The sequence below is a fragment of the Aquincola sp. J276 genome, from assembly GCF_024700035.1.
Lineage (GTDB): Bacteria > Pseudomonadota > Gammaproteobacteria > Burkholderiales > Burkholderiaceae_C > Aquincola > Aquincola tertiaricarbonis.
In genome coordinates this window covers 2068096-2291523 of sequence record NZ_JAJONC010000002.1, presented here as the reverse complement: position 1 = coordinate 2291523, position 223428 = coordinate 2068096, and the positions used below count along the sequence as shown (strand labels likewise).

At 71.1% G+C, this 223428-nt stretch carries 197 protein-coding genes, 12 pseudogenes and 2 riboswitches (2 of these 211 cut by a window edge); of the genes and pseudogenes, 96 read left to right on the top strand and 113 right to left on the bottom strand.

The features are described from left to right. Nucleotides 1-437: the start of a fatty acid desaturase gene (locus tag LRS14_RS28515; RefSeq protein ID WP_257801991.1), read on the bottom strand. 643 nt of this gene lie to the left of the window's left edge; only the first 437 of its 1080 coding nucleotides appear in the window; the start codon lies at nucleotides 435-437; its stop codon lies off the left edge, out of view. Nucleotides 438-539: 102 nt separating this feature from the next. On the opposite strand from LRS14_RS28515, the gene LRS14_RS28510 reads away from it, so the two are divergent. The 8 genes from LRS14_RS28510 (at nucleotide 540) to LRS14_RS28470 (ending at nucleotide 7930) form a co-directional block, all read left to right on the top strand. After that, nucleotides 540-1937 carry an FAD-containing oxidoreductase gene (locus LRS14_RS28510; RefSeq protein ID WP_257801990.1) on the top strand — a complete coding sequence of 466 codons (1398 nt, stop codon included), beginning with the start codon at nucleotides 540-542 and terminating at the stop codon, nucleotides 1935-1937. A 263-nt stretch (nucleotides 1938-2200) separates the two neighbouring features. Beyond that, a complete protein-coding gene (locus LRS14_RS30495; protein ID WP_046115901.1) occupies nucleotides 2201-2890 on the top strand; it encodes an energy transducer TonB in 690 nt (229 codons plus the stop codon). Between the two features lie 88 nt (nucleotides 2891-2978). Further along, nucleotides 2979-3806: a MotA/TolQ/ExbB proton channel family protein gene (locus LRS14_RS28495; RefSeq protein WP_046115902.1), complete on the top strand. Its 828-nt coding sequence runs from the start codon at nucleotides 2979-2981 to the stop codon at nucleotides 3804-3806. A gap of 116 nt (nucleotides 3807-3922) precedes the next feature. Beyond that, nucleotides 3923-4363 carry a biopolymer transporter ExbD gene (locus tag LRS14_RS28490; protein ID WP_046115935.1) on the top strand — a complete coding sequence of 147 codons (441 nt, stop codon included), beginning with the start codon at nucleotides 3923-3925 and terminating at the stop codon, nucleotides 4361-4363. A 9-nt stretch (nucleotides 4364-4372) separates the two neighbouring features. Next, a complete protein-coding gene (locus tag LRS14_RS28485) occupies nucleotides 4373-4801 on the top strand; it encodes a biopolymer transporter ExbD (protein WP_046115903.1) in 429 nt (142 codons plus the stop codon). 68 nt (nucleotides 4802-4869) lie between these two features. After that, on the top strand, nucleotides 4870-6084 hold the full coding sequence (locus LRS14_RS28480) for a hypothetical protein (protein WP_046115904.1): 1215 nt from the start codon (nucleotides 4870-4872) through the stop codon (nucleotides 6082-6084). Between the two features lie 66 nt (nucleotides 6085-6150). After that, entirely contained in the window at nucleotides 6151-7122 is a 972-nt protein-coding gene (locus tag LRS14_RS28475; protein ID WP_257801989.1) for an MBL fold metallo-hydrolase, read from the top strand. Between the two features lie 10 nt (nucleotides 7123-7132). Further along, entirely contained in the window at nucleotides 7133-7930 is a 798-nt protein-coding gene (locus LRS14_RS28470; RefSeq protein ID WP_257801988.1) for an SDR family NAD(P)-dependent oxidoreductase, read from the top strand. Between the two features lie 17 nt (nucleotides 7931-7947). On the opposite strand, the gene LRS14_RS28465 is transcribed toward LRS14_RS28470, so the two are convergent. The 3 genes from LRS14_RS28465 to LRS14_RS28455 all read right to left on the bottom strand — a co-directional run bounded on the left by LRS14_RS28465 (nucleotide 7948) and on the right by LRS14_RS28455 (nucleotide 10389). After that, complete coding sequence (locus LRS14_RS28465) at nucleotides 7948-8505, bottom strand: TMEM165/GDT1 family protein (protein WP_046115907.1); 558 nt, start codon at nucleotides 8503-8505, stop codon at nucleotides 7948-7950. 58 nt (nucleotides 8506-8563) lie between these two features. Further along, a riboswitch (yybP-ykoY riboswitch) is annotated at nucleotides 8564-8735 on the bottom strand. Next, complete coding sequence (locus LRS14_RS28460) at nucleotides 8715-9971, bottom strand: MFS transporter (RefSeq protein WP_257801987.1); 1257 nt, start codon at nucleotides 9969-9971, stop codon at nucleotides 8715-8717. (Overlaps the previous riboswitch by 21 nt.) Before the next feature lie 4 nt (nucleotides 9972-9975). Next, the gene (locus LRS14_RS28455; RefSeq protein WP_257801986.1) at nucleotides 9976-10389 is read right to left on the bottom strand and encodes a MarR family winged helix-turn-helix transcriptional regulator; all 414 of its coding nucleotides are present in this window, start codon (nucleotides 10387-10389) and stop codon (nucleotides 9976-9978) included. Between the two features lie 98 nt (nucleotides 10390-10487). On the opposite strand from LRS14_RS28455, the gene LRS14_RS28450 reads away from it, so the two are divergent. Both LRS14_RS28450 and gloA read left to right on the top strand, forming a co-directional pair. Beyond that, nucleotides 10488-11033 (top strand): PaaI family thioesterase, encoded by a 546-nt coding sequence (locus LRS14_RS28450; RefSeq protein WP_257801985.1) that lies wholly within the window; start codon nucleotides 10488-10490, stop codon nucleotides 11031-11033. Further along, complete coding sequence (gloA, locus tag LRS14_RS28445) at nucleotides 11030-11428, top strand: lactoylglutathione lyase (RefSeq protein ID WP_257801984.1); 399 nt, start codon at nucleotides 11030-11032, stop codon at nucleotides 11426-11428. The genes LRS14_RS28450 and gloA overlap by 4 nt, the downstream gene beginning before the upstream one ends. Nucleotides 11429-11442: 14 nt before the next feature. Here gloA and eda read toward each other — a convergent pair whose 3' ends face one another. Together eda and edd are read right to left on the bottom strand one after the other, a co-directional pair. Then, the gene (gene eda, locus LRS14_RS28440) at nucleotides 11443-12069 is read right to left on the bottom strand and encodes a bifunctional 4-hydroxy-2-oxoglutarate aldolase/2-dehydro-3-deoxy-phosphogluconate aldolase (protein ID WP_046115912.1); all 627 of its coding nucleotides are present in this window, start codon (nucleotides 12067-12069) and stop codon (nucleotides 11443-11445) included. 14 nt (nucleotides 12070-12083) lie between these two features. Then, nucleotides 12084-13897: pseudogene (gene edd, locus LRS14_RS28435) on the bottom strand (phosphogluconate dehydratase). Nucleotides 13898-14002: 105 nt separating this feature from the next. Between edd and LRS14_RS28430 the strand changes: the two are divergent. Further along, nucleotides 14003-14608 (top strand): gamma-glutamylcyclotransferase, encoded by a 606-nt coding sequence (locus tag LRS14_RS28430; RefSeq protein ID WP_257801983.1) that lies wholly within the window; start codon nucleotides 14003-14005, stop codon nucleotides 14606-14608. A 173-nt stretch (nucleotides 14609-14781) separates the two neighbouring features. Here LRS14_RS28430 and LRS14_RS28425 read toward each other — a convergent pair whose 3' ends face one another. Next, on the bottom strand, nucleotides 14782-15399 hold the full coding sequence (locus LRS14_RS28425; RefSeq protein WP_046115915.1) for an NTP transferase domain-containing protein: 618 nt from the start codon (nucleotides 15397-15399) through the stop codon (nucleotides 14782-14784). Nucleotides 15400-15560: 161 nt separating this feature from the next. On the opposite strand from LRS14_RS28425, the gene pdxH reads away from it, so the two are divergent. Beyond that, nucleotides 15561-16202, top strand: coding sequence for a pyridoxamine 5'-phosphate oxidase (gene pdxH / locus LRS14_RS28420; RefSeq protein WP_046115916.1), 642 nt, complete (start codon nucleotides 15561-15563; stop codon nucleotides 16200-16202). Nucleotides 16203-16223: 21 nt separating this feature from the next. Here pdxH and LRS14_RS28415 read toward each other — a convergent pair whose 3' ends face one another. The 4 genes from LRS14_RS28415 to LRS14_RS28400 all read right to left on the bottom strand — a co-directional run bounded on the left by LRS14_RS28415 (nucleotide 16224) and on the right by LRS14_RS28400 (nucleotide 23036). Continuing rightward, nucleotides 16224-18266, bottom strand: coding sequence for a TonB-dependent receptor (locus LRS14_RS28415; protein ID WP_257801982.1), 2043 nt, complete (start codon nucleotides 18264-18266; stop codon nucleotides 16224-16226). Nucleotides 18267-18364: 98 nt separating this feature from the next. After that, entirely contained in the window at nucleotides 18365-18793 is a 429-nt protein-coding gene (locus tag LRS14_RS28410) for a hypothetical protein (protein ID WP_257801981.1), read from the bottom strand. Nucleotides 18794-18819: 26 nt separating this feature from the next. Continuing rightward, complete coding sequence (gene msrA, locus LRS14_RS28405) at nucleotides 18820-19350, bottom strand: peptide-methionine (S)-S-oxide reductase MsrA (RefSeq protein ID WP_257801980.1); 531 nt, start codon at nucleotides 19348-19350, stop codon at nucleotides 18820-18822. Next, nucleotides 19347-23036, bottom strand: coding sequence for a DUF748 domain-containing protein (locus LRS14_RS28400; protein ID WP_257801979.1), 3690 nt, complete (start codon nucleotides 23034-23036; stop codon nucleotides 19347-19349). Before LRS14_RS28400 ends, msrA begins: the two co-directional genes overlap by 4 nt. Before the next feature lie 129 nt (nucleotides 23037-23165). Between LRS14_RS28400 and LRS14_RS28395 the strand changes: the two genes are divergently transcribed. Further along, nucleotides 23166-23984 (top strand): YdcF family protein, encoded by an 819-nt coding sequence (locus LRS14_RS28395; protein WP_083440940.1) that lies wholly within the window; start codon nucleotides 23166-23168, stop codon nucleotides 23982-23984. Nucleotides 23985-24188: 204 nt separating this feature from the next. Here the strand turns inward: LRS14_RS28395 and LRS14_RS28390 are convergent, their stop codons facing one another. After that, nucleotides 24189-25757: a UbiD family decarboxylase gene (locus LRS14_RS28390; RefSeq protein WP_257801978.1), complete on the bottom strand. Its 1569-nt coding sequence runs from the start codon at nucleotides 25755-25757 to the stop codon at nucleotides 24189-24191. Between the two features lie 256 nt (nucleotides 25758-26013). Here LRS14_RS28390 and LRS14_RS28385 point away from each other — a divergent pair, with 256 nt between their 5' ends. From LRS14_RS28385 to nusB, 14 genes are all read left to right on the top strand, one after another. Then, nucleotides 26014-26877, top strand: a complete 864-nt coding sequence (locus LRS14_RS28385) for a lytic transglycosylase domain-containing protein (RefSeq protein ID WP_046115922.1) — start codon at nucleotides 26014-26016, stop codon at nucleotides 26875-26877. A 39-nt stretch (nucleotides 26878-26916) separates the two neighbouring features. Further along, nucleotides 26917-27027, top strand: a riboswitch (ZMP/ZTP riboswitch). A gap of 67 nt (nucleotides 27028-27094) precedes the next feature. Then, complete coding sequence (gene glyA, locus LRS14_RS28380; RefSeq protein WP_257801977.1) at nucleotides 27095-28342, top strand: serine hydroxymethyltransferase; 1248 nt, start codon at nucleotides 27095-27097, stop codon at nucleotides 28340-28342. A gap of 19 nt (nucleotides 28343-28361) precedes the next feature. Then, complete coding sequence (gene nrdR, locus LRS14_RS28375; RefSeq protein ID WP_257801976.1) at nucleotides 28362-28805, top strand: transcriptional regulator NrdR; 444 nt, start codon at nucleotides 28362-28364, stop codon at nucleotides 28803-28805. Nucleotides 28806-28894: 89 nt separating this feature from the next. Beyond that, nucleotides 28895-29440, top strand: a complete 546-nt coding sequence (locus tag LRS14_RS28370) for a Tfp pilus assembly protein FimT/FimU (protein ID WP_257801975.1) — start codon at nucleotides 28895-28897, stop codon at nucleotides 29438-29440. A gap of 81 nt (nucleotides 29441-29521) precedes the next feature. Further along, on the top strand, nucleotides 29522-29950 hold the full coding sequence (locus LRS14_RS28360) for a type IV pilin protein (RefSeq protein ID WP_046115926.1): 429 nt from the start codon (nucleotides 29522-29524) through the stop codon (nucleotides 29948-29950). Nucleotides 29951-29955: 5 nt separating this feature from the next. Continuing rightward, nucleotides 29956-30531 (top strand): GspH/FimT family pseudopilin, encoded by a 576-nt coding sequence (locus LRS14_RS28355; RefSeq protein ID WP_257801974.1) that lies wholly within the window; start codon nucleotides 29956-29958, stop codon nucleotides 30529-30531. Continuing rightward, complete coding sequence (locus LRS14_RS28350) at nucleotides 30519-31172, top strand: PilW family protein (protein ID WP_257801973.1); 654 nt, start codon at nucleotides 30519-30521, stop codon at nucleotides 31170-31172. Before LRS14_RS28355 ends, LRS14_RS28350 begins: the two co-directional genes overlap by 13 nt. Further along, entirely contained in the window at nucleotides 31169-32437 is a 1269-nt protein-coding gene (locus tag LRS14_RS28345) for a pilus assembly PilX N-terminal domain-containing protein (protein WP_257801972.1), read from the top strand. Before LRS14_RS28350 ends, LRS14_RS28345 begins: the two co-directional genes overlap by 4 nt. A gap of 12 nt (nucleotides 32438-32449) precedes the next feature. Continuing rightward, on the top strand, nucleotides 32450-33619 hold the full coding sequence (locus LRS14_RS28340; protein WP_257801971.1) for a prepilin-type N-terminal cleavage/methylation domain-containing protein: 1170 nt from the start codon (nucleotides 32450-32452) through the stop codon (nucleotides 33617-33619). A 40-nt stretch (nucleotides 33620-33659) separates the two neighbouring features. Continuing rightward, a complete protein-coding gene (gene ribD / locus LRS14_RS28335; protein WP_257801970.1) occupies nucleotides 33660-34784 on the top strand; it encodes a bifunctional diaminohydroxyphosphoribosylaminopyrimidine deaminase/5-amino-6-(5-phosphoribosylamino)uracil reductase RibD in 1125 nt (374 codons plus the stop codon). Between the two features lie 40 nt (nucleotides 34785-34824). Then, nucleotides 34825-35451: a riboflavin synthase gene (locus tag LRS14_RS28330; RefSeq protein WP_257801969.1), complete on the top strand. Its 627-nt coding sequence runs from the start codon at nucleotides 34825-34827 to the stop codon at nucleotides 35449-35451. Nucleotides 35452-35512: 61 nt separating this feature from the next. Next, complete coding sequence (ribBA, locus tag LRS14_RS28325; RefSeq protein WP_257801968.1) at nucleotides 35513-36637, top strand: bifunctional 3,4-dihydroxy-2-butanone-4-phosphate synthase/GTP cyclohydrolase II; 1125 nt, start codon at nucleotides 35513-35515, stop codon at nucleotides 36635-36637. 1 nt (nucleotide 36638) lies between these two features. Continuing rightward, a complete protein-coding gene (gene ribH / locus LRS14_RS28320) occupies nucleotides 36639-37103 on the top strand; it encodes a 6,7-dimethyl-8-ribityllumazine synthase (RefSeq protein ID WP_046115932.1) in 465 nt (154 codons plus the stop codon). Further along, nucleotides 37100-37594, top strand: a complete 495-nt coding sequence (gene nusB / locus LRS14_RS28315; RefSeq protein ID WP_257801967.1) for a transcription antitermination factor NusB — start codon at nucleotides 37100-37102, stop codon at nucleotides 37592-37594. Before ribH ends, nusB begins: the two co-directional genes overlap by 4 nt. A 12-nt stretch (nucleotides 37595-37606) precedes the next feature. Here nusB and LRS14_RS28310 read toward each other — a convergent pair whose 3' ends face one another. Together LRS14_RS28310 and LRS14_RS28305 are read right to left on the bottom strand one after the other, a co-directional pair. After that, nucleotides 37607-37855 carry a hypothetical protein gene (locus LRS14_RS28310; protein ID WP_046115934.1) on the bottom strand — a complete coding sequence of 83 codons (249 nt, stop codon included), beginning with the start codon at nucleotides 37853-37855 and terminating at the stop codon, nucleotides 37607-37609. Between the two features lie 113 nt (nucleotides 37856-37968). Then, on the bottom strand, nucleotides 37969-38352 hold the full coding sequence (locus tag LRS14_RS28305) for a Fur family transcriptional regulator (protein ID WP_257801966.1): 384 nt from the start codon (nucleotides 38350-38352) through the stop codon (nucleotides 37969-37971). A 130-nt stretch (nucleotides 38353-38482) separates the two neighbouring features. Here LRS14_RS28305 and LRS14_RS28300 point away from each other — a divergent pair, with 130 nt between their 5' ends. From LRS14_RS28300 to LRS14_RS28265, 8 genes and pseudogenes are all read left to right on the top strand, one after another. Beyond that, nucleotides 38483-38620, top strand: coding sequence for a hypothetical protein (locus LRS14_RS28300; RefSeq protein WP_198157071.1), 138 nt, complete (start codon nucleotides 38483-38485; stop codon nucleotides 38618-38620). Continuing rightward, nucleotides 38607-39365 (top strand): metal ABC transporter ATP-binding protein, encoded by a 759-nt coding sequence (locus tag LRS14_RS28295; protein WP_257801965.1) that lies wholly within the window; start codon nucleotides 38607-38609, stop codon nucleotides 39363-39365. The genes LRS14_RS28300 and LRS14_RS28295 overlap by 14 nt, the downstream gene beginning before the upstream one ends. 11 nt (nucleotides 39366-39376) lie before the next feature. Next, nucleotides 39377-40234: pseudogene (locus LRS14_RS28290) on the top strand (metal ABC transporter permease); the annotation flags it as partial. 114 nt (nucleotides 40235-40348) lie between these two features. Beyond that, nucleotides 40349-41161, top strand: coding sequence for a metal ABC transporter solute-binding protein, Zn/Mn family (locus LRS14_RS28285; RefSeq protein ID WP_257802241.1), 813 nt, complete (start codon nucleotides 40349-40351; stop codon nucleotides 41159-41161). Beyond that, complete coding sequence (locus LRS14_RS28280) at nucleotides 41158-41709, top strand: DUF2796 domain-containing protein (RefSeq protein WP_257801964.1); 552 nt, start codon at nucleotides 41158-41160, stop codon at nucleotides 41707-41709. Before LRS14_RS28285 ends, LRS14_RS28280 begins: the two co-directional genes overlap by 4 nt. Beyond that, nucleotides 41706-42416, top strand: coding sequence for an ABC transporter ATP-binding protein (locus LRS14_RS28275; protein WP_257801963.1), 711 nt, complete (start codon nucleotides 41706-41708; stop codon nucleotides 42414-42416). Before LRS14_RS28280 ends, LRS14_RS28275 begins: the two co-directional genes overlap by 4 nt. After that, the gene (locus LRS14_RS28270; RefSeq protein ID WP_257801962.1) at nucleotides 42413-43672 is read left to right on the top strand and encodes an FtsX-like permease family protein; all 1260 of its coding nucleotides are present in this window, start codon (nucleotides 42413-42415) and stop codon (nucleotides 43670-43672) included. The genes LRS14_RS28275 and LRS14_RS28270 overlap by 4 nt, the downstream gene beginning before the upstream one ends. Before the next feature lie 111 nt (nucleotides 43673-43783). Then, a complete protein-coding gene (locus LRS14_RS28265; protein WP_257801961.1) occupies nucleotides 43784-44227 on the top strand; it encodes a DUF3299 domain-containing protein in 444 nt (147 codons plus the stop codon). A gap of 25 nt (nucleotides 44228-44252) precedes the next feature. Here LRS14_RS28265 and LRS14_RS28260 read toward each other — a convergent pair whose 3' ends face one another. From LRS14_RS28260 to LRS14_RS28250, 3 genes are all read right to left on the bottom strand, one after another. Then, nucleotides 44253-46199, bottom strand: a complete 1947-nt coding sequence (locus tag LRS14_RS28260) for a diguanylate cyclase (RefSeq protein WP_257801960.1) — start codon at nucleotides 46197-46199, stop codon at nucleotides 44253-44255. Between the two features lie 34 nt (nucleotides 46200-46233). After that, a complete protein-coding gene (locus LRS14_RS28255) occupies nucleotides 46234-48480 on the bottom strand; it encodes a bifunctional diguanylate cyclase/phosphodiesterase (protein ID WP_257801959.1) in 2247 nt (748 codons plus the stop codon). 76 nt (nucleotides 48481-48556) lie between these two features. Then, nucleotides 48557-49003: an Hpt domain-containing protein gene (locus LRS14_RS28250; RefSeq protein ID WP_232315551.1), complete on the bottom strand. Its 447-nt coding sequence runs from the start codon at nucleotides 49001-49003 to the stop codon at nucleotides 48557-48559. 240 nt (nucleotides 49004-49243) lie between these two features. Here LRS14_RS28250 and LRS14_RS28245 point away from each other — a divergent pair, with 240 nt between their 5' ends. Then, nucleotides 49244-50743, top strand: coding sequence for an ATP-binding protein (locus LRS14_RS28245; RefSeq protein ID WP_257801958.1), 1500 nt, complete (start codon nucleotides 49244-49246; stop codon nucleotides 50741-50743). 12 nt (nucleotides 50744-50755) lie between these two features. On the opposite strand, the gene LRS14_RS28240 is transcribed toward LRS14_RS28245, so the two are convergent. From LRS14_RS28240 to LRS14_RS30860, 12 genes and pseudogenes are all read right to left on the bottom strand, one after another. Next, nucleotides 50756-51361, bottom strand: a complete 606-nt coding sequence (locus tag LRS14_RS28240) for an ANTAR domain-containing response regulator (RefSeq protein ID WP_257801957.1) — start codon at nucleotides 51359-51361, stop codon at nucleotides 50756-50758. 36 nt (nucleotides 51362-51397) lie between these two features. Beyond that, nucleotides 51398-52690 (bottom strand): sensor histidine kinase, encoded by a 1293-nt coding sequence (locus LRS14_RS28235; protein ID WP_257801956.1) that lies wholly within the window; start codon nucleotides 52688-52690, stop codon nucleotides 51398-51400. A 124-nt stretch (nucleotides 52691-52814) separates the two neighbouring features. Continuing rightward, a pseudogene (locus LRS14_RS28230) lies at nucleotides 52815-54734 on the bottom strand (PAS domain-containing protein); the annotation flags it as partial. Nucleotides 54735-54759: 25 nt separating this feature from the next. After that, the gene (locus LRS14_RS28225) at nucleotides 54760-55932 is read right to left on the bottom strand and encodes an EAL and HDOD domain-containing protein (protein ID WP_257801955.1); all 1173 of its coding nucleotides are present in this window, start codon (nucleotides 55930-55932) and stop codon (nucleotides 54760-54762) included. Between the two features lie 21 nt (nucleotides 55933-55953). Continuing rightward, nucleotides 55954-57141, bottom strand: coding sequence for a flagellar hook-associated protein FlgL (gene flgL / locus LRS14_RS28220; RefSeq protein ID WP_257801954.1), 1188 nt, complete (start codon nucleotides 57139-57141; stop codon nucleotides 55954-55956). A gap of 12 nt (nucleotides 57142-57153) precedes the next feature. Further along, nucleotides 57154-59127, bottom strand: coding sequence for a flagellar hook-associated protein FlgK (flgK, locus tag LRS14_RS28215; protein WP_257801953.1), 1974 nt, complete (start codon nucleotides 59125-59127; stop codon nucleotides 57154-57156). Between the two features lie 13 nt (nucleotides 59128-59140). Further along, nucleotides 59141-60043, bottom strand: a complete 903-nt coding sequence (flgJ, locus tag LRS14_RS28210) for a flagellar assembly peptidoglycan hydrolase FlgJ (RefSeq protein WP_046115802.1) — start codon at nucleotides 60041-60043, stop codon at nucleotides 59141-59143. A 15-nt stretch (nucleotides 60044-60058) separates the two neighbouring features. Next, nucleotides 60059-61192: a flagellar basal body P-ring protein FlgI gene (locus LRS14_RS28205; protein ID WP_257801952.1), complete on the bottom strand. Its 1134-nt coding sequence runs from the start codon at nucleotides 61190-61192 to the stop codon at nucleotides 60059-60061. A 47-nt stretch (nucleotides 61193-61239) separates the two neighbouring features. Further along, a complete protein-coding gene (locus LRS14_RS28200; protein ID WP_257801951.1) occupies nucleotides 61240-61914 on the bottom strand; it encodes a flagellar basal body L-ring protein FlgH in 675 nt (224 codons plus the stop codon). 26 nt (nucleotides 61915-61940) lie between these two features. Then, nucleotides 61941-62723, bottom strand: coding sequence for a flagellar basal-body rod protein FlgG (gene flgG / locus LRS14_RS28195; RefSeq protein ID WP_046115799.1), 783 nt, complete (start codon nucleotides 62721-62723; stop codon nucleotides 61941-61943). 133 nt (nucleotides 62724-62856) lie between these two features. Continuing rightward, nucleotides 62857-63786, bottom strand: a complete 930-nt coding sequence (locus LRS14_RS28190; protein ID WP_257801950.1) for a LysR substrate-binding domain-containing protein — start codon at nucleotides 63784-63786, stop codon at nucleotides 62857-62859. A 14-nt stretch (nucleotides 63787-63800) separates the two neighbouring features. Continuing rightward, the gene (locus tag LRS14_RS30860; RefSeq protein WP_404977629.1) at nucleotides 63801-64067 is read right to left on the bottom strand and encodes a DUF2917 domain-containing protein; all 267 of its coding nucleotides are present in this window, start codon (nucleotides 64065-64067) and stop codon (nucleotides 63801-63803) included. 396 nt (nucleotides 64068-64463) lie between these two features. Here LRS14_RS30860 and LRS14_RS28185 point away from each other — a divergent pair, with 396 nt between their 5' ends. The 5 genes from LRS14_RS28185 to LRS14_RS28165 are packed head-to-tail and all read left to right on the top strand — an operon-like array spanning nucleotide 64464 to nucleotide 66386. Then, nucleotides 64464-64739 (top strand): DUF2164 domain-containing protein, encoded by a 276-nt coding sequence (locus LRS14_RS28185; protein WP_257801949.1) that lies wholly within the window; start codon nucleotides 64464-64466, stop codon nucleotides 64737-64739. Between the two features lie 56 nt (nucleotides 64740-64795). Beyond that, a complete protein-coding gene (locus LRS14_RS28180) occupies nucleotides 64796-65116 on the top strand; it encodes a hypothetical protein (protein WP_046115797.1) in 321 nt (106 codons plus the stop codon). A gap of 6 nt (nucleotides 65117-65122) precedes the next feature. Next, complete coding sequence (locus tag LRS14_RS28175) at nucleotides 65123-65539, top strand: VOC family protein (RefSeq protein WP_257801948.1); 417 nt, start codon at nucleotides 65123-65125, stop codon at nucleotides 65537-65539. A gap of 20 nt (nucleotides 65540-65559) precedes the next feature. Further along, nucleotides 65560-65961, top strand: coding sequence for a DUF488 domain-containing protein (locus tag LRS14_RS28170; protein WP_257801947.1), 402 nt, complete (start codon nucleotides 65560-65562; stop codon nucleotides 65959-65961). A 14-nt stretch (nucleotides 65962-65975) separates the two neighbouring features. Further along, complete coding sequence (locus LRS14_RS28165) at nucleotides 65976-66386, top strand: cupin domain-containing protein (RefSeq protein WP_257801946.1); 411 nt, start codon at nucleotides 65976-65978, stop codon at nucleotides 66384-66386. Here LRS14_RS28165 and fliE read toward each other — a convergent pair. Then, complete coding sequence (fliE, locus tag LRS14_RS28160) at nucleotides 66367-66690, bottom strand: flagellar hook-basal body complex protein FliE (RefSeq protein WP_046115817.1); 324 nt, start codon at nucleotides 66688-66690, stop codon at nucleotides 66367-66369. The two genes, LRS14_RS28165 and fliE, sit on opposite strands and share 20 nt — an antisense overlap. A 292-nt stretch (nucleotides 66691-66982) precedes the next feature. Here fliE and fliF point away from each other — a divergent pair, with 292 nt between their 5' ends. The 14 genes and pseudogenes from fliF (at nucleotide 66983) to fliR (ending at nucleotide 78153) form a co-directional block, all read left to right on the top strand. Beyond that, nucleotides 66983-68587, top strand: coding sequence for a flagellar basal-body MS-ring/collar protein FliF (gene fliF / locus LRS14_RS28155; RefSeq protein WP_257802240.1), 1605 nt, complete (start codon nucleotides 66983-66985; stop codon nucleotides 68585-68587). A 27-nt stretch (nucleotides 68588-68614) separates the two neighbouring features. Further along, a complete protein-coding gene (gene fliG / locus LRS14_RS28150) occupies nucleotides 68615-69619 on the top strand; it encodes a flagellar motor switch protein FliG (protein WP_046115793.1) in 1005 nt (334 codons plus the stop codon). Further along, on the top strand, nucleotides 69603-70382 hold the full coding sequence (locus tag LRS14_RS28145) for a FliH/SctL family protein (RefSeq protein ID WP_257801945.1): 780 nt from the start codon (nucleotides 69603-69605) through the stop codon (nucleotides 70380-70382). Before fliG ends, LRS14_RS28145 begins: the two co-directional genes overlap by 17 nt. 2 nt (nucleotides 70383-70384) lie before the next feature. After that, a complete protein-coding gene (gene fliI, locus LRS14_RS28140; protein WP_046115791.1) occupies nucleotides 70385-71785 on the top strand; it encodes a flagellar protein export ATPase FliI in 1401 nt (466 codons plus the stop codon). A 5-nt stretch (nucleotides 71786-71790) separates the two neighbouring features. After that, nucleotides 71791-72030 (top strand): annotated as a pseudogene (locus LRS14_RS30855) (flagellar FliJ family protein); the annotation flags it as partial. Next, nucleotides 71921-72244 (top strand): flagellar export protein FliJ, encoded by a 324-nt coding sequence (locus tag LRS14_RS30850; protein ID WP_404977628.1) that lies wholly within the window; start codon nucleotides 71921-71923, stop codon nucleotides 72242-72244. The pseudogene LRS14_RS30855 and the gene LRS14_RS30850, both read left to right, overlap by 110 nt. Before the next feature lie 31 nt (nucleotides 72245-72275). After that, complete coding sequence (locus tag LRS14_RS28130) at nucleotides 72276-73493, top strand: flagellar hook-length control protein FliK (RefSeq protein ID WP_257801943.1); 1218 nt, start codon at nucleotides 72276-72278, stop codon at nucleotides 73491-73493. 171 nt (nucleotides 73494-73664) lie between these two features. Continuing rightward, the gene (gene fliL, locus LRS14_RS28125) at nucleotides 73665-74267 is read left to right on the top strand and encodes a flagellar basal body-associated protein FliL (protein ID WP_257801942.1); all 603 of its coding nucleotides are present in this window, start codon (nucleotides 73665-73667) and stop codon (nucleotides 74265-74267) included. A 211-nt stretch (nucleotides 74268-74478) separates the two neighbouring features. Beyond that, entirely contained in the window at nucleotides 74479-75483 is a 1005-nt protein-coding gene (gene fliM, locus LRS14_RS28120; RefSeq protein WP_046115788.1) for a flagellar motor switch protein FliM, read from the top strand. Next, nucleotides 75473-75925, top strand: coding sequence for a flagellar motor switch protein FliN (gene fliN / locus LRS14_RS28115; RefSeq protein ID WP_046115787.1), 453 nt, complete (start codon nucleotides 75473-75475; stop codon nucleotides 75923-75925). Before fliM ends, fliN begins: the two co-directional genes overlap by 11 nt. 18 nt (nucleotides 75926-75943) lie before the next feature. Then, complete coding sequence (locus LRS14_RS28110; RefSeq protein WP_257801941.1) at nucleotides 75944-76333, top strand: flagellar biosynthetic protein FliO; 390 nt, start codon at nucleotides 75944-75946, stop codon at nucleotides 76331-76333. Then, on the top strand, nucleotides 76323-77102 hold the full coding sequence (gene fliP, locus LRS14_RS28105; protein ID WP_404977627.1) for a flagellar type III secretion system pore protein FliP: 780 nt from the start codon (nucleotides 76323-76325) through the stop codon (nucleotides 77100-77102). Before LRS14_RS28110 ends, fliP begins: the two co-directional genes overlap by 11 nt. A gap of 20 nt (nucleotides 77103-77122) precedes the next feature. After that, nucleotides 77123-77392, top strand: coding sequence for a flagellar biosynthesis protein FliQ (gene fliQ, locus LRS14_RS28100; RefSeq protein ID WP_046115785.1), 270 nt, complete (start codon nucleotides 77123-77125; stop codon nucleotides 77390-77392). Beyond that, a complete protein-coding gene (gene fliR, locus LRS14_RS28095) occupies nucleotides 77392-78153 on the top strand; it encodes a flagellar biosynthetic protein FliR (protein ID WP_257801940.1) in 762 nt (253 codons plus the stop codon). The genes fliQ and fliR overlap by 1 nt, the downstream gene beginning before the upstream one ends. A 6-nt stretch (nucleotides 78154-78159) precedes the next feature. Here fliR and LRS14_RS28090 read toward each other — a convergent pair whose 3' ends face one another. Then, entirely contained in the window at nucleotides 78160-78858 is a 699-nt protein-coding gene (locus tag LRS14_RS28090) for a serine hydrolase (protein ID WP_257801939.1), read from the bottom strand. Here LRS14_RS28090 and LRS14_RS28085 point away from each other — a divergent pair. Then, entirely contained in the window at nucleotides 78851-79039 is a 189-nt protein-coding gene (locus LRS14_RS28085; protein WP_257801938.1) for a hypothetical protein, read from the top strand. The two genes, LRS14_RS28090 and LRS14_RS28085, sit on opposite strands and share 8 nt — an antisense overlap. A gap of 84 nt (nucleotides 79040-79123) precedes the next feature. Here LRS14_RS28085 and LRS14_RS28080 read toward each other — a convergent pair whose 3' ends face one another. Then, complete coding sequence (locus LRS14_RS28080) at nucleotides 79124-79759, bottom strand: response regulator transcription factor (protein WP_046116130.1); 636 nt, start codon at nucleotides 79757-79759, stop codon at nucleotides 79124-79126. A 54-nt stretch (nucleotides 79760-79813) separates the two neighbouring features. Continuing rightward, nucleotides 79814-80911: a response regulator gene (locus tag LRS14_RS28075; protein ID WP_257801937.1), complete on the bottom strand. Its 1098-nt coding sequence runs from the start codon at nucleotides 80909-80911 to the stop codon at nucleotides 79814-79816. A 178-nt stretch (nucleotides 80912-81089) separates the two neighbouring features. Between LRS14_RS28075 and LRS14_RS28070 the strand changes: the two genes are divergently transcribed. The 6 genes and pseudogenes from LRS14_RS28070 to LRS14_RS28040 all read left to right on the top strand — a co-directional run bounded on the left by LRS14_RS28070 (nucleotide 81090) and on the right by LRS14_RS28040 (nucleotide 89618). After that, nucleotides 81090-81527 (top strand): hypothetical protein, encoded by a 438-nt coding sequence (locus LRS14_RS28070; RefSeq protein WP_046116128.1) that lies wholly within the window; start codon nucleotides 81090-81092, stop codon nucleotides 81525-81527. 59 nt (nucleotides 81528-81586) lie between these two features. After that, entirely contained in the window at nucleotides 81587-81949 is a 363-nt protein-coding gene (locus LRS14_RS28065; RefSeq protein WP_046116127.1) for a response regulator, read from the top strand. A 17-nt stretch (nucleotides 81950-81966) separates the two neighbouring features. Then, nucleotides 81967-84133, top strand: a pseudogene (locus LRS14_RS28060) (chemotaxis protein CheA). A 50-nt stretch (nucleotides 84134-84183) separates the two neighbouring features. Beyond that, nucleotides 84184-86124: a methyl-accepting chemotaxis protein gene (locus LRS14_RS28055; protein ID WP_310740893.1), complete on the top strand. Its 1941-nt coding sequence runs from the start codon at nucleotides 84184-84186 to the stop codon at nucleotides 86122-86124. A 55-nt stretch (nucleotides 86125-86179) separates the two neighbouring features. Further along, nucleotides 86180-88114, top strand: a complete 1935-nt coding sequence (locus tag LRS14_RS30490) for a Cache 3/Cache 2 fusion domain-containing protein (protein ID WP_310740892.1) — start codon at nucleotides 86180-86182, stop codon at nucleotides 88112-88114. Nucleotides 88115-88250: 136 nt separating this feature from the next. Next, the gene (locus LRS14_RS28040; protein WP_404977616.1) at nucleotides 88251-89618 is read left to right on the top strand and encodes an OpgC domain-containing protein; all 1368 of its coding nucleotides are present in this window, start codon (nucleotides 88251-88253) and stop codon (nucleotides 89616-89618) included. A 22-nt stretch (nucleotides 89619-89640) separates the two neighbouring features. Here the strand turns inward: LRS14_RS28040 and LRS14_RS30845 are convergent. Further along, nucleotides 89641-90090 (bottom strand): annotated as a pseudogene (locus tag LRS14_RS30845) (GDSL-type esterase/lipase family protein); the annotation flags it as partial. 314 nt (nucleotides 90091-90404) lie between these two features. Next, nucleotides 90405-91661: a hypothetical protein gene (locus tag LRS14_RS28030; protein ID WP_257801935.1), complete on the bottom strand. Its 1257-nt coding sequence runs from the start codon at nucleotides 91659-91661 to the stop codon at nucleotides 90405-90407. Nucleotides 91662-91915: 254 nt separating this feature from the next. On the opposite strand from LRS14_RS28030, the gene LRS14_RS28025 reads away from it, so the two are divergent. Then, nucleotides 91916-92455 (top strand): chemotaxis protein CheW, encoded by a 540-nt coding sequence (locus tag LRS14_RS28025; protein ID WP_083440796.1) that lies wholly within the window; start codon nucleotides 91916-91918, stop codon nucleotides 92453-92455. 30 nt (nucleotides 92456-92485) lie between these two features. After that, nucleotides 92486-94033 (top strand): methyl-accepting chemotaxis protein, encoded by a 1548-nt coding sequence (locus LRS14_RS28020; RefSeq protein ID WP_310740891.1) that lies wholly within the window; start codon nucleotides 92486-92488, stop codon nucleotides 94031-94033. Here the strand turns inward: LRS14_RS28020 and LRS14_RS28015 are convergent. From LRS14_RS28015 to LRS14_RS28005, 3 genes are all read right to left on the bottom strand, one after another. Continuing rightward, entirely contained in the window at nucleotides 94008-94202 is a 195-nt protein-coding gene (locus LRS14_RS28015; protein ID WP_257801934.1) for a hypothetical protein, read from the bottom strand. The two genes, LRS14_RS28020 and LRS14_RS28015, sit on opposite strands and share 26 nt — an antisense overlap. 204 nt (nucleotides 94203-94406) lie before the next feature. Beyond that, nucleotides 94407-96950, bottom strand: coding sequence for an ABC transporter permease (locus LRS14_RS28010; RefSeq protein WP_257801933.1), 2544 nt, complete (start codon nucleotides 96948-96950; stop codon nucleotides 94407-94409). Between the two features lie 65 nt (nucleotides 96951-97015). Then, complete coding sequence (locus tag LRS14_RS28005) at nucleotides 97016-97750, bottom strand: DUF899 family protein (protein ID WP_046114898.1); 735 nt, start codon at nucleotides 97748-97750, stop codon at nucleotides 97016-97018. A gap of 149 nt (nucleotides 97751-97899) precedes the next feature. Here LRS14_RS28005 and LRS14_RS28000 point away from each other — a divergent pair, with 149 nt between their 5' ends. Beyond that, a complete protein-coding gene (locus LRS14_RS28000; RefSeq protein WP_257801932.1) occupies nucleotides 97900-98772 on the top strand; it encodes a dioxygenase in 873 nt (290 codons plus the stop codon). On the opposite strand, the gene LRS14_RS27995 is transcribed toward LRS14_RS28000, so the two are convergent. Beyond that, nucleotides 98745-101387: a diguanylate cyclase domain-containing protein gene (locus LRS14_RS27995; protein ID WP_257801931.1), complete on the bottom strand. Its 2643-nt coding sequence runs from the start codon at nucleotides 101385-101387 to the stop codon at nucleotides 98745-98747. The genes LRS14_RS28000 and LRS14_RS27995 overlap by 28 nt on opposite strands. A gap of 113 nt (nucleotides 101388-101500) precedes the next feature. After that, a complete protein-coding gene (locus tag LRS14_RS27990; RefSeq protein ID WP_257801930.1) occupies nucleotides 101501-102622 on the bottom strand; it encodes a BMP family ABC transporter substrate-binding protein in 1122 nt (373 codons plus the stop codon). Nucleotides 102623-102735: 113 nt separating this feature from the next. Here LRS14_RS27990 and LRS14_RS27985 point away from each other — a divergent pair, with 113 nt between their 5' ends. Next, nucleotides 102736-103101, top strand: a complete 366-nt coding sequence (locus LRS14_RS27985; RefSeq protein ID WP_257801929.1) for a hypothetical protein — start codon at nucleotides 102736-102738, stop codon at nucleotides 103099-103101. Nucleotides 103102-104195: 1094 nt separating this feature from the next. On the opposite strand, the gene LRS14_RS27980 is transcribed toward LRS14_RS27985, so the two are convergent. The 9 genes and pseudogenes from LRS14_RS27980 to LRS14_RS27940 all read right to left on the bottom strand — a co-directional run bounded on the left by LRS14_RS27980 (nucleotide 104196) and on the right by LRS14_RS27940 (nucleotide 114928). Next, nucleotides 104196-105254, bottom strand: a complete 1059-nt coding sequence (locus tag LRS14_RS27980; RefSeq protein WP_257801928.1) for an adenosine deaminase — start codon at nucleotides 105252-105254, stop codon at nucleotides 104196-104198. Nucleotides 105255-105274: 20 nt separating this feature from the next. Beyond that, nucleotides 105275-106312, bottom strand: coding sequence for an aromatic ring-hydroxylating dioxygenase subunit alpha (locus LRS14_RS27975; RefSeq protein ID WP_257801927.1), 1038 nt, complete (start codon nucleotides 106310-106312; stop codon nucleotides 105275-105277). 99 nt (nucleotides 106313-106411) lie between these two features. Next, nucleotides 106412-107570 (bottom strand): annotated as a pseudogene (locus tag LRS14_RS27970) (BMP family ABC transporter substrate-binding protein). 44 nt (nucleotides 107571-107614) lie between these two features. Next, nucleotides 107615-108535, bottom strand: a complete 921-nt coding sequence (locus LRS14_RS27965) for an ABC transporter permease (protein ID WP_046114890.1) — start codon at nucleotides 108533-108535, stop codon at nucleotides 107615-107617. After that, complete coding sequence (locus LRS14_RS27960) at nucleotides 108532-109662, bottom strand: ABC transporter permease (protein ID WP_257801926.1); 1131 nt, start codon at nucleotides 109660-109662, stop codon at nucleotides 108532-108534. The genes LRS14_RS27965 and LRS14_RS27960 overlap by 4 nt, the downstream gene beginning before the upstream one ends. Then, nucleotides 109649-111184 carry an ABC transporter ATP-binding protein gene (locus tag LRS14_RS27955; protein ID WP_257801925.1) on the bottom strand — a complete coding sequence of 512 codons (1536 nt, stop codon included), beginning with the start codon at nucleotides 111182-111184 and terminating at the stop codon, nucleotides 109649-109651. Before LRS14_RS27955 ends, LRS14_RS27960 begins: the two co-directional genes overlap by 14 nt. A gap of 26 nt (nucleotides 111185-111210) precedes the next feature. After that, nucleotides 111211-112503, bottom strand: a complete 1293-nt coding sequence (locus tag LRS14_RS27950) for an NCS2 family permease (RefSeq protein WP_257801924.1) — start codon at nucleotides 112501-112503, stop codon at nucleotides 111211-111213. 79 nt (nucleotides 112504-112582) lie between these two features. Then, complete coding sequence (guaD, locus tag LRS14_RS27945) at nucleotides 112583-113917, bottom strand: guanine deaminase (RefSeq protein ID WP_257801923.1); 1335 nt, start codon at nucleotides 113915-113917, stop codon at nucleotides 112583-112585. Between the two features lie 27 nt (nucleotides 113918-113944). Further along, nucleotides 113945-114928, bottom strand: coding sequence for a LysR family transcriptional regulator (locus tag LRS14_RS27940; protein WP_257801922.1), 984 nt, complete (start codon nucleotides 114926-114928; stop codon nucleotides 113945-113947). 72 nt (nucleotides 114929-115000) lie between these two features. Between LRS14_RS27940 and xdhA the strand changes: the two genes are divergently transcribed. The 3 genes from xdhA to xdhC all read left to right on the top strand — a co-directional run bounded on the left by xdhA (nucleotide 115001) and on the right by xdhC (nucleotide 120280). Continuing rightward, nucleotides 115001-116503 (top strand): xanthine dehydrogenase small subunit, encoded by a 1503-nt coding sequence (gene xdhA, locus LRS14_RS27935; protein WP_257801921.1) that lies wholly within the window; start codon nucleotides 115001-115003, stop codon nucleotides 116501-116503. Nucleotides 116504-117032: 529 nt separating this feature from the next. Then, entirely contained in the window at nucleotides 117033-119456 is a 2424-nt protein-coding gene (gene xdhB / locus LRS14_RS27930; RefSeq protein WP_257801920.1) for a xanthine dehydrogenase molybdopterin binding subunit, read from the top strand. Between the two features lie 5 nt (nucleotides 119457-119461). Beyond that, nucleotides 119462-120280 (top strand): xanthine dehydrogenase accessory protein XdhC, encoded by an 819-nt coding sequence (gene xdhC / locus LRS14_RS27925; RefSeq protein WP_257801919.1) that lies wholly within the window; start codon nucleotides 119462-119464, stop codon nucleotides 120278-120280. Nucleotides 120281-120303: 23 nt separating this feature from the next. On the opposite strand, the gene LRS14_RS27920 is transcribed toward xdhC, so the two are convergent. From LRS14_RS27920 to LRS14_RS27880, 9 genes are all read right to left on the bottom strand, one after another. Then, entirely contained in the window at nucleotides 120304-120522 is a 219-nt protein-coding gene (locus LRS14_RS27920; RefSeq protein ID WP_046114881.1) for a hypothetical protein, read from the bottom strand. Between the two features lie 133 nt (nucleotides 120523-120655). After that, nucleotides 120656-121582, bottom strand: a complete 927-nt coding sequence (locus LRS14_RS27915) for a tRNA-dihydrouridine synthase (RefSeq protein ID WP_046114918.1) — start codon at nucleotides 121580-121582, stop codon at nucleotides 120656-120658. A 61-nt stretch (nucleotides 121583-121643) separates the two neighbouring features. Next, complete coding sequence (locus LRS14_RS27910) at nucleotides 121644-122570, bottom strand: DUF808 domain-containing protein (protein ID WP_046114880.1); 927 nt, start codon at nucleotides 122568-122570, stop codon at nucleotides 121644-121646. A gap of 63 nt (nucleotides 122571-122633) precedes the next feature. Then, complete coding sequence (locus tag LRS14_RS27905) at nucleotides 122634-123233, bottom strand: DUF1415 domain-containing protein (protein WP_257801918.1); 600 nt, start codon at nucleotides 123231-123233, stop codon at nucleotides 122634-122636. Then, nucleotides 123233-125314 carry a M3 family metallopeptidase gene (locus LRS14_RS27900; RefSeq protein ID WP_257801917.1) on the bottom strand — a complete coding sequence of 694 codons (2082 nt, stop codon included), beginning with the start codon at nucleotides 125312-125314 and terminating at the stop codon, nucleotides 123233-123235. The genes LRS14_RS27905 and LRS14_RS27900 overlap by 1 nt, the downstream gene beginning before the upstream one ends. Then, nucleotides 125311-125958: a hypothetical protein gene (locus LRS14_RS27895; RefSeq protein ID WP_046114877.1), complete on the bottom strand. Its 648-nt coding sequence runs from the start codon at nucleotides 125956-125958 to the stop codon at nucleotides 125311-125313. The genes LRS14_RS27900 and LRS14_RS27895 overlap by 4 nt, the downstream gene beginning before the upstream one ends. 72 nt (nucleotides 125959-126030) lie before the next feature. Further along, nucleotides 126031-127377 (bottom strand): adenylosuccinate lyase family protein, encoded by a 1347-nt coding sequence (locus LRS14_RS27890; protein WP_046114876.1) that lies wholly within the window; start codon nucleotides 127375-127377, stop codon nucleotides 126031-126033. A 12-nt stretch (nucleotides 127378-127389) separates the two neighbouring features. Beyond that, nucleotides 127390-128484: a porin gene (locus LRS14_RS27885; protein ID WP_257801916.1), complete on the bottom strand. Its 1095-nt coding sequence runs from the start codon at nucleotides 128482-128484 to the stop codon at nucleotides 127390-127392. A 2-nt stretch (nucleotides 128485-128486) separates the two neighbouring features. Further along, complete coding sequence (locus tag LRS14_RS27880) at nucleotides 128487-130568, bottom strand: 4-oxalomesaconate tautomerase (RefSeq protein ID WP_257801915.1); 2082 nt, start codon at nucleotides 130566-130568, stop codon at nucleotides 128487-128489. A gap of 100 nt (nucleotides 130569-130668) precedes the next feature. Here LRS14_RS27880 and LRS14_RS27875 point away from each other — a divergent pair, with 100 nt between their 5' ends. Continuing rightward, nucleotides 130669-131607, top strand: coding sequence for a LysR family transcriptional regulator (locus LRS14_RS27875; RefSeq protein WP_257801914.1), 939 nt, complete (start codon nucleotides 130669-130671; stop codon nucleotides 131605-131607). 50 nt (nucleotides 131608-131657) lie between these two features. On the opposite strand, the gene LRS14_RS27870 is transcribed toward LRS14_RS27875, so the two are convergent. The 4 genes from LRS14_RS27870 to LRS14_RS27855 all read right to left on the bottom strand — a co-directional run bounded on the left by LRS14_RS27870 (nucleotide 131658) and on the right by LRS14_RS27855 (nucleotide 136315). Next, nucleotides 131658-131876 carry a cold-shock protein gene (locus LRS14_RS27870; RefSeq protein ID WP_046114872.1) on the bottom strand — a complete coding sequence of 73 codons (219 nt, stop codon included), beginning with the start codon at nucleotides 131874-131876 and terminating at the stop codon, nucleotides 131658-131660. Nucleotides 131877-132078: 202 nt separating this feature from the next. Continuing rightward, nucleotides 132079-134760, bottom strand: coding sequence for a DNA ligase D (gene ligD / locus LRS14_RS27865; protein ID WP_310740890.1), 2682 nt, complete (start codon nucleotides 134758-134760; stop codon nucleotides 132079-132081). Beyond that, nucleotides 134748-135290, bottom strand: a complete 543-nt coding sequence (locus LRS14_RS27860; protein ID WP_257801913.1) for a TspO/MBR family protein — start codon at nucleotides 135288-135290, stop codon at nucleotides 134748-134750. Before LRS14_RS27860 ends, ligD begins: the two co-directional genes overlap by 13 nt. Nucleotides 135291-135376: 86 nt before the next feature. Beyond that, nucleotides 135377-136315 (bottom strand): LysR substrate-binding domain-containing protein, encoded by a 939-nt coding sequence (locus LRS14_RS27855; RefSeq protein WP_257801912.1) that lies wholly within the window; start codon nucleotides 136313-136315, stop codon nucleotides 135377-135379. Nucleotides 136316-136398: 83 nt separating this feature from the next. Between LRS14_RS27855 and LRS14_RS30840 the strand changes: the two genes are divergently transcribed. From LRS14_RS30840 to LRS14_RS27830, 6 genes and pseudogenes are all read left to right on the top strand, one after another. Next, nucleotides 136399-136563 carry a hypothetical protein gene (locus LRS14_RS30840; RefSeq protein ID WP_404977632.1) on the top strand — a complete coding sequence of 55 codons (165 nt, stop codon included), beginning with the start codon at nucleotides 136399-136401 and terminating at the stop codon, nucleotides 136561-136563. Further along, nucleotides 136542-137180 (top strand): annotated as a pseudogene (locus LRS14_RS27850) (tripartite tricarboxylate transporter substrate-binding protein); the annotation flags it as partial. The gene LRS14_RS30840 and the pseudogene LRS14_RS27850, both read left to right, overlap by 22 nt. Next, nucleotides 137177-138050 (top strand): annotated as a pseudogene (locus tag LRS14_RS27845) (N-formylglutamate amidohydrolase). The pseudogenes LRS14_RS27850 and LRS14_RS27845, both read left to right, overlap by 4 nt. Before the next feature lie 63 nt (nucleotides 138051-138113). Further along, nucleotides 138114-140033 (top strand): radical SAM protein, encoded by a 1920-nt coding sequence (locus tag LRS14_RS27840; RefSeq protein WP_257801911.1) that lies wholly within the window; start codon nucleotides 138114-138116, stop codon nucleotides 140031-140033. Between the two features lie 198 nt (nucleotides 140034-140231). Then, entirely contained in the window at nucleotides 140232-141770 is a 1539-nt protein-coding gene (locus LRS14_RS27835; RefSeq protein ID WP_046114916.1) for a methyl-accepting chemotaxis protein, read from the top strand. Nucleotides 141771-141803: 33 nt separating this feature from the next. After that, a complete protein-coding gene (locus LRS14_RS27830) occupies nucleotides 141804-144377 on the top strand; it encodes a 2-oxoglutarate dehydrogenase E1 component (protein WP_257801910.1) in 2574 nt (857 codons plus the stop codon). 43 nt (nucleotides 144378-144420) lie between these two features. On the opposite strand, the gene LRS14_RS27825 is transcribed toward LRS14_RS27830, so the two are convergent. Further along, the gene (locus tag LRS14_RS27825) at nucleotides 144421-146265 is read right to left on the bottom strand and encodes a carboxypeptidase regulatory-like domain-containing protein (RefSeq protein ID WP_257801909.1); all 1845 of its coding nucleotides are present in this window, start codon (nucleotides 146263-146265) and stop codon (nucleotides 144421-144423) included. A gap of 194 nt (nucleotides 146266-146459) precedes the next feature. Here LRS14_RS27825 and LRS14_RS27820 point away from each other — a divergent pair, with 194 nt between their 5' ends. Then, on the top strand, nucleotides 146460-146969 hold the full coding sequence (locus LRS14_RS27820) for a VOC family protein (RefSeq protein WP_257801908.1): 510 nt from the start codon (nucleotides 146460-146462) through the stop codon (nucleotides 146967-146969). Between the two features lie 19 nt (nucleotides 146970-146988). Here the strand turns inward: LRS14_RS27820 and LRS14_RS27815 are convergent, their stop codons facing one another. The 3 genes from LRS14_RS27815 to LRS14_RS27805 all read right to left on the bottom strand — a co-directional run bounded on the left by LRS14_RS27815 (nucleotide 146989) and on the right by LRS14_RS27805 (nucleotide 149977). Beyond that, nucleotides 146989-147708 (bottom strand): SDR family oxidoreductase, encoded by a 720-nt coding sequence (locus LRS14_RS27815; RefSeq protein WP_257801907.1) that lies wholly within the window; start codon nucleotides 147706-147708, stop codon nucleotides 146989-146991. Nucleotides 147709-147798: 90 nt separating this feature from the next. Continuing rightward, nucleotides 147799-148380, bottom strand: a complete 582-nt coding sequence (locus LRS14_RS27810; protein ID WP_046114863.1) for a TetR/AcrR family transcriptional regulator — start codon at nucleotides 148378-148380, stop codon at nucleotides 147799-147801. A gap of 34 nt (nucleotides 148381-148414) precedes the next feature. Then, nucleotides 148415-149977 (bottom strand): cryptochrome/photolyase family protein, encoded by a 1563-nt coding sequence (locus LRS14_RS27805; protein ID WP_257801906.1) that lies wholly within the window; start codon nucleotides 149975-149977, stop codon nucleotides 148415-148417. 99 nt (nucleotides 149978-150076) lie between these two features. On the opposite strand from LRS14_RS27805, the gene LRS14_RS27800 reads away from it, so the two are divergent. Further along, the gene (locus LRS14_RS27800; RefSeq protein ID WP_257801905.1) at nucleotides 150077-151645 is read left to right on the top strand and encodes a methyl-accepting chemotaxis protein; all 1569 of its coding nucleotides are present in this window, start codon (nucleotides 150077-150079) and stop codon (nucleotides 151643-151645) included. 45 nt (nucleotides 151646-151690) lie between these two features. Here LRS14_RS27800 and LRS14_RS27795 read toward each other — a convergent pair whose 3' ends face one another. Continuing rightward, complete coding sequence (locus LRS14_RS27795; protein WP_257801904.1) at nucleotides 151691-152350, bottom strand: phosphatidylcholine/phosphatidylserine synthase; 660 nt, start codon at nucleotides 152348-152350, stop codon at nucleotides 151691-151693. 188 nt (nucleotides 152351-152538) lie between these two features. Here LRS14_RS27795 and LRS14_RS27790 point away from each other — a divergent pair, with 188 nt between their 5' ends. Together LRS14_RS27790 and LRS14_RS27785 are read left to right on the top strand one after the other, a co-directional pair. Next, the gene (locus LRS14_RS27790) at nucleotides 152539-153531 is read left to right on the top strand and encodes a GGDEF domain-containing protein (protein WP_257801903.1); all 993 of its coding nucleotides are present in this window, start codon (nucleotides 152539-152541) and stop codon (nucleotides 153529-153531) included. A 169-nt stretch (nucleotides 153532-153700) separates the two neighbouring features. Then, the gene (locus LRS14_RS27785) at nucleotides 153701-154714 is read left to right on the top strand and encodes an SGNH/GDSL hydrolase family protein (RefSeq protein WP_257801902.1); all 1014 of its coding nucleotides are present in this window, start codon (nucleotides 153701-153703) and stop codon (nucleotides 154712-154714) included. 28 nt (nucleotides 154715-154742) lie between these two features. Here LRS14_RS27785 and LRS14_RS27780 read toward each other — a convergent pair whose 3' ends face one another. Continuing rightward, nucleotides 154743-155624, bottom strand: a complete 882-nt coding sequence (locus LRS14_RS27780; RefSeq protein ID WP_046114859.1) for a LysR family transcriptional regulator — start codon at nucleotides 155622-155624, stop codon at nucleotides 154743-154745. A gap of 89 nt (nucleotides 155625-155713) precedes the next feature. On the opposite strand from LRS14_RS27780, the gene LRS14_RS27775 reads away from it, so the two are divergent. Further along, nucleotides 155714-156646, top strand: coding sequence for a DMT family transporter (locus LRS14_RS27775; protein ID WP_257801901.1), 933 nt, complete (start codon nucleotides 155714-155716; stop codon nucleotides 156644-156646). A 32-nt stretch (nucleotides 156647-156678) separates the two neighbouring features. Continuing rightward, nucleotides 156679-157305 (top strand): protocatechuate 3,4-dioxygenase, encoded by a 627-nt coding sequence (locus tag LRS14_RS27770; RefSeq protein WP_257801900.1) that lies wholly within the window; start codon nucleotides 156679-156681, stop codon nucleotides 157303-157305. A gap of 10 nt (nucleotides 157306-157315) precedes the next feature. On the opposite strand, the gene LRS14_RS27765 is transcribed toward LRS14_RS27770, so the two are convergent. The 23 genes and pseudogenes from LRS14_RS27765 to LRS14_RS27655 form a co-directional block, all read right to left on the bottom strand. Next, nucleotides 157316-158440 carry a PHB depolymerase family esterase gene (locus LRS14_RS27765; RefSeq protein ID WP_257801899.1) on the bottom strand — a complete coding sequence of 375 codons (1125 nt, stop codon included), beginning with the start codon at nucleotides 158438-158440 and terminating at the stop codon, nucleotides 157316-157318. A 32-nt stretch (nucleotides 158441-158472) separates the two neighbouring features. After that, the gene (locus tag LRS14_RS27760; RefSeq protein ID WP_257801898.1) at nucleotides 158473-158901 is read right to left on the bottom strand and encodes a CopG family transcriptional regulator; all 429 of its coding nucleotides are present in this window, start codon (nucleotides 158899-158901) and stop codon (nucleotides 158473-158475) included. 47 nt (nucleotides 158902-158948) lie between these two features. After that, entirely contained in the window at nucleotides 158949-159716 is a 768-nt protein-coding gene (locus LRS14_RS27755; protein ID WP_257801897.1) for a 4'-phosphopantetheinyl transferase superfamily protein, read from the bottom strand. Nucleotides 159717-159783: 67 nt separating this feature from the next. Continuing rightward, nucleotides 159784-160257: a DUF2147 domain-containing protein gene (locus LRS14_RS27750; protein ID WP_257801896.1), complete on the bottom strand. Its 474-nt coding sequence runs from the start codon at nucleotides 160255-160257 to the stop codon at nucleotides 159784-159786. Continuing rightward, nucleotides 160254-160655: a DUF4345 domain-containing protein gene (locus LRS14_RS27745; protein WP_257801895.1), complete on the bottom strand. Its 402-nt coding sequence runs from the start codon at nucleotides 160653-160655 to the stop codon at nucleotides 160254-160256. Before LRS14_RS27745 ends, LRS14_RS27750 begins: the two co-directional genes overlap by 4 nt. Before the next feature lie 9 nt (nucleotides 160656-160664). Further along, nucleotides 160665-161957, bottom strand: a complete 1293-nt coding sequence (locus LRS14_RS27740) for a hypothetical protein (RefSeq protein ID WP_257801894.1) — start codon at nucleotides 161955-161957, stop codon at nucleotides 160665-160667. A 14-nt stretch (nucleotides 161958-161971) separates the two neighbouring features. Continuing rightward, nucleotides 161972-162751 carry an outer membrane lipoprotein-sorting protein gene (locus LRS14_RS27735; protein WP_257801893.1) on the bottom strand — a complete coding sequence of 260 codons (780 nt, stop codon included), beginning with the start codon at nucleotides 162749-162751 and terminating at the stop codon, nucleotides 161972-161974. A gap of 22 nt (nucleotides 162752-162773) precedes the next feature. Continuing rightward, nucleotides 162774-164216, bottom strand: a complete 1443-nt coding sequence (locus LRS14_RS27730) for an ABC transporter permease (RefSeq protein ID WP_257801892.1) — start codon at nucleotides 164214-164216, stop codon at nucleotides 162774-162776. Further along, nucleotides 164213-164908, bottom strand: a complete 696-nt coding sequence (locus tag LRS14_RS27725) for an ABC transporter ATP-binding protein (protein ID WP_257802236.1) — start codon at nucleotides 164906-164908, stop codon at nucleotides 164213-164215. Before LRS14_RS27725 ends, LRS14_RS27730 begins: the two co-directional genes overlap by 4 nt. A gap of 80 nt (nucleotides 164909-164988) precedes the next feature. Then, a complete protein-coding gene (locus tag LRS14_RS27720; protein ID WP_257801891.1) occupies nucleotides 164989-166359 on the bottom strand; it encodes an NAD(P)/FAD-dependent oxidoreductase in 1371 nt (456 codons plus the stop codon). After that, complete coding sequence (locus tag LRS14_RS27715) at nucleotides 166352-170284, bottom strand: cytochrome P450 (protein WP_257801890.1); 3933 nt, start codon at nucleotides 170282-170284, stop codon at nucleotides 166352-166354. Before LRS14_RS27715 ends, LRS14_RS27720 begins: the two co-directional genes overlap by 8 nt. Then, the gene (locus LRS14_RS27710) at nucleotides 170281-176163 is read right to left on the bottom strand and encodes an SDR family oxidoreductase (RefSeq protein ID WP_257801889.1); all 5883 of its coding nucleotides are present in this window, start codon (nucleotides 176161-176163) and stop codon (nucleotides 170281-170283) included. The genes LRS14_RS27715 and LRS14_RS27710 overlap by 4 nt, the downstream gene beginning before the upstream one ends. A 97-nt stretch (nucleotides 176164-176260) precedes the next feature. Continuing rightward, on the bottom strand, nucleotides 176261-177754 hold the full coding sequence (locus LRS14_RS27705) for an acyltransferase domain-containing protein (protein WP_257801888.1): 1494 nt from the start codon (nucleotides 177752-177754) through the stop codon (nucleotides 176261-176263). A gap of 193 nt (nucleotides 177755-177947) precedes the next feature. After that, nucleotides 177948-178967: a class II fructose-bisphosphate aldolase gene (fba, locus tag LRS14_RS27700; protein ID WP_257801887.1), complete on the bottom strand. Its 1020-nt coding sequence runs from the start codon at nucleotides 178965-178967 to the stop codon at nucleotides 177948-177950. 32 nt (nucleotides 178968-178999) lie between these two features. Then, nucleotides 179000-181027, bottom strand: a complete 2028-nt coding sequence (tkt, locus tag LRS14_RS27695) for a transketolase (protein WP_257801886.1) — start codon at nucleotides 181025-181027, stop codon at nucleotides 179000-179002. Between the two features lie 110 nt (nucleotides 181028-181137). Further along, nucleotides 181138-182016, bottom strand: a complete 879-nt coding sequence (locus LRS14_RS27690) for a phosphoribulokinase (protein WP_046114854.1) — start codon at nucleotides 182014-182016, stop codon at nucleotides 181138-181140. A 28-nt stretch (nucleotides 182017-182044) separates the two neighbouring features. Next, nucleotides 182045-183130 carry a class 1 fructose-bisphosphatase gene (locus LRS14_RS27685; RefSeq protein ID WP_046114853.1) on the bottom strand — a complete coding sequence of 362 codons (1086 nt, stop codon included), beginning with the start codon at nucleotides 183128-183130 and terminating at the stop codon, nucleotides 182045-182047. Between the two features lie 15 nt (nucleotides 183131-183145). Continuing rightward, nucleotides 183146-183856, bottom strand: coding sequence for an HAD family hydrolase (locus LRS14_RS27680; RefSeq protein ID WP_257801885.1), 711 nt, complete (start codon nucleotides 183854-183856; stop codon nucleotides 183146-183148). Next, a complete protein-coding gene (rpe, locus tag LRS14_RS27675) occupies nucleotides 183853-184536 on the bottom strand; it encodes a ribulose-phosphate 3-epimerase (protein ID WP_257801884.1) in 684 nt (227 codons plus the stop codon). Before rpe ends, LRS14_RS27680 begins: the two co-directional genes overlap by 4 nt. 16 nt (nucleotides 184537-184552) lie before the next feature. Continuing rightward, a complete protein-coding gene (locus LRS14_RS27670; RefSeq protein ID WP_257801883.1) occupies nucleotides 184553-185344 on the bottom strand; it encodes an HAD-IA family hydrolase in 792 nt (263 codons plus the stop codon). A 21-nt stretch (nucleotides 185345-185365) separates the two neighbouring features. Continuing rightward, a complete protein-coding gene (gene cbbX / locus LRS14_RS27665) occupies nucleotides 185366-186259 on the bottom strand; it encodes a CbbX protein (protein ID WP_046114849.1) in 894 nt (297 codons plus the stop codon). Between the two features lie 22 nt (nucleotides 186260-186281). Continuing rightward, nucleotides 186282-186721, bottom strand: a pseudogene (locus LRS14_RS27660) (ribulose bisphosphate carboxylase small subunit). Between the two features lie 29 nt (nucleotides 186722-186750). Continuing rightward, nucleotides 186751-188217: a form I ribulose bisphosphate carboxylase large subunit gene (locus LRS14_RS27655; RefSeq protein ID WP_257801882.1), complete on the bottom strand. Its 1467-nt coding sequence runs from the start codon at nucleotides 188215-188217 to the stop codon at nucleotides 186751-186753. Between the two features lie 119 nt (nucleotides 188218-188336). On the opposite strand from LRS14_RS27655, the gene LRS14_RS27650 reads away from it, so the two are divergent. Continuing rightward, a complete protein-coding gene (locus LRS14_RS27650) occupies nucleotides 188337-189302 on the top strand; it encodes a LysR family transcriptional regulator (RefSeq protein ID WP_257801881.1) in 966 nt (321 codons plus the stop codon). After that, nucleotides 189299-190342 carry a LacI family DNA-binding transcriptional regulator gene (locus LRS14_RS27645; protein WP_257801880.1) on the top strand — a complete coding sequence of 348 codons (1044 nt, stop codon included), beginning with the start codon at nucleotides 189299-189301 and terminating at the stop codon, nucleotides 190340-190342. The genes LRS14_RS27650 and LRS14_RS27645 overlap by 4 nt, the downstream gene beginning before the upstream one ends. On the opposite strand, the gene LRS14_RS27640 is transcribed toward LRS14_RS27645, so the two are convergent. The 12 genes and pseudogenes from LRS14_RS27640 to LRS14_RS27585 form a co-directional block, all read right to left on the bottom strand. Beyond that, nucleotides 190319-191302 carry an MxaL protein gene (locus tag LRS14_RS27640; RefSeq protein ID WP_257801879.1) on the bottom strand — a complete coding sequence of 328 codons (984 nt, stop codon included), beginning with the start codon at nucleotides 191300-191302 and terminating at the stop codon, nucleotides 190319-190321. The two genes, LRS14_RS27645 and LRS14_RS27640, sit on opposite strands and share 24 nt — an antisense overlap. Further along, nucleotides 191299-191904 carry a hypothetical protein gene (locus LRS14_RS27635; RefSeq protein ID WP_157039682.1) on the bottom strand — a complete coding sequence of 202 codons (606 nt, stop codon included), beginning with the start codon at nucleotides 191902-191904 and terminating at the stop codon, nucleotides 191299-191301. Before LRS14_RS27635 ends, LRS14_RS27640 begins: the two co-directional genes overlap by 4 nt. Then, nucleotides 191895-192947, bottom strand: coding sequence for a vWA domain-containing protein (locus LRS14_RS27630; protein WP_257801878.1), 1053 nt, complete (start codon nucleotides 192945-192947; stop codon nucleotides 191895-191897). The genes LRS14_RS27635 and LRS14_RS27630 overlap by 10 nt, the downstream gene beginning before the upstream one ends. Next, nucleotides 192944-193822, bottom strand: coding sequence for a hypothetical protein (locus tag LRS14_RS27625; protein ID WP_157039681.1), 879 nt, complete (start codon nucleotides 193820-193822; stop codon nucleotides 192944-192946). Before LRS14_RS27625 ends, LRS14_RS27630 begins: the two co-directional genes overlap by 4 nt. After that, nucleotides 193819-194655: a DUF58 domain-containing protein gene (locus LRS14_RS27620; protein ID WP_257801877.1), complete on the bottom strand. Its 837-nt coding sequence runs from the start codon at nucleotides 194653-194655 to the stop codon at nucleotides 193819-193821. The genes LRS14_RS27625 and LRS14_RS27620 overlap by 4 nt, the downstream gene beginning before the upstream one ends. Continuing rightward, nucleotides 194652-195675 (bottom strand): annotated as a pseudogene (locus LRS14_RS27615) (AAA family ATPase). The gene LRS14_RS27620 and the pseudogene LRS14_RS27615 overlap by 4 nt, the downstream one beginning before the upstream one ends. A 73-nt stretch (nucleotides 195676-195748) precedes the next feature. Beyond that, complete coding sequence (locus tag LRS14_RS27610; protein ID WP_257801876.1) at nucleotides 195749-197371, bottom strand: methyl-accepting chemotaxis protein; 1623 nt, start codon at nucleotides 197369-197371, stop codon at nucleotides 195749-195751. Between the two features lie 84 nt (nucleotides 197372-197455). Next, nucleotides 197456-199975, bottom strand: coding sequence for a TonB-dependent receptor (locus tag LRS14_RS27605; protein ID WP_257801875.1), 2520 nt, complete (start codon nucleotides 199973-199975; stop codon nucleotides 197456-197458). Between the two features lie 110 nt (nucleotides 199976-200085). After that, nucleotides 200086-200973 (bottom strand): PhoX family protein, encoded by an 888-nt coding sequence (locus LRS14_RS27600; protein ID WP_257801874.1) that lies wholly within the window; start codon nucleotides 200971-200973, stop codon nucleotides 200086-200088. 128 nt (nucleotides 200974-201101) lie between these two features. Continuing rightward, nucleotides 201102-201437, bottom strand: a pseudogene (locus LRS14_RS27595) (alkaline phosphatase PhoX); the annotation flags it as partial. A gap of 181 nt (nucleotides 201438-201618) precedes the next feature. After that, nucleotides 201619-202179: a PEP-CTERM sorting domain-containing protein gene (locus tag LRS14_RS27590; protein ID WP_257801873.1), complete on the bottom strand. Its 561-nt coding sequence runs from the start codon at nucleotides 202177-202179 to the stop codon at nucleotides 201619-201621. 242 nt (nucleotides 202180-202421) lie between these two features. After that, nucleotides 202422-203642: an aldo/keto reductase gene (locus LRS14_RS27585; RefSeq protein ID WP_257801872.1), complete on the bottom strand. Its 1221-nt coding sequence runs from the start codon at nucleotides 203640-203642 to the stop codon at nucleotides 202422-202424. Between the two features lie 8 nt (nucleotides 203643-203650). Between LRS14_RS27585 and LRS14_RS27580 the strand changes: the two genes are divergently transcribed. Further along, nucleotides 203651-204553: a LysR family transcriptional regulator gene (locus tag LRS14_RS27580; protein WP_257801871.1), complete on the top strand. Its 903-nt coding sequence runs from the start codon at nucleotides 203651-203653 to the stop codon at nucleotides 204551-204553. 134 nt (nucleotides 204554-204687) lie between these two features. On the opposite strand, the gene LRS14_RS27575 is transcribed toward LRS14_RS27580, so the two are convergent. Genes LRS14_RS27575 through LRS14_RS27540 form a run of 8 tightly spaced genes read right to left on the bottom strand, consistent with a single transcriptional unit; the run spans nucleotide 204688 to nucleotide 211533 of the window. Beyond that, complete coding sequence (locus LRS14_RS27575) at nucleotides 204688-205116, bottom strand: GNAT family N-acetyltransferase (RefSeq protein WP_257801870.1); 429 nt, start codon at nucleotides 205114-205116, stop codon at nucleotides 204688-204690. Between the two features lie 46 nt (nucleotides 205117-205162). Next, nucleotides 205163-205810, bottom strand: coding sequence for a response regulator transcription factor (locus LRS14_RS27570; protein WP_046114835.1), 648 nt, complete (start codon nucleotides 205808-205810; stop codon nucleotides 205163-205165). Further along, nucleotides 205807-206775, bottom strand: coding sequence for a sensor histidine kinase (locus tag LRS14_RS27565; protein ID WP_257801869.1), 969 nt, complete (start codon nucleotides 206773-206775; stop codon nucleotides 205807-205809). The genes LRS14_RS27570 and LRS14_RS27565 overlap by 4 nt, the downstream gene beginning before the upstream one ends. Next, nucleotides 206768-207760, bottom strand: coding sequence for a tripartite tricarboxylate transporter substrate binding protein (locus LRS14_RS27560; protein ID WP_257801868.1), 993 nt, complete (start codon nucleotides 207758-207760; stop codon nucleotides 206768-206770). The genes LRS14_RS27565 and LRS14_RS27560 overlap by 8 nt, the downstream gene beginning before the upstream one ends. Next, on the bottom strand, nucleotides 207757-208653 hold the full coding sequence (locus tag LRS14_RS27555) for an ABC transporter permease (protein WP_046114832.1): 897 nt from the start codon (nucleotides 208651-208653) through the stop codon (nucleotides 207757-207759). Before LRS14_RS27555 ends, LRS14_RS27560 begins: the two co-directional genes overlap by 4 nt. Beyond that, on the bottom strand, nucleotides 208650-209819 hold the full coding sequence (locus LRS14_RS27550) for a branched-chain amino acid ABC transporter substrate-binding protein (RefSeq protein WP_257801867.1): 1170 nt from the start codon (nucleotides 209817-209819) through the stop codon (nucleotides 208650-208652). Before LRS14_RS27550 ends, LRS14_RS27555 begins: the two co-directional genes overlap by 4 nt. Further along, complete coding sequence (locus tag LRS14_RS27545; protein WP_257801866.1) at nucleotides 209816-210784, bottom strand: PQQ-dependent catabolism-associated beta-propeller protein; 969 nt, start codon at nucleotides 210782-210784, stop codon at nucleotides 209816-209818. The genes LRS14_RS27550 and LRS14_RS27545 overlap by 4 nt, the downstream gene beginning before the upstream one ends. A gap of 32 nt (nucleotides 210785-210816) precedes the next feature. Next, nucleotides 210817-211533: an ABC transporter ATP-binding protein gene (locus LRS14_RS27540; RefSeq protein ID WP_046116180.1), complete on the bottom strand. Its 717-nt coding sequence runs from the start codon at nucleotides 211531-211533 to the stop codon at nucleotides 210817-210819. 483 nt (nucleotides 211534-212016) lie between these two features. On the opposite strand from LRS14_RS27540, the gene LRS14_RS27535 reads away from it, so the two are divergent. The 11 genes from LRS14_RS27535 (at nucleotide 212017) to LRS14_RS27485 (ending at nucleotide 221951) form a co-directional block, all read left to right on the top strand. Next, nucleotides 212017-213837, top strand: coding sequence for a methanol/ethanol family PQQ-dependent dehydrogenase (locus tag LRS14_RS27535; protein WP_046116181.1), 1821 nt, complete (start codon nucleotides 212017-212019; stop codon nucleotides 213835-213837). Nucleotides 213838-213940: 103 nt separating this feature from the next. Next, a complete protein-coding gene (locus tag LRS14_RS27530; RefSeq protein WP_046116182.1) occupies nucleotides 213941-214327 on the top strand; it encodes a cytochrome c in 387 nt (128 codons plus the stop codon). 10 nt (nucleotides 214328-214337) lie between these two features. Then, nucleotides 214338-215243 (top strand): substrate-binding domain-containing protein, encoded by a 906-nt coding sequence (locus LRS14_RS27525; protein ID WP_257801865.1) that lies wholly within the window; start codon nucleotides 214338-214340, stop codon nucleotides 215241-215243. Further along, nucleotides 215203-216285, top strand: coding sequence for a serine protease (locus LRS14_RS27520; protein ID WP_052736685.1), 1083 nt, complete (start codon nucleotides 215203-215205; stop codon nucleotides 216283-216285). Before LRS14_RS27525 ends, LRS14_RS27520 begins: the two co-directional genes overlap by 41 nt. A gap of 31 nt (nucleotides 216286-216316) precedes the next feature. Beyond that, nucleotides 216317-217087, top strand: coding sequence for a hypothetical protein (locus LRS14_RS27515; protein WP_257801864.1), 771 nt, complete (start codon nucleotides 216317-216319; stop codon nucleotides 217085-217087). Nucleotides 217088-217112: 25 nt separating this feature from the next. Beyond that, a complete protein-coding gene (locus LRS14_RS27510; protein ID WP_257801863.1) occupies nucleotides 217113-217484 on the top strand; it encodes a hypothetical protein in 372 nt (123 codons plus the stop codon). Between the two features lie 20 nt (nucleotides 217485-217504). After that, nucleotides 217505-218476 (top strand): quinoprotein relay system zinc metallohydrolase 2, encoded by a 972-nt coding sequence (locus LRS14_RS27505; RefSeq protein WP_257801862.1) that lies wholly within the window; start codon nucleotides 217505-217507, stop codon nucleotides 218474-218476. After that, a complete protein-coding gene (locus LRS14_RS27500) occupies nucleotides 218473-219315 on the top strand; it encodes a quinoprotein dehydrogenase-associated SoxYZ-like carrier (RefSeq protein ID WP_257801861.1) in 843 nt (280 codons plus the stop codon). The genes LRS14_RS27505 and LRS14_RS27500 overlap by 4 nt, the downstream gene beginning before the upstream one ends. Next, nucleotides 219312-220286, top strand: a complete 975-nt coding sequence (locus LRS14_RS27495) for a YncE family protein (protein ID WP_310740887.1) — start codon at nucleotides 219312-219314, stop codon at nucleotides 220284-220286. The genes LRS14_RS27500 and LRS14_RS27495 overlap by 4 nt, the downstream gene beginning before the upstream one ends. 41 nt (nucleotides 220287-220327) lie before the next feature. After that, nucleotides 220328-220900 carry an SRPBCC family protein gene (locus LRS14_RS27490; protein ID WP_257801860.1) on the top strand — a complete coding sequence of 191 codons (573 nt, stop codon included), beginning with the start codon at nucleotides 220328-220330 and terminating at the stop codon, nucleotides 220898-220900. A gap of 19 nt (nucleotides 220901-220919) precedes the next feature. Then, nucleotides 220920-221951: an MBL fold metallo-hydrolase gene (locus LRS14_RS27485; RefSeq protein ID WP_257801859.1), complete on the top strand. Its 1032-nt coding sequence runs from the start codon at nucleotides 220920-220922 to the stop codon at nucleotides 221949-221951. On the opposite strand, the gene LRS14_RS27480 is transcribed toward LRS14_RS27485, so the two are convergent. Further along, nucleotides 221924-222577 (bottom strand): hypothetical protein, encoded by a 654-nt coding sequence (locus LRS14_RS27480; protein ID WP_257801858.1) that lies wholly within the window; start codon nucleotides 222575-222577, stop codon nucleotides 221924-221926. The two genes, LRS14_RS27485 and LRS14_RS27480, sit on opposite strands and share 28 nt — an antisense overlap. Beyond that, a protein-coding gene (locus tag LRS14_RS27475) for a PAS domain-containing protein (RefSeq protein WP_257801857.1) crosses the window boundary here: on the bottom strand, nucleotides 222574-223428 show its 3' end. 3897 nt of this gene lie beyond the right edge of the window; only the last 855 of its 4752 coding nucleotides appear in the window; the start codon falls outside the window, past its right edge — the gene reads right to left on this strand; the stop codon is at nucleotides 222574-222576. The genes LRS14_RS27480 and LRS14_RS27475 overlap by 4 nt, the downstream gene beginning before the upstream one ends.

The following is a 223428-nucleotide window of genomic DNA, read 5'->3' as shown; positions in this document are numbered from 1 at the left end:
GGCAGGGCCTGATATTCGGCCAGCGTGCGCGGCTCCCAGACGAAGTCGAAGCCCTTCAGGTTGGTGTAGCCGTGGTGCACCACGTTGTGCCCCACCTCCCACAGGCTGTAGGGCGTCAGCGAGGGCAGGAACACCAGGCGCCCCAGCCAGCGGTTGAGCCGGCGGTGCGGCGTGAAGGCCTGGTGGCAGGCGTCATGGCCCAGGATGAACAGCCGCGCGATCACGAAGCCGGTGACGCTGCCGGCCAGCAGCTGCACCGCGGGATGCGAGGCCAGCACGGCGATGCCGAGTGACAGCAGGAAGAACAGCAGGTCGGCGAGGGTCAGGGCCAGGGCCAGCGGGGTGCTGCGCGAGGCGATCGGCGCCATCCAGGCGCGGATCTCCTTGCGGTGCGGAATGGCCGCGGGGGCACCACCGCAGGAAGCAGGAATCATCATGTAACTGTGGGAGCATTCGGGGAACACGCAAGGCTAGGCCCGCAGGCCCGCCAGCGGCTTGACCACGATCAACAGTGCCACGGCGGCGCACCAGGAGGCCGGATGTCCAAGCGCTTCGACGCCATCGTGATCGGCACCGGCCAGGCCGGGCCCGCCCTGGCCACCCGGCTGGCGGCGGCCGGCCAGCAGGTGGCCATCATCGAGCGGCACCGCTTTGGCGGCACCTGCGTCAACACCGGCTGCATGCCCACCAAGGCGATGGTGGCCAGTGCGCATGCGGCGCACCTGGCCCGCCGCGCTGCGGACTTCGGCGTGCGCATCGACGGCACGGTGCAGGTGGACATGAAGGCGGTGAAGGCCCGCAAGGACAAGGTGGCCCGCGACGCCAGCCGCGGCGTGGAGCACTCGCTGCGCGATCAGCCCGGCTGCACCGTGGTGCAGGGCCATGCCCGCTTCGTCTCGCCCACCGCGGTGGCGGTGGACGGCCAGACGCTGGAAGCGCCGCGCATCTTCATCAACGTCGGCGGCCGCGCGGTGGTGCCGGACCTGCCCGGAATCGACAGCGTGCGCTGCCTGACCAACAGCAGCATCCTGGAACTGGACGAACTGCCGCGGCACCTGGTGGTAATCGGCGGCAGCTACATCGCGCTGGAGTTCGCGCAGATGTTCCGCCGCTTCGGCGCGCAGGTGACGGTGCTGGAGAAATCGCCCCGACTGCTGGGCCGGGAGGACGAGGACGTGTCCCAGGCCATCGCCGACATCCTGCGCGCCGAAGGCATCGTGCTGCGCACCGGCGCCCAGCGCCTGCGCCTGCGGCCCGCCGAGGGCGACCCAGCCAGCACCGGCAGCATCGTGGTGGGCCTGGACGACGCCGGCGGCGCGCACGAGGTGCTGGCCTCCCATGTGCTGCTGGCCACCGGCCGCCGGCCCAACACCGACGACCTGGGGCTGGAGGCGGCCGGCGTGGCCACCGACGAGCGTGGCTACATCCGCGTGGACGACGAGCTGCGCACCAGCGTGCCCGGCATCTGGGCGCTGGGCGACTGCAACGGCCGCGGCGCCTTCACCCACACCGCCTACAACGACTACGAGATCGTGGCCGACAACTTGCTGTCCGGTGCGGGCCGCCGGGTGAGCGACCGCATCGACTGCTATGCGCTCTATACCGATCCGCCGCTGGGCCGCGTGGGCCTGGGCGAGGCACAGGCACGCCAGGCCGGCCATGCGGTGCGCGTGGCCACCCGCCCGATGAGCCGCGTGGGCCGCGCGGTGGAAAAAGGCGAAACGCAAGGTTTCATGAAGCTGGTGGTGGATGCGGACACCGATGCCATCCTGGGCGCGGCCGTGCTGGGCGTGGGCGGGGACGAGGCCATCCATGCGGTGATCGACGCCATGGCCGCCGGCGGCACCGCGCTGCGCCTGCAGCGCACCATGCACATCCACCCCACCGTGGCGGAACTGCTGCCCACGCTGGCCGGCGCCTTGCAGCCGGCCGCGTAGATGTCTAGACAAGTACCCGCGCGGCAGGTGTCATCTTTTGCATCTTGTTTTTGTCACCAGCGGGACATCGCCGGGCATGGATCGGGCCCCTAATTTGCTAGGTATTAGGCTTGGCAGTCGGGGCCTTGAGGGTCAACCCCAGCCGGTTGCAAGGGGTTTTGCGTCTATAGTCCGCCGCTTCGCGAACGGCGCGTCCAGGCCACCCACAAGGTAGCAGCACATTAGGCAGTTCGCCGACCGCGGCGGACCCTGGAGGATATTGAGTGGATTTTGCTGAACAGCAACGTCGGCCCACGAAGCACGTGGTCGGCTTTGGCATCGTGGTGCTGATGCACCTGCTACTGGGTTGGGCGCTGGTCAGCGGACTGGCGCGCAAGGTGGTGGAAGTGATCAAGGCTCCCATCGAGACCAAGATCATCGAGGAGGTGAAGCCGCCTCCGCCGCCGCCCGAGAACCTGCCGCCCCCGCCCAAGCTGGCGCCCCCGCCGCCCAGCTACGTGCCGCCGCCCGAGATCAGCGTGGCGCCTCCGCCCACGCCCGCGCCCACGATCACCACGACGCAGGTGGCCCCGCCGCCCGCACCGGTGGCCATTGCGCCGGCGCCCGCACCGGCTGCGCCCCCGGCCCCGCCTGCACCGCCCGCCGCGCCGCGGCCGGTGGGCACGCCCGCCCGCATCGACGTGTCCAGCTGCGAGAAGCCGGAGTACCCCCGCGCCGCGCTGCGCGCCGAGGCCACCGGCACCACCCGCATCCGCTTCACCATCGACGCCACCGGCAAGGTGGCCAAGGCGGAGATCGACAAGTCCTCCGGGCCCACGCGCGAACACCGCGCGCTGGACAACGCGGCCGTCGAGGCGCTGGGCAAGTGCCCGTTCCGCCCCGGCACCGATCCCGAAGGCAAGCCGGTGGGCGGTGCCATCGCCACCGTCGAATACGTCTGGAAGGTCGAGTAGGCGGCCCGGCCGCCCTCGCCTTCTCCTGTTCCCCCCGCGTGCCGGTCTGCGCCCCGCACGCCTCCTGTCCCCGTCGGAGAAAACAATCATGTCCCTGACCAAGTTCCTGCGTGCGGTCGTGCTGGCCGTCGCCACCACTGCCGCGCTCGCGCCTTCCCTCAGCTTCGCGCAGCCCGCCTCCGAGCCCGCGGCCACCAGCGCCACGCCCGACGCCGGCGCAGCGCCCGCCGCCGCGGCACCTTCGGTGGGCACCGAGGTGGTCGAGAACCCCTACGGCCTGAGCGCGCTGTGGGCCCAGGGCGACATCGTGGCCAAGGCCACGCTGGTCATCATGATCATCATGAGCATGGGCAGCTGGTACATCATCTTCACCAAGCTGTTCGAGCAGCAGAAGCTGCTGAACGCGGCCAATGCCGCCGGCAAGACCTTCTGGACGGCGGGCAGTGTGCGCGCCGGCGCCGATGCGCTCGAGAAGGGCAGCGCCTTCCGCTACATCGCCGAGCAGGGCCTGACCGCCAGCGAGCACCACGAAGGCACGCTGGTCGAGCAGATCGACCTGCACACCTGGGTGACGATGAGCATCCAGCGCGCCGTGGACAACGTGCAGAGCCGCCTGCAGGACGGCCTGGCCTTCCTGGCCACCGTGGGTTCCACCGCACCGTTCGTCGGCCTGTTCGGCACGGTCTGGGGCATCTACCACGCGCTGACGGCCATCGGCATCAGCGGCCAGGCTTCCATCGACAAGGTGGCCGGCCCGGTGGGCGAGGCGCTGATCATGACCGCCATCGGCCTGGCCGTGGCCGTGCCCGCGGTGATGGGCTACAACTGGCTGATCCGCCGCAACAAGAGCGCGATGGAGAAGGTGCGCAGCTTCAGCAGCGACCTGCACAACGTGCTGATCGCGGGCAAGCGGTGAATGTCTGCCCCCTCCGCCGCGCCTGCGGCGCCGCTCCACCCCGCGGGGGTCCGCGGCCGCCTTGGGAGCGGCCCGGCGCCGGCCGCGGGGGCCTTGTCTTTGAATAGGAGCCTTTGATGGCGATGAACATCTCATCGGGCGACGACGGCGAGGAAGCGCTGAACTCCAGCATCAACACCACGCCGCTGGTCGACGTGATGCTGGTGCTGCTGATCATCTTCCTGATCACCATCCCGGTGGTCACGCAGTCGATCAAGCTCGACCTGCCCAAGGAACGCAACGTCCCCACGCAGACCAAGCCCGAGAACATCGTGCTGGCGGTGGACCGCGACGGCGACGTGTACTGGGGCGTGGAGCGCCTGGCCGACACCGAGGCCCTGGTGGCCCGGCTGAAGGAGTCGGCCGTGAAGGAACCGCAGCCCGAAGTGCATATCCGCGGCGATGCCGAGGTGCGCTACGAGGCCGTCGGCCGCGTGGTGGTGGCCTGCCAGCGCGCGGGCATCCACAAGGTCGGCTTCATCACCGAGCCGCCGGCCGGCATCGCCGCGGGCGGCTAGGAGACTCACATGGCAATGAATGTAGGTAGCGGCGGCGGCGACGACGAGGTGATGGTCGACATCAACACCACGCCGCTGATCGACGTGATGCTGGTGCTGTTGATCATGTTCATCATCACCATCCCCATCCAGACCCATGCGGTCAAGATGAACATGCCGGTGCCCAGCAATGCACCGCCGCCCACCACGCCGCCCGAGGTGGTGCGCATCGACGTGGACTTCGACGGCACCATCGGCTGGAACGGCGAGATCGTCAACGGCCGCGCCGACCTGGAGAACCGCCTGGCCCAGGTGGCTGCCCTGCCCGACCAGCCCGAGGTGCACCTTCGCCCCAACAAGCTGGTGACCTACAAGCATGTGGCCGGCGTGATGGCCAGCGCGCAGCGCCTGGGTGTCACCAAGATCGGCATCGTGGGCAACGAGCAGTTTCTGAATTGATCTGAACCGGGGCGCCGCCCGGTTGTCCAACGCCGGGAACCGCCTTTCTGCTTTACACAGGACTCCCGATGCGACACAGCTTCAAAGCGATCACCGCCGCCGTGCTGGCGGCCGGCCTGGTGGCCCATGCGGCCGCCCAGCAGATGCGCCCCGAGATCGGCCGCCCACTGCAGCAGGCCGGCGAGCTGCTCAAGGCCGGCAAGGCCCGGGAGGCGCTGGCCAAGGTGCGCGAGGCCGACGCGGTGGGCAACAAGACCGCCGCCGAGCAGCTCACCATCGACCGCATGCGCGGCGCCGCCGCCCAGCGCGCGGGCGACACGCAGGCCGCCATCAACGCCTTCGAGTCGGTGTATGCCTCGGGCAAGCTGGGTGGTGCCGAGCAGGCGCAGGTGGCCGAATCGCTGGCCTTCGCCTACTCCCAGGCCAAGAACTGGCCCAAGACCAGCGAATGGGCGCAGAAGGCCAAGGCGGCCGGCAGCAACAGCGCGCAGCTCAACCAGCTCATCGCCTACGTGCAGGCGCAAAGCGGCGACTATGCCGCCGTGGCCCGCGATGCCGGCGCGGCGGTGGCCGCCGCCGAGCAGGCCGGCCGCAAGCCGGCCGAGGACGACCTGCTGCGCCTGGCCGACGCCTACCAGCGCACCAACAATGCCGGCGGCCATGCCGCCACGCTCGAGAAGCTGATCCTCCACTACCCCAAGAAGGACTACTGGAGCGCCTACCTCAACAACGTGCAGCGCAAGCCCGGCTTCTCGTCGCGGCTGGCGCTGGACGTGATGCGGCTGAAGCTGGCCAACGGCCTCATCACCACCACCGAGCAGTACATGGAGATGGCGCAGCTCTCGCTGCAGGCCGGCCTGCCGGACGAGGCCAAGGCCATCGTCGACAAGGGTTTCGCCAGCGGCACGCTGGGCACCGGCGCCGAGGCCGAGCGCCACAAGCGCCTGCGCGACCTGGTGCTCAAGCAGCAGGAAGAGACCAAGGCCGGCCTGGCCAAGGCAGAGACCGAGGCCGCCGCCGCCAAGGACGGCAACGAGCTGGTGAAGGTGGGCACGGTGTATGCCGCCATGGGCCAGGCCGACAAGGGCGCCAGCCTGATCGAGAAGGGCATTGCCAAGGGCGGCCTGAAGCGCCCCGACGACGCCAAGCTGCGCCTAGGCTGGGCCCAGCTGCAAACGGCTTCCACCAAGGCCAAGGGCCTGCAGACCCTGCGTGGCGTGGGCGGCAACGACGGCACGGCCGACATCGCACGGGCCTGGGCCGCGCTGGCCCGCCAGGGCTGATGCCAGGCGCGCGCCGCGGGTAGCCCCCGCTGCGCAGCCTGGATGGCCGCTGCCAGAATCGGCCGCATGAGCGACGCCCTGCCCGACTTCCTCGAGCCGCTGGGCGATGGCATCTATGCCATCGACACCGGCTTCCACCGACCCCGGTTCGACGCCGCCTACCTGATGGTGGAAGACGGCCGCGCCTGCTTCATCGACACCGGCACCAACCATGCGGTGCCGCGGCTGCTGTGCGCGCTCGATGCGCTGGGCCTGCCCCCCGACGCGGTGGACCATGTGATCGCCACCCATGTCCACCTGGACCATGCCGGCGGCGCCGGGCTGCTGCTGCAGTCGCTGCCCACGGCGCAGCTGGTGGTGCATCCGCGCGGCGCCCGCCACCTGATCGATCCGCGGGCGTTGTGGGCCGGCGCGTTGGCGGTGTATGGCGCGCAGGAGATGGAACGCTCCTACGGCCAGCTGGTCAACGTGCCGCCGGAGCGGGTGCTGCAGAGCAGCGACGGCATGGTGCTGCAGCTGGCCGGGCGACCGCTGCTGTTCATCGACACGCCCGGCCATGCACGCCACCATCACTGCATCTGGGACGAACGCAGCCGCGGCTGGTTCACCGGCGACACCTTCGGCCTGAGCTTCCGCGAATTCGACGTGGCGGGCCGGCCGGCCTGGATCCTGCCCACCTCCACGCCGGTGCAGTTCGAGCCCGGGCCGCTGCGGCAGTCGATCCAGCGGCTGCTGGCGCAGCAGCCGCGCTGCATGTACCTCACCCACTACGGCCGCGTGGCGGACGTGCCGGCGCTGGCCGCGGAGTTCCTGCTGCAGCTGGATGCGATGGTGGCGCTGGGCGAATCGGTGCGCGGCGCGCCCGACCGCCATGAGGCCCTGAAGCACGGCCTGCGGCAGCTGTATGTGCAGCGGCTGCGGGCCAACGGCCGCCGCGGCGACGCGGCGGAGCTGGACCTGCTGTCGCTGGATGTGGAACTCAATGCCCAGGGCATGGGCGTCTGGCTGGACAGACCCGCCGAAGGCAGGCACGCATGAAGGCACACCCATGAGCGCACACACCAGCGAGATCAACTTCGGCCTGCGCGGCCGCGTGGCGGTGGTCACCGGCGCCTCGCAAGGCATCGGCGAGGCCTGTGCCCGCCGGCTGCTGCGCGAAGGCGCCTCGGTGGCGCTGTGGGACGTGGACGATGCCCGCGGCGCGGCCCTGGCTGCCGCGCTGCAGGCCGAGGGCGCCCGTGCGCTCTACCTGCATTGCGACGTGTCCAGCAAGGCGCAGGTGGACGTGGCGCTGGCCGCCACCGTCGACGCGCTGGGCCCGGTGGATGCGCTGGTCAACAACGCCGGCATCTTCCGCGCTGCGGACTTCCTCGACATCACCGAGGCCGACTGGGACGCGGTAATCGCCGTCAACCTCAAGGGCTCCTTCCTGGTGGGCCAGGCGGTGGCCCGCGTGATGGCGGCCCACGGCGGCGGCGCCATCGTCAACATGAGCTCGGTCAACGGCCGGCTGGCCATTCCCAGCATCGCCAGCTACAACGCCAGCAAGGGCGCCATCGACCAGCTGACGCGGGTGATGGCGCTGGGCCTGGTGGGCCACGGCATCCGCGTCAATGCGGTGGCGCCGGGCACCATCGCCACCGAACTGGCGCAGAAGGCCGTGCTCACCAGCGACGACGCCAAGGCCCGCATCATGAGCCGCACGCCGATGAAGCGCCTGGGCGAGCCGGCCGAGGTGGCCGACGTGGCCGCCTGGCTGCTGAGCGAGGCGTCCAGCTACGTGACCGGCGAGATCGTGGTGGTGGATGGCGGCCGCATGACGCTCAACTACACCATGCCTGTCTAGACGAGCGGGCCGGGACGTCAGCCGCCCACCAGCGCGGCCACGCCCAGCACCGCGAAGATGGCCGCGGCGATGAGGTGGATGGTGCGGATCGGCACCTTCTTGGTCACCTTGTCGCCCAGCAGCACCACCGGTGCATTGGCGGCCATCATGCCCAGCGTGGTGCCCAGCACCACGGCCACGATGGCGTCATAACGCGCGGCCAGCGCCACGGTGGCGATCTGCGTCTTGTCGCCCATCTCGGCCAGGAAGAAGGCCACCACGGTGGCGCCGAACACGCCCAGGCGCGGTGCGCGGGTGTCTTCCTCGTCCAGCTTGTCCGGCACCAGCGTCCAGGCCGCCATGGCCAGGAAGGAGATGCCCAGCACCCAGCGCATCACGTCGGGGCCGGCCAGGTTGGTGATCCAGGCACCCAGCGCGCCGGCGGCTGCATGGTTGAACACGGTGGCCACGAAGATGCCCGCGATGATGGGCCAGGGGCGGCGGAACCGGGCGGCGAGCACCAGCGACAGCAGCTGGGTCTTGTCGCCCATTTCAGCGAGGGCGACGATGCCGGTCGAGACGAGAAAGGCTTCCAAAAGGGTGGCTCCGGCCGGACACGGACACGATGACCGCGGCGCATCCCCGGCCTGTCGGAGTCGCCACGGTCAAAGGTCTCGCAAAATCCGCACACTGCCGGTGATCGCCTGTGCCATGCCGGCTGCAGCCCAGGTGGCTGCACGGCAAGTTTGTTGACACAGGCCCCTCTCGCAACACTGCCCGGACACGCCGGGCAGTTCGGAGGAAGCTACTCCCCAATGACTGCGGCCATTGTAGGCGGCGCCACGCGCTGTTCACGGATGGGCAGGTGGATCAGTGCGGCACCGACGGCCAGCACGATGTCGGCATACCACATCCAGTCGTAGCTGCCGGTGAGCTCGAAAGCCTTGCCCCCCAGCCACGCCCCCAGGAAGCCGCCCAGCTGGTGCGCCAGCATCACGATGCCGAACAGCGTGGCCATGTTGGCCGGCCCGAAGAAGCGCGCCACCAGCCCCGCGGTGGGCGGCACGGTGGACAGGTAGGTGAATCCGATGATGGCCGCGAAGCCCAGCATGACCGCGGGCGTCTTGGGCAGCAGCATGAACACCAGCACGGCCACCGCCCGCGCGGCGTACACCAGCGACAGCAGCGACTTCATGCGCCAGCGACCGTGCTGGAAGCCGATGGCCCAGCCCATCGCCAGGCTGCCCACGATGTTGAACAGGCCGATGACCGCCAGCGACCAGGCGCCCACCGAAGGCGGCAGGCCGCAGGAGGCCACCACGCCCGGCAGGTGGGTGGCGATGAAGGCCACGTGGAACCCGCAGACGAAGAAGCCCGCGCACAGCAGCCGGTAGCTGGGGTCGGCCAGCGCGCGGCGGATCACGACGCCTGCCTTTTCCCGCACCGCGGGGGCTGCACCAGCGGCGGCCGCCGGCAACGCCGAGTGCCCCCGCAGCACCCAGGCCGCCGGCAGCGCCAGCAGCGTGATGACGCCCAGCGTGTACAGCGAGGCCATCCAGCCGGCCGCCGCCGTCACGCCCTGCGCGATCGGCGCGAACACGAACTGGCCGAAGGAGCCGCCCGCGTTGACGATGCCGGTGGCCATGCCGCGGCGCTCAGGTGGCACCAGCCGCGTGGTGGCGGCCATCAGCACCGAGGGCCCGGCCATGCCGGCGCCGCCAGCGGCCAGCACGCCAATGGCGAAGATCAGGCCAGCGGTGGTGTGCATGTGCGGCACGAGCGCGGTGCCGATGGCCACCAGCAGCACGCCCAGCACCAGCACGCGGCCGGTGCCGATGCGGTCGGCCACCAGCCCCGCGACCGGCTGCGTGAGGCCCCACCACAGCTGCCCGAAGGCAAACGCCAGGCTGATGCTGGCCAGGCCCAGCCCGGTGCTGCTGTTGAGCGTGCCGAGGAACAGGCCCATCGACTGGCGCGCGCCCATGGTGAGCGCGAAGGTGCCGGCCGCGGCCAGCAGCACCAGGCCCACGGGCACGGCTTTGGCAGGCAACGAAGTCTTCATGGCGTCAGGCCTCCTCGGGCAGGTCGGTGGATTCCAGCACCGCGATGCAGTCGTCGATCAGCGCATGCAAGGCCAGCACGCGCTGCTCGCCCAGCAGGGCATTGATCTCGAGCTGCGCCTTTTTCCAGGCGCGCTGGCCCTGCTCGCGCACCGCACGGCCGGCCTCGGTGATGGCCACCAGCCGGCTGCGGGCGTCGTCGCCAGGCAGCACCTCCACCCAGCCCTGCTGCACCAGCGGTTGCAGGTTGCGGGTGAGCGTGGAGGCATCCAGCCGCATGGCCTGCGCCAGGTCCACCGGCCGCAGCGGCCCGAGCTTCAGCACATGCGACAGCAGCGAGTACTGCGTGTTCTTCAGACCGCTGACGGCATGCGCCTCGTAGTGCCGGCCCACCAGGCGTGCCAGCTGGCGAACCTTCATGTTGGTACAGCCCTGCGGGCGGCGCGCGGAAATGTCTTGGCCCATGCCAATCAGTGTATCTACAATCGTTGCAGGTACAAGTTTTTTTGGGAGACCCCATGATGAATGCAGCAGACACCCTGGCCGCCTGGCAGGCGCGTGAGCAGGAGATCAACGTCCACGGCCATGAGATCGGCCTGGCCAGCCCCGAGCAGGTGGCCGGCCGCACCGGCCTGCAGATCCTGCAGGCGATGGTGGCGGGCGAGATCCCCCGCGCGCCGATCTCGCGCACCCTGAACTTCCTGATCGTGGAGCTGGCCGAGGGCCGCGCGGTGTTCCAGGGCCGGCCGCTGTTCGAGCACTACAACCCGCTGGGCACGGTGCATGGCGGCTGGATCGCCACGCTGCTGGATTCAGCCGTGGGCTGCGCGGTGCACACGCTGATGGAGCCCGGCAAGACCTACACCACGCTGGAGCTGAAGATCAACTACGTGAAGGCCGTGACGCACAAGGTGCCGCTGGTTCGCGCGGTGGGCGAAGTCATTCACCGCGGTGGGCGCATTGCCACCGCGGAGGGCAAGCTGGTGGGGCCCGATGGCACACTCTACGCACACGCCACCACCACCTGCCTCATCTTCGAGGCCCAGCCTTCGGCCAAGCCATGAGACTTCTCCACACCATGCTGCGCGTCGGCGACATGCAGCGCTCGATCGACTTCTACACCCAGGCCCTGGGCATGAAGCTGCTGCGCACGGTGCAACGGCCCGAGCAGCAGTACGACCTGGCCTACCTGGGCTACGGCGCCAACCCCGAGCATGCCGAGCTGGAGCTGACCTACAACTACGGCACCGACAAGTACGAGATGGGCACCGCCTATGGCCACATCGCGCTGGGCGTGGAAGACGCCTACGCGATGTGCGATGCGGTGCGCGAGAAGGCCGGGGCCTTCGGCGGCGCGGTCACGCGCGAGGCCGGCCCCGTCAAGGGCGGCAGCACCATCATCGCCTTCGTGACCGATCCGGACGGCTACAAGGTCGAGCTGATCCAGGGCGGCGTCTAGGCCGCCCGGCCGCTTCAGCCGCGCAGGGCCGAAGCCTCGCGCGCCAGCTGCGTGATGCGGGCCCAGTCGCCCGCTTCCACCGCGTCGGCCGGCGTCAGCCAGGAGCCGCCGCACACCTTCACGTTGGGCAGCGCCAGGAACTCGGGCGCCGTCTTCACCGTCAGGCCGCCGGTGGGGCAGAACACCACATCGGGGAACGGGCCGCCCAGTGCCTTCAGCATCGGGATGCCGCCGGCCTGCACCGCCGGGAAGAACTTCAGGAACTGCAGGCCGTCGGCCTGGGCCGCCATCACCTCGCTGGCGGTGGCCACGCCGGGCAGCAGCGGCAGGCCCGCGGCCACGCAGGCACGGCCCACTTCGCTGGTGTAGCCGGGGCTCACGCCAAAGACCGAGCCGGCATTCCTGGCCGCCTGGGCATCGGCTGCCGAACGGATGGTGCCGGCGCCGACGATGGCCTCCGGCACCGCCTTGGCGATGGCCTCGATGCACTGCAGCGCCACCGGGGTGCGCATCGTCACTTCCAGCACGCGCACGCCGCCGGCGACCAGCGCCTGCGCCAGCGGCACCGCATCCTGCACACGCTGCAGCACGATGACCGGGATCACCGGGCCATAGGAAACGAGGTCGAGGGTGTTGTTCATGGAGGTCCTTGGAGTCACAGCCAGGTGCAGGCGCCTTCCTCGGCGCTGATGGCGTTCTTGCGCATGCCGGCGAACAGCTCGCGGCCCAGGCCGTGGGCGTTGTCCTCGGCCGCTTCGGGTCGGATGGTGGCCACCGGGCGGGCAGCCCAGGTGGCATCGTCCACCAGCACGTCCAGCACGCCGGCCACGGCGTCCAGGCGGATGATGTCGCCGTCCACCACGCGGGCCAGCGGGCCGCCGGCCAGCGCCTCGGGGCTGACGTGGATGGCCGCCGGCACCTTGCCCGAGGCACCGCTCATGCGGCCGTCGGTCACCAGCGCCACCTTGAAGCCCTTGCCCTGCAGCACGCCGAGCGGCGGCGTGAGCTTGTGCAGCTCGGGCATGCCGTTGGCACGCGGGCCCTGGAAGCGCACCACGGCCACGAAGTCGCGCTCCAGTTCACCGGCCTTGAAGGCGGCATGCAGCGCGTCCTGGCTGTCGAACACGCGGGCCGGCGCCTCGATCACATGGCGGTCTTCCGGCACGGCCGACACCTTGATGACGGCACGGCCCAGCTTGCCGGTCAGCAGCTTGAGGCCACCGGTCTCGCTGAAGGGCGCGGCGGCGGTGCGCACCACGGATTCGTCGGTGCTGCCGGCCGGCAGGCGCTGCCATACCAGCTTCTCGCCTTCCAGCGCCGGCACCTTGCCATAGGCGGCCATGCCGCCGCTGGCGATGGTGGCCACGTCGGGGTGCAGGCAGCCCGATTCCAGCAGCTCGCGCAGCACGAAGCTGGGGCCGCCGGCGGCCTGGAAGTGGTTCACGTCGGCCGAGCCGTTGGGATACACGCGCGACAGCAGCGGCACGTTGGCGGAGAGGTCGGAGAAGTCGGTCCAGTCGATCAGGATGCCGGCGGCGCGGGCCACGGCCACCAATGGATCAGGTGGTTGGTGGAGCCGCCGGTGGCCAGCAGCGCCACCATCGCGTTGACGATGGTGCGCTCGTCCACCAGCTTGCCGATGGGCTGGAAGTTCTCGCCCGGGCCGATGGCCAGCACGCGGCGCAGCGCCTCGCGCGTGAGTTGCTCGCGCAGCGTGGCATGCGGATGCACGAAGGCCGAGCCCGGCACATGCAGGCCCATCGATTCCAGCAGCATCTGGTTGCTGTTGGCGGTGCCGTAGAAGGTGCAGGTGCCCGGGCCGTGGTACGCGGCCGATTCGGCGGCCAGCAGCTCGTCACGGCCCACCAGGCCCTGCGCGAACTTCTCGCGCACCTTGGACTTGTCGTTGTTCGACAGGCCGGTGCTCATCGGCCCCGCCGGCACGAACACGCACGGCAGGTGGCCGAAGTGCAGTGCGCCGATCAGCAGCCCGGGCACGATCTTGTCGCACACGCCCAGCAGCAATGCGCCGTCGAACACGTCGTGGCTGAGGGCGATGGCGGTGCTCATCGCGATGGTGTCGCGCGAGAACAGGCTCATCTCCATGCCCGGCAGGCCCTGGGTCACGCCGTCGCACATCGCCGGCACGCCACCGGCCACCTGCAGCGTGGCGCCCTGGCGGTGCGCCTCGTCGCGCAGGATGGCGGGGAAGCCCTCGTACGGCTGGTGGGCCGACAGCATGTCGTTGTAGGCGGTGACCACGCCGATGTTCGGCGCGCGCTCGGCCACCACCCGGAACTTGTCGTTGGCCGGCAGCGCGGCGAAGGCATGGGCCACGTTGGCACAGCCCATGCGATCACTGCCGCGGGGGCGGCCGATCAACTTGTCGACCCGCGAGAGGTACGCCGTGCGGGTGGGATGGCTGCGCTCACGGATGCGGTCCGTGATGCTGGCGATGGCTGGTTTCATGGCGGCGCCTCTGTAACTCGGTCCCTGATTCTTACGAAACAAGGTTACATCGTCAAATCAACTTCGCTGGCGGGCAGGGTCGCTCTGTCATCATCACGCCCTGTCATGGACGACCTGCTACCCACCCCGGCAAGCCGCGATCCGCGGGCCATGCTGCAGCAGATCCGCAGGCAGTGGCAAGCGGCCGAAGACCTCTGGGTGTTCGGCTATGCCTCGCTGATCTGGCGCCCCGAATTCCACGCCGACGAGCACCGGCCCGCGCTGGTGCGCGGCTGGCACCGTGCGCTGCGCATGCGTTCGCGCATCAACCGCGGCACGCCGGAGCAGCCCGGGCTGGTGTTCGCGCTGATGCCGGGCGGCTCCTGCCGCGGCATGGTGTACCGGGTGGCGCGCGAACGCGCCGACGTGGAGCTGGAGCGGCTGTGGGCGCGGGAGATGATCACCGGCGTGTACGACCCGCGCTGGCTGCCCTGCCAGACGCCGCAGGGCCGGGTGATGGCGCTGGCCTTCACCCTCAGCCGCCGCAGCCCCAGCTACACCGGCCGCCTGAGCGACGACGAGCTGATCCAGATCCTGCGCATGGCGCGCGGCCAGTTCGGCAGCACGCTGGAGTACCTGTGCGAAACCGCCCGCTGCCTGGAGGAGCGCGGCATGACCGACCATGAACTGCGCCGGCTGGTGGGCCTGGCCCGGCAGCATCGCCTGATCTGAGCCGGGCGGCGTCAGAACCTGTGAATGAACCGGTCGCGACCGAGCGGCGCGACAGGGCGGGTTGGATCCAGGCGCAAAGCGCAGCCATAGCTCAGGCTACGGCGAGCATTTGCAACGACGAGCCGGGTCGTCAGGGCGCGTCGAGCGGGCGTGAGTGGTTCGTTCACAGGTTCTCAGCGGTCCGCCACCGCCTGCAGCTGCTGGTGGCGCCGGGCGGCGGCGAAGTCTTCCACCGTGTCCAGGTCGATGAGCGCGCCGGGGTCGTCCACGTCCACCGCCTGCGCGGGATAACGCGCCACCAGGCGGCGCGCGCCTTCGTCGCCCTGCAGCAGCACGAGGTCGGTGAACAGCTCGGCCGAAAAGCCCACCGGATGACCGCGCCGGCCGGCATGCTGGGCATAGGCCACCGGATGCTGCTGCAAGGCCCGCGCCACGGCCACGAGGGTGGTTGGCCGCACCAGCGGCATGTCGCCGGGCAGCATCAACCAGCCCGGCGCATGGGCGCGCGCCTCCACGCCCGCGGCGATGGAGCTGCCCATGCCCAGGCCCGGCATGCTGTCGGCCGCGGGCAGCACCACCACGTCGCGGCTGGCCACCACCGAGCGCGCCAGCGGCTCCAGCGCGGCGGTGGTGACCACCAGCACCGGCAGCTGCGACGCCACCGCCCGGCGCAATGTGGACACGAGCACGGGCGCACCACCCTCCAGCGGCTGCGCCAGCTTGTGGGTGGGCCCCTGGAAACGGCTTCCCCGGCCCGCGGCCAGGACGATCACTGTCGGTTGCGACCACATGGTGCAACGCTCCCTTCCTCCTCCGCGGCGCGGAATTGCTGCAGCGCGGTATAGCAAGGATGGGACCCATGCCGCCCCTCAGGTAGTGGGGCTGCTACGTAGGGCCAACCACGTAAGCGCAAATGCCGGTGGCGCCCGGGCACGGGCGCTATGCTGGCGCGATGGACATCTCACTGGCCGACCTGCGCAAGAGTTACGAACGAGCCGAGCTGGACGAAAGCGCCTCGCTCGCGGACCCACGGCTGCAATTCGAGGCCTGGCTGCAACAGGCCCTGGCCGCACAGATCCCCGAGCCGTCGGCGATGACGCTGGCCACCGTCAGCGAGGAAGGCCGGCCTTCCACCCGCGTGGTGCTGCTCAAGGGCTGCGACGCGCAGGGGCTGGTCTGGTACACCAACTACGACAGCCGCAAGGGCCGCGAGCTCGCCGCCCGCCCCTTTGCGGCGCTGCAGTTCCACTGGGTGGAGCTGGAGCGGGTGGTGCGCATCGAAGGCCGGGTGCAGAAGACCAGCGATGCCGAGAGCGACGCCTACTTCCAGTCGCGCCCGCTCGATTCCCGCATCGGGGCCTGGGCCTCGCCGCAGAGCCAGGTGATCGGCTCGCGCGCCACCCTGGTGGCCAATGCCGCCAAGTTCGGCGCGCGTTTTGCGCTGAACCCGCCGCGCCCGCCGCACTGGGGCGGCTACCGGCTGCAGCCCGAGCGCTGGGAGTTCTGGCAGGGCCGCAAGAGCCGCCTGCACGACCGGCTGCAGTACCGGCTGGACGCCGGCGGCACCTGGGTGCGCGAACGGCTGGCGCCCTGATCGCCAGCCGCCCCAGCGCCGCTAGAACACGACGCGCACGCCGGCGGTGAGGGCGCGGGCGCCCTGCGGCGACAGTTCCCGTGCGGTGCGCAGCGCGCTGGCGTTGTAGGCCAGCTCGTTGGTCACGTTGTCCAGCCGCAGGAACCACAGCGCCTCGGCGCCCGGCAGCGGCATGCGCCAGCTGGTCCACAGGTTCAGCACGGTGTAGGAGGGCGTGGCCACGTCCACTGCCGGCACGCGGTCCTGGCGCGCGGCATGCACCAGGCGGGCGCCCAGCCGCCACGGGCCGGAGGCCGCTTCCAGGCCCAGCCGGGCGCGGACCGGCGCGATGCGTGCCAGCGGCTCGTCGGTGCTCAGGTTGTCGCCCCGCACCAGGTCCAGGCTGCCGTCCAGGTCCAGCGTCCACGCGCGCTGCAGCAGCCGGGTGCGGCCTTCCAGCTCGATGCCGCGCAGCCGCGCCCGCACCGCGCGGAAGGCGTACTCGGGCACGCTGGAGGCCTCGCCATCTTCGCCCTCCACCGCCACGTCGCGGCCGGTGGCCTCCAGGCCGATGTAGCGCGAGAACCGGGTGTGGAACACGCTGGCCTTCAGCCGGTGCTCGGCCTGCTTCCATTCGGCGCCCAGCTCCAGGTGGCGGCTGCGCTCCAGGCCCAGCGTGGGATCGCCCTGCTCATAGGCGCCGGTGGCCACGTGCACGCCGTTGGCATACAGCTCGTAATAGGCGGGGGCACGTTCGGTGGCGCCGGCGGTGGCCAGCAGCGTCCAGCCACCGCCGGCCGGCAGGCTGGCGCCCAGCAGTGCGCTGCGCGGGCTGAAGCGGCGCCCGCCCGCCTCGCCGAAGCGCGGTTCCTCGGCGTCGGGCCGATCGCCCTCGGAGGACACGCGCACCCGCTCGTAGCGCAGGCCGGCGGTCAGCGTGGCGGGGCCGGCCTGCACTTCCTCCATCGCGAACAGCGCCACCGACCGGGTGCGCGTGTCGGGCACGAAGGCCTCCTCGCCCAGCGCGGAGAACTCCAGCCGCTCTGCCTGCAGGCCCAACACGCCGGTGAGCGGGCCCAGCGGCGCATGGCGGGCCTGCAGCCGCAGCTCGTCGCCGGTGCTGCGGAAGGTGGTGCCGACCTCCCCACTGCCCTCCACTTCCTCGTGCTTGTAGCGGGTGTGGCTGGCCTGGAACTCCAGCTGGGTGAAAGGGCCGGCCAGGCGGCGGCGCTCGCCCGCCAAGGCCACGCGGTCGCGTTCCATGCGGATGCCCACCTCGGGCTCCACCGTCACGCCGTAGTCGTTCTCGTGGCGGTCCACCGAGGCGCCGACGAAGCCGTCGGCATCCGCCCAGGAAGCGCCCAGCGCGCCGCTGCGGCCCTGGCCGGCCGAGTTGGCCACCCGACGGGTGCGCTGGCTGTCGCCTTCTTCCAGCGGCACCAAGAACCGCGGCGTGCGCAGGTCGTCGCTGTTGCGGCCCGCCACGTCCGCATGCCAGGACAGCCCGCCGGCGCCGCCCTCCAGCAGCGCCGCGCCGGCTTTCTCACGGGCGGCGCCGCCCAGGCGCAGCTCGGCACGGCCGGACAGACCCTTGGCCGCCACGCGCGGAATGCGGTTGTCGATGATGTTGACCACGCCGCCGGTGGCGTTGCCGCCGTACAGCAGCGCGGCCGGGCCGCGCAGGATCTCGATGCGCTCGGCCACCAGCGGGTCCAGCGCCACCGCATGGTCGAAGCTGAGGTTGGACGCGTCCACCGAGGCGCCGCCGTTGTCCAGCAGGCGCACGCGGTCGCCATCCAGGCCACGGATCACCGGCCGGCTGCTCTGCGGACCGAAGCTGGTGGAGGCCACGCCGGGCAGGCCGTCCAGCGTCTCGCCCAGCGTGCCGCCGCGGCGCAGCACCAGGCCTTCGCCGGCCAGCACGCTGGTGGGCTGGGCCAGCGTGTCGCGACCCAGGGGATTGCCGGTGACCACGACGGTGGACACGGGCGGTGTGCCTTGCGCGGCGGCAGCCAGCGGCAGGGCGAAGAAGGACAGCGCGGCGCGCGCGAGCGCATGCCGCGCCGGTGTGAAGGGCTTGTGCATCGGGAACCACCTTGGCGCCGGCCGGCCGCTGATGGGCCGCGGCCGGCGCTGCTACGAGGAAAGCGGACGCGCAGCCAGCGGCTGCCGTCCGGGCGCGATCAGCTCAGCGCGGTGGTGGGCGGACCGCGGGCCTCGTAGACCGTGGTGGTGCACGGCGTGGCACCGACAGGCGACGCGGCCGGCGACAGCGGTGGGCGGGCAACCTGCACCGCCACCGCGGCGGCGGTCGGCAGCAGGTCGGCATGGCCCAGATGGTCGATGAGGCGGCACAGGGCCGAGCCGTCCTCGTGGTGGGCCGCGCCCGAGGCTGCGGCGCCATGACCTGCTTCGCCCGACGCCGCGCCCTGCAGGGCCCGAGCCTGTGGCGCCGGCCCGCCGGCATGCGGATGCAGCACGCCGTGCCGCAGGCCGGCCGACTGCGCCAGCAGCAGCACCAGCGGCAGCAGCAGGTGCAGCCAGGCACGCCGCCACCCTGCCATCCCTGGCAGGCGCGGCGCCGAAGGCCGCGAGACGACGTGCCTGGTCACCATCCGGCGTCAGCGCCAGCCGGTGCTCAGGCCTTCACGCGGTTACGGAAGGTCTTGCGGAACTTCTCCACCTTGGGTGCCACGACGAAGGCGCAGTAGCCGGCGCCAGGGTGGTTGGCGAAGTAGTGCTGGTGGTAATCCTCGGCGCGGGAATAGTCGGCCTCGGCCACCAGCTCCGTCACCACGCGGCCGCCGCTGGCGGCATTCACCTCGGCGATCACCTCGCGCGCCACCGCTTCCTGCTCGGGGCTGTGGAAGTAGATGCCCGAGCGGTACTGCGTGCCCACGTCGTTGCCCTGGCGGTTGAGCGTGGTGGGATCGTGGACGACGAAGAAGATCTCCAGGATCTCGCGCAGCGAGATGCGCTCGTTCTCGAAGCGCACCCGCACCACCTCGGCATGGCCGGTGTCGCCCTGGCACACCTGCTCGTACGTGGGCCGATGGACATGGCCGTTGCTGTAGCCGGACTCCACCGACACCACGCCGTCCACCTGCTCGTACACCGCCTCGGTGCACCAGAAGCAGCCGCCGCCGAGGGTGATGGTTTCGATCGTCATGGTTCTTTACTCCTGGCCGGCGCCAACGTCCGGCATCGGACTTTGGTCGTTGGGCGGCCCGCGAGCTTACGCGAGCCGGAGCATGTCAGCGCGCCGACAGCACCAGTTCCGCCTCCGGCGCGCCGGGCCGCGCGCCACCGCCACCGCCCAGCCGCGGCGCCGCCAGGAAGAGCCGCTCGCTCGGCACGCCGCGGGCCAGCAAGGCATCCCGCACCGCGGTGCCGCGGCGCTGGGCCAGCTCGCGCAACTGCTCCTCGGCCGCCGGCAGCACCGCCTGCAGGCGCTCGGCCATCTCCTGCGGCGGCAGCGACTTGGCCAGGCCGACGAGGTTGCGCGGCTTGTCCGGCAAGGGCGTGTCGGCATACAGGCGGCGCAGCAGCGCTGCCTGCTCCTCGGGCGTGGGCGGCGGCGCAGCCGGGGCCGGCGCGGCGGCGGTGCTCAGACAGCAGCCGGGCGTCCAGGCCGGCGGCACGCAGCGCGTCCTGCTCCAGCGCCAGGTCGCCGCTGCCGCTGACGGTAAGCTGCAGCCCCGGCCGGTCGGCCAGCGCGCGGGCCACGGTGTCCAGCGCGGCTTCGGCACCCGCCGCCATGCGGTCGGTGCCCGGCACGAATCCGATGCGGCTGGCATCCGCCTCGCCACCGCCGGCAAACAGCGAGAACGGCGCCGTCACCGCCTTCACCAGCAGGTTGCCCAGCACCTTGAGCACCAGGCCGAAGACGCTGAACTGCGGATCGTTGACCGATCCGCTGACCGGCAGGTCCAGGTCGATGACGCCATGGCGGTCCTTCAGCAAGGCGATGGCCAGCGCCACCGGCAGCTGGGTGGCATCGGGGCTGTCCACGCGTTCGCCAAAGGTGAGCTGGTTGAGCACCACCCGGTTGCTGGCGTCCAGCCGTCCATCCGGCGCGATGCGGTAGGCCACGTCCATGCTCAGCTTGCCGCGTTCGATGGCGTAGCCGGCGTAGCGACCGGAATAGGGCGACAAAGGCGACAGTTCCAGGTCGGTGGCCTTGGCGCGGATGTCCATGGCCAGCGGCCGGGCCGCCGGATTCAGGCTGCCGCTGATGTCCAGCAGCGCCGTGCCGGCCACCCGGCCCTGCAGCGACAAGGCCGCCATCTGCGGCGAAGCGGTGCTGAACGTGCCGAGGCTGCCGTTCAGTCCGCTCAGCTCGGCGCTGTAGTTGGGGCGGATGAAGCGGTCGGTGAAGTCAATGCGGCCGCGCAGCAGGCGGGTGGACCCCACCGCGATGACCGGCCCCGGCGCGACGACCGCGGCTGCGCCGGCCGGCTCGGCCACGCCGCCCGGCGACGCGGCGACGTCACGCAGATTGAAGCGCCCTTCCTCGGTGATCACCAGGCGCGAATAGAAGTCCGACAGCGCAGCTTCCTGTACCGACACCTGCGGCGCCGCACCGGGTGCCAGCCGCACCTGCAGGCGCTGGAGCTGCAGGTCCTGCCACGCCAGCAGTGCATCGCCCGGCACGCCATCCCGCGGCGGCGCCTGCACCTGCACATCGCCCAGCCGCGCGTCGCCGTCGGCCTCGACGGACAGGCCCTGCGCCTGCTGCTGCAGCGCCACCTGGCCCTGCCAGTCGGCGTCGGCATGCGCCAGCACCAGCTGCAGCCCGGTGGACGCATACGGCGCCAGCGCATGCAAGGGCAGCCGCTGCACCCGCAGCGCACCCCGCGCCATCAGCGGCTGGGGCGCAAGGGTGCCGGTCCAGTCGATGCGGCCGGGTGCGGACGTCGGCTTGCCGGCCTCGCCGGTGCGGGCGTCGGAGAGCCGGGCCTGCAGGCTGATGCGCGCGGGCGCCGCCGCTTGCGCCGGCCAGCGCAGGCCGGAGGCGTCCAGGCGCAGGTCGGCCAGCTGCAGCGCCACCGGGGTGGCGGGCGCCTGGTCGGCCCAGCGCAGCCGGCCACCGCGCAGCTGCAGCTGGCCGAGCTGCAACTGCCAGGGCGCCGCCGCAGGAGAAGAGTCTTGCTGCGCTGCGGCCGGCGCACGGCGCAGCCACTGGCTGGCGTCCAGCGTGCCATCGGCAGCCCGTTGCAAGGCCAGCCGCGGCTCCTCCAGCTCCAGGCGACCGATGGCCAGCGTGCGGGCCAGCAGGTCCAACTGGCCGTCGGCCACCGTCAGGTTGCGCCAGCCGGCGGCGGCCGGTCCCTCGCCCAGGCGCAGGTCGGCCACGCGCAGCTGCTGGAGTTCGACGGCCAGCCGGGGCTGGGCGCCGGCGCTCCAGTGCAGCCGGCCGGTCAGGGCGACGGCGCCGGCCATCGGCACTGCCAGGTGAGGCTCGAGGTAGGGCCCGAGCAGCGCGAGGTCCAGCGCCTGCAGCCCGATCGACGCCTGCGCGGCCTGCGCGCCGGCGGTGCCTTCGGCCTCCAGCGTGGCCGCCCGGCTGCCATCGCTGCCGGCCAGCCGGCTGGCCAGCCGCCAGGGCACGCCCGCCAGTGCCGTGGTGTCGAGCGGGCCAGCTTCGAGCTGCAGCCCGGACAAGGCCAGCGCCGCTGCGGGGCGGGTGGTGTCGTCGCGCCACTGCACCGCGGCGTCCTGCAGGCGCAGGCGCTGCAGCCGCATCTGCCAGGCTGGTGTGGCCGGCGGCTTGGCCACTTCTGGGGGCGGCGCGACCATCCGGGCCAGCTCCAGCCGGCCACCGGCATCCCGGGTCGCCGTCAGCTGCAACCCCTGCAGCAGCACCTCGCCCAGTGCCACCCGTCGCTCCAAGGGCAGTACGTCCTGCAGCTCCACCTCCAGCCGCTGCCAGGCTGCCAGGGGCTTGCCGCCGGTGTCCTTCCCGGCCGCCAGGACGACGTCGCTCAGGCGGGCCTGCCCGCGCAGCGCCAGGTGCGGCTGGTGGCCTTCGCGCAGCGAGAAGTCGGCGGTGATCTCGGTCGACAGCCGGCCGGCGGTCGGCCGCAGCGGGCTGCTGGCAGCGGGCAGGTAGGCGGCCCAGCGCGCCACATCCAGGTCGTCAATGCGCAGCGCCAGCTGGCCGCTGCGCACCTCCGCAAACGGCACCAGCGCCGCGCCGGTGTCGAAGCTGCTGCCGTCCATCCTGAAGGCCAGGCGCGGCTGCACCCGCACCGCCACGTCGGCCGGCAGGTTGGACAGGAACGGCAGGTCCAGGCGCAGGTCCACCAGCTCATGCCGAAGCCCGGCCTGGCGGTCGTCGACGGTGACGCGGCCGCCGGTCAGCTCCAGGTTGTAGAGCGCGAAGCGGGCGGGTGGCGTCGGCGCCTCGCCGGGCTGCGGTTGCAGGCGGGCGACGATGTCGTCGATGTCCAGCGCGCCGCCGGGCAGGCGGGTGAGCTGCACCACGGGGCGGTCGATCTGCAGCGCTTCCACCACCGGCGCGCGCCGCCACAGCGAGCTGGCCGACACGTCCGCATGCAGGCGGCCGATGTGCAGCGTGTCAGGGCCGGCCGCCCCGCCAGCCGGACCGATGCGCAGCTCCTGCACCGTCACCGACAGCGCCCACGGCGCCAGCGACACCGCGCCGACCTGCACCGGCCGGCCCAGCAGCGACGAAAGCCGCTGCTGGGCCTGCGCCTGCAGCAGCGGCGGCAGCGCCAGCCAGGTCAACAGCCACAGGCCGAGCAGCGTGGCCAGCGCCCAGCCGGCGCGCCGCAGCCAGCGCCTGGCGGCTGGCGTCTTCTCGGGGCCTGCGTGTTCTTCTTGTGCATGCACGGGAAATCTCCTGAAGGGCGGCGGATGCTGCCGCCATGGGCGCGGCTGCACAAGCCGCCACGGTGGCGTCGCGGTGACACGTCACAATTCCACGCTTTGCCGTGTGCTGCCAGCCGCAGCCTCTTGCGCATGAACCAACTCCTCATGGCCGCGGGCATCGAGCACTGGAAGCCGGTGCTCAGCATGCTGCTGATCCCACCGGTGCCGTTCTTGTTGCTCGCGCTCGTCGGCGCGCTCAGCTGGCGACGTTCTCGGCGAGGCGGCGGCGGCGCGCTGCTGCTGGGCCTGGTGCTCACCTGGGCCAGCCTGACGGTGGGCGTGGGCGAATGGCTGCACCGCGTGGGCATGCCGGAATATCCCGCCTTCAGTGCCTCGCAGATCGAGCAGCTGCGCACCGAAGCCGCCAGCGGCCGCAAGGTGGCCATCGTGGCCCTGGGCGCGGGCCGCGAGCGGCTGGCGCCCGAATACGGCCTGCCCAGCCTGCGCCCGCTGACGATGGAACGCCTGCGCTACGCCATCTGGCTGTCGCGGCAGACCGGCGCGCCGCTGGGCTACACCGGCGGCATTGGCCATGCGGCGGTGCCCGGCCCTAGCGAGGCCGAGGTGGCCCGGCGCATCGCCCAGCAGGAGTTCGGTCTTGCGCTGCGCTGGGCCGAGGACCGGTCGCGCGATACCCGCGAGAACGGTCGCTTCACCGTGCCGCTGCTGCAGCGCGACGGCGTGGACAAGGTGGTGCTGGTCACGCACGACCTGCACATGCCGCGTGCGCTGCGCGCATTCCGCGAGGCGGCCGCTGCCCAGGGCATCGCGCTGGAGGTGGTGCCAGCGCCGGCCGGCATCAGCTCGCTGTCGGACGACCGCTTCACACGCTGGTTTCCGTCACCCGAAGGCCAGTTGCTGCACTGGTACTTCTGGCACGAGAAGCTGGGCTGGTGGGCCGGCGCCTGAGCCCGGAAATGCGAAACCCCTCTTGCCCAGGGGCAGGAGGGGTTGGGGTGGCTGACGCCACCAGTGGGGCTCCGGAGGTAGGAGGTCCGGGGCTCCGCCCGTGCAGAGACTGCTCGGTTGGTTGCTGCCTGCGTTGCAGGCCTCCCTAAATTAGATGAGCCGGCGGCTCGCCGCAAGCGCCCGAAACGCATCGGGCGGCGGCGGTCAATTGGAATTCTTTCGGCCGGCCATCACCGCATCGAACACGCCGGCGATGCGTGTCTCCACCTCGCGTTGCATGGTGATCGGCACGCCCCACTCGCGGCTGGTCTCGCCGGGCCACTTGTTGGTGGCGTCCAGGCCCATCTTGCCGCCCAGGCCGCTCACCGGCGAGGCGAAGTCCAGGTAGTCGATCGGCGTGCCGTCCACCAGCGTGGTGTCGCGCACCGGGTCCATGCGGGTGGTGATGGCCCACACCACTTCCTTCCAGTCGCGGATGTCCACGTCGTCGTCGGTCACCACGATGAACTTGGTGTACATGAACTGCCGCAGGAAGCTCCACAGCCCGAACATCACCCGCTTGGCATGGCCCGGGTAGCTCTTGCGGATGGAGATGATCGCCATGCGGTAGCTGCAGCCCTCGGGCGGCAGGTAGAAGTCGACGATCTCCGGAAACTGCTTCTGCAGGATGGGCACGAACACCTCGTTCAGCGCCACGCCCAGGATGGCGGGTTCGTCCGGCGGCTTGCCGGTGTAGGTGGAGTGGTAGATCGGGTCGCGCCGGTGGGTGATGCGGTCGATGCGGAACACGGGAAACCAGTCCTGCTCGTTGTAGTACCCGGTGTGGTCGCCGAACGGACCCTCGAGCGCATGCAGGTAACCCCCGCGCTCGGCCAGCGGAATGCCGGCGTCGCTGGTGCCGGTGAAGCCGGGTGCGGCCACCGGCACGTGGCCTTCCAGCACGAACTCGGCCGAGGCCGGCGCCTGCAGCCGGTGCTCGCCTTCGCCCACGCCGGTGTCGGCCAGCTCCGTGCGGCTGCCCCGCAGGAGGCCGGCGAACTGGTACTCGGACAGGCTGTCCGGCACTGGCGTCACCGCGCCCAGCACCGTGGCCGGGTCGGCGCCCAGCGCCACCACCATCGGGAAGGGCTGCCCGGGATTGGCGCGACCGAAGTCGCGGAAGTCCAGCGCACCGCCGCGGTGCGCCAGCCAGCGCATGATCACCTCGCGCCGGCCGATCACCTGCTGGCGGTAGATGCCCAGGTTCTGCCGCCGCCGTGGTTGCGGCACCGACTGGGGCCCGCGCGTGACCACCAAGCCCCAGGTGATCAGCGGACCGGCATCGCCCGGCCAGCACAGTTGCACCGGGAGCCGTCCAAGATCCACCTCGTCGCCGTCGATGGTGCATTCCTGGCACGCCGCCCCCCTCACCCGGGTGGGTTTCATGTCCCAGAGGGCCTTGGCCATCTGCAGCAGGCGGCCGGCGTCCTTGAGGCCATGCGGCGGCTCGGGCTCCTTCAGGCTGGCCAGCACGCGACCCACGTCGCGCAGCTCCGACAGGCTGTCCGCGCCCATGCCCATGGCCACGCGGCGCGGGGTGCCGAAGAGGTTGGCCAGCACGGGAATGCCATGGCCAGCCGGGGCGGTGAACAGCAGCGCCGGTCCACCCGCACGAAGCACCCGGTCGGCCAGGGCCGTCATTTCCAGCCGGGGCGACACCGCATCGGCGACGCGCGTCAGCTCGCCCACGGCCTCCAGCTGGCGTAAAAAGTCACGGAGATCACGGTACTTCATAACCACAAGGCATGTTGACTGATTTCATTATGGTTGACCGGTTATTTGAACGACCGCAGAATTCGGCTTCCTGGTCTTAATCAGGGTTTACCCGTAGTCCCTGCCCGGAAGTTGGCAGGACTGGTCAATGACCACCCCGCGGGGTGGGAGCCGTCACGAGTCCGGACTCGAAAGCGCGGCAAGTTATCACGGTTGCCCCTGGCAGCCCGGACCGCTCCCAGCGGACCTGGCCGCCGGCAACCGACGAAGGGACACGATGAAATTGCTTCGCACTGTCCGCGCCATCAGGACCTCTCTCGGCGTGTTCATCCGCGATGTGGGCCATGGCCTGCTGGAAGTCAGCCACAACACGCTGGCTCTGGTGGGTCTGGCCGTGGTCGCGGCGCTGGTCTTCGCCGGCGGCCGCGCAGATCTGCGCCACCAGGTGGAACAGGCCGCCTTCGACTGGCTGCAGTCGCGCCACGAGGCGCGCGCCGAGTCCGACGGCAACATGCTGGTGTCCCTGAGCGAGCCGGACGCGGTCGCGCGCGCCACCGCCGCCGACCCCAAGGGCCTGACGCGCCAGCAGGCGGCCATCGCCAACTGGCTGTCGCGCCGCTATCGCGTGGCGCCGGAACCGGTCAGCCGCCTGGTGCAGGAAGCCTGGCATGTCGGCCAGCGCGCCGGGCTCGACCCCACGCTGATCCTGGCCATCGTCGCCATTGAATCCAGCTTCAACCCCTTTGCGCAAAGCGCTGTCGGCGCCCAGGGCCTGATGCAGGTGATGACCCGGGTGCATGACGACAAGTACCAGGCTTTCGGCGGCATCCATGCCGCGTTCGATCCGGTCACCAACCTGCGCGTGGGCGTGCAGGTGCTCAAGGAGTGCATCGCACGCGCCGGCGGCCTGGAAGCCGGCCTGCGCTACTACGTGGGCGCCGCCAACTTCGCCGACGACGGCGGCTACGCCGGCAAGGTGCTGGCCGAGCAGTCCAACCTGCAGCGCGTTGCCAGCGGCAAGGGCGTTCCGGTGAATGCGCCCATCACTCCTGCCGTGACCGCCACGCGCGAGCCTGCCAGTCCCGCTGCCCCGGTCGAGCCCAAGGCCGACCAGCCCGAGCAGGTGGCGCTGCTCGACTAGCCCCCGGCCGCCGGCCGGCCGCGTGCGAGGGGATACACTCTCGGTCCGCGCGACTGGCGATAGGGCCTTGCCACAGGCCCGAGGTGGATGACCACCGTGGAGCGCGGGCGGCTGCAAACGCCGTGTCCGCCGTTCGCCTGGGCAGCCCTGTAAAGCTGCGCCGTCACGATCGACGGCGGGCGGCGACCGGGGTCTTCAACTCTGAAGAAGGACTGCCATGTTCGACCGGAACCACTCCACCATCGCCCAGATCGATCCCGATCTCTGGACCGCCATCCAGGCGGAAAACCGCCGCCAGGAAGAGCACATCGAGCTCATCGCGTCGGAAAACTACACCAGCCCGGCCGTGATGGCCGCCCAGGGCTCGCAGCTCACCAACAAGTACGCCGAGGGCTACCCTGGCAAGCGCTACTACGGCGGCTGCGAGAACGTCGACGTCGTGGAGCAGCTGGCCATCGACCGGGTCAAGCAGCTCTTCGGCGCCGAACACGCGAACGTCCAGCCCAACTCGGGCTCGCAGGCCAACCAGGCCGTGTTCTTCGGGCTGTTGCAGCCCGGCGACACCATCATGGGCATGAGCCTGGCCGAAGGCGGCCACCTCACCCACGGCATGCCGCTGAACATGAGCGGCAAGTGGTTCAAGGTGGTGAGCTATGGCCTCGATGCGAACGAAGCCATCGACTATGACGCGATGGAGCGCCTGGCTCACGAGCACAAGCCCAAGCTCATCATCGCCGGCGCCTCTGCCTACGCCTTGCGCATCGACTTCGAACGCTTCGCCAAGGTGGCCAAGGCGGTTGGCGCCTACTTCATGGTGGACATGGCGCACTACGCCGGCCTGATCGCCGCCGGCGTCTATCCGAATCCGGTGCCTCATGCCGACGTGGTCACGTCCACCACGCACAAGAGCCTGCGCGGGCCCCGCGGCGGCATCATCCTGATGAAGGATGCCGTGGCCAAGCAGATCAACAGCGCCATCTTCCCCGGCATCCAGGGCGGCCCGCTGATGCACGTCATCGCCGGCAAGGCCGTCGCCTTCAAGGAAGCGCTGACGCCGGAGTTCAAGGCCTACCAGCAGCAGGTGGTCAAGAACGCCGCGGCGCTGGCTGAAACGCTGATCGAGCGCGGGCTGCGCATCGTCAGCGGCCGCACCGAGAGCCATGTGATGCTGGTCGACCTGCGCCCCAAGGGCCTGACCGGCAAGGAGGCGGAAGCCATCCTCGGCCGCGCCCACATGACCTGCAACAAGAACGGCATCCCCAACGATCCGCAAAAGCCGATGGTCACCAGCGGCATCCGCCTCGGCAGCCCGGCCTTCACCACCCGCGGCTTCCGGGAGGAGCAGGCCCGCCAGACCGGTCATCTCATCGCGGATGTGCTGGACCGTCCCAACGACGAAGCGGTGCTCCAGCAGGTGCGGGACAAGGTGGCGGTCCTGACGCGCGAGTTCCCGGTCTACCGCTGATCGCGCCGGCCGCCGCTGCATGCGCTGCCCGTTCTGCAGTCACCCCGAGACGCAGGTCGCCGAGACCCGCGACTCCGACGAAGGCGATGTGATTCGCCGGCGGCGGCGCTGCCTGGGCTGCGAGAAGCGATTCACCACTTACGAACGGCCCGAGATCGCCATGCCGTCGGTGGTGAAAAAGGGCGGCGCCCGCGTCGACTTTGACAGCGCCAAATTGCGAGGCTCCATGCTGCTGGCCCTGCGCAAGCGCCCGGTGAGCATGGAGCAGCTGGACGCAGCGATCGAGCGCATCGAGGAAGTGCTGCTGACCAGCGGCGCCAAGGAACTGCCTTCCACGCGCCTGGGCGAATTGGTGATGCGCGAATTGAAGAAGATCGACAAGGTGGCCTACGTCCGATTTGCTTCGGTCTATCGAAGCTTTGAAGATGTCGACGAATTCCGCCAATTGATTCGCGATATTTGATCCCGGGACTGCGGGCCGGGCCCACCTAGGAGGGATGTCCTGCTCCGAGCGCCGTCCTAGATTTGCATTACCTCAACAAGGTGATGCACATGACGACGCAGCCCCAATTCCGCACATCCCGATTCGCTCGCGGCGCGACCGCAGTGGAGGCCGTATTGGTCGCCGCCCTGATGGCCGTTCTGATGGGTCTTGCGATGCCCGCTTTCCTGGCCAGTATCGAGCGACACCACGTGGAAGGCGTGACCGCGCAATTCAAGGCGGACGTGCGCTATGCGTACTCAGAGGCCATTGCACGGGGCGCTCCAGTTCATCTGACCTTCGCGCAGACACCGGCAGGCAGCTGCTACGTCATCGCCACGCCGCTGCCCTGCCCGTGTGACACCACCGGCCAGGCAGCCTGCCGCCACTCCTCAGAAACCTTGCGCACGGCACTGCTGCCCCGGTCTTCCGGCATCAAGCTCACGGCGAACATCGCCAAGATGACGTTCGATGGCCGACGCAACACCGTCACGCCGGCTGCGGCAATCGACATCACCTCGAACGGCCGTGCCTCGTTGCAGGCGATCGTGAACATCGTCGGCCGCACGCGTGTCTGCGACCCCTTGGGCACCAACACGGGCCACGCCCCTTGCTGACGGACAAGCGGTGTCCGCCGGCCGACAGGCGGCACCGAGAACCGTGAAACTGTTCACGAATCTCAACATAATGGTGCGGTCATGCCACAGTCGCTTTCCCTTCCTCGGGGCTTCACGCTGGTGGAGTTGCTGGTCGTCATGGCCATCGTGGCGATCCTTGCCGCGATCGGGCTGCCGACGTTCACCGAATCGGTGCGCAAAGCCCGCCGCGCCGATGCGGTGATGCTGTTGACCGGTATCCAGCAATCGCAGGAACGGTTCCGGGCCAACAACGCGAGCTATGCCTCAACGCTCGAGCAACTGGCCGGCGCGCCGCGCCAGACCGACCATTACGTCGGCTCGATCAGCGCCTCCGGCGCCACCGGTTACACCCTCACTGCCACGGCACGCAGCACATCGCCCCAATCGTCCGACAGCGCGTGCCGTGTCATGTCGCTGCGCATGACGGCCGGTGGCAACGTCGTCTACCTGGATGCGGACCAGACCGGATCCCGGTGCTGGGTGCGCTGAAGACCATGCACGCCGCCGCCGTCCACTCATCGGGTCGTTGCCTGCAGCGGGGACTCACGTTGGTGGAGCTGATCGTCACGCTGGTCATCGTGGGCGTGCTGCTGACGCTGGCGGTGCCTTCCTTCAGCGAGGCTGTCGCACGAGAAAGGCTCAGGGGTGTCAACGCCCAGTTGGTGACCGACCTGAAGTTCGCCCGCTCGGAAGCCATCCAACGCGGTGAAGCGGTGCGCGTCGATTTCAGGAGCAATCCGGCGGCATCTTGTTATGCCATCTACGCCATCAATGCGGGAGGCACATGCGATTGCCTCCAGGGCACGGAGCAATGCGTAGCCGGCGAAAACGGCGTGCAAGTCGAATTGCTCAAGATCGTTGCATTGCCGCAAGGTCAAGGCGTCAGCCTGACGACGCAACCGAGCGCGATCATCATCAACCAGGAACGTGCCTTCCACACCGCCGAATTGGTGGTGACGTTGACGGGACAGCGCGGCACGCAACTGATGACGTCGCTCTCGACCCGGGGAAGCATCGTCACTTGCAGCCCGAACGCAACCATGCCCGGAGTGCCCGCATGCCCGCTGTAAAGCATCTGCCCACGCAACAGCGGCAGCGCGGCCTGTCGCTGGTGGAGTTGATGGTGGGCATCACCGTCGGACTCTTCATCGTGGCCGCCGCCGCGATGATGGCCAGCGGTCAACTCGGAGACAACCGTCGGCTGATGCTCGAACTGCAGGTGCAACAGGAACTGCGCTCGGCGGTCGACCTGATGAACCGGGACCTCCGGCGCGCCAGTGGCTGGGACCAGGCCGGCCTTGGCGTGTGGCGGCCCAACAACCTGAACGTTCTGCCCAACCCCACCGTGCCGGTGAACACCTCTGCAGGCAATGCCATCCAGTACAGCTACATCGTGGCCGGCAATGCGACGCCATCGGGCTTTCGGCTCCGGGACAGCGCATTGCAGATGCTGGTGGGCGAAGTTTGGCAACCCATCACCGATGTGCAGACGGTCGTGGTCCAGGACTTCGCGCTGGATCTGCGCGAGCAGCAAGTGAGCTTGGCGGACTACTGCACCAACGGTTGCAGCTATGGATCTTGCCCGGAGCTCAAGGTGCGCACCTTGGACATTGCGCTCGTCGCCAGCTCGCCGCGGGACGCGACGATCCAGCGGACCTTGAGAAGCACGCTGCGGATGCCGAACGATCGCGTGGTGGGAGCATGTCCGTGAATCACCTGAAATCACCGGAAGGCAGAGGCAGGCAGGGCGGTGCAGCCACGCTGGTGATTGTCATGGTGCTGTTCTTCCTCGTGCTGCTGGTGGCCGCGTATTCGGCACGCACCCTGATCTTCGAGCAGCGGACTTCAGCCAACCAGTACCGTTCCGCACAGGCCTACGAGGCGGCGCAGGGCGGTCTAGAGTGGGCGCTGGCGATGTTGAACAGCAACCAGCGGATCGACGCCAACTGCCTCCCGACGCAGGACCCGACCTTCGATACTTTCCGCGAGCGCTACCTCGCCGTGGAGGTGGACAACGACCGCGTCCGGCCCGCGACCACCGGCGTTGGCCGTTTCGCCGGCTGTACCCGCGCGCAGGAAGGCTGGCGCTGCACTTGCCCGACCGCTGAGGTGGCGTCGCTGACGCCGGAGCCGACCAGCACATCCGCCTTCATCGTCGCCATGCGACCCTGGCTCTCGTCCACGCCAGCGGAGCCGTTGCGCATCTCCTCGCGTGCATGCTCCAGCGGCAACGACCAGCGGTGTTATGCAGGCGGCACCAGCAACTCGGATGCGACGTCCCTCCAGTCCATGCAGGTCGCGCTGGTGCCCGTGGTGCGGCAGCCACCGATCGCGGCGATCACTGTTCTCGGCGAAGCCATCGCTCCTCCGGCAACCGTGCTGCTCGTCAACCGGGATGCCGGCAGCAGTGCCCTCGCCCTGCATGCGGGAGGCGGCATCGTGGGAACGCCCACGGTCGTCGGTCTCGGCGGTGCCCCGCCGGAGGACGCGGTGCGCGGGAATGACACCACGATGGGCGGGGCGCTCCGCTTCTTCAGTCGCTTCACCGGGGTGTCACAGACCACCTACCGCAAGATGCCTGGCGTCAGCAACTTCGATTGCCAAGGCCAGCCTTGTGACGGCGCGCTGCTGGCCGCGGCAGCGGCCGGCAGCCGGATGTTCTATGTGGTCGGCGATCTGACGCTGCCGGCCGGCACCACGCTCGGCACGCCGGACAAGCCAGTGTTCCTTGCGGTGCAGGGACGCCTGACGCTTGAAGGCCTCACCGAGATCAACGGGCTGGTCTATGCCCTGGGCCTGGCGTGGGTGAACGCCGCCACCGCCTCTTCGATCCGCGGCGGCGTACTCGTGCAAGACGATTGCTGCGCGGGCGTGACCGGCTCGGCGAGCATCGTCTACGACCGCGATGTGCTCACCCGGCTGCAATTGAGCGCCGGCGCCTATGCCCGGGTGCCCGGTAGTTGGCAAGATCGCTGAAAGGCGGCTTCGATGATGGCGACAAAAAGGCGCTCACACGCCCCCTCCCGCGACCGCCAGGCGGGCGTCACCCTGGTGGAAGCGCTGGTGGCGTTTTTCGTCATGGCACTGGGCATGCTGGCCGCGGTCGGTACGCAGATGTCATTGCGGTTGAGCAACGACGTGGCGAAGCAGCGCTCGGAAGCCGTGCGGCTTGCGCAGAACGACCTGGACGTCGCGCGCTCGTTCGTCACGATGGAATCGTCCGCAGGGCTGCGCAGTTACCAGGACATCGTGCCGACCGCCGAGTCAACGCCGCTCCCCTTCGCGGGCACCAATGCCAGCTACTTCTTCGATCGCACGGTACCGCTGAACACGCCGTTTCCGTTCCGCGCCATCACGGCGCAGGTCACCTGGGCGGACCGGCAAGGCACCACCCATCCCGTGCGGCTGGACACGATCGTTGCCGGCATCGATCCGGCGTTGTCAGGCTATCTGAGCCTGACGCCAGACGGTCAGCCGTCGGCCGTTCGAAGCCGGACGAACGGCCGGCTGCCGCCCTGGGTGCGCGATCTCCAGGACGGCCGCAGCGTGTTCAAGCCCCCCGGCTCCACCACCGTGGCTTGGATCTTCGACAACCGCAGCGGTGTCATCACGTCCCGGTGCGTGGTGCCCACAGACCGCACCACCGAGAGCCTGACGGCCGCGGACCTGGCGGCCTGCCCCATCGCGCCGATCGCCGGGCGGCTGGTGGCAGGCTATGTGTGGTTCTCGCTGGCATCCCCACCGAATGCTGACGTCCCGTCGAGCGAAGCCTTTCCGGTGCAGCCAAGCTTCACCTTCGCCAGCACCAACACGCCGACGGCCGAATGCTTCGACGACTCCGCAGCGGTGCGAAGTCCGTTGCGCATCGAGTACTACTGCGCTGTGTTTCCGTCGGTCGTGGGCGGCCCATGGTCGGGTTACCTGTCGATGGCGCCTGGCACCTACTGGCGTGGCGAGGCGGCAGCATTCCAGCTGTGCCGGTACAGCGCGGACCTCGACGGCTCGCAGTCGATTAGCAACCGCGAGCATCCGCTGGACTACGTCAACGTGACCGAGAACCTGCTCAATCAGAACTTCCTGGTCATTCTGCGCAGCCAGAGCTGCCCGGTCGGTCCAGGGGCGAACAGCACGGCCCAGCACGATCCACGTCCCAGCTGAGCGGTCCGCGCGAGTGGCGCCGCTGGTCGACAATCAGGGCATGCTTACTGCTGTCCCGCCCGCCACGCCCGAAGACGACCTGCAAGCCATGCGCCTCGCATTGGCCGTGGCGGAGCAGGCGGTCGGGCTGTCGGATCCCAACCCCCGTGTCGGTTGCGTGCTCAGGGGCGAAGGCTGGCAGGTGACGGGCTTCACCCAGGCGGCTGGATCGGCCCATGCGGAAGTGATGGCGCTGCGTGCCGCCCGCGAAGCCGGCCACGATCCCCGCGGCGCCACTGCCTATGTGAGCCTCGAGCCCTGCGCCCATCACGGCCGCACACCGCCTTGCTGCGACGCCCTGATCGATGCGGGCATCGCGAGGGTGGTAGTCGCCCTGGAAGACCCGTTTCCCCAGGTGAGTGGTGCCGGGCTGGAGCGGCTGCGCCGGGCGGGGGTGCAGGTGGAGGTCGGCCTGCTGGCTGCGCAGGCCCGCGAGATCAACATCGGATTCCTGTCCCGCGTGCGGCGGCAGCGGCCCTGGGTGCGGCTGAAGGTGGCGGCGTCGCTCGACGGCCGCACCGCCTTGAACAACGGCGCGAGCCAGTGGATCACGGGCCCGGAAGCGCGGGCCGACGGGCATGCATGGCGCCGGCGCGCGGGAGCGGTGCTCACCGGCATGGGCACCGTGAAGGACGACGACCCGCGATTGGACGTGCGGCTGGTGCCCACGGCCCGTCAGCCCTTGCGCGTGGTGATCGATTCACGGCTTGACATCGCCGCGAGCGCCCGCGTGCTGCAGCCGCCCGGCGCCGCGCTGGTGTACACCGCGGTGGCATCGCCGTCCGCATGGCCTGAGCTGCCGCATGTGGAGGTGGCCACGCTGCCTGCCACACCGGCCGGCAAGACGGACCTGTCGGCATTGCTGGCGGATCTGGCGCGCCGCGGCATCAACGAGCTGCATGTCGAAGCCGGCCATCGGCTCAATGGCTCCTTCCTGCGCGAGGGTTGGGTGGACGAGTTGCTGGTCTACCTGGCGCCCAGGATGCTGGGGACCGGGCGCGACATGGCCGCCCTGGGGCCGCTGGAACGCCTGGCCGACGGCCTGGACTTCGAATTCATCGACTGCACCCGCGTAGGCGCCGACCTGCGGCTGCGGCTGCGGCCGCCCGGCCGCGACCACTTCTGACCACCGCACACGCGGCCCTTCCAACCAGAGAAACCGTCCCATGTTCACAGGCATCATCAGCGGCGTCGGCCGCATCACCCAGGTCCAGTCGCTTGGCGAGCAGGCCGGCCATGGCAAGCAGCTGTCCATCGCCGCGCCCGCCGGCTACCTGGACGACGTGCAGCCGGGCGACAGCATCGCGATCAATGGCGCTTGCATGACGGTGACTCAGTTCGATGCGGCTGCCGCCACCTTCACCATCGACATTTCTGCCGAAAGCCTGGACAAGACCGCCGGGCTATCCCAGCCGGGCCGCGTCAACCTAGAGAAGGCCTTGCGTGTCCATGACCGCCTGGGCGGCCACCTGGTCTCGGGGCACGTCGACGGCATGGGCACGGTGACCCATTTCGCGCCGGTGGGGGAATCCTGGGAGTTGCGCATCCTGGCCCCGCAGGCGCTGGCCAAGTTCCTGGCCTACAAAGGGTCGATCACCGTCAATGGCGTGAGCCTGACGGTCAATCGCGTGGCCGACCGGCCGGACGGCTGCGAACTCAGCATCAACCTGATCCCGCACACCATCGAGAACACCGCGCTCGGGGAGCTGGCCGCGGGCAGCGGCGTGAACCTGGAAGTCGACCTGATCGCGCGCTACGTCGAGCGCATGCTGGGCCAGGCCGCGACCGCCTGAACCCCACCGGCCTTCGGTGGCAGTGGCCAGGGCGCGCAGGCGCCCCACCTACAATGCCCGGATGCCCATTTCTCCTGTTCCCGAGCTGGTCGCCGAGCTGGCCGCCGGCCGCATGGTCATCCTCGTCGACGAGGAAGACCGCGAAAACGAAGGCGATCTCGTGCTGGCCGCCGAGCATGCCACGCCGGAAGCGATCAACTTCATGGCGCGCTACGGGCGCGGCCTGATCTGCCTGACGCTGACCCGCGAGCGCTGCGAGCGCCTGCAGTTGCCGCCCATGGCCACGCGCAACGGGACCAAGCACGGCACGGCCTTCACCGTCTCCATCGAAGCCGCCGAAGGGGTGACCACCGGCATCTCGGCCGCCGACCGCGCGCGCACGGTGCAGGCCGCGGTGGCACGCAACGCGGTGCCGGCGGACCTGGTGCAGCCCGGGCACATCTTTCCGCTGCAGGCGCAGGATGGCGGCGTGCTGATGCGCGCCGGCCATACGGAAGCCGGCTGCGACCTGGCAGGCATGGCCGGGTTGATGCCCGCGGCAGTGATCTGCGAGATCATGAAGGACGACGGCACGATGGCGCGCCTGCCGGACCTGGAGATCTTCGCCCAGGAGCACGGCCTGAAGATCGGCACGATCGCGGACCTGATCCAGCACCGCAGCCATACCGAATCCATCATCCAGCGCGTGGGCGCACGGGCGCTGAACACGGCCTACGGCAACTTCGAATGCACGGTGTTCCGCGACCGCACCGGCGGTGCCCACCTGGCGCTGAGCGTGGGACGCTGGCAGCCAGACGATGAAGTGATGGTGCGGGTGCATGAGCCCCTGTCGGTGCTCGACCTGCTGGACACCGCCAACACCCGCCATTCCTGGCCGCTGCCCAGTGCCCTGCGCGCCCTGCAGACGGCCGGACGCGGCGTGGCCGTGCTGCTGAACTGCGCCGACGAGGCCGAGGCCCTGCTCACCCGCGCCGTGTCGACGGACGGCCTGGGCGCGCCGCGCCCGGCCAACGCGATGGACCTGCGCACCTACGGCATCGGCTCGCAGATCCTGCGTGACATGGGCGTGCGCCGCATGCGGCTGCTGGGCCGGCCGCGCCGCATGCCGAGCATGGTCGGCTTCGGCCTCGAGGTCACCGGATTCACCGAAGCACCTGCCGCCTCCACGCCCTCTTCCAAGGACTGACATGCAAGGCTCTGACAAAGGCGCCGTCGCCGGCCTGAACGGCGAGCATCTGCGCGTGGGCATCGTTCGCGCGCGCTTCAATGACGAGGTGACGGCCGGCCTGCATGCGGCCTGCGTGGCGGAACTGGCGACGCTGGGCGTGCGCGCGGATCGCATCCGCAGCGCCGAAGTACCCGGCGCGCTGGAAGTGCCGGTGGCGCTCCAGGCCATGGCGGCCTCGGGGGAGTTCGATGCGCTGGTGGCGCTGGGCTGCATCATCCGCGGCGAGACCTACCACTTCGAGCTGGTCGCCAACGAAAGCGGTGCCGGCGTGACGCGGGTGTCGCTGGACCACCGCCTGCCGGTGGCCAATGCCATCCTGACCGTCGAGAACCCGTTGCAGGCGCAGGCGCGCATCGAAGAGAAGGGCCGCGACGCGGCCCGCGTGGCCGTGGAAATGGCCTTGTTGCTGAAGGAACTGAAGTGAGCCCCGCTCCCAAGAGGCCGAACGGCCCGAAACGCCCGTCGGCCGCCAACGTGGCGCGCCGCAACGCGCGGCAAGTGGCGCTGCAAGGCCTGTACGAATGGCTGGTGTCGGGCACCGATGCCGGCGTGATCGATGCGCACATGCGCGAGCAGGAAGATTTCGGCAAGGCCGATGCGGCGCATTTCGATGCGTTGCTGCATGGCTGCATCCACGAGGCGGCCGACCTGGACGCGGTGCTGTCCAAGCATGTGGACCGGCAGACCTCGCAGCTGTCGCCGGTGGAACATGCGGTGCTGCTGATCGGCTCCTACGAGCTGAAGCACTGCATCGACGTGCCCTACAAGGTGGCGATCAACGAAGCCGTGGAACTGGCCAAGAGCTTCGGCGGCACCGATGGCCACAAGTACGTCAACGGCGTGCTGGACAAGGCGGCCGCCGAACTGCGGCCGGTGGAAGTGACGGCCGCGCGGGAGGCGCGGCGGGCCGGCTGAACCCGGCCGGCTTCAGGCGCGGCCGAATTCGCCGGCGGTGAGGTCGCTCACCACGGCGGTGTACCAGGAGGCGCCGAGGTAGAAGCGCACCGCGCCGGTGGAGCGCCGGCGCACGAGCATCAGGCTGTCCTGCAGGCCCAGCGCGGCGCTCAGATCGGGCTCGGGGTCGTGCTCCAGTTCGAAGTCGCGGGCATCGAAGCCGTAGGCGGCCAGCGTCTCGCCCAGCAGGTGCGGCGCTGGCAGGTGGTGCGTCTGGGACATGGTCGGCTCCTTCGAAGGACAGGCACACGATGCTGCCCGCCCTGGTCGTCGCGCCGCATCCCTCTGAAGAGCGAGCAATCGCTGCACCTGCCAGCGCCGCTAGGCGCCCATCCCTAGACGGCGGCCGTGCCCTTGCAATCGGCGCACAAGCCGTAGAGCGTCAATTCATGCGCATCCACGCTGAAACCGGCAGGCGCCAGCCGGCCCAGGTCGCCCGGGCAGCCATGCACGTCGAACACCCGCTGGCAGGCCCGGCACTGGAAGTGGTGGTGGTGCGCCAGCCGGGTGGATTCGTAGCGGGGGCTGGCGCCTGGCAGTTCCACCGGCTGCACACTGCCCTCTTCCACCAGCAGCTTGAGGTTGCGGTAGACGGTGGCGATGCCCAGGCCCGCCACCTCGCCGCGAGCGCCGTCCAGCACTTCCTGGGGCGACAGCGGCCGGGTGGCGGCTTCGATCACCGAGCGGATGGCGGAGCGTTGGCGGGTGGAGCGTTCCATGGGCCGGGGATTCTCTCACGCCGATAAAGAGAATTCGTTATCATTAGGCATGCTATCTGCCGTCGCCACCTCTGCTGCCGCTGCCTGCGCGGCCCGTTCTTCCGCACCGTGCGACGCACCCGGACGGGCGGTGACCGAGGCACGGCCGGCCGACACCCGCCGCAACCTGCTCGGTTGGGCGGCATGGCCGCGCCTGGTGGCGGCCGCCGCGGTGCTGGCGCCGATGTGGTGGATGGTGGCCTGGGCCTTGAGCGATGTCGCGCGCTGAACCGACGGCGGGCACCTCGGACCTTGCCCTGCAGCTGCAAGGCGTGGCGGTGCGCTACGGCGGCCAGGAAGCGGTGGCGCCGGTCAGCGCTGGTTTTGCGCGGGCGGCGCTGCATGCGATCGTCGGCCCCAACGGCGCGGGCAAGAGCAGCCTGATGGCCGCCATGGCCGGGCTGCAGCCGTGCAGCGGCGGCGTGGTGCTGGCGCCGGACCTGCATGGGCAGGTCGGCTACCTGCCGCAGCGTTCCCAGGTGGACCGGAGCTTCCCGATCCGCGTGGCTGAATTCGCCGCCATGGGCCTGTGGCCGCGCCTGGGCGCCTGGCGCGGGCTGGACCGCCGGCATGCCGATGCGGTGGAGCAGGCGCTGCAGCGGGTGGGATTGCACGCACTGGGCCGGCGACTGATCGCCGAGCTGTCCACCGGGCAGTTCCAGCGCCTGCTGTTTGCGCGGCTGTGCCTGCAGGAGGCGCGGCTGCTGCTGCTGGACGAACCCTTTGCCGCGCTGGACGAGGACACCACCTGCGACCTGCTGGCGCTGCTGCGTGAATGGCGCAGCCAGGGCCGCACCGTGATCGCGGTGCTGCATGAGCAGGCGGTGGTGCGCTCGCACTTCGACACCGCCCTGCTGCTGGCGTGCAGCCTGGTACTGCAGGGCAGCCCGGACGATGCCCTGTCGCCGGCGGCCTGGCGGGCCGCAGAGCGACAGCTGGCCGGCCGCGCCACCGGGTTGCCGCTGGCCGCATGAACACCTTGCTGATCGACCTGCCTGCCCTGCTGTGGCAGCCGTTCGCCGAGTTCGGCTTCATGCGGCGTGCGCTGGTGGCCTGCCTGGCGCTGGCGCTCACCTGCGGGCCGCTGGGCACGCTGCTGGTGCTGCGCCGCATGAGCCTGGTGGGCGATGCCATGGCCCATGCGCTGCTGCCCGGTGCGGCGGCCGGCTACCTGCTGGCCGGCCTGTCGCTCGGAGCGATGAGCGTGGGCGCCTTCGCGGCGGCGCTGCTGGTGGCCCTGCTGGCCGGCGCCGTGGCGCGCTACACGCCGCAGCGGGAGGACGCCAGCTTCGCGGCCTTCTACCTGATCGCGCTGGCGGCCGGCGTGCTGATGATCTCCGCCCAGGGCGGCGGCAACGTCGACCTGATGCACGTGCTGTTCGGCAGCGTGCTGGCCGTGGACGATGCCTCGTTGACGCTGGTGGCCGCCGTGGCCAGCTTGTCGGCGCTGCTGCTGGCGCTGCTGTGGCGGCCGATCGTGTTCGATGCCTGCGACGCACTGTTCCTGCGCACCGTCTCGCGCCGCACGGCCGGCGTGCACTACCTGTTCCTGGCACTGGTGGTCGCCAACCTGGTGGCGGGCTTCCAGGCGCTGGGCACGCTGATGGCGGTGGGCCTGCTGATGCTGCCGGCCACCGCAGCGCGCTTCTGGGTGCGCGGCCTGGGTGCGCTGGCGCTGCTGGCCTCGCTGATCGCGGCCTTCAGCGCATGGGCGGGGCTGCTGGTGTCGTACCACGCCGGGCTGCCTTCCGGGCCGGCCATCGTGCTGGTGGCCGGTGGGTGCTATGCGCTGTCGCTGCTGGCGGGCCGGCACGGCAGCCTGCGCGCCGCCTGGCGCCCCGCCGGCGGGCCGGCGGCGGCCGCCTCCACGCTGGCCGGCGCGGCGGCGCTGTCGCTGGCCGCCCTGCTGGCCGCCGCGCCCACGGACAGCCGCGCCGAAAACCCGCCCCTGCCCCGCGTGGTGGCCAGCTTCTCCATCCTGGCCGACATGGCCCGCGAGGTGGGCGGCGATGCGGTGGAGGTGAGCAGCCTGGTCGGCCCCGGCGGCGACGCCCATGTGTACGAACCCACGCCCGCCGCGGTGCGGCAGCTGGCCGGCGCCCAGCTGGTGGTGGTGAATGGCCTGCGCTTCGAAGGCTGGCTGGACCGGCTGGTGATCGCGTCCGGCTACCGGGGCCCGGTGCTGGTGGCCAGCCAGGGCATCCAGCCGCGGCAGATGTTCGGCTGGCCTGACCCGCATGCCTGGCACGACCCGGCCCACGCGCGGCAGTACATCGAGAACCTGCGCGTGGCGCTGGGCCGGCTGGTGCCGGCGCAGGCCGCCGCCATCGACCGCCGCGCCGCCGAGTACACGTTGCGGCTGCAGGCGCTGGACCAGCGGCTGCGCGCCCGCCTGGCGGAGGTGCCCGCGCCGCAGCGCCGGGCCATCACCTCGCACGACGCCTTCGGCTACCTGGCCGCCGCTTACGGCCTGCGCCTGACCGGCGCCCAGGGCTGGACCACCGCCGCCGAGCCGTCGGCCGCCGACCTGGCCAAGCTGATGCGCCAGATGAAGGCCGAGCAGACGCGCACGCTGTTCCTGGAGAACACTGGCAGCCCGCGCCTGGCGCAGCGCATCGCACAGGACACCGGCGCGGTGCTGGGCGGCACCCTGTACGCCGATGCCCTCTCGCCGCCCGGCGGCCCCGCGGACACCTACCTGCGGCTGCTGGAACACAACCTGTCCACCCTGATCGCCGCCTGGCTGACGCCGCCGGCCCTTCGACCATGACAACTGCCCGTCGCCGTTCCCTGCCCCTGGCCGCGCTGCTGGCCGCCGCCGTGCTGCCCGGCCTCGCGCTGGCCCAGGCGCACCACCATGCCGCCCATGAACACGGCCGCGCCAGCGTGGACATCGCCATCGAGCGCACCCAGCTCACGCTGAGCCTGGACACGCCGCTGGACAACCTGCTGGGCTTCGAGCGCGCGCCGCGCAGCGCCGCCGAACGCCAGGCTGCCGATGCCGCGGTGGCCCGGCTGCGCGCGGCCGACGGCTGGGTGCGCATCGACCCGAAGGCCGGCTGCACGCTGGCGGAGGTGGTGCTGGAATCCGCGGCGCTGGGCCTGGGCGGCGGCACCCACCGGGAAGGCGAACATGCCGAGATGGAAGGCAGCGTCACCTACCGCTGCACCGACGCCACCCAGGCCACCTACATCGAGCTGGGCCTGGCCGACGCCTTCAAGCGCGTGCGCACCGTGGATGTGCAGGTGGCCGGCCCCAGCGGCCAGCTCAAGCGCACGCTGGGCGGCAAGACGCGGCGCATCAGCCTGTCGCGATGACCACGGCTGACGCGCTGCTGCAGTGCCGGGGCCTGCGCTTCCGCTGGCCCGGGGCGGCGCAGGACACCCTGGCCATCGACGAGTTCCAGCTGCAGGCGGGGCGCACGCTCTTCCTGCACGGCCCCAGCGGCTGCGGCAAGAGCACGCTGCTGTCCATCCTGGCCGGCGTGCTGCAGCCGCAGGCAGGCCAGGTCACGCTGCTGGGCCAGCCGTGGTCGGCGCTGTCGGCCGGCCGGCGGGACCAGCGGCGCGCCGACCACGTGGGCTACGTGTTCCAGCAGTTCAACCTGCTGCCCTACCTGAGCGTGCTGGACAACGTGCTGCTGCCCTGCCGCTTCTCGTCGGCGCGCCGCCGGGCCGCCGGTGATGCACCCGCCGCCGCGCGGGCGCTGCTGCAGCGCATGGCCCTGCCCGAGCCGCTGTGGCATCGCGAGCCCACCGCGCTGTCGATGGGCCAGCAACAGCGGGTGGCCGCGGCACGGGCGCTGATCGGCCGGCCGGCGCTGGTGATCGCCGACGAGCCCACCTCCGCGCTGGACGAGGACCTGCGCGAGCGTTTCGTGGACGTGCTGCTGCAGGCCTGCGCCGATGCCGGCAGTGCCATCGTCTTCGTCAGCCACGACCAGCGGCTGGCCGCGCGCTTCGACGAACGCGCCTCGCTGCCCGCGCTCAACCGCGCCGCCCCGCCGATGGAGGCCCGCGCATGAAGCCGCTGCTCACGCTGGCCGCGCGCAGCGCCTGGAACCGCCGCTTCACGCTGATGCTCACCGTGGCCTCCATCGCGCTGGCCACGCTGCTGCTGATGGGCATCGAGCGGCTGCGCACCGACCTGCGCGCCAACTTCACCGCCGCGGTATCGGGCACCGACCTCATCGTGGGTGCGCGCACCGGCTCCACGCAGCTGCTGCTGTATTCGGTGTTCCGCATCGGCGCGGCCACCAACAACATGGGCTGGGCCAGCGTGCAGGCACTGGCCGGGCACCGGGCGGTGGCCTGGGTGGTGCCGCTGTCGCTGGGCGATTCGCACCGCGGCTTTCCGGTGCTGGGCACCAGCGCCGAGTACTTCGAGCGCTTCCGCTACGGCGACCGGCAGGCGCTGCGCCTGGCCGAGGGCCGGGCCTTCGCCACCGTGTTCGAGGCCGTGCTGGGCGCCGACGTGGCCGAGCAGCTGGGCTACAGCCTGGGCCAGCGCCTCACGCTGGCGCATGGCAGCGGCGACCTGGTGGCCGAGCATGCCGACAAGCCCTTCGTCATCACCGGCATCCTGGCGCGCACCGGCACCCCGGTGGACCGCACGGTGCACATCAGCCTGCAGTCGATGGAGGCGCTGCACATCGACTGGACGGGCGGCATGCAGATCCCCGGGCTGGGCATGACGCCCGAACGGCTGCGCACGATGGAGCTGCAGCCCAAGGCGGTGACCGCCGCGCTGGTGGGCCTGAAGAGCCGCGCCGCGGTGTTCTCGGTGCAGCGCTGGGTGGCCGACCAGCGCAGCGAGCCGCTGATGGCCATCCTGCCCGGCGTGGCGCTGGACGAGCTGTGGGAGGTGGTGGGCGTCGGCGAGAAGGCCTTGCTCGCCATGTCGGTGATGGTCGGCATCGTCAGCCTGGGCGGGCTGGTGTCGGTGGTGCTGGCCGGCCTGAACGAGCGCCGGCGCGAGCTGGCGGTGCTGCGTGCGGTGGGCGCCGGCCCCCGCCAGGTGATGGCGCTGCTGGCGCTGGAAGGCGCGATGGTCACGCTGGCCGGCGCGCTGCTCGGCCTGCTGCTGGCGCTGGGCCTCACCGCCGCGCTGGGGCCCTGGCTGCAGGCCCGTCATGGGCTGGTGATAGGCTGGGGCTTGCCGTCTGCCGAACAATGGGCGCTGTTCGGCGCCGTGGTGGCCACCGGCTGGCTGGCCAGCCTGCTGCCCGCGCTGCGTGCCTACCGGTTGTCGCTGGCCGATGGCCTGTCACCAAGGATCTGAGATGCTGACCCGCCGTACCCTGCTGTCCGCCGCCGCCCTGCTCGGCGCCACCGTCGTCAAGCCGCGCCGCCGGCTGCCGGCGGCTACAAGACCATCACCTGGGACGCGCTGGTGCCCAAGGACTGGAACCCGAACGACCTGTTCAAGGACGCACCGCCGGCCAGCCTGCAGGACGACGATCCCCGCGCCAAGGACATGCTGGCCAAGCTGCGCGAGGCCTGGGACAACGCACCGGCCAACGCCAGCATGGACAACACCCAGGTGCGCCTGCCCGGCTACCTGGTGCCGCTGGAAGAAGCCAACGGCCAGGTGAGCGAGTTCCTGCTGGTGCCGTACTTCGGCGCCTGCATCCACACGCCGCCGCCGCCGGCCAACCAGATCGTGCATGTGCTGCCGCGCACCCCGGCCGGCAAGTTCAAGGCGATGGACACGGTGTGGGTGCGCGGCACCCTGCGGGTGACGCGCAATGCCTCGGCCATGGGCACCAGCGGCTACCGCATCGACGCGGTGGCGGTGGACAAGTACATGCCGTCGGACGCCGACAAGGCACGCTGAGCCCGCGGCCCTGCATCGCACCGCATCAGTGGATGCAGGTGCGGTTCTTTCCCTGGTGCTTGGCCTCGTACAGCGCCTCGTCGGCCCGCTCCAGCGCGGCTTCCAGGCGCTCGCCCGGCCGGTAGCCGGTGACGCCGGCGGAGAAGGTGACGAACACGTCCTGACCGTCGTGCATGAACAGGCTGGCCGTGAGCTGGCGCTGCAGCCGCGTGAGCACCTGCTGCGCCTCGGCCACCGGGGTGTCGGGCAGCAGCACCACGAATTCCTCGCCGCCGAAGCGGGCCAGGTGGTCCACCGGCCGCAGCGCCTCCTGCACCCGGCGCGCCAGTGATTTCAGCGCTTCGTCGCCGGCCGCATGGCCCAGGCTGTCGTTGAGCTTCTTGAAGTTGTCGATGTCGATCAGGCCCACCGCCAGCGGCCGGCCGTCGCGCTCCAGCCGGGCGCGCTCGCTGTCGAACGCCTGCATCAGGCCGCGGCGGTTGGCCACCTGCGTCAGCGCGTCGGTGGCCACCTCGTCGGACAGGCGGCGCAGCTCGCCTTCCAGGTCGCGCACGCGGCTTTCCAGCTCGCTGGCGCGCGCATGTTCCTCGCCCAGCGAACGCTGCGCCTGGCCCACGCGCTGCTGCACCGCGCGGCTTTCCTTGACCATCGCATCCACCACGCCGGCGAGGTCGTCCAGCGAGCTGGCCTCGGTGATGCTCTCGGCATAGCGGCCCAGGTTGTCGCTGAAGCGGCCGGTCTCGTCGCCCAGCTCGCCCACCTGCTGCAGCAGGCTCTGGATCAGCGACTTCAGCGCCAGCCGGGCGCGATCGCGTTCCGACCGCAGCGCATGCTGCTGCTGCCGGGTGCGGGCCAGCAGCTCGCCGGCGGCCCGCACGCCACGCACGCTGAAGGCCGCGCCCTCGGCCGCATGGTCGCCGCCGGCCTCGGCATCGTCGGCCTGCAGCCGCGCCCGCAGGGCCTCCGCCTGGCCCTGCGCCCAGCTGCCTTCCTCGGCCAGCTCGGTGAGGCCGGCGGTGAGCTCCAGGCACAGCGCGCCCAGCTGCTCGAGCAGGTAGTGGCGATGGGCGAAGAGGCGGCGCGCGCGGTCGCACACCTGGTGCACCGACTGCGCCAGCGCCGGCGTGGCGCCCTCGGCCGCGATGCGGTCGGCCAGCCGGCCCAGTTCGCCCGCCAGCTCGGCGGCGCTGGGCGTGCTGGTCGGCAGTGCAGCCACCACGGTGTCCTGCAGGCAGGTCGTGATCTCGGGCCAGGTCGCGGGCGTGGCCGGTTGAGGCAGGTCGGCCGGGGCTTCGGCTGCCTGCGCGGGCGCGGCAGGATCCGCGGCATCGGCGGGCTGGGACGGATCGGCGCGCTCGGCAGGCTCGGCAGGCTCGGCAGGCTCGGAACGTTCGGCTGCGGCGTCCACGGCCCCGTCGGGCAGGCCTTCCGCGCCCGCAGCCGGCATCGTGCCGTCGGGTGCCAGCGCCTCAGGTGTCGCAGCGCCTTCCACCTCCTCCACCGGCGCATCGCTGTCCCAGCCGGTGACCAGCTGCCGCAGCCGCTGCTGCAGTCGCGGCAGGTCGCTGCGGCTGCCGTCCAGCACCCGCTTCAGGCTGTCCTTCTTTCGCGCGGCGGTCCAGTGGCGGCCGCTGCGCTCCAGCCCGCGCACGATGCGTTCGATCAGCCCCGCCCAGGCCTGCGCCGACGAGCCGCCCAGCGCGGCGCTGCGGTCCAGCGCACGGGCCAGGTCGTCCCACTGGCCCGCCATCAGGCTGCGCACCAGCTCGGTCCGGTTGTCGGCATCGTCGCTGGCGCGGGCGGCCAGCTTGTCCAGCAGCGGCCGCGCACGCTCGGGCAGCGCGGCGGCCGGCTGGCCCAGCTCCTCGGCCCAGGCGCGGGCGTAGTTCTCGGGGGTGGGTTCCTGCTGCGTCAGCGCCAGGCGCCGCAGCGCGCCCTTGGCAATCTGCGCCGGCGTGAGGGCGGCGGTCATCGTGTGGAAAGGATCGGAGGCAGGAGGCGTGGGGTCAGAGTCGGCTGCCGCCGATCACGCGGGGCAGGTCGCCGGCGTCATGGCTGGCCGGGGCGATCCACGGCGCCTTGCGCGGCAGCACCGTCTGCTGCAGCCACTTCTCGATGCTGTCGGGCTCGATGGGCTTGCTGAACAGGAAGCCCTGCATCACGCCGCAGCCCAGCCGGTGCAGCACTTCCATCTGGCGCAGGTTCTCCACGCCCTCGGCGATCACCCGCAGGCCCAGCGAGCGCGCCAGCGCGATGATGGCCGTGACCACCGCCGAGCTCTGCGGCGTGATGCCCAGGTCGCGCACGAAGCTGCGGTCGATCTTCAGCTCGGAGATCGGCAGCGTGGTCAGGTAGGCCAGCGACGAATAGCCGGTGCCGAAGTCGTCGATGGAGATCTCGACGCCGATCTCGTTGAGCCGGTGCAGCGACGGGATGACGTTCTGCAGGTCCTTCATCAGGCTGTTTTCGGTGATCTCCAGCTGGATGGCCCGGTGCGGCACGCCATAGGTGCCGACCGACTGGTGGATGTGCTCCACCAGGTCGGAACGCTCGAACAGCCGGCTGGGCAGGTTCACCGCGATGGAATCGGCGAAGCCGAAGCTCACGGACCAGGCCTTGGCCTGGCGCGCCGCCTCGCGGATGGCCCATTCGGACAGGGGCACGATGAGCCCGCTTTCCTCGGCGAGCGGAATGAACTCGATCGGCGGCACCAGCGTGTTGCCGCGGCGCCAGCGCATCAGCGCCTCGGCACCCACCATGCGCGCGGCACGCACGTCCACCTTGGGCTGGTAGTGCAGCACCAGCTCGTCGCGCTCGATGGCCTTGTGCAGCGCGCTTTCCAGCTCCAGCTTCTCGCGGCCGCGGCCGGCCAGCTGCGGGCTGTACACGGAAGCCGCATTGCGGCCCTGGTTCTTGACCGCATACATGGCCACGTCGGAATTGCGCAGCAGGTCGGCCACCGCCGCGCCGTCGCGCGGAAACAGCGCAATGCCCACCGACGCGGTGACGAAGCATTCCTGCCCGGCCACGAAGATCGGCTCGCGCATGGCTTCCAGCACGCGGCCGGCCACGCGCTCGGCATCCCGCTCGTCGGCCACCTCGGGCAGCAGGGCGACGAATTCGTCGCCACCGAGCCGGCCCACCGCTTCCAGCGTGCGGTGCGAGCGCGAGCCCACGGCTTCCAGCGCGCCTTCCATCACCTGGTCGGAGTGGCGCACGCAGGCCCGAAGCCGGCGCGCCACCTCCATCAGCAGCTCGTCGCCGGCCGCATGGCCCAGGGTGTCGTTGATGATCTTGAAGCGGTCGAGGTCGATCAGCAGCAGCGCGGCCTGGTGGTTCAGCCGGCGTGCATGTTCCAGCGCGCGCTCGGTGCGCCAGATCAGCTGGCGGCGGTTGGGCAGGCCGGTCAGCGCATCGAAGTTGGCCAGGTGGCGGATCTTGTCCTCGGCGATGCGCCGGTCGGTCACGTCCTGCACGATGCCGGTGTAGCCCGCGCTCTGGCCGTGCTCGTTGAACTCGGGCTCCGCCTCCACGTGGATGATGCGTTGGCGCCCGTCCAGCAGGTTGACCGGCACGTCGGTGGCCAGCACCGAGCTGTGCGCCAGCACCTCGTGCAGCATGCGCAGCAGGCCGCGGCGCTCGGCCGCCGGCACCATGCGCAGCAGCGGCCGCAGGCCCAGCCGCTCGCTCGGGCTGCGGCCGAACACGCGCAGGCCCTCGGGCGAGATCACCAGCCCGCCGTTGGCCGCGGTGTGGGCGCGGCGCCAGTCGAAGCTGCCCATGCGGGCCAGGTCCTGGGCGCGGGCCAGGCGGGTTTTGCTGCGTTCCAGCTCCACCCGGGTGCGCGAGGCACGCAGCAGGTAGAACAGCCGGCCGGCCAGCAGGCTCCACTGCGTGCTCTTGACGAAGAAGTCGGTGGCGCCGGCCTGGTAGGCGCGGGTGATGGAGGCGTCGTCGTCCAGGCCGGTGAGCATCAGCACCGGCATGTTCTCGAAGCCGGGCAGCGTGCGCAGCTCGGTGCAGGTGCGGAAGCCGTCCATGCCCGGCATCAGCGCATCCAGCACGATGATGTCCGGCACCCAGTGGGACAGCATGCCCAGCGCCTGCTCGCCGCTGCCGGCCTCGGTGATGGCGAAGCCGCGCTCGCGCAGCGCCACCGCCGTGAGCATCAGGTTGACCTCGTCATCGTCGACCAGCAGCACCTTGGGCTCGGTGCCGCCGGGCTGGTCGGCAAAGGCATGCAAGGGATTCATGTCACGCATCGCCCAGCAAGCTTCGTCGCCCGGGGCATGGTGATCCGACGACGAGGAAAGGGAGGCGCAGTGTCATCTAGGCGCTGGCAATCAACTTCAAACCGGTGCGCAACCGCTTGCATTCTGCAACCATAGCATCGAGGCGGGCCGGCAGGCCGGTGGTGTCCGACTCGCGTACCCGCCGCTCGATATCGGCACAGGTGGCCGACAACTGAAGCGCCCCCACGCTGGCGGCCGACGACTTCAGCGTGTGGGCCACATGGCGCACCACCTGCAGGTCGGCGGCGCCCTGGGCCTCGTCCAGCTGCGCCAGCAGCTTGGCCATGGAGCTGTCGAAGGTGCGCAGCACCCGCGGCACCAGGCCCATGCGGCCGCCGGGATCCAGCTCGCGCAGCCGGTCCAGCGAAGCGGCGTCCAGCATGGCCAGCAATTCGGCGGGCAGGTCCGCAGGTGGCGTACCGCCTGCGCCGGTGCCGCCAATGTCGGCGGCTGGAGCCAGGGCAACCCGTTTGAACAGAGACATGGGCACGATGCTTCATTCGACCGTTGCAGGCCGGTTCCTGGAAGGTACGCAACAGGCCGGGTGCCACCTCATGGTGTGTTTCCCTGCCGGCTGCGTCAAGCACAACCGCGCTTGTCCGGGGCGGAATCTTGCCACGGTGCGGTGCATACAATCCCTCACATGGTTGGTGGCACTCCTCACGGCGCCGTAACGTCTGCAGCGCCACATGGGCGCGGAGGCCTGCCGCCCGCGCCCCGCGCGATGGCCCTGGCCGCCACCACGCTGTGCCCCGGCTGGGCCGCCGCCCAGGCCGCCGAAGCCGCCCAGGCCGCCGCGCCGCTGTGGCTGCTGTGGGCCGCCAGCCCGGTGGGCCTGGCCGCCGCCGCGGCAGCCGGCTGGCTGCTGGCCCGCCGCCAGGGCGAGCGCGCGCTGCGCGACGCCCGCACCGAGCTCCAGCTGATGCGCCAGACGCTGGACGTGTGGCAATGGCAGACCGACACCGAGCACCGCCTGGTGCAATGGCGCCCGCCCTGCGACGCGCCTGCCGCCGACTGGCAGCCGCCCGCCGCCGAATGCCTGTGGCAGCGCTTCGACAGCCCGCAGCAGCCCGGCCTGGTGCAGGCCAAGCTGGCGCAGCACGGCCCGCTGGACGATGCGGTGGCACGGCCCGACGGCAGCCGCTGGTGGTTGCGCGGCCAGCCGCGCTTCGGCACCGACGGACTCTTCGCCGGCCACACCGGCACCGCGCGCCTGCTGGACGACATGCTGGCCACGCAGGAGGACCAGGCCGCGCTGCAGGCGCTGCTGCCGGCGCTGCCCGGCCCGGTATGGATCTGCCGGCCGGCGGCCGAAGGCCTGCAGGTGCAGCGCTGCAACGAGGCGGCGCTGCGCTTCGGCGGCCCGCCCGGCAGCACCTGGGAGGGCCTGCTGGCCGCCCTGCCGCGCGACCTGGCCACCACGGTGCAGGCGCTGCAGCCGGGCCAGGCCGCGGTGCACGAGGACTGGCAGGTGCAGCTGCTGCCCGCGGGCCCGCAGGACGAAGGCCGGCTGCTGATGCTGCTGCCGCTGGGCCTGGGCGCCAGCGAGCCGGCGGACACCGACCCCGCGGCCTTCAGCTACACCGTCTCGCACGACCTGCGGGCGCCGGTGCGGGTGGTGGAAGGCTTCACCCGCATCGTCAAGGAGGACTACGGCCGGCTGCTGGACCGCGTGGGCAACGACCACCTGGACCGCGTGCTGGGCGCGGCCGCCCGCATGAACGCGATGATCGACGCGCTGCTGGGCCTGGCCCAGCTGAGCAGCCAGCCGCTGGCGCGCCAGCCGGTGAACCTCACCCAGCTGGCCACCTACGTGGTGGACGACCTGCGCCGCCAGCAGCCGCAGCGCCGGGCCGAGGTGCGCATCCAGCCCGGCCTGCAGGCGCATGGCGACCCCACGTTGCTGCGCCTGGTGCTGGAGAACCTGCTGGGCAATGCCTGGAAGTACAGCGGCCAGCGGGAGCACACCGTCATCGAGTTCGCCACCGACGTGCAGAGCGGCCGCGAGGCCTTCGTCGTGCGCGACAACGGCGCCGGCTTCGACATGCGCTTCGCCGACCGGCTGTTCAGCGTGTTCCAGCGCCTGCACAGCGCCAACGACTTCCCGGGCACCGGCGTGGGCCTGGCCTCGGTGCGCCGCATCGTGCGCCGCCATGGCGGCGACGTGTGGGCCGAGTCCGAACCCGGCCAGGGCGCCTGCTTCTACTTCACGCTGGCCGGCTGAGCGCCGGCGGCTTCACAACCCGCTGCCGGCGCCCGCCAGCAGCTCCACCGCTTCCACCAGCCGCTCGGCATGTGCCTGCGGCGAGCGGCGCTCGGCCTGGGCCTGGCGCTGCAGCCGCTCCAGCGCCTGCACGCGGGTGAGCGAGTAGCGGTGCATCAGCACGCCGGTGGCCAAGGCCACCACGTCGGCACCGGCTTCAGCCGCGCGCACCGCACCGGCCGCCATCGTGGGCAGCGGCAGCCCGGCGGCGCCGCGCAGGCGGGCAAAGGCGGTGTCCACCGTGGGCAGGATCTGCCCGATGTCCAGCGGCTTGACCAGGTAGGCCACCGCGCCCAGCTCGGCCACCTGGTGCGCCGTCTGCTCGTCGGAGAAGGCGGACAGGAACATGAACGGCACCTGGCAGTAGTCGCGCAGGTAGGCGGCCACGTCGAAGCCGCTCTTGCCTTCCATGCGGATGTCCAGCAGCGCCAGGTCGGGCCGGTGCTCGCGCGCCAGCAGGATGGCGTCGTCGCCGTTGTCGGCGTCGATGACCTCGTACCCGGCCTGGGACAGGCCATGCGACACGGTGGCCAGCACCAGCCGGTCGTCGTCGACCACCAGGATCTTGCCTTTGGACATGTCAGTACTCGCCCCGGGTGCCATCGCGGTTCATTGTCACCCAAGCCACTGCACGCCCGGCGGCACCAGCACCACCGTGGCCACCACCGTCAGGCCGTCGGCATCCGCGCCGGGCTGCAGCCGCAGCGTGGCATGGCGGCGCGGCAGCAGCGCACGCACCAGGCCCAGGCCCGACACGCCACCCGGCACCCGCGACAGCTCGAAGCCCGCCGGCAGCCGGCCACGGTTGACCACCTCGATGCACACCTGCCCCGGCCCGGCCACCAGCGTGCAGCGCACCTCGCCCTGCGCGCCATGCTTGACGGCATTGGTCAGCAGCTCGTTGACGGTGAGCGCCAGCGGAATGCTCTCGGCTTCCGGCAGAGCCCAGGCCTCGGGCGCGCTGCCCTGGGTGCCGAAGACGATGGACCGGCCGAACATGCGCTGCACCGAGCCGGTGATGGACTCCAGCACGCTCCTGACCCGCAGCGGCCCGCCGGCGCCCACCTGCAGGCCGTACACATGGGCGATGGCCTGCACCTGGCCGATGGCCTCGGAGATCACCGGCGCCACCTCGGGCCGGCGCAGCGCGGCCTGCTGCATCAGCCCCGCCACGCCCTGCAGGTTGTTCTTGATGCGGTGGTGCACTTCCTTGACCAGCATGTCGCGCTGGGCGATGGCGGCTTCCAGCCGGGCCTCCTCGGCCGCGCGCTGCTCGGTCACGTCGGAAGCCACCAGCAGCAGCTGCTCGGGCTCGGCATCGGGCGTGGCGGCGATGGTCACGTAGCGGGCGTCCCAGATGCGCATGGCGCCGTCGGTGCCGCTGCGCAGCCGGTATTCGCGCCGCGTCACCTCATTGCGCAGCAGCGCCTCGGCCATGTCGGCGCGCACCTGGCTGGCGGTGTCGGGCGTGAACAGCGCGTCGATCGGCTCGCCCACCGCGGCTTCCAGCGGCCGGCCGATGAAGCTGGCCGCCATCTGGTTCAGCTGCAGCACCCGCAGGGTGCCGGCATCGTGCAGCGCGATGGCCAGCGGCGCCGTCTCGATGATGCGCTGCAGCCGCGCCTGGGTGCGGGCGATGCGCTGCTCGGCCTCGCGCCGGCGCTCGATGTCCAGCAGCGCGAAGGTGAGCTGCCGCCCGCCGGCGCCATCCGCCCCGGTGGCCACCACGTTGCCCACCACCAGGAATTCGCGGCCGTCACGTGCGCACAGCAGGCATTCGAAGCTCTCGGCCTGGCCGTCCTGCAGCGCATGCAGGTAGTGGGTGCGGCGGAAGGGATGGGCCTCGTCCTCGGTGGCCACCACGGCGATGGGCTGGCCCTGGAAATCCGCCAGCTCGCCGCCGAACATGCGGCGGGCCGAGCGGTTCATCCATTCGATGCCCGACGCCCCCCACGGTGACGATGCCCACCAGCACCGAATCCAGGATGGCGCGGGTGCGGTCGGCCTGCCGCACCAGCAGCTTGCGCACGCGGTGTCGTTCATCCACGTTGACGAAGCTGCACACCAGGCCCGCCGCAGGATCGAGCGCATCCACCTGCCGCAGGCTGGCCTGCACCCACAGCAGCGTGCCGTCCTTGCGGCGCAGCCGGCGCTCCAGCACATGGCGGCCCTGGGCCTGCAGCAGCGGCTCGTCCTGCAGGCGGTACTGCTGCCAGGCGCTCAGGTCCTCGAACAGCGCGGCATGCTCGAGCGCGGCCAGCTCGTGCGGGGCGTAGCCGCTGAGCATGGAGAAGGCCTCGTTGGCGCGCTCGATGCGGTCGCCGCGCAGCCAGATGATGCCCACCTCGGACAGGCTGAACATCAGCTCGCGCTCGTTGAGCAGCGTCTGCAGTTCGGCCTGCTGCTGCTTCAGGCGCGAGACGTCGTTGAGCACCGCCACCAGCTCGCCGGGATCGGCGGCATCGGCCTCGACGCCGCGTGCTGCGTCGGCGCGCCGCACCGACAGGGCATACCAGGTGGGCACGCGGCTGAGCGGGTGCAGCAGCTGCATCTCGGTCTCGAAGGCCTGGCCTTCGGCCAAGGCCTCCTCCAGCCCCTGCAACAGCGGCGGCTGCCGCTCCGGCCCGCCGAACAGCTCGGCCAGCGTGAGGCCCGCGGCCCGGCCGCCGGCCAGGCCCAGCATGCGCTCGAAGCGCTGGTTGCAGCGCACCAGCACGCGCCCGCGCAGGTAGGCGATGCCGGCGCTGGTGCCGTCGAGGATGGTGGTCAGCTCGCGCAGCAGCTGCTCGTTGCGGCGCTGGGCCTGTTCCTGCTCGGTCACGTCCAGCGTCACCACCGAGGTGGTGGTGCGGCCGGAGCCCAGCTGGCCGGGCTGCACCCGCGTGAGCAGCCAGCGCAGGCCCAGCTCGGGATGGCGCACCGCATAACGCACCTCGGCCGACTCGCCGCGCTTCAGGGCATGCTGCAGGCGTTCGTAGTCGGGCAGCGAGGCCGGCTCCACCAGCTCGCGCGAGATGCCTTGCAGCGCCGCCTGGCCGCGTGCGCGGCTGGCCTCGGCCCCGGCCTGCACCGGTCGGCCGCGCGCGCTGCCGCGGGCGGCGGCGCTGGGCAGCCAGCCGCGCGAAGGCTCGAAGGTGGCCACGCCGACGCCGGCGGTGTTCATCAGCGCGCCGATCTCGAGCTGCGCCAGGTCGCGCTCGTCTTCCGCGCTGCGGTCCTCGATCACCGCGAGGTAGCGCCGGTGGCCGGGCGAAGGTTCGATGGCCCGCACCCGGGAGCGCAACTGCCGGCGCCGCCCCTGGCCGTCCACCAGGCTGGCCCAGCGCTCGATGGCGCTGGCCTGCGGCTGCAACGCGGCATCGGGCCGGCCGTCCACCCAGCCGAGCAGGGCGCACAGCGCGGCATCGGCATCGGGCAGCGCCACCGGCACCCGGCCCACCAGGGCCTCGAAGGCCGGATTGCTGCGCACCAGGAGGCCATGGCCATCGAACATGAGCATGCCCACCGGGCTGAGCGCGAACCACTGCTCCAGCTCGCGCAGCGAGCGGTCCACCTGCTCCCGCGCATGGTGCTCGGCGGTGGCGTCCTGCAGCACGCTGAGGTGCAGCTTGCGGCCCTGCGCATCGGCCACGGTGCTGTCGGCGGCGCGGTACCAGCGCTCATGGCCGGCGCCATCGACGATGCGACGCTCCACCAGGTGGGGCAGGCGGTCCTCGGGTGGCATCAGTTCCGCCGGGTCGCGGCCGATCAGCTCGGCGCGGGCGCGGCCGGCGAAGGCCACGTAGGCATCGTTGACGGCCACCAGGCGGCCATCCGCATCCTGCAGCGTGACGGGGAACGGGGAGTGCCAGAGGCTGCCCAGCAGCGGGCCGCTCGGGCCCTGGGCCAGGCTGTCCGGCAGCCCGCCCTCCGCGGGGCGCTGGCCGGCGTGGTCGGGCACTGCGGAGGCCATGCGGCGCGCCGGCTGTCGGCGGGCGTCAGTCCAGCTGCTGGGCGGCGGCCAGCGCCACCAGCGTGGCGCGGTTGGCCACCTCGACGCTGACCATCAGCCGCTCGGCCGCATCGCGCAGGTCGAACAGCGATTCCTGCTCTACCGCCAGCGCCACTTCCAGGTACGGCTGGTAGGGGCCGGTGCCGTGGGCCAGCGCCTGCGACACGCCTTCCGGCACGGGGATGGTGCGCATCAGCGCATCGAAGGGCTGCTTCATCATGCGGTCGAGCAGCGAGAACACGCCGCAGATGAAGATCTCGCTGCGCATCTCGTCGTCGCCCTGGCGGCGGGCCAGCTCTTCCATCAGCAGGCCGCGGCGCACGGCGGCGAACATCACCGGCCGCATGTCGTGGTCCTTGCTGGCCGACACCAGCAGCAGCGCCAGCCAACGCTTGAGCCGCTGGTAGCCCAGCATCATGATGGCGTGGCGGAAGGAGCCGATCTCCACCCGCAGGCCGAAGGCCGGCGAGTTGATGTAGCGCATCAGCTTGAAGGCCAGCGCCGGGTCGAGCTTGAGCGAGGCCTCCAGCCGCTCCACCGGTTCCTGCTGGTCCACGCGGCGGATCAGCTCCACGATGGTGGCCAGGTCGGGCTGGGTGCCGGCCTTGGCATCGGCGGTCTCGGGCGCATCGTCGAACGGCCAGCCCAGCGTGCCGGCGGCGCCGGCCTTCAGCGCCGCGTTGACCATGGCCTGGGTGCGCATGCCGGCCACCAGCGGCCGCTGCGCCATGCGCAGGCCGGGCTCATGCTGTTCCTCGCCTTCCACGATGGCCTGCTGGAAGCAGGCCAGCACCGCCGGTGCCAGCTCGCGCACCGGCCGGCCCTTGATGAGCATGGCGGTGCCGGCGCGCTGCGCGGCCTGCAGCAGCTCCGCATGGGCATCGTCGGCGGCCATGAAGGCGGGCACTTCCACCACCACGTTGGCGGCCGGGCGGGCGGCCAGCACGGCGGCCAGCAGCGGTTCGCTGGCGATGTTGAGCAGCACGCGACCACCGCCGGCCGGCCAGACCTCGGCCACGGCCTGCAGCAGGTCGGCGGCGTCCACCCGAGCATCGGGGCGCTGCGGGAACACGGTCAGGCGCGTGGCCGCCACGGCGCGTTGCGCGTCGATCAGTGGCGAGTAACCCAGGGCCACCTGGCCCAGGACAGCGTGGTCCATCATCTGCTTGGCGCGACTTGGTTAGGAGATGTACTGGAACAGCGACAGCCGCTGCACCGACGAGTACGTCTGGAGCGAGGCACTGTAGCCGGTCTCCTTGTTCTTGAAGTCCGAGATCGCCTGCGCCAGGTCGAGGTCTTCCGCATTGGAGCGTGCGGTCTCGCCATACAGCCGCAGCGCGCTCACCCGGCCTTCCACCGCATCGGCGCGGTTCAGCGATTCACCCACCGCGGCGCGCAGGTCCTGCAGCGCGCCGCCCACGGCGTCCAGGTCGCGCAGCGCGGTCTGCGCGCTCTGCGTGATCTGCGCGCCGGTGCGGTGCGGCGTAGTGAGCTCGGCGATGGTGCGGTCGAGCACGCCGAACACGTCTTGCGTGCGGGTGGAGGGCACGATGTCGAATCGGTCGCCCACCGCAGGCGCGCCGCCGATGTTGAAGGACATGCCTTCCACCTCGATGGCCTTGCCTTCCTTGTAGGGCGCGCTGGCCAGCAGCGTGCCGCCGGCGTTGCGCACCTCGTAGCTGGTGATGCCGCCGGCCTGCGTGAACTGCACGTTGTAGCTGCCGCCGGTGAGCTGCGAGGGATCGCTGACGCGGCCGGCGTCGATCCAGGCGGTGGTGCTGCTGGTGGCGCGGGTCTCGAACACGCCGTTGCCGGTGGGCGCATGCAGCCAGGCGTCGGCGCCGTCGATGGTCAGCGGCAGGGCCTCGTCGCTGGCCACGTCCACCTGGCCGGCCGCGCCGCGGAACTGCACGCCGGTGGCGGTGTCGACGAACGGCGGCTGGCTGGCGCCCTGGCCCGAGAACAGGAAGCCGCCCGCGCCGTCGCTGCGGTTGGCCACGGTGAACAGCTGCTGCCGCAGCTCGGTGAGCTTCTTGGCCTGGGCGGCGCGCTCGGCATCGCTGTAGCTGCCGTTGCCGGCGGCCACCATGGCCTCGCGGGCCTGCTGCAGCAGCTCGGTGGCATCGCCCAGCGCGTTTTCGGTGAGCGTCATCGCATTGCGGCTGGCCTCCAGCGCACGCTGGTTGGCATCGGAGCGGGCCACCACGGCCAGCGCACGTTCGGCGCGCGCGGCATTGGTGGGATCGTCGCTGGCCTTTTCCACGCGTTTGCCCGAGGTCATGCGGCCGTTGGCCTCGTTCAGCTCGGTCTGGCGCTTCTGCAGGTTGGCCATGCTGGCCGAATACGAATAGGCGGTGGTGACTCTCATGGGCTATCTCCTTCAGGCACCTGCGGCGCGCAGCAGCGTGTCGAACACCTGTTGCGCCACCTGCAGCACCTTGGCGGCGGCCTGGTAGCTTTGCTGGAACTGCATCAGCTGGGCGGCTTCCTCGTCGAGGTTGACGCCGGTCTTCGACGCCAGCTGCCGGGCCATGGTGTCGGCCACGCCGGCCGAGATCTGCGCGGCCGACTTGGCGCCCTGCACTGCCACGCCCACGCCCGACATCACTCCGGCATAGGCATCGGTGGCGGTGACGCCGCCGCCCACGTTGCCATAGGCATCGGTACGCCGGCCCACCATCTTCTCGTCGCGCAGCGCGGCCAGGGCCAGCGCATTGCCGTTGTTGGTGGCCGGGAACTCGGTGGGCGCCACCACGATGCTGTCGCCGCTGGCCGGCACGCCCTTGAGCTGCAGCTCGAAGCCGTTGAGCGCGATGGGCTGGCCGGCCTGCCAGGTGCCGGCGCCGGTGGTGGTGGTGTTGGTGGCGGGATCGAACAACGACCACGAGTAGTCGCGCCCGCTGCCGTTGGCCGCGCCGAAGGTGAAGGTGGCGGTGCGCGCGGGGTCGATGCCGGCGTTGACCACCGTCAGCGAGTCCACCTTGGCGGTGCCGGTGTTGTTGACGTTGGCCGTGGCGGCCACCGGCGAGGCGGCGGCCAGGCCCTTGGGGTCGCTCAGCACCGTCTTCATGCCGTTGACGGTGCGGGTGACCGGCTGCAGCAGGAAGCGGTCGTTGCCGCCCGGCGTGCCGGTGACGTTGACGGTCATGCCGTCCACCGTGGCGCCGTTGGCGATGCTGCGCACCAGGCCGTCGGAGCGGCGGGTGAGCAGGTATTGCCCGGCATTGGCGGGGTCGGCGGCCAGGTCGTATTCGCTGGCCTCCAGCTGCGTGGCATCGGCCACGGTGAGCGACACGCCGGCCAGGAAGTTGCCGGAAGCATCCTTCGCATTGGTGCTGGCATTGCCCGCGGTGGGCGGGCCGACCGAGAACAGCGGTGCGCCGCTGCCCGGCGGATTGCGCAGGTCCAGGCCCAGGCTCTGCTGCTGGTTCACCCGCGCCGAGATGGCCGCGGCCATCTGGCCCAGGCCGGTGCGTGCGTCCACCAGGTCCTGGTTCTGGAACTTGAGCAGGCCGGCGATCTCGCCGCCGGTGAAGGTGTCCTGCGACAGCAGCCGCAGGCCGCCGCCGGCTTCCATGATGCCCACCGCCGAGCGCGACGAATCCATCGGATCGGGCGCCACCGCCAGCGGCGTGGCCTGGTTGCCCAGCACCAGGCGCTGGCCGCCGGCCATGAACACGCCCAGCGTGCCGTCCTCGGCCGGCAGCGTGGTCACCTGCACGAACTGGCTGAGCTGCGAGATGAGCTGGTCGCGCTGGTCCAGCAGGTCGTTGGCCGAATGGCCCACGCCGTTGACCTTGGCGATCTCCTGGTTGATGCCGGCGATGTTGGCCGCGATCTGGTTGACCGAGTCAACCGACGTCTTCAGGTCGGCATTGACACCGGCCTGCAGCGTGTCCAGCTGCACGCCGGCATTGGCGAAGCGCGCCGCCAGCTCGCTGGCACGCGACAGCACCACCTGCCGGGCCGACAGGTCCTGCGGATTGCTGGCCATGTCCACCATGCCGTTGAGGAACTGGCTGGCCGCATAGCCCACGCCGTCCTCCCCGGTGGGGAACACGTTCTCCAGCGCCTGCAGCGCGCCAAGGCGCGCGGCATCCATCGAGGCGGTGGCCTTGGTGGTGGCGGATTCGGCCGTCAGGAACTTGTCGGCCGAGCGCGTGACCGTCACCACGTTCACGCCCTTGCCGAAGAAACCGGCGCCGCTGAACTGGCCCTTGCTCGTCTCCAGCAGCACGTCCTGCCGGGAATAACCGGCGACGTTGGCGTTGGAGATGTTGTTGCTGATGGTTTGAAGCTTGGCGTAGTTCGCGGTCATCGCCCGCGTGCCGATCGACATCAGCGCACTGCCCATGGCGCGGCCTCCTTCAGGTGTTCACCCGCTGCAGGCGCAGCGTGGTGTTGATCACCCGGCCGAGCTTCTCGGCGTACTGCGGGTCGGTGGCGTAGCCGGCCTTCTGCAGGCCGTTGGCGAAGCCGTGTGCCGAGCTGCCGGCGGCCACCACGTTCTGGTAGCGCGGGCTGTCCTTCATCAGGCGGGCATAGTCGTTGAAGGCTTCCTCATAGCTGGAATAGGCGCGGAAGCTGGCCTTCACCTTGGTCATCTTGCCGTTGATGAACTCGGTGGTGGTGATCTCGGTGGTGGGGCCCTTCCAGCTGCCGCCGGCCTTGATGCCGAACAGGTTGAAGGAGTTGGAGCCGTCGGCCATCTTGATCTCCTTCTTGCCCCAGCCGGTTTCCAGCGCGGCCTGCGAGATCATGAAGGCCGAGGGGATGCCGGTGGTGGCCTCGGCCTTCCTGGCATCGGCGCTCACGCGGTCGACGAATTCCTGCGCGCTGGCCGGCGGGCGCAGCGGTGTGCGCTGCACCGTGGGCGACCCGGCGGCCACCACCGGCGCGGTGCCATAGGCGGCCACGGCCGCGGCCCGCGTGGGGCCCAGGCCGGCGTTGACGGTGCTGTCGCTGGACTGCACGCCCATCTGGCGCTCGATCTGCCGCGCGATCACGTCGGCCAGGCCGCCCTTCAGGCCGCTGAGCTGCTTGGCATATTGCGAGTCGAGCATCTCGGTGCCCATCTGCGTGCCGCTGTTGTCCAGCATGCCGGTGGCCATGGTGGAGCTGCGCATGTTCTTCAGCAGCTCCTGCATGAACAGCGACTCGAACTGCTTGGCCACCTCGCGCGTGGCCGCCTTGGGGTCGCTGGCGGCCTGGCTGCGCAGCGTGGCCAGCGATGCAGGATCGGTGCTGAGACCGGAGGTGGTCGGGATCATCGGGCGCGGCTTTCGTCAGATCACTTCGAGTTCGGCATTCAGCGCGCCGGCCGACTTCATCGCCTGCAGGATGGCCAGCAGGTCTTGCGGCGTGGCGCCCAGCGCATTCAGCGCCTTCACCACGTCGGCCAGCTTGGTGCCGGCAGGCATCTGCACCAGCGCGCCGCCCTGCTGGGTGATGGCGATGTCGCTCTTCTGCGCGGCCACGGTCTCGCCGCCGGCAAAGGCATTGGGCTGGCTCACCACCGGGGTGGTGTTGATCGTGACCGAGAGGCTGCCGTGCGCCACCGCGCAGGCCGACAGCGTCACCGCCTCGTTCATCACGATGGAGCCGGTGCGGGCATTGAGCACCACCTTGGCGGCCGGCTTGGCCAGGTCGAGCGAGAGGTTCTCGATGTCGGCCAGGAAGCCCACGCGGGCATTGGCGTCCTGCGGCGTGCGCACGCGCACCACGCGGCCGTCGAGTGCCTGGGCGATGCCCTCGCCCTTGGCCTTGTTGATGGCCTTGGCCACCTCGCGCGCGGTGGCGAAGTCGGCGCTGTTGAGGTCGAGCTGGATGAAGTCGCCGGTCTGCGACAGCGGCGTGGCCACGGCACGTTCCACCGTCGCGCCTTCGGGCACGCGCCCGGCCGACAGGTGGTTGATCTGCACCTTGGAGCCGCCGGCCGAGGCACCGGCGCCACCCACGATCAGGTTGCCCTGCGCCAGCGCGTAGATCTGGCCGTCCGCGCCCTTGAGCGGCGTGGCGATCAGCGTGCCGCCGCGCAGGCTCTTGGCATTGCCCATCGACGACACGTTGACGTCGATGGCCTGGCCCGGCTGCGCAAACGGCGGCAGGCTGGCCGTGACCATCACCGCGGCCACGTTCTTCAGCTGCATGGCGGTGCCGGGCGGCACCGTCACGCCCATCTGCTGCAGCATGGCGTTCAGGCTTTGCGTGGTGAAGGGTGTCTGCGTGGTCTGGTCGCCGGTGCCGTCCAGGCCCACCACCAGTCCGTAGCCCACCAGCTGGTTGGCTCGCACGCCCTGCACCGCGGCCACTTCCTTGATGCGCGCGGCATGGGCCGAGGCTGGCCACCACAGCGCGGCGCTGGCGGCCAACACGGCCACGGCGATGATCACTCGTACTGCACGGTGGTTGGGGTCCATCGGGCGGCTCCGGTGGCTGCGGGGGAAGCTCAGGTTCATGGCAGGCATCAGATGGGCAGCACGCTGAGGAAGACACGGCCCAGCCAGCCCATCACCTGGGCATCGGCCTGCTGGCCCTTGCCACGGTGCTCCACGCGCACGTTGGCGATCTGGGTGCTTTGCACGGTGTTGCCCGCGCGGATGGCGCGCGGGTCCACCTGGCCCGAGAAGCGCAGCACGTCCACGTTGGCATTGACGCCGATCTGCTTCTCGCCGGTGATGAGCAGGTGGCCGTTGGGCAGCACGCCGCTGACGATGGCGGTGATGGTGCCGGAGAAGTCGTTGCTGGCGTCGGTGGAGCCCTTGCCGGCGAAGGTGTTGGAGCCGCTGCCCGCCGCGCTGGCACGCGCCAGCGCCTTGTTCGACAGCAGCGGAATGGCGGTGACGCCGGCTTCCACCGAGCCGCTCTTGTCCAGGCTGCTGTTGGAGCTCTGGCTGGCGCTCACCTTCTCCACGATCTGCACCGTGAGCACGTCGCCGGCCAGGCGGGCGCGGTGGTCCTCGAACAGCGGCCGGTAACCGGCCTGCTGGAAGATGGCGCCGTTGGTGGCCATGGGCTGCGGCGGCGATGCGGGCAGCACCGGCGGCGGCGCGTTGATGTCCACGGGCGGCACGCGGTAGTCGTTGATCGCGGCGCAGCCGGTGAACAGCACGGCCGCGGCCGGCAGCAGCAGCAGGCGCATGGCGAGGGCGCGAAGGCGGTTCGACATCACAGCTGCCCCAACTTGGCCAGCATCTGGTCGGAGGTGCTGATGGCCTTGGAATTGAGCTCGTAGGCGCGCTGGGTGGCGATCATGGCCACCAGCTCTTCCACCACGTTCACGTTGCTGGTCTCCACGAAGCCCTGCTGCACCGTGCCCAGGCCATCGGTGCCCGGCGCGCCGGCATTGGGCGCACCCGACGCTGCGGTCTCGGCATAGAGGTTGCCGCCCAGCGGCTCCAGCCCCGGCGGGTTGATGAAGTTGGCCAGCTGCAGCTGGCCCAGGTTCTGCGGCGCCACCTGGCCCGGCACGGTGGCACTGACGGTGCCGTCCTGCGAGATGGTGAGCGCGGTGGCGTTGGCCGGCACGGTGATGCCGGGCTGCAGCACGAAGCCGTTGTTGGTGACCACGGTCCCGTTGGCGTCGACCTTGAAGGCGCCGTCGCGGGTGTAGCCGGTGGTGCCGTCGGGCAGCTGGATCTGGAAGAAGCCGTTGCCCTTGACCGCCAGGTCGAGGTTGTTCTGCGTCTGCTGCAGGTTGCCCTGGCCGAAGTTGCGCGAGGTGGCCACGGTGCGCACCCCCAGGCCCACCTGCAGGCCGGTGGGCAGCTGGGCCCCTTCCCCATTGGCCGCGCCCACCTGGCGCAGGTTCTGGTACATCAGGTCCTCGAACACGGCGTGCTGGCGCTTGTAGCCGTTGGTCGAGGCGTTGGCCAGGTTGTGCGACACGTTGTCCAGCTGCATCTGCTGGGCTTCCATGCCGGTCTTGGCGATCCAGAGGGATCGAATCATGCGGGGCTCCCGGGAGTCTCGGTGGCCATCTTCCGCCGGACTTGAGGGCGGCGGCGGCGGGAAAAGAGGGGGAGAAGGGGGTTGTTTCGGGCGGGTGTGGCCCCGGCCACCCCGCGCCGCGCCGCGCCGCGGTTCAGTCCGCGGTGTGCTGCATGGCCTGTGTGGCCCGCGCCTCGTCCTCGATCCAGGCAGCGACCTTCCGCACGTCCGCACGGGGCCGGTCGTCGACCCGTATCAGCCAGTAGCCATGCGCCGCGTCGCCTCCCGCCTCCGCAGGCGCCAACGCCTCAAGCAGGCCGTCGTCCAGCAAGCCCTGCATCAACTCCAGCCGCCCCAGCGCAACGCCCTGCCCGTCGAGCGCAGCTTGCACGACCTGGTCGTACTGGTTGAACGATTGGGTGCTCCGCCGGTGCACCCGTTCGCCGCCATGAGTGGAGAGCCAATGCGACCATCGCAGCCAGGGATAGGTGGCATCGTCGAAGTCCAGCAGCGTGCAGCGCGCCATCCATTCCGCCGGCGGCAGCCGACCCAAGCCAAGCGACGGAGACGCCACGGGCGCGATGCGGTGGCCGAACAGGCGGGTGCTGCCTGGCACCGCCGCCGCCGGGGCGCTGTAGCGAATGGCCAGGTCGATGCCCTGGTGGCGCAGGTCAAGCACCCGGTTGTCCGCAGAGATGCGCAGATCCACACCGGGATGCCGTTGCTGGAAGGCCTTGAGCCGCGGCAGCAACCACAGGCCGGTCACCCCCACGCTGGCCGTCACGCGGACCGGACGGTGCGCCTGCCCAGGCTGCAGGTCGCCCACCACGTCCTGCAACTGCTGCAAGGCTGCGTCGGCCTCACGGAACAACTGCTCGCCGGCCGGCGTCAGGCCGATCGACCGATAGCCGCGGATCAGCAACGGCACGCCCAGCCGTTCTTCCAGTGCGATGACCTGCCGACTGACGGCAGACTGCGTCAAGTGCAGATCCTGCGCTGCCGCCGTGATGCTCATGCGGCGGCCGACTGCCACGAAGCCGCGAAGAAGGTCGAGGTACGACAGCTGGGCCAGCGGGATCGACATGCCGGGGTGGCGGATCAACGGGCACTTCTTGTAGCACAGCGGACCATTCCTGGTGCCGGGCGCTGCCGTTCCACACGCAGCACACAGCCCGGCATGCCGTTGATGAAAAGGCGTGCACGGCGCGCTGCCAGATGCCGGTCACCTTGCGCGAGAACGACGTCGCGTGTGTCACCCGCCGTGGTGATCCAGGCGATGCCGGCGACGCACGTGACGGCGACGTCGGCCGGGCACACCAGCCGCACCGGCCGACCCGGCTCGACAACCACAAGCGATGAAGGCATTGCCGGGTGAGACCACCTGGCAGAGCCGAAGGCCCAGCGCCCCACGGTGGCGAAGCATGCGCGAAGCGGAACATGGAGCTGCAACATGCAAGCCATTCCACGCGACCCTTGAGGTGCGATCAAGCAACGATTGGGAATGCGGGCATGCGTGCGAGGAATGCGAGCACTGCACTGGCCGGACGGCATTTGCGGGGCCAGGGAAACGGTCTGCGGTGCACGTGACCCTGAGCGCAGATGTCGGTCCGGCTGACACAAGCATGCGGCAAGCCGTCGACCATAGCCGCCGCGTGTGGAACGTCTACAGGCGCGCTCGACCGCGATACGCGGTGACCTGTCTAGACAACCCGCCGCCACCCGAGCAACATCGCCCCTGCCCCCCACCGCCGGACCCGCCACATGCCCATTGAGCTGAACAAGGAAGCGCGACAGCAAGCCATCGCTTCCATCGAGCGCTACTTCCGCGAGAACATGGACGAGCCCATCGGCAACATCGCCGCCGGCGGGCTGCTGGGGTACTTCCTGGAAGAGATCGGCCCCGCGATCTACAACCAGGCAGTGGCCGACGTGCAGGAGCGAATGCAGCTGCGCGTGGCCGAGCTGGACATCGAGGTGCACGAGGAGGCGTTCGGGTACTGGCGGAAGTACGACCAGGCGGCGCGCAAGCGGCGGTGAGCGCAGGCGCGCACGATGCGTACCATCTCTACCCTCCTACCCACCAGGACCCCCCCATGGGCCAAGCCCGCCTCCGCGGCACCCCCGAGCAACGCAAGGCCGCCGCCATCGACCGGCAGATGGCCTTGCGGCCCAAGTTCATCACCTGCAACAACTGCCAGGCGCGGCTGACCGAGATGTCGCCGATGGACATTGCCGGGCTCGATGGCATCGAGGCCGCCTTCACCGCCCACTGCCCCGCCTGCGGCCACGACACCTATGCCCTCAAGGGTGAGGCCGAGGCCGTGGCCCGGCTGCACATGGCCATCGAGGACAACGTGGGCGCCGCCAGCAAGGCCGGCGTGGTGCCGCCGGCCAACCGGCCCGACCCGGCCTGACCCGCCATGACGACCGCCACCCCGCTGCCGCTGCGCCGCATCCACCACGCGGCCATCATCTGCGCCGACTACGCACGCTCCAGGCACTTCTATACCCAGGTGCTGGGCCTGGCCGTGGTGGCCGAGCACTACCGCGCCGCCCGCCGGTCGTACAAGCTGGACCTGGCGCTGCCCGATGGCTCGCAGGTGGAGCTGTTCTCCTTCCCCGGCGCGCCACCGCGGCCTTCGTACCCGGAGGCGCAGGGCCTGCGCCACCTGGCCTTCGAGGTGGACGACGTGACCGCCTGCAAGGCCGCGCTGGAAGCCCAGGGCGTGGCGGTGGAGCCGGTGCGGGTGGACGAATACACCCAGCGCCGCTTCGTCTTCTTCGCCGACCCCGACGGCCTGCCGCTGGAGCTGTACGAGGCAGCGCCGCAGGCCTGAACAAGCAAGCAGCCGCCGCCATGCCCGTGCACATCGTCCGCCTCGGCAGCCCGCGCCAACCTGGGGAGGGCACGCGCATCGGCACGGTGCGCCGGCCGCCGCGCGGCGTGCCCAAGGCGCAGTTCGCGGCGCAGGACTGGTACGACGTGTGGTTCCCGACGCTGGCCCCCAGCGCGGAAGCGGTGAAGGCCGCCCTGGCCGCCACCACCGAGGCCGAGTGGGCCGCCTTCGCCCGCCGCTATCGCGCCGAGATGGCCCGGCCCGAAGCCCGCCACGCCCTCGGCCTGCTGGCCACGATGTCGCACGGCGCCAGCTTTTCGGTAGGCTGTTATTGCGAGAACGAAGCCCGCTGCCATCGCTCGCTGCTGCGGCTGCTGCTGCAGGAGGCGGGCGCCGACGTGGCGCCGCCGGGCACGCCCTGAGCAAGGAGTACCGCATGGCCACCGTCCGCCCCATCACCCCCGACCACCCGGTGCTCACCACCCAGCGCCTGCCCTACTTCATCGGCATCTCCGGCCAGACGGTGGGGGCCACCGGGCTGTCGATGCACCTGGTGGTGATCCCGCCCGGCGCGCGGGCGCAGCCGCATGTGCACGTGGGCTACGAGACGGGCATCTTCGTGCTGGAGGGCAGCGTGCTCACCCGCTGGGGGCCGGCGCTGGAGCACGAGGTGGTGAGCCGGGCCGGCGACTTCCTGTTCATTCCGCCCGGCGTGCCCCATGAGGCGGTGAACCTGAGCGAGACGGAACCCGCGCGGGCCGTGGTGGCCCGCAACGACGCGGCCGAGCAGGACAAGGTGGCGCCCTACGTGCCGCCGCCGTTCGACGTCACACCGACATGTTCATGATCTCGGAGTAGGCCTGCACCAGGCGGCCGCGCACCGTCAGCGCGGCCTGGAAGCCGATCTGCGCCTTCTGCATGGCCACCATGGTCTGCTCCAGGCTCACCGTGGGGTTGTCCAGCTGCACTTCCTGCTGCAGGCGCCGGGCCTCGCCCTGCTGGGCGCTCACCGCCTTCAGTGCACGGGTCATCTCGGCCTGGAAGCCACCGCCCTCGGCCACCTTGGGCGCGCGCAGGGGCTGGCCGTCCGTCTGCAGCCCGGCACGGGCGGCGGCTTGCGCGAAGTCGAAGGGCTTGAGCTTGAGTTCCATGGTGTGGGTCTCGGGCGGCAGGGCGGGCACAGGTGGGGGAACCTTGCCATGGCAGCCAATGTAGGTTGTCACGCTGCCTCACGGTGGTGCGATTTGGCGCCGGTTTGCTGCACTGTTCCCCCTATAGCCGGGCGGGGTGGCGCCGAACAATGGCGCCACGCTCGAACCGCCCTTGCATGGACACCGCCCTCGCCCCCCCTCCCCCAACCAGGCCCTGACCCCCGCCACCCCCGACGGCGCCGCCGTGGCCGTGGCGGCCGCGCCCGCCACGCCGCTGGCCCGGCTGGTGGCCATGCCGATGAAGTCCAAGGTGATGCTGGGCGCCGCGGCGGCCGGCCTGGTGGCGGTGCTGGTGGCCCTGCTGCTGTGGAACAAGCCCGACGACTACAAGGTGCTGTTCGCCAACCTGAGCGAGAAGGACGGCGGCGCCGTGGTGGCCCAGCTGTCCACCATGAACGTGCCCTACCGCTTCACCGAGGGCGGCAACGCCATCCTGGTGCCGGCCGACAAGGTGCACGACATCCGCCTGAAGCTGGCCACCGCCGGCCTGCCCAAGGGCTCGGTCGTGGGCTTCGAGCTGATGGACAACGCCCGCTTCGGGCAGACGCAGTTCCAGGAACGCCTGACCTTCCAGCGCGGCCTGGAAGGCGAGCTCACCCGCTCCATCCTGGCCCTGGGCTCGGTGGAGAACGCCCGCGTGCACCTGGCGCTGCCCAACCAGAACGGCTTCTTCCGCGAGCAGCAGAAGCCCTCGGCCTCCATCCTGCTGACGCTGCACCCCGGCCGCACGCTGGACCGTTCGCAGATCGCCGGCATCGTGCACCTGGTGTCGTCGTCGGTGCCCGAGCTCAGTCCCAAGGCGGTGAGCGTGCTGGACCAGACCGGCGCGCTGCTGTCCGACGCCCCCGACGGCAGCGGCCAGAGCCTGGACGAGCAGCAGCTCAAGCGCATCCAGCAGATCGAGGCGATCTACCTCAAGCGCGTGACCGACATCCTGGAGCCGGTGGTGGGCCGCGACAACCTGCGCGCCAACGTCACCGCCGAACTGGACTTCTCGCAGAGCGAATCCACCTCCGAGCAGTTCCGCCCCAACCAGGGCCCCGACGCCGCCGCCGCGGTGCGCAGCCAGCAGAGCCTGGAATCCACCGCCGGCACGCCGGCCCTGCCCAGCGGCGTGCCGGGCGCTGCCACCAACCAGCCGCCGGTGGCGGCCAATGCGCCGATCAACGGTGCCTCGCAGGCCATGCAGGGCGCGCAGACCGGCGCCGGCGGCAACAACCAGCTGCGCCGCGAGAACGTCACCAACTACGAGGTGGACAAGACGGTGCGCGTGACCCGCGGCGCCAGCGGCACCGTCAAGCGGCTGACGGCTGCCGTGGTGGTCAACCACCGCAGCAGCACCGACGCCAAGGGCAAGACCCAGACGGTGCCGCTGACGCAGGAAGAACTCGACAAGCTCACCCAGCTGGTGCAGGAGAGCATCGGCTTCAACAAGGAGCGCGGCGACTCGGTCAAGCTCATCAACGCGCCCTTCCGCGTGGAGCCGCCCAAGGAAGAGGAAGACATCCCGCTGTGGAAGCAGCAGGAGGTGCGCGAGCTGCTGAAGACCGGCGCGGTGCCGCTGTCGCTGGCCCTGGTGGCGCTGATCATCGTGTTCGGCCTGGTGCGCCCGGCGCTCAAGGCGGCCCGCCCGCCCGAGCCGCAGCCCGAGGAAGCCGGCCAGCAGCTGGAAGCGGTGGCCGACGATCCGCTGGCGCTGCCGGGCAGCGACGCGGTGGTGGCCCTGGAGGCGCCCAAGTCGCTGGAGAAGCTGGAGCTGGCCCGCCAGCTGGCGCGCGACAACCCGCTAGTGGTGGCCAACATCGTGCGCGGCTGGATGACCGGCGAGCCGGCCTGAAGACGACAACCTTAGGACAAAGCAGTCATGGCCAAGGAAGAAGACGAGGGCGCGGAAGACGCGGCCATCCTCCTGATGTCGCTGGGCGAGGAGGAGGCGGCCGAGGTGTTCAAGCACCTGGCCCCGAAGGAAGTGCAGAAGCTGGGCGAGACCATCGCCAAGATGAAGACGGTGCCGCGCGAGCGCCTGGAGGCGGTGCTGAGCAAGTTCACCGCGACCGCCGGCGACCACCAGATGCTGGTGCCCGACAACGACGAGTACGTGAAGGCGGTGCTGCGCAAGGCGCTGGGCGAGGACCGCGCCAACCTGCTGATCGACCGCATCCTGCAGGGCGGCGACACCAGCGGCATCGAGAGCCTGAAGTGGATGGACGCGCTGAGCGTGGCCGAGCTGCTGCGCAACGAGCATCCGCAGATCGTGGCCGCCATCCTGGTGCACCTGGACTTCGACCAGGCCAGCTCGGTGCTCAAGTGCTTCACCGAGCGCCAGCGCAACGAGGTGCTGATCCGCATCGCCACGCTGGACGGCATCCAGCCTTCGGCCATGAAGGATCTGAACGAGGTGCTGAGCAAGGTGCTGGCCGGCGGTGAGCGCACCCGCAAGGCCAACCTGGGCGGCATCAAGGCCGCGGCCGAGATCATCAACATGCTGGGCTCGGCGGTGGAAACCTCGGCGCTGGACTACATCCGCGAATCCGACGGCGACCTGGCGCAGAAGATCATGGACAACATGTTCACCTTCGACGACCTGGACAAGGTGGACGACAAGGGCATCCAGACGCTGCTGAAGGAAGTGCAGAGCGAATCGCTGGTGATCGCGCTCAAGGGCGCCTCGGCCGAGCTGCGCGAGAAGATCTTCCGCAACATGTCCAGCCGCGCCGCCGAGACGCTGCGCGAAGACCTGGAAGGCCGCGGCCCGGTGCGGCTGTCGGAAGTGGAAGCCGAGCAGAAGGAACTGCTGAAGATCGTGCGCCGCCTGGCGGACGAAGGCCAGATCGTGCTGGGAGGCGCGGGCGATGACGATTTCGTCTAAGGACGACCTGCCGCGTCCGCCGGCCGGCGGCAACCGCTCGGCCTCGGCCTACGCACGCTTCATCCCGCGCGAGGAGCTGCAGGGCTTCGCGGCCTGGCGGCCCGACAGCTTCGGCGACGATTTCAACGAGATCCCCGCCAGCCTGCGCCGCGCGCCCGAGCCGGCACCGCCGCCGCCCGAGCCGGAGCCGATGCCCGAGGCCGAGCCGGCCGCGCCCGCCGGCCCCACGCTGGAGGAGGTGCAGGCCGCGGTGGCCGAGGCCCGCCAGGGCGGCTACCAGGACGGCTACCGCGACGGCCTGGTGGCGCTGGAAGGCTTCAAGCAGAGCTTCGCCCAGCAGATGGCCGCGCAGATCGGCCAGCTGGTGGCCGCCTTCAATGCGCAGATCGACACGCTGGAAGCCGAGCTGGCCGTCACCGTGGCCGCCACCGCCACCCAGCTGGCCCGCCAGGTGGTGCGTGCCGAGGTGGCCGCACGGCCCGAGCTGGTGGCCCGCGTGGCCGAGGAGGCGGTGAATGCGGTGCTGCTGTCGGCCCGCCACATCCGCGTGTTCGTGCACCCCGACGACCTGCCGCTGGTGGCTGCCGGTGCGGCCGAGGCGCTGGAAGCCCGCGGCGCGCGGCTGATGCCGTCGGCCCAGATGCAGCGCGGCGGTTGCCTGATCGAATCCGACGTCGGCCGCATCGATGCGCGCATCGACACCCGCTGGACCCAGGCCGCCGCGGTGCTGGGCCAGGACATGCCCTACGAGGACAAGGCGTGAACATGCCCGCCATGAGCCGGGCCGAGAAGTGGTCGCGCTTCCAGGCCGACCTGCAGGCCTTTGCCGCGGCACCGTTGCCGCTGGATTCCGAAGGCGCGCTGGTGCGTGTCACCGGCCTGGTGCTGGAAGCCGCGGGCGTGCGCGCGCCGGTGGGCTCGGTGTGCGAGGTGCGCATGGAAGGCCAGCCGCCGGTGCTGGCCGAGGTGGTGGGTTTCAACGGCGACCGCGCCTTCCTCATGCCCACCGGCGAGCTGCACGGCCTGGCCAGCGGCGCCCGCGTGGTGCCGCGTGCCGCGCCGCGCGTGCCGCCCAAGCTGGGCGTGGAAAACCGCCCCTGGCGCCGCAGCGAGGACCGCGGGCTGCATTTGCCGATGGGCGACGGCCTGCTGGGCCGCGTGGTCGATTCGCACGGCCACCCCATGGACCGCAAGGGCCCGCTGGGCGAGGTGCACACCGAGCCGATGGTGCGCCGCCCGATCAATGCGATGGACCGCGACCCGGTGCGCCAGCCGCTGGACACCGGCGTGCGCGCCATCAACGCGATGCTGACCGTGGGCCGCGGCCAGCGCATCGGCCTGTTCGCCGGCACCGGCGTGGGCAAGTCGGTGCTGCTGGGCATGATGGCCCGCTACACCCAGGCCGACGTGATCGTGGTGGGCCTGATCGGCGAACGCGGCCGCGAAGTCAAGGAATTCATCGAGGACATCCTGGGCGAGGAAGGCATCCGCCGCTCGGTGGTGGTGGCCGCGCCGGCCGACGCGCCGCCGCTGGTGCGCATGCAGGGCGCCACCTATGCCACCGCCATCGCCGAGCACTTCCGCGACCGCGGCCAGCATGTGCTGCTGCTGATGGACAGCCTGACCCGCTATGCGATGGCGCAGCGCGAGATCGCCCTGGCCATCGGCGAGCCGCCGGCCACCAAGGGCTATCCGCCCAGCTGCTTCGCCAAGCTGCCGCAGCTGGTGGAACGCTCCGGCAACGGCCTGAACGGCGTGGGCTCGATCACCGCCTTCTACACCGTGCTGAGCGAGGGCGACGACCAGCAGGACCCGATCGCCGATGCGGCACGCGGCATCCTGGACGGCCACATCGTGCTGTCGCGCGAGCTGGCCGAGGCCGGCCACTACCCGGCCATCGACGTGGAAAAGTCCATCTCCCGCGTGATGACGGCCGTGGCCTCCAAGGACCACATCGACGCCGCCCGCCGCGGCCGCCAGCTGCTGGCCAAGTACAACAAGGCACGCGACCTGATCCAGCTGGGCGCCTATGCCCCCGGCCACGACCAGGAGCTGGACCTGGCCGTGCGCTGCCATCCGGCGATGGTGTCGCTGCTGCAGCAGGGCATGCACGAGCAGGCCAGCCTGGAGGCCAGCCGCCGCCAGCTGGCGCAGCTGGGAGGCTGAGCTAGATGAGCGACAACATCCAGGCCCTGGCCGTGCTGCTGGAGCGCGAGACCACCGAGCGCGACAACCTCATCAGCGCGCTGCAGCAGGCCCAGGCCCGTGCCCAGGCCGCGCGCCAGCAGGCCGAGCAGCTGCATGCCTACCGCGACGACTACCACCGCCGCTGGGCCAGCCAGTTCCGCACCGCCGGCACCATGGACATCGTGCGCTGCTACCAGGACTTCGCGCAGCGGCTGGAAGAAGCCATCGCCCAGCAGGCGCGCGTCGCCACGCATGCCGAGACCCAGGTGCAGCGTGCCCGAGAGGGCCCTCACCGCGCAGGAGATCCGCGTGGCCTCGGTGCGCAAGCTGATCGAGCGCCGCCAGGCCGAAGCCCTGCGCGCCGCCGAGCGCCGCGACCAGAAACAGACCGACGAAGCCGCTGCCCGCGCCGCCTGGCGCCCGGCCGAGGCCGTCTGACATTCCTCCACCCCTGCACCGCCCCACCGCCATGCTGAACACCGCCGCGCTGCCCACCGCCCTGCCCACCGTGCAGCCCGCACCGCGCGCGCCCCAGGCCGGCAACGGCCAGGCCGGTGCGCCCACCGCGGCCGACGAGGCGCCCGACGGCTTCGCGCGGCAGCTGCAGCAGGCGCAGTCGGCCAAGGCGATGGCGGCCCAGCGCGCAGCCAGCGCCCGTGAAGCCCAGGACCGGCTGGCCCGCGAGGCCGCCACGCCGCGTGCGGCCGAGGCACGGCCGGCCGCCATGCCGGCAGGACCCGCCAACACCGAAGCCGCCGCACCCGAGGGCGAGTTGCAGGACGGCGCCGCCCAGGCCGATGCCGCCACCGACGATCCCGCAGGCTGGCTGGCCAGCCTGCTGCCCGGCGGTGCAGAGCGCCTGGCCCGGGGCCGCGGCACCGACGGCCAGGCCGAGAACGGCGGCCCCGGCGGCCGCCGCGGCGCCGCACCCGGCGTGGCGGCTGCCGCCGCCGCCCGCCCAGGCCTGACCGACGCCCGGGCCGAAGGCAAGGACACCGTGGCCGATGCCGGCGCCGCCGCCGGCACGGCCGATGCAGGCCATGGCGCCGCCGGCGCGGCCGAGGCTGCAGGACGCTTCGCCACCGCGCTGGCCGAGGCCGCCGGCAAGGCCGAAGCCGCTGCCGCCCCCGCGGCACAGCGCAGCGAGGCCACCGCCCCGGCCGCCGATGCCGCCCGTGCGCTGGCGGCCGCCGAAGGCACCACGCCCACCGCAACCAGCGCGCCGGCCGAAGCTGCCGGCCCGGCCGCGCCGTTCACCGCCCACCTGGCCGCGGCGCTCGATTCACCGGCCTTCGCACCCGCGCTGGGCGCACAGCTCAGCCTGCTGGTGCGCGACGGCATCCAGGAAGCGCGGCTGGAGCTCAACCCGGCCGAGATGGGCCCGATCTCGGTACAGATCGAGCTGAACGGCACCCAGGCCCATGTGAACTTCGGCGCCGACCTGGCTGCCACCCGTGCCGCCCTGGAAACCAGCCTGCCCGACCTGGCCGCCGCGCTGAGCGCCGGCGGCTTCACGCTGGCCGGCGGCGGCGTGTTCGCCCAGGCCGGTGACGGCCAGGGCGGCAACCCGCGCCAGGGCGGCGGCGGCCGCGGCGCCGATGGCACGCCGGGCACCGACGACGCGGCCCTGCTGCCGCCTGCCCAGCCGCTGCGCGCGGCCCGCGGCGTGGTCGACCTGGTGGCCTGAGCGGCGCCAGGCACGGCTTCGGCGGGCGCCGGGAGGGGCTCGCCCCGGTCCGGTCTGCACGCCAAACCGGGCGCTTTTCACGGCATCGGCCCTACCCCCCGGCTCGAATAATTGCACTCAAGTTGTGCGAAGGGCGTCGTCCTTCGCAGCCCGAGTTTGCAAGGAGCCTGCATGTCAGCCGCTGCCGCCACCGACGCCGCACCCGCGCCCAAGAAGGGCAACAAGAAGCTGATCATCATCATCGCGGCCGTGCTGCTGCTGGTGCTGGGCGGCGGCGCCGCCGCGTTCTTCATGCTGAAGAAGCCGCATGCCGAGGCCGAGGAAGGCGAGGAGGCCGCCGCCCCCGCGCCCAAGGCCGAGAAGAAGGTGCAGCACAGCCTGGACCCGAAGAACGCCCCCACCTTCGTGCCGCTGGACCCGTTCACCGTGAACCTGGCCGACCGCGACGCGGAGCGTTATGCGCAGATCGGCATCACGCTGGAAGTGGACGACCCCAAGCTGCCCGATGCGCTGAAGGCCTACATGCCGGCCATCCGCAACAACATCCTGTTGCTGCTGGCGCAGAAGACTGCGGCGCAGCTGCTGGACCGCGAGGGCAAGGAAAAGCTCGCGGAGCAGATCCGCCGCGAAGCCTCGCGCGCGCTGGGCTACGAGATCGACGAAGAGGACGACGAGGCGGCCGACGAGGACAAGCCGAAGAAGAAAAAGAAAAAGCGGGCGCAGCAGGTGCTGCCCATCTCGGCCGTGCATTTCTCCAACTTCATCATCCAGTGATGTCAGCCCCCAGTCGCCTTCGGCGCCAGCCCCCGCGGGGGCCGAAACCCGCCTTGGGGCGGCCCGGCGGCGGGTTTCGCGTTCTTTCCGCCAACGCGGGCCTGTGGTGGCTGCGGCACCCCGTTTCTCCACGCTGTCGGCGCGGCAGCGAGGGTGGGCACCGGTCAACCGCGTGGCGCTGCACACCGCCTACCTTCTCTGATCGCTTGGCATGAACCAGCAGATCCTTTCGCAAGACGAAGTCGATGCACTGCTGCAAGGCATCACCGGCGAGAGCCAGAAGCTCGAGCAGGAAGATGTGCCGCAGGGCGGCGTGCGCGACTATGACTTGTCTAGTCAAGAGCGCATCGTGCGTGGGCGCATGCCCACGATGGAGATCATCAACGAGCGGTTCGCACGCAATGTGCGCGTTGGCCTGTTCAACCTGATCCGCCGCAGCCCCGAGGTGTCCATCGGCGGCATCAAGGTGCAGAAGTACAGCGCCTTCCTGCGCGAGATCGTGGTGCCGACGAACTTCAACATCGTCAGCGTGCGGCCGCTGCGCGGCTCGGGCCTGATCGTCTGCGACCCGAACCTGGTGTTCGCCGTGATCGACGCCCTGTTCGGCGGCGGCGGCAAGTACCACACCCGCATCGAAGGCCGCGACTTCTCGCCCACCGAGCAGCGCGTGATCCTGCGCATGGTCGAGGTGATCATCGAGGAATACCGCAAGGCCTGGGTCGGCATCTATCCGCTGGAGCTGGACTACCAGCGCTCGGAGATGCAGCCGCAGTTCGCCAACATCGCCACGCCCAGCGAGATCGTGGTGGCCACCAGCTTCACGCTGGAGATCGGCGACACCACCGGCTCGGTGCACTTCTGCATCCCCTACTCCACGCTGGAGCCCATCCGCGACGTGCTCTACAGCACCATCCAGGGCGACTCCAACGAACCCGACAAGCGCTGGATCAACCTGCTGAAGCAGCAGATCCAGAGCGCCGAGGTGGAACTGGTGGCCGAGCTGGCCCATGCCGGCGCCACCGTCGAGCAGCTGCTGAGCTTCAAGCCCGGCGACTTCATCGAGCTCGACATCAAGCAACAGATCCAGGCCAAGGTGGACGGCGTGCCCGTGCTCGATTGCCACTACGGCATCTCGAACGGCAAGTACGCCATCAAGGTCGACCGACTCATTTCCAGCTCCAACCTGAGCTGGCTGGGAGATCAGAATGCCCAATGACACGCCCAACACCTCAGAAGAAGACGCGATGGCCGCCGAGTGGGCTGCCGCGCTGGCCGAATCCACCAGCGCGCCCAGCCCCGCCGCCACCGAGGTGACGGGCGCGGCCGAGCAGGTGGCCGCGCCGCAGTTCACCAACTTCTCGTCGGCCACGCCGCAGCTCACCGGTGTCGGCAACGACATCAACATGATCCTGGACATCCCGGTGCAGCTCACCGTGGAGCTGGGCCGCACGCGCATTCCCATCAAGCACATCCTGCAGCTGGCCCAGGGCTCGGTGGTGGAGCTGGACGCGCTGGCCGGCGAGCCGATGGACGTGCTGGTCAACGGCTACCTGATCGCCCAGGGCGAGGTGGTGGTGGTGAACGACAAGTTCGGCATCCGCCTGACCGACATCGTCACGCCCAGCGAGCGCATGCGCCGGCTGAGCCGCGCCAACTGACCCCCTGCAAGACACCGAATGAACACGTCCCTCTCCGCGCTGCTGTGGTTCATCGCCGTGCTGGCGCTGATCCCGGTGGCCTTGTGGCTGCTCAAGCGCAGCCCGATGGGCCAGGCGGCCCTCGGCCCCGCGCCGATGCGCACGATCGCCTCGATTTCCATCGCACAGAACCAGCGCATCGTCACCGTGGAAGTGGGCCAGGGCGAGGAACGCCGCTGGCTGGTGCTGGGCGCCACGCCGCAGAGCATCACCACGCTGTACACCATGGCGCCGCAGGCCGATGCGCCTGCCTCGCCGGCCGCCGGCCAGGTGGCCGCGCCCTTCGCGCAGCTGATGGCGCGGCTGTCGCCCCATGGCCCGTCCAAGGGCGCACCGAAGGACGGCCCAGGCCATGGCGATGTCTTCTGACCGCGTGATGCGCGGGCTGCGCATCCTGGGCTTGTCGGTGTTTTCGGCGCTGCCTGCACTGGCTTTAGCCCAGCAGGCGGGCACGCCGGTGGCCCCGGGCAGCCTGCCGCTGCTGGTGGGCCAGGGCGCGGGCGGCGCTAGCTATTCGGTGCCCATCCAGACGCTGCTGTTCTTCACCGCGCTGTCGTTCCTGCCGGCGGTGCTGCTGATGATGACGGGCTTCACCCGCATCGTCATCGTGCTGGGCCTGCTGCGCCAGGCGCTGGGCACGCAGGCCGCGCCGCCGAACCAGGTGGTCATCGGCCTGTCGCTGTTCCTCACCTTCTTTGTCATGGGCTCCACCTTCGACAAGGTGTACGAGCAGGCCTACCAGCCCTACTCCGCCGGCCAGATTCCGTTCGAGCAGGCGCTGCAGCGGGCCGAGGTGCCGATGCGCGAGTTCATGCTCAAGCAGACGCGCCAGTCCGACGTGCAGCTGTTCTCCAAGCTGGCCAAGCTGCCCGAAGGCGTGAAGGGCGAGGACGTGCCGCTGAAGGTGCTGGTGCCGGCCTTCGTCACCAGCGAGCTGAAGAGCGCCTTCCAGATCGGCTTCCTGATCTTCGTGCCCTTCCTCATCATCGACATGGTGGTGGCCAGCGTGCTGATGTCGCTGGGCATGATGATGCTGAGCCCGGTGCTGGTGGCCCTGCCCTTCAAGCTGATGCTGTTCGTGCTGGCCGACGGCTGGAACCTGCTGCTGGGTTCGCTGGCGGCTTCCTTCGCCACCTGACCCGACCACCGAGACCGACCATGAATTCCCAACAAGTCTTCACCGTGGGCCAGCAGGCCTTGCACATGCTGCTGATCGTTTCGGCGCCGATGCTGCTGGCCGTGCTGGTGGTGGGCCTGCTGGTCAGCGTGTTCCAGGCGGCCACGCAGATCAACGAAGCCACGCTCACCTTCGTGCCCAAGATCGTGGCCGCGGTGGCGGTGCTGGCCGTGGCCGGCCCGTGGATGATGACCACGCTGGTGGAGTTCCTGCAGCGCACGCTGCTGTCCATCCCCACCGCGGTGGGCTGATGATCCAGTTCACCGAGGCGCAGCTGCTGGCGTGGATCACGCCGCTGCTGTGGCCTTTCCTGCGCGTGCTGGCGTTGTTCTCGGCATTGCCGGTGATCGGCCAGCGCTCGGTGCCGGCGCGGGTGCGGGTGGCGCTGGCCTTTCTCATCGCCTTCTGCGCGCAGGCAGCGCTGCCCGAAATGCCGCAGGTGCCGCTGGATTCGGGCGTGGGCTTCATGCTGGTGGCCCAGCAGGTGGTCATCGGCCTGACGCTGGGCTTTGCGGTGCGCATCGTGTTTGCGGCGGTGGAGTTCGCGGGCGAGCTGATCGGCCTGCAGATGGGCCTGAACCTGGCCGGCTTCTTCGACCCCGCCACCGGCGGTCAGGCCACGGCCGTCAGCCGCTTCTTCGGCATCATGGTGTCGTGGATGTTCATCGTCATCGGCGGCCACCTGCTCATCATCGACGCGGTGGTGCAAAGCTTCCGGGTGTTCCCCGCCGGGCCGGAGCCGTTTGCCTTCATCCGCGCGATGCGGCCCGAAGCGTGGGGCACCGAGGTCTTCTCCATCGGCCTGTGGATCGCCATGCCCATCGTCGGCATGATGCTGTTCGTCAACCTGGTGCTGGGCCTCATCTCGCGCGTGGCGGCCCAGCTGAACATCTTCGCGATTGGGTTCCCCATCACGCTGGGCGTGGGCCTGATCGGCATCGTGCTCACGCTGCCGATGATGGAGGCGCCGTTCACGATGGCGCTGGAGAGGATGCTGGAGCGGTTCCAGTAAGGCGATTCAGCTGCATAGATCGACGATCTCGCACAGCAGGCTGTCCAAGCCGTCGCGCAGCAGCGCCAGGCGGACCAGCGGATGCAGGCCTGGGAACACGGCTTCCGCCAATGGCCTCGCCAGCACCAATCCGCGGTCCTGAGCGGCGAACAGCACCAGGGCGTCGCCGCTGGCGGGCGAGGCCATCACGAAGCTTCGATAGCCGGGGTTGTTGCCCCAATGCCAGAGCAGGTCGCCAGCCGGCCCCTGCGCCAATCCCCAGCCCAGGCCCCAGCGAACACCGAGCCCGGGCGCCATGGGCACGGGCCGCTCGACGATCTGCTGCAGCATGCTGTCATCCTTCAGCAGCGCGGCCACGAAGGTGCCGTAGTCCCGGGCCGTGGTTTGCAGGCTGAATGCCGAGACCGCCTGTTCAAACTGCAGCGGCGGCAACGCGGTGCCATCCGCCAACGCGCCATCGACGCGCAGGCCGTTCAGCGCCGGCGTGGCCCAGTTCGGCAATCCGGAGGTGTGGTTCAACGCCATGCGCACGGTGATTCCGCTCAGGCGCCATGCAGGAACATGGTCCGTCCAACCGGTGGACCGATGGGGTGCCGCCCGGTGCACCGCACCGTCAGGCAGATGCATGGAGATCGGGTCATCCAGCCTCAGCCGGCCCTGCCGGACCAGCGTCAGCACCGCATATGCAAACACCGGCTTGCTCAAGGAAGCGGCCTGGAAGACCGCGTCGGCACCGCGCCTGCTCTGCACCACAGCCCTGCCCCGTGTCGACCGACACCAGTTCGCGGTGCCTGATCAGGGCGAACGTGGCAGCACAAATGCCGTGACGGCTGGCCAGTTGCTGAAGGCTCGGCCGCAGATCGCCTGCACGGTCCGCATGGGCTGAAACGCCGCCTAGCGCAAGGCAGACGCCCAGGAGAAACTCGAACGGCACCTTGTGCCGGAGGCGCCAGCCGGCGCGTGTTCCCGTTCAGCTGCCCACCAACCCGTTGCGGATGGCGTACACCGTCAACTCGGAGTTGTTGCCCAGCCCCAGCTTCTCCAGCACCCGCGCGCGGTACACGGACACGGTCTTGGGCGACAGCATCAGTTCCTCGGCGATGTCGGACAGGCGCTTGCCGCTGGCGATCATCACCAGGGTCTGCAGCTCGCGGTCGGACAGCTTCTCGTGCGCCTGCTCGGGCACCGGCGTGGTCAGGCTTTCCACCAGCATCTGCGCGATCTCGGGCGTGACGTACTTGCGGCCCTGCGACACCGTGCGCACCGCCTGCACGATGATCTGCGGGTCGCCGCCCTTGTTCACGTAGCCGTAGGCGCCGGCGCGCAGCGCACGGATGGCGTACTGGTCCTCGGGGTACATGCTGACGATCAGCACCTTGATCGGCGAGCCTTCGTCCTTCAGCACATGCAGCACGTCCAGGCCGCTGCGCCCGGGCATGTTGATGTCCAGCACCAGCACGTCGCAGGTGGTGCCGCGCAGCAGGGTGCGCAGCTCACCGTAGTCGCCGGCCTCGCCCACCACCTCGATGTCCGAGGCGTCGGACAGCGTGTCCCGGATGCCGCGCCGGATCAGCGCGTGGTCGTCGCACAGCATCACCTTGATCATGGTTTCCCCCAGGCGGATGGATCGTGTGTTTCCGCGGTCACATCGTTGAAGTCCTCATCGTCCCCCCGGCGCGCTGCGCTGCACGTGCAGCGGCACCGACAGGATGAGCGTGGTACCTCGACCGCTGCCGCCGCTGCTGAGTTCCACCCAGCCGCCGACGGTACCGGCTCTTTCATGCAGGCCGCGAATCCCGAAGCTGCGGGCCTTGGCCAGGTCTTCGCTCGACAGGCCGCGGCCGTTGTCGCTGACTTCCAGCGACAGCACGCCCTGCGCCAGCGACAGGTCGATGGACGCGCGCGTGGCCTGCGCATGCTTGCTCACGTTGGTGAGCGCCTCCTGCGCGGTACGGTAGGCCACCAGCGGCACGCCGGCCGGCAGCGTGGGCAGCGCATCGTGGCTGACGCGGCAGGTGCAGGCGATGCCGGTGCGCTTCTCGAAGCGGTTGGCCATCCATTGCAGCGCGGCCACCAGGCCCTGCTCCAGGATGGCCGGCCGCAGGTTGTGCATGATGCGCTGGCTGGCCTCGATGGCGTAGGTGACCGTCTCCAGCGCCTGTTGCACGCGGTCGTACACCTCGGTGTTGACCGTGTGGCGGGCGATCCAGGCAAGGTCGAACTTGACCGCGGTGAGCGAGCCGCCCACGTCGTCGTGGATCTCGCGCGCGATCGCCGCACGCTCCATCTCCACGCTGGTCTGCAGGTGCTGCGCCAGCTCCGACAGCCGCGTGCGCGAGGCGGCCAGCGCGCGGTCGGTGTCGGCCTTCTGGCGGCGCATCTCGGTGGTCTCGATGGCGTGCTCGAGCGCCGGCGCCAGCCGCGAGAGGTTGGCCTTGAGCAGGTAGTCGCTGGCGCCGTTGCGCATGGCTTCCACCGCGGTGTCCTCGCCGATCTCGCCCGAGACGAGGATGAACGGGATCATCAGCCCGCTGGCGTTCAGGATTTCCAGCGCGGTGAGGCCGGAGAAGCCCGGCAGGTTGTAGTCCGACAGCACCGCATCCCAGGGCTCGGCCAGCGCGGCGCGGAATTCGGCCTCGGTTTCCACGCGCCGGGTGTCCACGTCCAGCCCGCCGCGGCGCAGGTAGGCCAGGGCCAGGTCGTGGTCGAGCTCGGAATCCTCGATGTGCAGAACACGCAGGCGATGGACGCTGGTCATGGCGACGAGTATCGGCCCCCGCGGGCCCTCGCTCGGGAAGGTTGAACTGGGGCCCATTTTGACGGGTGATCGCCGCATCGCCGGGGGCCGGGCCTTCCAACAATGCCATGCATCGAAAACCGAGCCCGGGCAGTCCGCCCGGTCGGGCCGATTCGCCCTTGCCGGAGCCCCGAAGCCGATGAACGACGTACCCGAAACCCGATCCAGCGAAGTGCTGCTGGCCAATGCCGAGATGCAGGACCACCTGATGGTGGCCTGCAACGACCTGGAGCGCCTGCAACGGCTGCTGTCGGGCGCCTGCGAGACGCTGATGGCCAGCTTCGACGGCGCCAATGCCGCGGTGCAGTCGTTGCGCGACGCGGCCCAACAGCACGATTCCGCCAGCACCATCGCCCAGCACCTGGGGCAGGCGATCACCGCCCTGCAGTTCCAGGACATGGCCTCGCAGCTGGTGGCGCACACCATGCAGCGGCTGCGCAATTGCGCCGACCGCCTGGCCGCCGACGCCTGGGGCGTGGACGACGAGGAAGGCCTGGCCATCGTCGAGACGCCGCCGCTGCGGCCCAACCCCGTGACGCAGGACGAAATGGACGCCGGGTCCATCGAGTTGTTCTGAGCTAAAGAAGCCCCGCCTTCACCCGAAAACCAGCAAGACCCGATTCGGAGTAACGAACGATGCACTCAATCCTTGCCGTCGATGATTCGGCGTCCATGCGCCAGATGGTGACCTTCACCCTGAAGAACGCCGGCTACAACGTCGTCGAAGCCGTCGATGGCCAGGACGCCTGGGAAAAGGCCAACAGCCGCGACTTCAACCTCGTGCTGACCGACCAGAACATGCCCCGCATGGACGGCATCGGCCTGACCAAGAAGCTGCGCGAGAACCCCAAGTTCAAGGCCACGCCCATCCTGATCCTGACCACCGAGTCGAGCGACCAGATGAAGCAGGCCGGCCGCGCCGCGGGCGCCACCGGATGGCTCGTCAAGCCGTTCGACCCTGCCAAGCTGATCGAGGTGATCGGCAAGGTCATCCGCTGACCGGACCGGAGCACCCGATGGGCGAAATGACTCAAGAAGGCGGCAACGCCTCGGCCGGGTTCGACCTGAGCCAGTTCTACCAGGTCTTCTTCGAGGAAGCCGGCGAGAACCTGGACTCGATGGAGCAGATGCTCCTGCAGATCGACCTGGAATCCGCGGACGACGAAGAGCTGAACGCGGTGTTCCGCTGCGCGCACTCGGTCAAGGGCGGGGCGGCCACCTTCGGCTTTGCCGACGTGGCCGAGCTGACCCACCAGATGGAGACGCTGCTGGACAAGCTGCGCCGCCACGAACTGGCGCCGAATTCCCAGATGGTGGACGTGCTGCTGCTGGCCGGCGACGCGCTGCGTGCGCAGCTGGCGCGCCACCAGGGCGCCGGCGGCGACCCGGTGGACACCACCGAGCTGCTGTTCAGCATCCGCGCGCTCGTCGAAGGCGGCAGCGCCCCGGTGCCCACCGCCGTGGCCACCGTGCCCGTGGCGGCCGCACCGGCGCCGGAGCGCATCGTCGACGACCTGCCGCCCGCCGCCGCGCCGGCCCCGGCCGCCGGCCCCGGCCTGCGCCAGCTCGAACTCACCGTGGGCCCGCTGCCCCGGCCCGAGCAGGCAGACAGCCTGGCCGAGCTGTTCAAGGAGATCGCCGACCTGGGCGTGATCGAGCCGCTGGACGCCGGCCGCGCGGCCGACGGCATGCGCCGCTTCAAGATCACCACCGGCAGCACCGACAACGACCTGCTGGACCTGTTCAGCTTCCACGTCAGCCGCGAGCACATGAAGCTGCAGCCGCTGGGGCCGGGCTACGGCTTCCATGAAGGCAGCCCCGGCGCACCGGCCGTGACCGACGCACCGGCGGCCGACCCCGGCTACGGCTTCTTCGACGACGCACCGGGCGCACCGGGCGGTGCCGCCGCCACGGCGAACGCACCCGCCGGCGTGCCCGCCGAGGTCGAAGCCGCCAAGCCGGCCGCCGCCGCCGCGCCGCGCGCCGCCAAGGCCGAGGCCAAGCAGGGCGCCGCGCTGGATTCCGCCACGCTGCGCGTGTCGGTCGAGAAGGTGGACCAGCTGATCAACCTGGTGGGCGAGCTCGTCATCACCCAGGCCATGCTGGCGCAGAACAGCAAGAACCTCGACTCGGGCGTGGCCCAGCAGCTCGTCTCGGGCCTGGCCGACCTGGAGCGCAACACCCGCGACCTGCAGGAAGCGGTGATGTCGATCCGGATGATCCCGATGTCGATGGTGTTCAACCGCTTCCCGCGCATGCTGCGCGACCTGGCCGCCAAGCTGGGCAAGAAGGTCGAGCTGGTGACGCAGGGTGAAGCCACCGAGCTGGACAAGGGCCTGGTGGAGAAGATCACCGACCCGCTGACCCACCTGGTGCGCAACAGCTGCGACCCTCGGCGTGGAGATGCCGGCCGACCGCCTGGCCAAGGGCAAGAGCGAGACCGGCACCATCACGCTGGTGGCCTCCCACCAGGGCGGCAGCATCGTCATCGAGGTGCGCGACGACGGCCGCGGCCTGTCGCGCGAGAAGCTGCTGAAGAAGGCCCGCGAGAAGGGCATCGACGCGCCCGACACCATGACCGACTCGGAGGTGTGGAACCTCATCTTCGCGCCGGGCTTCTCCACCGCCGAGCAGGTGACCGACGTGTCCGGCCGCGGCGTGGGCATGGACGTGGTGAAGAAGAACATCACCTCGCTGGGCGGCTCGGTGGAGATCGATTCCGCCGAGGGCTATGGCATGAGCGTGCGGGTGCGCCTGCCGCTGACGCTGGCCATCATGGACGGCATGAGCGTGGGCGTGGGCGACGAGTGCTACATCCTGCCGCTGTCCAGCGTGGTCGAGTCGTTCCAGGTGCAGCCGGGCATGGTCAAGACCATTGGCGGCAGTGGCCGCGTGGTGGAAGTGCGCGACGAGTACATGCCGGTGATCGACCTGGAGGAAGTGTTCCAGGTGCCGCGCTTCGACTTCGAGCACGTGAGCAACATCCTGGTGGTGATCGAGGCCGAAGGCGGCCGCGTCGCGGTGCTGGTGGACGAGCTCCTCGGCCAGCAGCAGGTGGTCGTGAAGAACCTGGAAGCCAACTACCGCCGCGTCAACGACGTGTCGGGCGCCACCATCATGGGCGACGGCCGCGTGGCCCTGATCCTGGATGTCGGCAGCCTGATCCGCCGCAGCCGGCATTGATGCGCGGCAGCACCGTGCATCGCCCCTAACCGCAGTACGTTGGATCGCCCATGCAGTTCAATCACATGATGAGAAGCTTCACCATCCGCATGCGCATGATCGGCGCCATCGGGGTGGTGCTCTTCCTGCTCGCCCTGGTGGGCAGCGCCGGCCTGTACGGCATGTACAGGATCGAGTCGATCAACACGGCGTTCGCGCAGAACACCGTGGCCGAGGCCTCCGAGCTGAGCGACCTGCGCGCCGCCATCGGCGAGCTGCGCAGCCTCGAGAAGGACATGATCATCAGCTACGAGAAGCCGGAGCTGGTGACCAAGCACCACGAGGCCTGGAAGCAGACGCTGGCGCGCGCCAACCAGATCATCGAGAAGATGCTGGCCGGCGAGGACGACGTGGACAACGCCATCCTGCGCCGCATGCAGCCGGAACTGGACACCTACGCCAAGAAGCTGGCGCCGGTGGCCCGCCAGCTGGAAGCCGGCGCCTACGACACCGCCACCGTCGCCAACCGCATGCTGGGCCCTGCCCACCAGGCCAGCGACGCCGCCGTGGCCATGGTGGGCGAGATCCGCGAGGCGCTGGAGAAGGAAGCGCAGCAGGCGCATGCGTCGGCCGAGGCCGCCGTCTCCAGCACGGTGCTGCTGTTCGGTGGCGCGCTGCTGCTGGCCGTGGCCGTGGTGCTGCCGCTGACGCTGCTGAACATGCGCTCGATCTGCCAGCCGGTGGACGAAGCCCGCCGCCTGGCCGAAGCCATCGCCCAGGGCGACCTGACCCGCGAGGTGACGGCCGACGGCAAGGACGAGACCGCGGCGCTGCTGCGCTCGCTCACCGCCATGCAGCAGCGGCTGCGCAGCATCGTGGGCGACATCCGCGACGCGGCCTCCAACATCCAGCTGGCTTCCAGCGAGGTGGCCACCGGCAACCAGGACCTGAGCCAGCGCACCGAGCACACGGCCAGCAACCTGCAGCAGGCCGCCAGCAGCATGGAGCAGCTCACCGGCACGGTGAAGCAGACGGCCGACGCGGCCACCACCGCCAACCAGCTGGCCGGCTCGGCCTCCGACACGGCGGGCAAGGGCGGCACGGTGGTCTCGCAGGTGGTGTCCACGATGGACGAGATCCACACCAGCTCGAAGAAGATCGCCGACATCATCGGCACCATCGACGGCATCGCCTTCCAGACCAACATCCTGGCGCTGAATGCCGCGGTGGAAGCGGCGCGCGCCGGCGAGCAGGGCCGCGGCTTCGCCGTGGTGGCCGGCGAGGTGCGCAGCCTGGCGCAGCGCAGCGCCGAGGCCGCCAAGGAGATCAAGACGCTGATCGGCGCCAGCGTGGAGCGGGTGGAAACCGGCTCCCGCCTGGTGCGCGACGCGGGCAGCACCATGGGCGAGATCGTCGCCAGCGTGCAGCGCGTGACCGACATCATCGGCGAGATCACGGCGGCTTCGTCGGAGCAGAGCCAGGGCATCAACCAGGTCAACCGCTCGGTGATCGAGCTCGACCAGATGACGCAGCAGAACGCCGCGCTGGTGGAAGAGTCCGCCGCCGCCGCCGAGAGCCTGAAGGAACAGGCCGCGCGCCTGACGCAGCTCACCGCCTCGTTCACCCTGTCCGGCAGTGCTGCGGCGCCGGTGCAGCCGGTGCGGCCGGTGGTGCACCACGCACCGGCCGCCAGCCCGGCCGCGGCGCCCGCGGCGAAGGCCATCCAGCGCGCCAGCAGCAGCTCGCGCCAGGTGGCCAGCAAGCTGGTGTCCGCCGTCAAGCCGGCGGTCAAGGCCGCGGCCAGCCGCCTGGCCCAGGCCAAGAGCACGGTCGCCGCCAAGGCCACCGCCTCCAAGCCGGCCGCGGTGGCCAAGACCGTGGCAGCGCCCGCCCCCGCCGTGGCCAAGGCCCCTGCGGCCAGCAAGCCGCTGCCCGCCGCCCCGGCCGCCAAGCCGGCCGCGCCGCCCGCCCCGGCCCGTGTCGTCGACGACAACGACTGGGAAACCTTCTGACCTGAGCGGGCTTCGGCCCGCTTTTTTTGTTGTACCCCTCCCCGGAGGCTTTGTGATGCCGATCTCCACCTCTTCCGCTGCTGGTTCGCTGGCCCGCCGGCTGTCCGTCATCGGCAGCCTGGGGGTGGGCGCCGTGCTTCTCGCCATCTGCCTGGTCATCGCCGCGGTGACCACCGGCGGCGAGCGCCGCGCCGCCGTCGCCGCCGCCGGCAGCACCGCGCAGTCGATGGCCGCCTTCATCGACGCCTTCGACAAGTCGTCGCGCCAGATGGCGCAGCGCAGCCACGCCGGCTTCCGCGCGGGCTTTCCGGCCACCTTCGAGCTGGGTGCCGGTGCCACGCTGTCGGCCGCCGGCCGGCCGCTGAACGGCCAGTTCGACGAGGTGGACCGCTTCCAGGCGGCCACCGGCGGCGTGGCCACCGTGTTCGCCCGCGACGGCGACGACTTCCGCCGCGTGACCACCTCGCTGCGCAAGGAAAACGGCGACCGCGCGATGGGCACGCTGCTGGGCAAGGCCCATCCGGCCCATGCGAAGCTGACCGACGGCCAGGCCTACAGCGGCCGCGCCACGCTGTTCGGCAAGCCCTACATGACCCACTACGAGCCGGTGCGCGATGCCCAAGGGGCCGTCGTCGGCGCGCTGTTCATCGGCTTCGACCTCAGCAGCTTCCAGTCGGAGATGCTGGCGCTGCTGTCCGCCACGCGGCTGCATGACAGCGGCGGCCTGTACGTGATCGATCCGCGCGCCAAGCCGGCAGACGCACTGTTCGTCTTCCATCCGCAGGCCACGGGCAAGAAGGTGCTGGAAGTCCGCCCCGATGCGCAGCCGCTGTTCGAGCGCCTGCCGCAGGCCGAAGGCGGCTGGCTGCCCGATGCGCCGGCCCTGCTGGCGGCCACGCCCGACGCACGCTGGGCGGTGATGCGCCGCAGCGAGAGCACCGGCTGGTGGGTGGTGGCCGAGCTGAGCGAGGCCGAGGCCCTGGCCTCCCACTGGCGAACGGTGACGCTGTATGGCGTGCTGCTGGGCGCGGCTGCGCTGGCCCTGGGCGGCGCGCTGTTCTGGGCGATGCGCCGTTGGGTGGCGCGGCCGCTGCAGCAGGCCGTGGCTGCGGTGGAGACGCTGGCCGCCGGCGACCTCACCTACGTCACCCACAGCAGCCAGCAGGACGAAGTGGGCACGCTGCTGCGCGCGGTGGAAGGCATGCGCCAGCGCTTCCTGGCCATGTTCACCGAGCTGCGCGGCGCAGTGCACTCCATCGAGACCGCCTCGTCCGAGATCGCCACCGGCAACCAGGACCTGAGCCAGCGCACCGAGCACACGGCCAGCAACCTGCAGCAGGCCGCCAGCAACATGGAGCAGCTCACCGGCACGGTGAAGAACACCGCCGACGCCGCCACCACCGCCAACCAGCTGGCCGGCTCGGCCTCCAGCACCGCCGCACGCGGCGGGCAGGCGGTGTCGCAGGTGGTGTCCACCATGGACGAGATCCACACCAGCTCGAAGAAGATCGCCGACATCATCGGCACCATCGACGGCATCGCCTTCCAGACCAACATCCTGGCGCTGAATGCCGCTGTCGAAGCCGCCCGCGCCGGCGAGCAGGGCCGCGGCTTCGCGGTGGTGGCTTCGGAGGTGCGTGGCCTGGCGCAGCGCAGCGCCGAGGCCGCCAAGGAGATCAAGGGCCTGATCGGCGCCAGCGTGGAGCGGGTGGAAACCGGCTCCCGCCTGGTGCGCGATGCCGGCAGCACCATGGGCGAGATCGTCGCCAGCGTGCAGCGCGTGACCGACATCATTGGCGAGATCACCGTGGCCACCGGCGAGCAGAGCCAGGGCATCGGCCAGGTGAACCACTCGGTGGTGGCGCTCGACCAGATGACGCAGCAGAACGCCGCGCTGGTGGAGCAATCCGCCGCCGCCGCGCAGAGCCTGCGCGAGCAGGCCGCCCGCCTCACGCAGCTGATGCAGGGCTTCCGCCTGCAGCCGGCCTGAGCCGCCCTGCCCGGCCCCGGCGCCGGGGCCACGTGCGCCGCTGTCCCAGCCGGCGACCCGCCCTTGTCCTACAGCGGCGGGCCCCCGGGGCTTGAAGAATCACCGCACCTCATCGGTGATTCAGCAGGAGAAGCACGTGGCAAGTGGCGGGCCCGGCGGCCAGACCGCAAAGCGGCTGTGGGAGCTCGACGCGGTGCGCGGGCTGATGCTGGTGCTGATGACCTTCACGCACCTGCCGACACGGCTGTCCGATCCCACCGGCCAGCCCTTCGGCTTCGTCTCGGCGGCCGAAGGCTTCGTCATGCTGTCGGCCTTCATGGCCGGCATGGTGTACACGGCGCGCGAGCGGCGCGAAGGCGCGGACGCCATGCGCGGCGCCTTCTTCAAGCGCGCGCTGAAGATCTATGCCTGCCAGATCGCGCTGCTGCTGTTCCTGCTGACGGTGGTGGCGGTGATGGGCATCCTCACCGGGCAGGACGCGATCATCAACCTGATCGGCTTCTACCTCGACCGGCCGCTGGCCGCCTTCTTCAGCGGCCTGCTGCTGATCTATTCGCCGCCGCTGCTGGACATCCTGCCGATCTACATCGTGTTCATGCTGGCCAGCCCGCTGCTGCTGCTGCACGGGTTGCACCGGGGCTGGGGCGGCATCCTGGGCCTGAGCCTGCTGATGTGGCTGGCCGCGCAGTTCGACATCGGCCGCGTGATCTATGAAGGCGTGACCGCCATCGCGCCGATCCCGGTGCCCTACCAGCAGACCGGCTCCTTCGAGATCTGGGGCTGGCAGTTCCTGTGGGTGCTCGGGCTGTGGCTGGGTTGCATGCAGGCCGAGCAGCCGGATGCACCGCCCACGGTGTTCCCGCGCTGGATGGTCAATGCGGCCATCGGCATCGCGGTGGTGGGCTTCGTGTGGCGGCATGCCATCGGCCAGACGCCGTTCCCGGGCCAGCCCTCGCTGGCGCCGCTGTTCGACAAGTGGACGCTGGGCCCGTTGCGCCTGATGAACTTCATGGCGCTGCTGCTGCTGGCGATGCACTTCGCGCCCTGGCTGCGCCGCCACCTGCCGCGGCTGCCGGTGCTGGAAACGCTGGGCCGCGCCTCGCTGCCGGTGTTCTGCGCCCACCTGGTGCTGGCGCTGGTGGCCCTGGCCCTGGCCGGCGACGTGCAGCCGGAGCGGCCCTACTGGGTGGACGCCGCCATCGTGCTGGTGAGCTTCCCGGCGCTGTACCTGGTGGCCTGGGTGAGCGGCGAACTGGACCGCCGCACCGCCGAGAAGCGTGCCGCGCTCAAGAAGCGGCTGAGCCGCAAGCCGCGCCTGGCGGCGGCGGGCGCGGACGCCGGTTCCGGCGCCGGCCCGATGGCCTCGGTCAGCGCGATGCCGCCGACGTCGACACCAGCGTCTTCAGCGACGCCGCCTGCGGCTGCGGAGCCAGCGGCGCCGGGGCCGAGCCTTGCACCGACGCTTGCACCGGCGCGCCCTCGGCCGGCAGCAGATGCGGGTTGATGACGTTGCGCCACAGCGCATAGCCCTCGGCGTTCAGGTGCAGTGAATCGGCCAGGAACAGCTCGCCGCGCGGCTTGCCGCTGTCGTCCAGCATCTTGCTGAACACATCGATGTAGTCGAGGTTGGGCGTGTTGCGCGCGTAGGCCGAGATCAGGCCGTTGGTCTCGCGGATGGCGGGCACCAGCGCTGCGCGCAGCGGGCTGGGCTTGATCGACAGGTAGGCGATGCGGGTTTCCGGCAGTGCCGCGCGCACCGCTTCGGTGAACCGGGTGAAGCTTTGCAGCACCTGCTGCGGCGTGCGGCCTTCGGCCAGGTCGTTGTCGCCGGCGTACACCACCACCAGCCGCGGCTTGTAGGGCATCACCAGCGCGTCCACGTACTGCGCGCAGTCCAGCATGCGAGAGCCGCCGAAGCCGCGCTTGAGCACCGGCATGTTGGCGCTGGCGAAAGCATCCTCCAGGCCGCTCCACATCCGGATGGACGAGCTGCCGACGAACAGCACGCCACCGGTGCGCGGCGCGTTCAGCTTGTCCTGCGCGGCAAAGGCATCGATGCTTTCCTTCCAGCGGGCGTCCACCACGGCGGCCGTGGTGCTGGTGGTGGACTGGGCGCGCACTTGCACGGCCCAGGCCGACATGCCGAGTCCGAGGGCGGTCAACAGAAGCGAGGTCTTGCGCATGGGTGGGGCACTTCGGTGGGTGGACGATGTTGGCGGAGTGGTGCGCTGCCGGTTCGGTTCCAGCCGGTAGCGTGCTGTTGCAACTGCCGGGCCCACGCCGCCAGCCTCTAACGCAGCAGCGGGCTGCCCAGCAGACGCTTTTCTATCTCCGCCAGCATGGCTTCGTAAGCAGGTGAACCCACGCCCCCGTAGCGGCGCCGGAACACCGGCTCGGGCAGGTATTCGGGCAGGCCGGACACATCCGGCAACAGATCGTCGTCGACGACGCCTTTGGCCAGGCGCTGCTGCAGCTGGCGCGGCTGGCGCATGGCCAGCAGGCCCAGGCGGGTGCCGGCGCGGTCGGCCGCGATGTCGTTGAAGCTGAAGCCGCTGCCCTCCCGCGCGTCAAGCAGTTCCTTGTAAACGCCGATGGCATCGGCCAGCGGCCCGCCGCCCTCGGCCGCCAGCGCCGCCGACACCACCACATGCTGCGGAAAGTCCACCCGCCCGTGCAGCAGCAGCGGGCGCGGCGGACCGGCGCGGTGGCGCTCGCCCGGCGGCAGCCAGGGCTGCAGCGGCCGGCCGGTGGCCAGCAGCGCCAGCGCGCGCAAGGCGGCACGGTTCTCGGCCGCGGCCTGGGCCTCAGTGGCCGACCGTTCGCCCGCCAGCGTGAACACCGTCTGCAGCAGCTGCGGCAGCGGCCAGGGCGACGCACCGGTGCCGGCGGCGCGGCTGATGGCCAGCGCATAGGCCTGCAGCCGCACCCGCTCCTCAGCCGGCAGCAGCGCAGCGCCCAGGGCATGCAGGCTGTGCTCGCCCCAGACGTAGCCGATTTCCAGGCCACCCGGCGTGAAATGCAGCGTGCGCACCACCTGCAGCAGCTCCAGCGCCGGCAGCGCACCCGGGGCCGCCCGCGGCAGCGCCCATTGCACCAGGGGCACCGCCAGCGCCGGCGGCACCGACAGGCGACCCAGCCGCAGGGCAGTCACCTCGGGCAGCCCGGCGGCCGTCGGCTGCCGCAGCCGCAGGTCGACGTTCAGCCAGCCGCCCAGCGACTGCACCAACGCGGCCGGCAGCAGCCCCGCCGGCACCGGCAGGCTGGCCTGCAGCCCGGCGCTGCCTTCTGCCAGCGCCACACGCACCGCCGTGCCGGCCGGGCCGCGGGCCACGGCCTGGTCAACCAGCCATTGCAGCTCCGCCTCGTCGAGCTGCACATGGCCGGGCTGGCCGGGCACCAGGCGGCGCGGGTCGTGCGCCCGCAGCAGCAGCCAGCCGCGGCGCAGGTCGAAGCCGGCGGTGGCCGAGGGGCCGCTGACCACGGCCGTGGGCTGCAACGCCAGCATCACGGCGGCGGCCACCGCGGCGCAGGCCAGCAGCAACAGCATGCCGAAGGCCACCGCCCAGCGGCGCAGTCGGCGGGGGCGCGGTGCCGGAAGGGGCTGCGGGACGGGGGCAGGGATCGAGGACATCGGCGCAGTCTGCCATCCAGGCCACCGCGGCCCTCAAGCCACGGGCAAAGCGGCCGAAGCTGCCAGGACAACCGGTGCGGCCTGCAGGCCGGCCGGACGGACGACGGCTTCAGTGCGCCGAGCGCACGCCGATATCCCAGCAGCGACGCAACCAGACGAAGGACGCCACCATGGACATGATCACCGACGCCACCGAAGTGGCCCGCGCCGAAGCCCAACGCGCGGTTCAGAACGCCAAGGCCCGTGGCGGCGCCCCGGGCGGCGAATACCTCACCTTCCGCCTCGGCGCGGAGGAGTACGGCATCGACATTCTGCGCGTGCAGGAAATCCGCTCCTACGAGCAGCCCACCCGCATCGCCAATGCGCCCAGCTTCATCAAGGGCGTGGTGAACCTGCGCGGCGTGATCGTGCCGATCGTCGACCTGCGCTTGAAGCTGGGATGCGACTCGGCCGACTACAACACCTTCACCGTGGTCATCGTGCTGAACGTGCGTGGCCGCGTGGTGGGCGCGGTGGTGGATTCGGTGTCGGACGTGCTGGAACTGGCGCCCGACACCATCAAGCCGGCCCCCGAGCTGAGCTCCGGCCAGATCGACACCAGCTACATCACCGGCATCGGCAGCGTGTCCGACCGCATGCTGATCCTGATGGACATTGAAGCGCTGATGAGCAGCGCCGAGATGGGCCTGATGGACGCCGCGACGGCCTGAGCCGACTGAACCCGCACCGCCGCCGAAGCCATGCAGTTCACGCTTTCGCAAAAGATCTGGCTGCCCACGGTGGCCCTGGCGGTGCTGGTGGTGGCGATGTCCACCTCCTCGGTGCTGAGGACCCGCAGCCTGCTCGCCGTCGCGGCCGAGCGGGAGGCCACGCAGGAGAAGAAGCTGGAGCTGGCGCTGCGCTGGTCCGGCATGACCGAGGCCAACGCGGCCCGTGTGATGGCCACGCTGGCCAGCACCGAGCAGCAGCTCACCGACACGCTCAAGCCGCAGATCGACGCGGCCAGCGCCCGCATCAGCGAGCTGCAGAAGCAGGTGGACGCACTGGCCACCGATGCCGAGGAAAAGGCCGCGCTGGCCGAAGTGGCCCAGCGCCGGCAGAACTACCTGGACACCCGCAAGCAGGCCCTGGCGCTGCGCAAGGCGGGTGATGCCGCGGGCGCCATGGCGGCCATGGGCAGCAAGGTGCAGCCCGCGGTGGCCGACTACCTGGCTTCGCAGCAGGCCTTCGTGACGCTGCAGCAGCAGCGCGCGGCCGCCGTGCGCGAGGCCACCGGCCGCGAACGCATGAACACCGTGTGGGCCGTCAGCGGGGTGATGGCGTTGATCGTGCTGGCGATGATGGCCAGCACCGCCGCCATCGTGCGCTCCATCCGCCGGCCGCTGGCCGAGGTGGTGGCGCTGACCCGGCGCATCGGCGAAGGCGACCTCGCCCTGCGCATCGACACCACGCGCCGCGACGAGATCGGCGCGGTGCGCCAGGCGCTGGCCGAGATGTGCGGCGCGCTGCGCGGCCTGGTGACCCAGGTGCGCGAGTCCGCCGACAGCCTGGCCACCGCATCGGCCGAGATCGCCTCCGGCAACGAGGACCTGAGCCGGCGCACCGAGCAGACGGCCAGCAGCCTGCAGCAGACGGCTTCGTCGATGCAGCAGCTCACCGGCACGGTGCGCCACAGCACCGAATCGGCCGCCAGCGCCAACCAGCTGGCCGGATCGGCCGCGCAGGTGGCCCAGCGCGGCGGCGAGGTGGTGTCGCAGGTGATCTCGACGATGGACGAGATCAGCACCAGTTCGCGTCAGATCGCGGACATCACCGGCACCATCGACGGCATCGCCTTCCAGACCAACATCCTGGCGCTGAACGCGGCGGTGGAAGCCGCCCGCGCCGGGGAACAGGGCCGCGGCTTCGCCGTGGTGGCTGGCGAGGTGCGCATGCTGGCGCAGCGCAGCGCCGAGGCGGCGCGCGAGATCAAGCGCCTGATCGGCAGCAGCTCCGAACGGGTGGAGACCGGCGCCCGCCTGGTGCAGGACGCCGGCCGCACGATGGAAGAGGTGGTGGACAGCGTGCGCCGCGTGAGCGCGGTGATCGCCGAGATCACCGCCGTGAGCAGCGAGCAGAGCATGGGCATCGACCAGGTCACCCAGGCGGTCGGTCAGCTCGACGAGATGACGCAGCAGAACGCCGCGCTGGTGGAACAGTCGTCCGCCGCCGCCGAGAACCTGCGCCAGCAGGCCGGCGCGCTCAGCGGCATGGTGGGCACCTTCAAGCTGCAGGGCCAGCCGGCTTAGCCTCGGCCGGTTGTTGTTGCTGCTGCTGTTGCTGCTGGACGAGCAGCACACCGTCCTGCGCCGCATGGCCCTGGGTCGCCAGGCTGTCCACGCCGGCCAGCATGCCCACCGTGACGACGGCGGCCAGGACGAAGGCGGTGGCTTGGCTGGAGAAACGGGGGCTGTTCATGGTGGGCTCCTGCGGGGTGTGGCGTTGCGATGGAGTGAACTCTAGGCACCGCCCCTCCCCCCGCCCAGCGACTTGCGACGAACCGCAGCCCGCGCCGACGAACCGCCACCACGACGCACCAACTGCACCCGCGCGAACCCGGGCGCCCACCCGCGGCCGCCGCCCGGCGGGGGCCCGCGTACCCGCGGGCCCCGGTGCCCACATTCATGCCTGGGCGCGCCGCAACGTCTCCACCACCGGGCGCCGCAGCACCTCGCGCAGGCCCCACCAGCCGGCGGCCAGGGCCAGCAGCGCGCCCGACGCGGTGCCCGCCAGCGGCACCCACCACGGCGCCGACCAGCTGAACTCGAAGGCATAACGCGCCAGCGCCCAGCCCACGCCCATGGCGGCGGTGGACGCCAGCAGGCCGGCCAGCGCGCCCACGCCCAGCAGCTCGGTGCGCTGAACCCGCGCCAGCAGCGTGCGGCCGGCGCCCATGGCCCGCATGATCGCGAACTCTCGCGATCGCGCCTCCCGCGTGGCCGTGATGGCCGCAAACAGCACCACCAGTCCCGCCGCGAGCGTGAAGCCGAACAGGAACTCCACCGCACGGATCACCTGGTCCAGCACGCCTTGCACCTGCGCCAGCGAAGCCGCCACGTTCACGTTGGTGATGTTGGGGAAGTCGCGCGACAGCCGGTTATCGAAGCCCGCCAGATCCGGCGCGCGGAAGGCGCTGATGTAGGTGGTGCCCACGCCTTCCATCTGCCCCAGCGGGAACATGACGAAGAAGTTCACCCGCATGGAGGCGAAGTCCAGCTTGCGCAGGCTGGTGATGCGGCCTTCGCGCAGCTGGCCGCCGATGTCGAAGCGCATGCGGTCGCCCAGCTTCAGGCCCAGCGTCTCGGCCAGGCCGCTTTCCACGCTCACCGCGTCGGGCTCGTCCGGCGTCCAGCGGCCGGCGATCACCTGGTTGTGCTCGGGCAGCACGGTGTCGTGGCTGAGGTTGAACTCGCGGTCCACCAGGCGGCGGGCGCGCCCGTCCTCGTAGGCGTCGGGCACCACCGGCTGGCCGTTGATGGCCACCAGGCGGCCGCGGATCATCGGGAACCAGTCGTAGCGCTGCACGCCCGCTTCCTTCAGCACCGCGCGGAAGGGCTCGGCCTGGTCGGGCTGCAGGTTGATGACGAAGCGGTTGGGCGCATCCGGCGGCGTGGCGGCCCGCCAGCTGTCGATGAGGTCGGTGCGCAGCAGCACCAGCAGCGCCAGTGCCAGCAGGCCGACCGACAGCGCTGACACCTGCAGCACCGCGAAGGCCGGCCGCGCCGCGATCTGCCGCGTGGCCAGCACCAGCCAGCGCGGCGCGCGCGACTCGGGCACCGCCCGGCGCAGCACCTGCACCGCCACCCAGGACAGCAAGGCGAACACCACCACCGCCGCGGCGAAGCCGCCCACCGCGATCAGCCCCAGCTTGAGGTCGGACGACACCGCGACCAGCAGCGCGGCAAAACCCAGCGTGCCGGCGGCCAGCACCAGCAGCGACGAGGCCTTGAGCGCGCCCACGTCGCGCCGGATCACGCGCAGCGGCGGCACCTGCGCCAGCTGCAGCACCGGCGGCAGGCCGAAGCCCAGCAGCAGCGTCAGGCCCACGCCCAGGCCGAACAGCGCCGGCCACAGCCCGGGCGGCGGCAGCTCCGCCTGCACCAGCCCCGCCAGCAGCCAGATGAAGACATGGTGGACCACGAAGCCCAGCAGCACGCCCAGGCCGCTGGCCACCAGCCCGACGAAACCGAACTCCAGCCCGTACGACAGCGCGATGGAACGCTGCGGCTGGCCCAGCACCCGCAGCATCGCGCAGTCGTCCAGGTGGCGGTTGGCGAAGTCACGCGCGGCGATGGCCACCGCCACCGCCGACAGCAGCGCGGCCAGCAGCGCCACCAGGTTGAGGAACTTCTCGCCGCGGTCCAGCGTGCGCCGCATCTGCGGGCTGCCCGATTCCAGCGACTCCACGTCCACGCCGCGCAGCTGTTCGCTGCCGATGCGGCGCTTGATGTCCGCCACGTAGCGGCCCACCTCGGCCAGGCTGGCCCCCGGCGCAGCCACCGCCAGCCGGTAGGTCACGCGGCTGGCGGGCTGGATGAGGCCAGTGGCCGGCAGGTCGGACAACGCCAGCATCACCCGCGGCGCGAAGCTGATGAAGCCGGCGCCGCGGTCGGGCTCGATGGTGATGACGCGGTCGATGCGCAGCGAGGCATCGCCCAGCAGCAGCGGGTCGCCCACCTTCAGGCCGAGGGATTCCAGCACCGCGGCGTCCACCCACACGCTGCCGGCCGGTGGGCCGTTGTTCACGGCCTGCTCCTCGGCCTCGGGGCCGGCCTTGACCCTCATGCGGCCGCGCAGCGGATAGCTGTCGTCCACCGCCTTGACGCCGACCAGCCGGCTGGCACCGCCCAGCTCGTCCGGCGCCCGGCCCATGCTGGGAAACACCGCGCTGCGGCTGGTGCGCAGGCCGCGCGCGGCGGCCTCCTCCACCAGCGTCGTGGGCGTGGGCCGATCGCTGGCCACCACCGCATCGCCGCCCAGCAGCTGCGCGGCATCACGTTCCAGCCCGGTGTTCAGCCGGTTGGCAAAGAAGCCCACCGCGGTGAGCGCCGCCACCGCCAGCATCACCGCCACGATGAGCAGGCGCAGCTCGCCGGCCCGGAAATCGCGCAGCGTCTGCCGCCAGGCCAGGCGCCACGCGGAAGGGGAAAGGGAGGTCGCAGTCATGGGCTGCACGGTAGCAGGATGGGCTGCCGCCCGCGCCGCCCGGGGTTTGCAGGCCGGCGGTCGCGTCAGCCGCAGCAACCGCCGGCCGCGCGGCCGTAGTGCAGCTGCGGATACCAGTCGGTGCCGCGGCCCTCGGGCGTCAGGTCCAGCAGGTTCCACAGCGGCATGAAGTCAGGCGCGCCGCGCGGGTCCTGCCCAGGATCGGCGGTCTCGAAGCCCATCTCGTCGCCGCAGAAGTGGCGGATGCCGTCGTCCGTGCGCACGAAGACGTTGAAGCCGGCATGATCGTCGCTGCCCTCCGGGTCTTCGTCGACATAGTCGCGGTTGAAGCTGTTGCCGCCCGACGAGACCACCGGCAGGTGCTGCCAGCCGCGCTCCCGCTTGAAGGCCAGCAGCCGCGGCAGCGGCGAGCGGGCGATGGCCACGAAGGCCACGCGCTGCAGCAGGTCGGGCACCTCGCCGTCCAGCGCGGCCAGCATGGAGGTGCACATGGGGCAGGAAGCCTCGCGCCGCGGGCCGAACATCCAGTTGTAGGTGATCAGGGTGCGGTGCGGGCCGAACAGGCCCGACAGCGTGACCGGGCCCTGCTCGCCCTCGAACACATAGTCCTGCGGCACCAGGCCGCCCGGCGGCAGCGCGCGGCGCAGCGCGGCCACCCGCTCGATGTGGCGGCGCAGCTCGATCTCCTCGGCCAGCAGCGCGGTGCGGGCGCGGCGGTAGTCGGCGCTTTCGCCGGGAAAGCGTCGCGGCTGGCGCGCAGCCAGTTCGGCGGCGGGCGTGAGCGGGTGCGGGTCGGCCATGGCGGGGCTCCGTGGGATGTCGGTCTGCCACGACGATCCGCCCTGGCGCTTTTCGACAACCGGGGGCGTCGACGCGCCCTCAGCCCGCTGCAACGCGGCGTGCAAAGCCGCAGAACCGTGGCCACGCCTGGCGCTGGTGCAATGCCGGCATGACCTCCACCACCCCACCGCTGCCCTCGCTGTTCCTGTCCCACGGCTCGCCGATGACGGCGCTGGAGCCGGGCGAGGCCGGCGCGTTCTGGCAGCGGCTGGGCCCGGCACTGGATGCCGCCTTCGGCCGCCCGCGGGCCATCCTGGCCATCTCCGCCCATTCGCTGACCCGGGAGCCGGCGCTGCTGGCCGCGCCGCGCCATGAGGCGGTGCACGACTTCGGCGGCTTTCCGTCGGCGCTCTACCAGCTGCGCTACGACACGCCCGGCGCGCCCGAGCTGGCGCAGCGGGCGCAGGCGCTGCTGGCGCAGGCCGGCATCCCGGCCCACCGGCTGGCGCAGGGCGGGCTGGACCATGGCATCTGGACGCCGCTGCGCTGGATGTTTCCGCAGGCCGACGTGCCGGTGCTGCCGCTGGCCTACGTGCCCACGCACAGCCCGGCCGAGCAATTCGCGCTGGGCCAGGCGCTGGCGCCGCTGGCGGCCGAGGGCGTGCTGGTGCTGGGCACCGGCAGCATCACCCACAACCTGCGCCTGCTGGGCCGGCTGCACGGCACGCCCCGCAGCGGCGATGCCGAGCTGCCGGAAAGCGCCGCCTTCCGCGGCTGGATGCATGAACGCGCCACCGCGCGGGACTGGCCTGCGCTGTTCGACTACCGCGCGCAGGCGCCGCATGCGGCGCTGATGCATCCCACCGACGAGCACCTGCTGCCCTGGCATGCGGCCGCCGGCGCGGGCGGGCGGCAGGCGGTGCCGCTGCGGCTGCACGCGTCGGTCACCTTCGGCGCGCTGGGCATGGACGCCTATGCCTTCGGCCCCGGGGCCGCGCGGCTGGCGGCGCAGCTTCAGGCGCCCACGGCCTCGGCCATGTGACGGCTGCCGCCGGCGCGCTTGGCCCGGTACAGCAGCATGTCCGCCTGGGCGATGAGCGTGGCGGCGTCGGGCATCGGCCCTTCGGCCGCGCTGGCCACGGCCACGCCCACGCTGGCGCCCACCTGCACGAAGGTGCCGTCCAGGTCGAACGGGCAGGAGGCCGCCTGCACCACCTTGGCCGCCACGCGGTCGGCATTGGCGCGCTCGCGCAGGTGGGTCAGCAGGATGGCGAATTCGTCGCCGCCCAGCCGGGCCACGGTGTCGGTGGGCCGCACGATGGCCAGCATGCGCTGGGCGAACTGCCGCAGCAGCGCATCCCCGGCCGGGTGGCCGTGCTGGTCGTTCACCGGCTTGAAATGGTCGAGGTCGATGTAGAGCAGCGCCAGGTGGCCGCTGCGCGCCTCCTGCAGCAGCTGGTCCAGCCGCTGCTGCAGGCCGGCGCGGTTGAGCACGCCGGTCAGCGGATCGGTGCGTGACAGCGCCTCCAGCCGCGCCTCCTGCTCCTTGCGGTCGCTGATGTCGTAGGCCACGCCCACGTAGCCGTCCAGCGTGTGGTCGTCCAGCCGCAGCGGCACCAGGTTCACCATCAGGTGGCGCGGGCCCAGGGCGGTGCACAGGCCTTCGCCGGTCTCGTAGCGCACGGTGTCGCCGGCCAGCACCCGGGCCACCCAGGCCTGCTGCAGCAGGTGGCCGTCGGTGCCCAGCACCTCCTGCACCGTGCGGCCGGTGACGCTGCCGCGCGCCAGGCCGTGCCAGCGCTCGAAGCTGCTGTTGACGAAGCGGAAGCGGCCGTCCGCGCCCACCGCCAGCATGATGGCCGGGATGGCCTCGGTCATCGAGCGCAGCGTCGCGGCCTGGCGGCGCTGCTCCTGCTCGGCCTGGCGCTCGGCCGACACGTCGCGCATCACCGCCGAGAAGTGCCGGATGCGGCCGTCCGCGCCGTGGTGGGCCAGCACCATGTGGCTGATCGGGCGCTCCTGCCCCTGGCCGTCCAGCAGCACGAAGTCGCCCACCCACACGCCGCGCTGCAGCACCGCGGGCAGCACCTCCTTGCGGAAGCGCTCGTGGGCCCAGGCGGGATGGAAGTCCGAGGCCTGGCGCTCGCCGAGCGGCTCGTTCAGGCCGATGCCGGCCGCGCGGCGGGCGGCCGGGTTCATGTAGGTGATGCGGCCATCGGGCAGCGCCTGCACCACGAAGTCGGTGGTGGCGTCGAAGATGGCATTGACCGCCATCAGCTTGTCCTCGGCGGCGGTGCGTTCGGTCACGTCCTCCACCGTGCCCACGAAACCTTCCAGCCGGCCGTCCACCACCAGCGGCGCGCAGCGCACGGCCAGCGTGGCCGTGCTGGTGCCGCGGGCGCCGCCGCCGCGCTGCAGCCGCCGCACGCTGCTGAAGCCATGGCCGTGCACCACCGCGTCATGCCAGGACTGCAGCGCCGCCTCGCGCTGCTCGGCCGGCATCAGCATCGCGCGGCCGGCGCGCACCTCTTCCAGCGTCACGCCATGCATGCGCAGGTAGGCATCGTTGACGTAGCTCAGCCGGCCGTCGATGCCGGCGCGGAACAGCCCCAGCGGCGACGCATCGCTCACCGCGGCCAGCTCGGCCTCGCGCTGGCGGGCATCCCGCGCCAGCGCCTCGAACTCCCGCGCCAGCTCGCCGCGCTCGTCGGGCAGCGAGGTGCGCAGGCGCAGCGGCTGGCCGGGCGAGGCCCGCCAGCTGCGCATGGCCTGGTGCAGCGCCGTCAGCGGACGCAGCAGCCGGCGCATGGCCAGCCAGCCAATCAGCGCGCTGGCGCCGCCCAGCAGCGTGAGCTGCAGCAGCAGCCGCTGCTGGGCGGCATGGATCGGCGCCTCCACCTCCGCCGCCGGCAGCACCACCCGCAGCGCCCAGTCGGCACGGCGCACCGGCTTGGTGGTCACCAGGTCGCCCGGATGGCCGGCGGCGCTGGCCGGCTTGAGCAGGCGGCTGCGGTCGGGGTGGGCGATGTAGACCGGGTCGGCGCCCTGCGTCACCACCTCGTAGTGGCCGCCGCGGCCCACCGGCAGCGAGCCCAGGCGGCCCAGCAGGTTGTCGCGCTCGATCTCGATGCCGCCGCCCAGCACCCCCAGCAGCCGGCCGTCGCTGGCGCGCAGCGGCACCGCCATCACCACGGCGGCGCGGTGGCGGGCGCGCGCGACCATCGGTGCCGACAGGCTGACCGCCCGGCCCGCCAGCACCGCCTGGAAGTAGTCGCGGTCGGCCAGGTTGATCGGCTTGTCGTCCGGCCGCGGCGGCTCGGTCATCAGCAGCTGGCCGTCCGGCAGCACCACGAAGGCGCCGGTGAACAGCGCCCGCACGCCGGTGGCGCGCGCCAGGGCGCGACGCAGCTGCGCGGTGTCTGCCAGCACGGTGGCGTCGATGGCGGTGGCCCCCTGCTCGAGCACCGCGGCGTACATCTCCAGCTTGTCGCCCAGGCTTTCGGCCATGGAAGCGCCCAGGGCGTCCTGCTGCGTTTGCAGCACCGCCCGGACATCACGCGCGATGTGGTGATGCTGGAAGCTGCCCACCAGGCCGATGAGCACGACGACCACCGCGGCGCCGATCCAGGCCGCCTTGATCTCCAGCTTCACCTTCACGCAGCCCCCTCCGAGTCGCAAGAGGGCGCATTATCAAAAGCATCACTTCGCCTGAACCCGCAAATACGGGTGCTGCAGGCCGCCAATCCTGCATCAATGCGCCTGGAAGATCGTCAGCGGCCCGGCACGCTGCCCACGACGCCTTCCACGAACCAGTCCATGGAGGCGATGGCTTCGTCCGGCAGCGGGCCAGAAGCATGGCGCACGCGCCCGGCCTGGTCCTTCAGCGGGCCGTCGAACGGCGTGCTGCGGCCGGCTATTAGCGCCTGTTGCCGCTCGGCGACCGCGCTGCGCACCGGGGCCGGCAGGGCCGGATCCACGGCCGACAGCGCCACCATGCCGTCGCGCAGACCGCCCCAGGTGGCGGTGGACTGCCATTGGCCCTGCAGCACGGCCTGGGTGCGGCGCAGGTAATAGCCGCTCCAGTCGGCGGTGATGGCCGCCAGCTGCGCCTTGGGCGCGAAGGCGCGCATGTCGCTCTGGTAGGCCACCAGGCGCACGCCCTTCTCCTCGGCCAGCTGCGGCACGGCCGGCGAGCCGCTGTGGTTGGTGAGCACGTCGGCACCGGCATTCACCAGGGACAGGGCGGCCTCGCGTTCCTTGGGCGGATCGAACCAGGTGTTGAGCCACACCACGCGCACCGTGGCCTGCGGATTGGCCGCACGCATGCCCAGCGTGAAGGCATTGATGCCCTGTACCACCTCGGGTACCGGAAAGCCGGCCACGAAGCCGGCCACGCCCGTCCGGCTGCTGCGCCCGGCCAGGTAGCCGGCCAGCCAGCGGCCTTCGTAGAAGCGGGCGTTGTAGGTGGCCAGGTTGGCGGAGCGCTTGTAGCCGCCGGCATGCTCGAAGCGCACGGCGGGATGGTCGGCGGCGACCCGCAAGGCCGGATCCAGGTAGCCGAAGCTGGTGGCGAACACCAGCTGGTGGCCCTGGGCGGCCAGGTCGCGCATCACGCGCTCCGCATCGGCACCCTCGGCCACCGACTCCACCACCGTGGTCTGCACCTTCGGGCCCAGCGTGCGCTGCAGCGCCTGGCGGCCCAGCTCATGCTGGTAGGTCCAGCCGGCGCTGCCGATGGGGGTAACGTAGACGAAGCCGACCTTCAGGGGCGCAGGCTGGGCCACGGCGGGCGGCGCTGGCGCCAGCAGCAGCAGGCTGGCGGGCAGCAGGAGTTGCGCGACGATGCGCGGCAGCGCCGGGCGCCGCAGCGCCCGAGCGAGGTTTTTCAACATGGTTGTCCTCGACATGGCCACAAAATGGAAAGGCCAGCGCGGCGGTGGCACGCCGTGCTGGCCTGGAACACCCTGATTCTAGGCAACGCTGCCAACACCTTCGAACCGACAACATGCTGACCGCCATCTGGATCATTGCTGCCGTACTGCTGGCCCTGTGGTCGCTTTCCGCCTGGGGACTGCACGCACTGCTGGTGAACGGCGCCGGCTGGGCCACCGACGTGCGGCCGCTGATCGACGACATCCCGTACGGCGAGGTGATCGAACGCTGGATTCCCGGCTGGCGCCAGATGCTGTCGCTGGCGCTGGACTTCGCGCAGACCGCGCTGACCTGGGTAGGCGACAGCGCCACGCTGGTGGCCTGGCTGGTATGGGGTGCCGGCGCGCTGATGCTGGCCGGCACGGCCGGGGTGCTGAGCCTGATCGTGGTGCTGCTGCGGCCGAAGGCGGAAGCGGGTTCGGCCGGCGTGAGGCGTTAGGCGCCGTCCTGACGCAGCGGCCATGTCCGCGGTTTCGTTGCCCCGGTTTCTGTTCTTGTTCGGCCGCCGCGCGGCGGCGCAGGCCATAGGTGCTGTTCTTGTTCGGCCGCCACGCGGGAGGCGGTGCCCGGCGGGGCTCATGCTGGGGTGGTCGGCCGCTGCGCGGCCGACTTCGCTGCGTGCTCGCGCCGAGATCGCGCGGCCCAACTCGCTCTCGTTCGCTTCGCTCACTGCCGCTCAAACAGTCGGCCGCGAGTCAGTTCACGAAGCGCGCTGCGCGCGCCGACCTCGGCGCTGCGCTCCTCGCCACCCCACAAATCGCCCCACCGGGCACCGCCCCCCGCGCGGCTCCGCTCTGCTGTGTGGAAAGCTGCTGCAACCGCCTCGTTGGCTTGGCATGCAGCGCCGTGCCACGGTCACCGGCGCCAGCGCCAGCGCCACCGCAGCATCGTCGTCGCAAACCGCGGCGCCGTGCCAAGGCACCTCTAAGCGCAGCACCACCGCTCCGCCATTTGCGCAGGGCCGTGCGGGCCGGCCCGGGGGCGCATGTGGAGCGCCGAGCAGCGCAGCGCCGGTGGCCGCGCGCGCAGCGCGCCTCGTGAACTGATTTGCGGCCGACTGTTTGAGCCGCAGTGAGCGAAGCGAACGAAGGCGAGTTGGGCCGCGGGCCACCGGCGTGAGCAGCGCAGGGCAGTCGGTGCGCAGCACCGACCGCGGAAGCTAAGCCCCCGGGCCGGCCCGCACGGCCCTGCGCAAACAGCACAACACCAGCAAGTCGCCACTCAGCAAACAGCCCTGCGCCACGACCGACGGCGCCAGCGCAGCAATCTCGTCGCAGACGGCGGCGCCATTGCAAAGCACCTCCATGCGCAGCACCACCGCTCCAACATTTGCGCAGGGCCGTGCGGACGCTTGCGCAGCGAGCGGAGGTGAGTTGGGCCGCGGGCCACCGGCGTGAGCAGCGCGGGGCAGTTCGCGCGCAGCGCGAGCCGCGGAAGCCAAGCCCCCGGGCCGGCCCGCACGGCCCTGCGCAAACAGCACAAACCCAGCAAGTTACCTACACGCAAAGGCAACCCACCAAAACCGCAGCGACATCAAGACGCGTCAGCAAATACCCGGTCCAGCTTCTCCACCCACTCGCTCTTCGCCGCGTCGGAAGCGAAGCTGGCTTCGATGCTGTTGAGCGCCAGCTGGTACGCATGGCGCGGCCCCAGCTGCGGCAGGCCGTTGAACACCGCGTCGAAGTTGGCGTTCATGTAGCCGCCGAAATAGGCCGGGTCGTCGGAGTTGACCGTGACCTTCAGCCCCGCTTCCAGCAGCGAGGCGATGTTGTGCTGGTCCATCGAGTCGAACACGCAGAGCTTGATGTTCGACAGCGGGCACACCGTCAGCGGCACCTGCTCGGCCGCCAGCCGCTCCACCAGCGCGGGCTTCTCCACGCAGCGCACGCCGTGGTCGATGCGCTCCACCTTCAGCAGGTCGAGCGCGGTCTCGATGTACTCGGCCGGGCCTTCCTCGCCCGCATGCGCCACCAGGTGCAGCCCCAGCTCGTGGCAGCGGGCGTACACGCGCGCGAACTTCTCGGGCGGGTGGCCACGTTCGCTGCTGTCCAGGCCGATGCCGATGAACTGGTCGCGGTACGGCAGCGCTTCTTCCAGCGTGGCGAAGGCGGCTTCCTCGCTCAGGTGCCGCAGGAAGCACAGGATCAACGCGCTGCTGACGCCCAGCTCCTGCTGCGCGGTCTGGCTGGCGCGGGTCAGGCCGTCGATCACCGTCTTGAACGGCACGCCGCGGTCGGTGTGGGTCTGGGGGTCGAAGAACAGCTCGGCATGCACCACGTTGTCGGCGGCGGCGCGGCGTAAGTAGGCCATCGCCATGTCGAAGAAGTCTTCCTCCTTCAGCAGCACGCTGGCGCCGGCGTAGTAGATGTCGAGGAAGCTCTGCAGGTCGGTGAAGGCATAGGCCTCGCGCAGCGCTTCCACGCTGGGGTAGGCCAGCGTGACGCCGTTGCGCTGGGCCAGGGCGAAGATCAGCTCGGGCTCCAGCGAGCCTTCGATGTGGATGTGCAGCTCGCACTTCGGCATGTCGCGCAGCAGCAGGGGCAGCGCGTCGCGGCCGATCTTGTCGAGGCGGGAAGCCAGTTCGAGGGGCATGGGCAGGTCTCCTGGGCGCTTCAGCAGATGCCGAAGGTGATGCCGCGCTCTTTCAAGTAGCGGCGGTAGGCGGTGGATGCGCGGTCGGCCGCGCAATGCAGTTCGGTGACCGGGGCCTGGGCGGTGACGGGCAGCAGGCGCGGCCGCTGCGATTCGAGCACAGGCTGGTCCTGCGAGAAGATGGTGTGCTGGAAGCCCTGCAGCTGCGCGTCGGTGGAAGTCCAGTCCAGCATCGCCAGGCGGATCCACACGCGGCTGCGCTCGGGCTCGATGGGGCACACGAACATCGCGATGGATTCACGGAAGCCCTGCACCTTGACCGCGGCCGCGTCGGGCACCTTGGTGAGGATGGCGGTGTACGGTGCATTCACCTCATAGGTGTACTCCACCAGCGCGCCACCGGCGGCCTGCACGCTGCTCTGGGGCTGCCAGGCGCGGCACTCGGTGGCCAGGAACCCATGCTCGGTGGTGCTGACGCGGTAGGGCTCGATGGCGGTGTTGTCGCGGGCGCCCAGCCAGCCTTCGTGCACGTAGCCGAAGTGGGCCATGTCGAGGAAGTTCTCGACGATGCGCGGCGCGCTGGTGGCCACGTCGTAGGGGCCGCAGTTGACCTTGCGCAGCTCCGCATCCCCTTCGGCCGAGAATGCCGGCAGCGGCGGCTCGGGCACGTCGGCGTCGTCGGCGCCGGCTTCGGCCGGCACCAGCGCCACCCACACCAGGCCGTAGGCTTCCTTGGCGCGGTAGCTGCGGGCGCGGTGCCCTTCGGGCGGTTGCCAGCCGGGCACCGCCGGCACCTGCACCACGCGGCCGCCGGGCGCGAACTGCCAGCCGTGGTAGGCGCACTCCAGCCGGTCGCCCTCGATGCGGCCCAGGGACAGCGACGCACCGCGGTGCGGACAGCGGTCGTCGAAGGCCTGCACCGTGCCGGCGGCGTCGCGCCAGATGGCCAGGTCGATGCCCAGCAGCTGGGCCGGCACCGGGCAGCGGCGGCCGTCGGCACGGGCTTCGTCCAGCGCGCTGGCCAGCAGCACGGGGTGGTAGTGATGGTGTTCGATCATGGGTGGCGAAACGGCTGCCGCTGCAAAGAAAAAGGCCGCCCGCCGCCTTGCGGCGCCAGGGCGGCCCGTTGCCGGCCCGCGGGCCGGCCGTGACCGGGCTTACTTGCCCGACGGGATCTTGCCTTCCACGCCCTTGACGTAGAAGTCGATCTTGTCCTTCCAGTCCTGGTCGGCGGCGGTGCCGGCGGCCAGGCGCTCCTCTGCCGGCGGCATCGACCACCGGGCCGGTGAACACCTCGAACTCGCCCGCCTTCATCTTGACCTTGATCTCGTCGATCTTCTTGCGGGTGTCTTCCGGCACCACCTCGGCGACCTTGATCAGGTCGTTCTGGCCTTCCTTGACGCCCCACACGGTGCGCTCGGTCTTCCAGGTGCCGTCCATCACCTCCTTGATGGCCTTCTTGTAGTAGCCGCCCCACAGCGCCACGGCCGAGCCAAGGTGGGCCTTGGGCGCGAAGGCGCTCATGTCGCTGTCCCAGCCGAAGGCGTACTTGCCGTTCTTCTCGGCGGTCTGCAGCACGGCCGAGGAATCGGTGTTCTGCAGCAGCACGTCGGCGCCGCCGTTGATCAGGCTCTGCGCGGCCTCGCCTTCCTTCGGCGGATCGAACCAGGTGCTGACCCACACCACCTTGGTCTTGATCTTCGGGTTCACGCTCTGCGCGCCCAGGGTGTACGCATTGATGTTGCGCAGCACCTCGGGGATGGGGAAGGAGCCGACGAAGCCAATGGTGCCCGTCTTGCTCATGGTGCCGGCGATGATGCCGGCGAGGTAGGCGTCCTCGAAGAACTTGGCATCGTAGATGCGCATGTTCGGCGCCGTCTTGTAGCCGGTGGCGTGCTCGAACTTCACGTCCGGGAACTCGGCCGCCACCTTCATCATCGGCTCCATGTAGCCGAAGGAGGTGGCGAAGATGATCTTGTTGCCCTGGGTGGCCAGGTCGCGGATCACGCGCTCGGCGTCGGCGCCCTCGGGCACCTTCTCGACGAAGCTGGTCTGCACCTTGTTGCCGAACTCGGCTTCCACCTCCTTGCGGCCCTGGTCGTGCGCGAACGTCCAGCCGGCGTCACCCACCGGGCCGACGTACACCCAGGCCGCCTTCAGCGGCTCGGGTGCGGCGGCGGCCGGGGCGGAGGCGGGCTGGGAGGAAGCCACCGGCGCGGCCGGCTCTTCCTTCTTGCCGCAACCCACCAGCGCGGCCGCGGCCACGGACGACAGCGCAGCCCACTTCAGCAGGTCGCGCTTGCTCAGAACAGTCATGTTGGCTCCTCGGAGGAATCTGGAAACACTTGGAAAGGCCTATGTTAGGCGCCCGGATGGAACGGCTTGCCGAGCGAGGCCGGCATGTTGATGCGGATCCACAGCGGGTTGCGCGAGATCAGCGCCAGCACCACGATGGTGGCCAGGTAGGGCAGCATCGTCAGCAGCTGGCTGGACACATCCACGCCCGCGCCCTGCAGCGCGAACTGCAGCATCGTCACGCCGCCGAACAGGTAGGCGCCAAGCAAGACCCGCGCCGGCCGCCAGGTGGCGAAGGTGGTGAGCGCCAGCGCGATCCAGCCGCGGCCGGCCACCAGGCCCTCGACCCACAGCGGCGCATACACCACCGACAGGAACGCCCCGGCCACGCCGCACAGCGCACCGCCGCCCAGCACCGCGGCGAAGCGGATGAGCCGCACCGGGTAGCCCAGCGCATGCGCCGACTCGGGCGACTCACCCACCGCGCGCAGCACCAGCCCGGCGCGGCTGCGGTAGAGAAACCACGACAGGCCGACGACCAGCGCGATGGCCACGTAGACCATCCAGTGCTGCTTGAACAGCGCCGGCCCGATGAAAGGGATGTCGGCCAGCACCGGCACCTCGAAGGGCACGCGGTCTTCCAGCTTCTTGCCGACGAAGCCCACGCCCACGAAGGCCGAGAAGCCGCCGCCGAACAGGCTGAGCGCCAGCCCGGTGGCGTACTGGTTGGTGTTCAGGCCGATGACCAGCAGCGCGAACACCGCGGCCATCAGCGCACCGGCGCCGGCGCCGGCGGCAAAGGCCAGCACGTCGCTGCCGGTGGCCAGCGCGGTGGCGAAGCCGGCGATGGCGGCCACCAGCATCATGCCTTCGGCACCCAGGTTCAGCACGCCGGCCTTCTCGTTGAGCAGCAGGCCAAGGCCGGCCACCGCCAGCGGCGTGCCCGAGGCCAGCGTGGCCGCGATCAACAGGGCGACTTCGTTCACGGCTGGGCCTCCTTCAGTTGCTGCGTGGCGGGCGCGGGGCTGGGGGCCACCGGCCGCGGCGCGGAGCGCCACCTCACGCGGTAGGTGATCAGCGTGTCGCAGGCCAGCAGCAGGAACAGCAGCGAACCCTGGAACACCCCGGTGAGCGCGTTGGGCAGGCCCAGGCGCGATTGGCCCAGTTCGCCGCCGATGAGCATCATCGACAGCAGCACGCTGGACAGCACGATGCCCACCGGATGCAGCCGGCCGACGAAGCACACGATGATGGCGGTGAAGCCATAGCCGGTGGACACGTGCGGCGTGAGCTGCCGCAGCGGCCCGGCCGCCTCCATCGCGCCGGCCAGGCCGGCCATGCCGCCGGAGACCAGCAGCGCCGTCCACAGCGACTTGCGGGCCGAGAAGCCCGCATAACGCGCCGCCGCCGGTGCCAGCCCGCCCACCTGCAGCTGGTAGCCGCGCAGCATGCGGAACAGGAACACCCAGAACACCACCACCATCACCAGCGCGACGACGATGCCCCAGTGCAGCCGCGTGCCGGCCAGCAGCTGCGGCAGCCAGGTGCTGGCGTCGAAAGTCTTGGTCTGCGGGAAGTTGAAGCCCATCGGGTCCTTCCAGGGCCCGAACACCAGGTAGTTGAGCAGCTGCTGCGCCACGTACACCAGCATCAGGCTGACCAGGATCTCGCTGGCATTGAAGCGGTCGCGCAGCACCGCGGTGACGGCGGCCCAGGCCGCCCCGCCCACCACGCCGGCCAGCAGCACCAGCGGCGAATAGAGGCCGCGCGCCCCGGTGACGCCATGGGTGGTGAGCCACAGCGCCACGCCGCCGCCGGCAATGGCGCCCAGCAGGAACTGGCCTTCGGCGCCGATGTTCCACACATTGGCCCGGTAACACACCGCCAGGCCGAGCGCGCACAGCATCAGCGGCGTGGCCTTGAGCAGCACCTCGGCGGTGGCCCGCAGGCCGTTCAGCGGCTCGACGAAGAAGATGGACAGGCCGCGCACCGGATCCTTGCCCAAGGCAATGAACAGCAGGCTGGCCAGCACCACCGTGAGCGCCAGCGCGATCAGCGGCGAGCCGAGCGACATCACCTTCGAAGGCTGCGGCCGCGCCTCAAGCTTGAGCATGTTCCACCTCCGCAGGCGCCTTCACCGCCGCACCGGGCCACAGGCCCGACATCCATTCACCGATGGTCTCGATGGTGGCCTCGGCCACCGGCACGCTGGGCGACAGCCGCCCCTGCGCGATCACCACCAGCCGGTCGCTCACCTCGAACAGCTCGTCCAGCTCCTCGCTGACGACGAGCAGGGCGCAGCCCTCGTCGCGCAGCTTGAGCAGCGCCGCGCGGATCTGCGCCGCGGCACCCACGTCCACGCCCCAGGTGGGCTGCGAGACGATGAACACCTTGGGCCGCGCATCGATCTCGCGGCCGACGATGAACTTCTGCAGGTTGCCGCCCGACAGCGACCTGGCCGCCGCGCCCGGGCCGCCGGCCTTCACGTGGTAGCGGGCGATGAGGTCGGCGGCCAGCTTCTGCACCTGGCCCACCTGGATCCAGCCCCAGCGGCCCACCGCCTCGGTGCGGGTGAGCAGCGTGTTCTGCGCCAGGCTGAGCGTGGGCACCGCGCCGCGGCCCAGCCGTTCCTCCGGCACGAAGTGCAGGCCCAGCGCGCGGCGCCGGCCGGGGCTGGCGGCGGCGATGTCCTGGCCGAACAGCGCGATGCTGCCGCTGGCCGCCCGCGGGTCTTCGCCGGACAGCGCGGCCATCAGCTCCTGCTGGCCGTTGCCCGAGACGCCGGCCACGCCCACGATCTCGCCCGCGCGCACCTGCAGCGCGATGTCGGCCAGCGTGGTGCCGAACGGCGACTGCTTGGCCAGCGACAGGCCCTTGAGCTCCAGCGCCACCGCGCCGGGCGTGGACTGCACATGCTTCAGCTGCGGCGGCTCGGCGCCGATCATCAGCCGCGACAGGCCGGCGTTGGTCTCGGTGGTGGGGTCGACCTCGCCCGTCACCCGGCCGCCGCGCAGCACGGTGCAGTGGTGGCACAGCGCGCGGATCTCGTCGAGCTTGTGGCTGATGTAGAGGATGCTGCAGCCGTCGGCCGACAGCTTGCGCAGCGTGACGAACAGCTTCTGCACCGCCTGCGGCGTGAGCACCGAGGTGGGCTCGTCCAGGATCAGCAGCTTGGGGTCCGTCAGCAGCGCGCGCACGATCTCCACCCGCTGGCGCTCGCCCACCGACAGGCTGTGCACCGGCCGCAGCGGGTCGACCTCCAGGCCGTAGGCCTGGGACACCTGGCGGATGCGCCCGGTGACCTCGGCCAGCGTCATGCTCTTGTCCAGGCCCAGCCACACGTTCTCGGCGGCGGTCAGGGTGTCGAACAGCGAGAAATGCTGGAACACCATGCTGATGCCCAGCGCCCGCGCCTCCTGCGGGTTGCGGATGGACACCGGCTGGCCGTTCCAGCGCACCTCGCCCTCATCCGGGCGCACCGCGCCGTAGATGATCTTCATCAGCGTGCTCTTGCCCGCGCCGTTCTCGCCCAGCACGGCATGGATCTCGCCGGGCTTGACCCGCAGGCTCACGTCGTCGTTGGCCTTGACGGCCGGGTACTGCTTGCTGATGTGCGCCAGTTCCAGTCTCAGCATGCCGCCCCCCTGCGTTGTTCTGTCATTCATTCAGTGCCGATGTAGATGTACTTGAACAGGAAAATACACCCGATGACCCAGACCATCCAATGCACGCCGCGTCCGCGGCCCGTCAGCAATTTCAACACCGCGTAGGTGATGAAGCCGAAGGAGCCATGGGCGATGGAGTAGGTGAACGGCATCATCAGTGCCGTCACCGCCGCCGGGATCACGTCGGTGGTCTCGTCCCAGTCCAGTTCGGTGATCTCCCGTAGCATTAAACAGGCCACGAAGAACAGCGCCGGCGCGGTGGCATAGGCGGGCACCGCGCCCGCCAGCGGCGAGATGAACAGGCAGGCCAGGAACAGCACCGCCACCGTCAGCGCAGTAAGGCCCGTGCGGCCGCCGGCCTGCACGCCGGCCGCGCTTTCCACGTAGGCGGTGGTGCTGCTGGTGCCCAGCAGCGAGCCGGCGAAGATGGCGCCGCTGTCGGCCATCAGCGCCTTGTTCATGCGGTGCATCTTGCCCGGCACCAGCAGGCCCGCGCGCTTGGCCACGCCCATCAGCGTGCCGGTGGCATCGAACAGCTCCACCAGGAAGAACACCAGGATCACGTTCAGGATGCCGCCCTTCAGCGCCGCGGCGATGTCCAGCTGCAGGAAGGTGGGCGCGATGGACGGCGGCGCCGAGAACACGCCGGCGAAGGTGTTGCCGCCGAAGAAGAACGAGGCCACGGTGATGGCCAGCATGCCGATCAGGATGGCGCCGGGCACCCGCAGCTTGTCCAGCACCACGATGGCGAAGAAGCCCAGCGTGGCCAGCACCACCGAAGGCGTGTGGAGGTTGCCCAGGGTGACGTAGGTGGCCTTGGAAGGCGCGATCAGCCCCGCGCTCTTGAGCGCGATGATGGCCAGGAACAGGCCGATGCCCACGGTGATGCCGATGCGCAGCGCCGGCGGTATGGCGCGGATGATGAGGTCGCGCAACCTGAACACCGTGACCAGGAAGAACAGGCAGCCCGAGATGAACACCGCCCCCAGCGCCGCCTGCCAGGTGAAGCCCATGTGCAGCACCACGACGTAGGCGAAATAGGCGTTGAGGCCCATGCCGGGCGCCAGCGCGATGGGGTAGTTGGCGTACAGGCCCATGATCGCCGAGCCCAGCGCCGCGATCAGGCAGGTGGCCACGAACACCGCGCCCTTGGGCATGCCGGCGTCGCCCAGGATGGAGGGGTTGACGAAGATGATGTAGGCCATCGTCAGGAAAGTGGTCAACCCGGCCACCAGCTCGGTGCGCACGGTGGTGCCGTGCTCCTGCAGGCGGAACAGTTTCTCGAACATGGCTTGTCTCCTCCGGCTTCATGGCCGGTATGTGTTGGCTTGTCGTGTCGTGCGGTGGGCGGCGCGCCGGCCGCGGGGCTCAGCCGCTGGGCATGGCCGCCCGCCAGTACTGCGGCACGCCCTGGATGTAGGCGGCCACCAGGTTGCGGTCGTCGGCCAGGGTGAACCAGGCGAAGAGCTGCTCGTGCAGGCTCTGCACCACCGACATGCGGCGCTCGGCCACCGGGTCGGCCGCCCAGTCCCACACGCAGACGTCGGCCAGGCGGCCGGGCTCGAAGGAGCCGATCTCATGATCGAGGTGCAGCGCCTGCGCGGCGCCCAGCGTGGCGGCATGCAGGGCCTTCCAGCCGGTCAGGCGATGGCCCTGCATCGCCTGGATCTTGTAGGCGTCCAGCACGGTGCGCATCATCGACAGGCTGGTGCCGCCGCCCACGTCGCTGGCCAGCGTGACGCGGCCGCCCGCATCCTCGGTCGCGCGCCAGTCGAATAGGCCGCTGCCCAGGAACAGGTTGGAGCTGGGGCTGTGGGCGATCTGCGCGCCGGTATCGCGCAGCACCGCGCGGTCTTCCGCGTCGAGCCAGATGCCATGCGCCAGCACGCTGCGTTCGTTCATCAGGCCGGCGCGGGCGTACACGTCGAGGTAGCTGCGCGCCTCGGGGAAGAGCTGCTGCACCCAGGCCACTTCCTCGCGGTTCTCGGCCACGTGGGTCTGCATGTAGAGGCCCGGGTAGGCGGCGCACAGCGCGCCGGCCATGGCCAGCTGCGCGGGCGTGCTGGTGGGCGCGAAGCGCACCGTCACCGCATAGCTCAGCCGCTGGTGGCCGTGCCAGCGCTCGATCAGCTCGATGCAGTCCCGCTCGGCCTGCACCACGTCGTCGCGCAGGTTGTCGGGCGCATGGCGGTCCATCAGCACCTTGCCGGTGACCAAGCGCATGCCGCGGCGGGCGCTCTCGGCAAACAGCAGGTCGGCGCTGATCTTGTGCACCGTCGGGAACACCACCGCGGTCGTGGTGCCGTGCGACAGCAGCGCCTGCACGAAACGCGCGGCGCCGGATTCGCTCTCGGCGGCCTGGGCATAGCGGCTCTCGGCCGGGAAGGTGTAGGTGTTGAGCCAGTCCAGCAATTCGGTGCCGTAGCTGCCGATCACGTCGAGCTGCGGGCTGTGCACATGGGTGTCGATGAAGCCGGGCAAGATCAGCCGGCCGCGGTGGTCCTGCTGTTGCCAGCCCTCGCCGGGCAGGGGCTGGCTGGCCGGCTGCACGCCGGTGATGCGGCCGTTTTCGACCAGCAGCCAGTGATCGGGCCGCCAGCGCACCGCGGGGCTGGTGACCGCACCCCAGTCGGGCATGCCGGTGAAGTCGAGCAGGTCGCCGCGCAGGGCCAGTCGGGAGGGCGGGGCTTGGGTGGAGGTCATCGGCACTTCAATCGTCGAACGGAATTTTCAATGCGCCGTGGCGGGCACCGCGGTCGGGCCGGCCACGCGGCGGGCCACCTCGCGCACCTGCTCGCGCAGCCAGCGCATCGAGGGCGAGGCATGCGTCAGGTCGTGCCACAGCTGGTAGTACGCCAGCGGCGGGAACGGCGCCGGGCAGCGCACGATGCGCACCGGCAGCACGCCGGCATAACGCGAGCAGAACAGGCGGCCGGTGGTGAGCACCAGGCCGCTGCGGGCCACCATCAGCGGGATCAGGCTGAAGTGCGCGCTGCGCACCACCAGGTTGCGCTTGAGGCCCAGCGAAGCCAGGTGCTCCTCGATCACGCCCAGCGCGCCCGGGCTCAGCGGCGAAGGCGCAACGTGCTCGCAGCCCAGGTACTTCTCCACCGTCCAGCCCTTGCCGGCGCCTTCGGCCAGCCGCACCACCGGATGGCCCTCGGCCACCAGGCACACGATCTCGTCGGACATCAGCCGGCCCAGGTGCAGCTCTTCCGGCGGGCGCAGCCAGTTGCCGATGACCAGATCGACCTCGCCGTCGGCCAGGCCGCGGCGGTAGTCGAAGTCGCGCGACAGCGCCTGCAGCTCGATGCGCGCGCCCGGCGCGGCGTGGTGCACGTGCGCCACCAGCTCGGGCAGGAAGCTCGGGTCCAGGTAGTCACTGGCGGCGATGCGGAAGGTGGCGGTGGTGGTCTGCGGATCGAACGAGGCACTGCGCATGCGCGGGCTGAACAGCGCATCGGCCGCCTGCAGCAGGCTGGCCGCCGGGCCCACCAGCTGCAGCGCTGTGGCGGTGGGCGTCATGCCGTTGCCGGCCCGCACCAGCAGCGGATCGCCGGTGAGCTCCCGCAGCCGCTTCAGCTGGGCGCTTACGGCGGGCTGGGTGCTCTGCAGGCGCAGGGCGGCACGGGAGACGCTGCGTTCGACGATCACGGTGTGGAGGACTCTGATCAGATACAGCTCGATCTTGTCGAACTCGGCGCGCTGCGTCATATGGCTGGCTCGATAGGTGCTATGAGGGCTATCGTATTCACGGCCCGCCCCTCAACGGGTAAGTTCCTACCCATGACAACACAACCCGTGCGCTTCCATCACCGCGGCCGCATCGTCGACGTCAGCGGCGTGCATCCCACCCGCAGCGTGCTCGACTGGCTGCGCGAGGACGCCCATTGCACCGGCACCAAGGAAGGCTGCAACGAAGGCGATTGCGGTGCCTGCACCGTGGTGGTCGGCGAGCTGGACGAGGCCGGCGCGCTGAAGCTGCAGACGGTCAACAGCTGCATCCAGTTCGTGCCCACGCTGCACGGCAAGGCGCTGTTCACGGTGGAGGACCTGAAGGCCCAGTGCGCCGGCACGCTGCACCCGGTGCAGCAGGCGATGGTGGAGTGCCACGGCTCGCAATGCGGCTTCTGCACGCCAGGCTTCGTGATGTCGCTGTGGTCTGCCTACGAGCACCACCAGGCCGCCGGCACCCAGCCCACGCGCCAGCAGCTGGCCGATGAACTGTCGGGCAACCTGTGCCGCTGCACCGGCTACCGGCCGATCATCGACGCCGGCCAGCGCATGTTCGACCTGCCCGCGGCCCGGCTCGATGCGGCGCCGGTGGTGGCCGCGCTCCAGGCGCTGAACGCCGGCCCGCTCGACTACACCGGCGCCCGGGCCGGCGAGCCGGCCGCGACGCTGCATGCGCCCACCACCCTCGACGAACTGGCCGCGCTGCGCCTGGCCAAGCCCAAGGCCACGCTGCTGGCCGGCTCCACCGACATCGGCCTGTGGGTGAGCAAGCAGTTCCGCGACGTGGGCGACCTGATCTACGTGGGCAATGTGGCAGCGCTCAAAACGATAGAAACGTTGGCCGATGGCAGCTTGCGCATCGGCGCCGGCGCATCGCTGGAAGATGCCTACGCAACTTTGGCGAAGCGCCTGCCGTCGCTCACCGACGTGTGGCTGCGCTTCGCCTCGCCCCCGATCCGCCATGCCGGCACGATGGGCGGCAACGTGGCCAACGGCTCGCCGATCGGCGATTCGCCACCGGTGCTGATGGCGCTGGACGCCGAGATCGAGCTGCGCCGGGGCGAGCGCGTGCGCAGCATGCCGCTGCCCGAGTTCTACGTCGACTACATGAAGAACCAGCTCGAACCGGGCGAGTTCGTGCAGGCCCTGCGGGTGCCGGCTGCCGCCTTCGAGCGCACCGTGCGCGCCTACAAGATCAGCAAGCGTTTCGACTGCGACATCTCGGCACTGTGCGGCGGCTTTGCCATCGAGCTGGACGGCGACACGGTGCGCAGCGTGCGCCTGGCCTTCGGCGGCATGGCCGCGGTGGTCAAGCGTGCGGCCGCGGCCGAAGCAGCGCTGGTCGGCCAGCCCTGGAACGAAGACACGGTGAAGGCCGCACAGGCCGCCCTGCTCACCGACTTCAAGCCGCTGACCGACATGCGCGCCAGCGCCGACTACCGCATGCAAGTGGCGCAGAACCTGTTGATGCGCTTCTGGCTGGAGACACGTGCGGCTGATCCGCTTCCCGCGGAGCAGACGAGTGTGTTTGCGGTGATGCCGCATGGGGTGTGAGGTGAGCGAAGCTGTACGCGAGCGGCGAGTGCTTGCACGACGGCTCTGTCTCGCGGCGCTGCGCGGGGGCGTGGTGCCACGGCCGTCACCGCCCGCGCCCAGGGTTGGGGTTCAAGGTGCCCCGGCACGAGAACCCCTGGTGTTTGGCGGGGGGCGTGCGGGCAGGGCCGGGGGCGCATGTGGAGCGCCGAGCAGCGCAGGGCGGGTGGCCCGCGCGCGCAGCGCGCCACAAGCTCTGACTCGCAGGCGGGTGTTTGAGCGGAGATGGCGCAGCCATCGCAGCGAGTTACGCGGCGTGGGCCGCCCGACCGAGCAGCGCAGGGCAGTTCGCGCGCAGCGCGAACCGCGGAAGTTGCGCCCCCGGGCCTGCCCGCACACCCCCCGCCCCGCCGAGCCTCCGCCAACGCGCCCCCAGCCCAGGCGCAAGAGCAAGCCCAGCACCGCCCAACACGGCACACCGCCGCAAGCCGGCACCGGCACCTTGTCTAGACAAGCAAAAGCCGCCCGCCGACCGAACCAGAGCCGCACCATGAACAAGCCCATCGCCCCCAGCCTGCTGCAGCCCGCCGAAGCCTTCGCGCCTTATGCGAAGAACACCGCGGCCCGCATCGACGAGCCGGCCGAACGCACGGCCGAGGCCGCCGGGGCCCGTGTCGGCATCAGCCGGCCGCATGAATCGGCGCACCTGCATGTGGCCGGCGAGGCCACCTACATCGACGACATTCCCGAGCTGCAGGGCACGCTGCACTGCGCGCTGGGCCTGTCGCCGGTGGCCAACGGCACGCTGAAAGGCGTCGAGCTCGACCAGGTCAAGGCCATGCCCGGCGTGGTGGCCGTGCTCACCGCGGCCGACATCCCCGGCAGCAACGACTGCGGCTCCATCGTGCACGACGACCCCATCCTGTGCGACGGCGAGATCCGCTACCTCGGCCAGCCGGTGTTCGCCGTCATTGCCGCCAGCCGCGACCAGGCTCGCCGCGCCGCCGCACTGGCCAAACAGGTGCTGCAGATCGACGCGCAACCCCCGGTGCTCACGCCGCAGCAGGCGCATGAAAAACAGCAGTACGTGGTGCCGCCGATGCACCTGGTGCGCAGCACCAACGAAGGCGGCGCGCAGGCCGCGATCGCCAGGGCGCCGCACCGGCTGCAGGGCAGCTTCGACGTCGGCGGCCAGGAACAGTTCTACCTGGAAGGCCAGATCAGCTATGCCGTGCCGAAGGAAAACGACGGCATGCATGTGTACTGCAGCACCCAGCATCCCACCGAGATGCAGCACCTGGTGGCCCATGCGCTGCACCTGCGCGCGCACCACGTGCAGGTGGAATGCCGGCGCATGGGCGGCGGCTTCGGTGGCAAGGAGTCGCAGTCGGGCCTGTTCGCCTGCGTGGCCGCGGTGGCCGCGAAGAAGCTCAACCGGCCGGTCAAGCTGCGGCTGGACCGCGACGACGACTTCCTGATCACCGGCCGGCGCCACTGCTTCTGGTACGAGTACGACGTCGGCTACGACGACGAAGGCCGCATCCTAGGCGCCGAGGTGACGATGGTCTCGCGCGCCGGCCATTCGGCCGACCTGAGCGGCCCGGTGATGACCCGCGCGCTGTGCCACTTCGACAATGCCTACTGGCTGCCCGACGTGGCGCTGCACGGCTACTCGGGCAAGACCAACACCCAGAGCAACACCGCCTTCCGCGGCTTCGGCGGGCCGCAGGGCGCCATCGCGGTGGAAAACATCCTCGACGCGGTGGCCCGACGCCTGGGCCGCGACCCGCTGACGGTGCGCCGGGCCAACTTCTACGGCACCACCGAGCGCAACGTCACGCCCTACGAGCAGACCGTCACCGACAACATCGTGCACGAGGTGGTCGACCAGCTGGTGGCCAGCAGCGACTACGCCGCGCGGCGCGAGGCCATCGCGCAGTTCAATGCCGGCAGCCCGCTGCTCAAGCGCGGGCTGGCGCTGGTGCCGCTGAAGTTCGGCATCTCGTTCAACGTGAAGCACTTCAACCAGGCCGGCGCGCTGGTGCATGTGTACAACGACGGCTCCATCCTGGTGAACCATGGCGGCACCGAGATGGGCCAGGGCCTGAACACCAAGGTGGCCCAGGTGGTGGCGCATGAGCTGGGCGTCGGCTTCGAGCGGGTGCGCGTGACCGCCACCGACACGCAGAAGGTGGCCAACACCTCCGCCACCGCCGCTTCCACCGGCGCCGACCTGAACGGCAAGGCCGCGCAGGATGCGGCGCGCCAGATCAAGGAGCGGCTGGCCGCCTGCATCGCCGCCCACCATGGCGGCACGCCGGCCGAGGTGGTGTTCGCGAATGACCAGGTGCAGGTCGGCGGCCGCACCCTGCCCTTCGATGCGGTGGTGGCGCAGGCCTACCTGGATCGCGTGCAGCTGTGGTCCGACGGCTTCTACGCCACGCCCGGCCTGAGCTGGAACCGCGAGACGATGAAGGGCCGGCCCTTCTTCTACTTCGCCTACGGCGCGGCCGTGAGCGAGGTGGTGGTCGACACGCTGACCGGCGAATGGAAGCTGCTGCGCGCCGACGTGCTGCACGACGCCGGCCGCTCGCTCAACCCGGCCATCGACATCGGCCAGGTGGAAGGCGCCTTCATCCAGGGCATGGGCTGGCTCACCACCGAGGAGCTGGTGTGGCACCCGCAAACCGGCAAGCTGACCACGCATGCGCCCAGCACCTACAAGATCCCGACGGCCAACGATTGCCCGCCGGTGTTCAACGTCAAGCTGTTCGAAGGCCCCAACCGCGAGGACTCGATCCACCGCAGCAAGGCCGTGGGCGAGCCGCCGCTGCTGCTGCCGTTCTCGGTGTTCTTCGCGATCCGCGACGCCATCTCGGCCGCGGCCGACCACCGCGTCGATCCACCGCTGCGCGCGCCGGCCACGTCGGAAGCCATCCTGGCGGCGCTCACCGCGGTAAAGGCAGCGGGCTGAGCGCGATGGACCGCCACGTCCGCCGCACCGCCCGCGCCTGGCGCCATGCCGCCCGCCATCCCGCGGTGGTGGTGCAGGTGGTCGAGTCGCGCGGCTCGGCGCCGCGCCATGCCGGCACGCGCATGCTGGTGTCGGCGCGGGAGGCGGTGGGCACCATCGGCGGTGGCCACCTGGAGCTGAAGGCCATCGACGCCGCGCGTGCGATGCTGGCCGAAGGACAGGCCGCATTCCAGCGGCACTATCCGCTGGGCCCGGCGCTGGGCCAGTGCTGCGGCGGCGCGGTGACGCTGGCCTTCGACTGGCTGGACGATGCGGCCCTGGCCGCCTGGCCCGAGCCCGAGCCGATGTTCCACCTGCAGCTGTACGGTGCCGGCCATGTGGGGCAGGCCATCGTGCGGCTGCTGGCCACGCTGGATTGCCGGGTGGACTGGATCGACGAGCGGGAGGACCAGTTTCCGCCCGCCGATGCCTTCGTGCCGGCGCCGGACCACATCCGCGCGCTGGCGGTGGATGCGGTGGAAGGTGAGGTGGACGCTGCGCCGCCCGGGGCCTTCTACCTGGTGCTGACGCACAGCCACGACCTGGACCTGCGCATCACCGAAGCCATCCTGAAGCGGGGGGACTTCGGCTTCTTCGGCCTGATCGGCTCGGCCACCAAGCGCGCGCGCTTCGTGCACCGCATGGAAGCCAAGGGCATGGCGCCCGAGACCCTGGACCGCATGCACTGCCCCATCGGCGTGGAAGGCATCACCGGCAAGGAGCCGGAGGTGATCGCGATGGCGGTGGTGGCGCAGCTGCTGCAGCAGCGCCGGCCCGGGGCCTGAGGGCAGGCCCGGCAGGCGTGGGGTCAGTGCACGCGGTCGCTCAGGCAGACCGCGGGCGGGCAGTATTCCCGGCCGACCACGGCGCGTGCGTACAGGTAGTTGTCCCGCGCCCGCTCGCTGAGCGAATCCAGGTGCACCTGGCCGCGCTCGTCACACGGGAAGGTGAGTGCGCGTCCCGAGTGGAACAGCGACTCGAAGCGCAGCTCGTAAGCGGCTTCGGCGTGGGATGCAGTGGAAATCATGGCATCGCTCCCGGTGGGTGGATGGGTACATCGTCCTTGGTGCCAAGCGTAGGCACCACCCCCTCTGATGCGCCATGTCCCACCACCTCAAGGGTGTGTCGGCACCCCACTACGAAGGACGTAGCAAGTTCGCCTACAGGCTGTGAGACGTGGCGCCGCCGAACAGCCGCTGCGTGACGAGTTGCGGGTCGGTCAGCGTGCGCACGGCCTGGTAGGCGTCCTCCGCCTGCGGATGCACCCGCCGCAGGAAGTTGAGCCACTGTTTTAGCCGGCCCGCCTGGTGACGCGCCTCCACACGCAGGCGGATGAGCTGCCAGAAGTCGGCCAGCCGCGGCTGCAGTGCCGGCCAGCCCACCGCCTGTTCCGCGCCGCGGATGGCCAGCGCCAGGCCGGGGTCGGCCACCATGCCGCGGCCCAGCATCAGCGCGTCACAGCCCGACACCTCGGTGCAGCGCAGCGCGTCGGCCACGGTCCAGATCTCGCCGTTGGCCACCACCGGCAGCTTCACCGCGGCGCGGATGTCGGCGATGCGCTCCCAGTAGGCGGGCGGCCTGTAACCATGGGCCTTGGTGCGGGCATGCACCACCAGTTCCTCGGCGCCGCCGGCCTCGATGGCCTGCGCGCAGTCGATGGCCAGGCGGTCGTCCTCGAAACCCAGCCGCATCTTGGCCGACACCGGCATGTGCGCCGGCACCGCGCGGCGGACGGCTTCCACGATGCGGCCGACCAACGGCGGGTCCACCAGCAGGGCGGCGCCGCCGCCATGGCGGTTGACCACCTTGGCCGGGCAGCCGAAGTTGAGGTCGATGCCGGCCGGGCCGAGCGAGGCCAGGCGCTGCGCGTTCTCGGCCAGGCAGGCCGGGTCGGAGCCCAGCAGCTGCGCCCGCACCGGCACGCCGGCACGGGTGCGGCCGCCGTTGTGCAGCTCCGGCATCACTCGCACGAAGGCCTTCTCCGGCAGCAGCGTGCCGGTGACGCGGATGAACTCCGACACGCAGCGGTCGATGCCGCCGACGGCGGTGAGGGTGTCGCGCAGGGCGAAGTCCAGCAGGCCCTCCATCGGGGCCAGCAGCAAGCGGATGGTCACGGGAACGAAACGGTCTCGGGCAAAGCCGGGAGTATCAATGCGCGGCGGCGGGGGCCTTGCCACGCAGGCGCTGCACCCCCATCACCACCGCCAGGATGATGGCACCGGCGATGGCGCCCACCACCATGTTGGCCAGGTTGGCCACCAGCCAGCCCGCCACGCCCCCGAGTGGCTCGGCAAAGCCCTCGATGGCATGGGCCACCGGTCCCACGCCGTGCACCAGGATGCCGCCGCCCACCAGGAACATGGCCGCGGTGCCGGCCACGCTGAGGAACTTCATCAGCCAGGGCGCGGCGGCCAGGATGCCGCGGCCCAGGGCCTGCAGGCCGCCGCTGCCGCTGCGGCTGAGCGCCAGGCCGGCGTCGTCCAGCTTCACGATGCCGGCCACCAGGCCGTACACGCCCACCGTCATCAGCAGCGCAATGCCCACCAGCACCATCACCTGGGTGGTGAAGGGCGCGTCGGCCACGGTGCCCAGGGTGATGGCGATGATCTCGGCCGACAGGATGAAGTCGGTGCGGATGGCGCCCTTGATCTTGTCCTTCTCCAGCGCCACGAGGTCCACGTGGCTGTCGCCCAGCGCCTGCACATGGCGGGCGCGGGTGGCGGCGTCTTCCTCCTTCGAATGCAGGAACTTGTGCGCCAGCTTCTCCACGCCTTCGAAACACAGGAAGGCGCCGCCCAGCATCAGCAGCGGCGTCACCGCCCAGGGCGCAAAGGCGCTGATGAGCAGCGCCGCCGGCACCAGGATCGCCTTGTTGACGAAGGAGCCCTTGGCCACCGCCCACACCACCGGCAGCTCGCGGTCGGCCTTGACGCCGGTGACCTGCTGGGCATTGAGCGCCAGGTCGTCGCCGAGCACGCCGGCGGTCTTCTTGGTGGCCAGCTTGGTGAGCACGGCCACGTCGTCCAGCACGGAGGCGATGTCGTCGATCAGGGCGAGCAAGCTGGAACCGGCCATGGAGGCACCTTCAGTCGGAAATGGCCGCGCGGGAGGAAGCGGGCGCGGCAGCCGCGGGGGCGCTCAATCGTGCCCCGAAGGACCTGCAGCAATCGACGTGCGCGCGTCGGCTTCCCACCGCGCACGCAGGGCCTCCCAGCCGTCGTGGCCCAGGTCGGCCAGGGTGCGCTGGTTCACCTCGAAGATGGCCTCGGGCTCCGGGAAGGCGGCCACCGCGCGGTCGATGCTCTCCTCGCGCAGCAGGTGCAGCATCGGATAGGGCGACTGGTTGGTGGCGTTCTCGATGTCGCCGGGCTCGGTGCCTTCGAAGCGGTATTGCGGGTGGAAGCTGGCCACCTGCAGCACGCCTTCCAGGCCCAGGTCTTCCAGCAGCGCGTCGGCGGCGTCCAGGAACTGGTTGTAGTCGTCGAAGTCGGTGAGCACCGCCGGATGGATCAGCAGGCAGGTGTCGGTCTCGGCCGGGTCGGTGGCGGCCAGGGCCTGCATCTCGTCGGCCAGCTGCTGCAGCAGCGCCTCGGGCTCGGGCGATTCGCACACCGCGAAGCGCACCTGCCCGCGCACGTGCACCGCCTTGGCAAACGGGCACAGGTTCAGGCCGATCACCGCATGCTCCAGCCAGGCCCGCGTCTCGGCCACCGCCTGCTGCGCGCTCACGGCGGGCATCAGGCCGCTCCCTGGCTGGCGGCTTCGGGCAGCAGGCCGCGCTGGCGCAGCATCGGCTCCACCACCGGCGGCCGGCCGCGGAAGGCCACGAACGCCTCTTCCGGCGCCACGCTGTTGCCCGCCGCGTAGACATGGCGCAGCAGCCGGCCGGCCACCTGCGCATCGAACGGGCTGCCGGCTTCCATGAAGGCGTCCCAGGCATCGGCGTCCAGCACCTCGGCCCACAGGTACACGTAGTAACCCGCCGCATAGCCGTGGCCGGCGAACAGGTGCTGGAAGTGGGTGAAGCGGTGGTTGATCCCGGCCGCATGCGGCAGGCCGCGCTCGGCCAGCACCTGCGCCTCGAAGGCCACCGGATCGGCCGGCACCTGCGCCAGCGGCAGCGCATGCACGGCCATGTCGGTGAGGGCGCTGCCCACGTAGCGCACCGCCTCGTAGCCCTGGCCGAAGCGCTCGGCGGCCTGCAGCCGCTGGACCAGCGCCTGCGGGATCGGCTCGCCGGTGTGCACGTGGCGGGCGTGGCGCTGCAGCACCTCGGGCTCGGTGGCCCAGTGCTCGTACAGCTGCGAAGGCAGCTCCACGAAATCCCGCAGCACCTGGGTGCCGGCCAGCCGTTCATAGCGCACGCTGGACAGCAGGCCGTGCAGGCCGTGGCCGAACTCGTGGAACAGCGTGCGCACATCGTCGAAGCCGAGCAGCGTGGGCTCGCCGGCCGCGGCCTTGGCGAAGTTGTTGTTGTTGACGATGATCGGATGCACCTCGGCGCCATTGCGGTGCTGGCGCCGGTAGGCGCTCATCCAGGCGCCGCTGCGCTTGGTGGGCCGCGCGAAGTTGTCGTGCAGGAACAGGCCCACCACCCCGCCCGCGGCATCGCGCACCTCGTAGGCCTTGACGTCGGGGTGGTAGAGCTGCAGCTGCGGCTGCTCGGTGAACTGCAGGCCGAAGAGGCGCTGCGCACAGTCGAAGGCCGCGGCCACCATGCGCTCCAGCGAAAAGTACGGCTTCACCTCGGCATCGTCGATGGCGTAGTGGCGCTGGCGCACCTGCTCGGCCCAGTAGCGCCAGTCCCACGGTTCCAGCGTGCCGGTGTCGCCGGCTTCGGCGCGCAGCGCATCGATCTGCGCGCGCTGGCGGCCCATGGTGTCCACCGCGCGGGTCCACACGTCGTCCAGCAGCCGGGCCACCGCGGCCTGCGTGCCGGCCATGGTGTCGGCCAGCGTGAAGTCGGCAAAGCTGGCATGGCCGTGCAGCGCGGCCCGCTCGGCACGCAGCTGCAGGATCTCGTGCACCAGCGCGCGGTTGTCGGTGGGGCCGGCATGCTCGCCGCGGCGGGTCCAGGCGCGCCAGGCCTGCTCGCGCAGGTCGCGCCGGGCGCTGAAGGTGAGGAAGGGCACGATCAGCGAGCGCGACAGCGTGATCACCGGCTGCGGCAGCTGCCGCGCACGGGCCGCCTCGCGTGCGGCCGCCAGCACGAAGTCCGGCAGGCCGGCCTGCTCGGCCGCCGTGGGCAGCGCCAGCTGCCAGCTGGATTCGTCGGCCAGCACGTTCTGGCCGAACTGGGTGGTCAGCGTGGCCAGCCGTTCCATGATCTGCGCATGCCGCGCGCGGGCCTCGGGCGCCAGCCGGGCACCGGTGCGCACGAAGTCCAGGTGCACCCGCTCGACCAGGCGCAGCTGCTCCGGGTCCAGGCCCAGCTCGGCGCGGCGCTGCCACACCGCATCGATGCGGCGGAACAGCGGCTCATGCAGCGAGATGGCGTTCTCGTGCGCCGCAATGCGCGGCGCCAGTTCGCGCTGCGCCTCACGCAAGGCGGGCGTGGCCTCGGAAGCGGCGAGGTTGGCGAAGCAGCCTTCCAGGTCGCTCATCAGCCGGCCCGATCGGTCGAAGGCGGCAACGGTGTTGTCGAAGTTGGGCTCCGCCGCCTGCTGGGCGATGGCGTCCAGCTCCTGGCGCTGCTGCTGCATCGCCACCTCGAAGGCCGGCGCGAAGTGCGCGGCCTCGATCTGCGCGAAAGGCGGCAGGCCGTGCGGCGCGGTCCACGGGGCCAGCAGCGGGTTCGACGATCGAAGGTCCGCGCTCATTTGCCCGCCTTGATGGCTTTTTCGTCGTCCTCGCGATAGCGGCGGTCGGCGCAGTCGCGCAGCCAGGCCTGGCGCTGTTCCTCGGCGGCGGCGGTCTCGGCCGCCAGCACCGCCTGCTTCTCGTTCCAGGCGGCGGCGCGAGCGTCGTGCACCTTGGACTGTTCGTTCAGCGTGTTCACCGCGGCGTCGTAGGCGGGCTGCAGCGGCGCGCCTTCGGCCTGCAGCGCGGCGGCATCGGTCTTGAGCTGCTTTTCCTCGGCCTGCAGGGCCTGCCGCGCGGTGTCGTCGGCGGCGGGCTGGGCGGCCTTGGCATTGAAGGCCTGGATGCGGCCGCTGAGCTCGCGCATGCGCTCGTTGAGCTGGCGGATGGCCTGGCCCTTGGCCTCGGCATCGGCCTTCAGCGGCTGCAGCGATTGCGAGAGCTTGACCACCTCGGCCCGCTCCGCATCCAGCGCCGCCTTGCTGGCCTCGGCGGCGACCCGCCGCTGCTCCACGTCGGCCTCGCGCTTCATGCAGGCGCGCAGCTCTTCCTTGGTCATGATGGGTGCCTTGCTGTTGGTCTTGCCGACAGGCACCTGCGCCAGGGCCGACGCAGCCGGCGCGATCAGCGCAGCGGCGGTCAGCAGCGGGAAAAGTCGCTTCAAGTTCGGGCTCCCGGTAGGAAGGTTCGCAAAGCCGGGATGATGCCATCCGGGCCTGGCAACCTCCCGCGCCGGTCACCCGAGCGACGCCAGCACGCGGTCGACCATGTGGCCGCTCTGGCCCAGGTAGCCGGCCGGCTCGCACAGCGCGGCCAGCGCGTCGCGGTCCAGGTGGCGGCTGATGTCCGGGTGCGCGGCCAGCAGGTCCAGCAGCGGCCGCTGCTGCTGCACCGCATCCCGGCACAGGTCGTACACCAGGTCGTGCGCCGCCTCGCGGCCCAGGTAGGGGCCCAGGCCCATCATCACCGCCTCGCTCATCACCAGGCCGTGGGTGATGTCGATGTTGTGGCGCATGCGGGCCTCGTCCACCTCCAGCCCTTCCAGCACGAAGCGCGACTGCTTCAGCGCACCGGCCATCAGGCAGAAGGCCTCGGGCAGCACGATCCATTCGATCTCCCACGGGCCGGTGGAGCGCTCGTGGTCGGCCACCATCGCATCCATCAGCGCGGCCGCATGCTGGCGCACCACCGAGATGGCCGCGTGGATGTAGCAGCTGCTGATCGGGTTGCGCTTCTGCGGCATGGTGCTGCTGCTGCCGCGGCCGTGGGCATAGGGCTCGTACACCTCGGCCACCTCGGTCTGCATCATCAGCTTGACGTCCATGCTGAGCTTGCCCAGCGTGCCGCCCACCAGGCCGAGGAAGGCGCCCACCTCGGCGATGTTGTCGCGGATGGTGTGCCAGGCGATCAGCGGCTGCTGCAGGCCCAGCTCGGCGCACAGGCCGGCCTGCGTCTCCATCGCGCCGGTGGACAACGAGGCCAGCGTGCCGGCCGCGCCGGCGAACTCGCCCACCAGCACCCGAGCCTTCAGCTGCACCAGCCGCTGGCGGTGCCGCTCGATGGCGGACAGCAGGCCGGCCATCTTGTAGCCGAAGGTGACGGGAATGGCCTGCTGCAGGTTGCTGCGGCCGATCATCGGCGTGTCGCGGTGGCGGCGCGCCAGCTGCGCCAGCGCGGCGCTGATGGCGGCCAGCTCGTCGTCGACGATCTGCAGCGCCTCGCGGATCTGCAGCACGGTGGCCGTGTCGGTGATGTCCTGGGTGGTGGCGCCCCAGTGGCAATACTCGCCCAGGCGGTCGCGGCACAGCGCATTGAGCTGCGACACCACGCCCAGGATGGGGTAGCCGATGCGCTCGGTCTGCTGGCGCAACTTGGCCATGTCGATCTCGTCGAGCCGGCAGTGGCGCACGATCTCGTCGGCCGCCTCCTGCGGTATCAGCCCCAGGCGGCCCTGCACGATGGCCAGCGCGCGTTCCACGTCCAGGTACTTCTGCGTGCGGTTCTCGTCCGACCACACCTGGCGCATGGCGTCCGACGAGAAGATGCCCTGGAAGATGGCGGAATCGATGAGGGTGGAAGGCATGGGAGCCCTTTCCTAGAAGGTGTGGCGGATGCCGGCTTCGGCACCGGTGGAACGCTGGCCGCCGGCCAGCCCGGCCGGGCCGCCAGGCACGCTGAAGCTGGCGCCGCCGCGGTTGTCGATCACCGAGGCGGTGGCATACAGCGCGCTGCGACGGGACAGGTTGTGCACGTAGCCCAGGCCCCACTGCCGCGCTTCGTTGCCGCCGATGCCGGCGGTGCCCACGCGGCCGGAGAAATCGGCCCGGTTGAACGAGAACTTCAGCTCGTGCGCACCCACCGGCACCACCAGGCCGACCAGCAGGTTCAGCTGCCGTGCATCGGGCAGCTCGAAGCGCCGCACGGCCAGGCTGAGCCGGCCGAAGCCCAGCGCATAGCTCGCGCCCAGGGCCGTGTCATGGAAGCGCTCGTCGTCGGGCAGGGCCGGCTCGGTGGCCGTGTGCGCGGCCGACAGCACCCAGGCGCCGCCGGCCCAGCCGATGCGGGCACCGGCCAGCTTGTACTGCCCGCTGCCGGCCGCGCCGCCCTCGCCGGCCGCAAGCATCACGCCGCCTTCCAGGCCGGCCAGGCCCGTGGGCAGCAGCCATTGCACGGCGTTGCTGGAGCGCACCGTGGTGTTGGCCGTGGTGCCGAAGGCCGAGCGGATGGGCCCGCGTTGGCTGGCCGCCACCAGGTTGTTGGAGCCGGCCACGCCCACGTAGCTGAAGGGATCGAAGCGGCTCCAGCCGGTGTAGCTGGGCACGAAGTCGCGGCCGGCGCGCAGCTCGCCCCAGGCCTTGGCGGCCAGGCTGAGCGTGCTGCGGCGGTCCCAGAACTGCGTGGCCTGCACCGCGGTGCCGGCGTCGGCGGCGATGCCGTGCTCCAGGTGGAAGCCGGCCGACAGGCCGCCGCCCAGGTCCTCGGTGCCGCGGATCACCAGGCGGCTGGTGGCGTTGGAGCCGCTGACCAGCGACTGCATGCTGCCCAGGCCTTCGTTGTGCACCGTGCGTGCGGCCAGGTCGACGATGCCGGACAGCGTGACGCTGGACTGGGCCAGCGCCGGTGCCGCGATGGCGGTGGCGGCCAGGGCGGCACCGGCCGCGTGGCGATGGTGGAAGTGAAGGGCGCGCATGCTCACTCCACCGTCAGCCGGGCATCGGCCACCACGCGCTTCCACTTGGCCAGCTCGGCCTTCACCAGCGCACCCAGCTCGGCCGGGCTGCTGGTCTGCACGTCGGCGCCGTTGTCCTCGAAGCGCTTGACCACCTCGGCATCGGCCAGCACCTGGTTGACGGCCTTGTTCAGCTTGTCCACCACGGCCTTGGGCGTCTTGGCGGGTGCGAAGAGCGCATACCACTGGGTGACGTCCACGCCGTCCACGCCAGCCTCCTTCAGCGTGGGCACGTCGGGCAGCGCGGGCACGCGCTTGGGGCCGGCCACGGCCAGCGCGCGCAGCTTGCCGTTCTTCACATGCGGGTAGGCGGTGAACAGGCTGGGGAACATGAACTGCGTCTGGTCGGCGATGGTGTCGTTGACTGCGGGCGCCGAGCCCTTGTAGGGCACGCCCAGCATCACCACGCCGGCATTGAGCTTGAACAGCTCGGCCGCGAAATGCGGCGCCGTGCCGTTGCCGGCCGAGGCATAGGTGTACTTGTCGGGCTTGGCCTTGAGCTGCGCCACCAGGTCGCGCACGTCCTTCACCGGCACGTTCTTGCTGGCCACCATCAGCGTGGGCGAATAGCCCACCAGCCCGATGGGCTCGAAGTCGGCCACCGGGTCGTAGCGCAGCTTCTGCAGCGCGGGGTTCATGCCGTGGGTGGCGATGTAGCCCAGCATCAGCGTGTGGCCGTCGGGTGCGGCGCGGGCCACGTATTCGCTGGCGATGGAGCCGTTGGCGCCGGCACGGTTGTCGATGATGACCGTCTGGCCCAGCATGCCGCCCAGCTTCTGGCCGATGGTGCGGGCCATGGCGTCGTTGGCGCCGCCGGCGGCGGTGGGCACCACGATGGTGATGGTCTTGGTGGGATATGCGGCATCGGCGAGGCCGGCCTGCACCAGGGCGGGCGCGGCGGCCGCCAGGGCGGCGGACACCAGGGGGGCGATCAACTTCTTCACGGGCTTGTCTCCGTCCAGGGGTTTCGAGAACACGTAATCGGGGATGTGGATCTCCCCTTGCAGAATCTTTCGGGCAGTGCGCACCAGCGCCGCGCGCTGGATGCGGGCCTCGGCGCCCTCGCCTTCGATGGCCACGGCCACGTCGATGCGGCCTTGCGGATGCAGCACCAGCACGTTGCGCGGGCCGCTGCGCTGCCGCGCGCTGCTGGCCACCGTGCCGGGCAGCGCAAAGGCCCCAGCCACGCCGATGGCGCCGGTGACCGCATGCGATGCATGGCAGCGCCGCGGCGTGAAGTAGCGCGAGGTGATGCTGTCGGGCCCGTCGCCTTCGCTGACGATCACCGGCTTGGGGATCACGCTGTCGGACACGTCGCCCAGTCCCATCAGCTCGCCGGCCTGGCGGCGCAGCGATTCCAGCGTGGCCAGCAGCGGCGCGTCGGCATCGAGCACCGCCGGCGTCTCGCGCCCCGTGAGGCCCAGGCTGGCGGCCTGCACCACCATCAGCGGCATCGCCGCGTCGATGCAGGTGACGGCGATGCCGCCGATCAGGTCGGTGCGCCGGCCGGTGGGGAACACGCTGCCCGTGACCGCGCCCCAGGCATCGAGGAAATCGAGCTGGATGGGCGCCGCCGTGCCGGCCACGCCGTCGATGCGCACGCTGCCTTCGTACTGCACCCGGCGGCCGGGGGTCTGCACCGTCACGTCGATGCGGGCGCCGGTGTTGACGTTGTGCACCCGCACGCGGGTCTCGCCTTCCTGTGCGGCCACCAGGCCCTGTTCGATGGCGAAGGGGCCGACGCCCGACAGCATGTTTCCGCAGTTGGGCCGGGTGTCGACCGACTGCTGGCCCACGCCCACCTGGGCGAAGAGGTAGTCCACGTCGCAATCGGGCTGCTGGGAGCGCGACACGATGGCCACCTTGCTGGTGAGCGTGCTGCCGCCGCCCACGCCGTCCACCTGCAGCAGGTCGGAGGCGCCGATGGCGCCGATCAGCGCCTGGTCACGCGCCAGGTCGTCGGCGGGCAGCCATTCCCGCAGGAAGAACGGCCCGCGGGAGGTGCCGGCCCGCATCAATACGCAAGGAAGGGTGAGCTGTGCCATGGGTCGAATCATGGGCGGCCCATCGATGCGCGTGAATTGCACAGTGGGTATCGATTGATCCACACTGTCGATCAATCCGGAACTTGACGCGGCGCCTGCCATGGCCATCCACTTCGACCTGAACGACCTGCTCGCCTTCCGCGCGGTGGCGGAGCTGAACAACTTCCGCCGCGCGGCGGAAGCGGTGCACATCTCGCAGCCGGCCTTCAGCCGCCGCATCGAGAAGCTGGAGGAGGCGCTGGGCGTGCGCCTGCTCGACCGCACCACCCGGCGCGTGAGCCTGACGGCCGTGGGCCGCGACTTCGCGCGCAAGGTGCAGCAGATCCTGGACGAGCTGGACAGCACGCTGCTGGGCATCCGCGGCGTGGCGGCCACGCGCATGGGCGAGGTGACCATCGCCTGCGTGCCGTCGACGGTGTACTACTACCTGTCGCGGGTGATCCAGCGCTACCGCGAGGCCTACCCCAAGATCCGCGTGAAGGTGCTGGATGCCAGCGCCAATGCGGTGCTGGATGCGGTGTCGCGCGGCGAGGCCGACTTCGGGCTGAACTTCATCGGCGCGCAGGAGCCCGACATCGAGTTCTCGCCGCTGCTGGAAGAGCGCTTCGTGGCGGCCTGCCGGCGCGACCATGCGCTGGCGCGCAAGCGGCGCGTGACCTGGCAGGAACTGGCCGCCTTCGATTTCATCGCCGTGAGCAAGAGCTCCGGCAACCGGCTGCTGCTGGACCAGGCACTGGCCGGCGTGCACGGCCGCCCGCAGGCGGTGTACGAGGCGCAGCACGTCACCACGCTGCTGGGCCTGGTGGAAGCGGGCCTCGGCGTGGCGGCGGTGCCTTCGATGGCGATGCCGGGCAAGGACCATCCGTTGCTGGTGAGCATCCCGCTGGAGGAGCCGGTGGTCACGCGGCATGTGGGGCTGATCCGCCGGCGCGGCCGCAGCCTGTCGCCGGCGGCGCAGCAGCTGTTCGACTTCTTCGCGGAGCTGGAAGTGACCCAGTCGGCCCGCCGCAGCCGGCGACCGCGGAAAGTACAGGCGTAAAAAAACCGCGGCAAGCCGCGGTTCTTTGCTACCGAATCAGCGTGAGCTGATTACAGCGGGCGGATGTTCGAAGCCTGGGGGCCCTTCTGGCCTTGGGTCACTTCGAATTCAACGCGTTGGCCTTCGCTCAGGCTCTTGAAGCCTTCAGCGCGGATTTCCTTGAAGTGCGCGAAGAGGTCCTTGCCGCCTTGTTCCGGCGTGATGAAGCCGAAGCCCTTGCCGTCGTCGAACCACTTGACGATGCCGGTTTGCGTTTGCTTGGTGGACATGATGTTCCTTGGGTAAAAAGAAGCACGCGCAGCACATGCTGACGCGTGGCAGAGACACGCAAGAAATCACCAGGGGGAGAAATCCATACCGAGCCTGCCACCGAATGGGACAGGAAGATCGAATGACCTCATAGAGACGGTCTTGTGTATGCCTACCTAGCCAGTGTAACCCCGTTCAGGGGGTAGCGCCCCCGATTGCAAACTATTTCATTGCGGGCGGTACGAAATCCAGTATGCGCATCGCATTGGCCAGGCCCTGCTTCTTGGCGGCCGAGGCGCCGGCCCAGGCTTCGGGCTGCAACAGCCGCTCGTCCACGTTGCGCAGGTGGTAGTGCGCGCCGCTGGTGAGCGAGGCCAATTCGTCCCAGCCCACCGGCACCGACACGCCCATGCCCGGCCGCGCCCGCGGCGACCAGGCGGCCACTGTGGTGGCACCGCGGCCGTTGCGCAGATAGTCCACGAAGATCCGGCCCACGCGGTTCTTCGGGCCGCTCTTGGCCACGAAGCGGTCGGGCAGCGTCTGCGCCAGGTGCAGCACGATGCGCTGCGACAGCGACTTCACCGCGTCCCAGCCGAGCGACGGCTTGAAGGGCACCACCACATGCAGGCCCTTGCCGCCGCTGGTCTTCAGCAGCGATTGCAGGCCCAGCTCGTCCAGCAGCGCATGCACCAGCTGCGCGCCTTCGGCGATCTGCGGCCAGGCCACGCCTTCGCCGGGGTCGAGGTCGAAGGTCATGCGATCGGGCTGGTCGATGGCCGCGGTGGTTGCATTCCAGGTGTGGAACTCGATGACGTTGAACTGCACCGCGTTCAGCAGCGCCTCGGTGCTGGCGATCTCCATCAGCGGCGCATGCTCGGGGTCGAACGAAGGATCGAGCTGGAGCAGGCCCTTGATCTTGCCGCTGTCGTGCTTCTGGAAGAACAGCTCGCCGCCGATGCCGGCCGGTGCCCGCACCAGCGACACCGGCCGTGCGCGCAGGTGCGGCAGCAGCCGGCTGGCGGCGCGGGCCGCGTACTCGGCCAGCTCCTGCTTGGTGATGCCGGTGCTGGCGTCCACCACGCGGTCGGCATGCGTCAGCCGCAGGCCGGCAGGCAGCTTCACCGGGCGCGAGCGGGTGGTGGCCGCAGGGGCGGCGGGCGGCGCCTTGGCCTGCGCGCCGGCCGGCTTCTTCGCCGGCCTGCCCGCCGGTGAGCCTGACTGTCGAGGGGGCTCCACCGCCTGCTCCACGCCGATGGCCTGCGGCGGCTTGTCGCTGCGCAGGCCGTGGAACACCGCCTGGCGCACGCGGCCGTCCTTCGTCCATTCGGCGAACGACACCTCGGCCACCAGCTCGGGCTTCACCCAATGGCCCTTGATGCCACGCGGCAGCTCGGTGAACGGCGCCGCGTCGGCGGCCAACGGCTCGAGTTGTCTAGACAGGTCGGCCAGCGACTGCTGGTTGAAGCCGGTGCCCACGTTGCCTGCATAGTGCAGCGCGCCGGCCGCGTCATGCACGCCCAGCAGCAGCGCGCCCAGGCCGGTGCGGCTGCCCTGCGGATCGGTCCAGCCGCCGATCACGAATTCCTGCCGCTGCTTGCACTTGAGCTTGATCCAGCTCTTGCTGCGGCCGGTGGCATAGGGTGCATCGGCCCGCTTGCCGATCACGCCTTCCATGCGCATCTGGCAGGCGGTGTGCAGCAGGTGCGACGGCTCCACCGCGAAGTCTTCGCTGAAGCGGATGTGCGGCAGCGTGTCGGCGGCTTCGATGTGCTCTCGCAGCAGGCGGCGGCGCTCGCGCAGCGGCTGCTCGCGCAGGTCCTGGCCGTCCAGGAAGGGCGCGTCGAAGAGGTAGTACAGGATGTCCTGCGTGCGGCGCTGCTCGAACACGTTCTGCAGGCGCTGGAAGCTGGGCACGCCCTGCTCGTCCAGCACCACGATCTCGCCGTCCAGCCAGGCCGCGTCGATGCCGAGCTGCGCCACTTCCTTGGCCACGCCCCGCAGCTTGGCCGTCCAGTCGTGGCCGTTGCGGGTGAACAGCTTCACCTCGCCACCGTCGACGCGCGCCAGCAGCCGGTAGCCGTCGAACTTCATCTCGTAAAGCCACTCGCCATCGGGCGGCACGCCATCCACCAGCGTGGCCAGCTGGGGCTGCAGGGCTTCGGGCAGCGGCACGCGAGCCCGGCGCGCGGCAGGCTTCGCCGCAGCGGCCTTGGCGGCGGCGGTCTTGGCGGCACTCTTGGCGGCGGTCTTGCGGGTGGCGGGCTGGGCAGCCGGCTTCTTGCGCGCCGTCTTGCGGGCGGCACCGGGCTCGCCGATGGCGGCGTCGCTCAGCACGCTGCCGGGCTCGGCCTCGGTGACGCTGTATTCGCTGGCCGGGCGCACCGCGTCGTCGTGTTCCTTGATGAGCAGCCACGGCGTCTGTCGCTCGTTGCCGCGGCCGCGCATGCGCACCAGCGTCCAGCGGCCGGCCAGCTTGTGGCCGTGGAGGGTGAACTTGAGCTTGCCGGCGGCCAGCCCTGACCGGGCATCACCTTCGGGCTGCCAGGTGCCGTTGTCCCACACGATCACCTGGCCGGCGCCATAGTGGCCTTCCGGGATGGTGCCTTCGAAGCGCGCATAGTCCAGCGGGTGGTCTTCCACCTCCACGGCCATGCGGCGCTCGTGCGGGTCGAGGCTGGGGCCCTTGGGCACGGCCCAGCTCTTCAGGGTGCCGTCCAGCTCCAGGCGGAAGTCGTAGTGCAGCGAGCGGGCCGCATGCTTCTGGATCACGAAGTGCAGGCCGCTGCCGCTGGGCTGGCCGCCCTGCGGTTCGGGCGTGGCGCTGAAGTTGCGCTTGTCGCGGTAACGCTGCAGCGGATCGGCCATGGGCAGGGGATGTTCTTCCAGGAAGGTCAGTGCGGCCACCAGGCCACCAGGCCCAGCAGCGTGGCGAAGCCGATCCAGACAATGGAGGGGTACAGCCACACGGCGGCGGCGGCGCTGGCCCGCTGCACGCGGCGCGTGGTCAGCAGCACCAGGGCCAGCGAAGCCAGGTTGGCCGCGGCTGACAGGCCCGCATCGAAGCCCAGCGTCAATGCCGGATAGGCCAGCGACCAGGCCATCAGGGCCACCACCCAGCGCGCCGCGCGCCGGCCCACCGCGCCGGCCTGCCACACGCGCCAGCGGGCCATCCCCCACATGGGAAAGATCAGCACCCACATCAGCCCGACGAACCAGCCGGGCGGTGCCAGGCGGAGGCTCTCGAAGCCGTCACTGCCGCCCCGCACGCCGGTGGCGAAGAGCAGGCCGTTGCCCACCAGCACCAGCAGCAGGGGCAGACCCATGCTCCACCAGCGCGCGGCGCGGGTGGGCCGGTTCCACGGCGCAGTGGGCTCGGCAAGGTCCTGGCCGCGTCGAAGAGGCGGCAGCGGCGGGCGGGTGGCGGTGGTGGTCATGGGTACGGCAGCGTTTGCGCCGATCATGGCCGCGGCGCCCCGCAGGACCCGTCGGCGCCATTCGCAACAGGTTGTAGGACGGGGGCTCAGGCCGCGCAAGCGGCGCCGGGCTGCATGAACGGCCTGCCCGCATCCTCCTCCGCCTCGGCCAGCAACCATTGGCGGAACGCCACCAGTGCCGGCCGGTGGGCATGGGCGGGTGGGCAGCACAGGTAGTAGCCGCGCGGCAGGATCACCGGCAGGTCGAAGGGCACCGCCAGTCGGCCCGACTCCACCTCGGCCCGCACCAGGCAGCGCTGCACCAGGGCCACGCCCATGTCGGCCAGTGCGGCCTGCACCAGGATGCTGACCTGGTCGAAGGCCGAGGCCAGCACCGGCTGCACATCGGCCGTGCCCACGGCCTGGAACCACAGCGCCCAGTTGGCCGGGGAGGTGGTGTGGCCCAGCAGCGGTTCGGCGGCCAGTGCGTCTGGCGTGGCCCAGGCCCGCGCCGCGGCCCGCCGCGGGTGGCACACCGGCACCACCTGGCGGCCGATCACCTCGTCGCAATGCCAGGCCGGCCACTGGGCCGGGCCCAGGCCGGTGAGCAAGGCCGCATCGGGCGCGGCGTTGCCGCTGAAATCCTCGTCCTTGCGGTAGGGCACGAAGCGCAGCGTGACCTCCGGATGCAGCCGCTGGAAGCCCGCCAGCCGGGGCACCAGCCACACGCTGGCCAGCGTGGGCACCACGGCCAGCGCCAGCGTGGGGGCGCCGGCCGGTTGCCGCAGCCCGGCGCTGGCCTGCTCGATGGCCGCCAGCGGCGCCTGCACCTGATGCAGCAGCCTGCGGCCCGCCTCGGTGAGCACCAGTCCGGCCGGCTGGCGCAGCAGCAGCGCCTGGCCGAAGTGCGCTTCCAGCCGCGCCACCGCGCGGCTGATCGCACCCTGTGTGACGCACAGCGCCTGCGCCGCGCGGGTGAAGCTGCCGCTGCGGGCGGTGGCCACGAAGGCGTGCAGCTCGGACATCGAAGGGGAATGCAGCCGCATGGCAGGCGGTATGAACAAAGGTAATGCGCGAGTGCCGGATTGTCGTTTGTGCCCGCGGCCGCCCTGCACCAGACTGCGCCGCCATGAGCATCCACCGCCTTCCCTCCCCCGGCCGCCGCGCCGCCTGCCTGGCGCTGGCCGCGTTGGCCACGGCCGGCCTGGCTCCTGCCACCGCGCAGGAGGCCTATCCCAGCCGGCCCATCAAGCTGATCGTGCCCTTTGCGCGGTCAAGGACTTCGCGCCGGTGACCAACGTGGCCACCGTGCCCAGCGTGTTCGCGGTCAACCCCAAGGTGCCGGCCAGGACGATGCAGGAGTTCATCGCGCTGGCCAAGGCCGAGCCCGGCAAGTACGCCTTCGCCTCGCCGGGCACCGGCTCGCTCGGGCACGCCAACATCGAGCACTTCATGTCGCTGGCCGGCATCGACCTGCTGCACGTGCCCTACAAGGGCGCCGGCCTAGCGATGACCGACGCGGTGGCGGGCCAGGTGGATGCCATCACCGACAACCTGCCCTCGGCGCTGACGCACATCAAGTCAGGTCGGCTGCGCGCGCTGGCGGTGCTGTCGGAGAAGCGCTCGCCGATGCTGCCCGACGTGCCCACCTACGGCGAGCTGGGCTTTGCACCCATGGGCGGCGGTGGCTGGTTCGGCGTGGTGGCGCCCGCCGGCACGCCGGCGCCGGTGATCGCGCGGCTGAACACGGCCATCCACAAGGCCATGCAGCACCCGGAGTTCATCCGCAAGATGGACGAGTCGGGCGCGACGCTGATCCCCGGCACGTCGGCCGACTTCGCGCGGCAGATCCAGGCCGCCATCGACCGCTACCAGCGCGTGGCCAAGGTGGCGCGCATCAGCGCCGAATGACGATGGACCGCGCGCCCTTCACGCTGCTGGCGCCGCAGGCTGCGCCGCTGCCGCTGGTGTGCGACTCACCGCACAGCGGCGTCGACTACCCGGAGGACTTCGGCCATGCGGTGCCGCAATGGCTGCTGCGCCGGGGCGAGGACACCCATGTCGACGCACTGTGGTCCGACGTGCCGGCGGTGGGCGGCACGCTGCTGGCCGCGCACTTTCCGCGCACCTACATCGACGTCAACCGCACGCTGGACGACCTCGACCCCGCGCTGCTCGACCAACCCCTGGCCCACGCCGCTGAACCCCGGCGAGAAGACCCGGCTGGGCTACGGCCTGGTGTGGCGCAACGTCAATGCGGCCACGCCGATCTATGCGCGCAAGTTGTCTGTACAAGAGGTGCAGCAGCGCATCAGCCGCTGCTATGTGCCCTACCACGCGGCACTGGCCGGCGCGGTGGACGAGGCCATGCAGCGCTTCGGCCGGGTGTGGCACCTGAACCTGCACTCCATGCCCAACGACGCCTACGAGCGCCTGGGCATCCAAAGCCCGCATCCGCTGGCCGACTTCGTGCTGGGCGACCGCGACGGCAGCACCTGCGCGCCCGAGTTCGTGGCGCTGGTGGAAGCCGAGCTGCGCGCCCGCGGTTACACCGTGGCCCGCAACGACCCCTACAAGGGCGTGGGCCTGATCGCCAAAATCGGCCAGCCGGCGCTGGGCCGCCACAGCCTGCAGGTCGAGCTGCGCCGGCCGGTGTACATGGACGAGGCCACGCGCGAGCGCAATGCCAACTTCGCGACGGTGCAGGCCGACCTGGCGCAGGTGCTGTCTGCCATCGCCCGGTACATCTCGTCGAACGTCGGCACGCTGCGCCGGGCCTAAGCCCACATCCCGGCGGCGGCCCGGGGCGTGGCCGACAATGCGCGCCCCGCCTGCGCCCCGCCCATGTCCACCGCCCAGCCCTTCCGCGTGCTGTCCGTCATCCCGCCGATGACGCAGCTCAACACGCCCTATCCGTCCACCGCCTACCTCACCGGCTTCCTGCGCTCGCGCGGGTTCGATGCGGTACAGGAAGACCTGGCGCTGGCCCTGGTGCTGGACCTCCTGTCGCCCACCGGCCTGGCCGCCGTGCGCAGCCGCGCGGAGGCGCTGCCGGCCGCGCAGCGCAGCCCGCAGGTGGCGCATTTCCTGGCCGAGGCCGAGCGCTACCTGGCCACCATCGGTCCCACCATCTGCTTCCTGCAGGGGCATGACGCGACGCTGGCGCACCGCATCAACACCCGGCGCTGGTTGCCCGAGGGCGCGCGCTTCCGCACGCTGGACGTGTATGTGGACGACGAAGGCGGCGACCCGCTGGCCTGGGCCTTCGGCGCGCTGGGCCTGCAGGACCGTGCCCGCCACCTGGCCACGCTGTACCTGAACGACCTGGCCGACGTGCTGCGCGACGCGGTGGACCCGCGCTTCGAGTTCGTGCGTTATGCCGAGCAGCTGGCCGCCAGCCAGCCCAGCTTCGACCCGCTGGCCGCCGCCCTGGCCGCGCCGCCCAACCTGGTGGACGAGCGGCTGTGCGCGCTGGCGCTGAAGGCCTTGGAGCGTCACCAGCCACGGCTGCTGCTGTTGTCGGTGCCCTTCCCCGGCGCGATGTACGCGGCGCTGCGCATCGCCCAGGCGGTGAAGGCGGCGCATCCGCAGATCGCCATTGCGCTGGGCGGCGGCTTCGTCAACACCGAGCTGCGCGAGCTGGCCGAACCGCGCCTCTTCGACTTCGTCGACTATGTGACGCTGGACGCCGGCGAGCGGCCGCTGCTGGCGCTGATCGACCACCTGCAGGGCAAGCGCTCGCGCCAGCGGCTGGTGCGCTGCTTCCTTCGCGATGCCGAGACCGGCGCAGTGCGTTACATGCACATGCCCGAGCCCGACGTGCCCTTCGACGAGGTGGGCACGCCCACCTGGGACGGCCTGCCGCTGGACAAGTACCTGTCGCTGCTGGACATGCTCAACCCGATGAACCGGCTGTGGAGCGACGGCCGCTGGAACAAGCTGACGGTGGCCCACGGCTGCTACTGGAAGAAGTGCAGCTTCTGCGACGTGAGCCTGGACTACATCAGCCGCTACGAGCAGGCCAGCGCCAAGACGCTGGTCGACCGCATCGAGGCCATCGTGCAGGAGACGGGGCAGACCGGCTTCCACTTCGTCGACGAGGCCGCGCCGCCCAAGGCGCTGTGGGGCCTGGCCGAGGAGTTGCAGCGCCGCAACCTGGACATCTCGTGGTGGGGCAACGTGCGCTTCGAGAAGACCTTCACGCCCGAGCTGTGCGAGGCCCTGGCCGCCAGCGGCTGCGTGGCGATCTCCGGCGGGCTGGAAGTGGCTTCCGACCGGCTGCTCAAGCTGATGAAGAAGGGCGTGTCGGTCGAGCAGGTGGCGCGGGTGACGCGGGCCTTCAGCGACGCCGGCATCCTGGTGCATGCGTACCTGATGTACGGCTTTCCGACCCAGACGGTGCAGGACACGGTGGACGCGCTGGAATACGTGCGCCAGCTGTTCGAGCAGGGCTGCATCCAGAGCGGCTTCTTCCACCGCTTTGCCTGCACGGTGCACAGCCCCGTGGGGCGTGACCCGCAGGACTACGGCGTGACGCTGCAGCCGCTGCCGCCCGGCAGCTTCGCCAAGAACGACGTGGCCTTCATCGACCCCACCGGCACCGACCACGACGCGATGGGCCAGGCGCTGAAGAAGGCCATCTACAACTACATGCACGGCATCGGCCTGGACGCCGACGTGCGCAGCTGGTTCGATGTGCGCGTGCCCAAGCCCACCGTCTCGCGCCACCGCATCGCGCGGGCGCTGCAGCAGCAGCCGGCCTGACCCAGGGCCCCGAATTTGTTACTGCGTGCCTGTCCGGGCTCGCCAGTAGTGATTCATTCGGCCAACTTTCACCTGCGGGCTCAATGTGAATGGCTCGGCGCCGAAAACCCGGGCTTAACTGCACGGCCAGCCCTTGGTCGTTTCCCGCGCCGGCTGCGACGGCCGGCGCCCAACCCCGCAGGACCCGTAGTACCTCCCATGTTTGCAAACCTGAAGATTGGCACCCGGCTGGCCTTGGCCTTCTCCGTGGTGATCGCGCTTCTCATCGTCATCGTCGCCATCAGCGCCTCCGGCCTGAACCGCGTGCGCGGCATGATGGACAGCGTGGTCAGTGAACGTTATGCGCAGATCGCGCTGAGCAACACCATCAAGGCCTATGGCGACAAGGGCGTCATCACCATCGGCCGCATCCTGCTGTCCGGCAACGAAGAGCAGCTGAACAAGCACATGGCCGAGTACGCGGCCATCCGCGCGGCCAACACCGAGAACCTGAAGAAGTTCGAGCAGATGCTCAACTCCGACGAGACGCGGGCCATCTTCCAGGAGCAGGCGGCCGCCCGCAAGGAATACGGCGCCGTGGTGGCCAAGGTGTTCGCGCTGATGAAGGAAGGCAACCGCGAAGCCGCGATGGCCGTCTACCAGAACGACATGCCGGCGCCGCAGCAGAAGTACTACGCGCTGATCGACAAGATGGTCGACCACCAGTCGCAGAGCATGCTGGCCGACGTGGTGAGCGCCGAGGCCAGCTCGCAAAGCGCCAAGGTGCAGATGATCGTGGCCTCGGTCATCGCGGTGCTGCTGGGCGCGGTGACGGCCACCTACATCACCCGCTCGGTCACCCGCCCGATCCGCGGCGCCATCCAGCTGGCCGAGGCCGTGGCCGCCGGCAACCTGACCTACCGCGCCGAGCACACCGGCACCGATGAAGTGGGCCGCCTGATGAGCGCGCTGCAGGAGATGGTGCAGAGCCTGCACCGCATCGTGTCGCAGGTGCGCGGCGGCGCCGACACCATCGCCAGCGCCGCCAGCGAGGTGTCGCAAGGCAACCTGGACCTCTCCGCCCGCACCGAGCAGCAGGCCAGCGCGCTGCAGGAAACCGCCTCGGCGATGGAGCAGCTCACCTCGGCCGTGAAGGTCAGCGCCGCCAGTGCCGACGAGGCCAGCAAGTCGGCCGTGTCGGCCTCGCAGATCGCTATCCAGGGTGGCGAGGTGGTGGAACGCGTGGTGGGCTCGATGGCCTCCATCGCCAACTCGTCCAAGCGCATCGTCGAGATCATCGACGTGATCGACGGCATTGCCTTCCAGACCAACATCCTGGCGCTGAATGCCGCCGTGGAAGCCGCCCGGGCCGGCGAGCAGGGCCGCGGCTTCGCCGTGGTGGCTGGCGAGGTGCGCAGCCTGGCCCAGCGCAGCGCGCTGGCGGCCAAGGAGATCAAGGGCCTGATCGACGCCTCGGTCAGCCAGGTGGACGAAGGCAGCAAGATGGTGGAGCAGGCCGGCGCCACGATGAACCAGGTGGTGGCCAGCATCCGCCGCGTGAGCGACATCGTGGCCGAGATCAGCACCGCCAGCCGCGAGCAGAGCATCGGCATCGAGCAGGTGAGCGCCACCGTGCAGCAGATGGACGACACCACGCAGCAGAACGCCGCGATGGTGGAGCAGAGCTCGGCCTCGGCCCGCGCGATGAAGGAACAGGCGGGCCAGCTGACCGGCGTGGTCAGCTCCTTCGCGCTCTGATCCCGGGTGCCCCACAGCATGCAGGACATACCGATGTTCTCCACCCCCTTGCACCCGCCTTTGGGCGCCGACGCGGCGGCCGGTGTGCGGCCCGAGGTGGCCCGCTTCATTGAGGCGCACCGTGGCCACGGCCACCGATTCGCCGCGCTGGATCCGCTGGGCAGCGCGGTGCCGCTGGACATCCAGCGCCTGGCGCCCGCGTGCTTCGGCCTGGCGCCCTCCGACGCGCTGACCCCCGACGGCCGCGCCTGGCACGGCCTGCAGCAGGTGCAGGCGCTGGACGAGCGGCTGAAGGCCGCCTGGTGCGGCGCGCTGACGCTGGATGCCTCCGCCGTGCGCGACGAGACCCGCCGCGACTGGCTGGTGCAGCGCATGGAAGCCCCGCGCAACGCACCGGCCGGCGCCGGCCTGCCGTTGCTGGACCGCCTGATCGAGGCGCAGGCCTGGGAACACCATGTGGCCGAGCACCATCCCGAGGGCAAGCGCTTCTCGCTGGAAGGCTGCGAAGCCCTGCTGCCGCTGGCCGATGCGCTGCTGGCCGCGGCCGCGGGCCACGGCATCGCCGACGTGTTCATGGGCATGCCGCACCGCGGCCGCGTGAACCTGCTGGTGAACCTGCTGCGCATGCCGGTGGCGGAGGTGCTGGACCATTTCCAGCGCCAGCCCCGCCACCCCGAGGCGCAGACCGACCTGATCTACCACCGCGGCGGCCGCCGACGCCTGGCCACGCGGGCCGGCGAGGTGATGCTGCGGCTGGCGCCCAACCCCTCGCACCTGCAGAGCGTGTACCCGGTGGTGATGGGCATGGCCCACGCCTGCCAGCGGGCCGGCACGCCCGCGCTGGCCATCGTCATGCATGGCGATGCGGCCTTCGCCGGCCAGGGCGTGGTGATGGAGACGCTGGCGCTGACGCAGAAGGCCGGCTACTCAGTGGGCGGCACGGTGCACGTGGTCATCAACAACCAGGTGGGCTTCACCGAGCTCAACCTGATGGACGCGCAGGCCGCGCGCTACTGCACCGACGTCACCCGCATGGTGGACGCGCCGGTGCTGCGCGTGAATGCCGATGCACCGGAGGACGTGCTGCGCGCCGCCGCCATCGCGGTGGACTGGCGCATGCGCTTCGGCACCGACATCGTGATCGACCTGATCGGCTACCGCCGGCTGGGCCACTCCGAGCACGATGCACCCAAGGTGACGAATCCGCTGGGCTATGCGCTCACCGAGCACAAGCCTTCGGTGGTCGACCTGTACGGCGCCGCGCTGGCCAGCGACGGCCCGGCCGGCGATGCGCAGATGGCGGCCCGCATCGCCGCCACCCGGCGCGCGGTGCGCGAGGCCTTCGGCCAGCCCGCGGCCACGGGCGCACTGCAGCCGGTGCAGGCCGCGCTGCCGGCAGCGCACGAGGCCCGGCCCTGGGGCCCGGGCAGCGTGCAGGCGGCGGTGGCCGCCCTCACCCGCTGGCCGGAAGGCTTCGTGCCGCATCCGGTGATCGAGAAGCTGGTGCAGCGCTGGCAGGCCGCGGCCGATGGCCGCCATCCGCATGCCGACTGGTGCCTGGCCGAGACCCTGGCCTATGCCAGCGTGCTGCAGGCCGGCGTGGACGTGCGGGTCTCGGGCCTGGACGTGCAGCGCGGCACCTTCATGCACCGCCATGCGGTGTGGCATGACCAGGCGCCGCAGCCCGGCCAGCCCGACACCTTCGTGCCGCTGCAGCAGCTGGGCACGGCGGCGCGCTTCGACATCGTCAACTCGGTGCTGTCGGAAGAAGCGGTGGTCGGCTTCGAGTACGGCTACAGCGTGCAGGCCTGGCGATCGCTCACGGTGTGGGAGGGCCAGTTCGGCGACTTCGTCAACGGCGCGCAGGTCTACCTGGACCAGTACATCGCCGCGGGCGAGGAGAAGTGGGGCCAGCGCAGCCCGCTGGTGCTGCTGCTGCCGCACGGCTATGAAGGCGTGGGGCCGGAGCATTCCAATGCCTGGCTCAGCCGCTTCCTGCAGCTGTGCGGCGCGGGCAACCTGCAGGTGGCCATGCCTTCCACCGCGGGCCAGATGTTCAAACTGCTGCGCCAGCAGGCACTGGCGGCCGAGCCGCGGCCGCTGGTGGTGATGACGCCCAAGACCACCCTGCATGAGGAGCCGGCCTCGCACACGCCGCTGGCGGCGCTGCTGGAGGGCGGCTTCGCGCCGGTGCTGGCCGACGACGGCATGGCGGCCAAGGCGACGGCGCGCCGGGTGGTGATCAGCAGCGGCAAGCTGCACTACGCCCTGCAGCATGCGCGTGCGGCAGCCGGGCTGGACGACGTGGCGCTGCTGCGGCTGGAACAGCTCTACCCCTTCCCGGCCGAGGCGCTGGCGCAGGCGCTGGCCCGCCACCCGGGCGTGGAAGCCGTGGTGTGGGCGCAGGAAGAGACGCTGAACCAGGGCGCCTGGTCCTTCGTGCGCGACGACCTGCAGGCCGCCATGGCCGCAGCCTGTCCGGCCGGCACCCCGCTGCATCGCGTGGCCCGGCCGGTGACGGCGGCGGGAGCCACCTCCTCCAAGCTGCTGCACCAGCAGCAGGAGGCGGTGCTGGTCGCGCAGGCCCTGGGCCTGGCGGCCGCCTGAGGCGGCACGGGCCCCGCCTGGCGGGGCCCGCTTGCCAGCCGCCTCAGCGCGGCTGGCAGAGGGCCGGCGGGGTGGCCGGCGCCGCAGGCGCGGCGGGCGCGGTGGCGCTCCAGGTGTTGACCGGCACCACGGTGACGGCACAGTTTGCGTCCACCACCAGGTCGAACACATGCCACCACAGGTTGCTGCCTTCGCCCGCCGGCGGGCTGAACAGCGTGAGCGCACCGCCGCGGTTCAGCTCCACCCGCACCGGGGAGCCGGTGAGGCCCGGGTTGAAGGTCTCGTCGTAGTTGTTCACCAGGTAGCGGTAGGTGCCCTGCATCAGTCGCGTGACGGTGATGACCTCGGGGCCGAAGCTGGTGGTGTCGTCCACGTCCAGTGCCACGTAGGGAGCGCTGGCCAGGCTGCCCGGATTGCCATACCAGACCAGCGTGCCGTCCGGCGCCAGCATGTAGGAATCCACGTCCTCCGGCAGCGTGCCCCAGGTCAGCTTGGCGCTGACGCCGGCGGTGGTGAAGGAGGTCACCAGGCATTCGGCCACGGTGGCATCGGCGGCGGTGGTGGTGCCCTGCACCCGCAGCGTGTTGGTCAGCCGGTCGCCCGCCAGGGCGGACAGCGTCAGCAGGCCGCCGCGCTTGACCTCGATGACGAACAGGCCGTCGGCACCGCTGACGGCGCGGGAGCTGCCGGAGTAGTCGATGCCGTCGGACAGCACCTGGGCATTGGCCACCGGCTGGCCAGCGGCATCGCGCACGCAGCCGCTCAGGCGCACCGTCTCGGCCACCTGGTCGGCATTCCAGGTGCTGAAGTGGGTGACGCTGCCTTCGTAGTACTGGTTGGGCATGGTGCCCTGCAGCGTGGCGCTGCCTTCCTGCACCCAGCGGCCGGTGGCTTCGTTCATGAAGAACAGCGGCACCGTGGCCGGCGGCGTGGGCGAGCGGGTGCCCAGCGGAATGCGCAGCGTGGCGGTGCGGCCGGCGGCCAGGTTGTAGGCCGCGCCGGAGGCGTCGCGGATGTCGATCTGCAGGGCGCCGAAGCTCTCGATCAGCTGCGGTGCAGCCGCGCTGCCGGCGGTGAAGTCGCCGGGCATCAGCTGCGGGTTCACCGAGGGATCGATGGGCGTGAGCAAGACGTTCACGCTGGCCGCGGCGGTGCCGCCATCGCTGCGCACCAGGCTGCCGGGCGCCAGGCTGACCCGGGCCGTGGAGCCCGGCACGGTCACGTCGCCGCCATTGGCCAGCGTCACGCTGGTGGTGCTGCCCACCGGCAGCAGCTGGGCGGTCATCGTGGTGGATTGACCGGCCACGATGCTGGCGATGCGCACCGAAGGCGCATGGCCGGGGGCCTGCACACGGGCCACGGCACGCAGGCCCGCCGGGGCCTGCAGCGTGAAGCTGCCGTCGGCGCCGGTGGTGGTGCTCAGGCCACCCACCTCCACCACCGCACCGGCCAGGCCCTGGCCATCAGCGGCGGATTGCACGCGGCCGCTGAGCGTGCCGCGCGCGCCCGCATTGACGGTGAGCGCGGCGGTGGCGCTGGTGGTGCTGCCGCCGGGATTGCTGACCGTGACGCTGAACAGCGCGCCGTTGTCGGCCGCGGTGGCCGGCGCAGTGGTGTAGCTGGCGCCGGTGGCATCGGCAATGGCGGTGCCGTTGCGCAGCCACTGGTAGGTCAAGGGGCCGGGGCCTTCGGCCACCACGCTGAAGGTACCGGTGGCGCCTTCGGCCACCGCCAGCGCGGCCGGGGCGGTGGTGATGGTGGGTGCGGCCACCAGGCCGGTGCCGGTCCCGTCGCCGCCGTCATCGTCGTCGTCGCCGAAGCAACCCGCGAGCGCCAGGCCCGCGAACATGCACAGCGCCCACAGGCGCAGCCATCGAAACAGTGTCATTCCCACTCCTGAGCTTTTGTCATGGGCCGGCTCGGTGGCCGGCTGCGGGCGATTCTCTGGAGCGGCGCCCGCATGGCATCCCCCCTTTCGAGCGAGTTACATGCTGTCGCAGCTCGCGGTGTCGAAGCCGGGGTGGCTGCTTCGTCGTCAGCGCAGGAACGGTGCTTCGCCGGTCCGCCGCAGGAGTGCATGCCATGACGACATTCCCATCCGCTTCGGTCAACCCCACCCCGCCGTGCAACGGCGCCATCCCGTACCTGGTGGTGCGCGGCGCGCAGGACGCCATCGCGTATTACCAGCAGGCGCTGGGCGCGCAGCTCACCTTCCGGCTGGACACGCCCGCCGGCAGCGTGATGCATGCCGAGCTGAGCATCGGCGGCGCGCGCTTCATGCTCACCGAGGAGCAGCCGCAGTACCAGGCGCTGAGCCCGTTGACGCTGGGCGGCACCGCCAGCACCGCCGTGGTGTACGTGCCCGACGTGGATGCGGTGGTGGCGCGTGCGGTGGCGGCCGGCGCCCGCATCGGCATGCCGGTGGCCGACCAGTTCTGGGGCGACCGCGCCGGCCAGATCACCGATCCCTTCGGCCACCAGTGGATGGTGGCCACGCACATCGAGGATCCGACGCCGGAGCAGATGCAGCAGCGGATGCAGGCCATGTTCGCGCAGCAGCCGCCGCAGGGTTGCAGCGGCGGCGCTGGCTAGGCCGGCGGACGGCGCGCCCTCAGCGGGCGGCGGCCAGCAGGTAGGGCGCCTGCGGGGCCGAGAGCCCCGCCTTCAGCTGGCGGGTGATGTCGTCGGCCAGCACCTCGGCCGCGCCGGCTTCCACGCCGGCCAGGGCCAGTTGCGCCACCGCCTGCGGCGTGACCTTGGGCACGTCGAAGCCGTGGGTCAGGTCGGTGTCGATGAAGCCCACGTGCAGGCCGGTGACCAGCGTGCCCTGGCCGGCCAGTTCCTGGCGCAGGGTGTTGGTCAGCGACCAGGCGGCGCTCTTGCTGGCCGCATAGGCCGCCAGCAGCGTGGAAGGCATCCAGCTGGCGACGGACAGCACGTTCAACAGCGCGCCGCCGCCGTTGGCGGCCAGCACCGGCGCAAAGGCCTGGGCCATGCGCAGCGGGCCGAAGTAGTTGGTCTCCAGCAGGTCGCGGGCATGCAGCTCCGCCTCCGCCGCCAGGAAGCCGCCCACCCGCGCGATGCCGGCGTTGTTGACCAGCAGGGTGACGTCGCGGCAGCGCTCAGCGGCCAGCTGCACGTCGGCCGCATGGGTGACGTCCAGCTGTACCGGCACCACGCCTTCCAGCGTCACGCTCCGGACGTCGCGTGCGGCCGCATACACCTTGCGCGCGCCGCGCCGCAGCGCTTCCTGCGCCAGGGCGCGGCCCAGGCCGCGGTTGGCACCGGTGATCAGCACCACGGCATCCTTGATCGGTCGTTCGAAGTTCATGTCAGGCTCGCAGTCGTATGATGAGCGTCATATTCCGGGTCCAACAAAAGGCCGTGCGGTGACGCGCCGCACGGCCCGGCAGGAAAGGCATCAGGGCTGGTCGTTGTCCTCGATCAGCGCCTTGCGGGTGGCGGCCAGCACCGCGCGGCCCTGGGCGTTGTCACCCAGCGCGCGGGCCAGCTGCAGCGCGCCCACCAGGGCCGCGGCGATGGCCGGCGCCCGCTCGGCCGGCGCGCCTTCGGGCAGCGCGGCGGCCACGTTGGCGATCAACTTCTGCACCCGCGCAGCCGAGGCCTGGCGCACTTCGTCGGGCTGGCGCGGCATCTCGCCCACCAGCGCGGCCACCGGGCAGCCCTCCTCGCAGGCGCCCAGGTGGGCATCGGCCAGATACACCTCGATCAGCGCGCGCAGCGGGCTGGCGCCACGGGCGCGGCGGCGGGCGGTGTGGGTGGCCAGGCGCTCGGCGCTCTGCTGGCCCGCCCGCTCGACGGCCTCGGCCAGCATGGCATTGCGGGAAGCGAAGTGGGCATAGAAGCCGCCATGGGTCAGGCCGGCCTCCTTCATGATGTCGGCCACGCCGATGCCGTGGTACCCCGCACGGCGGATGGCACGGGCGGCGGTATCCACGATGCGTTCATGCGTGGCTTCGCGGCGGGCTGTCTTCTCGTTCATATGACGACAATCATATGTTGACCGCAAGCCCTTGTCACCGGTGCGGCGATGCAAAGCCCGGCTGCCGCACCTCGTGGGCCCGTTCGGCGATGGCCTGGCGCTGGGCATCGTCCAGCCGCCGCAGGTTCTTCAGCTGCATGGCCATGCGCCGGTTGCCGGCCAGCAGCGCCTCGTGGCGGCCGAGAAAGTCCCAGTACAGCGTGGTGAAGGGGCAGGCCTGCTCGCCCACCCGCTCGCCGGGGCGGAAGCGGCAGCGCGCGCACAGGCTGCCGCTGCTCATGCGCTCGATGTAGCGGCCGGTGGCCACGTAGGGCTTGCTGCCCATCAGGCCGCCGTCGGCGAACTGGCTCATGCCCAGGGTGTTGGGCAGCTCCACCCATTCCACCGCGTCCACATACACCGCGAGGTACCAGGCATGCACCTGCTGCGGCTGCACGCCGTGCAGCAGCGCATACAGGCCGGTGACCATCAGCCGCTGGATGTGGTGGGCATAGCCGTGCTGCAGCGTCTGCGTGATGGCGTCGCGCAGGCAGGCCATGTCGGTGTCGCCGGTCCAGTACCAGGCCGGCAGGTCGTGGGTGGCACCCAGCGCGTTGTGCTGCAGGTAGCCGGGCATGCGCGTCCAGTAGATGCCGCGCACGTACTCGCGCCAGCCCAGCACCTGGCGGACGAAGCCTTCCACGGCCGGCAGCGGCGCATCGCCGGCATGCCATGCGGCTTCGGCGGCGGCCACCACTTCCCGCGGGTTGAGCAGCTTGAGGTTGAGCGCGGCCGAGATCTGCGAATGGAAGAGCCACGGCTCGCCGGGCCACATGGCATCCTGCCAGCGGCCGAAATGCGGCAGCCGGTGCGCGATGAAGTGCGCCAGCGCCTGCAGCGCCTGCGCACGGTTCACCGGCCAGGCAAAACTGTCGAGCTGGCCGGCATGCTCGGCAAAGCGCTGCCGCACCAGCGCCAGCACCTGGCGCGTGAGCGCATCGGGCTCGAACGCCAGCCGCGTGGCATCCAGCGGCGGGCCCGCGCTGCCGAAGGCCTCGCGGTTGGCGGCGTCGAAGTTCCAGGCGCCGCCGGCCGGCTGCACGCCATCGGGCGCCATCAGCACCTGGTGGCGCTGGCGCAGCTCGCGGTACCAGTACTCCAGCCGCAGGCTGCGGCGGCCGCGGGCATGGGCGGCGAATTCACGCACGGTGGCATAGAAGTGCCGGTCGTCCCGCACGTCCAGCGGCAGGCCGGCGGCGGCGGCCACCTCGCGCAGCGCCTGGTACACCCGCCAGTCGCCGGGCGCGGTCATCACCAGCCGCTCGGGCTGCAGCCGGGCGATGGCCGCCTGCAGTTCGGCCGCCAGCGTGCCGCGGTTGCCGTCGTCGTCCAGCCGCAGGTAGTGCAGCGGCCGGCCGGCCTCGCGCAGCGCCTGGGCGAAGTGCCGCATCGCGGCGAGGAACATGGCGATGCGCGGCTGGGTGGACCACACATGGGTGGACTCCTGCGGCACCTCGGCCATGAACACGGTGTCGTGCGCCGGGTCGAAGCCGTCGAAGGCCGCGGCCTGCAGGTCGAGCTGGTCGCCCAGCACGATGACCAGGGCGCCGGCGGTCATGCCCGCACTCCGCCCAGATGCAACAGCGTTTCAGTTGCCGCGTGGCGCAACCGATAGCAGCGCAGGCCCTGATTTTTGCGATTCGGTTCGCTGTACGTCATGAAGTTCGACGACATCCCTGTCTCCCGCAAGCTGTGGGGCGCCACGCTGCTCATCCTGGTATGCATGCTGCTGGCGTCGGCCGGCGTGCAGTGGCACACCGCCCGTGCCCAGCACGATGCCATGGCGCGCATGGGCCACCATGAGCAGCTGATCACCGATGCGGTGCGCTGGCGCGGCATGACCGAAACGAACACGCAGCGCGTGATCGCCACCACCGTGAATGCCGATCCCATCATCAAGGCGGCGTTCGCGGAGAAGCTCAAGCAAGGCATCGCCGAGATCTCGGTGCTGCAAAAGCGCATCAGCGCCCAGGCCGTCACGCCGGCCGACAAGGAGGCGCTGGCCACCGTGGCCGAGCGCCGCACCGTGGTGCTGGCGCTGCTGAAGAAAGGCGCGGCGCTGCGCGATGCCGGCGACAGCACGGCCACCGTGGCCTTCGTCGACGGTGAATTCGCCACCGCCATCACCAGCTACCTGGATGCGCTGACCGCCTTCGTGGAACTGCAGGGCCGCCAGCGCGACGCGGCCCTGGCCCAGGCGCAGGCTGCCGAGCGCCAAGCCCAGTGGGTGGGCGGCGCGGTGATGCTGGCGGTGTGCGTGCTCAGCCTGCTGTGGATGTCCCGCGTGGTGCGCGGCATCCGCCAGCCGCTGGGCCAGGCGGTGCAGGTGGCGCAGGCCATCGCCGAGGGCGACCTGAGCCGAGAGGTGCCCACCGGCGGGCGCGACGAGACCGGCCAGCTGCTGGCTGCGCTGGGCGCGATGACGCTGCGCCTGCGCAAGCTGGTGGACGAGGTGCGCCACGGCGTGGAATCGGTAAACACCGCCTCCGGCGAGATTGCCACCGGCAACCACGACCTGAGCGCCCGCACCGAGCAGACCGCCTCCAACCTGCAGCAGACCGCCTCCAGCATGGAGGAGATCACCACCACCGTGGGCCACGCCGCCGACACCGCCCGCGAGGCCAACCGCCTGGCCGGCACCGCGGCCGGCGCGGCCGAGCGCGGCGGGCAGGTGGTGTCGCAGGTGGTGCGCAGCATGCAGGACATCACCGAGTCGTCGAAGAAGATCGCCGACATCATCGGCACCATCGACGGCATCGCCTTCCAGACCAACATCCTGGCGCTGAACGCCGCGGTGGAGGCGGCCCGGGCCGGCGAGCAGGGCCGCGGCTTCGCGGTGGTGGCCTCCGAGGTGCGCAGCCTGGCGCAGCGCTCGGCCGAGGCGGCCAAGGAGATCAAGAGCCTGATCGGCAACAGCGTGGTGCAGGTGGAGTCGGGCGCCGCCCTGGTCGGCGAGACCGGCGAGGCGATGACGCAGATCGTCGACAGCGTGCAGCGGGTGAACCAGCTGATCGCCAGCATCGCCCAGGCCTCGGACGAGCAGCGCATGGGCATCGGCGAGGTGAACCAGGCGGTGGCCAATCTCGACCAGATGACGCAGCAGAACGCGGCGCTGGTGGAGCAGTCGGCTGCCGCCACCTCCTCGCTGCGCGAGCAGACACAGCGCCTGACCGAGGTGGTGGGCGCCTTCCGGGTGCAGCGCACGGCCGGCCACGCGCTGGCCTGAAGCCGGCAGGCTGCGCCGCGGCGCCGGGCGCACGCGCATCGGCGCCTACAGCTTGGGGATGCGCAGCGTCTTGCTGGCCATCAGGGTGCCCGACAGCACGAACAGCAGCGCCAGCGGATGCAGCACCCAGGGGCCCAGCTGCCAGGCGCCGCCCCACAGGGCCTCACCCACCGCGCCCTGCCACATGGCCACCGCCAGCACGGCGGTGAGCGACACGCTGGTGGGAATCGGCGTGCCTTCGAAAAAAGCCACCTTGTCGCCGCCGGCGGACAGGGTCTCGGCCGTCACGTTGTAGCGGGCCAGCCGGCTGACGCCGCAGCACACGAAGTAGATCAGCGCCACCGCGTCCCAGCCGCCCTGCAGGCCGGCCGCGAAGGCGAGCGTGGCCGGGCCGACGCCGAACGAGATCACGTCGGCCAGCGAATCGAGTTCGCGGCCCAGGATGGAGGACTGCTGCCGCCAGCGCGCGATGCGGCCGTCCAATACGTCGAACACCAGCGCGGCCGGCGCCATGGCCGCGGCCCACCAGAAATCGGACACGTCGCGCGTGAGCAGGTAGCGCATGGCCAGCAGCACCGAGGCGACGCCGCAGGCCGCATTGGCCAGCGTGAAGAGGTCGGCCAGGTGGAAGTCCCGGATCATCGAGAAGTGCCGGGGCCGCGCGGTGCCGGTAACCGGCGGTTGTTGGGTTCGGGGCAGGGCCATGGTGTTCTCCGTGTACCCCCGAGTAGAGCGCAGGCGGGCGGGCGGCCAAGAGGCCTGGGCACCCTGAGTCGCTGTCGGAGCCGGCCTACAGCGGCCGCGGGCTCAAGTTGCAAGCAAATGCTCCGAAGTGATAGGCGTGGCGCAGCAGGCGTCATCGATGCCATCCCGCCAGCTCCCTTTCCTCCGCCATGCTCCAGCACGCCGCCGGCCAACCGGCTTCCTGCCACTCCGCCCCGCCAGCCGCGCCGTGGCAGGTGCTGGTGGTGGCCGAAGGGCCGGCCGGCCTCGCCCGCACCGCACAGGCACTGCACGGCCTGCATTTCCTCGGCCGGCGGCTGCAGTTGCATGCCACCACCAGCGCAGCCGAGGCCCGCCAGCTGCTGCGCGCGGTGCCGGACATGGCGGTCGCCTTGATCGACCTGGCGCTGGACACGCCGCAGGCCGGCCTGGCGCTGGTGGATCACATCCGCGAGGTGATGGGCCAGCGCGGCCTGCGCATCGTGCTGCGTACCGGCCCGCGGTGCGGCCTGCCGGCGCGGCGGGCGCTGGCCGAGCACGACGTCAATGCCTGCCTGGAGGCCGAGACCGAGCGCCGCGACGAGGAAGCGCTGCCGCTGGCGGTGCTGGGTGCACTGCGCGCGCATGGCGAGGTGCAGGCGCTGCATGCGGCCATCCATGCGCTGCAGCAGCGGGCGATCACCGATCCGCTCACCGGCCTGTACAACGCCAGCCACCTGACGCCCACGCTGGAGCGGGTGCTCAGCAGCGCGCAGCGGCGCGACGAGCCGGTGTCGGTGGTGTTCCTGGACGTGGACGACTTCAAGCTCATCAACGACGAGCACGGCCATCTGCGGGGCGACGAGGTGCTGCGCCAGGTGGGCCTGGCGCTGCTGAACAACTCGCGGCTGGAGGACTGCTGCTTCCGCTATGGCGGCGACGAGTTCGTGGTGGTGCTGCCCAACTGCTCGCTGGCGCAGGTGCAGCAGCGCTACCTGCCGCGGCTGCTGCAGGCCTTCGACCAGCTGGGCCTGAGCGTGAGCCACGGGGCCTGCGAGACCGGCCCCGGCAGCTACCTGGCCGGCCAGCTGCTGCTGCGCCAGGCCGACGAACGCATGTACGAACGCAAGCGCCAGCACCGCTGCCGCCACGCCGACGGCGTGCCGGACCGCAGCGGCGCGTAAGCGCGGCGCGGCCTGGCGTCAAGGCCACGGCTAATCTCCACCTCGGCGTTCGGCATGCCGATTGCACGGCCGCGCCGGCATAGCATCGCGCCGCCCCGTGGTGGAAGCGGGGCGGCAGGCGCTGCGGCTGCATCGCCTGCGACCAGAAGAAACCCCGAGGAGTGATTGCATGCAGTACCGCAAGATCGTTCGCCTGTGCGCGGCCGTGCTGGCCGTGGGCGCCACCACGCTGGCACCCCTCACGCAGGCCCGGGCCGAAGGCGGCCGCCCGGTGTTCACCAGCCTGTTCGTGTTCGGCGACAGCCTCTCCGACACCGGCAACAGCCTGCTGCTGAGCCAGCGCGTGGGCCAGGTGCCGGCCTTGCCGCCTTCCGTGTCGCCGCACGCCACCTACTGGCAAGGCCGCTTCTCCAACGGCCCGGTGGCTGTCGAGCACCTGTGGCGCGCCGTGGCGCCGCCCAAGGCGGCCGATCTGCAGCCTTTCCTGGCACAGCCGGTGCTGCCGGCGGTGGGCGCGGTGAACTTCGCCTTCGGCGGCGCGATCTCCGGCGGCCCGCTGCTGCCGGGCAACCCCAGCAAGGTGCCCACGATGCTGGAACAGGTGGGCCTGTTCCAGCAGGCGCTGGGCCCGCGCCGTGCACGCGCGGACGGCCTCTACGTGGTCTGGGGCGGCGGCAACGACTACGCCTTCAACGGCGCCACCTCGCCCGAGCCGGTGGTGCGCAACGTGGTGCTGGCCATCCAGGCGCTGCATGCCAAGGGCGCACGCCGCTTCCTGGTGCCCAACCTGCCCGACATGGGCCTGACGCCCCTGGCCCGCTCGCAAGGCCAGGCCGAGGCATCGACGCTGATCACCAAGGCGCACAACGCGCTGCTGGCGCAGCAGTTGGCCACGCTGTCGGCCACGCTGCCGGGCGTGAAGATCGTGTCGCTGGACGTGTTCAAGCTGGGCGAGGCGCTGCTGGCCGCCGGCCTGCTGTCGGCCAGCCCGCCGGCGCTGGCGGTGGTCTCGCCCAACACGCCGGCCGTGGGCTGCCTCTTCCTCAATCCCATGGACTGCGTGGACGTGCCGCTGGACGCCCCGGTGCCGCCGGTGCTGTTCTGGGACATGGCCCACCCCACCACGCAGGTGCATGGCTTGATCGCGATGGGCATGGTGCAGCGGCTGCTGGCAGCGCGCTGACCGCTTCCGTTCGCGCCAGGCGCCGGCCTCAGTTGCCGGCGCCAGCGGCAGTCGACTGCCGAAGTGTTTGCAGCACCTGCTGCTCCAGCGCATCCACCGCGGCCGATCCACGGGAGGCCTTGCTGCGCAGCACCGCTACCTGCATGGCCGGCAGCGGCGGCAGGCCGTGTCGCTCGCCCAGCACCAGCAGGCCGGGCGGCACGCTGCAGCGGGTGAGCACCGCCACCGCCATGCCGCTGTGCACCGCGGCCAGCTGGCCGGCCAGGCTGGAGCTGGCGTAGACGATGCGGTGGGCCCGCCGCTGCGCCGCCAGCGCGGCCAGGGCATCGCGCCGGGCCAGGCTGCCGGGCTCGTAGGCGGCCACCGGCAGTGGATGACGGCGCCAGGCTTCCTGCTTGGGCGCGCCCACCCACACCAGCGGCTCCTCGAACAGCAGCGTGCCGCGCTGCGGGCGGTCGCGCGAGACCAGGGCCACGTCCAGCTCGCCACGCTGCACCTGCGGGATGAGCGCGGTGGACTGCTCGCACACCAGCGCGATCTCCACCTCCGGCTGCAGGCTGCAGAAACTGCGCAGCACCGGCGTGAGGTAGCTGGCCGCATAGTCGTCGGGCACGCCCAGCGTCACCCGGCCGTGCAGCACCGGGCCGGTCAGCGCGCCCAGCGCCTCGCCATGCAGCGCCAGCAGCCGCCGCGCATAGGCCAGCAGCTCGGTGCCGGCCGGCGTCAGGTCCAGGTGGCGCGGGCCCCGCAGCAGCAGCGGCCGGCCCACCACGTCTTCCAGCTTCTGGATCTGCGTGCTCACCGCCGACTGCGAACGGTGCAGCAGCGGTGCCGCCGCCGACAGCGAGCCCGCATCCACCACCGCCACCAGCGCACGCAGCCAATCGATCTGCAGGTCCTTGCCGGCCATCGCCACTCTCCACATCCATCTGGAAACCGAATGGTAGATGCGCAAACGATGCGCTTTACCGATGTGTCATGCGCAACGACCATGGCGCCATGGACACCTCCCGCTCCCAGGAAACCACCGGCCAGGCCCTGATGGTGGCCGGCAGCCTGCTGCTGGGCACGCTGGGCGTCTTCGTCCATGAGTCGGGCCAGCATCCGCTGATGGCGGTGTGGGCCCGCTGCGCCTTCGGTGCGCTGGCCCTCGGCGCCTGGGCCCTGGCCAGCGGCCGGCTGCATGAGCTGCGGCTGCGGGGCCGCGCGCTGGGTGCCGCGCTGGCCGCGGGTGGGCTGATGGTGCTGAACTGGTCGCTGTTCTTCGCCGCGATGGCGCACGTGCCCATCGGCCTGGCCACGCTGGTGGTGCATGCGCAACCGTTCTGGGTGATGGCGCTGGCGGCGCTGTGGCTGCATGAGCCGGTGGGGCGCTGGCAGGCCGGTGCCGCCGCGGCGGCCATGCTGGGCCTGGTACTCGCTTCGGGCGTGGCGGGCGATGGCGGCGGCGGCCTGGCCCTGGGCACCGCCCTGGCCGGCGGGCTGCTGATGTGCCTGGCCGCCTCCTTCACCTACGCGGTGGTCACGCTCATCGCCAAGGGCGCGGCCGGCGCCAGTCCGCTGGCGCTGGCCTGGTGGCAGTGCCTGGTGGGCACGGTGCTGCTGGCCGGCTGGCCGCTGGTCCATGGCCTGCCCACCGCGCCTTCGGCCTGGGCCTGGCTGGCGGGCCTTGGCGTGCTGCACACCGGCCTGGCCTATGTGCTGATGTACGAGGGCATGGCCCGCCTGCCGGCCGAGCGCATCGCGGTGCTGCAGTTCGTCTACCCCGGCGCGGCGCTGCTGGTGGACTGGGCGGTGTACGGCCAGGCCCTGGGCCCGCTGCAGTCGGCCGGCGTGGGGCTGATGGCGGTGGCGTTGTGGGCCTCGCGCAGCCGGCCGGCTGGCGCGCCAGGCCCGCGACCCTGGCGCACGCGCGGCCGGCCCGCGGATTAAGCTGGCCGCCCATCCGCCACCGGAGCATGCCGATGCCGTCACCCGCCCTGCCTCGACGCCGCCTGGCCCTGGCCGCCGCCAGCCTGGTGGCCTGCCCTGCGCTGCTGCGCCCGGTCTGGGCACAAGGCCGGCAGCCGCCCACGCCGCGGCAGACCGAAGGCCCTTTCTATCCGCCCGCGTTCGACGGCGATGCGGATGCCGACCTGCTGGACCGGGGCGGCCGCCGGTACGCGCAAGGCCAGCCGGCCTGGCTGCAGGGCCAGGTGCTGGACACCACCGGCCGCGTGCTGGACGGCGCGACGGTGGAGATCTGGCAGTGCGACCATGCCGGCCGCTACCGCCACCCGGGCGATGGCGACCGGGCGGACACCGCCTTCCAGGGCTATGGCCGCATGGTGGTGGGCGCCGACGGCCGCTACCGCTTCCGCACCATCCGCCCGGTGGCCTATGCCGGCCGCACGCCGCACATCCATGTGAAGGTGCTGCATGGCCGGCGTGAGCTGCTGACCACGCAGCTGTACGTGCAGGGCGATCCGGGCAATGCCCGCGACTTCCTCTGGCGCAGCCTGGACGAGTCCGGCCGCGCCGCCCTCACCCGGCCGTTCGTGGCCGGCAGCGGCGGCCTGGAAGCCGACTTTCCGCTGGTGATCGCGGCCTGACGGCGGCCCGTCAGACCGGCAGCCGGTGCTGCAGGAAGAAGCGAAGCATCTCGCGCGATGCATCCGGCCCGGCGGCATCGGTATAGCTGCCGCGCGGCTGGCCGCCGGCCCAGGCATGGCCGGCACCGTGCACCAGCCAGTGCTCGGCCTGGGTGCGGCCGTCGGCCGCCCGGTGCAGCCTGCGGCTGAAGCGCCGGCCGCCGGCACTGCGGCCCTGCTCGACTTCGGGCGCGGCGGTGCCGCCCGCGCCGCCAGCCACCGCGGCCGACAGCAGCCGCTCGCCATTGCGCGGATGCACCGTGGCATCGGCGTCGCCATGGAACACGATGGTGGGCACCGGCTTCGCGGGCCGCGGCGTGCGGGCCGCGGCGCTGGGGCCGGTGGCGCTGCCGTTCATCGCGGCCAGGGCTTCCTGCAGGTTGCCCGCGGCATCACCGGGCAGGCCGCTGTGCACGCCCGCCGCCGCGAACACGTCGGGATAGGCGGCAGCCACGATGGCCGCCATCGCCCCGCCGGCCGACAGCCCGGCCACGTACACCCGCCCGGCATCCACCGGATGGGCGGCGCGCACCGTCTGCACCAGGGCCGCGATGGCCGCCGGCTCGCCGCTGCCGCGCTGCTGGTGGTTGTGCTTGAACCAGTTCCAGCAGCGCTGCGGATTGGCGCCCTGCGACTGCTCGGGGTACAGCACGTAGAAGCCCTGCTCCCGTGCCAGCGTGTTCATGCCGGTGCCGGCGGCGAAGTCGTCAGGATTCTGGGTGCAGCCGTGCAGCATCACCACCAGCGGCAGCGGCGCGGCGGCGGTGGCCTGCGCGGCCGCAGGCGGCACGTAGAGCTTGTAGCGCCAGCTGCGCCCGCCGTGGGCCAGCACGCCGGCCACGAAGCTGTCGGGCTGGGCCGCCGGCGAGGGTTGGGCGGCTTCCGGTGCGGCCGGGGCCGGCCGGGGCCGGCCCGGCTCGGGCACCTCGAAGACGTGGCCGTCGATCACCAGGCCCGGGTCGGCCGTGGTGGTCGGCGATGCGGCGGGCATGGCACCGCGCAGCGCTTGCTGCAGCGCCGCGGTGGCTTCGGCCAGCTGGCCGCCCTGCGTGAGCCGCGTGGCCTCGCGCATCAGATCGTGGAGCGAGGCATTCATGCGGTCTTTCATGGGAAGTTGGGGAAAACGGATCAACGCTGTCGACCGCACAGGGCGGCCTTGACCGCCGGCGACGCATGCAGCGCGCCCAGCACGTCGATGGAGGCGATGGTGTCGCGCGCCAGTTCAGGCGTGACGTCGTCGGCGAAAGTGGCCAGGCCCAGCACCCGGATGTGCAGCCGTTCGTTGGCATCTCGGGCGGCTTGCAGGTCGGCGGCACTGAAGTGCTGCAGGCCCAGCACCAGCATCTTGCGGGCCACCACCTGCTTCACCGCGTCGGCATGGGCGCCGATCTGGTTGCGGATGGCGGTGCGGATGAAGTCGCTGCGGTTGCCGTAAAAGCCCTCGGCCACCAGCAGGTCGATCTGGCCCAGGTCGACGAAACCGAGGTTGATGGTGATCTTCTCGGAATCGACCGGTTTGGCCGGGGCGACGGCGGCAAGTGCGGGTTTGGAAGGCATGAGCCATCCTAGCACCATCCATATGGATGGAAGATGGCAATCCCTGGTCAGTCGGAGGGCCAGCCCAGGCACAGGCCGCGCCAGCCGGTCGGCGCCGGTGCGGTGGCCCAGGCGCCCACGAAGCCGGTGCCCAGAGGCAGGTCGCCGATGACGCCGGCGGGCGGCAGCAGGTGCATGGCCGACGCCGGCGGCGGCCGGAAGGCATGGGGCTGGCGCTGCGTGAGCCAAGGCATCTGCAGCCGACGCGGGTCCTCCCGCAGGCCCTGGCCGGTGCACTTGAGCCAGGCCTCCTTGCGGGTCCAGGCCTGCAGCAGGGCACGCGGACGCTGCGCCGGGCGCAGGCGATGCCAGGCCCTGCATTCCTGCGGACCCAGGCAGGCCTCGGCGAGCGCCGTGTCCGCCAGCGAATGGCGCAGCGCTTCCAGGTCCACACCGCAGGCCAGCCCGCGGGTGATCCCCAGCAGCACCGCATCCCCGCTGTGGCTGAGGTTGAAGGCCAGCGCACCGCCGGCCAGCAGCGGCTTGCCGCCCGGGCCGGGCCGGAACCGCAGCCGCTGCGGCGGGCAGTCCAGGTAGGCGCCCAGCACCGCGCGCTGCAGCGCCCGGGCGGCCTGCCAGGCGCGGCGCAGGGCAGGGAACACCAGCCGCGACGCGCGCTGCGCCTCATCGGGCGACAGGCTGTGCAGCGGCAGCGCCAGCCAGGCCGGTGCCGAGGGCAGGTGCAGCCGCCACAGGTGCAGCTGCCCCTCCGCCAGCGGCGGCGGCGCCTGCAGGCGGGCCGGCTCGAAGCGTGCGGCTGGTCCGGTGGGGCTCACCGAGCCGTCAGAACTGCAACGACGAGCCGGGTCGTCAGGGCGCGTCGAGCGGGCGTGAGTGGTTCGTTCACAGGTTCTCAGTCGCCGGCCCGGTGTGGCGGCGCCAGACCTGGCTGCGGCCAAACAGCGAAACGCCCAGGTAGCCCCGCACCGTGAGTCGGCTGCCGTCGTCGGACAGCGTGGCCTTGGCGCGGTAGATGGCGCCGTCCTCGGGATCGAGGATCTGGCCATCGTCCCAGGCGGGACCGCTGCCCTTCAGGCCCCAGAGGAAGCGCAGGCCGATCAGCGGGCGGTCGCGCAGCTCGCCGGGGCAGCGGCCGCAGCGCACGTCGGCGTCGGCGGCTCGGCCGGGCACCGGGTAGCCCTTGACGATGGTGGCCTGCACCTGGCCGCCGACCGTCTCGATGCGCACGAGCGAGTTGAGCCGGCCATCGTCGTCGAACTGCTGCCACAGCCCGTCGACGCCCGAAGCGGCCACCGGACCGGCGGCCAGCCACAGCAGCCCCAGCGCCCGGGCGCGCCAGACACGCCGGCCGCTCACGACCGTGCCTCCGCCGCCCGGGCCACGCGGGCCTGCCACCCGATGAACAGCGGCGCGCCCACCACCTCCAGCACGGTGAAGCCCACGAAAGGCAGGAAGGGCAGGCCCATCAGCGCCAGCGACAGCGCCCGGCCCACGCCGCCGAGGAAGATCATCAGCCACAGCGCCCGGAACATCGCGGTGTGCTGCTCGATGCGCGGCACCAGCCAGAACGCGGCCAGGCCCAGGCCCAGCCACACGCCGCCGTAGAAGCGCAGGTTGCTGTCCAGCGTGGCATCCGGCGGCAGCGCCAGGTTCGCATACAGCGGGTCGTGCACCCCGGTCATGGCCAGCAGCCCGGTGAACGTGGGCACGCAGGCCAGCACGGCGGTGGCGACTTGAAGGGCTCGTCGGGTCATCCTCTCTCCTTACAGGTAATGGACGTACAGCAGCTGCAGGGCGGTGCGATCGGGCGCGGCGCCAAAGCGGCTCCAGGCCGGGCCGCGCTGCTGCTGCCACTGCAGCGACAGGTCGGACTGCTTCAGGCGACGGCGCAGCTCCAGCCAGGCCTGGCGGCCACCATCGCCGGGATCGCGCTGCACGAAGGCCGATGCATCCAGCCCGCGCCATAGCGCATTGCGCCAGACGGCATGCACGAACACGCCCCGGCTCGTGGGGCGCTGCTGCGAGGCCAGGGCCGCCTGCATCAGCCCGCCCCAGCGCGCAGGCTCGTCGCGCGCCAGGCGGCGCAGGGCCGGCCCGTCCAGGGCCGATCCGTCGTGCTGCAGCTCCGCCGTCAGGGTGAGGTCGATCGGCAGCGTCCAGCTGGCGCCCAGCACCGCGCGGTGGCTGAAGTGCCGGCCTGCACGCCGGCCCTCCGCCCGCTCGGCCAGCGAGGGCTGGCGGCCGCCGGCCCATTCCGCATAGGCCACCACCGCATCGCCCCACGCCTGGCTGAGGTTGAGGCCCGCCTGCGGCGCGCCGCCCTCTTCACGGTAGAGCAGCCATTGCGGCTGCACGGTGGGCCGCCACCGGTGGCTGGCCACCAGCAACAGGCGGCCGACGCCGTTGGTGTGCTGCAGCGTGCCCTCCGCGCCCGGCTGCCCGGGACCATGCGGCGAGGCGAGGCGCGGCGACCACATCACCGAAAGCGCACCCTGCGGCCACAGCCGCTGGCCGCGCAGCATCACGCTGCCCAGTCGCTGCGTGCGCCGGCTTTCAGGGTCGGGCGCCGCATCGGCGGCCACCGCGCCAGGCAGGAAGAAGTCGGTCGGATTGGTGCCCAGCGCCGCGCCGGCGCGTTCCACGATACGGCCCAGCTCCCAGGTGTGCCGCGGGTCGGGTGACCACGCGACCAGGGCCTCCTTCAGCTGCCCGCGCGATGCCGACGGGCCGCGGGCGCCGCCCAGCGGCTCGTCGTGTTCCAGGCGCAGCGCGCCCCGCGCCGCCCAGTGCGCGGCCAGTGCATGCGTGGCCGAGGCCTCCACGGCCACGCGGCTGCGGCCGGCATCAGGCCCCGCGCCCTGCGCCTGGCGGGCGGAAAGCTCCAGCCGGGCCTGCCACTCGCGTGCCGGGCCAGGCGACGTGGCGGCCTGTGCATCCGCCAGGTCGAGCGCCGCCTCGGCGGCGGTATCGGCCGGCGCCGGCGCCGGTGCCTGGCCGTGCGCCGGCCCGGCCAGCCCGCCGCACAGCGCGCAGGCCAGCGCGGTCCTGCGGTGCATGCGCCGCCGCATCGTCATTCGGCGCGAAAACGCGGCAGGTGGTCGCGCTGCAGCCAGGCCTCGGGGATGTCGCGCCAGGCGTAGTCGCCGAAGCGCATCACCGTCACCCAGCCGGGGTCCAGCCCGTCGATGATCACCGTCTCGGTCGGGCGCAGCTGCCCAAGCTGCGGCTGGTAGCGGCGGTAGAACGCCGTCTTCAGCAGCCGGTCGCTTTCCGAGAAGAAGCGCGCCTTGATCGGCTGCTGGCTGGCCGCGTCGATCCACAGTTCGATGCGGTGGTAGGTCAGGCCGCTGGCGGCGGCCGCCAGGTTCAGCCGGTGGGCGCGGCGCGGCTGCCGTTCGCCGTCGGTCACCTCTTCTTCCCCCACCAGGCTGGCCCGGTAGTCGTGCGCGAAGTTGGCGGTGGCCACGTCGCCGTTGGCCGCCTGGCCCAGCAGCCGCTGCTCGGGCGATATGCGGATGGTGGCCTTGTTGGCCGGGTCGTGGAACCACAGGTCGGCGCCGTTCTTCAGCATCAACTTGCCGGCATCGCGCGCCGGCGCCATGAAGCGCACCAGCGTGCGGAAGGCGCCGCCGCGCTCGTCCGGCCGTGAATAGATGGCCAGGGTGTTGCCATCCACCTGCTTGCCGCCGCGGTACTCGGTCAGCCCCACGGTGAGCACGAAGGACTGCGCCGGATTGCGGATCAGGTCGCTGGCGGCCAGCAGCTTCTGGGCATCGGGCGCCGGCTGGGCCCATGCGGTGCCGAGGGCGGCCAGGCCGCCGGCGTACAGCAGGAGATGTCTGCGGAGCATGGAAGAGAAGGAGGCAGGTGAATCACACATGGCGCAGCGCATCGACGATGGCCAGCCGTGCCGCGCGGCGGGCAGGCCACCAGGCGGACAGCCCGGCCATGCCGGCCAGCACCGCGAAGGTGGCCAGCATCAGCCGCCATTCGCCCCACACCCGCACGGTGAGCGCCACCGAGTCGATGCGCGCGGGCGGTGTCCAGGACAGGCCGCTGTGGTTCACCGCGGTGGCGATGAGCAGCGCGGCCACCACGCCGATGGCCGAGCCGGCCAGGCCCAGCAGCAGGCCTTCGATGATGAACAGGCGCTGGATGCCGCCCTGGCGCACGCCCATCGAGCGCAGCGTGCCGATCTCGACGGTGCGCTCGATGATGGCCATGCTCATGGTGTTGCCCACCACGAACAGCACGATGGCGCCGATCAGCACGAACACGAAGCCGAAGATGGCCGAGAACATGCGGTTGGTCTGGTCGTAGAACGGGTTGAGCTCGGCAAAGTCCAGGATGGCCAGCCGCTGGTGGCTGAAATGCCGCTGCAGCAGATGGGCCACCCGCTCGCGGGCCCGCGGCAGGTCGGCGGTATGGCGCAGCTGCAGCAGCACCGAGGTGACCTGCGGTGTGTCGTTGCCATACACCAGCTGCTGGGCGCGGACGAGGTGCATGGCCATGTGCACGTCGTCCAGCTCCTTGACGCCCTGCTGCTCGGCCGCGGCCACCCGGAAGCTGCCCACGTTGGGCGCGCCATGGGTATTGGCCGCCAGCACCTCGATACGCAGCGCATCGGCCTGCAGCGCAGGCACGCCCTCGGCCGCAGCCAGGCTGCCCAGGGCCTGCAGGTCGGCTGGCATGCCGGGGGCGGACTCGTCGACCGCCGACGGCGTGGGCCGCGGCAGCGCAGGCGCCGCGGCGCAGTCATCCAGCCGCAGCGGAGCGCACAGCTGCAGCACGCGGGCCACGCCGTGGCCGACCACCACGGCGTCCTCCGGCGTGCCGGCCAGCGGCAGCGGCCGCTGCTGCAGCGGAAAGCCGTAGTCGTTCCACGCGCGCAAGTGGCGCTGCTCGGCCGCCACCATGCCCTGGACCATCACCGTGCGGGACACGCCCGCGGCGAAGTTGCCGGCGATGCCACCGAGCTGCAGCGTGGGCGTCACCACCTCCAGCATCGGCGCCAGCACCTCGTCGGCGCGCAGCAGCGCCATCAGGCGCCCATGCTCGCGGATGCCGTAGGCCGCCGAGTTGCCGCTGCCGAACTGGAAATAGCCCTCGCGCTGGATCTGCAGGTGGCCGCTGCGTTGCACGAAGTCGGTCTGCAGGCCCAGCGTGATGTCGCGGCTGAAGCCGCCGAACAGCAGCACCGCGCACACCCCCACCACCATCGCCAGCAGGGTGGTGATGGAGCGCCGCCGGTTGCGCTGCAGGTTGCGCAGCGCCAGGCGCAGCTGGCCGCCGCCTTCCGTCCGCAGGGGCTTCATGCGGCCACCTCGCGCGGCTGCTGCAGGCCTTGGCCGGTGATGCGGCCGTCCTGGATGTGGACCACCTCGTCGGCCGCAGCCAGCACCCGGGGATCGTGCGACGAGAAGATGAAGGCGATGCGCTTGTCGCGCTGCATGCGCCGCATCAGGCCGATGATGGCTTCACCGGTGCGGCTGTCGAGGTTGGCCGTGGGTTCGTCGGCCAGCACCAGCGCAGGGTTGCGCACCAGCGCGCGCGCGATGGCCACCCGCTGCCGCTGGCCGCCGGACAGCTGGCCCGGCCAGTGGGCCCGCTTGTCGGCCAGCCCCACCTCCTGCAGCAGCGCCATCACGCGCTCGCGCCGCTCGGCCGCCGGCACGCGCGCCAGCAGCAGCGGGTATTCCACGTTCTCGTACACCGAGAGCACCGGCAGCAGGTTGAAGGTCTGGAACACGGTGCCCACGTGCTGGCCGCGGAAGTCGGACAGCGCATCGTCCTGGAGGCGGCCTACGTCGTGCCCGAGCACGGTGATGCGGCCGGTGTCCGGCCGGTCGATGCAGCCGATCAGGTTGAGCAGCGTGGTCTTGCCGCTGCCGGAAGGGCCGCTGAGCACCGTGAAGCGCGGCACCTCGATGCGCAGGCTGACATCGTCCACGCCGGTGACCTGCACGCTGCCCAGCACATAGCTGCGGGTGACGCGCTCGAGCTCCACGACGCTGGCCGGCGCACCCTGCCGCGCGGGTTCCTGCCGAGCCGGAGAAGCGCCGCCTTCGTGCGGCCGGGCGGCGGCGCTCAACGAGCACCCTCCTGCACCGTGGCGGCCGCGCGTGGGGCGGGTGCGGCGGCCACCGGCTGTCCGGGCAGCGACCGGATGAGCCTCTTCAGCGCCAGCCGGTAGCTGAAGTGCTCCAGTTCGATGGCATGCCGCGGCGTGCGGTGGAAATGGATGCCGCCATGCACCGCCGCGCCCCGGCGCAGCCGGCGTTCCACACGCTGCGCCAGCGCCGGGGCCTCGCTGCGCGCACGCAGCAGCCGGGCCAGCAGCTGGGCCTGGTAGTCCATCAAGGGCCAGTTGCCGGTGGAGGTCTGGAACAGGCCAATGAAGAACAGCTCCGGGTGCCGGTCGTCGAACATGTTGAGGTGCAGCCGCGGCGCGTTGCGCGGCCAGGCCAGGTGCTCTGCGGCGATGAAGGGGAAGCTGGTCTGGAAGCCGGTGGCGTACACGATCACGTCCACCTGCTCGCGGCTGCCATCGCTGAACTCCACCTCCTTGCCGCACAGGGCCTTGACGTCGCCCCTGGCCTGCAGGTCGCCATGCCCCAGGTGGTAGAACAGCGTGGAGTTGATGATGAAGTGCGACTCGAACAGCTTGTGGTCGGGCCGGGGCAGGCCATAGGTTTCCGGCTGGCCGGCGGTGCACAGCCGCAGCAGCGGCTTGCCGAACAGGCGCCGGGCCCACAGCGGCATGCGCAGCCGCAGCGGCCATTCCGCCCATTCGTCGGCCGGCAGGCCGAACAGGAACTTGGGCCAGTAGTAGTAGCCGCGCCGCGTGCTGTGGAAGACGGCCGCCGCATGGTGCACCGCCTCCACGGCGATGTCGCAGCCGGAATTGCCCGCGCCCACCACCAGCACCCGCTTGCCGCGCAGCAGCTCCGGCGTCTTGTACTGGGCCGAATGCAGCTGCAGGCCATCGAAGTGGCCGGGGTAGTCGGGCAGCACCGGATGACTGAGGTGACCGTTGGCCACGATCACGCCGCGGTAGCGGCGGCATTCCCCGCCGTCCAGCCGCACGTCCCAGGCGGTGCTGCCGGCCACCGGCTCGATCTCGGTGACGCTGCGGCCGAACTCGACCTGGCCGGTCACATGGAAGTGCCGGGCATAGCTGCGCAGGTAGTCCAGCGCCTGGTCGCCACGCGCATAGGTGGGGTAGTGCGCGGGCATCGGGTAGTCGGTGTACTCCGAAAAGGCCTTGGAGCTGATCATGTGCACCGACCGGTAGACGGCGCTGCAGGGCTTGCCGTAATACCAGGTGCCGCCGATGTCGTCCTCGCGCTCGATCACGTCGCAGGCGATGCCCTGCTCGCGCAGGTTCTTGGCCGAGGTGATGCCGGCGGCGCCGGCCCCGATGATGCAATAGCGGTCGCTGCGATCTTGTCTAGACATGTTGGGCCTGCAGGGTCTGCGGTGCGGTGGCGGTCGCCGCCACGGGCGCGAAGCCGATGCCGTCGATCACCAGCAGCGGCCGGTGGTCCGCGTCGGCCACGATGAAGCGGCCGTCGGCCTGCTGCACGACGGTGTCGGCGGCGGCGGCCGCATCGGCGGCCAGCAGCTCGATGCGCTCGATGCGCAGCAAGGCGGGAACGGTGGCCCCGGCTTCGCCGGCCGGCCAGGCCACGCGCAGCGCGTTCTCCAGGTGCGCCACCGGCAGCCGCAGCTGCGGCGCGTGCGGCATGCTCCACAGGTCGGCCGCGCAGGCAGGCGCCACGCGGCCGCTGCGCAGCACGCCGGGGGCGGGCCGGCGTTCCCAGCGCGCGGCGCGGAACAGGCGGCCGTCCCAGGCCGCGCCCGTCGGCAGCGGCGGCAGCTCCAGCACCCCGTCGCCCTGCGCGGGCGGCACCACGGCCAGCGCAGCCGGCACGCCGGTGGCGGCCTCCCGCGACTCCACCACCAGGCTCAGCAGCTCCAGCCCGGTATCGACGGCCGTGCACCGCAGCTGCACCTGCCAGGCATCGCCCACCCAGCCGCCGCGGGCTTCGGTGCGCAAGGCGGGCAGGCCCTGCGGGCAGGCCAGCGCATGCAGCTGCACCGACACCTGCAGCAGCGCCTGCGGCGCCATCGGCCGCAGCGTCTCGGGCGGCACCCAGTCGGCCACCTGCAGCAGGTAGTCCACCAGCATCGACACCGGCAGCGCCGGCTCGCCCTGCAGGCGGAAGCCGCGGGTCCAGGGCGCCAGGTCGGCATCCAGCCGGCAATCGGTGACGAAGCGCGCATGCGGCAGGAAGCGCTGCGGCTGCCCGCAGTGATGGTGCCGGCCCACCAGCTCGTCGATGTTGGGCAGGTCGAGGATCGGGCTGAAGCCCTGGATCTGCACCGGGGTGAGCGCACGGCCCACCGCGCCCATGAACATCACCTCACCGCTGCGGTCGTCGCCCAGCTCGCGCAGCCAGTGGGCGACGCCATCGACCAGCGCCATTGGCGTGACATAGCGCTGCGTCACCGCGAAGTTGGTGATCATGCCCACGCCGTCCCAGGTGGGCCAGTCCAACGTCTTGACGCAGCATGGCAGCGCGCCACGCTGGGCCCACAGGCCGAGCCGGGCCAGGGCCTCGTTGGCGGCGGCATAGTCGGTCTCGCCGGTCATGCCGCCCCAGCGTCCGGTGAGCGAGCCCACGTTGCAGAACTGCAGCAGCCGCGGCCGGTGCGCCACGGCCGCGGCCAGGGCCGCAAAGCCCGCCACCTTGGTGCGCACCGTGTCGATGAAGTCGTCGGCACGCTTGCCGGCCAGCCGCACCGGCCGGTCCACGCCTGCGTTGTGCACCACCAGCCGCAGCGCATCGCCGATCTCGTCGCACAGCGCCCGCACGGCGGCGGCATCGGTGATGTCGCACACGCGGTAGTGCACCTGCAGGCCCTGCGCCTGCATGTCGTCCAGCGCCTTGCGCAGGGCACGGCGCCGCTCCATGCGGGCCAGCTCGGCGCGGATGACGGCTGGCAGCCGCTCCGGCGTGGCCGCCAGCAGGGCCTGCTTGCCGTAGAGGCGGAAGCCGGCATCGTCCAGCTGCATCCAGGGCTCGCTGCCATCGGCCAGGGGCTCGCGGCCGGTGACCACCACGGTGCAGCCGTGGGCCGCGGCCAGCGCACGCGCGCACAGCAGCCCGATGCCGCGGCCACCGCCGGAGAACAGCACGGTGTCGCCCGGTGCGAGCGCGGGCCGCTGGTCGGCCGGCAGCGCCTGTTGGCGTGCCTTGAGCGTGTAGCGGCGGCCGCCCCGGCGACCGACCTCGAACAGGCCCCAGCGGTACAGCTCGGACACCACATGCCGGTCCAAGTCGGCCGCCTCGTCCGGCGCCAGGTCGAGCACGCGCACGTTGCAGTTGGGCAGTTCCTGCGGCAGCGTCTTGGCCAGGCCGGCCCACAGGCCACCGAGCGGCTGCGGCAGCGCGGTGCCCTCGCCATGGCCCATCTGCCCGTCCATCCAGGTCACGGGCAGGTAGAACAGGCGCGAGGTGTCCTCCTCCCGCACCCAGCTGCCGTAGCAGGCCTGGAGCAGCGCGATGCTGCGCCTCATCGGCGCCTGCCAGGCATCCGCATCGGCCAGGTCGAAGGAAGCCTCCAGCCCCAGGTCCACGATGCCGTCGATGGGCCGGCCGGCGGCCAGCGCGCGGGCGGCGGCCGCCAGGTCGGCACCGGGCTCGGGCGCGAACACGGTGGCGCGGGCGCAGGCCCGGGCCAGGGCGGTGCAGACACGCTCGGCCGTGGCCGGCCGGCCGTTGAGCACGACCACATGCTTGCCCGCGAGCGCCGGCGAGGCCGCGGCCGGCAGCGGGTCGATGGCCGCCGGAAACCAGGTGAAGCGCAGCGCCGGCGGCAGGCCGGAAGCCGGCGCTGCCACCGGCGGCGGCGGCGGCGTAGCGGCCGCCCTGGCCGGCGCCGCATGCGTCGCGCTGGGGCAGGCGCTGGCCGATGCGGTGGGCACCGCTTCGGCCGCCGGCGGCGCAGCACGCTGGCGCTCCCGCGGGCGCAGCAGCAGCTTCAGGCCCTGCACCGGGCGCAGCGAGATGAGCGCGCCGCGCTCGATGGGATGGCCGGGCAGCGAGGCCAGGTCCAGGTGCTGCGCCACGCAGGCCACCACCACCTTCATCTGCAGCAGCGCGGTCTGGAAGCCGATGCACTTGCGCATGCCGCCGCCGAAGGGGAAGTAGGCGAAGGTGTGCTGCGGCCCGGCGCCGGGCGCGAAGTTGTCCGGGTCGAACGCCTCCGGATTGCGCCAGAAGTCCGGGTGGCGGTGGGTGACGTAGGGCGACATGAACACCGACGACTTCGCCGGGATGTGGAAGCCGCCGATCTCGTCGTCCTCCAGCAGGTCGCGGGTGTAGCCCCAGATGGGCGGGTACACCCGCAGCACCTCGTCGACCACCTGGCCCAGGTAGGGCAAGGCGGCCAGGTCGTCGGTGCTCGGCGGCCGTCCGCCGAGCCGGCCATCCAGCTCGTCACGCAGACGGCGCAGCACGGCAGGGTGCTGCGCCAGCGCATGCAGCGCCCAGGCCAGGCCGCTGCCGGTGGTCTCATGGCCGGCGAGGAAGACGGTCATCACCTCGTCGTGCACCTCCTGCTCGGTCATCGGCAGGCCGGTGTCGGGATGGCGCGCGGCCAGCAGCAGCGAGATCACGTCGCTGGGTGCGCTGCGCTCGGCCCGGTGCGCCTGGATGATGCCGGCGATGACGCCGTCGATCGCCCGCCGCGCCGTCTTGATGTGGCGGTTGAAGCGGGTGGGCCAGGCCCGCGGGATGAAGTCGTTGACGTCGCCCTGCGGCATCATGGCCGCGATGCCGAAGCGCACCGCCGGACCCACCTCGCGGGCATGGGCCGAGATGTCGGTGTTGAACACCATCAGGCCCAGCATCGCCAGGCTGAGGTGCATCATCTCCTCCACCACCTCCACCGGCTCGCCGGCCGGCAGCCGGCTCCAGCGCTGCACCAGGCCCATGGCCGCATTGCCGATGGCGTCGGTGTGCTGCTCCACCTGCCGGCGATGGAACAGCGGCTGCACCGCGCGACGGTGGCGCCGCCAGAACTCGCCGTCGGTGGTGAGCAGGCCGTCGCCGAAGAAAATCTTGAAGTTCTCGTAGAAGCGGCCGCGCACGTAGTTGCGCTGGTTGTCCAGCAGCACGTGCTGCACGTTCTCCGGATGCGCCAGCGCATGAGTGAGGAAGGGCCCCAGCCGGTTGCGCACCACGTCGCCATGCTGCAGCCGCAGCTGCATCAGCATGGTGATGGGGTCCTGCTTGTACGCCGCCAGGTTGCCCATCAGCAGGCTGCCGCGCGGGCCGGGCGCGATGCGCCGCGGCGGCTTGCGCGGGCCGCTCATCGCGCCACCCCGCCGGACTGGCGTTCCGCGAGCAGGGCCTCCACCTCGGCCCTGGATACCAGCGCACCGGTGTGGCAGTGCACGTAGCCGATGACCACGCCGGTCACGTCCTTCATCTGCGCCACCATGCGGCCGTCGGGCCGCGTGGCCACGAAGCGGTTGCGCAGCCCGGTGCCCTCCAGCGCGAAGTCCCGCGGCGTGGCATACAGCTCGATGCCGGCATGCCGCGCGCTCAGCTGCAGGTCGTTGCCGGACTCGTACAGGTCGATGCGGCGGATGGCCGCCGGCGCGGCCAGCGGGATGTAGTCGCCAGCCACCAGGTTCAGCACTGCCACCCGCGCCAGCCCGTCCAGCAGGATGGTGGGCACCAGGAACTGCGAGAACACCGCGTCGTCCGACGGCAGCGCCAGCGCGTAGCGGGCGCGCTTGCCGAGCGGCGTGTTGCGGGTGTCGGTGGTGGAGACGAACATGCTCGTCAGCCGCACCGGCGCGCCCTCCAGGTGGTAGGGGTCCGGCACCGGCTGCTCCTCCTGCAGCGGCCAATGCGGCCAGGTGGGCGCCTTCTCGTGGCGCGGCGCCAGCAGCACCTTGATCTCGAAGTGCAGCTTGTCCTTGCGCAGCAGCACGCCCGCGGGCGAATGCACGTCCCCGGTGACATGCACCTGCAGCACCACCAGGTCGCCATCGCGCTGCAGCACCCTGGCGCCAATGCGCTTGGTGCTGGGCCGCGCGGCGTCGTACACCCGCAGGAAGTGGTGGAACACCGCATCCTCGAAGCCCACCACCTGCAGCCCAGGCATCAGCTGCAGCGCCACCTCGGCCGCCAGTTCGGTGACGAAGGTGCCGGGCAGCGTGGCGAAGCCGTTGACCAGGTGGTGCCGCAGGTAGCCGTCGGTCTCGAGGCTGAACACCCGTTCGACCTGCAGGTGCTCGGCACTGCGCTGCAGCTCGCGGCCGATGTAGAAGCGGCCTGGCACCGCAACGCAGGCAGGCGCCTCCTGCGCCGGCTGCGGTGCATCGAAGAAGCCGGGCAGGTGCGCAACGATGGCCTGCCGCTCGGGCTCGCCCAGGTGCACCGAGGCGGCGCAACGCGACTGCAGGCACAGCTCGCGCAGGAAGTGGTGCACGCCCTCCTCGGTGCGCATGCTGGTGAAGAGCCCGCTCTTTTCCAGGAAGGCGCGGGTGACCGGATTGGCGCCCAGGCCCACCGAGCGCCACAGCGTCCAGCCGATGGTGAACTCGTCCAGCCCGAAGCGGGCGCGGCGGTACTGGGCCTGCGTGTTGAGGAAGTCGTTGCCGGCGGCATAGTCGGTCTCGCCCGACTGGCCGGTGAGGCCGATGAACGATCCGAAGTTGCACCAGGCCCGCGGCAGGTGGCCGGCGAAAGCGGCCCGCAGGTTCACCAGGCCGCGCAGCTTGATGTCGCGCACGGCCCGGAAGTCTTCCAGGCTCTTCACCTTGACCGAGGCGGAACGGTTGAGCCCGGCCGCATTCACCAGCAGGTCCACCTGGCCGTGGCACGACAGGATCTGCAGCACCGCGGCCTGCAGCGCCCCGGCATCCAGCACGTCCGCGCGCAGGTAGTGCACCCGGCCTTCGCCGCAATGCTGGCGCATGACCTGCAGGTTGCGGTGGGCGGCGCGCAGCTCCAGCAGCCGGTCGAAGGCCTTGATGATCTGCGGCACCGTCAGGCCGGGCTGGGCCGCCCTCTGCGCACGGATGTACTCGGCGCGGCTGGCGGCGAAGGCCTCGTCGCCGTCGGCCAGTGCCTGCGGCGGCAGGTCGTCCAGGCGGCTGCTGCCGATCAGGTACAGCGTGGGCCGGAAGGTGGCGGCCACGGCCTTCATCAGCTCGGCCGTGATGCCGCGGGCGCCGCCCACGGCCACCACCACCGAGCCGGCATGCAGCTGCAGCGGCGCCTGCTCGGGCGGCGCCGGCAGCACGCCGGGATCGGCCACCACGCGCGGGGTGAGCCGGCGGTCGCCGTCGCGCAGCACCACCGGCAGCAGCTGGCGCGCTGCGCTCTCCCGCTCGGCCTCGGCCACCGCGGGCGCCACGCTGCGCTGCGCGCTCAGCAGCGCCAGCACGCGGGCCTTGGGCATCTCGATGGCCAGCGACTTGGTCAGTCCGGTGAACACGCCCGCATCGGGATGTGCCGCTTGCCCGGCGACCGCGTCCAGCAGCAGGGTGATGAAGGATCCGTCCTCGCCCAGCGCATCGGCGCAGCACTTCACGGCCAGGAAGGCCAGGTCGTGCAGCGGCAGCCGCTGCAGCACGGCCTCGGCACCTGCGTCCGGGCTGTCGGGCAGGGACGAGGCCTGCAGCGAAGTCAGCAGCCGCAGGTGCCGCGCGCCGGCCGGCAGCAACGTGGGCAGCAGGGTCGGCCAGCGGTCGGCCTCGGCGGCCGGCAGCTGATGCCAGCCGGGCCGGGGCGCCGGCAGCGGCGCAGTGCACAGCACGGCGAACTCGGCCGAGGGCGCCACCAGCTGCGCGGCCAGCGCGGCGTCGTCGGTGATGACGACCGCGCCGGGCGGCAGGAACTGCAGCGGACGCGGCCCGGGCTGCCAGGCGGTGGCCTGCCATTCGATGCGATGACGCTGCACGCCCAGCGGCTGGCCATCGGCCGCCTGGTCGGTGCGGTGCAGCGCCTGCGGCAGCCGCGCCGGGTCGGGCTGGGCGGGGGCCGCCGCCGGCTGCGCCGCGCTCACCCGCAGGGCGAAGCGGCCGCGGTCGCCCGGGTTGGGCACCGAGACCACGGCCGACGGCTCGCCACGCACCAGGGCTCTCAACACGGCCAGAGCGCCTTCGGCACCGGCGAAGGTGAGCGGGCGGCCGGCTGCATCGGTGAAGGGCGTCGGCGCCGCACCGCCGGCCAGCGACGCATCCACCTCCACCCGGGCCAGCGGCGCCAGGCCGGCGGACCGCGCGCGCGACGCCGTCATCACCGCGAACAGCACCACCGCCTCGGCCGGCGCGGCGCCGAAGGCCGGCAGCACCTCCTCGGCCGTGTTGCCGTGGATGCCGCCCACCAGCACCATGTCGAACTCATGGCAGCGCAGGTAGCGCGCCGCCACCTGGAAGGCGGCCAGCGTGGACGCATTGCCGGCGTCCACCGTCATGTTGGCGCCATGCAGGTCGTGGTAGTTGGCCACCCGTGCCGGGATCACGTTGGGCATCATCCCGGGGAAGCTGTTCTCGGTGGTGGGCGGCACCAGCGCCTGCGTGCGCTGGCGCAGCGGGCCCAGCAGCCGCCGCACCGCCGGGTCCGCGGCCTGCAGCGCGGTGTCGATGTCGTCCAGGTAGCAGCGGCTGGCGTAAAGCGCGGCATTGCGGGTGGGGCCCATGTGGCCCATCACCACGCCGATGGTGTCGGCATGCGATTGCCAGAAGCCGCTGAGGCGATCGCGCAGCACATGGGCGGCGTCCAGCGACATCAGCTGGCAGCGGTCCAGCGCCCGCAGCACGGCTCCGGGCATGCGCACGCGCTCGAAAGGCGGAAGCGGGTAGCTGTCGCCAAAGCTCGGGGCCGGTGCCGGCCCGTCGCCGCGCAGCCAGGCGGCCACGGCTTCGTCGTCGGCCAGGCCGGGCAGCCGGGCCGACCAGCCGACGATGACCAGCGGCTCCGCCGGTGCCAGCGCACGGGGCGGCAGGGCGGGCAGCTCGGGCCGGTGCTCGGCCACCACGAGGTGACCATTGGTGCCGCCGAAGCCGAAGCCGGACACGGCGGCCATGCGCGCACTGCCGGGCCGCGGCGGCCAGGCCACTGGCGTGGTGGGGATGCGCAGGCTGCAGTCCTCGATGCCGAAGGCGGCCGGCGGCTCGGCGAAGCGGTGCTGCGGCGGGATGACCTGGTGGCGCAAGGCCAGCACCACCTGGATCAGCGACACCACGCCGGCGGCCCAGCCGGTGTGGCCCACCAGGCTCTTGTTGGAGGTGACCTGCACCGGCCGCTGGCGACCGAGGGTCTCTCGCAGGCTCTGGAACTCGGCCAGGTCGCCCGCAGGCGTGCCGGTGGCATGCGCCACCACCCAATCGACCTGCGGCACGGGCTGTGCGGCCTGGGCATAGGCACGGCGGATGGCGATGCCCTGTCCTGCCGAATTGGGCGCATAGATGGCCTTGCCCTTGCCGTCCGACGAGGAGCCGAAGGCCTTGAGCACCGCCAGCACGCGGTCGCCGTCGGCCACGGCGCGGCGCAGCTTCTTCAGCACCACCACGCCGGCACCGTCGGCGAACAGCACGCCGTCGCAGGCCTTGTCCAGCGGCCGCACCTCGCCGCTGCGCGACAGGCCGTGCAGCTTGCTGAACAGCACCGAGCCCCGCGGCGCCAGCGCGAAGGCACCGCCGCACACCGCCACGTCATGCTGGCCGAGCAGCAGGCCCTTGATGCCGATGTCGATGGAATACAGCGACGACGAACAGGCCGTGTCGATCATCATGCATTCGGTGTCGTCGGGCAGCACGCCGCGCATCGCCGCCTGACCCACGCGGTGCGGGAAGTACTCGGCCAGGCCGGCCGCGCCGCGGTGGTAGCGCGCCTGCAGCACCTGCTCCACCTGCGCCAGGCAGCGCGCGCGCTCGTCGGGCGCGGTGCCGTCCTCGTCCAGGATGGCGGACAGCCGCTGGCGCGTGGCGGCCAGCACCATCGCTTCCTCCAGGTGCTGGCTGCCGTCGGCGGTGTAGCCCACCAGGAAGCTGCCGCGGTCGCCGGCACGCCGGTGCACGCCCTCCATCGCGCGCATCAGCGCATGGCGCAGCCACAGCGTGGTGAGTTCGGCCGGCGCGGTGCCGGCGTCGATCTCGGCCTGCAACGCCGGCGCGGGTCGGAAGCCCTCGATGAACACCGAGCGCGACTGGTAGCTCTTGTCCTGCGCCGACGGGTCGGGCGAGTGGAAGGAGCGGTAGTCCCAGCGGTCCGGCGGCACGTTGCCGAACAGCTCGGTGCCTTCCATCAGCACCTTCCAGAACTCGTCCAGCTCGCTGGCGCCCGGCAATGCCAGGCCCATGCCGACGATGGCGATGTCGTCGCTGTCCGGCGGCTCCACGCCCGCCTGCGCGGCGGCTTCGGGCGCCGCAGCGGCTGGCACGGCCGGCAGGCGTCGCGGCGACAGCGCTTCGCTGCACAGGGACAGCCCGCCATCGGCCACCACCACCTGGCCGGTCACCCAGCGCGCGGCATCGCTGGCCAGGAACAGCACCAGGTCGGCCATGTCCTGCGCAGTGGCCAGCCGCTTGAGCGGCGTGGCCGCGATGCTGGACTGTCGGGTGGCCTCGGGGTCGGGGAACATGTCGGCCACCGCACCGTCGATCAACGTGGCCGAGGCAGTGTTCACGCGGATGTTCAGCGGCGCGAACTCCACCGCCAGGTAGCGGGTGAGCGACTCCAGCGCGGCCTTGGAGGTGCCCACCACCAGGTAGTGGGCCGGCACCAGCGTGGCGCCCACCGACGACACGTTGACGATGGCCCCGCCGCCGCTGCGCGCCATCAGGGCCGAGGCCCGGCGGGCGCACCAGAAGGCGCCCTTGAGGTTGGTGTCCAGTGCGCGGTCGAAGTGCTCCTCCGCGATCTCGTGCAGGCCCAGCAGCGCGCCGGAGGCGGCGTTGTTCACCAGGATGTCGAGCCGGCCATGGCGGGCCTCAATCTCGTCGAACATGCGGTCGACCTGCGCCTTCTGCGCCACCGAGGCCCGCATCGCTTCCACGCTGAAGCCCTCGGCCCGCAGTTCGGCCACCGTCTGGCGCGAAGCATCCAGCGAATGGAAGAAGTTGACGATCACGTGGGCGCCGCGTTCTGCAAAGCGCCGGCTGATTGCCTTGCCCACGTTCTTCGCGCCGCCGGTCACCAGCACCAGCTTGCCGGCCAGGTCCTGCTCTGCCATACCACCCTCCCCTTGTTTGTCTTGTCGTCTCGCCCAGGCGCCGCCAGCGCCTGCGCGATGCGCGCGGCGCGGGTCGGCAGGCGGCAGTGGCCGCGCGTCAGGCGGCGGCGAGCGCGGGGCGGCCGACGTTCGCGTGCACGAAGTCGACGATCTGGCCCATGGTCTTGATGTCGCCGGCGCGGAAACTGGCCGGCAGTGGCGGCAGCCTGTACTGCGCGCTGATGCGCTGGATGATCTCGGTCTGCTTGACCGAATCGATGCCCAGCTCGGACTCCAGCTCCACGCCTTCCGTGAACACCTCGGGCGGGTACTCCATCGCCTGCGCGTAGATGGCCACCAGCTGCGCGAACAGCTCCGCACGCGGCAAGGCGGCAGCGGGCACCGTGACCGCCGGTGCAACGGGCGCCGCGGCCGGCGCGGGCGCGGGCGCGGCCGGCGTTGACACCACCGCCGCGTGGCGTTGCAGCTGGATGAAGCTGAGGAACTCGGACTTGATCTGCCCGGCCACGGCAGGGCCCCGTTCGCGCCAGAACGCCTCGAAGGCGGTGAGCAGGTCGGACTCGGGGGCAGTGGTGTGAGTGGTCATGCGCTGAGGCTGGAAGTGTTGGAACACGCGGTCGACGCCGGCTGGTTCGTCGTCACGCTGCTTGAGGACTGCGAATACCTTGGCCCGGCCCGGCCCGGCCACGCGGATGACGCTATTGCCGAGCGCGTCGAGCGCGCCGCATTCGACGAAGGTGCTGACCTGCTGCGCCAGCAGGGCCTGCACGCCAGCCTCGAAATCGACCGGCATCGTCAGGTGATGGGCCAGGCATTCGCCCAGGTCGTCGCCGCTGCGGTAGGCGCGGCCGAGGATGGGCGAGTACACCGGCAGGCCTAGCGGCCGCGCCTGGAATGCCGACAGGCGCTCGGCGAAGTCATGCGCGGCGCGGGCCAGCGCCGGATGGTGGAAGCCGTGGGGCGACTGCAGCGCGCATGCCTGCAGGCCCTGCATGGCGCAATGCGCGGCGAACAGGTCCAGCTCGGTCGCTTCTCCCGAGACCACCACCTGCTGCGCATGGTTGACCACCGCCACCCGGACCGGCGCGACCGAAGCGCCTGGCCCGGTACGTGGCGGGCGCCGTGCGGACCAGGCCTGCAGGCACTGCTGCACCCGGGCCCGTGATGCCGCCACCGCCAGCATGCCGCTGCGCGGGCCGGAATTGGCCGCCAGCGCACCGATGCGCTCGCACACCACCTGCGCACCCTCGCCGGGCGTGAAGGCGCCGGCGCAGGTGAGCGCGGCAATCTCGCCGAAGCTGTGCCCCATCAGCACCTGCGGTTGGACGCCGCCCGCGACGAGCAGCGCATGCACCGCCACCGGCACGGCGAACAGGGCCAGTTGCAGCAGGTCGGGATCGTCGTCCAGCAGTTGCTGGGTGCTGCGCGGCTCCTGCCACAGCACCCGCTGCAAGGACTTGCCCAACCGTGCGCGGGCCACCTGCTCGACTTCGTCCGTCACCTGCCGCACCACCGGGTGCGAGGCCTGGAGGCCACCCAGCACGCCGGCGTAGTGGGCGCCCTGGCCGGGAAAGAGGAAGGCGGTTGACATGAGGACTTGGCGCTGCGCGGATGGACACTCCGCCGAAGCCCTTCACTTTAGCGGGATGTGTCATTTCTATCGATTACGCGCGCCTGCCTTGTGGTAGGCAGCCGACGAGACGTCGGGTAGGGCTTGCCGGCAGAGCTAGCAAGTGCTAACTAGACGGCGATCCGCTGGCCGCCGCCCACCGGCGGCCACTTGTCTAGACAGGCAACGGCACCGGCCTGATGCGCGAAGCCTGCCCGGCGCTGCCGAAGGCCTCGAAGCGCTCGGCGCAGAGGTCGCGGGCGGCGACCAGCGCGTCCTTCAGGAACTTGCGCGGATCAAACTCCGAGGGGCTGCGGGCCATGGCGCGGCGCATGGCACCGGTCATGGCCAGGCGGATGTCGGTGTCGATGTTGACCTTGCGCACGCCATGCTTGATGCCTTCGCGGATCTCGCTCACCGGCACGCCGTAGGTCTCCTTGATGTCGCCGCCATGCTCGCGGATGACGGCCAGCCATTCCTGCGGCACCGACGACGAACCGTGCATCACCAGGTGGGTGTTCGGGATGCGCTGGTGGATGGCCTTGATGCGGTCGATGGCCAGGATGTCGCCGGTGGGCTGGCGGCTGAACTTGTAGGCGCCGTGGCTGGTGCCGATGGCGATGGCCAGCGCATCGACGCCGGTCTTGCCGACGAAGTCGGCCGCCTGCTCGGGGTCGGTCAGCATCTGGTCGTGGGTGAGCGCGCCTTCGGCGCCCACGCCGTCCTCCTCGCCGGCCAGGCCCGATTCCAGCGACCCCAGGCAGCCCAGCTCGCCTTCCACCGACACACCCACCGCATGCGCCATCTCGACCACGCGGCGGGTGACGTCGACGTTGTAGTCGTAGCTGGCCGGCGTCCTGGCGTCCTCCTGCAGGCTGCCGTCCATCATCACGCTGGTGAAGCCCGAGCGGATGGACTGCAGGCACTGCGCCGGGCTGGCGCCATGGTCCTGGTGCATCACGATGGGGATGTCGGGGTACATCTCGGCCGCGGCCTCGACCATCTTGCGCAGGAAGGGCTCGCCCGCGTACTTGCGGGCGCCGGCGCTGGCCTGCAGGATCACCGGGCTGTCGGTGCGCTGGGCGGCCTGCATGATGGCCTGGATCTGCTCCAGGTTGTTGACGTTGAAAGCCGGCACGCCGTAGCCGTGTTCGGCCGCGTGGTCGAGCAGCTGCCGCAGGGAAATCATCGCCATCGGGGTCTCCTGGGTGGTGTCGATCAACGGGTTCAGGCGGCCACGGCCATGCGCGGCGGCAGCAGCTGCAGCGCACGCTGCGCCACCGCCTGCGGCGTGAAGCCGAACAGCGCGAAGAGCTGCGTCGCAGGGGCCGATTCGCCAAAGCGGTCGATGCCGATCACGTCGCCCTGCTCGCCCACGTACTTCCACCACAGGCCGGTGCTGCCGGCCTCGATGGCCAGCCGCGGCAGGTGGCGCGGGATGGTGGCGGCCCGGTAGTCAGCCGGCTGGCGGTCGAAGACGTCCATGCAGGGCACCGACACCACGCGCGCCGCGATGCCCTGCGCCGACAGGAGGTCGGCCGCGGCCAGCGCCAACCCCACCTCGGAGCCGCTCGCCAGCAGCGCCACCTGCTCACCCGCCGGCTGCCGCAGCAGGTAGGCGCCGTGGGCGATGGCCTCCACGCGCGCGCCGCCGTCGCCCGCATGCGGCAGCGCCTGTCGGCTGAGCAGCAGCGCCGAAGGCCCGTCGGTGCGGCGCAGCGCCTGCCGCCAGGCCACGGCCGTCTCGGTGGCATCGGCGGGCCGCCACACGTCCAGCCCCGGGATCAGCCGCAGGCTGCTGGCATGCTCCACCGGCTGGTGGGTCGGGCCGTCCTCGCCCAGGCCGATGGAATCGTGGGTGAACACATGCACCACCGGCAGCTTCATCAGCGCCGACATGCGCACCGCATTGCGGGCGTAATCGCTGAAGGTGAGGAAGGTGCCGCCGTACGGCCGGAAGCCGCCGTGCAGCGCCACGCCGTTCATCACCGCGGCCATGCCGAATTCGCGCACGCCATAGTGCACATGGTTGCCGGTGCCGCGGCCGGTCAGCGGCCGGTGGCCCCGCCAGTCGGTGAGGTTGGAGCCGGTGAGGTCGGCGGAGCCGCCCAGCAACTCCGGCATCGCCGGGCCGATCACCTGCAGGCAGTCCTGCGAGGCCTTGCGCGTGGCGACGCTGGCGCGTCGGGCTTCGGCTTGTTCGATGGCCTGCGCCAGCGCGCCTTCGGCGGCTGCACCGAGTTGAGCACTGCCACGCTCCGCGGTGCGGCGCAGCAGTTCGTGCGCCAGCTCGGGGTAGGCCTCGGCATAGGCCGCGAAGCGCGCCTTCCAGGCGCAGTAGCGGCTCTCGCCCACCGCCAGCGCCGACCAGGCCTGCGCCACCTCCTGCGGCACCTCGAACGGCGCGGCCTGCCAGTCCAGCTGCTCGCGGGTCAACGCGATCTCGGCCGCGCCCAGCGGCGCACCGTGCGCCTCCGCGCTGTTGGCCCGGTTGGGCGAGCCGTGGCCGATCTCGGTCTGGCAGCACACCAGCACCGGCCTGTCGCTGGCCTGGGCCTCGGTGATGGCGGCGTCCAGCAGCGCCGGATCGTGGCCATCCACGTCGCGCAGCACCGTCCAGCCGTAGGCCTCGAAACGGGCGGGCGTGTCGTCGGTGAACCAGCCGCTCACGTCGCCATCGATCGAGATGCCGTTGTCGTCGTAGAACACCACCAGCTTGTTCAGGCCCCAGGTGCCGGCCAGCGAGCAGGCCTCGTGGCTGATGCCCTCCATCAGGCAGCCGTCGCCGGCGAAGACGTAGGTGCGGTGGTCGATCACGGTATGGCCCGGCCGGTTGAACTCGGCCGCCAGCAGCTTCTCCGCCAGCGCCATGCCCACCGCATTGGCCAGCCCCTGGCCCAGCGGACCGGTGGTGGTTTCCACGCCGGGCGTCATGTCCACCTCGGGGTGGCCGGGCGTGCGGCTGTGCAGCTGGCGGAACCGCTTGAGCTCCTCCATCGGTAGCGCATAGCCGCTCAGGTGCAGCAGGCCGTACAGCAGCATCGAGCCGTGGCCGTTACTCAGCACGAAGCGGTCGCGGTCGATCCACTGCGGATGCGCCGGATCGTGCTTCAGCGGCCCGCGCCACAGCGCCTCCGCGATGTCGGCCATGCCCATCGGCATGCCCGGATGCCCCGAATTGGCGGCCTGCACCGCCTCCACCGCCAGCATGCGCAAGGCATTCGCACAGGCACGCCGCAACGACAAGTTGTCCATACAACCTCGCAAGGAAAGAATGAATTGATCCAGCGGCCACCGCGGATCCGGCTCCGCCGGTCCGCCAGTGGCGCCCCCTGGGGGTGCGGCGAAAGCCGCTCCGGGGGGGCCTAATTCGCGAGGGCCTTCCTGCGGCGTTCCACCAGCCGCAGGATCATCGGCGTGAAGATCAGCTGCATCGCCAGCTCCATCTTGCCGCCCGGCACCACCAGCGTGTTGGCGCGCGACATCCACGAGTCGTGCAGCATGCTCAGCAGGTACGGGAAGTCGATGCCCGCGGGGTTGGCGAAGCGGATCACCACCAGGCTCTCGTCGGCGGTGGGGATCGTGCGGGCGATGAAGGGGTCGGACGTGTCCACCACCGGCACCCGCTGGAAGTTGATGTGGGTGCGTGTGAACTGCGGGCAGATGTAGTGCACGTACTCGTCCATGCGCCGCAGGATCACGTCTGTCACCGCCTCGGTGCTGTAGCCGCGGGTGGCCTTGTCGCGGTGGATCTTCTGGATCCACTCCAGGTTCACCACCGGCACCACGCCGATCAGCAGGTCGACGAAGCGGGCCACGTCCACGCGGCTCGTCTTCACGCCGCCGTGCAGGCCCTCGTAGAACAGCAGGTCGCTGGGCGGCAGCTGTTGCCATGGCGTGAACGTGCCGGGCTCCTGCTGGAAGGGGGCGGCCTCGTCGGCATCGTGCAGGTACTTGCGGCTGGCGCCGGTGCCCGATTCGGCGTAGTCGCGGAAGAGCTGCTCCAGCTCGTCGAACAGGTTGGCGTCCTCGCCGAAGTGGCTGAATCGCCGGTTGCCGGCGGCCTCGGCCTCGGCTGCCGCCTGCTTCATCGCCTGGCGGTCGTAGCGGTGGAAGCTGTCGCCTTCGATGATGGCGGCGTTGACGCTCTCACGGCGGAAGATGTTCTCGAAGGTGCGCGTGACCGATGTGGTGCCGGCGCCCGACGATCCGGTGATCGCGATGATGGGGTGCTTGTTGGACATGCTGCGTCTCCCTCTGACCTGTGTCTTGTCATGTCGTGGTGGCCGCGAACAGGCCACGCTTGCCGAACAGCGGCGACTGGTAGGTGTCGATCGGCTCGTCGCGGTGGTAGCGCTCCAGCCGCTCCACCTCCTCCGACGAGCCGAAGACGAAACCGATGCGCTGGTGCAGCGATTCGGGCTGCACCGTCATCAGCCGCTTGCGGCCGGTGCTGGCCCAGCCACCCGCCTGCTCGATCAGGAAGCTGATGGGGTTGGCCTCGTACAGCAGGCGCAGCCGGCCCGGCTTGTCGGGGTCCTTGGTGTCGCGCGGGTACATGAACACGCCGCCGCGCATCAGGATGCGGTGCGTCTCGGCCACCAGCGAGGCGATCCAGCGCATGTTGAAGTCGGCGCCGCGCGGCCCGGTCTGGCCGGCCAGGCATTCATCGACGTAGCGCTTGACCGCCGGCTCCCAGAAGCGGCTGTTGGAGGCGTTGATCGCGAACTCGCGCGTCCGCGGCGGGATCTTCAGGTGCGGATGGCTCAGCACCCATTCGCCCAGCTGCGGCTCCAGCGTGAAGGCGTGGGTGCCGTTGCCCAGCGTCAGCACCAGCATGGTGGAAGGCCCGTAGATGGCATAACCCGCGCCGATCTGCCGCGTGCCGGGCTGCAGGAAGTCCTCGGGCTGGGCATCCACGCCGGGCGTGGCTGCGCGCAGGATGGAGAAGATGCTGCCCACCGACACGTTCACGTCGATGTTGGAGGAGCCGTCCAGCGGATCGAACAGCAGCAGGTACTTGCCGCGCGGGTACTGCGCCGGCAGGGTGTAGGCCTGCTCCATCTCCTCCGACACCATGCCGGCCACATGGCCGCCCCACTCGTTGGCCCGCAGGAACATCTGGTTGGACAACACGTCCAGCGGCTTCTGCTCCTCGCCCTGCACGTTCACCGTCGGCGGCGCGGTGGGCACCGAAGGGTTGGGCGCCAGCGCGCCGAAGGCCACGCGCTTGGCGATGGCCTTGCAGGCCAGCGAGAGGTCGGTGATCAGCGCATTCAGCTCGCCGGTCGCGTTGGGGTGCCGGCGCCGTTCCTCGATGAGGAACTGCGTCAGCGTGGGCCTTCCGCCAGTGGGCATGGTGTCTCTCCTGTTCTAGAAATGAAGCAAAGTGTTCTGACAGGTGGCCAGCTGCACGGGCAGCTCGGCCGGTCGATCCATGCGCCAGGGCGGCGGGCCTTGCCAGCCGCTGGCTCCATAACCCCAGCCCGCCAGCACCGCGGGGCAGCCGGCGGCGGCGGCGGCCTGCAGGTCGGCGTGGCCGTCGCCCACCATCAGCAGCGCGCCGGTGGCCAGCCCCAGGCGTTCGGCCGCCGCGCGCAGCAGCAGCGGCGAGGGCTTGCGCTGCACCGGCTCGTCGGCACCGAACACCGCGCTGAAGTGCGGCAGCAGATGGGCCGCATTCAGCAAGGCCCGCGCCAGCGGCGTCGGCTTGTTCGTCACCACCACGCAGGCATAGTCGCGCGACAGCTCGGCCACCATGTCGGCGATGCCGTCGAACACATGGCCCAGGCTCATCGGCGCGGCCAACGCCGTCATGTCGAAGGCGCGGCGCAGGTGGTCGCACAACGCGCGGCCAGGCGCGTTGGTGGGGTCGATGGCCTGCGCCACCAGCGCGCGGGCGATGGTGGCGTCCGGGCCGTCGCCGATCCAGCCGCGCACCGTGTCCAGGTCGAAGGTGCGCAGGCCGGCCTTGTGCAGCGCCGAGTTCAGTGCATGGCGGATGTCGGGCGCGCTGTCCACCAGCGTGCCGTCCAGGTCGAAGGCGATGCCGTCGATGCGCTGCCGCAGCACAGGCGGGGTCATGCCGGCTCCCCTTGCAGCGCCGCTTCGCGCAGGGCGTTGATGGCGCTGCGGTACTGCGACGGCCCGGCGCCGAACACCGCCGAGCCGGCCACCAGCGTGTCGGCGCCCGCGGCCACGATGCGGCCGGCGTTGCCGGCCTTCACGCCGCCGTCCACCTCCAGCCAGACCTCGCGGCCGCTGGCCTCGATGCGGCGCCGCACCGCCTCGATCTTGGGCAGCATGCTCTCGATGAAGGCCTGGCCGCCGAAGCCGGGATTCACCGACATCACCAGCACCAGGTCCAGTTCGTCCAGCACATGGTCCAGCACCTGCACCGGCGTGGCCGGGTTGAGCACCAGCCCGGCCTTGCAGCCCTGCGCGCGGATCAGCTGGATGGTGCGATGCACATGCTCGCTGGCTTCGGGATGGAAGCTGATGAGGCCCGCACCGGCCTGCGCGAACATCGGCACCAGCGCATCCACCGGCCTGACCATCAGGTGCACGTCGATCGGCACGCTGCTGTGCGGCTTGATGGCCTCGCACACCAGCGGGCCCACGGTGAGGTTGGGCACGTAGTGGTTGTCCATCACGTCGAAATGGATCAGGTCCGCGCCGGCGGCGATCACCGCCTCCACCTCGTCGCCCAGGCGGGCGAAGTTGGCCGACAGCAGGCTGGGGGCGATGCGCAGAGGTCTTGTCATGGGGTGTCCTGCTGGTTCAGTGGACCAGCGCGTGCACGCTGTCGGCATCGCGCGCGCAGGCGAGCCGCTGCAGCTCGTCCACGCCCAGCCAGGCGGCCTGGCGCAGCCGGCCGCCCGGCTCGCCGGGAATCGGCTGTTGCGGGTCGCCCAGGTGCGGCAGCAGCAGGCCGGCGGCGGTGAAGTCGCCGCCTTCGGTCCAGAAGGTGGGCGTGACCACCGTCCACAGGCCCGCGGCGCGGGCGCTCCTCAGGCCATTGGCCGAGTCCTCGAAGGCGATGCAGCGCTCGGGCGGCAGGCCCAGCGTGTCCAGCGCCAGCTGGTAGATGTCGGGCGCGGGCTTCTTGTGGCGCACCTGGTCGCCGCAGGCGATCACGTCGAACAGCTCCAGCCCGCGCGCGCCCCACGCCGCCTGCAGCAGCGCATCGATGTTGGCCGCGGTGGTGGTGCTGGCGATGGCCAGCCGCAGGCCGGCCTCGTGCGCCTCGTCCAGCAGCCGCTCCACGCCCGGTCGCAACGGCAGGCCGCCGTCGCGCACGATGCTTGTATAGACATCCGTCTTCAGCGCATGGATCTCCGGCACGCGGGCCATCAGCGCCCTGCGCTGCGCCGGGGGCAGGCTGCTCTCGTCGATGAAGGCGGCGATGCGCTCCTTGCCGCCGGTGACGGCCAGCAGCCGGCGGTAGGTGGCGGCCGTCCATTGCCAGCCGAGGTGCAGCCGCTCGAAGGCCTGGTTGAAGGCCTGGCGGTGCACTTCCTCGGTATCGGCCAGCGTGCCGTCGACGTCCAGGATCAGGGCTTCGGTGGTCATGGTGAGGATCTCCTGGCGGGATCAGACGGCGCGCACCGGTGCGGCGGGCGCGGTGCCGAACACGCGCGAGGCCAGCACGTCCTCGGCCTGCAGCGTGCACAGCTGCTCCTTGCTGAGCGCGGACTGCGAACCGAACAGCCGCGTGGCATGGCGCAGCCGCATGCGGTCCAGCGCATTGCGCACCGAGCGCGCATTGGCGAAGTGCGGCTGCTGGCGGCGCAGGTGCAGGTAGCGGCCGAAGGCGGCGCCGGCCGGGCCGTCGAAGCGGTAGTTCAGGCCCTTGAGCATCAGCTCGGCGATCTGCATCAGCTCGGCCTCGCTGTAGTCGGGGAAGTCGATGTGGTGCGCGATGCGCGAGGCCATGCCCGGGTTGCTGCCGAAGAAGGTGTCCATGCGGTCCTTGTAGCCGGCCAGGATCACCACCAGGTCGTCGCGCTGGTTCTCCATCACCTGCAGCAGGATCTCGATGGATTCCTGCCCGTAGTCGCGCTCGTTCTCCGGCCGGTAGAGGTAATACGCCTCGTCGATGAACAGCACGCCGCCCATCGCCTTCTTGATCACCTCCTTGGTCTTGGGCGCGGTGTGGCCGATGAACTGGCCCACCAGGTCGTCGCGCGTCACCGCCACCAGGTGGCCCTTGCGCACGTAGCCCAGCTGCTTGAGCACGCCCGCCATGCGCATGGCCACCGTCGTCTTGCCGGTGCCGGGGTTGCCGGTGAAGCACATGTGCAGGCTGGGCGGCGTGCTCTGCAGGCCCTGCTCCTCGCGCAGCTTGTCGATCAGCAGCAGCGCGGCGATGTCGCGGATGCGGCCCTTGACCGGCGCCAGGCCGATCAGCTCCTCATCCAGCTGGTCCAGCAGCGCCTTGACGCCGGAGCTTTCGAACAGAACGCGCGGGGCGGTGGCCGTGTCCACGGTGCTTCTCCTGGCTGCGAGGTCAGCGCGTGGCCGAAGGCCCGGTGTAGCGGTCGCCTTCCGGCTTGGCCTGCACCGCATAGCTCTCGATGCTGTAGCGCAGCGTGCGGCCCGGCTCCTCGGTGCGGATCAGGCGGAAGCCCGGCTCCTCCTTCGGCCGGTTGACGATGAAGCTCAGCACCACCGATTCGGTGCCGTGCGTGCTGTCGAAGGCCGTCACGCGGATGTACTGGTCCGGAAAGGTCTTGCGGCAATCGTTGATCTCCTGCAGCACGCCGGCGGCGTCGCGCAGGTCGAACATCGGGTTGCCGTGCATCTCCCAGAAGGTGTTGCGCGGGTGCGGGTCGTCGGTGTATTCCACGCCGATGGCCCAGCCCTTTCCAGGCAGTACTCCAGCTGGCGGGTGATCTGCGGGTCGGTGAGCTCGGGCAGGAAAGAGAAGGTGCCTTGGGTGATGCGCATGGTGCGTGCTCCTGTGTGCGGGCGGGGCTTCAGGCCACCGACGGCGTGGCCACGTAGTCGGACGTGTCGGTGCTGGTGTAGTTGAAGGTGATGTCGCCCCAGGTATCGAGCGCGGCGGCCAGCGGGCTGCACCACTTGGCCGCGTCGCGCAGGATCTGCGGCCCTTCTTCCAGAAGGTTGCGGCCTTCGTTGCGAGCCAGCACCATGGCTTCCAGCGCCACGCGGTTGGCGGTGGCACCGGCCTGGATGCCCTGCGGATGGCCGATGGTGCCGCCGCCGAACTGCAGCACCACGTCGTCGCCGAAAAGGTCGATCAGCTGGTGCATCTGGCCGGCGTGGATGCCGCCGGAAGCCACCGGCATCACCTTCTTGAGCGCGCCCCAGTCCTGGTCGAAGTAGATGCCGCGCGGCAGGTCCACTTTCGTGTGCGTGTCGCGGCACACGTTGTAGTAGCCCTGCACCGTCATCGGGTCGCCTTCCAGCTTGCCCACCGCGGTGCCGGCATGGATGTGGTCCACGCCCGCCAGCCGCATCCACTTGGCGATGACGCGGAAACTCACGCCGTGGTTCTTCTGGCGGGTGTAGGTGCCGTGGCCGGCGCGGTGCAGGTGCAGGATCATGTCGTTCTGCCGGCACCAGTGGCTCAGGCTCTGGATGCCGGTGTAGCCCACCACCAGGTCCACCATCACGATGACCGAGCCCAGGCTCTTGGCGAACTCGGCGCGGCGGTACATCTCCTCCATCGTGCCGGCGGTCACGTTGAGGTAGCTGCCCTTGACCTCGCCGGTGGCCGCGCTGGCCTTGTTCACCGCGTCCATCACGAACAGGTAGCGGTCGCGCCAGTGCATGAAGGGCTGCGAGTTGATGTTCTCGTCGTCCTTCATGAAGTCGAGCCCGCCGCGCAGGCCTTCGTACACCACGCGGCCGTAGTTGCGGCCCGACAGGCCCAGCTTGGGCTTGGTGGTGGCGCCCAGCAGCGGTCGGCCGAACTTGTCCAGCCGCTCACGCTCCACCACGATGCCGGTGGGCGGGCCGCTGAAGGTCTTGACGTAGGCCACCGGGAACTTCATGTCCTCCAGCCGGGCGGCCTTCAGCGGCTTGAAGCTGAACACGTTGCCGATGACCGAGGCCGCCACGTTGGTGATGGAGCCTTCCTCGAACAGGCTCAGGTCGTAGGCCACGTAGCAGAAGAACTGGCCGGGGATGCCGGGAACGGGATCGACGCGGTAGGCCTTGGCGCGGTACATGTCGCAGGCGGTCAGGCGGTCGGTCCACACCACCGTCCAGGTGGCGGTGCTCGATTCGCCGGCCACCGCGGCGGCGGCCTCGATCGGGTCCACGCCGTCTTGCGGCGTGATGCGGAACAGGGCCAGGATGTCGGTGGCCTTGGGCTCGTAGTCCGAGTCCCAGTAGCCCATCTGCGCGTACTTCAACACCCCCGCGGCATACCGCTTCTTGGTGTCGGTGATCTGCTTGGCGTCGCTCATGTTGCCCATGGGGTCTCCTGTTTGGATGACGACTGAAGGTGCTGCCGTGGGAGGAATGTAGGGAGCGAATGCCTTATGGAAAAATTAAACTTTCTGGCTTTGGCATAAGGCTTGGCTAATATGTAGCCATGCCGCTGACCCGCAACGCCACCTTCCGCCAGCTGGCGGCCTTCCATGCCGTGGCCCGGCTGGGCAGCGTGTCCATGGCTGCGGATGAACTCCACCTCACGCAGCCGGCCATCTCGCTGCAACTGCGCGCGCTGGAGGAATCGGCCCGCACGCCGCTGCTGCAGCGTTCCGGCCGCGGCGTGCGGCTGACCGAGGCGGGCGAGCTGCTGGCCGGCTATGCGGCGCGCATCATCGAGCTGTGGCGCGAGGCCGGCGAGGAGATGGCCACGCTGCAGGGCGTGTTCTCCGGCACGCTGCGGGTGGGCGCCGTCACCACCGCGGAATACCTGCTGCCGCCGCTGCTGGTCACCTTCGCCAACGTGCATCCCAAGGTGAAGGTGAAGCTGCAGGTGGGCAACCGCGACGAGATCGTGCGCATGCTGGCCGGCCAGGACATCGACCTGGCCATCATGGGCCGCCCGCCGGCCGAGCTGAAGACCGAGGCCACCGCCTTCGCCCGCCATCCGATGGCCTTCCTGGCCGCGCCCGGCCACCCCACCGTCAAGCAGGGCGAGATGGGCCTGGCCGACCTGGCCGGCATGCACCTGCTGGTGCGCGAGCGCGGCTCCGGCACCCGCGCCACGCTGGAGCGGCTGTTCAAGGACGCACGGCTGCCGCTGCGCATCGGCAGCGAGATGTCCAGCAACGAGGCCATCAAGCAGATGTGCGCCGCCGGCTTCGGCGTCGCCTTCCTGTCGATGCACACCTGCGTGCTGGAATTGCAGGCCGGCCTGCTGGAACTGCTGCCGATGGCCGACAACCCGGTGGAGCGCGACTGGTATGTGATGCGGCTGGCTTCCCGCCAGCTGTCGCAGGTGGCCAGCGCGTTCGAACGTTTCCTGATCGAGCAGGGCCAGGCGCAGTTGACGGCCCAGCTGCAGCCGCGCAAGCGGCGCAGTGCCCGCCCCCGAGGATCCCGGCCATGACCGCACCGTACCGCCGCCCGCAACGCCCGCTGCCGCAGATGGCCGACATCGCGCGGCTGGCCGGCGTGGCGGTGTCCACCGTGTCCCGCGCGCTGGCCGGCAGCCCGCTGGTGAACGAGGCCACGCGCCTGCGGGTGCTGGAGATCGCGCGCAGCCTGGACTACACGGTGAACGTGGGCGCGCGCAACCTGCGGCGCCAGCAGAACGACACGGTGGCGGTGATCGTGCCGCGTGCCACCAGCACCGAACAATCGCTGACCGACCCGTTCTTCCTCAGCCTGATCGGCAGCGTGGCGGATGCGCTCACCGACCAGGGCCGCGACATGCTGCTGTCGCGCATCGACGCGCAACAGCTGCAGGCCGCGGCGCAGCCCTACCTCACCGGGCGGGCGATGGGGGTCATCGTCATCGGGCAGTGGAACCACCACGACCAGCTCAACGCGCTGGCGCTGCGCGGCGTGCCCTTCGTGGTGTGGGGCACCTGCATGCCGGGCCAGGCCTATGCCACCGTGGGCAGCGACAACGTCGAAGGCGGACGCATCGCCACGGCACACCTGCTCGATCGCGGCGCGCGGCACATCGCCTTCGTGGGCGACACCACGATGCACGAGATGGCGCACCGGCACGACGGCTGGCGCCTGGCCCACGAGGCCCGCGGCCTGCAGCCCGAGCCGGCGCTGCTGCGCAGCGTGCCGCTGATGCGCAGCGCCATCACCGCGGACATCGATGCACTGCTGGCCAGCGGCCAGCCGCTGGACGCGGTGTTCGCCAGCAGCGACCTGGCGGCCATCACCGTGATCGGCGCGCTGCACCGGCATGGCCTGCGCGTGCCGCAGGACGTGGCGGTGGTGGGCTATGACGACATCGTCACCGCCGCCCACCTGCAGCCGCCGCTCACCACGGTGCATCAGCCGGTGGACGAAGGCGGGCGCCGGCTGGTGCAGCAGCTGCTGGACCAGGTGGCCGGCCGCCGGCCGCCGCCGGTGGTGCTGCCGGCGCAGCTGGTGGTGCGGGGTTCATCCGGGCCGGTGGCGGGCTGAGCGCGCAGCCCAGGCCGCCTGCGCCCGGCGCCAGGCGGGCCCGAGCACCGGCGCCGCCAACGACAGCAGCAGCACCGCCAACGCCATGGGCGCCAGCACCTCCCGCAGCGGCAGGCGCACCGGCACCGGCCGCTCGAAGCGGCTGTCGCGCAGGGCGGCGGCCAGGCCGGCAGGGCTGTCGAGGTGGTGGTACTGCAGGCCGTCTTCCTGGGCCAGCAGGCGCAGGTAGGCCTCGCGCAGGCCGGACAGGTGCTCGGTGCCCGGCGTGGCACCCACCGATGCGGTGGGACCGCCGGCCTCGTCGGCCATGCCTTCGCCGGCCACGCTGCCACCGCGGCCGCGGCTGCGCGGGTCGGCCTGCAGCACCTCGTCGGCGCCCCACACGCCGATGGGCCGGCCCTGCGGGTCGCGTTTGGGGATGGGCGAGGGCTGTGCCTGGCCCACGCCCACGATCAGGCCCGGCACCTCGCCCGGCTCGCCCTGCAGCTTTGGCCGATGGCGCGGATGCAGCGGCGGCGATTCATGGCCATCGGTGACGAACACCAGCGAAGGCCGTTCCGGCAGCTGCCGGGCCACCGCCAGCCCGCTGTGCAGGCCCTTGGCCACCTCGCTGCCGTTGATCCAGGCCATGCGGCCATCCAGGTTGGCCAGCGTGGCGCGCAGCTCGCCCAGGTGGCCGCACACCTCCACCGGCGCTAGCACCAGCAGCGTACGGTATTCGGTGAACACGCCCCAGCCCACCTTGGAGCCGCAGGGCAGCTGCAGCAGCGCCTCGCGCAGCGCATGCCGTGCGGCCTCGATGCGCGGCGCGGGCCGGCCTTCCACCAGCGCATCGGGCACGTTCATGCTCTGGGTGATGTCGAGCACGATGACGTGGTCGAAGCGCGCGCGCTGCAGCGTGAGGTGCCACGGCAGCAGGCAGCCCGCCAGCAGCAGCGCGGCCAGCGCCAGCAGCCTCACGGCAGCCCCGCGCTGTGGCCGCGCATGGTGGTCACCGCGCGCTCGGCCTCGGGCGCCGGTTCGTTGACCGGTGGCTCCTCTTCCTCGGCATCGGGCAGCAGGCGCTGCGCACGCTCCAGGTTGTAGCGGGCTTCCCAGAAGCCGGGGTCGTGGCGCAGCACGTCGCGGTAGCCCTCCTTGGCCAGCTCCAGCAGCGCGATGGCCTGGCCGGGCTGCAGCGTGGCCCGCACCTCGATGGCCTGGCGCAGCAGCAGGTTGGCGCTGTTGTAGCGGGCGGCCTGGCCCAGCGGGCCGTCGTCCTGCAGCGGGCGGTAGCGGGCCAGCGCGGCTTCGCGCTCGGGGGCCGAGGCCTGCTGGCGCGCCAGCAAGGCGCTGCGCCAGGCGGCGGCAAAGCGCAGCTCGCGGGCTTCGTCGTCGGCCGGCAGGCGCAGCTGCGGGCCGGCCTGCGGCGGGTCGGCGGCCAGCTCGGCGATGCGGGCATTGAGGCCGGCATCGCGCCACCACAGCCCGGCCTGCACCGCTGCGGCCAGGCCCACCGCGGCCAGCAGCACCAGCACGGCGCGGGTGCGGCCGCGCGTGGTCCAGGCATCGTTCAGGCCCATCGGCGGATCTCCATCCAGCGTGCGGCCAGCAGGAGCAGCACCGCCAGCAGCGCCACCGCCAGCGCGGGCTCGGCCAGGCTGCGGCGGGGCACCACGTCCTCGTAGACGATGGGCAGGTTCTCCAGCCGGCCCACGTCGGCGATGGCTTCCTGCAGGGCCTCGGGGTTGTCGGCCTCGTAGGCGCGGTAGGGCGTGCCCATCGATTCGAAGAAGCGGTGCAGGAACAGCTCGGGCGCGGCCTCGTCGCTCACCGGCGAGGCCGCGGCACCGGCCGCGGGCGTGAGCCCGGCGCCCATGGCCGAGCGGATGTAGATCCAGTACACCGACACCCGGTGGCGCTGGGCGAGGTGGGCAATGCGCTCACGGATGGCGGCGTCCAGCCGGTCGCCGCCGTCGGACACCAGCATCACGATGCGCGAGCCGGTGTAGGGCCGGCCGGCGAAGAAGCCGAGCGCGCTTTCCAGCGCCAGGCCGATGTTGGTCTCCGACAGGCCGCGTCCGATGTTGCCGGCGGCGATGGCCGCCTGGATGGCCTCGGGCTTCTGGGTGAACTCCAGCACCCGCAGCGGCAGCGTGCTGAACAGCACCAGGCCAAAGCGGTCTTCCGGCCGCTTGCTCGCGAAGTCGGCCAGCATCTGGCGGGCCACCTGGCCCTTGGATTCACGGTTCTGGCTGGCGCGCAGCCGCGAGTAGTAGTCCAGCGCCTCGGGCCCGGTGCCGCGCACCGCGTTGCCCGCGCTGCGGCTGCCGCCGAAGCCCTGGTCCATGCTGCGGCTTCGGTCCAGCACCAGCACGATCTCCGCACCGCGGCCCACCCGCTCCACCGTGTACTCGGGCCGGTGCGGCCCGGCCTGGGCCAGCACCACGCCGGCCAGCGCCAGCGCGGCGGCCGCATGCAGCGCCAGCGCCAGCACATCCGAAGCCACATCACGCGGCAATGTGGCCAGCCAGGTGTTGGGCAGGGCATCGCGCTGGCGCAGCAGCCACGGCAGCGCGGCCAGCGGCAGCGCCAGCAGCCAGCCGGGGCTGTCGAAGGCGATCATGCGGCGCCCCGCTCGGCATCGCGCAGCCGCCGCGCCAGACCGCGCAGCCAGGCCATGTCGTCGTCGGCCGCCGCTTCGGCGAAGAAGCCGCTGCGCGAGCGGGCGAAGAAGTCGGCCAGCGCCGGCTGCAGCGGCGCATAGCGGGGATGGGCGGCGATGAAGCCCGGCACACCATCGGCCAGCAGCGTGGCGCCGGCGGTGCGGTTGAGCGCGGCATGCACCGCGGCCCAGGCGGCGCGGCGCTGGGCGGTGTCGGGCTGCGGGGGCAACGCCTGCAGCACCCGCCAGGCCTGGCCGAAGGGCCGGTGGCGGCGCGCCCACCAGGGCAGGCCCACGTACACCTGCAGCAGGTACAGCAGCAGCACGCCGGCCACCACCGCCAGCGCCAGCATGCGGCTGGCATGGCCGCCCAGGTCCAAGGCGGGCGGCGGCCGGTCGGGCTGCATGTCGCCGAAGCCGCGGCGGCTGGGCGCCTCGGCCGGCAGCAGCGGCACCACGGTCACCGGCCAGGCATCGATGCGCAGGCTGGCCGGCGGCTGGCCTTCGCCGCGCTGCAGCCGCAGCTCGATGGCGGGCATCTCCAGCACGCGCGGCGCGGGCGGCGACAGCAGCACCTGGTATTCCACCCACAGCGCCTGCTCGGCCTGGCGCCAGGCCACGCGGCGCAGCTCCAGCGCGCCACCGCGCTTGCCCGGGCGCGGCAGCGAGGCCGCATCCACCGCCATGCCCGCAGGCAGCTGCAGCCGGATGGTGCGGGCCACGGTGTCGCCCACGAAGTAGCCGTAGGTCCGCGGCTCCTCCACCTGCGCCGTCTGCGCGGCGGCGTGGCCGGGCACCAGGGCCGCGCACAACGCCGCGGCCGCCAGCGGCCTCATGCGAAGAAGTGCCGGGTCACGGCATCGGCATCGAACCCGCCTTCCAGCACCAGCGGCGACAGCCGGCGCGCGCGCAGCTGCTGCAGCAGCCGCGTGCGCTGCGCACTGCGCGCGGCCTGCCAGCGTGCACGCAGCGCCGGGCGCCACCACACCAGCCGCTGGCGGCCGGTCTCGGGGTCGGTCACGTTCAGCAGGCCATGGCGCGTCCGGGGGCCGAACTCCAGCGGATCCCACAGCAGCACCGGCACCACCTCGTGCGCGGCCAGGCCGTCGAGCACCGCCTCCACCAGCGGCGGCGGCAGATGGAAATCCGACACCAGGAACACCAGCGAGCGCTGGCGCGACAGGTGCTGCACCACTTGCAGCAGCCCCGTCGCGCTGCGGCCGGCCGGCACATGGGCGCGCAGGGCATGCGCCAGCAGCGCACCGGCGCCGCGCTGGCGCGTCTGCGGCTGCAGCAGCATGGGATGCACCGCCGTGTCGCAGCCCACGAAGCCGAAGCTGTCGCCATTGCGCCAGGCCGACCAGCTCAGGCTGTCGACGAAGTCGGCCACCACGTCCAGCTTGCGGTGCGTGCCCTCGAAGGCCATGGAGGCCGACAGGTCCACCACCATGGTCACCGGCACCGACATGCGCTGCGCATGCACCCGCACCCGCCAGCCGCCAAAGGGATCTCGCAGGCTGGCATGCAGGTCGAGCCGGCGCGGATCGGGCGCGTCCAGCAGCGAGGCATGGCCGCGGAACTCGAAGCCGCTGTCGCCCCGGCTGCTGCGGTGGTGGCCCGGGAAGTGGCCCTGCACCGGCCCGCCCACGCGGTACTGGATCTCGATCATGGCGCCGCCACCGCGCCCAGGATGCCGGCCATCAGCGGGCCGGTGATCTCGGGCCGGCGCATCTCGTACACCGGCTGGAAGCACAGGCGGTGGGCCAGCGTGTCGAAGAACACCGCCTGCACGTCCTCGGGCGTGGCGTAGTCGCGGCCGGCCAGCCAGGCGGCCACGCGGGTGGCGCGCATCAGCATGCTCATGCCGCGCGGGCTGGCGCCGGCCAGCATCAGCCGCGAGACGTCCATGTCGGACAGCTTCACGCCATAGTCGGCCGGCACGGCGGTGGCCCGCCACAGGCCCAGCGCATAGTCCTGCAGCGCGGGCGAGGCGCGCACCTGGTGCTGGATGGCCTCGGCCACGTGGTTCAGCTCGTCGTACGGCACCATGGCCGGCTGCAGCGTGGACACCAGGCGGTCGGTGTCGTGGAAGCGCGGGTCGAACATCAGCGCGCGGCGGTCGTCGTCGGTGGCCGGCGCATCGATGGTGATCTCCATCATGAAACGGTCGCGCGCGGCCGACGAGATCTCGAAGGTCTCCTCCCGCTCCACCCGGTTGCGGTCGGCGAACACCAGCAGGTGCGGAAAGCGCACCTCGCGGTTGAAGGCCGACACGCTGCGCTCGGCCATCACCCGCAGCAGCAGCGAATGCACCTGCGGCCGCGCGCGGGTTGATCTCGTTGAAGAAGAAGATGGCCAGGCCTTCGCCATGCTCGATCAGCGGCCCGGCCTCCACCGCGGGGCGGCCATCGGCGCCGATGTACGTGTAGTACACCAGGTCGTTGGGCATCAGGTCGATGGTGCCTTCGGTGCGTGCGAAGGCACCGCCCAGCACGCGGGCGAAGGCGCGCAGCAGCGTGGTCTTGCCCACGCCCACGTCACCCTGCAGCAGCACATGGCCACGGGCGAACACGGCGGTGTTCACCGCGCGGATCACCCGCTGCTGGCCGATGACGGCCCGTGCCACCTCGGCTTCCAGCGCCAGCGCACGCTGGCGCCAATCGTTCAGCAGCGCGTCGTCTCGCTCCATCGGCACGGTCCTCGAGCCGCTCGGGCGGCTTCTGTGCACCGGCCGCACCGCGCCCGATGCGCGGCACACACTGTCACGCCCGTGGCACAGGCGCGGCGGCGGCGGCCGATGAGGCAGGCGTGAGCAAGAGCTGCGCCTGCGGCAGCTGGAAGCGGCCAGCCACCTGGGCCAGCCGCGCGGCCTGCTCGCGCAGCGCGTCCGCCGCGGCGGCCGACTGCTCCACCAGCGCGGCGTTCTGCTGCGTGGAGTGGTCCAGGCTGCCGATGGCCTCGCCCACCCGCTGCACGCCGCTGGCCTGCTCGCGCGCGCCGAGGTCGATCTCGGCGATCAGCCGCGTGACCTGCTCCACCCGGCCCACGATGGCCTGCATGGTGACGCCGGCCTCGTCCACCAGGCGGGCGCCGTGCGCCACCTTCTCGGTGGAATCGGTGATCAGCGTCTTGATCTGGCGCGCCGCCTCGCCGCTGCGCTGGGCCAGCATGCGAACCTCGCTGGCCACCACCGCGAAGCCGCGGCCCTGCTCGCCGGCACGGGCGGCTTCCACCGCCGCGTTCAAGGCCAGGATGTTGGTCTGGAAGGCGATGCCGTCGATGACGCCGATGATGTCGGTGATCTTGCGGCTGGAGGCCTGGATGTCGCCCATGGTGTGCACCACGCGGCCCACCATCTCGCCGCCCTGCCCGGCCACCTCGCTGGCCGACTGCGCCAGCGCCGTGGCCTGCCGGGCCGAGCCGGCGCTGTGGCCGAGGGTGGCATTGATCTGCGCCATCGAGGCCGCCGTCTGCTGCAGGTCGCCGGCCTGCTGCTCGGTGCGCTGCGACAGGTCGAGGTTGCCCTGTGCGATCTCGCCGCTGGCGGTGCGCACCGCATCCGCGCCGTGCTGGATGTCGGTCATGGCCTCGGCCAGCCGGGCCTGCATGCGCTGCACCGCGGCCATCACGCTGTGGCGGTCGCCGGGGCGCAGCGCCACCGGCTGGCGCAGGTCGCCATCGGCCACGCGGGCCACCGCCTCGGCCACGGTGCCGGGCTCGGCGCCCAGCTGGTGCATCACCCCGCGCGTGAGCCGCCAGCCCAGCAGCGCACCGCCCACGCTGGCCACCAGGCCCAGGCCGATGATCAGCCGCTGCATGTTGCCGATGCGCTGGGCCACCTCGGCCGCGCTGTTGTCGGCGTCCCACCAGACATCGGCCAGGCCCTTGTCCACCTCCTTGAACAGCGCCGCCTGCTGCTGCTCGGCGTCGCCCAGCAGCAGCTGCAGCGCCTGCTCCGGCCGGCCCTCGCGGGCCACGGCGATGGCACGGGCCAGCGTCTGCTCATAGGGCGTGCGGGCGGCGGTGATGGCCTTCAAAGACTGGGTGTCCACCTCATCGAGCGCATTGCGCTGCAGCTCGGCCACCAGCAGGTCCACGCTGCGGCGGGCCTCGTCCATCTGGCTCAGCTGCCGGGCCGACACCGATGGGTCAGCCACCATCGCGGCGCTGTAGGCCAGGCGGCCCACGCGCTGCAGCTCGTCCTTGATGCGGGTGAACTTCTGCACGATGACCATGCGCTCGGCCACCAGCGCATGCAGGCCCTCGCGGACCGCCGCGGTGCTGATCGACGAGACCACCACCACGATGGCCAGCACGCCGATGACCAGTCCATAACCCGACAGCAGGCGGGCACCCATCCCCCACGACGACTTCTTCTCACGCATTCAAGACCCCAGATGACACGAACGCTGCAACCGCTACCCGCACTGGGTATCGGTTGCCATCCGTATCACTTGAGGCGGCGTGTTTCAGCGTTCCGCGAACCGCCAGCGCAGGCCGGCCCACACGGTGCGGGGCGCGCCGGGGGCCTGGAAGGTGGCGTGCTGCAGCGGGTAGTCGCCCTCGGCGTTGGCCGGGAAGGGCCGCGCCTGGAAGTTGCCGTTGGCATCGAATCCGGTGGCGCCCAGCTGCGCCGCGGTGGTGTACCGGCGGTCGAACACGTTGTTCAACTGCACGAAGAAGTGCCAGGCCGCGCGGGGCGTGTAGTCGGCGCTGAGGTTGAGCACGGCGTAACCGCCGCTGCGGCCGCGGCCCAGGTAGTAGGCGCCATCGGGCCGGTGCCGGCCGTTCTCGTTGCCGCGTGCGATGGAGCCGCCCACGGCGGTAAGGTCGGCGCCCAGGCTCCAGGCGCCGTTCACCCGCCAGTCGGCAAACAGCTTGAGCAGGTGCTTCGGGATCAGCGGGATGCGGTCGCCGGGGCGGATGGTGATGGTGCCTTCGGTGCCGGGGTTGCCTTCCTCGGCTTCGCTGTTGCTGCTGTTGCTGCTGCCGTCCACCACCTCGGTGCTGCGGTAGGTGGCGTCCAGCCAGGTGTAGTTGGCGCCGATGGTCAGGTCGCGGCCCAGCGGCAGGCTGAGGCCGGCCTCCAGGCCCTGGCGGCGTGTCTTGCCGAAGTTGCGGAAGTAGCCGAAGCCGGCCTGGTCGTCGGCCACGAACAGGATGTCGTCGCGGTTGTCGGCCCGGAACACGCTCACATTCCAGGCGCCGCCGCCGGGCAGGCTGCCGCGCAGGCCGGCTTCCACGGTGCGGGTGACCACCTGATCCAAAGGTGGATCACCCGCCATCGCGTTGGGCAGCTTGCAGGGGTTGGCCGGGTCGGCGCAGCCCAGCTCGATGGCCGAGGGCGCGCGGCTGCCCTGGTTGAAGCCCAGGTAGGCATTGACCGTGGCGCTGGGCGAGAAGGTCAGGCCGATGGCCGGGTTGAAGCGCTTGAACACATGGTGGCCATCCAGCGAGCCGGGGCCGCCGCCGGGATGGATCGCGTCGCGCGTGGTGACCGTGCTGCGGTTGTAGCGGCCCGACAGGGTCAGGTGCATGTCGCGCGCCAGGCCGATGGTGTCGGTGGCAAACAGGCTCCAGGTGCGGGTCCTGGCACCGAGGTCTACGCGGGTGTCGTAGGGCTCGCCGTCCTCCTCGCCGCCGTTGATGCCGTCGCCGAAGGCGCCCACGCCCACCACGCCGCGGTCGGGCGTCAGGTAGCCCAGTTCGGAGCCCTGGTTGAACTGCACGCGGCTCCAGTCCAGCGCGCCGCCCAGGGCCAGCTGGTGCGCCATGCCGCCGAGCTCGCCGTCCCAGTTGAGCTGGCCCTGCAAGCCCCAATTGCGCTGCGTGGTGCGGGTGGTGTTGAGCACGCCGTTGCACTTCTCGGCCGGCTCGTCCGCCAGCAGCGCCTGCGCAATGCAGCGCCAGCGCGGAAACGGCGTGTTGGCCGCGCTCTCGCCACTGAGCGGGTAGCCGGTGTACCCCGCTTCCTCCAGCGCCTGCCGCTCTTCGGCATTGGGTTGGTAGAGCTGCTGGCCCAGCGCGTCGTCGTTGAGGTCGCCGTTGAGCGTGCCGGTGCGGATGCGCCGCCAATAGGCATTGCCCGAGAGCGAGAAGCCGTTGCCCAGCTGGTGGGTGGCGGTGAGGTTGAGCATCAGCGCGCGGTTGTGGGTCTCGTCGGGCTTGGTGTAGATGCTGCCGTAGTCGGCGGCCAGCAGGCGCTGCTCCTGCAGGCCGTTGCCGGTGAGGTCGTTGTCGGCCACCGCGGCGCCGAGGCTGATGCGGGTGTCGGCCGTGCGCAGCCCGAACTTGCCGAACAGCTGCCGCACGTCGCTGGGCGAGGCATCGCGCCAGCCGTCCTCCTTGAAGCGGTTGCCCGTCACGTACCAGTCGAAGCCGGTGGCGCCCTGGTGGCCGCCCGTCTCGAAGCTGAGCTGCCGCCGCGCATGCGAGCCCAGCACCAGCTCCACCGACGTGCCCGGATGCGTGGTGCCGTCCTTGGTCTGCACGCTGAGCGCGCCGCCCAGCGTGTTCAGGCCGAACAGCGGATTGCTGCCCGGCATCAGCGTGATGGTGTTGATGGCGGCCTTGGGGATCAGATCCCAGCTGACCACGTCACCGAAGGGCTGGTTGATGCGCACGCCGTCGACGTACACCGACAGCCCCTGCCCGGTGCCCAGCAGCGGCGAAGCGGTGAAGCCGCGGAAGTTGACGTCGGCCTGGAACGGGTTGTTCTGCACCTCGTTGATGTGCACCCCGCCCAGCGTGCGGTTCATGTAGTTGGTGAGGTCGGGCGCATGCCGCCGCTCGATGTCGGCCGCGCGACCGGTCTGCACATTGGCCGGCACCTCGTCGCGCGGCACGCCCAGGCCGGGCAGCGGGGTGACGCCGATGACGGTGACCTGGCCGGCGGTGGGGGTGGTGGGTTGGGCTTGCGCTTGCGGCAGGCCTGTCGCGCAGGCGGCCAGCGCCAGGAGCTTGGGCCAGCAGGTGCGGTGTCCGCGCATGTAGAAACTCCTCCGGTGTCGTGCCGGAGGAACTTAGGGCGCGCGGTCGCGGCGGGCCAGGGAAATCTTCCCGCTGGCCCGCCCCCGCCCTGCCCGGGCGGGTCAGCGCTTCACAGCGCGCCGTCGTCCCAGGGGCCGGTGATGGCGAAGGTGATGCCCGGCGTCTGCACGTTCACGAACAGCCACTCATGGTGGAAGGTGGCACCCGCGAATTCGCTGCCACGCCGGTCGCCGGTGAACACGCGGCCGGAAGGCCGGGTGTAGTTGCCGGTGGCATCGAAGTTCACGTTGTTGTGGCAGAACGGGAAGATCTTGCCGTCCAGCGTCAGGCCGCGCAGCGACTGCGGCTCGTTGTCGCCGTCCTCGCACAGGATGAGGCTGCCGCGTGGGCTCCAGGCGATGTTGTCGGGCATGTGCACGTCGGCCGCACGGCGCGACTCGTACACCAGCGTGAAAGTCTCGCGGCGCGGGTCGTAGGCGAAGATCTGGCCCGCATTGACGGTGCCGCCGCTGGTGGCGCACACATAGATCACGCCGTTGCCGTACCAGCAGCCTTCACCGCGCACCAGGCTGGCGCCGCCCTGCAGCAGGCCCTGCGCCACCACGCCGCCGTAGCTGGTGCCGGAGATGAACGGCTTGTTCGGCTCGGCGATGTCGACCCACTGCACGTCCCAGGTGGTGCCATCGGCAAAGCCCGCGCCGGTGTTGAAGAAGGCGATGGTCTGGCCCAGCGCGCTGATGCTGGCGTTGTTGGCCACCTTCAGCTTCATCATCTGCAGCCTGCCGCCGGCCGACGGGCGGCCCGGCACCTTGGGAATGAAGCGGTAGAAGCCGCTGGGGTTGGAGTCCTCGGTCTCGTAGATGATGCCGGTGACCGGATCGACCGCCACCGCCTCGTGGCTGAAGCAGCCCATGTCCAGCAGCGGTTGCGGGTTGGCCGTGCCGGCGGCCGGCACGTCGAAGCAGTAGCCGTGCTGCTTGCTGGCGCCGTTGTGCACGCCGTCGGAGGTCTCTTCGCAGGTGATCCAGGTGTTCCAGGGGTGGGGCCGCCGGCGCAGTTGCGGATGGTGCCGGACAGCGTGGCCCACGAGGACAGGAACCTCTTCTGCTTGGGCGCGAACACCAGGTTGGTGGTGCCGCCGTTGCACTTCGCGTCGTAGGTGATCTTGGGCGCGGCATAGGAGCCGGCGCTGCGGCTGCCCTGCTCATGGTTGCGCACCAGCACCAGCTTGTCGGCGTCGGAGGCCACCACGGCCATGCCGTCGTGCGCGCCTGGCGTGGCGATGCCGTCGCTCATCACGTCGCCGGTCCAGCCGAACGACCAGTAGCTGAAGCCGGCGGGCAGCTGCAGCAGCGGCAGGCCGGTGGACTGGTCGGCCACAGGAGCCAGCGGGCCGTAGTCGGGGCTGTAGGGCAGCTTGACGGCGTGGGCGGCGCCGGAGCCGAGGATGCCGAAGGGCATGCCGACGGCGGCCGCAGCGGCCACGCCGCTGCGCAGGAAGCCGCGGCGGCCATAGCTCCAGTGCGGGTCCATGTCGCGGCCGGTGTCGGCCTTCGCGAACTGGCGCATCACGTCGATGTGTTCGTCTTGGGTGCTCATGTCGTTTTCTCCTGGCAATCGGTGCTGGGTGGGTCGCGTGGCTTCAGCGGCGCTGGCGGCGCGCCGCGGCGCCCAGCAGCAGCAGGCCGCCGAGCATCAGGGCGTAGGTGCCGGGCTCCGGCACGGCGGCGGTGATCGTGTAGCCCAGGGCGCCCTGGCCCAGGCCATCGGCGTGGTCGGCGATGGCCAGCACGAAGGTGTCGGCGCCATACAGGTTGGCGAAGCGCACGGTGGCGGCCTGGCCCGGGCCGGCGGGCAGGAACTCGTCAGGGCCGTCGGCCATCGTCACATGCACGCTGGACGTGCCGGTGCGCAGATCGAGGTAGGCGGCAGTGTCGGCCTCGGTGCCGTAGAACACGGAGATCACCGGATCGAAGCTGGCATCGGTGGGCGTCACGGTGATGCTCACGTCGGCCAGGAAGGGCGCGCTGAACTGCCAGAAGGACCAGTTCGCGCCATCGGCGAAGGGGCCGCTTTCGGCGGCCACGGTGCCGGCGAAACTGCCGCTGGACAAGGTGCCTTGGTAGGTCACGGGCGCGGCTTGCACCGCTGCGGCCAGCAGCAGGCCGCCGGTGAGCGTGGCCCATCGGACAAGAGGTTTCATCGCAGGTTCCCAGGTTGGGGTTGCAGGCTTGGTGCTGCCGAGTGCAGCCATGGCACCGCGGCTGACCGCATCCTGGGGTGAGGGGATGAATGCAGCGTGACAGCGCGGGGGCCGAACGGCGGCGCCCGCGACGCTTCATCGCCCGGGTGGCCCCACGCCATGGTGGCTGCTTAGGGGGTCGAGCGTCATGGGCGCCTCGCTCGTCATCGTGCGGCATGCGCCGCAAAGCATTCGCAGTCTCGTCAGAGCGTAGGGGCCGAGGCAGACCAGGGCCGCACGGGGCTTCCACCAAACACCGCGTGCTGGCGACCTGACGGCGTGAACAGGCTGTAGAGCAGCCGGCTGGCCGTTGCACTGGCCTGGTCGAGCTGAGCCACATGAGCATCCGACAGCCGGATCTCGAGTGCAGTCATGTTGTCTTGGAGCTGCTCGATTTTGCTGACCCCCATCAAAGTCGACGTCACGCCCGGGCGTTGCACGACCCAGGCCAGCGCAACGCGCGCCGCCGATTCGCCGCACTCCGCGGCCACACGCTTGACGGCCTCCAGGATGGCCCAGTTTCGATCGGTGAACAGAGAATCGCCGAACGGGTTGGCGCCGTCCAGTCGCTTGTCGTCTGCAGGTCGCTCCGCGTCGGCCCTTGCGGCCTCCCGGGGCAAGCCGCCGTCACGCGGCGCGGCGGCTTCGACCGTCGTGCGGTCGTACTTCCCCGTCAGCAGGCCGAACGCGAGGGGACTCCAGGGCTGGATGGCCATGCCGAACTCAGCGGCGAGGGGCACGAACTCTTCTTCGATGTCGCGATTGACCAGCGAATAGAAGTATTGCAATGCGATCGGGGCGGGCTTCCCGCTTGCTGCCGCCAGAGTCGCAACCTGGGCGACGTACCAGGCCGGCGTGTTCGACAGGCCCCAATGACGCACCTTGCCGGCCTTGATGAGGTTGCTCATCGTCTCGAGCAGTTCATGGGCGGGCGTGACCGAGTCCCAGACGTGGACCCACAGCAAGTCCACGTAGTCGGTGCGCAGGCGCTTGAGCGAACCCTCCAGGGCAGCGCGAACGTGCTTGGCTCCGTTGCCGCCCATGTGCACACCTGGGCCCGTGGCAAATCCCGATTTGGTAGCGATGACGATGGAGTCGCGCGCCGCGCGGGCCGAGATGAATTGCCCGAGCATCTCTTCACTGCGCCCGCCCGAGTACACATCCGCGGTGTCGACGAAGTTTCCGCCAGCGTCGAGGTAGGCATCAAAGACTTCTCGCGATGCGCTGTCGCCTGATCCCCAGCGAGCGGTGCCGAAGGTCATGGTTCCCAGAGCCAAGGGCTGACGACCAGACCTGAGCGACCCAGCGTGCGGTATTGAGTGAGCGACATAGGCACTTCCTGCGGTTGGATGAACTGAGCATATGGGGCCGCCATCCAAAGATTGAGCCCACAAATCGGGATGATCCTTGAAGCCCGACTTCATAATGAGCCATGTCTCCGGACCTGCTTCCGCTCATCGCCGCGTTCGAGCGCGTCGCACACCATGCGAGCTTCACGCGCGCAGCCTCGGAACTCGGCGTTTCGCCGTCGGCGCTCTCCCAAAACCTGCGCACGCTGGAGAAGCGGCTCGGTGTACGCCTGCTCGATCGTTCGACCCGCCACGTCGGTGTCACCGAGATCGGCCAGCGCTTCCTGCTGAGCGCGCGCGATGGCTTGGCCACCCTGGCCACGGCCGTGGGAAGCCTGGACGAACTGCGCGACCAGCCCTCGGGCCTGCTGCGGCTGACGCTGTCGCGGACCGCGGCCGACCTGGTCGTGCTGCCGCACCTCACGCCCTTCCTCGAAGCCTATCCGGCGATCGTCCTGGAACTCGATTGCGACAACACACTGGTCGATCTCGTCGCCAACGGTTTCGATGCCGGCATCCGGCTTGGCGAGAATCTGGCGCAGGACGTGGTGGCGACACCGCTGGGAGGTGCGCAGCGCCTGGCCACCATCGCGGCACCGCGCTACCTGAAGGGACGCGCCGGGCCGCGCGTTCCGCAGGACCTGCTGCGGCATCGCTGCCTCAACGTGCGGCTCGGTGAAAGCCTGTATCGCTGGGAGTACGCGCGCGACGGACACAAGATCGACATCCAGGTGGGCGGCGCCCTCATCACGCGCGATGGCGACACGCTGCTCAGCGCCATTCGTTCGGGCGCCGGGATCGGTCAGGCGTTCGAGTCCCAGGTTCAAGACGACCTGGTTGCAGGCCGCCTCGTGCCCGTGCTCAAACCTTGGTGGCCGAAGTTTCCGGGGTTCTACCTTTATCACCCGAGCAGGGCGCACATACCTCGCAAGCTGAGCGCGTTCATTGACTTCTTCCGGCAACGACTGAACGCGGAACCGGCATGAAGGAAGTCGCTGGCTGAACTCCGTCAAGGGCAGTGGCGGCCGTGGCCACCGCCAGCGCCCCCACTGCGTGTGCGGTCGCGAGTGCGGCGCCGGACATCACAAGGTGGCGTCTGCCGATCATCGGATGCCCTGCCTCACTGCCCCAGGTGCCCCCGCGCCACCGCCCCGGCCTCGTCCTCGAAGATCGCCATCGCGGTGAGCAGCGAGCGAAAGCCGAATCGGCGATAGAAGTCTTCCTTGCCCGGCACCGCGTACAGGATGATCTTCTTGTGCCCGCGGCAGGCTTCCAGCAGCCGCTCCATCATCTCCCGGCCCAGGCCGGTGCCCTGGTGGCTGGGCATCACCGCCACGTCGCAGAGGTAGGCGCAATCGGCGCCGTCGGACAGCACGCGCCCGGCAGCCACGAGGCGGCCTTCGTCGTGGGCGAAGAAGGCGAAGCGGCTGTTGTTGAAGACGGTGCGCAGGTGCTCGGCGCTCTTGTTGCCCAGCGGCGCCACGCGGTAGAGGTGCTCGGCCTCCTGCCAGTCGACAGGGCCCGGGTCGGTGGTCCAGGTGAGGGGCATGGCGCTGCGGCTCCAGTGATCGTGGGCCGGGCATCTTAGGTGCCCCTCACACCCCCACCGGCCCCCCGATCACCCCATGCCGCAGCGCCAGGTGCGCCAGCGCGGCGCTGGTGCTCACGCCCAGCTTCTCCTTGATCACCGTCTGGTGATTGGCCACCGTCTTGGGGCTGAGCTTCAGGGCCTGCGCGCATTCGGTGGCGGAGGCGCCCTGGGCCAGCAGGCGGAAGATCTCGAACTCGCGCACGCTCAGGGCCGACAGGCCCTCGCCGGCGTCGCCGCGGCGGCTGGCGTCCAGCAGCCAGGCCGGCAGCTCGGGCGCCAGGTAGCGGTCGCCCGCGGCCAGCGTGCGCACCGCATGCACCAGGCTCTCGGGCGCGCTGGCCTTGGTGAGGAAGCCGCGGGCGCCGCTGTCCAGCGCCTGGCGCACCAGCGGCACGCTGTCGTGCATGCTGAACACCAGCACCCGCGCCTGCGGCGCGCGCCGCAGCACGCGGCGGATCAGGTCGAGCCCGCCGCCGCCGGGCATGGTGAGGTCGGTCACCAGCACGTCGGGCTGGTGCTGGATGAAGCCGGCATAGGCCGCATCCGCATCCGCGGCCTCGGCCACCACGCGGATGTCGGGCTCCAGCGCCAGCAGCCGCTGGTAGCCGCTGCGCACCACCGGATGGTCGTCGGCCAGCAGCACGTGGATCATGCGGCGTCCTTCATCAGGCCGGTGGGTGCCTCGGGCAGCTGCAGCTTGTCGGCCGGGATGTGCAGGTGCAGCTGCACGCCCGCCCCCAGCGCGGACACGATGCGCAGGCTGCCGCCCACCATGGCCGCCCGTTCACTGCAGCCCAGCAGGCCCAGGCCCTGGGTGCCGGCCCGTGTGTCCATGCCGATGCCGTCGTCGCGCAGGCTCAGGCGCAGCCCATGCCGGTCGTCCAGCTGCAGCAGCAGGCTCACCTTGGCGGCCTGTGCATGGCGCTGCGCATTGGTCAGCGATTCCTGCACGATGCGGTAGACGGTGATGTTCACCAGGTCGGGCAATGGCCGGGCCAGCCCTTCATGCTCGAAGGCGCAGGCCACGCCCACGCGGCGCGACCAGGCGCCGCACAGCGCCTGCAGCGCGGCCACCAGGCCCAGCGCATCCAGCTCGGCCGGGCGCAGCCGGCGCAGCAGGTCGCGCACCTGCTGGTACAGCGTCTGTGCGGCCAGGTCGGCGCGGGCGGCGGCGGCCAGCAGCGCCACGTCTTCCGCGCGGGCGCAGCGGCGCAGCAGCGCGGTTTCCACGCGGATGGCGCTGCAGCCCTGGCCCAGCTCGTCGTGCAGCTCGCGCGCCAGCGCCAGCCGCTCCCGCTCCTGCACGCCGATGAGCTGGTGCGCCAGCTCGCGGTTGTGCGCCAGCAGCGCGGCGGCGCGGTCCTCGGCCTGTCGGCGCAGGGCCAGCTCGGTGCGCACCTCCACCATGCGGCGGCGCGCATACCAGGCCAGGCCCAGGGCCAGCACCAGCACCGTCTGCGGCAGCTCGTCCAGCTCCCAGCGCTCGAAGCGGCCCAGCCAGGCCACCGCGCGCTCATGCAGTTCCAGCCACACCGACAGGCCGAAGCACGCGGCCGCCAGCGCCAGCACCGCATACAGGTCGCTGCGCCAGCGCGGCATGCGGCGCGGCTCAGCCACCGGTGCTCTCCCGCGCCAGGCCCAGGCGCTCGACGTTGATGCGCTCCTGCGCCAGCATCTCGCGGCAGGCGCGGGCGTAGTCGGCCGGGCCCAGGTAGTCCAGCTCCTGGTCGTACTTGGCGATCTCGTTGATGAACATCGGGTCGAACATCGCCTTGCGGAAGGCATCGTGCAGCGTGGCCACCACATGGCTGGGCAGGCCGCGCGGGCCCGCCAGCCCGTAGGGCGACTGGGCCACGATGTCGAAGCCCAGCTCGCGCAGCGTGGGCACCGTGGGCCAGCGCTTGGAGCGCTGCGCGGCGAAGGTGGCCAGCAGGCGCAGGCGGCCCGAGTCCACCGCTGGGCCGAAGCCGGTGGAGTTCACGCCCGCCATCACCTGGCCGGACGAGATGGCGTTGATCTGCTCGGCCGTGCCCTTGTAGGGCACGTGGATGTAGCGCAGCCCGCGGGCGGTGAACAGGCTTTCCAGCACCACGTGCGGCGTGGTGCCCACGCCGTTGGTGGCGATGCTCAGCTCCCCCGGCCGGGCGCGGGCAAAGGCGAACATGTCCTCCAGCGACTGCAGCAGGCTCCCGGCCTGTACCAGCACGCCGAAGGTCACGCCCGAGACCTGGATGATGGGCGTGGTGTCGCGCACCGGGTCCCACAGGACCTTGTGCGTGTGCGCCATGCGGAACACCGGGTACGGCAGCTGCGCGATGGTGTAGCCGTCGGGCGCGGCGCTCTGCAGGATGGGCATGGCCAGCGTGCCGCCGGCGCCGCCGCGGTTGTCGGTGATGACCGTCTGCCCCAGGTGGTGGCCGGCCAGCTCGGCCAGCACCCGCATCGAGATGTCCGTCGCGCCGCCCGCGGCCCAGGGCACCCACAGCGTGATGGGCCGTGACGGGAAGGTGGGCATGGCCGCCCGCACCGCGGACCAGGCGCCGCCGCCCAAGGCCCAACCGCCCGCACCGGCCAGCCAGCGGCGTCGATTCCAGCCTTTCATGCCGGGCCCCCACCACGCTTGGCCAGGCCGCCGAAGCCGCGCTGCGGGTCGTAGCCCCAGCAGGCCACGATGAAGAACACCGCCAGGCAGCCCAGCACCACGTAGGGCGCGGTGCCCGGGTCCTTGCCGTAGAGCGCGAAGCGGATCCACTCGATGGCATGGGTGAACGGATTGAAGCGCGCCAGCTGGTACACCCACTCGGCGCCCGATTCCTGCAGCTTCCACAGCGGGTAGAGCGCGGTGGACATGAAGTACATCGGGAAGATCACGAAGTTCATCGTGCCCGCGAAGTTCTCCAGCTGCTTGATGTGCACCGACAGCAGCAGGCCGAGCGCGCCCAGCATCAGCGCCCCGGCCAGCAGCGCCACCAGCGCATGCAGCCCGGCCCACGACAGCACCGGCAGGTCGGTGCCGATGAGCATGGCCACCACCACGAAGGCCAGCGCCTGCAGCACCGACAGCAGCGCCGTGGCGCACAGCTTGGAGAACAGCAGCCAGGGCCGCGGCAGCGGCGCGGTGAGCAGCAGCCGCATCAAGCCCATCTCGCGGTCGTACACCATGGCCAGCGACGACTGCATGCCGTTGAACAGCAGCACCATGCCCACCAGGCCGGGCGCGATGTAGACGTCGTAGGGGATGTAGGTGTCGTAGGGCTCGACGATGGCCACGCCGAACACGTTGCGGAAGCCCGCGGCGAACACCGCCAGCCACAGCAGCGGCCGCACCAGTGCGCTGACCAGGCGGCCGGTCTGCTGGCTGAACTTGAACAGCTCCCGCATCACGATGGCCTGCAAGGCCTGCAGCGAATGGATGACGACCCCTCGTCCGACGGGTACGTCGGCCGGTCCCCCGAGGGGACCCGGAGCTTCGTCCGAAGGGGCTGGATGCGTCATCGCGCCACCTTGCACAGCTTCTCGGGCGCATCGGCGCCCAGCGTGTCCAGCACATTGCTGGGGTGCAGCAGGCCTTCGATGGGCGCTTGCGCCACCACGCCCTGGCCATCGGTCAGCAGCAGGGGCTGGCGCAGCTGCCCGTCCCAGGGGCGGAAGCTGAGCTGTGTGCCCTTGGAACCGTCCAGCGCCAGCTTGCCCAGGCCCTGCGTCCAGGCCGCGGCCGTGGGCGCCTTGGCATTGGCGGGCTGCGCGGTGGCCAGGGCCACCAGGGCCTTGCCGGCCATCCAGGCGGCCCAGTCGTGCGCCGTCATCGGCCGCTGGTGGGCCTTGGCGAACCGGCGTGCCACCTGCGGTGCGCCATAGCGCTCGAACTGCGCATGCCAGGCCAGCGCCACCAGGCCGGCGTCGCCCACCACCGGGCGCGGCAGCACGGTGCGGTAGGGCAGGCCGCGGGCAAACTCGCCGTCGCTGTCCACCACCCACACCGCATCGTAGGTGGCGCCGCCGGTGAGCAGCAGCGGATTGGCCAGGTCGCGCTCACGCGGGTCGGCCGAGAGCTTGAAGGGCTTGGCCGCCACCACCTGCAACCCGTAGCGCTTGATGGAGGCCTGCGCGGTGGCCGCACGCTGCTGGTCGGCCGGCGTGGGGCCGGTGAGCAGCAACAGCTTGCTCCACTTGCGTGACACCAGCAGCTGCGCCAAAGCGTCGCTGCGCATGCGCTCGCTGGGCAGCAGGTGGTGCAGCCGCGCGCGGCAGTCCTGCTGGCGCAGCCGGTCGTCGGTGGCGCCCACGTTCAGCACCGGCAGCTTCACCGCGTCGGCCACGGCCAGCGTCCAGTCGGCGGGCAGGTCGGTCACCAGCACCGCGGCGCCGGCCTTCTCCGCGGCCTGCGCGGCGGCGCGCGCGGCTTCCAGCGTGCCGGCCTCGGTGGTGGCCAGCGCGATGTCGTGGCCGGCCGCATCCAGCTCGAAGCGGCCTTCCTCCAGCGCCACTTCCAGCCCCTGGCCGGCCGGGCCGGTGGGGTGGCCCAGGTAGGCCCGCTCGGCGCGCGTTCGCTCCAGCCGGGCGTCGTCCTGCGGCACGATCAGCGTGGCCTTGAGCGTGGCCGCGGCGACGCCGGTGGCCATCCCACAGGCCAGGCAGGCGGCAAGGGCCAGACGCTTCATTCGACGATCACCAGGCCATAGGGCACCCGCCCCACTGGAATGCTCTTGACGGCCTTGGCCGCGGCCACGTCCACCACCGTCACGTCGTCGCTCAGGCCGTTGACGACGTAGAGCCGCTGCCCGGCCTTGTCCAGCGTGACGTTCCACGCCCGCTTGCCCACCAGCACCAGGTCGGTCACCTTGCGCGCGGCCACGTCCACGAAGGCCACGTGGTTGGCCCGGCCCAGCGCCACGAAGGCCCGCTTGCCGTCCGCGCTCATCTGGATGCCCACCGGCGTGATGTCCTCGGCCCGCGCGCCCTTGACCTCGAACTTCAGCGTGTGCGTCACCTCGTGCGTGGCGGTGGACACGATGCTCACCGTCGCATCCAGCTCGTTGGTGATCCACAGCTGCTGGCCGTCGGGCGTGAAGGCCATGCGCCGCGGCCGCTTGCCGGCCTTGATGTTCTTGACGATCTTGCCGCTGGCCACGTCGATCGCATGCACGAGGTTGGCCACCTCGGAGGTGACGTACACCAGCTTGCCGTCGGCACTCACCTTCACACCCTCGGGCTCGCCGCCCACCTTCACCGACTTGAGCTTCTTGCCGCTGGCGAAGTCGATGAAGCTGGCCTCGCCGTCGTCCTCGTTCGACACGTAGATCGTCTTGCCGTCGGGCGAGAGGTCGAAGGCCTCCGGCTCGTCGCCCAGCGGAATGCGCCGCACCGACTTGTTGCTGGCCGGGTCGATCAGGTCGGCCGCATTGCTGTCGGTGCAGGCCACCAGCAGCTGGCGCTGCGGCGTGAGCATCATGTGGCGCCCTCGCTTGCAGGTGGCCACCGTGCCCTTGACGGTGAGCGTGCCCAGGTCGATCAGCGTCAGCGCGTCGTCCTTCTCGCTGGACACGTAGGCCGTGCCCTGCGCGGCAGCGCCGGCGCAGGCCAGGGCCAGCAGGCAGCCGGCGGCATGACGGAGAGGGAATGGCATGGGTGCGTGTCTCCTTGGAATGGGGTGGTGCGTCAGCCCGTCGTGCGCTGGATGAAGCCGGCTTCCAGCGTGGGCCCGCCCAGCGCCTGCGTCACCGCGGCGGGCGTGCCATCGGCCAGCAGGCTGCCCTTGTGCAGCACCAGCACGCGGTCGGCGGCCTGCGCTTCCTCCACCCAGTGGGTGGCCCACAGCACGCAGGTGCCGCGCTCGCGCACGTCCGCGCGGATGGCGGCCAGCAGGTCGCGGCGCGACCTGGGGTCCAGGCCCACGGTGGCCTCGTCCATCAGCATCACCGCGGGTTCGTGCAGCCAGGCCCGCACCAGCTCCACCTTGCGGCGGTTGCCGCCGGACAGCTCGCGCACCTTGCGCTGCAGGTCGGGCTCCAGGTTCAGCCGCGCACAGCCGGCCTCGATGCGCTGCAGCGCCAGCCTGCGCGGCAGGCCATGCAGGTCGGCCTGGAACAGCAGGTTGCGGCGGATGCTCAGGTCCAGGTCCAGCGACATCTGCTGGAACACCACGCCGATGTGGCGCAGCGCTGCGGTGGCCGCATGGCGCAGCGAATGGCCTGCCACCTCCACCTCGCCCTCGTCGGCCGCGAACAGGCCGGTGAGCACCTGGAACAACGTGGACTTGCCCGCGCCGTTGGGCCCCAGCAGGGCGGTGAACTGGCCGGCGCCCAATTGCATCGTCAGCGATTGCAGCGCGGCGTGCTTTCCATAACGCTTGGTGAGGCCTTGGGTACGGAGCATGGAGGGGACATCTGGTTCTGGCCTGCAGCCAGCAACTTCCGCGCCTTTGCGCGTCCGGCGGGGGCCACGGGCAGGCCATTCTGCGGCAAGCCACAGCCCTGCACTCTTGTTGCAACACTCTGCGCCAAAAATGCGGCCTGCACTGTCGCGGCCTGCGACGAAGCGGCAGCCGTGCTGCGCTGCGGCATCGGCCGCACCGGTCCCCGATGCACTCAGGGCTTTCCCCAGTCGGCACTTGCCTAGACAGGTGGATTAGCCGCCCTGCGGCCAATTGCAAGCCTGCAATTTCAGGGTTTCACCTAGCGCATCCGGCACCTGGGCCGCCACCGGCCCCGTGCGGCCCGTTGCAGGGCCCGGAGCCGGCGCACCGGTTGCCGGCGATGGGCATGGTTGTTGCGGACCAGCCTGCCTGCGTACCAGCATCGAAGGGCTTCGGTGGCGGACCTTCGCACAACCCCAGACCACCCAGAGAAGGAGACATCGATGAAGCTTTCCCGGCAATCGAGCGTTCGCTATGCGCAGCGCTTGGGGCTTGCGTTGTTGGCTCTCCCGGCCTTGGCGTATGCCAATGCCGACGTGGAGAAGAACATCGCCAATTCCAAGAACTGGGCGATGCAAGCGGGCGACATGTTCAACCAGCGCTACAGCAAGCTGAACCAGATCAACAAGAGCAACGTCGGCAAGATGCAGGTCGCCTGGACCTTCTCCACCGGCGTGCTGCGCGGCCACGAAGGCTCGCCGCTGGTGATCGACGGCACGATGTACCTGCACACGCCGTTCCCCAACAAGGTGTTCGCGCTGGACCTCGACACGCAGAAGATCAAGTGGAAGTACGAGCCCAAGCAGGACCCGGCGGTGATCCCGCAGATGTGCTGCGACACCGTCAACCGCGGGCTGGCCTATGCCGAGGGCAAGGTCATCCTGCAGCAGGCCGACTCGATGCTGGTGGCGCTGGACGCCAAGACCGGCAAGCCGGTGTGGCAGACCAAGAACGGCGACCCCAAGCTGGGCGCGGTGAACACCAATGCGCCGCACATCTTCAAGGACAAGGTGATCACCGGGATCTCCGGCGGTGAGTGGGGCGTGCGCGGCTTCATCGCGGCATACAACCTGAGCGACGGCAAGCTGGCCTGGAAGGGCTACAGCGTGGGCCCCGACGCCGAGATGCTGATGGACCCCGAGAAGACGATGACCTGGACCGACGGCGCGATGAAGCCGGTGGGCAAGGACTCGTCGCTCAAGACCTGGCAGGGCGACCAGTGGAAGATCGGCGGCGGCACCACCTGGGGCTGGTTCAGCTACGACAAGGCCACCAACTCGCTGTACTACGGCACCGGCAATCCTTCCACCTGGAACCCCTCGCAGCGCCCGGGCGACAACAAGTGGTCCATGACCATCTTCTCGCGTGACCTGGACACCGGCATGGCCAAGTGGGTCTACCAGATGACCCCGTTCGACGAGTGGGACTTCGACGGCGTCAATGAGATGATCCTGGCGGACATCGACGTCAAGGGCAAGCCGACGAAGGCGCTGGTGCACTTCGACCGCAACGGCTTCGCCTACACCATGGACCGGGTGACCGGTGCGCTGCTGGTGGCCGAGAAGTACGACCCGCAGGTGAACTGGGCCACGCACGTGGACATGAAGACCGGGCGGCCGCAGGTGGTGTCCAAGTACTCCACGGCGCAGAACGGTCCTGACGTCAACACCAAGGGCATCTGCCCGGCGGCGCTGGGCTCCAAGGACCAGCAGCCCGCCTCGTTCGACCCGGAGACCAAGCTGTTCTACGTGCCGACCAACCACGTGTGCATGGACTACGAGCCGTTCAAGGTGGAGTACACGGCCGGCCAGCCGTACGTGGGTGCCACGCTGTCGATGTACCCGGCCCCGGGCAGCCATGGCGGCATGGGCAACTTCATCACCTGGAACGCCGGCACCGGCAAGATCGTGCAGAGCAAGCCGGAGAAGTTCTCGGTGTGGAGCGGCTCGCTCAACACCGCGGGCGGCCTGTCCTGCTTCGGCACGCTCGAGGGCTACATGAAGTGCGTGGACAAGAACGACATCAACAAGGAGTTGTTCAAGTTCAAGACGCCCTCCGGGATCATCGGCAACGTGTTCTCGTACGAGCACAAGGGCAAGCAGTACATCGGCGTGTTCTCGGGCATCGGCGGCTGGGCCGGCATCGGCATGGCCGCGGGCCTGGAGAAGGACCAGGACGGCCTGGGCGCGGTGGGCGGGTACAGGGAACTGTCCCAATACACCGAGCTGGGCGGTTCGCTCACAGTGTTTGCCTTGCCTAACTGATCCGCGCGCAAGGCACTGACAAGTTGGATGGGTGGGGGGCAGGTTCCCGCCGGGACATCGGCGGGCCGGCCCCCTTTTTTCAAGCGAGAAGGACGGACGAGACATGAAGTTGAAGCAGATGCTGGTACTGCTGGCCTGCGCAGGTGTCACGATGGCCAGCGCAGCGCAGGACAAGCTCTACACGGTGGTCGACGGCACCAAGGTCGACGCCAAGACGATGGACGGCTTCCGGGCCTGGCGGGCCGCGGCCTGCGACCGCTGCCACGGCGCCAACCAGGAAGGCATGGTGGGCCCCTCGCTCATCACCAGCATGAAGACCCTGAGCAAGGAGGAGTTCATCAAGACCGTGCGCGACGGGCGCCTTGAAAAAGGCATGCAGAGTTTCGGCACCAACCAGATGGTGATGAACAACATCGACAACCTGTATGCCTATCTCAAGGGCCGCTCCGACGGGGCCATCACCCAGGCCAAGGTCAGCCCGATTCCCTGAGGACGCCGACATGACTGCACGCAACCTCCCGCTGCTGGCCGCGCTGGCGGCCGCGTCGATCGCCGCGGCGGTGGGTGGGGCTGCGCAGGCCCAGCCCGCGCAGCAGCAGCCGCCGCAGACCTCGGCCCCCGACGCCCCCGCGCCGCGTCAGGCGCTGCGGGTGTGCCAGGACCCGAACAACCTGCCCTTCTCCAACGTCAAGGGCGAGGGCATCGAGAACCGCATCGCCGAGCTGTTCGGGCGGTCGCTCGGGCTGCCGGTCACCTATTACTCGTTCCCGCAGCGCATGGCCTTCATCCGCAACACGCTGCGCTACAAGCTGCCGGGTCAGGACTACCCCTGCGACATCGTGATGGGCGTGCCGGTGGGCTTCGATCAGGGGGTGTCGGTCACCAAGCCCTACTACCGCAGCACCTATGCGCTGGTGGTCAACCGCGGCCGCGGCCTGGACGACGTGGCCTCGGTGGACGACTTCCTCAAGCTGCCGCCCGAGCGGTTGAAGCGGTTGCGCATCGGCATCTACGACCGTTCGCCGGCCAGCGACTGGCTGAGGAAGCACGACCTGGTGGACCAGGGCGTGCCCTACAAGATGATGAGCGCCGACCCCGCGCAGTACCCCGGCGAGATCATCGAGAAGGAACTGGCCGCCGGCAACATCGACGCCGCCATCGTCTGGGGTCCCATCGCCGGCTACTTCGCCCAACGCGTCAAGCAGCCGCCGCTGGCGGTGCTGCCGCTGGCCTCCGAGCCGGGCGTGCAGTTCGACTACGAGATGGCCATGGGCGTGCGCTACGGCGAGCGCGAATGGAAGCAGCAGATCGAAGGCCTGATCACCGCCAAGCAGGCCGACATCCAGGCCATCCTGAAGGAGTTCGGTGTTCCGCTGCTCGATACCGCGGGCGACCGGCGCAACTGAGCGCGGTGCCCTCCTGCGGCCGCTGCTGCTGGCGTGGCTGCTGGCCACGGCCGGCCTGCCCGCCGCGGCGCTGGAAGGCGCGGCCCTGGTGCAGGTGGGGCAGAGCATCGTCAAGGTGGAGGTGCTGCGGTCGCAGGGCGGCTTCGCGCTGGGCAGCGGCGTGGTGGTGGCCGAGGACAAGGTGGTCACCAACTGCCACGTGACCCGCGATGCGGGCCAGGTGCATGTGCTGCGCGGCGGCCTGCGCTACACCGCCGAGGCCCAGGCCGCCGACACCCGCCACGACCTGTGCGTGCTGTCGGTGCCGCGCCTGGGCGCACCGCCGGCCGCGCTGGGCGACGAGCCGCTGCAGCCGGGCCAGACGGTGAGCGCCATCGGCTTCACCGGCGGCCAGGGCCTGCAGCACAGCCGCGGCCAGGTGGTGGCGCTGCACCGCTTCGACGCCGCGCAGGTGGTGCAGAGCACCAACTGGTTCAGCTCCGGTGCCAGCGGCGGCGGCCTGTTCGACGATGCCCAGCGGCTGGTGGCGGTGCTCACCTTCCGGCTGCGTGGCGGCCATGCGCATTACTTCTCCGCGCCGGTGGCCTGGCTGCGGCCGCTGCTGGCCGATGGCGCGCTGCAGCCCATCGGTTCGCTGCGCGCGGCCGAGGCGCCGTTCTGGGAGCAGCCCACCACCACCCAGCCGCGCTTCCTGCAGGCCGCGGTGTATGCGCGCGAGCGCCGCTGGCAGGAGCTGGACCAGTTCGCCACCACCTGGGCCCGCGAGGACGGCAGCGATGCCCAGCCCTGGCTGATGCGCGGCCTGGCGCAGCAGGAGATGGGCCGCCTGGCCAGCGCCCAGCGCTACACCGAGCGGGCGCTGAGCATCGAGCCGGCCTCGCGGCTTGCGCTGCTGCGCCTGGGCCTGCTGCATGTGGCCCAGGGCCAGATCGACCCTGCCAAGGCCGTGCTGCTACGCCTGCAGAGCCTGCGTTCCGACCTGGCTTCCGAGCTGGACGGCGCGCTGGAGCGTGCGATGGAACGCATGGGCGAGCGGCGCTGACTTCCACTTCTTCCTCCCTGTTTCCCACACCATGCAGTCCCCACCCACCCCGTTCCCCGATGCCACCGGCGCGCGCCGGCGCCGCCTGCTGGCCGCCGGCCTGGCGCTGCCCGCCCTGCCCTGGCTGGCCGCGCCGGCGCTGTCGCAGGTGCTGCCCCAGCCGCCGGCCGCGGCCGGTGCGGCCGGCGCCATCACCGCACCGGAGCGCGCGCTGTTCGTTCGGCCGCACCTGGCGGGCATGAAGCCGGGCCAGACGCTGCAGTACGGCTTCCGCCATGCCGGCACGCTGGAAGCCGGCTTCGACGACAGCGTGACCATCCACCTCGGCCCCGCCGCAGAGGGCGGCTGCTGCAGCGCACGCGGCGAGTTCCTCAGCGGCCCGCGCAGCATGGTGCTGCCCGACCTGCCCTCGGCCACCAGCAACCCGGTGATCCTGTACTTCCTGGAGCGCGACGTGCGCGAGATGCAGCGCCTGACCCGCGGCCAGCAGAACCACTTCCGCAAGCGCATCCGCCTGGCGCTGGCCGAGCGCGGCCAGATGCGCGAGGTGACGCTGCGCTGGCGCGGCCAGCCGGTGGCGGGCAGCGAGATCACCGTGTCGCCCTACCTGGACGATCCCAACCGCATGCGCTTCGAACGCTTCGCCGGCAAGCACTACAGCTTCGTGCTGAGCGAGGCGGTGCCGGGCGGCGTGGTGGCCCTGCGCAGCACCGTGGCCGGCGAAGGCGGCGCGGCCGAGCCGCTGATCGAGGACATCCTGACGCTGGACGGCGCCGAGCCGCCACCGCCCGCCCGCACCTGACGACACCTCCAAGACGAGCCCCACCATGACCTCCATCCTCCCCTCCGCCCGGCCGCTGGCCGCCCTGCTGCTGGCCACGGCCGCCGGCGCCGCCTCGGCCAACGACTTCCCGACCGTGGAGCGCGTGCTCTACGTGCAGGAATGCGTGGCCACCCATCCCGGCCCGCAGTACGAGATGGTCAACAAGTGCGCCTGCGCCGTGGATGCGCTGGCACGCGACCTGAAGTTCGACGACTACGTGACCCTGAGCACCGCCGCCAAGGCCACCAGCATCGGCGGCGAGCGTGGCAGCTACATCCGCGAGGCACCGGCCATGCAGAAGGACATCAAGCGCTACAAGGAGCTGCAGACCAAGGCCGAGAAGAGCTGCTTCCTGAGCGCCGCGGTGCCCCGCTGAGCCCACCGCGGCACACCGACATGGCTGAGCTGCGCCTGCTCCTGCCGGCCGCGCTGCGGGCCTGCCTGGCGGCCGTGCTGCTGGCCGCCGGCGCGGCGGTGCGGGCGCAGGCACCCTCGGGGCCGCCGGCGGTGCTCCCGATGGCCGAGGTGGCGCCGGGCGTGTGGGTGCACACCGGCGCGGTGGACGACTGGTCGCCGCGCAACGGCGGCGACGTGGCCAACCTGGGCTTCATCGTCGGCAGCCGCTGCGTGGCAGTGATCGACACCGGCGGCACGCCGGCCGTGGGCCAGGCGCTGCAGCGCGCGGTGGCCGCGGCCACGCCGCTGCCGGTGTGCTATGTGATCAACAGCCATGTGCACCCTGACCATGTGCTGGGCAACGTGGCCTTCCGCACCGCGGCCGGCGGCCCGCAGTTCGTCGGCCATGCGCGGCTGGCCGACAGCCTGGCCGCCCGCGCGCCCTACTACCGCCAGGCGCTGCACCGCGAGTTCGGTACCGTGATGCTGGCCGCCGACATCGTGCCGCCCGGCCTGCCGGTGCAGGGCCGCCTGGAGCTGGACCTGGGCGGGCGCGTGCTGCAGCTGGACGCCTGGCCCACCGCCCACACCGATGCCGACCTGACGGTGTACGACCGCCGCAGCCGCACGCTGTTCCTGGGCGACCTGCTGTTCGTGCAGCACCTGCCGGTGATCGACGGAAGCCTCAACGGCTGGCTGAAGGTGCTGCAGCAGCTGCAGGCCTTCGACGTGGCGCAGGCGGTGCCCGGCCACGGCCCGGTGCAGACGGCCTGGCCGGCTGCGCTGCAGCCGCAGCAGCAGTACCTGGAGGCCGTGCGCGCGGGCACCCGCGCGGCCATCAAGGCCGGCGTGCCCCTGTCCCAGGCGGTGGGGCAGGTGGCGCCGCAGGCCGCCGCGCCGTGGCGGCTGTCCGATTCCTTCCACCGCCGCAACGTCACCGCGGCCTATGCCGAACTGGAGTGGGAAGAATGAACACGCATGCCACCCGCCGCCGGCTGCTGCTGGCGCTGGCCGCCGCCGCGGCCGCCGGCCGCACCGCCGCCGCGCCTTCCTCGCGCGAGGACCAGCCCGATGCCAGCCCGCAGTGGCAGAAGATCCGCGCCAGCCTGTTTGCGCAGCGCGAGATCACCGCCGCCAGCCCCGAGCAGCTGCAGCTGGAGACGCCGGTGCGCGCCGAGGACGCGGCGGTGGTGCCCATCGCCATCCGCTCGCGGCTGCCGGCCGACGCCGGCCCGCGGGTGGAGAAGCTCACGCTGGTGATCGACAACAACCCCTCGCCCATCGCCGCGGTGTTCACGCTGGCGCCCGGCAGCGGCCGGCCCGACATCGAGACCCGCGTGCGCATCGACGAATACACCCATGTGCGCGCCATCGCCCACCTCAGCGACGGCCGGCTGCTGATGGCCACCCGCTGGGTGAAGGCCTCCGGCGGCTGCAGCGCGCCGCCGGGCAAGGACCCGGCCGCCGCACAGGCGAGCCTGGGCCGCATGCGGCTGAAGGTGGAAGGCGAGCCGCGCCCCGGCCAGCCGCTGCTGGCGCAGCTGATGGTGAGCCATCCCAACAGCTCCGGCCTGGCCATGGACCAGCTCACGCGCCACTACATCCCCGCCCACTTCGTGCGGCGCATCGACATCACCCACGGTGGCCGGCCGGTGCTGTCGGCCGACCTGGACATCTCCATCAGCGAGAACCCCAACCTGCGCTTCGCCTTCATGCCCCAGGGCACCGGGGAGCTGAAGGCGGAGGTGGTGGACAACCGCGACCTGCAGTTCCGCAGCAGCCTGCAGCTGCAGCCGGCCCGGGCGCTGTGAAGCGCCTGGCGCGCGCCCTGCCGTGGCTGGTGTGGCTGCTGGCCGCCAGCACCGGCGGCGCGCTGGCCGCGCCGCTGGCCTGGGTGACCAACCAGGGCAGCCATGACGTGTCGGTGATCGACCTGGCCACGCAGCGGCTGCTGGCCACGGTGCCGGTGGGCCGCTCGCCGGCCGGCGTGGTGGCCTCCGCCGCGGCGGGCCGGGTGTTCGTGAGCAACCCCGACAGCCGCACGGTGTCGGTCATCGACATGGCGCGCCGCCAGGTGGTGGCCACGCTGCCGGCGGGCAGCGGGCCGGTGGGCATCGATGCCTCGGCCGACGGCCGCCGGCTGTACGTGGCCGACTGGTTCGCGCAGCGCCTGCTGGCCTGGGACACCGCCACCGGCCTGCCGCTGGCCAGCGTGCCGCTGGGCCGCGCGCCGGCCGGCGTGGCGGCGCAGGCCGACGGCCGCACGGTGTACGTGGCCGAGCGCGACGAGGACCGCATCGCCGTGGTGGACACCACCACCTGGCAGGTGCGCGGCCATGTGGCGGTGGGCAGCCATCCCTTCGCGCTGCTGCACGACGCGGCGCGCCAGCGGCTGTACGTGCTGAACGTGCAGAGCGACGACCTCACCGTGCTGGACACCGCCGCCACGCCGCTGCCGCGCCCGCTGGCCACGGTGAAGACCGGCAAGGCGCCCTACGGCGCGGCGCTGGCCGATGGCGGCGCGCTGCTATACGTCACCAACCAGCATGCCGACAGCGTGAGCGTGATCGACGCGGCCACGCTGCAGCCGCTGCGCACGCTGGAAGGCTTCGGTTACCCCGAGGGCATCGCCGCCTTCGGCGACAAGGTGGTGGTGGTGAACTGGATGGACGACCGCCTGAGCGTGCTGGACGCGCGCAGCGGCCGCACGCTGCACCACATCGCCACCGGCCGCAATCCGCGGGGCTTCGGCGCCTTCATCGCCGACGCGCCGCCGCCCTGAGACCCGCATTCAACCCCCCACCCCGGAAGGAGACACCGCGCATGCCGTTCCTCACGCCAAGCCCCGATCACCACCCCAGCCGCCGCCGCTGGCTGGCCACCGCCCTTGCCGGGCTGGGCGCCGCGGCCGCCGTGCTGCCCGCCGCGGCCCACGGCCCCACGCGGCAGAAGGTGGTGGAGACCATCAGCATCGACGCACCCGCCGATGCGGTTTGGACGCGCATCAAGGCCTTCGATGCGCTGAAGGACTGGCATCCGGCCGTGGCCGAGAGCCCGGCCGACAAGGGCAGCAGCGTGGGCTCCGTGCGCACCATCAAGCTCAAGGACGGCGGCCAGCTGGTGGAGACGCTGGAGGCCTTCAACGACGCCCAGCGCCGCTACAGCTACCGGTTGAAGGACGGCGGCGCGCTGCCGGTGACCAACTACACCTCCACCCTCACCGTGACACCCGACGGCGATGCCAAGAGCACCGTGGAGTGGCGCGGCGCCTTCTACCGCGGGCACCCCAACAACGACCCGCCGCCGGACCGCAACGACGAGGCGGCGGTGGCCGCGGTCACCGGCGTCTACAAGGCCGGCCTGCAGAACCTGAAGCAGCTGGCCGAGAAGAAGTGAGCGCCCGGGGCGCGCCGCCATGCCCGCCCTGCTGACACGCCGCGCGCTGGCGCTGGGCCTGCTGTGCGGCGGGACGCTGGCCGGCTGCAGCGGCGGCGCCGCGCGCCAGTGGGCGCAGGCGCCGCCGGCCATCGACCGCGACGCCAGCGCCACGGAAGTGGCCGCCGGCGTGTGGATGCTGCCCGGCACCGGCGGCGAGCCCGATGCGCGCAACCTGGGCCGCGTGGCCAATGCCGGCTTCGTGCAGGGCCCGCGCGGCGTGCTGGCGGTGGATGCCGGCACCTCGCTGCTGCACGGCCAGGCACTGCTGCGCGCCATCGTGCGCCATGCCGGGCAGCCGCCGCAGGCGGTGCTCATCACCCAGACCAAGCCCGACGTGCTGTTCGGCGCGCCGGCCCTGCGGGCCGCCGGCGCCCGCGTGCTGATGCAGCGCCAGGCCGCCGTGCTGATGGCCGCGCGCTGCAGCGTGTGCCTGCGCAACCTGCAGCGCGACGTGGGCGCCGCCGCCATGGCCGGCACCGAGCTGTTCGAGGCCGACGTGCTGTTCGACGAGGCGCCGCCCCTGCCCGACATCGGCCGGCCCCTGCGCGTGCTGTATCCGGGCCCGGCCAGCGGCCCGGGCGACGTGGCGCTGCTGGACGAGGCCAGCGGCGTGCTGTTCGCGGGCGGGCTGGTGGAAGGCGGGCGCATTCCCAACCTGCACGATGCCGACCTGCCGGGCTGGCTGCAGGCGCTGGAAGGGCTGCAGCGCCTGGCCGCCGGCGGCCGGCTGCGTGCGCTGGTGCCCGGCCATGGCCCTTTCCAGCCCGATGCGGCCGCCGCCATCGGCCGCACCGCCGGCTACCTGCAGGCGCTGCAGGCCCGGGTGGCGGCCCTGGTGGACGAAGGCGTGCCGCTGAGCGCGCTGCCCGAGCGGGCGGCGCTGCCGGCCTATGAAGGCTGGGACGGCTATCCGCAGCTGCACCGGCGCAATGCCGGGCTGCTGTACCTGCGGCTGGAGCAGCAGCAGCTGATGCAGCCCGCTCAGCCTGGCGCGGCGGCCGGCAGGTAGAGCCGGTCGGAATAGCTCCACAGCCACTGCGGCCGGAAGGCCACCAGCACCGCGGTGAAGGCACCGGTGATGAAGGCCTCCGCGAAGGCGGTGAGGCCCAGCGCCAGCGCCATGTCGCCACGGGCGCTGCCCACCGGCAGCACCTGCACCGCCATCGCCGCCCAGCCCGCCAGCGCGCAGGCCAGCAGCGTGCCGAAGAAGCCGCGCGCCAGGATGAAGACGAACAGGTGGTGCGGCAGCCAGCGCCGCACCGCCGCGCCGATGCCCAGCGCCAGCGTGGCCGGCACCAGGCCCAGCCAGGCCAGGCGGGACAGTGCCTCGGCGGGCGGCAGGCCGCCCATCCAGGCTGCCAGCACGGCCACCGGCAGCATGGCCAGCACCGCCATCGGCCAGCCCGCCAGCAGCACCAGCAGCACCGAGCCCGACAGCGGCAGCAACAGCGGTGCCTTGGCCAGCCCGTCCAGGCCCCACAGCAGCGGCATCGCCGCCCACAGCGCCAGCCAGGGCCAGGGCGGGCCGCCGGCCCCCAGCAACCGCCAGGGCCGCAACCACAGTGCGATGCCCGCCGCCAGCGCCACCGCCAGCGCATGCAGCAGGACCCAGCCGCCGCCGGCCGGGCCGCTCATGGCGCACCCCCGGGAGCGGGCTGCAGGCCCTGCGTCCGCGCGGCGCGCACCAGCTTCAGCACTTCGTCGTAATCGAACCGGGCCAAGGCAGCCTCCGCACGGGCGGCGCCCTCCGGCGACCAGCGGCGCAGGCCGCCGGCCATGGAACGGAAGAGCGCCTGGGCGTCGTAGTCGGCCGCCTCCAGCAGGGCTTCGAGGCGGTCCAGCGAGGCCGCGGCAATCGGTGCGCCCGCTTCCTGCGCCGCCTCGTCGCCCAGGGCCTGGGCGATGCGCTGGGCCAGCGCGGCGGTGTCGGCCGCCAGCTGGCGGCCGGCCTCCACCGCCGGTGCCGGCGCCGCGGCCTCCGCCAGGGCCTGCACCGCCGCGGCCTCGGCCGCCTGTGCATCCGCGGCCAGCGTCGTCGCGCCGATGGCCGCGGCCGCGCTGCGCAGCGCATGGGCCACCGCCCGCACGCCGGCCAGGTCGCCCTGCGCGGCGGCCTCGGCCAGGCGGCCGGCCTCCACCGCATAGTGCTCGGCGAACTGCCGCAGCACCCGCTGGTACACGTCCAGGCTGCCGCCCATGTAGCCCAGCGCCTGCTCCGCATCCAGGCCGGCCACCCGCGGCGCGGCGGGCGGCGGCAGCGGCGGCGCCAGGGCCGGCACCGCGGTGCCGCTGCCCAGCCAGCGCCACAGCGTGGCATACAGCTCGGCCGGGTTCACCGGCTTGCCCACGTGGTCGTCCATGCCGGCGGCCAGGCAGGCGGCGCGGTCCTCGCCGAAGGCATTGGCGGTCATCGCCAGGATGGGCACGCGCTGCGCCGGACCGGGCTGCGCACGCACCTGCCGCGTGGCCTGCAGGCCGTCCAGCAC

What these genes read in the sequence shown, in the direction of transcription:
- LRS14_RS28425 (WP_046115915.1), bottom strand. Translation starts at nt 15,399, where the DNA reads ATGTGGTCGCAACCGACAGTGATCGTCCTGGCCGCGGGCCGGGGAAGC.
- xdhC (WP_257801919.1), top strand. Translation starts at nt 119,462, where the DNA reads ATGGACCGCCACGTCCGCCGCACCGCCCGCGCCTGGCGCCATGCCGCC.
- LRS14_RS27940 (WP_257801922.1), bottom strand. Translation starts at nt 114,928, where the DNA reads ATGACGCAGCGCGCCGAGTTCGACAAGATCGAGCTGTATCTGATCAGA.
- LRS14_RS27745 (WP_257801895.1), bottom strand. Translation starts at nt 160,655, where the DNA reads ATGACCCGACGAGCCCTTCAAGTCGCCACCGCCGTGCTGGCCTGCGTG.
- LRS14_RS27625 (WP_157039681.1), bottom strand. Translation starts at nt 193,822, where the DNA reads ATGAGGCCGCTGGCGGCCGCGGCGTTGTGCGCGGCCCTGGTGCCCGGC.
- LRS14_RS28415 (WP_257801982.1), bottom strand. Translation starts at nt 18,266, where the DNA reads ATGCACAAGCCCTTCACACCGGCGCGGCATGCGCTCGCGCGCGCCGCG.
- flgK (WP_257801953.1), bottom strand. Translation starts at nt 59,127, where the DNA reads ATGGGCAGTGCGCTGATGTCGATCGGCACGCGGGCGATGACCGCGAAC.
- LRS14_RS27715 (WP_257801890.1), bottom strand. Translation starts at nt 170,284, where the DNA reads ATGAGCGGCCCGCGCAAGCCGCCGCGGCGCATCGCGCCCGGCCCGCGC.
- LRS14_RS28460 (WP_257801987.1), bottom strand. Translation starts at nt 9,971, where the DNA reads ATGAAGACTTCGTTGCCTGCCAAAGCCGTGCCCGTGGGCCTGGTGCTG.
- LRS14_RS27825 (WP_257801909.1), bottom strand. Translation starts at nt 146,265, where the DNA reads ATGACACTGTTTCGATGGCTGCGCCTGTGGGCGCTGTGCATGTTCGCG.
- fliG (WP_046115793.1), top strand. Translation starts at nt 68,615, where the DNA reads ATGGCCAAGGAAGAAGACGAGGGCGCGGAAGACGCGGCCATCCTCCTG.
- LRS14_RS27735 (WP_257801893.1), bottom strand. Translation starts at nt 162,751, where the DNA reads ATGCTCCGCAGACATCTCCTGCTGTACGCCGGCGGCCTGGCCGCCCTC.
- LRS14_RS27980 (WP_257801928.1), bottom strand. Translation starts at nt 105,254, where the DNA reads ATGCCCCTCGAACTGGCTTCCCGCCTCGACAAGATCGGCCGCGACGCG.
- LRS14_RS28350 (WP_257801973.1), top strand. Translation starts at nt 30,519, where the DNA reads ATGCCCGCTGTAAAGCATCTGCCCACGCAACAGCGGCAGCGCGGCCTG.
- flgG (WP_046115799.1), bottom strand. Translation starts at nt 62,723, where the DNA reads ATGATTCGATCCCTCTGGATCGCCAAGACCGGCATGGAAGCCCAGCAG.
- fliN (WP_046115787.1), top strand. Translation starts at nt 75,473, where the DNA reads ATGCCCAATGACACGCCCAACACCTCAGAAGAAGACGCGATGGCCGCC.
- LRS14_RS28455 (WP_257801986.1), bottom strand. Translation starts at nt 10,389, where the DNA reads ATGAAGGTTCGCCAGCTGGCACGCCTGGTGGGCCGGCACTACGAGGCG.
- LRS14_RS27635 (WP_157039682.1), bottom strand. Translation starts at nt 191,904, where the DNA reads ATGGGCCTGAACGATGCCTGGACCACGCGCGGCCGCACCCGCGCCGTG.
- LRS14_RS27720 (WP_257801891.1), bottom strand. Translation starts at nt 166,359, where the DNA reads ATGTCTAGACAAGATCGCAGCGACCGCTATTGCATCATCGGGGCCGGC.
- LRS14_RS27780 (WP_046114859.1), bottom strand. Translation starts at nt 155,624, where the DNA reads ATGGCCGGCAAGGACCTGCAGATCGATTGGCTGCGTGCGCTGGTGGCG.
- LRS14_RS30850 (WP_404977628.1), top strand. Translation starts at nt 71,921, where the DNA reads ATGCCTACCGCGACGACTACCACCGCCGCTGGGCCAGCCAGTTCCGCA.
- LRS14_RS27765 (WP_257801899.1), bottom strand. Translation starts at nt 158,440, where the DNA reads ATGAATGCCTCGCTCCACGATCTGATGCGCGAGGCCACGCGGCTCACG.
- LRS14_RS28015 (WP_257801934.1), bottom strand. Translation starts at nt 94,202, where the DNA reads ATGAACAGCCCCCGTTTCTCCAGCCAAGCCACCGCCTTCGTCCTGGCC.
- LRS14_RS27885 (WP_257801916.1), bottom strand. Translation starts at nt 128,484, where the DNA reads ATGCGCGCCCTTCACTTCCACCATCGCCACGCGGCCGGTGCCGCCCTG.
- LRS14_RS27515 (WP_257801864.1), top strand. Translation starts at nt 216,317, where the DNA reads ATGCAGTCCCCACCCACCCCGTTCCCCGATGCCACCGGCGCGCGCCGG.
- LRS14_RS27900 (WP_257801917.1), bottom strand. Translation starts at nt 125,314, where the DNA reads ATGAGCGCGGACCTTCGATCGTCGAACCCGCTGCTGGCCCCGTGGACC.
- LRS14_RS27770 (WP_257801900.1), top strand. Translation starts at nt 156,679, where the DNA reads ATGCCGTCACCCGCCCTGCCTCGACGCCGCCTGGCCCTGGCCGCCGCC.
- LRS14_RS28355 (WP_257801974.1), top strand. Translation starts at nt 29,956, where the DNA reads ATGCACGCCGCCGCCGTCCACTCATCGGGTCGTTGCCTGCAGCGGGGA.
- LRS14_RS28245 (WP_257801958.1), top strand. Translation starts at nt 49,244, where the DNA reads ATGGCCCTGGCCGCCACCACGCTGTGCCCCGGCTGGGCCGCCGCCCAG.
- LRS14_RS27875 (WP_257801914.1), top strand. Translation starts at nt 130,669, where the DNA reads ATGGCCATCCACTTCGACCTGAACGACCTGCTCGCCTTCCGCGCGGTG.
- LRS14_RS28030 (WP_257801935.1), bottom strand. Translation starts at nt 91,661, where the DNA reads ATGCTGTTGCTGCTGGCCTGCGCCGCGGTGGCCGCCGCCGTGATGCTG.
- LRS14_RS28450 (WP_257801985.1), top strand. Translation starts at nt 10,488, where the DNA reads ATGATGAATGCAGCAGACACCCTGGCCGCCTGGCAGGCGCGTGAGCAG.
- LRS14_RS28075 (WP_257801937.1), bottom strand. Translation starts at nt 80,911, where the DNA reads ATGACCAGCGTCCATCGCCTGCGTGTTCTGCACATCGAGGATTCCGAG.
- LRS14_RS27810 (WP_046114863.1), bottom strand. Translation starts at nt 148,380, where the DNA reads ATGAACGAGAAGACAGCCCGCCGCGAAGCCACGCATGAACGCATCGTG.
- LRS14_RS27920 (WP_046114881.1), bottom strand. Translation starts at nt 120,522, where the DNA reads ATGATTTCCACTGCATCCCACGCCGAAGCCGCTTACGAGCTGCGCTTC.
- LRS14_RS27815 (WP_257801907.1), bottom strand. Translation starts at nt 147,708, where the DNA reads ATGAACTTCGAACGACCGATCAAGGATGCCGTGGTGCTGATCACCGGT.
- LRS14_RS27620 (WP_257801877.1), bottom strand. Translation starts at nt 194,655, where the DNA reads ATGATCGAGATCCAGTACCGCGTGGGCGGGCCGGTGCAGGGCCACTTC.
- LRS14_RS28170 (WP_257801947.1), top strand. Translation starts at nt 65,560, where the DNA reads ATGCCCGTGCACATCGTCCGCCTCGGCAGCCCGCGCCAACCTGGGGAG.
- LRS14_RS30840 (WP_404977632.1), top strand. Translation starts at nt 136,399, where the DNA reads ATGAGCATCCACCGCCTTCCCTCCCCCGGCCGCCGCGCCGCCTGCCTG.
- LRS14_RS28190 (WP_257801950.1), bottom strand. Translation starts at nt 63,786, where the DNA reads ATGTCGATCCCGCTGGCCCAGCTGTCGTACCTCGACCTTCTTCGCGGC.
- LRS14_RS28000 (WP_257801932.1), top strand. Translation starts at nt 97,900, where the DNA reads ATGACCTCCACCACCCCACCGCTGCCCTCGCTGTTCCTGTCCCACGGC.
- LRS14_RS27580 (WP_257801871.1), top strand. Translation starts at nt 203,651, where the DNA reads ATGTCTCCGGACCTGCTTCCGCTCATCGCCGCGTTCGAGCGCGTCGCA.
- LRS14_RS28175 (WP_257801948.1), top strand. Translation starts at nt 65,123, where the DNA reads ATGACGACCGCCACCCCGCTGCCGCTGCGCCGCATCCACCACGCGGCC.
- LRS14_RS27650 (WP_257801881.1), top strand. Translation starts at nt 188,337, where the DNA reads ATGCCGCTGACCCGCAACGCCACCTTCCGCCAGCTGGCGGCCTTCCAT.
- LRS14_RS27610 (WP_257801876.1), bottom strand. Translation starts at nt 197,371, where the DNA reads ATGCGTGAGAAGAAGTCGTCGTGGGGGATGGGTGCCCGCCTGCTGTCG.
- LRS14_RS27630 (WP_257801878.1), bottom strand. Translation starts at nt 192,947, where the DNA reads ATGATCGCCTTCGACAGCCCCGGCTGGCTGCTGGCGCTGCCGCTGGCC.
- xdhA (WP_257801921.1), top strand. Translation starts at nt 115,001, where the DNA reads ATGACAACACAACCCGTGCGCTTCCATCACCGCGGCCGCATCGTCGAC.
- ribBA (WP_257801968.1), top strand. Translation starts at nt 35,513, where the DNA reads ATGCCCATTTCTCCTGTTCCCGAGCTGGTCGCCGAGCTGGCCGCCGGC.
- LRS14_RS27575 (WP_257801870.1), bottom strand. Translation starts at nt 205,116, where the DNA reads ATGCCCCTCACCTGGACCACCGACCCGGGCCCTGTCGACTGGCAGGAG.
- LRS14_RS28255 (WP_257801959.1), bottom strand. Translation starts at nt 48,480, where the DNA reads ATGAATCCCTTGCATGCCTTTGCCGACCAGCCCGGCGGCACCGAGCCC.
- LRS14_RS28430 (WP_257801983.1), top strand. Translation starts at nt 14,003, where the DNA reads ATGGACGACCTGCTACCCACCCCGGCAAGCCGCGATCCGCGGGCCATG.
- LRS14_RS27510 (WP_257801863.1), top strand. Translation starts at nt 217,113, where the DNA reads ATGACCTCCATCCTCCCCTCCGCCCGGCCGCTGGCCGCCCTGCTGCTG.
- LRS14_RS27710 (WP_257801889.1), bottom strand. Translation starts at nt 176,163, where the DNA reads ATGGCAGAGCAGGACCTGGCCGGCAAGCTGGTGCTGGTGACCGGCGGC.
- LRS14_RS27560 (WP_257801868.1), bottom strand. Translation starts at nt 207,760, where the DNA reads ATGAAAGGCTGGAATCGACGCCGCTGGCTGGCCGGTGCGGGCGGTTGG.
- fliE (WP_046115817.1), bottom strand. Translation starts at nt 66,690, where the DNA reads ATGGAACTCAAGCTCAAGCCCTTCGACTTCGCGCAAGCCGCCGCCCGT.
- fba (WP_257801887.1), bottom strand. Translation starts at nt 178,967, where the DNA reads ATGGCGATGATTTCCCTGCGGCAGCTGCTCGACCACGCGGCCGAACAC.
- LRS14_RS28235 (WP_257801956.1), bottom strand. Translation starts at nt 52,690, where the DNA reads ATGTTCGGCGGCGAGCTGGCGGATTTCCAGGGCCAGCCCATCGCCGTG.
- LRS14_RS27480 (WP_257801858.1), bottom strand. Translation starts at nt 222,577, where the DNA reads ATGAGCGGCCCGGCCGGCGGCGGCTGGGTCCTGCTGCATGCGCTGGCG.
- LRS14_RS28480 (WP_046115904.1), top strand. Translation starts at nt 4,870, where the DNA reads ATGCGACACAGCTTCAAAGCGATCACCGCCGCCGTGCTGGCGGCCGGC.
- LRS14_RS27585 (WP_257801872.1), bottom strand. Translation starts at nt 203,642, where the DNA reads ATGAAGTCGGGCTTCAAGGATCATCCCGATTTGTGGGCTCAATCTTTG.
- nrdR (WP_257801976.1), top strand. Translation starts at nt 28,362, where the DNA reads ATGCGCTGCCCGTTCTGCAGTCACCCCGAGACGCAGGTCGCCGAGACC.
- LRS14_RS27870 (WP_046114872.1), bottom strand. Translation starts at nt 131,876, where the DNA reads ATGTCCACCAAGCAAACGCAAACCGGCATCGTCAAGTGGTTCGACGAC.
- LRS14_RS28305 (WP_257801966.1), bottom strand. Translation starts at nt 38,352, where the DNA reads ATGGAACGCTCCACCCGCCAACGCTCCGCCATCCGCTCGGTGATCGAA.
- LRS14_RS28130 (WP_257801943.1), top strand. Translation starts at nt 72,276, where the DNA reads ATGCTGAACACCGCCGCGCTGCCCACCGCCCTGCCCACCGTGCAGCCC.
- LRS14_RS27820 (WP_257801908.1), top strand. Translation starts at nt 146,460, where the DNA reads ATGACGACATTCCCATCCGCTTCGGTCAACCCCACCCCGCCGTGCAAC.
- LRS14_RS28470 (WP_257801988.1), top strand. Translation starts at nt 7,133, where the DNA reads ATGAGCGCACACACCAGCGAGATCAACTTCGGCCTGCGCGGCCGCGTG.
- ribH (WP_046115932.1), top strand. Translation starts at nt 36,639, where the DNA reads ATGCAAGGCTCTGACAAAGGCGCCGTCGCCGGCCTGAACGGCGAGCAT.
- LRS14_RS28225 (WP_257801955.1), bottom strand. Translation starts at nt 55,932, where the DNA reads ATGGACCACGCTGTCCTGGGCCAGGTGGCCCTGGGTTACTCGCCACTG.
- LRS14_RS28330 (WP_257801969.1), top strand. Translation starts at nt 34,825, where the DNA reads ATGTTCACAGGCATCATCAGCGGCGTCGGCCGCATCACCCAGGTCCAG.
- tkt (WP_257801886.1), bottom strand. Translation starts at nt 181,027, where the DNA reads ATGGACAACTTGTCGTTGCGGCGTGCCTGTGCGAATGCCTTGCGCATG.
- LRS14_RS27775 (WP_257801901.1), top strand. Translation starts at nt 155,714, where the DNA reads ATGGACACCTCCCGCTCCCAGGAAACCACCGGCCAGGCCCTGATGGTG.
- LRS14_RS27540 (WP_046116180.1), bottom strand. Translation starts at nt 211,533, where the DNA reads ATGCTCCGTACCCAAGGCCTCACCAAGCGTTATGGAAAGCACGCCGCG.
- LRS14_RS28360 (WP_046115926.1), top strand. Translation starts at nt 29,522, where the DNA reads ATGCCACAGTCGCTTTCCCTTCCTCGGGGCTTCACGCTGGTGGAGTTG.
- LRS14_RS27505 (WP_257801862.1), top strand. Translation starts at nt 217,505, where the DNA reads ATGGCTGAGCTGCGCCTGCTCCTGCCGGCCGCGCTGCGGGCCTGCCTG.
- LRS14_RS27890 (WP_046114876.1), bottom strand. Translation starts at nt 127,377, where the DNA reads ATGCCTTCCACCCTCATCGATTCCGCCATCTTCCAGGGCATCTTCTCG.
- LRS14_RS27855 (WP_257801912.1), bottom strand. Translation starts at nt 136,315, where the DNA reads ATGCGGCTGCATTCCCCTTCGATGTCCGAGCTGCACGCCTTCGTGGCC.
- fliQ (WP_046115785.1), top strand. Translation starts at nt 77,123, where the DNA reads ATGAATTCCCAACAAGTCTTCACCGTGGGCCAGCAGGCCTTGCACATG.
- LRS14_RS27545 (WP_257801866.1), bottom strand. Translation starts at nt 210,784, where the DNA reads ATGCCATTCCCTCTCCGTCATGCCGCCGGCTGCCTGCTGGCCCTGGCC.
- xdhB (WP_257801920.1), top strand. Translation starts at nt 117,033, where the DNA reads ATGAACAAGCCCATCGCCCCCAGCCTGCTGCAGCCCGCCGAAGCCTTC.
- gloA (WP_257801984.1), top strand. Translation starts at nt 11,030, where the DNA reads ATGAGACTTCTCCACACCATGCTGCGCGTCGGCGACATGCAGCGCTCG.
- LRS14_RS27730 (WP_257801892.1), bottom strand. Translation starts at nt 164,216, where the DNA reads ATGAAGCCCCTGCGGACGGAAGGCGGCGGCCAGCTGCGCCTGGCGCTG.
- LRS14_RS27680 (WP_257801885.1), bottom strand. Translation starts at nt 183,856, where the DNA reads ATGACCCCGCCTGTGCTGCGGCAGCGCATCGACGGCATCGCCTTCGAC.
- LRS14_RS27860 (WP_257801913.1), bottom strand. Translation starts at nt 135,290, where the DNA reads ATGACCACCACCGCCACCCGCCCGCCGCTGCCGCCTCTTCGACGCGGC.
- LRS14_RS28020 (WP_310740891.1), top strand. Translation starts at nt 92,486, where the DNA reads ATGCAGTTCACGCTTTCGCAAAAGATCTGGCTGCCCACGGTGGCCCTG.
- LRS14_RS27525 (WP_257801865.1), top strand. Translation starts at nt 214,338, where the DNA reads ATGACTGCACGCAACCTCCCGCTGCTGGCCGCGCTGGCGGCCGCGTCG.
- LRS14_RS28240 (WP_257801957.1), bottom strand. Translation starts at nt 51,361, where the DNA reads ATGTCCAAAGGCAAGATCCTGGTGGTCGACGACGACCGGCTGGTGCTG.
- LRS14_RS28390 (WP_257801978.1), bottom strand. Translation starts at nt 25,757, where the DNA reads ATGAAGTACCGTGATCTCCGTGACTTTTTACGCCAGCTGGAGGCCGTG.
- LRS14_RS28260 (WP_257801960.1), bottom strand. Translation starts at nt 46,199, where the DNA reads ATGACCGCCGCCCTCACGCCGGCGCAGATTGCCAAGGGCGCGCTGCGG.
- LRS14_RS28475 (WP_257801989.1), top strand. Translation starts at nt 6,151, where the DNA reads ATGAGCGACGCCCTGCCCGACTTCCTCGAGCCGCTGGGCGATGGCATC.
- LRS14_RS27910 (WP_046114880.1), bottom strand. Translation starts at nt 122,570, where the DNA reads ATGGCCGGTTCCAGCTTGCTCGCCCTGATCGACGACATCGCCTCCGTG.
- LRS14_RS27805 (WP_257801906.1), bottom strand. Translation starts at nt 149,977, where the DNA reads ATGACCGCCGGCGCCCTGGTCATCGTGCTGGGCGACCAGCTCGACCTG.
- LRS14_RS28385 (WP_046115922.1), top strand. Translation starts at nt 26,014, where the DNA reads ATGAAATTGCTTCGCACTGTCCGCGCCATCAGGACCTCTCTCGGCGTG.
- LRS14_RS28070 (WP_046116128.1), top strand. Translation starts at nt 81,090, where the DNA reads ATGAACGACGTACCCGAAACCCGATCCAGCGAAGTGCTGCTGGCCAAT.
- fliF (WP_257802240.1), top strand. Translation starts at nt 66,983, where the DNA reads ATGCCGATGAAGTCCAAGGTGATGCTGGGCGCCGCGGCGGCCGGCCTG.
- LRS14_RS27645 (WP_257801880.1), top strand. Translation starts at nt 189,299, where the DNA reads ATGACCGCACCGTACCGCCGCCCGCAACGCCCGCTGCCGCAGATGGCC.
- LRS14_RS27530 (WP_046116182.1), top strand. Translation starts at nt 213,941, where the DNA reads ATGAAGTTGAAGCAGATGCTGGTACTGCTGGCCTGCGCAGGTGTCACG.
- LRS14_RS27785 (WP_257801902.1), top strand. Translation starts at nt 153,701, where the DNA reads ATGCAGTACCGCAAGATCGTTCGCCTGTGCGCGGCCGTGCTGGCCGTG.
- LRS14_RS28010 (WP_257801933.1), bottom strand. Translation starts at nt 96,950, where the DNA reads ATGACTGCGACCTCCCTTTCCCCTTCCGCGTGGCGCCTGGCCTGGCGG.
- LRS14_RS27955 (WP_257801925.1), bottom strand. Translation starts at nt 111,184, where the DNA reads ATGCTGAGACTGGAACTGGCGCACATCAGCAAGCAGTACCCGGCCGTC.
- LRS14_RS28250 (WP_232315551.1), bottom strand. Translation starts at nt 49,003, where the DNA reads ATGTCTCTGTTCAAACGGGTTGCCCTGGCTCCAGCCGCCGACATTGGC.
- LRS14_RS28310 (WP_046115934.1), bottom strand. Translation starts at nt 37,855, where the DNA reads ATGTCCCAGACGCACCACCTGCCAGCGCCGCACCTGCTGGGCGAGACG.
- LRS14_RS28270 (WP_257801962.1), top strand. Translation starts at nt 42,413, where the DNA reads ATGAAGCCGCTGCTCACGCTGGCCGCGCGCAGCGCCTGGAACCGCCGC.
- LRS14_RS28485 (WP_046115903.1), top strand. Translation starts at nt 4,373, where the DNA reads ATGGCAATGAATGTAGGTAGCGGCGGCGGCGACGACGAGGTGATGGTC.
- LRS14_RS27485 (WP_257801859.1), top strand. Translation starts at nt 220,920, where the DNA reads ATGCCCGCCCTGCTGACACGCCGCGCGCTGGCGCTGGGCCTGCTGTGC.
- LRS14_RS30490 (WP_310740892.1), top strand. Translation starts at nt 86,180, where the DNA reads ATGCCGATCTCCACCTCTTCCGCTGCTGGTTCGCTGGCCCGCCGGCTG.
- LRS14_RS27655 (WP_257801882.1), bottom strand. Translation starts at nt 188,217, where the DNA reads ATGGGCAACATGAGCGACGCCAAGCAGATCACCGACACCAAGAAGCGG.
- ribD (WP_257801970.1), top strand. Translation starts at nt 33,660, where the DNA reads ATGCTTACTGCTGTCCCGCCCGCCACGCCCGAAGACGACCTGCAAGCC.
- LRS14_RS27880 (WP_257801915.1), bottom strand. Translation starts at nt 130,568, where the DNA reads ATGGCACAGCTCACCCTTCCTTGCGTATTGATGCGGGCCGGCACCTCC.
- LRS14_RS27800 (WP_257801905.1), top strand. Translation starts at nt 150,077, where the DNA reads ATGAAGTTCGACGACATCCCTGTCTCCCGCAAGCTGTGGGGCGCCACG.
- LRS14_RS28005 (WP_046114898.1), bottom strand. Translation starts at nt 97,750, where the DNA reads ATGGCCGACCCGCACCCGCTCACGCCCGCCGCCGAACTGGCTGCGCGC.
- LRS14_RS27960 (WP_257801926.1), bottom strand. Translation starts at nt 109,662, where the DNA reads ATGCTCAAGCTTGAGGCGCGGCCGCAGCCTTCGAAGGTGATGTCGCTC.
- fliL (WP_257801942.1), top strand. Translation starts at nt 73,665, where the DNA reads ATGTCAGCCGCTGCCGCCACCGACGCCGCACCCGCGCCCAAGAAGGGC.
- LRS14_RS27555 (WP_046114832.1), bottom strand. Translation starts at nt 208,653, where the DNA reads ATGACGCATCCAGCCCCTTCGGACGAAGCTCCGGGTCCCCTCGGGGGA.
- LRS14_RS27605 (WP_257801875.1), bottom strand. Translation starts at nt 199,975, where the DNA reads ATGCGCGGACACCGCACCTGCTGGCCCAAGCTCCTGGCGCTGGCCGCC.
- LRS14_RS30860 (WP_404977629.1), bottom strand. Translation starts at nt 64,067, where the DNA reads ATGCCTTCATCGCTTGTGGTTGTCGAGCCGGGTCGGCCGGTGCGGCTG.
- LRS14_RS28165 (WP_257801946.1), top strand. Translation starts at nt 65,976, where the DNA reads ATGGCCACCGTCCGCCCCATCACCCCCGACCACCCGGTGCTCACCACC.
- fliM (WP_046115788.1), top strand. Translation starts at nt 74,479, where the DNA reads ATGAACCAGCAGATCCTTTCGCAAGACGAAGTCGATGCACTGCTGCAA.
- fliI (WP_046115791.1), top strand. Translation starts at nt 70,385, where the DNA reads ATGCCCGCCATGAGCCGGGCCGAGAAGTGGTCGCGCTTCCAGGCCGAC.
- LRS14_RS27985 (WP_257801929.1), top strand. Translation starts at nt 102,736, where the DNA reads ATGCTGACCGCCATCTGGATCATTGCTGCCGTACTGCTGGCCCTGTGG.
- LRS14_RS27975 (WP_257801927.1), bottom strand. Translation starts at nt 106,312, where the DNA reads ATGATCGAACACCATCACTACCACCCCGTGCTGCTGGCCAGCGCGCTG.
- LRS14_RS27690 (WP_046114854.1), bottom strand. Translation starts at nt 182,016, where the DNA reads ATGTCCAACAAGCACCCCATCATCGCGATCACCGGATCGTCGGGCGCC.
- guaD (WP_257801923.1), bottom strand. Translation starts at nt 113,917, where the DNA reads ATGACCTCCACCCAAGCCCCGCCCTCCCGACTGGCCCTGCGCGGCGAC.
- LRS14_RS28055 (WP_310740893.1), top strand. Translation starts at nt 84,184, where the DNA reads ATGCAGTTCAATCACATGATGAGAAGCTTCACCATCCGCATGCGCATG.
- LRS14_RS27705 (WP_257801888.1), bottom strand. Translation starts at nt 177,754, where the DNA reads ATGTCAACCGCCTTCCTCTTTCCCGGCCAGGGCGCCCACTACGCCGGC.
- LRS14_RS27830 (WP_257801910.1), top strand. Translation starts at nt 141,804, where the DNA reads ATGTTCTCCACCCCCTTGCACCCGCCTTTGGGCGCCGACGCGGCGGCC.
- LRS14_RS28370 (WP_257801975.1), top strand. Translation starts at nt 28,895, where the DNA reads ATGACGACGCAGCCCCAATTCCGCACATCCCGATTCGCTCGCGGCGCG.
- LRS14_RS28180 (WP_046115797.1), top strand. Translation starts at nt 64,796, where the DNA reads ATGGGCCAAGCCCGCCTCCGCGGCACCCCCGAGCAACGCAAGGCCGCC.
- LRS14_RS27490 (WP_257801860.1), top strand. Translation starts at nt 220,328, where the DNA reads ATGCCGTTCCTCACGCCAAGCCCCGATCACCACCCCAGCCGCCGCCGC.
- LRS14_RS27760 (WP_257801898.1), bottom strand. Translation starts at nt 158,901, where the DNA reads ATGCCTTCCAAACCCGCACTTGCCGCCGTCGCCCCGGCCAAACCGGTC.
- LRS14_RS27670 (WP_257801883.1), bottom strand. Translation starts at nt 185,344, where the DNA reads ATGACCACCGAAGCCCTGATCCTGGACGTCGACGGCACGCTGGCCGAT.
- pdxH (WP_046115916.1), top strand. Translation starts at nt 15,561, where the DNA reads ATGGACATCTCACTGGCCGACCTGCGCAAGAGTTACGAACGAGCCGAG.
- LRS14_RS28495 (WP_046115902.1), top strand. Translation starts at nt 2,979, where the DNA reads ATGTCCCTGACCAAGTTCCTGCGTGCGGTCGTGCTGGCCGTCGCCACC.
- fliR (WP_257801940.1), top strand. Translation starts at nt 77,392, where the DNA reads ATGATCCAGTTCACCGAGGCGCAGCTGCTGGCGTGGATCACGCCGCTG.
- fliP (WP_404977627.1), top strand. Translation starts at nt 76,323, where the DNA reads ATGTCTTCTGACCGCGTGATGCGCGGGCTGCGCATCCTGGGCTTGTCG.
- LRS14_RS28510 (WP_257801990.1), top strand. Translation starts at nt 540, where the DNA reads ATGTCCAAGCGCTTCGACGCCATCGTGATCGGCACCGGCCAGGCCGGG.
- LRS14_RS28065 (WP_046116127.1), top strand. Translation starts at nt 81,587, where the DNA reads ATGCACTCAATCCTTGCCGTCGATGATTCGGCGTCCATGCGCCAGATG.
- LRS14_RS28280 (WP_257801964.1), top strand. Translation starts at nt 41,158, where the DNA reads ATGACAACTGCCCGTCGCCGTTCCCTGCCCCTGGCCGCGCTGCTGGCC.
- LRS14_RS28110 (WP_257801941.1), top strand. Translation starts at nt 75,944, where the DNA reads ATGAACACGTCCCTCTCCGCGCTGCTGTGGTTCATCGCCGTGCTGGCG.
- LRS14_RS27835 (WP_046114916.1), top strand. Translation starts at nt 140,232, where the DNA reads ATGTTTGCAAACCTGAAGATTGGCACCCGGCTGGCCTTGGCCTTCTCC.
- LRS14_RS27535 (WP_046116181.1), top strand. Translation starts at nt 212,017, where the DNA reads ATGAAGCTTTCCCGGCAATCGAGCGTTCGCTATGCGCAGCGCTTGGGG.
- LRS14_RS28200 (WP_257801951.1), bottom strand. Translation starts at nt 61,914, where the DNA reads ATGCGCCTGCTGCTGCTGCCGGCCGCGGCCGTGCTGTTCACCGGCTGC.
- glyA (WP_257801977.1), top strand. Translation starts at nt 27,095, where the DNA reads ATGTTCGACCGGAACCACTCCACCATCGCCCAGATCGATCCCGATCTC.
- LRS14_RS27915 (WP_046114918.1), bottom strand. Translation starts at nt 121,582, where the DNA reads ATGGAGGGCCTGCTGGACTTCGCCCTGCGCGACACCCTCACCGCCGTC.
- LRS14_RS28340 (WP_257801971.1), top strand. Translation starts at nt 32,450, where the DNA reads ATGATGGCGACAAAAAGGCGCTCACACGCCCCCTCCCGCGACCGCCAG.
- LRS14_RS27500 (WP_257801861.1), top strand. Translation starts at nt 218,473, where the DNA reads ATGAACACGCATGCCACCCGCCGCCGGCTGCTGCTGGCGCTGGCCGCC.
- LRS14_RS27570 (WP_046114835.1), bottom strand. Translation starts at nt 205,810, where the DNA reads ATGATCCACGTGCTGCTGGCCGACGACCATCCGGTGGTGCGCAGCGGC.
- LRS14_RS28490 (WP_046115935.1), top strand. Translation starts at nt 3,923, where the DNA reads ATGGCGATGAACATCTCATCGGGCGACGACGGCGAGGAAGCGCTGAAC.
- msrA (WP_257801980.1), bottom strand. Translation starts at nt 19,350, where the DNA reads ATGACGATCGAAACCATCACCCTCGGCGGCGGCTGCTTCTGGTGCACC.
- LRS14_RS27905 (WP_257801918.1), bottom strand. Translation starts at nt 123,233, where the DNA reads ATGCCCGCCGTGAGCGCGCAGCAGGCGGTGGCCGAGACGCGGGCCTGG.
- LRS14_RS28145 (WP_257801945.1), top strand. Translation starts at nt 69,603, where the DNA reads ATGACGATTTCGTCTAAGGACGACCTGCCGCGTCCGCCGGCCGGCGGC.
- LRS14_RS28205 (WP_257801952.1), bottom strand. Translation starts at nt 61,192, where the DNA reads ATGGACCCCAACCACCGTGCAGTACGAGTGATCATCGCCGTGGCCGTG.
- LRS14_RS27950 (WP_257801924.1), bottom strand. Translation starts at nt 112,503, where the DNA reads ATGTTCGAGAAACTGTTCCGCCTGCAGGAGCACGGCACCACCGTGCGC.
- LRS14_RS28395 (WP_083440940.1), top strand. Translation starts at nt 23,166, where the DNA reads ATGAACCAACTCCTCATGGCCGCGGGCATCGAGCACTGGAAGCCGGTG.
- rpe (WP_257801884.1), bottom strand. Translation starts at nt 184,536, where the DNA reads ATGACAAGACCTCTGCGCATCGCCCCCAGCCTGCTGTCGGCCAACTTC.
- LRS14_RS27840 (WP_257801911.1), top strand. Translation starts at nt 138,114, where the DNA reads ATGTCCACCGCCCAGCCCTTCCGCGTGCTGTCCGTCATCCCGCCGATG.
- LRS14_RS28080 (WP_046116130.1), bottom strand. Translation starts at nt 79,759, where the DNA reads ATGATCAAGGTGATGCTGTGCGACGACCACGCGCTGATCCGGCGCGGC.
- LRS14_RS28275 (WP_257801963.1), top strand. Translation starts at nt 41,706, where the DNA reads ATGACCACGGCTGACGCGCTGCTGCAGTGCCGGGGCCTGCGCTTCCGC.
- LRS14_RS27790 (WP_257801903.1), top strand. Translation starts at nt 152,539, where the DNA reads ATGCTCCAGCACGCCGCCGGCCAACCGGCTTCCTGCCACTCCGCCCCG.
- LRS14_RS28025 (WP_083440796.1), top strand. Translation starts at nt 91,916, where the DNA reads ATGGACATGATCACCGACGCCACCGAAGTGGCCCGCGCCGAAGCCCAA.
- LRS14_RS28185 (WP_257801949.1), top strand. Translation starts at nt 64,464, where the DNA reads ATGCCCATTGAGCTGAACAAGGAAGCGCGACAGCAAGCCATCGCTTCC.
- LRS14_RS28295 (WP_257801965.1), top strand. Translation starts at nt 38,607, where the DNA reads ATGTCGCGCGCTGAACCGACGGCGGGCACCTCGGACCTTGCCCTGCAG.
- LRS14_RS27590 (WP_257801873.1), bottom strand. Translation starts at nt 202,179, where the DNA reads ATGAAACCTCTTGTCCGATGGGCCACGCTCACCGGCGGCCTGCTGCTG.
- LRS14_RS27550 (WP_257801867.1), bottom strand. Translation starts at nt 209,819, where the DNA reads ATGAAGCGTCTGGCCCTTGCCGCCTGCCTGGCCTGTGGGATGGCCACC.
- LRS14_RS27990 (WP_257801930.1), bottom strand. Translation starts at nt 102,622, where the DNA reads ATGTTGAAAAACCTCGCTCGGGCGCTGCGGCGCCCGGCGCTGCCGCGC.
- LRS14_RS27740 (WP_257801894.1), bottom strand. Translation starts at nt 161,957, where the DNA reads ATGCACCGCAGGACCGCGCTGGCCTGCGCGCTGTGCGGCGGGCTGGCC.
- LRS14_RS27685 (WP_046114853.1), bottom strand. Translation starts at nt 183,130, where the DNA reads ATGCCCACTGGCGGAAGGCCCACGCTGACGCAGTTCCTCATCGAGGAA.
- eda (WP_046115912.1), bottom strand. Translation starts at nt 12,069, where the DNA reads ATGAACAACACCCTCGACCTCGTTTCCTATGGCCCGGTGATCCCGGTC.
- flgJ (WP_046115802.1), bottom strand. Translation starts at nt 60,043, where the DNA reads ATGATCCCGACCACCTCCGGTCTCAGCACCGATCCTGCATCGCTGGCC.
- flgL (WP_257801954.1), bottom strand. Translation starts at nt 57,141, where the DNA reads ATGAGAGTCACCACCGCCTATTCGTATTCGGCCAGCATGGCCAACCTG.
- LRS14_RS27795 (WP_257801904.1), bottom strand. Translation starts at nt 152,350, where the DNA reads ATGGCCCTGCCCCGAACCCAACAACCGCCGGTTACCGGCACCGCGCGG.